Below are 224,646 nucleotides of genomic sequence, written 5' to 3'. Positions count from 1 at the left end.
GCGTAGGTGTAGATCTCGGTGTACGGCGGAATGGCCACGTCCGCTTCGGCGAAGCTGATCTTCAGGACGATGAAGAACGGCAGCATGAAGAACAGGAACAGCCAGATGAACGGGACCCCGATGACCAGTTGGCGGCCACCGGGAATTATTCGATTGAGCCGGCGTTTGAATTTGCGCATGTTCATGAGCGAAGTACCACGCCGCTGTCGTCTTCCCACCACACGTAGACCTGATCGCCCCAGGTCGGACGTGCGCCACGGCGTTCGGCGTTGGCCACGAACGACTGCACCAGCTTGCCGCTCGGCAATTCGACGTAGAACACCGAGTGACCGCCGAGGTAGGCGATGTCATGCACCTTGCCGCTCGACCAGTTGTACTCGCAGGTCGGCTGATCGGCGGTGACCAGCAGTTTTTCCGGACGGATCGCGTAGGTCACGGACTTGTCCTGCACCGAGGTGCTGATGCCGTGGCCGACGTAGATCTGCCGGTCGAGATCCTTGCAGGTGATGGTCGCGTGGCCTTCGGCGTCGTCGATCACTTCGCCTTCGAAGATGTTCACGTTACCGATGAATTCGCAGACCAAGCGGCTGGTCGGCGTTTCGTAGATGTCGATCGGGCTGCCGATCTGGGCGATCCAGCCCAGGTGCATGATCGCGATGCGCTCGGCCATGGTCATGGCCTCTTCCTGGTCGTGGGTCACCATCACGCAGGTCACGCCGACGCGCTCGATGATCTCCACCAGCTCCAGCTGCATCTGCGAACGCAATTTTTTGTCCAGTGCGCCCATCGGCTCGTCGAGCAGCAGCAGTTTCGGCCGCTTGGCCAGCGAACGCGCGAGTGCCACACGCTGACGCTGGCCGCCGGACAACTGGTGCGGCTTGCGCTTGGCGTACTGGCTCATCTGCACCAGCTTGAGCATCTCGGCCACGCGGGCGTCGATCTCGGCCTTGGGAATCTTGTCCTGTTGCAGGCCGAAGGCGATGTTCTGCGCCACGGTCATGTGCGGGAACAGCGCGTAGGACTGGAACATCATGTTGATCGGTCGCTCGTACGGCGGCATGTCGGTGATGTCGACGCCGTCGAGGAAAATGCGCCCCTCCGTGGGCCGTTCGAACCCTGCCAGCATCCGCAGCAGAGTGGATTTGCCCGATCCCGAACCGCCGAGCAGGGCAAAGATTTCGCCCTTCTTGATTTCCAGGGACACATCGTCCACGGCAACCGTCTCGTCGAACTTCTTGGTGACCCGGTCGATTTTGACCAGCACCTGTTTCGGTGTCTGGTCGCCCTCGAGGGCTTTCTTATAGGCGCCGGAGGCAACTGCCATTTACGAAACTCCCAGAAAAAAAGAGTGCAGTCCGCCCACGCAAGACGAACCCAGGATAGTTGGTACGTTGACGCTATTTACCCGACTTGACCTTGGTCCAGCTGCGGGTCATCAAACGCTGAATGTTCGGTGGCAGCTCGATCGACACGTAGGTCTTGTCGAGCACCGCCTGCGGTGGATAAACCGACTCATCGGTGCGGATGGACTGCTCCATCAGCTTGTCCGAACCCGGGTTGGGGTTGGCGTAACCGACGTAATCACTGACCTGAGCGATCACCTCAGGTTTCAGCAAATAGTTGATGAAGGCGTGGGCTTCCTTGACGTTGGCCGAATCCTTCGGAATCGCCAGCATGTCGAACCACAGCGCGCCGCCCTCTTTCGGGATCGAGTAGGCGATGTTCACGCCCTTCTTGGCTTCTTCGGCGCGATTCTTGGCCTGGAAGATGTCGCCGGAGAAACCGATGGCCACGCAGATGTCGCCGTTGGCCAGATCACCGATGTATTTCGAAGAATGGAAGTAGGTCACGTAAGGACGCACCGCCAGCAACTTGGCCGTGGCCTTCTCGTAATCCTTGGGATTGGTGCTGTTGGCGTTCAGGCCCATGTAGTTGAGCACGGTCGGCATCATTTCATCGGCCGAATCGAGGAACGCCACGCCGCAGCTCTGCAGCTTCTTGATGTTCTCCGGCTCGAACAGCACGCTCCAGGAGTCGATCTTGTCGACGCCGAGCACGGCTTTCACTTTGTCGACGTTGTAGCCGATGCCGTTGGTGCCCCACAGGTACGGCACGGCGTACAGGTTGCCCGGATCGTTCTGCTCCAGACGCTTGAGCAGCACCGGATCAAGGTTGGAATAGTTCGGCAGCTGCGCCTTGTCGAGCTTCTGGAAAGCGCCCGCCTTGATCTGCTTGCCGAGGAAGTGGTTCGACGGCACGACCACGTCGTAACCGGTACGCCCGGCGAGCAGTTTGCCTTCCAGGGTTTCGTTGGAGTCGAACACGTCGTAGACCGGTTTGATCCCGGTTTCTTTCTGGAAATCGGCCAGGGTGGTCTCGCCGATGTAATCCGACCAGTTATAAATATGCACAGTACCGGCGGCGTGGGCACCGACAGCGAACGTCAGGCCGGCAGCGGCCAGCAGGGCATTGCGCAAAGAAGAAAAAACAGGCAAGTGGAGGTCCTCTGATTTAGTTGGGCCCAAGTTGCCCCGTGCTGCATGACAGTCACGGTTGCCCGGCAACAAAACCGGCGCGCAACTTACCTTCGAAAAACCGTTCCAGCAAAACTTTCCGTCATTTAATTGCACCGCTGACCGCCCGGTTGAAGGCGACGGCCAACGGTGGCCGCTTCAAACCGGCTTATTTACCGGATTTGATCTTGGTCCAGCTGCGAGTGATCAGGCGCAGGGTGGCCGCGTCCAGATCGCTGATCGCATAGAGCTGCTTCTTCACTTCAGCCGAAGGGTAGATGCTCGGATCGCTGGTGATTTCCTTGTCCACCAGGGCGGTGGCCGCCTTGTTGCCGTTCGGGAAACGCACGGCGTTGGTGATTTCAGCCATCACTTTCGGCTCGAGCAGGTAGTTCATGAACTTGTAGGCGGCTTCGACGTTTTCGGCATCCTTGGGAATGGCGACCATGTCGTAGAAAGTACCGGCACCTTCTTTCGGAATGGTGTAGGCCAGTTTGACCTTGTCACCGGCTTCCTTGGCGCGGGTCTTGGATTGCTCCAGGTCACCCGAATAGCCGACCGCTACGCAGATGTTGCCGTTGGCCAGGTCCGAGATGTACTTCGAGGAGTGGAAATAAGCCACCGAAGGACGAATCTTGAGGAACAGGTCTTCGGCGGCTTTCAGGTCAGCCTTGTCCTTGCTGTTGGTCGGTTTGCCCAGATAGTGCAGAGCCGCCGGAATCATTTCGGTCGGCGCGTCGAGGAAGCTCACGCCGCAGCTTTTCAGCTTCTCGATGTTTTCAGGCTTGAACACGATGTCCCAGGAATCGATCTTGTCGATGCCCAGTGCAGCCTTGACCTTGGCCGGGTTGTAGCCGATGCCGATCGAACCCCACATGTACGGGAACGCGTGCTTGTTGCCCGGGTCGCTGGCGTCGCCAACGGCCTTGAGCAAGTCTTCGTCGAGGTTCTTCCAGTTCGTCAGCTTGGACTTGTCCAGTTCCTGATAAACGCCGGCCTTGATCTGCTTGGCCAGGAAGTTGTTGGAAGGCACCACGATGTCGTAACCGGACTTGCCGGCCAGCAGCTTGGCTTCCAGGGTTTCGTTGCTGTCGAAAACGTCATAGACGACCTTGATGCCCGTCTCTTTTTCGAAATTGGCAACCGTGTCCGGCGCGATGTAGTCGGACCAGTTGTAAACGTGCAACACCTTGTCGTCCGCCTGGACCGCACCCGCCATCACGCCCATCAGGGACATGGCGAGCAGAGTCTTGCCAGCGAGCTTTTTGCCTAATGCCTTCATGCGTTAATGCTCCAAATTTTTCTTTTTTGAACCACTTTGTTCAGCGGCCGAACCCGGACAACTGGAACCGCGGCTAGTCTGGCAAGATCCGAGGCAGTCTTTCAAGAAAAGACCAGCCCTTCTGACAGCTCCGAGCGACAGCGCAACAGCTCCATCGCTCAGAGCCTAGCACTTAGCCCTGCAACGCACTCAGGGTCAGGTCCAGGCACTTGCGTGCCTTTGTCACCAGCTCGTCGATCTCCGCCTTGCTGATCACCAGCGGCGGCGCGATGATCATGGTGTCGCCCACGGCACGCATGATCAGCCCGTTGTCGAAGCAGAACTGGCGGCAGATCATGCCCACACCCTTGCCTTCGTAACGCTTGCGAGTGGCCTTGTCCTGCACCAGCTCGATGGCCCCCAGCAGACCGACTCCGCGCACTTCACCCACCAACGGGTGATCGTTCAGTTCGCGCAGACGTTTCTGCAAATACGGTGCCGTTTCTTCATGGGCGCGTTCGATGATTTTCTCTTCGCGCAGAATCCGGATGTTTTCCAGACCCACCGCCGCCGCCACCGGGTGACCGGAGTAGGTGAAGCCGTGGTTGAAGTCGCCGCCCTCGTTGAGCACCGCCACCACTTCGTCACGCACGATCAGACCACCCATCGGGATGTAGCCGGACGTCAGGCCTTTGGCGATCGTCATCATGTGTGGCTTGAGGTCGTAGAAATCGCTGCCGAACCATTCACCGGTACGGCCGAAACCGCAGATCACTTCGTCAGCCACGAACAGAATGTCGTACTTGGCGAGGATCTCCTTGATGCGCGGCCAGTAGGTGTCTGGCGGAATGATCACACCGCCGGCGCCCTGGATCGGCTCGGCAATAAAGGCACCGACGTTGTCCACGCCGACTTCCAGAATCTTTTCTTCCAGCTGATTGGCTGCCCAGATCCCGAACTCTTCCGGGGTCATGTCGCCGCCTTCGGCGAACCAGTACGGCTGGGCGATGTGGACGATGCCCGGAATCGGCAGGTCGCCCTGTTCGTGCATGTAGGTCATGCCGCCCAGGCTTGCGCCGGCCACGGTGGAACCGTGGTAGCCGTTCTTGCGGCTGATGATGACTTTCTTGTTCGGCTGGCCCTTGATCGCCCAGTAGTGGCGAACCATACGCAGCATGGTGTCGTTGCCTTCGGAACCGGAGCCGGTGAAGAACACGTGGTTCATGCCTTCTGGCGCCACGTCGGCGATGGCCTTGGCCAGTTCCAGCGCCGGCGGGTGCGCGGTCTGGAAGAACAGGTTGTAGTAAGGCAGTTCGCGCATCTGTTTGGCGGCAGCATCCGCCAGCTCATCGCGTCCATAACCGATCGCCACACACCACAGACCCGCCATGCCATCGAGGATCTTGTTGCCCTCGCTGTCCCACAGGTACACGCCCTTGGCGTTGGTGATGATCCGTGGACCCTTTTCTTTCAGCTGCTTGAAGTCGCTGAACGGGGCCAGGTGGTGATCGCTGCTGAGGGCTTGCCACTCACGGGTTTGCGGGTTGTTGCTGGTCATGCCAATTCTCCTTGTTATCGGTGAAGGCGCGGCGGCTGACCACCGCGCCCGGCGTATCAGACGGCGAAGAGCAGGTACTCACGCTCCCAGGAACTGATCACGCGCTTGAAGTTTTCATGCTCGGCCCGCTTGACCGCGACGTAGCCGGTGATGAAGGTCTTGCCCAGGTACTTCTCGATGGTCGCGCTGTTTTCCATGCGTTCCAGGGCGTCTTCGATGGTCAGCGGCAGGCGCAGGTTGCGGCGCTCGTAACCACGGCCCACGACTGGCGCGCTCGGGTTGATGCCTTCGACCATGCCGATGTAGCCGCAGAGCAGGCTCGCGGCAATCGCCAGGTACGGGTTGGCGTCGGCGCCCGGCAGGCGGTTTTCCACCCGACGGTTCTGCGGGCCGGCATCCGGGACGCGCAGGCCCACGGTGCGGTTTTCTTCGCCCCACTCCACGTTCACCGGCGCCGAGGTGTCCGGCAGGAAGCGGCGGAACGAGTTGACGTTCGGGGCGAACAGCGGCAACAGCTCAGGGATCAGTTTCTGCAGGCCACCGATGTGGTGCAGGAACAGCTGGCTCATGGTCCCGTCTTCATTCGAGAACACGTTCTTGCCGGTCTCGATGTCGATGATGCTCTGGTGCAGGTGCATCGCACTGCCCGGCTCACCGGTCATCGGCTTGGCCATGAAGGTCGCGGCCACGTTGTGCTTGAGCGCGGCCTCACGCATGGTGCGTTTGAACACCAGGATCTGGTCGGCCAGCGACAGGGCATCGCCGTGACGGAAGTTGATTTCCATCTGGGCCGTGCCGTCCTCGTGGATCAGCGTGTCGAGGTCCAGCTCCTGCAATTCGCACCAGTCGTAGACGTCTTCGAACAGCGGATCGAATTCGTTCGCCGCTTCGATGGAGAACGACTGACGACCGATCTCCGGACGCCCGGAACGGCCGACTGGCGGTTGCAGCGGATAGTCGGGGTCGTCACTGCGTTTGGTCAGGTAGAACTCCATTTCCGGCGCCACGATCGGCTGCCAGCCCTTGTCGGCATAGAGTTTCAGGACTTTCTTGAGGACGTTGCGCGGCGACAGCTCGATCGGGTTGCCTTGCTTGTCGTAGGTGTCGTGGATCACCTGGGCGGTCGGCTCGATGGCCCATGGCACCAGGTACACGGCGTTCTGGTCGGGACGGCAGATCATGTCGATGTCGGCCGGGTCGAGCAGTTCGTAATAGATGTCGTCTTCGACGTAGTCGCCGGTCACGGTCTGCAACAGAACGCTCTCTGGCAGGCGCATGCCTTTTTCGGCGATGAACTTGTTGGTCGGCGAGATCTTGCCCCGGGTGATACCGGTCAAGTCGCCGATCATGCATTCGACTTCTGTGATCTTGTGGTCTTTCAACCAATCGGTGAGCTGGTCGAGGTTGTTACTCATAAATGCCTCTGGGCTGAGTCTCCTGACAGATGTCAGGCAATGTTTGACGCACCAGGCGTCGCGTTAAAGGGCCTTGCTTGCGCGCAGTGCCGGCTTACGCCCGGCACCGCGCATAGACAATGAAGGAGGAGCTTACCTGCCCTTTACGCTGGCGTTGCATTTCCTGTGCACATCCCGGGCGTGCAGAATCACGGGCACGACGACGGGCGCGGTGCGGGCCGGGAGAGGGAAAGAGATCTATATTGAAAGGAGAACCGCTAAAGAGGATGCCTTCGCACACGTCCAGAATATCGGACGCTGCCGCTCGATCTGCCATGGATCTGGAGATCGCTGACACGTTGCAGGCCTTGCTGGCCGCGCTGCGGACGGACGTGTCGCCACTGATGTGGTAAGCATGCAGACCGGACTGCAAAGAGCAGTCGGTGACGCCGATTAACGGCAGGCGAGACATGAAGCACCCCGGTATTATTGCTGTTATGGGTTTGATCGGAGCTTAGCCTTGTTCATTTTTTTACACAACACCCCCGTAAAAAATACAACACGGTCTGCTCAAGCCTGCGGGTGGCGCGTCCTTCACGGATAAAAAAATGCCCCAAAGTGCCCCATAAACGCCCTCGCGGCGCTTTTTCAGGGCACAAAAGGCCTCGCTTGACTTCGGCAGGCCGTTCGGGTTGACTGAAACCAGAAAAGATCAATGATTGATATTTTTAACAACAAAGGTGTTGCATCATGTCGGTACCCCCGCGTGCCGTTCAGCTTAACGAAGCGAACGCGTTCCTTAAGGAACATCCTGAGGTTCTGTACGTTGACCTTCTGATTGCGGATATGAATGGTGTGGTGCGCGGCAAGCGCATCGAACGCACCAGCCTCCACAAGGTTTACGAGAAAGGCATCAACCTGCCGGCCTCTCTATTTGCTCTGGATATCAATGGCTCCACGGTGGAAAGCACCGGTCTGGGCCTGGACATCGGCGACGCCGACCGTATCTGCTATCCAATCCCCGATACCCTGTGCAACGAGCCATGGCAGAAGCGCCCGACCGCGCAACTGCTGATGACCATGCACGAACTGGAAGGTGACCCTTTCTTCGCCGACCCGCGCGAAGTGCTCCGTCAAGTTGTTGCAAAGTTTGACGAGCTCGGCCTGACCATCTGCGCCGCGTTCGAACTCGAGTTCTACCTGATCGACCAGGAAAACGTGAACGGCCGCCCTCAGCCGCCACGCTCGCCGATCTCCGGCAAACGCCCGCATTCGACCCAGGTTTACCTGATCGACGACCTCGACGAATACGTCGACTGCCTCCAGGACATTCTGGAAGGCGCGAAAGAGCAAGGCATTCCGGCCGACGCCATCGTCAAGGAAAGTGCCCCGGCGCAGTTCGAAGTGAACCTGCACCACGTCGCCGACCCGATCAAGGCATGCGACTACGCGGTCCTGCTCAAGCGTCTGATCAAGAACATCGCCTACGACCATGAAATGGACACCACTTTCATGGCCAAGCCGTACCCGGGCCAGGCAGGCAACGGTCTGCACGTCCACATTTCGGTTCTCGACAAAGAAGGCAAAAACATTTTTGCCAGCGAGGATCCCGAGCAGAACGCCGCGCTGCGTCACGCGATCGGCGGTGTGCTCGAGACCCTGCCCGCGCAGATGGCTTTCCTCTGCCCGAACGTCAACTCCTACCGTCGTTTCGGCGCACAGTTCTACGTGCCGAACTCGCCGAGCTGGGGCCTGGACAACCGCACCGTGGCCCTGCGCGTACCGACCGGCTCCGCCGATGCGGTCCGTCTGGAACACCGCGTGGCCGGCGCCGACGCCAACCCGTACCTGCTGATGGCTTCGGTGCTGGCGGGCGTGCATCACGGCCTGACCAACAAGATCGAGCCGCCGCCTCCCACCGAAGGCAACAGCTACGAGCAGAACGAGCAGAGCCTGCCGAACAACTTGCGCGATGCCCTGCGCGAGCTGGACGACAGCGAGGTGATGGCCAAGTACATCGATCCGAAATACATCGATATCTTCGTCGCCTGTAAAGAGAGCGAGCTGGAGGAGTTCGAACACTCCATCTCCGACCTCGAGTACAACTGGTACCTGCATACCGTTTAAGCGGATTGCAGGAATAAAAAGCGCTGCCGGCTTCATCAGCCCGCAGCGTTTTTTTATGGCCGCCTGCGGCGGATCGCTGGCAAGCCAGCTCCCACAGGGTTCTGTTGTGTACTCAAATCTTGTGTTCGACACAGATACCTGTGGGAGCTGGCTCGCCAGCGATGGCGGCCGACAAGACAACACAAGAGCCGGCTCGTACAATGCCCGCTGCCCCGCAGGAGACTTTCATGACGCGTCCCGCCCCCGTCCGCAAACCCCGTGCCCGCAGTCAGGCGCGGATCGATTCGATACTCGACGCCGCGCGCACGCTGCTGGCCGCCGAGGGCGTGGCGAGCCTGTCGATCTACAGCGTGGCCGAGCGCGCGCAGATTCCGCCCTCCTCGGTCTACCACTTCTTCGCCAGCGTCCCGGCGCTGCTCGAAGCGCTGACGGCGGATGTGCACGCAGCCTTCCGCGCGTGCCTGCAGGCGCCAATCGATCACGATGCCCTGCGCGACTGGCGCGACTTGTCGCGGCTGGTCGAAGAGCGGATGCTGGAGATCTATGGCGAGGATGCCGCCGCCCGCCAGCTGATCCTCGCGCAGCACGGCCTCACCGAAGTCACCCAGGCCGACCGCCAGCACGACCTCGAACTGGGCGACCTGATGCACAAGCTGTTCGACCATCACTTCGAACTGCCGCGCCTGCCGGATGATGTCGATGTGTTCGCGCTGGCCATGGAGCTGGGCGACCGCGTCTACGCCCGTTCGGTGCAGCAGCACGGGCAGATCACCCCGCGCATGGCCGAGGAAGGCATGCGGGTGTTTGATGCCTATATCGGGCTGTATCTGCCGCCCTATCTGCCCAAACGGATTCTCTAGCGATGATCGTTCCCACGCTCTGCGTGGGAATGCAGCCCGTGACGCTCCGCGTCACTGGACGCGGAGCGTCCCCAGAGGCATTCCCACGCGGACGGTTCGACGCCTCGACGTGGGAACGATCAACATCAGCGATCAACAAAAAACCCCGAAGGGCTCACACCCTTCGGGGTTGTTTTTTACTCACAGGCTTACAACTTGGCGATGGACACCTCGGTGGACTTCACGAAGGCGATCACTTCGCTGCCGACCTCCAGTTCCAGCTCCTTGACCGAACGGGTGGTGATCACCGACGTGACGATGCCGGAAGCGGTCTGCACGTCGATTTCCGACAGCACGTCGCCGAGAACGATCTCCTTGATCGCGCCTTTGAACTGGTTGCGTACGTTGATGGCTTTGATAGTCATGATATTTCTCCTGAGGTCGAAATAAGCCGCAAGTTGCGAGCTTCAAGCTGCAAGCAAAAGCACTGAGCTTCTACTTGCAGCTTGTAGCTTGCTGCTCGCAGCTGCTTCATTGCGCCCAACGCAGTTGCGTAGGCAAGGGTGAAACGGGTTCCGGCGCCGGCGGCTCGCCGGGCAGGGACAACACTCGGTTGAGCACTTCGGTTTCCAGCGCGGCCAGGCGATGGGAGCCACGCACCCGAGGGCGCGGCAGCTCCACTTGCAGGTCGAGGCCGACTTCGCCGTCCTCGATCAGAATCACCCGGTCGGCAATCGCCACCGCTTCGCTGACGTCGTGGGTCACCAGCAACACGGTGAAACCATGCTGTTGCCAGAGACGTTCGATCAGTTGCTGCATCTCGATCCGGGTCAGCGCATCCAGTGCGCCCAGCGGCTCGTCGAGCAACAGCAGACGCGGCTGATGGATCAAGGCTCGGGCCAGCGCCACGCGCTGCTTCTGCCCACCGGACAGTGCCGCCGGCCATTCATTGGCGCGATCGGCGAGGCCGACTGCATCCAGCGCCTGCAAGGCTTGCGGGCGCCAGTCGCCCTTGAGGCCGAGACCGACGTTGTCGATGATCTTTTTCCACGGCAGCAGCCGCGCTTCCTGGAACATCAACCGGGTGTCATCCCGCGCATCGCTGAGCGGTGCGGCACCGGCGAGCAAATCGCCGCCAGTGGGTTGATCGAGGCCGGCGAGCAAGCGCAGAAATGTGCTCTTGCCGCATCCGCTGCGCCCGACCACGGCGACAAACTGCCCTGCCGGAATGTGCAGATCGATGTCACGCAGTACCTGCCGCGAGCCGAAAGTCTTTTGCAGGTTGCGCACCGCCAGCGGAATCCCGCGCAGCAGGCGTGGAGGTTGTTGAGCGGTCATGCCGCACCTCCTTTCGCCACTTGATACGCCGGATGCCAGCGCAGCCACACACGTTCAAGTCCACGGGCCGCGAGGTCGGCCAGTTTGCCGAGCACCGCGTACAGCAGAATCGCCAGCACCACCACGTCGGTCTGCAGGAACTCGCGGGCATTCATCGCCAGGTAACCGATGCCGGAGCTGGCGGAGATGGTTTCCGCCACGATCAGCGTCAACCACATGAAGCCCAGGGCGAAGCGCACGCCGACCAGAATCGAAGGCAGCGCGCCCGGCAGAATCACCTGCCAGAACAGGCTGAAACCGGACAGGCCATAACTGCGTGCCATTTCCACCAGCGCCGGATCGACGTTGCGGATGCCGTGATAGGTGTTGAGGTAGATCGGGAACAAGGTGCCCAATGCCACCAGGAAAATCTTCGCCGACTCATCGATGCCGAACCACAGGATCACCAGCGGAATCAGCGCCAGGTGCGGCACGTTGCGGATCATCTGCACCGAGCTGTCGAGCAGGCGTTCACCCCACTTCGACAGGCCGGTGATGAACCCCAGCACCAGGCCGATGCTGCCACCGATGGTGAAGCCCAGCGCGGCGCGCCAGCCGCTGATTGCCAGGTGCGTCCAGATTTCGCCGCTGCGCACCAGGCTCACGCCGGCTTCGATCACCGCCACCGGCGCCGGCAGAATCCGCGTCGACAGCCAACCGGCCGACACCGACAACTGCCACACCGCCAGCAACAACACCGGCAACGCCCAGGGCGCGAGGCTGTGGATAAATTTCTTCATGGCGGCGCCTCAGCTCTGGGACGCGGCTTTGGGAAGAATGTCGTTGGCCACCATCTCCCCGAACGGGCTGACGTAACCGGCGCTTTTCGGCAATTCCGGGCGCTCGACGTCGAGGTGCGGGAACAGCAGTTCGGCCACCCGATACGATTCTTCAAGGTGTGGATAACCGGAGAAGATGAAAGTATCGATGCCCAGATCCGCGTATTCCTTCACCCGTGCAGCCACGGTCGGACCGTCGCCAACCAGCGCCGTACCGGCACCGCCGCGCACCAGACCGACGCCGGCCCACAGGTTCGGGCTGACTTCGAGGTTGTCACGGCTGCCACCGTGCAGTGCGGCCATGCGCTGCTGGCCGACCGAATCGAACCGCGCCAGCGAAGCCTGGGCACGTTTGATGGTGTCGTCGTCCAGGTGCGAGATCAGGCGATCTGCCGCTTGCCAGGCCTCGGCGTTGGTTTCCCGCACGATCACATGCAGACGAATGCCGAAGCGCACGGTGCGGCCGAGCTTGGCGGCCTTGGCGCGAACCTGCTCGATTTTCTCGGCAACGGCGGCGGGCGGCTCGCCCCAGGTCAGAACCATTTCCACTTGTTCGGCGGCCAGATCCTGCGCGGCTTCCGACGAGCCACCGAAATACAGCGGCGGACGCGGTTGCTGGATCGGCGGATAGAGCAATTTGGCGCCCTTCACGCTGATGTGCTCGCCGTCGTAATCCACGGTTTCGCCTTCCAGCACCCGACGCCAGATCCGGGTGAATTCCACCGAGGCCTGATAGCGCGCTTCGTGATCGAGGAACAGACCGTCGCCGGCCAACTCTTCCGGATCGCCACCGGTCACCAGGTTGAACAGCGCACGACCGCCGGACAACCGATCCAGCGTTGCTGCCTGACGCGCTGCCACCGTCGGGGAAATGATCCCGGGGCGCAGGGCGACAAGGAACTTCAGACGCTGGGTCACCGGGATCAGCGAGGCCGCCACCAGCCACGAGTCTTCGCAGGAACGGCCGGTGGGAATCAGCACGCCGCCGAAACCCAGGCGATCCGCCGCTTGCGCGACCTGTTGCAGATAGCCGTGATCGACGGCGCGGGCACCTTCGGCGGTGCCAAGGTAATGGCCGTCGCCGTGGGTAGGCAGGAACCAGAAGATGTTGAGGCTCATGGAGTGGTCTCCTTGGGGATTCGATTTACTGGGCTTGGGTGACCGAGCTTTGGGCCACTGCGGCCGGCGGGGTCCAGATCACGTCCTTGATGCTCAACGGCTTGGGAATCAGCTTGAGCTGGTAGAAGGTGTCAGCGATTTTCTGTTGCGCGGCGACCACTTCCGGGGTCAGGAACAGCGCGCCGTAGCCCTGGCGCTTCACCGAGGTCAGGGTGATGTCTGCCGGCAGGCCGAGCAGCGGCGACACCTGTTGGGTCACGTCTTCCGGATTGGCCTTGGACCACTCGCCGACGGCGCGCACTTCTTCCACGAGGGTCTTGATCACCTCGGGATTTTTCTGTGCGTAGGGTTTGGTCGCCAGGTAGAACTGGTGGTTGTCGACGATGCCTTTGCCGTCACGCAGGGTGTGCGCTTGCAGCTGTTTTTCGGCGGCGGCCTGGTACGGGTCCCAGATGACCCAGGCGTCGACGCTGCCACGCTCGAACGCGGCGCGGGCATCCGCCGGCGGCAGGAATACGGTTTGAATGTCGGTGTACTTGAGGCCGGCATCTTCCAGCGCACGCACCAGCAGGTAGTGGACGTTGGAGCCTTTGTTCAGCGCGACTTTCTTGCCCTTGAGATCCGCCACCGATTTGATCGGCGAATCTTTCGGCACGAGGATCGCTTCGCTGTTCGGCGCTGGTGGCTCGTAGGCGACGTAGAGCAGATCGGCACCGGCCGCCTGGGCAAAGACCGGCGGGGTTTCGCCAGTGACGCCGAAGTCGATCGAGCCGACGTTCAGGCCTTCCAGCAGTTGCGGGCCGCCGGGAAATTCAGTCCATTGCACGTCGACGCCTTGGGCGGCGAGACGTTTTTCCAGGGTGCCCTTGGCTTTGAGCAGCACCAGCGTGCCGTATTTCTGATAACCGATTCGTAGCGTCTCGGCTTGAGCTTGAGTGATGGCGCCGAAGGACACAGCCGCAGCAAACAGAGCGACCAGACCACGACGCAAAAATACAGTGCGCATAGCGCTCTCCTTTTTGCTGTTGGGTTTTGGCTGCACCTGCTTGGCCGTTGGCGGCTGAGTAAGGTGAGTACTTCAAGTTTCGGTGTGGCTCAAATGCTCCAGCGAGCACTCAACAAACGTTCGTTCAGCAGCCCCGGCTCCAGCGGCTTCGGCCGGCGGGCCATGGCGCTGACAAACTGGTCCAGCGCTTCATGCAACCGCTGCTCCAGAGCCGGAGCCAACTGGGCCTGGGCACTGCCTTCGCCGTAGGCGATCTGGCTGTCCTCGGCAAAAATCCCTTGCAGCATTTCCTGGGCCTTCAACGCCGACAGCACCGGTTTGAGGGCGTAATCGACCACCAGCATGTGAGCGATGCTGCCGCCGGTAGCCATCGGCAGAACAATCTTGTGGTTCAGCGCACGCTCGGGCAGCAGATCCAGTACGGTCTTCAGGGCACCGGAAAACGACGCCTTGTACACCGGCGTAGCGATCAGCAGGCCATCGGCGTTTTCAATCTGTTGCAGCAAGTCGAGCACCTTCGGGCTGTCGAAGCGGGCGTGAAGCAGGTCTTCGGCCGGGAAGTCCCGCACCTGATAACTCACCACTTCCACCCCTTGCTGCTGCAACCAGCGTTGCGAGCGTTCCAGCAACACCCCTGAGCGGGAACGTTGACTGGGACTGCCACCGAGTGAGACGACCAGCATTCAGAAAATTCCTTGCGCGTTACAGGCGATTCGCGGGTTGCGATCTCGCTTCGATGTGAGTGACCTTACCAGCTGATTCATATATCCATAAATCATATTTATTCATTTGGTTATTCTTTATGGAGATATGCATTTCCCTTTCCTGCGGGCAAAAAAACAGGCCGTCAAAGCGGCCTGAAACCCTGCATCGTGGTTCCTAGTGACTGATCGTTCCCACGTCGAGGCGTCGAACCGTCCGCGTGGGAATGCCGCCCGTGACGCTCTGCGTCACAGTGGACGCGGAGCGTCCATATATTCATTCCCACGCAGAGCGTGGGAACGATCCGAGGTAGGTTATTTGTTCGGCTGTGGGGTGAGGCGCAGGTACGGTTTCACCGCGCGGTAGCCTTTCGGAAAGCGTTGCTTGATTTCGTCTTCGTCCTTGAGCGACGGCACGATCACCACTTCTTCACCGTCCTGCCAGTTGGCCGGGGTGGCTACCTTGTAGTTGTCGGTGAGCTGCAGCGAATCGATCACCCGCAGGATCTCGTGGAAGTTGCGCCCGGTGCTCGCCGGGTAGGTGATGGTCAGGCGGATCTTCTTGTTCGGATCGATCACGAACAGCGAACGCACGGTCAGGGTGTCGTTGGCGTTCGGGTGGATCAGATCGTACAGATCGGACACCTTGCGATCGGCATCGGCCAGGATCGGGAAGTTGACGATGGTGTTCTGGGTTTCGTTGATGTCCTCGATCCACTTGTGGTGCGAATCCACCGGGTCGACCGACAGTGCAATGGCCTTCACGCCGCGTTTGGTGAACTCGTCCTTGAGTTTGGCGGTGAAGCCCAGCTCGGTGGTGCACACCGGGGTGAAGTCTGCCGGGTGGGAAAACAGCACGCCCCAGCTATCGCCCAGCCATTCGTGGAAACGAATCTTGCCGGCGCTGGAATCCTGTTCGAAATCGGGGGCGATATCGCCAAGTCTGAGGCTCATGGTGCGGCTCCTGATGAGTGGTTGGAGACCTCAACTGTAGCTCGTGATTCGTTCTTCTGAAAAAGAATAAATAACTAGATATCTATATCTTTATTGAATATTAAACATCTGTTCACTGGACGCCCCGCAGCATCGCGACGAACATCGCGCTCAAGGTTCGAGAAGGCCTTGAGTTGCTGTAAAGAGGGGAACATCGGGAAAGGCTTACGGGGGTGAGCCGGACCCGAAAACGCAAAAGCCCCGTCCGGCGCGATGCCGGACGGGGCTTTTTTACATCAGTGCAGGACCGCGCTATTACAGCAGCGGGATCGAGTAGCTGACGATCAGGCGGTTTTCGTCCTGGTCGCGCTGACCTGGGATGTCGTTGCGCCAGGTAGCGTTTTTCCACATCAAGCCCAGATTCTTCAGCGGACCTTCTGGAACGACGTAACCAACGGTCAGGTCGCGTTCCCACTCGGAGCGGCCAGTAGCGTTGACACTGACCTGGTTGAAACCGACACGGCCGGTGGTGTCGATATTGTCGCCACGCAGGTAAACCACACCGGCGGTCAGGCCAGGCAGGCCGACTTTGGCGAAGTCATACGAGTAGCGAGCCTGCCAGGTACGCTCGCCAGCACGACCGAACTTCTGGATTTGCATGTCAGTGATGGTGTAGTTCGAAGAACCGTCACCTTGGTTCAGCCACGGGAAGTCGCTGTTACCGTTGCTGACCTGATAACCGCCACCGAAGGTATGACCAGCAACGGTGTACAGGAACAGACCGCTGTACAGGTTGTTGTCGACCTTACCTTTGGTGATGCCAGTACCGTAGTCACCGGAGGTGTAGTAGTTGGCATCGGTGCCATTTTTACCGTCGTCACGGCTGTTGAAGTAACGGAAATCAGACTTCAACACGCCAGGGCCGATTGCCCAGTTGTGCACCAGGCCCAGGAAATGTTGCTTGTAGAACTGGTCCAGATTGCCGTAGTAGTACTGGGCAGTCAGGTCTTTGGTGATTTTGTAGTCACCACCAGCATAGATGAACTTGTTGCTGTCGCGGCCACTCGCAGTACGACCGTTGGCGCCAGCGATCGACAGTTCTTCGTTGTTGCTGGAGTTACGACCCTTGACGTGCTCGATCTGACCGCCAACAAGGGTCAAGTCCTTGATGTCGCCCGAAGTGATCTGACCACCCTGGAAAGTTTGCGGCAGCAGACGACCATCGTTTGTAACGATAACCGGGTTTTTAGGCTGCAGAGTACCCAGCTTCAGTTCGGTCTGGGAGATCTTGGCCTTGGCAGTCAGACCCAGGCTGGAGAAGTTATCAACCGCTTCGCCATTGGATTTGCTCGGAAAAACAGTGCCGCCGTAGGAGCCGTAGTTGGTCGCTGTCGCCGGGGAAGCGCCGTTAGTACCACCACCCGAGTCCAGACGCACGCCCAGCAGGCCGATGGCGTCGATACCGAAGCCTACAGTGCCTTGGGTGTAACCGGAGATGAAGCGCAGATCGAAGCCTTGGCCCCATTCTTCCTGCTTGCTTTGAACGCCTGCACGCTTGTTGGCAGGAGCGTTGACGTCGCCATCGCGGTTGTCAGTGTTGATGTAGAAGTTACGCAGACCCAGAGTGGCCTTGCTGTCTTCGATGAAACCGGCGGCGCCTGCCTGCTGCGCCAAAACCCCTACGGCCACGGCCAGGGCCAAGGTGGACTTGTTCATGTTTCGCTCCTCTCGTTTCTAATTCTTGTGTTCCTGGTCCGGGGTCTGATGCCCCTGGATCCTAAGATGCGCGATTAGCGCCAGACCGTGACTGACAAGTCAATCGTAACCTTGTATGTCTACGACCAAGGTCTAATCGCAGTGATTTGGTCCCTGCAGGGTAAAGACTTCCTGATAAACCCAAAAAGAATTTATTCATTCTTTTTCATACCATTCGGCTATATGGCCAGCCAATTGCCATCTGCACCGGGATACAGCGTATCGGCGACTACGCTCATTACTAAATGGTATTTGTTAGCCTTTTTTTAGATCGATTAGCTTTGACTCAACCCCGATTCGTCAATCCCTATCAAAAAGGCGACGCCATGATGGCCAAACGCGCACTATCTAGTCAATTTGTTACAGTTTGTGTGTCGGCGCTGATTTCTTTTTCAGCCCATGCCGCCAACCTCACCGTGGGCTACCAGACCGGTATCGACCCAAGCAAAGTCCCCCAGGCCGACGGCGTGTACGAGAAGGCCATCGGCGAGAAAATCGACTGGCGCCGGTTCAACAGCGGCCCGGAAGTTGTGACAGCCATCGCCTCCGGCGATGTGCAGATCGGCAACCTCGGCTCGAGCCCGCTGGCGGCCGCCGCTTCGCGCAATCTGCCGATCGTGGCCTTTATCGTCTCGGCGCAGATCAATGCCGCCGAAGCGCTGGTGGTGCGCAACGGCAGCGGTATCAACAAGCCCGAAGACCTGATCGGCAAGACCATCGCCACCCCGTTCGTTTCCACCTCCCACTACAGCCTGCTCGGCGCGCTCAAGCACTGGGGCCTGGACACTTCGAAAGTCAAAGTGGTGAACCTGCAACCCGCAGAAATCGCGGCCGCCTGGAAACGTGGCGACATCGACGGCGCCTTTGTCTGGTCGCCGGCGCTGGGTGAAATCCGCAAAACCGGCAAGACCCTGACCGATGCCGCGCAGGTCGGCCAATGGGGCGCGCCGACCTTCGAAGTCTGGGTAGCGCGCAAGGACTTTGCCGAGAAGCATCCTGAAGTCGTGGCCAGGTTCGCCAAGGTGACCCTGGACTCGTTCGCTGATTACGCGGCCCATAAAGACAGCTGGACGGCCGACTCGGTGCCTGTACAGAAAATCGCCAAACTGACCGGTGCCAATCCTGCCGACGTTCCGGAATTGCTCGCGGGCTCGGCGTTCCCGGACGCCAAGGCGCAACAGACCACGGCGCTGCTGGACGGCGGTACGGCGAAAGCGATTGCTGAGACGGCGAAGTTTTTGAAGGAACAGGGCAAGGTCGAAAGCGTTCTGCCTGACTACTCGCCGTATGTCAGTGCGAAGTTTGTAGCCGAATAAACGCTATCGCGAGCAGGCTCGCTCCCCCACAGGCTCGGTGAACCTTTGTGGGAGCGAGCCTGCTCGCGATGAGGGCGTCACATCACAGAGACTTTTCGAAGATCTTCGAATTGCGCTGATAGTTATAAAGAGAAGCCCGAGCCGCCGGCAGACGTTCGACGCTGCTTGGTTCGAAGCCACGCTCGCGGAACCAGTGGGCGGTGCGGGTGGTGAGAACGAACAGGGTTTTCAGGCCTTGCGCCCGGGCACGGGTCTCGATGCGCTCGAGCAGTTCGTCGCCGCGACCGCCATGGCGATACTCAGGATTCACCGCCAGGCACGCCAGCTCGCCGGCATCCGAATCGGCAATCTGATACAGCGCCGCACAGGCGATGATCATCCCTTCACGCTCGACCACGCTGAACTGCTCGATCTCGCGCTCCAGCACTTCGCGCGAGCGACGCACCAGAATCCCCTGCTCTTCCAGCGGGCTGATCAGATCGAGCAAGCCGCCGACGTCTTCAATCGCCGCCTCGCGTACCAGTTCGAATTGCTCCTGGGCCACCAGCGTACCGCCACCGTCACGGGTGAACAGTTCGGTCAGCAGCGCGCCGTCCTCGGCATAACTGACGATATGGCTGCGCGCCACGCCGCCACGACAGGCTTCGGCGGCGGCATCCAGCAGTTCCGCCTGATAGTTGCTGCCCAGACGCTGCAAATGCGCCGGCACTTGCTGCGGACGTAGCTCGCGCACCAGTTTGCCGTTTTCGTCGATCAGACCGAGGTCGGCACCGAACAGCAGCAGCTTGTCTGCGCCCAGATCGATGGCAGCGCGGGTCGCCACGTCTTCGCAGGCCAGGTTGAAGATTTCACCGGTCGGCGAATAACCCAGCGGCGACAGCAACACGATGGAGCGCTCGTCGAGCAGGCGGTTGATGCCTTTGCGGTCGACCCGGCGCACTTCGCCGGTGTGGTGATAGTCGACACCTTCCAGCACGCCGATCGGCCGCGCCGTCACGAGGTTGCCGCTGGCCACCCGCAGGCGCGAGCCCTGCATCGGCGAGGAGGCCATGTCCATCGACAGCCGCGCTTCGATGGCGATACGCAACTGGCCGACCGCGTCGATCACGCACTCCAGCGTCGCGGCATCGGTGATGCGCATGCCGTGGTGGTAATGCGGGGTCAGCCCGCGTGCGGCGAGGCGAGTTTCGATCTGTGGACGGGAACCGTGAACCAGCACCAGCCGCACGCCGAGGCTGTGCAGCAATACGATGTCATGGACGATGTTGCCGAAATTCGGATGCTCCACGCCGTCGCCCGGAAGCATGACAACGAAGGTGCAATCGCGGTGAGCATTGATATAAGGAGACGCGTGGCGAAGCCAATTGACGTATTCGGGCATGAACCTGGGCCTGTAATAAATAGCAGCCGGAAAAAGGGCAGAACGGAAAACGCACAGCGGGCTGATGGTTATCGTCGGAACAGGCTTGGCGACACGCGCGCTCTCCTCATGAATACGGGTGGGTGTTTGGGCAATTTATACAGCTTTGAGACAGTAATGTTCGATCAACTGCCGCAATAGATGCACGGTAGGCTGCAAACGTGACATTTCGAGGTACTCGCCCGGTTGGTGCGCACAGCCGATGTCGCCGGGGCCGAGTACGATGGTTTCGCAGCCAAGGCGCTGAAGATAAGGCGCTTCGGTGCCGAACGCTACCGCTTCGGCCTTGTGGCCGGTGAGTTTTTCGGCAATTCGCACCAGTTCCGCGTCTTCGGCCTGCTCGAACGGCGGCACTTCGGGAAACAGCGGCGCGTAATCGATCTTCACTTTATGCCGCTCGGCGACCGGGTTGAGTTTGCGCAGGATCTCGCTGCGCAAGACGTTCGGGTCCATCCCCGGCAACGGCCGCAGATCGAATTCCAGCGAACACTGGCCGCAGATGCGGTTCGGGTTGTCGCCCCCGTGGATACAGCCGAAGTTCATGGTGGGTTGCGGCACGCTGAACTGCGGGTTGTTGAATTCGCGCTGCCACAGCAGGCGCAGGCCGCGCAGTTCGCCGATGGCATCGTGCATCGCTTCGAGTGCACTGTGCCCCAGGCGCGGATCCGACGAATGGCCGCTCTGCCCGAGGATATCGATGCGCTCCATCATGATGCCCTTGTGCATGCGGATCGGCTTGAGCCCGGTCGGCTCGCCGATCACTGCCGCCCGGCCCAGCGGTCGCCCCGCTTCGGCCAGCGCCCGGGCACCGGACATCGAGCTTTCTTCATCGCAGGTAGCGAGGATCAGCAGCGGCTGCTTGAACGATTGATCGAGCAGCGGTTGCACGGCTTCGATGATCAGGGCGAAGAAGCCCTTCATGTCGCAACTGCCGAGGCCGACCCAGCGGCCGTCGACTTCGGTGAGTTTCAGCGGGTCGGTTTTCCACAGCGCATCGTCGTACGGCACCGTGTCGCTGTGTCCGGCCAGCACCAGCCCGCCGGGGCCGCTGCCGAAACTGGCGAGCAGATTGAATTTGCCGGGGTTGACCTGCTGGATGTCGCAGCTGAAACCCAGGTCGCCGAGCCAGCCCGCGAGCAGATCGATCACCGCCCGGTTGGACTGGTCGAGGCCCGGCTGGGTGCAACTGACCGACGGCGCGGCGATCAGTGCAGCGAACTGGTCTTGCATGGACGGCAAAGGCATCGCTGACTCCAACTCCCGAATTGAGGTTCATCATAGAACCATCCGGCGCCGAGAATAAACCGCCGCAAAGCGTAGGAAGGTTCAGTCCTGTACACTGCACGGCCTTGGCAGCCACACATTCCCCCGGCTGCGCTCCCGATCCTGGATTTTCCGGCCATGCAGAAAGAAACCGAAATCAAACTCCGCGTCAGCCGCGAAACCCTCGCCGCCCTGCGCGAGCACCCTCTCCTGAAAAAACGCAACAAAAGTGGCTGGGAACGCCGTGAGTTGATGAATCAGTACTTCGACACGCCTGAGCGTGACCTGGCCCGGGCCAAGGTTGCCCTGCGCCTGCGCAAGGACGGCGAAGAGGTGATTCAGACCCTCAAGACCCGTGGCCAGAGCGTCGCCGGCCTGTCCGAGCGTAACGAGTACGACTGGAACCTGCCCAAAGCCAAGCTCGACGTGAAAAAACTCGACGGCGAGTGCTGGCCCGAGTCCCTCGCCGAGCTGGACAAGAAAACCCTGAAGCCGATCTTCACCACCGATTTCGTCCGCGAGCGTGCCGAAATCGCCTGGGGCCGTGGCAAGACCAAAGTGGTCATCGAAGCCGCGCTGGACCTGGGCCACGTGGTAGTCGGCAAACAGAAAGAAGAAATCTGCGAGCTGGAACTGGAGCTGCGCGAAGGCGAGCCTGCCGCGCTGCTGGAACTGGCCGCCGAACTGGCCGAAACCCTGGCCCTGATGCCGTGCGACATCAGCAAGGCCGAGCGCGGCTATCGCCTGTACGACGCCAACAGCTACTCGCTGAGCCTGCCGGCGCCGGCCATTACCGCTGAAACCCCGCTGGACGACGCCTTCGCCGCCCTGGCCTGGCACTTGCTCGGCAGCAGCCAGCGTCTGGCCGAACAGTATCGCTTCAACGGCCACTGGCGCCTGCTGCAGGACTGGGTCGAGAACCTCGCGGAAATGCGCGCCCTGCTGAGCAGCCTCGGCCAGGCCGCACCGCGTCCGTCGACCCACGACTTGCGCGTTGCCCTCGATGCCCTGCTGGAAGACTGGCGTCCGCTGGTGCAGGTCGGCATCGAAGACGAAGACGTGCGCAAGGCCGCGCCGGAGCAGTTCCTCGAAGAACTGGAAGACCCGCGCTGGGGCCTGTTCTCGCTGAACGCTTCGCGCTGGTTGCTGGCCCGTACCTGGACGGCTGACCGCAACACCCGTGGCAATCGTCAGGGTGCCGCGCAGTTGCAAAGCTGGCTGCCGCGCCTGCTGGGCGAAGAAGCCACTTCGCTGCAACTGCAGCGTTATCAGCAGCAGCCGGAAGATCTGGCCGAGCAATTGCCGCGCATCGAACGCATCCAGGTCTGGCTGCACCACGCGCGCAACGTGCTGGAAATCCCGGAAATGGATCGTCTGTACGGCGAGCTGAACAAACTGGCGCAACTGGCCAACGAACCGACCATCACCGACGAACTGCTCGATGCACGCAAGCATCAGGCGATTGCGGTTTACCAGAACCGTGCCTGGAAAATGCTGCTGCGCATGTAACACCGCCATCGCTGGCAAGCCAGCTGTGTGATCGTTCCCACGTCGAGGCGTCGAACCGTCTGCGTGGGAATGCAGCCCGGGACGCTCCGCGTCCCAAAGCGGACGCAGAGCGTCCATTGAGGCATTCCCACGCGGGAGCGTGGGAACGATCATCACCGCGCAATCAACGCAGTACCGGCAAACTCGTCGTCGACTTGATCTCCGACAACGCCACGATCGAGTTCACTTCCTGAATCCCCGGCACCAGTGACAGCTTCTCGAAAAAGAACCGCTCATACGCCTCGATGTCCGCCGCGACAATCCGCAACAGAAAATCCACCGCCCCCATCAGCACGTAACACTCCAGCACTTCGGGAAAGCCGCGAATCGCCTCGGTGAACTCAGTGAAGTTCGAACGGCCGTGGGCGTTGAGTTTGATCTCGGCGAAAATCTGCGTGTTCAGGCCGATTTTCTTGCGATCGAGCAAGGTCACCTGGCCGCGAATGATCCCCTCCTCCTTCATCCGCTGAATCCGCCGCCAGCACGGCGATTGCGACAGGCCCACCTGTTCGGCGATCTGTGCGCTGGACAAGGAAGCGTCCTCTTGCAGCAGGGCGAGAATGCGCCGGTCGTAGCTGTCCAGCTCGCTGTGCATAAATAATCCTCAAATTCAGCCAAACCCGAATTGATCTACCCGATCAATAGCGTAATCGGCTCATCTTAGATAAGAAATGCCCGGCATCGAATGTAAAAATTCCTCCACTGATTCCGGAGACCTGTCATGCCACACCTCGAAGCCGTCAACACCCCTGCGCCCCGTGCCGATGTGTGGAACGCCAGCAACGCCCATTGCCTTGCGCAGTACCAGATCCTGGCCGAGGCCGAGCCGGATTTGCTGGTGCGGGTGCTGAACCTGTTCGCCTTGCAGTGCCTCACCCCGGAACAGCTCAATGTCCAGCGGCTGGACGACTTGCTGTCGATCGACATCGTCATGGGTGGCCTGAGCTGGCACCGCGCCCAGGTGATCGCGGAAAAACTTCGTAACCTGATCAGCGTCTGCTCGGTGAACCTGCAAAATCCCGACGCGGCGTGGGATGCACCGGCGCAGGCGGCCGGCTGACAAGAACCGAAACGTCTTCGTCGGGTAGTGGCCCAACGGTCGGCGGGGCCACGACTATCCTTTGCGCACTGTCGTTCAAAAGGAGCCCGCATGTCCGTTCAACTCGCCACTCAGGACCGCTGGCTGGATCTCAATGAGGTACTGCGTGAACTGGTCGCCCAGGGTTTCATCAGCCAGGACTCGGCCGAGCAGGCGCTGAATGCCCGGCGCCGGCATGCCGCCCACGGCCAGAAGCACCCGCTGGAATTCATCGCCAGCCAGCAACTGGACGACCTCAGCCGTCCGGGCAAACACCTCGACCTGGAAAGCCTGACCCTGTGGCTGGCGCAGCAGGCCGGCCAGCCGTACCTGCGAATCGATCCGCTGAAGATCAACGTCGCCGCCATCACGCCGCTGATGTCCTATGCCTTTGCGCAGCGCCACAAGATCCTCGCGGTGTCGGTCGACCGCGACGCGGTGACCGTGGCCAGCGCCCAGCCCTATGTCAGCGGCTGGGAGGCGGATCTGACTCACGTCCTCAAATTGCCGATCAAGCGAGTGGTGGCCAACCCGGCGGACATTCAGCGTTTCAGCGTCGAGTTCTTCCGCCTCGCCAAATCGGTCAGCGGCGCCAGCAATGCCGATGCGCAGGGCGGCAACCTCGGCAACTTCGAGCAACTGCTCAACCTCGGCGCCAGCGATCAGGAGCCGGACGCCAACGATGCGCACATCGTCAACATCGTCGACTGGCTGTTCCAGTACGCCTTCCAGCAACGGGCCAGCGATATCCACATCGAACCCCGGCGCGAACAAGGCACGGTGCGTTTTCGCATCGACGGCGTGCTGCACAACGTCTATCAATTTCCGCCGCAGGTGACGATGGCCATCGTCAGCCGCCTGAAAAGCCTTGGCCGGATGAACGTCGCCGAGAAACGCAAACCCCAGGACGGCCGGGTCAAGACCAAGACTCCGGACGGCGGTGAAGTCGAGTTGCGGCTGTCGACCCTGCCCACCGCGTTCGGCGAAAAAATGGTCATGCGAATCTTCGACCCGGAGGTGCTGCTCAAGGATTTCGATCAACTTGGCTTTTCCGCCGACGACCTGCGCCGCTGGCAGGACATGACCCGCCAGCCCAACGGCATCATCCTGGTCACCGGCCCGACCGGTTCCGGCAAGACCACCACGCTGTACACCACGCTGAAAAAACTGGCGACCCCGGAGGTCAACCTCTGCACCATCGAAGACCCGATCGAGATGGTCGAGCCGGCCTTCAACCAGATGCAGGTCCAGCACAACATCGACCTGTCCTTCGCCGCCGGTGTGCGCGCGCTGATGCGACAAGACCCGGACATCATCATGATCGGCGAGATCCGCGACCTGGAAACCGCCGAAATGGCGATCCAGGCGGCGCTGACCGGGCACCTGGTACTCTCGACCCTGCACACCAACGATGCGCCGAGCGCCATCAGCCGTCTGTTGGAACTCGGCGTGCCGCATTACCTGATCAAGGCCACCGTGCTTGGCGTGATGGCGCAACGCCTGGTGCGCACACTGTGTCCGCACTGCAAGGCGCCGCTGACCCTGGACGAAGAAGACTGGCAAACCCTGACCCGGCCGTGGCAGGCGCCGCTGCCGGGCAATGCGCAACGGGCGATCGGTTGCCTGGAGTGCCGCGACACCGGTTATCACGGGCGCGCCGGGGTCTACGAAATCATGCAACTGACCGACAGCCTCAAGGCCTTGATCAGCCCCGACACCGATCTCACTGCGATCCGTCGGCAGGCGTTCAAGGAAGGCATGCGCAGCCTGCGATTGTCCGGCGCGCAGAAAGTCGCGGCGGGGCTGACAACTCTTGAAGAAGTATTGCGCGTGACACCACAAAGTGAGCAGAAATAGCCTCTCACGGAACCGGATCGTGGAAGTCGCGATCCAACCCGTTATTCAACACCAGTGGAGTCACCCAACATGCGTTTCAAACTTGCTGTCGCCACCCTCGCCTTGCTGTCCCTCCCTGTTGGTTCAGCGATGGCCGACAGCTTTTGGCGTAACGTCATTTCGTCCGGTGCCACCACCGGCTCGACCTACCTGACCTTCAAGGATCACAAACTGATCGTTGCCGCCCAGGACGATGCCGGCAGCTTCGTCGCCAGCGACGGCGGTATCCGTGGCCCGTACCTGGAAGCGGCGATGCAGAAAGTCCGCGCCGACAACCCGGGCCTGCAGGCCACCGATATGGAACTGGCGAACGCGATCCTGGCGAAGAATGCCGTGGCGTCGGAATAAGAGGCTCAAAAAAAATGCCGCTCGACATGAGCGGCATTTTTTTGCCCGCTGATCAGCGGTAATCGTCCACCGGCACGCAAGCGCAGAACAGGTTGCGGTCGCCGTAGACGTTATCCACCCGGTTCACTGCCGGCCAATACTTGTGCGCCTTGGTGTGTGCATCCGGCGTGATGCCCTGCTCGATGCTGTACGGCCGCTCCCACACGCCGGTGATATCGGCCAGGGTATGCGGCGCCCGTTTGAGCGGGTTGTCCTCGGCCGGCCAGTTGCCGTTCTGCACCTCGGTGATTTCTGCGCGGATGCTCAGCATCGCGCCGATGAAGCGATCCAGTTCGGCCTTGGACTCGCTCTCGGTCGGCTCGACCATCAAGGTGCCTGGCACCGGGAATGACATGGTCGGCGCGTGGAAGCCGTAATCCATCAGGCGCTTGGCGACGTCTTCCTCGCTGATGCCGGTGGCAGCCTTGAGTGGCCGCAGATCCAGAATGCATTCGTGGGCGACCCGCTCGTTGCGGCCGGTGTACAGAACGGGGAAAGCACCGGATAGATGCTGCGCCAGATAATTGGCCGCGAGGATCGCCACCTCGCTGGCATCCGCCAGTTGCGGCCCCATCATCGCGATGTACATCCAGCTGATCGGCAGAATGCTCGCACTGCCCCACGGCGCGGCACTGACCGCTCCGTTCTGCGGTTGCGGCCCGTCGATCGGCACCACCGGATGGTTGGCAACGAACGGCGCCAGATGCGCACGCACACCAATCGGCCCCATGCCCGGCCCGCCTCCGCCGTGGGGTATGCAGAAGGTCTTGTGCAGGTTCATGTGTGACACGTCGGCGCCAATGTCCGCCGGCCGCGCCAACCCGACCTGGGCATTGAGGTTGGCGCCGTCCATGTACACCTGGCCGCCGTGCTGGTGGATAACTTCGCAGATTTCGCTGATGCCTTCCTCGTACACACCATGAGTCGACGGGTAGGTCGCCATCAGGCACGACAGCTTGGCCCCGGCCTCGGACGCCTTGGCTTTCAAGTCCTCCAGATCGACGTTGCCGGCGTCGTCACACTCGACAATCACCACGCGCATCCCGGCCATCTGCGCCGAGGCCGGGTTGGTGCCGTGGGCCGAAGAAGGAATCAGGCAGATGTCGCGCCCACCCTGCTGGCGGCTCTCGTGATATTTGCGGATCGCCAGCAACCCGGCGTACTCGCCCTGGGCGCCGGAGTTGGGCTGCATGCAGATCGCATCGAACCCGGTGATAGCGCACAGCCAGCGCTCCAGCTCTTCGATCATCAGCGTGTAACCAACGGCCTGCTCCCGGGGCACGAACGGGTGCAGGTTGGCGAATTGCGGCCAGGTGATCGGGATCATCTCGCTGGTGGCGTTGAGTTTCATGGTGCAGGAGCCCAGCGGAATCATCGACTGGTTGAGCGCCAGATCCTTGTTCTCCAGTTGCTTGAGGTAGCGCAGCATCTCGGTTTCGCTGTGGTGGGCATTGAACACCGGGTGGCGCAGGTAAGGCGTGCTGCGTTGCAGCGTGTCGGGAATGCCGGAGGCCAGCGTTTCAGCGTCGAGATCAGCGACGTTCAACCCGTGATCGGCGCCCAGCAGTACATCGAACAGTCTGGCCACGGTGCTTTCATCACAGGTCTCGTCAAGGCTCAGACCCAGTCGACCACGACCGAGGATGCGCAGGTTGATCTGCGCGGCCCGAGCGCTTTCGATGATCGCGGTTTGCGCCCCGCCCACGTCCAGCGTGAGGGTGTCGAAGAAGTGTTGGTTGAGGCGCTGGATGCCATGGCGCTCAAGCCCGGCGGCGAGAATGCAGGTCAATCGGTGCACGCGCTGGGCGATTCGTTTCAGTCCTTCCGGGCCGTGATAGACCGCATAGAAACTGGCGATGTTGGCCAGCAAGACCTGGGCGGTGCAGATGTTCGAATTGGCCTTCTCCCGACGAATATGCTGCTCGCGGGTTTGCAGGGCCATGCGCAGCGCGACGTTGCCACGGGCATCTTTCGACACGCCGATGATCCGCCCGGGAATCGCTCGTTTGTATTCCTCGCGACTGGCGAAAAACGCCGCGTGCGGGCCGCCGTAACCCATCGGCACCCCGAAGCGCTGGGATGAGCCGAACACCACATCGGCACCCAGTTCGCCCGGCGGGGTCAGCAGCAACAGACTCAACAGGTCGGTCGCCACGCAGGCCAGCGCCTGCTGCGCGTGCAGGTGATCGATCAAGGGTCGCAGGTCACGGATCTCGCCGTGGGTGTCGGGGTATTGCAGCAGCGCGCCGAATACCTGGTGCTGCTTCAAGTTATCCACAGCGTCGACGATCAACTCGAAGCCGAAGCCTTCGGCGCGGGTCTGCACCACGGAAATGGTTTGTGGATGACAGTTTTCGTCGACGAAGAACAGATTGCTTTTCGACTTCGCCACGCGCTTGGCCAGGGCCATGGCTTCCGCGGCGGCGGTGGCTTCATCGAGCAGCGAAGCGTTGGCCAGTTCAAGGCCGGTGAGGTCAATGGTCAATTGCTGAAAGTTGAGCAACGCTTCGAGCCGACCCTGAGCGATTTCCGGCTGGTAAGGCGTGTAGGCGGTGTACCAGCCGGGATTTTCCAGCACGTTGCGCAGGATGACGGTCGGCGTCAGGGTGCCGTGGTAGCCCATGCCGATCAGGCTGGTCCAGACCTGGTTCTGCTCGGCATAACCGCGCAGTTTGGCCAGCGCTGCCTGCTCGTCCAGCGCCGGCGGCAGGTCCAGCTCGCGGTTGAGGCGAATGCCCGGCGGCACGGTCTGTTCGATCAGTTCGACCCGGCTGCCGAGGCCGAGGCTGTCGAGCATCGCCTGCTGCTCGGCGGCATCGGGGCCGAGGTGGCGGCGCAGAAAGGCATGGGGATCGCGTAACTGGCTCAGGGATGGCAACTGGGACATGACGGGCTCTCTCTTGGCTGGCGGCTCGGCGTCAATGCAACACGGTCAAACCAGCATAGCAGCCACCCCGACGGCAAAAGTCCCGGGCAGAAAAAAGCCCCGACGGGTCGGGGCTTTGGGGGCTGGCGTGCAGCTTATTCGCCGATGGCAGCCTTGTAGCCGGCAGCGTCAAGCAGCTTGTCCAGCTCGGCCTTGTCGCTTGGCTTGAGCTTGAAGATCCACGCGGCGTACGGATCGTTGTTCAGTTCTTCCGGCGAACCGGCCAGGTCTTCGTTGACGGCAATCACTTCGCCACCGACCGGGGAGTAGATGTCGGAAGCGGCCTTGACCGACTCGACGACACCGGCGGTATCACCGGCGGCGAACACCTTGCCCACTTCTGCCAGCTCGACAAACACCACATCACCCAACGCTTCCTGGGCGTGATCGCTGATGCCCACAGTGACGGTGCCGTCGGCTTCCAGGCGCGCCCATTCATGACTTTCGGCAAAACGCAGTTCAGCTGGGATGTTGCTCATGCTCGGTGTCCTCAAGAAATTGTCAGCGGTCGTGCCCGCCGGAAAAGGTTTAGATCAGGGTTTTACCATGGCGTACGAAGGTCGGTTTGACCACGCGTACCGGATACCACTTGCCACGGATTTCCACTTCGGCGCGGTCGGCAGTCGCCATCGGTACACGCGCCAGGGCAATCGACTTGCTAAGCGTAGGAGAGAAACTACCACTGGTGATCTCCCCTTCGCCAACATCAGCGATACGAACCACCTGATGAGCCCGCAAAACCCCGCGTTCCTCAAGCACCAGACCGACCAGTTTGTGCTCCACGCCGGCGGTTTTTTCCGCTTCCAGCGCATCGCGACCGATGAACCGACGCGTGGCCGGCTCCCAGGCGATGCTCCAGGCCATGTTCGAGGCCAGTGGCGAAACGTCCTGGTGGATGTCCTGACCGTAAAGGTTCATGCCGGCTTCGACCCGCAGCGTGTCGCGAGCGCCGAGGCCAATGGGGGAAATACCGGCGCCCACCAGATCGTTAAAAAATCCGGGGGCCTGATCGGCCGGCAGGGCAATTTCCAAACCGTCCTCACCGGTGTAGCCGGTGCGCGCAATGAACCAGTCGCCGTCGACGTGGCCCTCGAAAGGCTTGAGCATCTGGATCAGGTTGGCGCGGGACTGGCTCACCAGTTCGGCAATCCTGTGCCGGGCATGGGGCCCTTGAATGGCGAGCATCGCCAGCTCGGAGCGTTCGGTCATCTGAACATCGAAGCTGCCCAACTGTGCCTGCATCCAGGCCAGATCCTGATCGCGAGTGGAGGCGTTGACCACCAGACGATAACCGTCTTCGAGGCGGTAAACGATCATGTCGTCGACGATGCCGCCGCGCTCGTTGAGCATGGTGCTGTACAACGCACGGCCGGGGCTGTGCAGGCGTTCGACGTCATTGGCCAGCAAATGCTGAAGCCAGGCCTTGGCCTGGGGGCCGGTGACATCGATCACGGTCATGTGGGAAACATCGAACACCCCGCAATCGCGACGCACCTCGTGGTGCTCCTCGACCTGCGAGCCGTAATGCAGGGGCATGTCCCAACCGCCAAAATCGACCATCTTCGCGCCGAGGGCGAGATGCAGGTCATACAGAGGCGTACGCTGTCCCATGGGTTTCTCCTTCCGGGCGTGGCGAAGGTGCGGAGCGCTGCTGCACGGTTCGGAAAACCCTGTAAAAAAGGGCCTTCAGCCGATTTCAGCGACAGGGTCTGTCAGACGGACCGCACCGAATGCCGCGCATTGTAGCCGCATGATTCAGGACTGACGACTAAGTGTTTCTGTGCGCCGAGCGTCGGATCAAACCGATGACCGGCAACAGACCGACCAATACCAGGGTCAGCGCCGGCAACGACGCCCTTGCCCATTCGCCTTCGCTGGTCATTTCGAAGATCCGCACCGCCAGTGTGTCCCAGCCAAACGGGCGCATCAGCAGGGTGGCGGGCATTTCCTTGAGCACGTCGACGAACACCAGCAGCGCGGCGCTGAGCGTGCCGGGCAGCAGCAACGGCAGATACACTTTGAAAAACAGTCGCGGCCCACTGACACCCAGGCTACGTGCCGCTTCAGGCAAAGAAGGCCGTATACGCGCCAGACTGCTTTCCAGCGGCCCATAGGCCACGGCCACGAACCGCACCAGATACGCCAGCAGCAACGCCGCCAGACTGCCCAGCAGCAACGGCTTGCCCGCCCCGCCAAGCCAGCCGGACAGCGGAATCACCAGCTCCCGGTCCAGATAGCTGAACGCGAGCATGATCGACACCGCCAGCACCGAGCCCGGCAAGGCATAACCGAGATTGGCCAGACCGACTGCGGAGTTGATCGTCCGGGTCGGCGCCAGACGCCGGGCGAAGGCCAACAACATCGCCACGCTGACTGTGATCAACGCGGCCATGCCGCCCAGATACAGCGTATGGAGAATCAGCCCGGCGTAGCGCTCATCCAGGTCGAAGCGCCCGCGCTGCCAGAACCAGACCACCAGTTGCAGCACCGGAATGACAAATGCACAGGCGAACACCAGACCGCACCAGCCGGTCGCCGCCCAGGCCTTGGGCCCGCGCAGGTGATACAGCGCCTTGACCCGTGGCCGCTCGTTACTCGCCCGATTGGCGCCGCGCGCGCGACGTTCACCGTACAGCACCAACATCACCACCAGCAGCAACAGGCTGGCCAGTTGCGCAGCGCTGGGCAGACTGAAAAAGCCGTACCAGGTCTTGTAGATCGCGGTGGTGAAGGTGTCGAAGTTGAACACCGACACCGCGCCGAAATCCGCCAGCGTTTCCATCAGCGCCAGCGCCACACCAGCACCGATGGCCGGCCGCGCCATCGGCAATGCCACGCGCCAGAACGCTTGCCACGGTGACTGACCGAGCACTCGCGCCGCTTCCATCAGGCCCTTGCCCTGCGCCAGGAACGCGGTGCGCGCCAATAGATAAACGTAGGGATAAAACACCAGCACCAGCACCAGAATCACGCCACCGGTGGAGCGCACTCGCGGCAGGCGCAGGCCGCTGCCGAACCATTCGCGCAGCAGGGTTTGCACGGGGCCTGCGAAGTCCAGCAGTCCGACGAAGACGAATGCCAGCACGTAGGCCGGGATGGCGAACGGCAGCATCAGCGCCCAGTCGAGCCAGCGGCGGCCGGGGAATTCGCAAAGGCTGGTGAGCCAGGCGAGGCTTACGCCCAGCAGGGTTACGCCGATGCCTACGCCGAAGACCAGTGTCAGGGTGTTGCCCAGCAGGCGTGGCATCTGGGTTTCCCAGAGGTGCGACCAGATCTGGTGATCGATGGTTTGCCATGAGAGCAGGAGCACGCTGAGGGGGAGCAGCACCAACGCGGCGATGGCGAAGACGATGGGGTACCAGCGGCGTTGGGCGGGGTGGGCCAAGGAAACAGTCTCGTTCAAATGATTGTGCCCACGCTCTGCGTGGGCACACATTCTGTGACGCTCCGCGTCACGCTGTCGATGATGCGACGCAGAGCGCCGAGGGCTGCATTCCCACGCAGACGGTTCGACGTGGGAACGATCAAACAGTGCTGTCAGGAATGACTCAGTTCCAACCCGCCCGATCCATCATCCGGATCGCTTCAGCCTGACGCTTGCCCGCCACTTCAACCGGCAGCGTATCAGCCACGAACTGTCCCCACGCCGCCACTTCTTCCGAAGGCTTCACCGCTGGATTGGCCGGGAACTCCTGGTTCACGTCGGCAAAGATCTTCTGCGCCTCAGGCGTGGTCATCCACTCGACCAAAGCCTTGGCCGCTTCCGGGTGCGGCGCATGTTTGGTCAGGCCGATGCCCGACAGGTTGACGTGCACACCACGATCCGCCTGGTTCGGCCAGAACAGTTTCACCGGCAGTTCCGGCTTCTGCTTGTGCAGGCGACCGTAGTAGTAGGTGTTGACGATGCCGACGTCGCACTGGCCGGCGTTGATCGCTTCCAGCACCGCGACGTCGTCGGAGAACACGTCGGTGGACAGGTTGTTGACCCAGCCCTTGAGGATCTTCTCGGTCTTTTCGGCACCGTGGACTTCGATCATGGTGGCGGTCAGCGACTGGTTGTAGACCTTCTTCGCCGTGCGCAGGCACAGGCGACCTTCCCAGTTCTTGTCGGCCAGTGCTTCGTAGGTGGTCAGTTCGCCCGGTTTCACCCGTTCGGTGGAGTAGGCGATGGTCCGTGCGCGCAGGCTCAGGCCGGTCCAGGCGTGGCTGGACGAGCGATATTGCAGGGGAATGTTGGTGTCGATGGTTTTCGAGGTGAACGGCTGGAGAATGCCCATCTGCTCGGCCTGCCAGAGGTTGCCGGCATCGACGGTCAGCAGCAGGTCGGCGGTGGCGTTCTCGCCTTCGGCCTTGATCCGCTGCATCAGCGGCGCTTCCTTGTCGGTGATGAACTTGATCTTCACCCCGGTCTTGGCGGTGTAGGCATCGAACACCGGCTTGATCAGCTCATCGATACGCGAGGAGTAGACCACCACCTCGTCGGCGGCCTGGGCGGCAGTGCTGCCGATCAGGGTCAGGGCCAGTGCGGTCAGAACACGCTTGGATGCCAACATGGGAGCGGTCTCTCGGTCGGGAAAAGTGGCCCAAATGATAAGGACTCACATTTACCAGCTCAATCGAACACTTTCCCAAGGAGTTACCAGATGTTGCACAACATTTGTCAGGCCTTGGCCAAGGCCGGCAAGTCCCCGGTCAGCCCCAATGCTTCGCGCACGAACAACGCCTTGGCCTCAGGCATCTGCTCGACGATTTTCAGTCCGGTGTTGCGCAGCCAGCGCAGCGGCAGCGGATCGGCCTGGAACAGCCGCTCGAAGCCTTCCATCGCCGCCATCAGTGCCAGATTGTGCGGCATGCGCCGGCGTTCGTAGCGGCTCAGGACTTTCACGTCCGCCAGGCGTTCGCCGCGTTCGTTGGCCTGCAACAAGACTTCGGCCAGCACCGCGGCGTCAAGGAAGCCGAGATTCACGCCCTGCCCCGCCAACGGGTGAATGGTGTGTGCGGCATCGCCGATCAGCGCCAGGCCTTCGGCCACGTAGCGCTTGGCGTGACGCTGACGCAGCGGCACACACAGGCGCGGGTCGGCGCTGATGACCTCGCCGAGGCAACCTTCGAACGCGCGCTCCAGCTCGCGGCAGAAATCCGCCTCATCCAGCGCCATCAGCCGTTCGGCTTCGCTCGGTGTGGTCGACCAGACGATCGAGCACCAGTCCTGCTGCCCGTCACGCTCCAGCGGCAGAAACGCCAGCGGCCCGTGATCGGTGAAACGCTGCCACGCGGTCATGCGGTGCGGCTTGCTGCTGCGCACGCTGGTGACGATGGCGTGGTGCAAGTAATCCCATTCGCGGGTGGCGACGCCGGTCAGACGGCGCACCGCGGAGTTGGCGCCGTCCGCCGCGATCACCAGCGGCGCGCGCAAGGTGCGGCCATCGGCCAGGGTCAGCAGCCAGTCGTCACCGGAACGGCGCATCTGCTCCAGCCGCGCGTTGGCCAGCAGGCCCAGGTCGCAATCGTGCAGACGGTCGAGCAAGGCATCCTGGACCACGCGGTTTTCGACAATGTGGCCGAGCACCTCGGCGTGCACGCTGCTGGCCGAGAAGTGAATCTGGCCGGTGCCGCTGCCGTCCCAGACGTGCATGTCGGTGTACGGGCTGCTGCGTCGGTTGACGATGCCGTCCCATACGCCGAGGCGATCGAGGATCCGCTGGCTGGCTGCCGACAGCGCGCTCACCCGCGGCTCGAACGGCGCATCGCCGTCGAAGGGTTTGACGCTCAGCGGGCTGCCGTCGAGCAACAGGACTTCCAGCCCGCTGCCCTGCAACGCCAGCGCCAGGGCACTGCCGACCATTCCGGCTCCGACAATCAGCACATCCGCGCGCATTTCCATGCTTTAAGCCTGTCTCGCTGGCGGCTTGAGCCGCACGTAAAGGGTTTTACCGACCCGCGCCACCAGGTTGCCGGCGCCGTCATGAATGTCGACCTGCAACTGCGGCAGGTATTTCTCGCCACTGGCGGTCTGCCGACGGATCTCGTCGAGCAGGGTGTCGTCGATGTTGAACCGGGCGAACACCGGGCCTTTGCCCGGCGATATGAAATCAATGTCGGCAGCCTTGTCCCAGACAATGTACTTCGAGCCGAGATTCTCCATGAGCATCAACATGAAGAACGGGTCGACCATCGAATACAGACTGCCGCCGAACTGGGTGCCAACGTAATTGCGGTTGTACCAGCCCAGGCCCATCGAGACCCGGATGTCACGAAAGTCATCGCTGATGTGCTGCACCCGGACACCGGCGCCGAAGTACGGCGGGTAGAGCGTCATGATCCAGCGCATCAGCCGCGCCTTGCCAAACCGTCTGATCAGCCACTCACGCATCCGGCCGCGTCCCCAGTCCCATGGCCTGACGGGCGAACCAGCGTTTGGCCGGCGGCAGCAGATCAAGGCCGAGCAGACCGATGTTGCGCCCCAGCGATACCAGCGGCTGGGTACTGCCGAACAGGCGCGTGACCTGATCGGAGAAACCGACGGTGAGGTCCTGATCGAGGCGCTGACGCTCGCGATAGGCCTGCAACGTGGCGAAATCCCCCAGCGGTTTGTCGCTGGCCAGCAGCGCGGCGGCCAACGCATCGGCATCGCGCAGGGACAGGTTGAAACCCTGCCCGGCAATTGGGTGCAGGCTGTGGGCGGCGTTGCCGAGAACGGCCAGATGCGAACGCACCTGCTCTTCCGCCTCCACCAGCGACAGCGGATACAGATGCCGCGCGCCAACCTGTTTCAGAGTGCCGAGACGGTAGCCGAACACACCTTGCAGCTCGCTGAGGAAATCACGCTCGCTCAGGTCGGCCAGACGTTGCGCGTCCATGCCCAGACGGGTCCAGACCAGCGCGCAGCGGTTTTCCGGCAGCGGCAGCAGCGCCATCGGGCCTTCGTCGGTGAAGCGCTCGAACGCCATGCCGTTGTGCGCTTCGCTCGGGGTGATGTTGGCGATCAGCGCGCTCTGGTTGTACGGGCGCTTGCGCACGTTGATGCCCAGTTGCTCGCGCAGACCGGAACGGCCGCCATCGGCGAGCACCGCCAGATCGCATTCGACCGTGGTTTCATCGTTGAGGGTCAGCCGATAGCCGTCGGGCAGCGGCTCCATGCGGGAAACTTCCGCCGGGCAGCGCCAACTGATCACGTCTTTGTCGAGGTGCTGCCACAGGCACTGGCCGAGCCAGGCGTTTTCAACGACATAGCCGAGCGCCGGAACGCCCTCTTCCATCGCCGACAGGCGAGCAGTGGAGAACCGACCACGGTCGGACACGTGAATCTGTTTGATCGGCTCGGCGCGGCGGGAGATTTCCTGCCACACGCCCAGCCGCTGATAAATCTGCCGCGAACCGAAAGACAGCGCCGAGGAACGCGCGTCGTAGCTCGGCTGCCAGGTGTCACCGGGGGCGAACGGTTCGATCAGCACGATCTTCCAGCCACGGGCCTTGGCCCCGGCCTGCAAGGCCAACGCCAGACTGGCGCCGACCAGACCACCACCGATGATTGCCAGATTGACCCGACTCATGCCGCGCAGGTCCGTGCTTGCGCCATCAGGGCTTCGATCTCGGCGACGGTTTTCGGCACGCCGCCGGTCAGGATTTCACAACCGCTCTTGGTCACTACCACGTCATCCTCGATGCGCACGCCAATGCCGCGCCATTTCTTCGCTACGTTCTGATTGTCCGGGGCGATGTAGATGCCCGGCTCCACCGTCAGCGCCATGCCGACTTCCAGCACCCGCCATTCGCCGCCGACCTTGTATTCGCCAACGTCATGCACATCCATCCCGAGCCAGTGACCGGCGCGGTGCATGTAAAACGCCTTGTAGGCCTCGGAGGCGATCAACTCGTCGACTTCGCCCTGCAACAACCCCAGCTTCACCAGCCCGGTGGTGATGACCCGAACCGTGGCTTCGTGCGCCTGGTTCCAGTGTTTGTTCGGAGCGATTTCGGCGAATGCCGCTTCCTGCGAAGCCAGCACCAGTTCGTAGATCGCTTTCTGCTCGGCGGAAAACTTGCCGTTGACCGGCCAGGTGCGGGTGATGTCGCTGGCGTAGCAGTCGATCTCGCAACCGGCGTCGATCAGCACCAGATCGCCGTCCTTGAGCAGCGCGTCATTCTGCTGGTAATGCAGGATGCAGCTGTTGCGCCCGGCAGCGACGATCGAACCGTAGGCCGGCATCTTCGCCCCGCCCTTGCGGAACTCGTAATCCAGTTCGGCTTCGAGGCTGTACTCATACAGCCCGGCCCGGCTGGCCTGCATCGCCCGGATGTGGGCCTGGGCGGAAATCCGCGCGGCCTCGCGCATCACCTTCACTTCTGCCGCCGATTTATACAGGCGCATGTCGTGCAGCAGGTGATCCAGGGCAACGAATTCGTTCGGCGGCTGGGCGCCGAGGTGCGCCTTGGAGCGGATCACGTTGATCCAGTCCATCAGGTGGCGGTCGAATTCCGGGTTGCTGCCCATGGCCGAATACACCCGGTCGCGGCCTTCGATCAGGCCCGGCAGGATGTCGTCGATGTCGGTGATGGGGAAAGCGTCATCGGCGCCGAAATCGCGGATCGCGCCTTCCTGGCCGGCGCGCAGGCCGTCCCAGAGTTCGCGTTCGGCGTTGCGTTCACGGCAGAACAGCACGTACTCGCCGTGTTCGCGACCGGGCATCAGGACGATGACCGCCTGTGGCTCGGGGAAACCGCTGAGGTACTGGAAGTCGCTGTCCTGGCGATAGACGTGCTCGACGTCGCGGTTGCGGATGGCGACCGCGGCGGCCGGCAGGATCGCGATACTGTTGGGTTCCATCTGCGCCATCAGCGCCTTGCGGCGCCGGGCGTATTCCGCTTTCGGGATATGGATCATGGGCAGATGGCTTTCCCTGGCACGCGATCAGTGCAGCGACGGCTTGGCCGCTGGCGGCACGTCGGCCTTTTTGGTTTCGGAGAACAGCAGCAGCGGAGCGACACGCAGGTACTCCATGACTTCCATATAGTCGCTTTCGCCGTCTTCGGATTCTTCCAGTGCGTCTTGCACCTGGGAGATCGCTGCAAGATCCTGCAACACTTCCGTGGCCTCGGTGCTCAGCATGCTGCTGTCGCGGCAGTTCAGGCCGAACCCGGTGAGGAAGCCCTGGCACCATTCGCCCAGCGCGGCGGCACGCTCGGCCAGAGGCGTGTCATCGTTCGGCAACAGCAGAACCACGGTGACGTCATCGCCGGTGAGTTCGCTCTTGACCATTTCCTGCAGACCAATCAGCGCGTTGCGGACGTTGTCCTGCGGCTCGCTTTCGAGCAGTTCGGCGGCATCGATCAGCCACTCTTCGGCATTGAAGCCGGCGCCAGCGCAACTGCGGCCCAGCAACAGGCCGTGCAGTTCGGCAGGCGAAACGGAGTGACCGCTGAAGTTCAGCAGGGTGGCAAAGCCTTGGTACGGGGAATTCTGAATGGGCATGGGCAGCTAGGCGCCAGACGGCGCTATGTCTAGAATGAAGGCCTTGTATCCTACATCGACAGACTCGCCAAGACCATTAAAGGCTGTCCGCCAGCCAAACCCATCAGACCGAATCAGTGGACACAATGGAAGACACCGACCTGCAAGCGCTGATGGCCAGACTCGAACTGCTGATTACCCGAGTCGAGCAACTAAAGAGTCAAAATGCACTCTTACTTGCTCAGGAAAAGACCTGGCGCGAGGAACGCGCGCACCTCATTGAAAAAAACGAAATCGCCCGGCGTAAGGTCGAATCGATGATTTCGCGCCTCAAGGCCCTGGAGCAAGACTCATGAGTTCAAGCAATAGCGTTACCGTGCAGATCCTCGACAAAGAGTATTCGATCATCTGCCCCCAGGAAGAGCGCAGCAATCTGATCAGCGCCGCCCGCTACCTGGACGGCAAGATGCGCGAGATCCGCAGCAGCGGCAAAGTCATCGGCGCCGACCGCATCGCCGTGATGGCCGCGCTGAACATCACCCACGACCTCTTGCACAAAGAAGAGCGTCCGGACATCCAGGCCAGCGGTTCGACCCGTGAACAGGTGCGTGACTTGCTCGATCGTGTCGATCTGGTGCTGGCGACCGATCCGGACGTCACCAAGGGCTGATTCGCCAGGCCGCTTGAGTTATACTCGCCGCACTCCCTGGGGTGCTTGCCAGTTGACGATGTCCCTGAGCCGATTTGCACTACCCTGGGGGTTGCACGTTGGGCTGGTGTGCATGTCCGCCAGACGGAAAGCCTTAAAGCCTACTGCATCCTCCACCTTGAACTCTCGGGTTCAAGGGCTAAGTCGACAGCGGCTCATCCGGGGAGCCTGATTCGAATCCGATGCCGGTGCATGCCGGCATCGGATTTTTTATGCGTACGTTTTCGTCCCACCCTGCCGAAGCCGAACCATGACCGAACCCGCGTTGCTGCCCCGCCCCCAACTGCGCCGCCTGCTGCGTAAGGCCCGCCGCTCGCTGACGCGAAGCGAACAACGCCAGGCCGCCGAAGGCCTGTATAAACAACTGGCACAAAACCCGCACTTTCGCCGGGCGAAACACATTTCCCTGTACCTGCCCACCGACGGTGAAATCGACCCGCGCCTGTTGCTCAGCGCTGCCCAGCGTCGCGGCAAGAAAACCTACCTGCCGGTGCTCAGTGCCTGGCCACGGACCAAAATGGTCTTTCAGCAGATCCGCCCCGGCGAAAAGCTCAAACCCAACCGTTTCCGCATTCTTGAGCCGCGCGCCAATCTGGCCCGTCAGCGCAAGGTCTGGGCACTGGATCTGGTGTTGTTGCCCTTGGTGGGATTCGACGATGTCGGCGGACGCCTGGGCATGGGCGGCGGATTTTACGATCGCAGCCTGGCCTATCTGGCCCGACGCCAGAACTGGCGCAAGCCGACGCTATTGGGACTGGCCCATGAATGTCAGAAAGTCGAACGGCTGGCGCAGGCGAGCTGGGATGTACCGTTGCAGGGAACGGTGACGGACAAGGCGTGGTATTTCGCAGGATAGACGCCGCGCGGATCAACGGCGTCGAAAAGGCAGTTTCAGCGCTTGAAGGCTGTCGACTGTTGTACTTGTTGCGCCACTTCAATCGGTGCATCGGCCTTGTTGGCCCACAGACTTTGCGCATAACCGGTGGTCACGACGCCCAGACCGAACAAAATTACCAAAGTCCACAGCAAATCCGGTTTGCGTTTCATCGATTGCCCCCCTCAAGGCACATCATCACGATGACAGCAGCGGTTTCCATTCGTAGGCCGTGCAGCAGCGTCAAGCTTTAAAGGCCGGCATTTTGCGACAACGTGAACCGTCGCGCAAATGCTGACGTCAACCGACCGTCGGTTTGTCATAAAATTGCCGGACAACCTGCCCAATGACCGCTTGAGGAGCACACACCATGGCCTACTGGCTGATGAAATCCGAGCCCGACGAGCTCTCGATCAAGGGCCTGGAAAAGCTCGGCAAAGCGCGCTGGGACGGGGTTCGCAACTATCAAGCGCGCAATTTCCTGCGGGCCATGGCGGTCGGGGATGAATTCTTTTTCTACCATTCCAGCTGCCCGGAGCCGGGGATTGCCGGAATCGGCAAAATAATCGAAGCCGCGTACCCGGATCCCACCGCACTGGAACCGGAAAGCCATTACTTCGATCCGAAAGCCACGCCGGAGAAAAACGCCTGGAGCGCGATCGATGTCGCCCACGTAGAGACATTCAACCGGGTCTTGAAGCTGGATTATCTGAAGCAGCAGACCGCGCTGGCCGAGATGCCGCTGGTGCAAAAAGGTTCGCGGCTGTCGGTGATGCCGGTGACTGCCGAGCAGTGGGCGGCGGTTATCGCGTTGAAACCCTGAGTCATCCTTCGCCTGACAAAATGCCTTCGCGGGCAAGCCAGCTCCCACAGGGATTTTTAGTGAACACATAATTTGTGACCACCAGAAATACCTATGGGAGCTGCGGTGCGACGATTCGACTTGCCAGCGATGGGAACCGCCCGGACAACGAATGCCTTACTGAATGATCAGGTTGTTGAATAACAGGTCTTCAACCACCGGCTTGCCGGTCTCGTCGTTCATCACTTGCTGGGTCTGTTTCAAGGCTTCCTGACGCAGTTTTTCCTTGCCCTCGATGCTGCCCATCGCATCGGTGGTCTGCTGAGTGAACAGCGCCACCAGCTGATTGCGGATCAGCGGTTCATTGGCCTTGACCAGTTTGGTCGCCTCTTCACCGGTCACTCGCAGTGCCACGTCGGCCTTGTAGACCTTGAGTTTCGGGGTGCCATCCAGCCCGTAGTTGCCCACGAACGGCGGGCTCAGGGTGATGTAGTTGACCTTCGGCGCCTCGCCCTCTTTGGCTTCTTCGGCCAGCGCTGCCACAGGCAGAGACAGGGCCAGCAACAACATGATCCACGCTTTCACAATTCGCTCCTTATCCGGTTTGCGGCCTAGCATAACGACCCGCCGCGCAAGCACAAGCTTATGGCGGACTATCAGGGCCGGGCATGCTCGTTGACCCGTTGACTGCCACACCTACACTTATCGGCCATCACTCCCAAAGGAATAGCCCTGATGAAAGCCGTGCTGTGCAAAGCCTTCGGCCCTGCCGAATCGCTGGTGCTGGAAGACGTCGCCAGTCCTGTCGCCAAGAAGAACGAAATCCTGCTGGACGTGCACGCCGCCGGGGTCAACTTCCCGGACACGCTGATCATCGAGGGCAAGTACCAGTTCAAGCCGCCCTTCCCGTTCTCGCCGGGTGGCGAAGCCTCCGGCGTGGTCAGCGCGGTGGGGGAAAAGGTCAGTCACCTGAAAGTCGGTGACCGGGTCATGGCACTGACCGGCTGGGGCAGCTTCGCCGAGCAGGTCGCAGTGCCGGGCTACAACGTGCTGCCGATCCCGCCATCGATGGATTTCAACACCGCCGCCGCCTTCAGCATGACCTACGGCACGTCGATGCACGCCCTCAAGCAGCGCGGCAATCTGCAACCAGGCGAAACCCTGCTGGTACTCGGCGCCTCCGGCGGCGTTGGCCTGGCCGCCGTGGAAATCGGCAAAGCCATGGGCGCGCGGGTGATCGCCGCCGCCAGCAGCGCGGAAAAACTCGCGGTGGCCAAGGCTGCCGGGGCAGACGAACTGATCAACTACAGCGAAACCAGCCTCAAGGACGAGATCAAGCGCCTGACCGACGGCCAGGGCGCCGACGTGATCTACGACCCGGTCGGCGGCGACCTTTTCGATCAGGCTGTCCGCGCCATCGCCTGGAACGGCCGCCTGCTGGTGGTCGGTTTCGCCAGCGGCCGCATTCCCGAACTGCCGGTCAACCTCGCCCTGCTCAAAGGCGCTGCGGTACTCGGCGTGTTCTGGGGCTCCTTCGCCCAGCGCCAGCCGCAGGACAACGCGGCGAATTTCCAGCAATTGTTCGGCTGGTTTGCCGAGGGCAAGCTGAAGCCGCTGGTGTCGCAGGTCTATCCGCTGGGCAATGCCGCGCAGGCGATCAATGATCTCGGGCAGCGCAAGGCTGTAGGCAAGGTTGTGGTGCAAGTGCGCTGACCTGCTCGGGCGACCCGGAATTGATGCCCACTTCCGGATCGCCCCTCAGAACATTCCAGGCTGCAAATGTGCCGGCAGCCTCAAACAGAAAGCACCTTCTGCATTGCTCGCAGGACATTTCTCAAACCTGCGTCCTGCAAAATCCTGAAACCCGGCAGGAAGCTGCGGAGGTAACCATTCCCACAACGCCCTGCACTTATATCTGAGCGACATGTTCATAAAGGAACGTGCGACATCCAACATTTCCACTGTTTTGCCGATGGGAAGCGGTGCTATTTTCGGTAACGAAACTGTAACATTCGCATCCGCAGTCAAAACAAGAAATCTGGAGCTCTTGAATGTTTGCTTTCTTTCGTCCTGCCGCACATCAGGCTCCATTGCCTGAAGAAAAAATCGACAGCACCTACCGACGCCTGCGTTGGCAGATCTTCGCCGGCATCTTCTTTGGCTATGCGGGTTACTACCTGCTGCGCAAGAACTTCTCGCTGGCCATGCCGTACCTGATCGACGAAGGCTACAGCCGTGGCGATCTGGGTCTGGCGATGTCGGCAATCGCCATCGCGTACGGTCTGTCCAAGTTCCTCATGGGCCTGGTGTCCGACCGCTCCAACCCGCGTTACTTCCTGCCGTTCGGCCTGCTGGTATCGGCCGGGGTCATGTTCATTTTCGGTTTCGCGCCTTGGGCAACCTCCAGCGTGACCATGATGTTCATCCTGCTGTTCATCAACGGTTGGGCCCAGGGCATGGGCTGGCCGCCGAGCGGACGCACGATGGTGCACTGGTGGTCGCAGAAGGAACGTGGCGGCGTGGTGTCGGTGTGGAACGTGGCGCATAACGTCGGTGGCGGTCTGATCGGCCCGCTGTTCCTGATCGGCATGGGCCTGTTCAACGACTGGCACGCAGCGTTCTACGTCCCGGCCGCCGTGGCTCTGGCAGTAGCGGTGTTCGCTTTCGTGACCATGCGTGACACCCCGCAATCGGTCGGCCTGCCGCCGATCGAGAAGTACAAGAACGACTACCCGGAAGGCTACGACGCCAGCCACGAAGACGAATTCAGCGCCAAGGAAATCTTCGTCAAATACGTGCTGCGCAACAAAATGCTCTGGTACATCGCCATGGCCAACGTCTTCGTCTACCTGCTGCGCTACGGCGTGCTGGACTGGGCGCCGACCTACCTGAAAGAAGCCAAGGGTTTCACCGTGGATAAAACCTCGTGGGCCTATTTCTTCTACGAGTGGGCGGGGATTCCGGGCACGCTGCTGTGCGGCTGGATGTCGGACAAGATCTTCCGTGGCAACCGTGGCCTGACCGGTATGGTGTTCATGGCATTGGTGACCGTCGCGACCCTGGTGTATTGGCTTAACCCGGCCGGCCACCCGACCATCGACATGATCGCTCTGTTCTCCATCGGCTTCCTGATCTATGGCCCGGTGATGCTGATCGGCCTGCAGGCGCTGGAACTGGCGCCGAAGAAAGCCGCCGGCACTGCCGCAGGCTTCACCGGTCTGTTCGGGTATCTGGGTGGTTCGGTCGCGGCCAGTGCAGCGATGGGCTACACCGTGGACCACTTCGGCTGGGATGGCGGTTTCGTGCTGCTGGTGGGCGCTTGCCTGCTGTCGATGGCCTTCCTGGCCCCGACCCTGTGGCACAAGCAAGTCGCCAGTCAGAGCCGCGAAGCAGTCGCCTGATCAGCCTTTGACTTACAGCGCTTGAGCCGCGCCTCCAGATTCCGGTCTGGCATGGCGTGGCTGCGCAGGGCGAGAGCGGTCTGCTCGACATAATCGCGAGTCGTGCCGTACCGCCCGCAAGCGCTTTCGAACACCTGGCTCAGCACATGATCCGGCAAGTTGCCGGCATAGCTGGGCAGGTGTCGCTCCAATACGAATCCCAACGCCTGAACCTGGCTGCCATCTTCGAGTCGGCAGTTGAGCCAGTGTGGCCGATAGGACGGGAACGGCATTTCGCGTTTCCACAACGCATACAGCGCGCTGTCCAGATTGTCTTCCGGCAACCGGTAGGCGAAGCCGCTGCACGAGCCGCCACGATCCAGACCAAAGACCAGACCCGGCATTTCCGGCGTGCCGCGATGCTCGTGGGACCACAAGTACAAGCCACGGTGATAGCCATGCACGCGCCCACGCACCCGCTCCACGGCTGTGCATTCCGGCCGCCAGATCAGCGAACCGTAGGCGAACAGCCAAACCGGCCCGCCCTTGTGGCGTGCCATGGTCGATTGCATGGATGCGAGAAGTTGTTCGTGCGTCAGCTGCGGCCCAAGATCGAGCCGCGGAGGGTAAGCCAGGTTCAGAAAAGCGTTTTCAATGGCGCTCATGGCGAATAGCGTTCAGCTCCCCGCGGGTGAAGAATTACTTAATAGAACGCACCGCTGTAACAATAAGGCACATATGTTTTAAGGCAATTTGAGTGCCATGGCACAGTTCTTAATTGATTGCCTGTTTGATATATAACCTACCGGCATTTATGCAATTACATAAATACCGATCGGCTATATGAAGAGTTATAACGGACTCAGGCGCGGGGTGCGTAAGCAAACACATCCGCACGCATCTGATGGGCATCCATCCCCGCTTCCACCAGCGCATCCAGCGTGCCGTAGACCATGGCCGGCGAGCCGCTGGCATAGACGTGCAACGGTTTCAGATCAGGGAAATCCTCGCACACCGCTTCGTGCAACATCCCGCAGCGCCCCTCCCAGCCGCACTGGTCACTGACGACTTTGTGCAGGAACAGATTGGGCAATTTCAGCCATTCGTCCCAATGTTCGATTTCGTAGAAATCTTCCGGACGACGCACGCCCCAATATAAGTGCACCGGATGTTTGAAGCCCGAAGCCCGGCAATGTTCGATCAGGCTGTGGATCTGACCCATGCCGGTGCCGGCGGCGATCAGCACCAGCGGCCCGTCCGGCAGTTCCGCCAGATGGGTGTCGCCGAACGGCAGTTCGACCCGCACCATCGGGTTGCGCCTGAGCTGATCGATCAGGCTCAGCGCACTGGATTCGCGCGCCAGCACATGGATTTCCAGATCGCGACCGCCGTGGGGCGCCGAGGCCATGGAGAACGCCGACTTCTCACCGTTCTCGCGCTCGATCATCAAATACTGGCCAGCGTGGTAGCGCGGCGGTTTGCCGGCCGGCGCCCGCAGACGCACACGAAAGGTATCGCCACCGACGTCCCGGCATTCGATGACCTGACACGACACGCTACGCACCGGCAGTTCTCCCAGCGCGAGCACGCCATCCCACAGCACGATGCAGTCTTCCAGCGGCTCCGCTATGCAAGTGTAGAACTCACCGTGGTCGTGCACCTTGCCGGCCTGTTGGACCCGGCCTTCCACCAGCAGCGCCGCGCACACGTGACAATTGCCGTTGCGACAGCTTTGCGGGCATTCGTAGCCCAGGCGCCGCGCACCATCGAGAATCCGCTCTCCGGGCTGTATCTCGAGCACCGCTCCGGAGGGCTGCAGGGTTACACGCATCAATCTATTCCTAACTGATTCCAGATGGCATCGATCCGTTGAGTGACGGCATCATCCTTGACGATGACGCGGCCCCACTCGCGAGTGGTTTCGCCCGGCCACTTGTGGGTGGCGTCCAGGCCCATCTTCGAGCCGAGTCCCGACACCGGCGAGGCAAAGTCGAGGTAGTCGATCGGCGTGTTGTCGATCATCACCGTGTCGCGCTTGGGGTCCATGCGCGTGGTGATGGCCCAGATCACGTCGTTCCAGTCACGCGCGTTGATGTCGTCGTCGGTGACGATAACGAACTTGGTGTACATGAACTGTCGCAAAAACGACCAGACACCCAGCATCACGCGCTTGGCGTGGCCCGGATACGACTTCTTCATCGTCACCACGGCCATGCGGTACGAGCAGCCTTCCGGCGGCAGGTAGAAGTCGGTGATCTCCGGAAACTGCTTCTGCAGGATCGGCACGAACACTTCGTTCAGCGCCACGCCGAGAATCGCCGGCTCATCCGGCGGACGGCCGGTGTAGGTGCTGTGGTAAATCGGTTTGATCCGGTGGGTGATGCGCTCGACGGTGAACACCGGGAAGCTGTCGACTTCGTTGTAGTAACCGGTGTGGTCACCGTACGGGCCTTCGTCGGCCATCTCGCCCGGATGGATCACGCCTTCAAGGATGATTTCGGCAGTGGCCGGCACTTGCAGGTCGTTGCCACGGCACTTCACCAGCTCCGTGCGACTGTCGCGCAGCAGACCGGCGAAGGCGTATTCGGAGAGGCTGTCCGGCACCGGAGTAACGGCGCCGAGAATGGTCGCCGGATCGGCACCGAGGGCCACGGACACCGGGAACGGCTGGCCCGGGTGCTTCTCGCACCACTCACGGAAATCCAGCGCACCGCCACGGTGGCTGAGCCAGCGCATGATGACCTTGTTGCGGCCGATCACTTGCTGACGGTAGATGCCAAGGTTCTGCCGATCCTTGTTCGGACCTTTGGTGACCGTCAGGCCCCAAGTGATCAGCGGCGCCACGTCGCCCGGCCAGCAGGTCTGCACCGGCAGCATCGCCAGATCGACGTCGTCGCCTTCTATGACCACTTCCTGGCACGGCGCGTCCTTGATGACTTTCGGCGCCATCGCAATGATCTTGCGGAAGATCGGCAGCTTCGACCACGCGTCCTTCAAACCCTTCGGCGGCTCCGGTTCCTTGAGGAACGCCAGCAGCTTGCCGATTTCGCGCAGCTCGCTGACCGACTCGGCGCCCATGCCCATGGCCACCCGCTCGGGCGTGCCGAACAGGTTGCCGAGCACCGGGATGTCGTAACCGGTCGGCTTCTCGAACAGCAGCGCCGGGCCCTTGGCCCGCAGCGTGCGGTCGCACACCTCGGTCATTTCCAGCACCGGCGAAACGGGAATCTGGATGCGTTTCAACTCTCCGCGCTGCTCAAGCTGCTGCACGAAATCCCGAAGATCCTTGAATTTCATTGACGATGGCACCCTCAAAATAGGCGTACATCCTACCTGCTATGCCGGTCGCTGGCAGCCCGTCACTGCTTACTTGGCTGCATTCGCCTGACCTTTTCCCAGATTTGCCCTCGCCTGCAGGTCGACAAACAGCGGTTCGAGGATCGGCGCAACGAAACGCGCGCCGACCTCCGACAGGTGATTGTCATCGGTGTACAGTGAGTACCCACCGAGCTCGGCACGGCACAGACCGCTTTCATCGCACAGCTTCGGCGCCGGATCGACCACGCGTACCGCCGGGTCTTTCGCCAGCTCGGCGAACAGCTGACTGATGAAGGCCTGGCGCTTTTGGTGTTCGGCGACATTCAGCCCGACGTCATCCACCGGACGATCCAGCATCGCCAGTCGCGTCAGACGGTACGGCGGACTGAAAGCCTGCAACGGCGCCTCTTTCACCAGCCAGACCCGATGCCCGCCCGCACGCAATTGCGCCACTCGCGCGCGCAGACCGTCAGCCAGACGCTGCTCGGCGACGGCACGGTCGTAGTGCCCGTCAGGCGTTCTCAAGACATGGCCCAGATCACCTCTGGCATCGCCATAGAGATACAGACTCCAGCGCGCAACCAGCACCACATCACTGACGGTTTGCGGTTTGATTGCCTGCACCACACGTTGGTTGAACCGCGCGCAGCGGGCGTCATGCTCCAGACCTTCCACCGGTATGCACCCCGGCGAACTGGCGAGGATCACACTGACGCCATGGGCTTGCGCACCATCATCGAAGACCGGAATCAACGCCGTGGCATGACTGTCGCCCCAGACCAGCGCTCGCGAAGCCTGGTTCTGCAGACCGTAATGACAGAACAACTTGTCATCCGGGGTCTTGTCGTCCGCCAGACATGCCATCAACTCCGGCCGCCACTCGCGCCCCTTGGCGTATTGCAATGCCTGATCGGACAGGCGCCACGGCAGGCCGTCGGTCCAGCGCAGGGTTTGCCCGGCCAGTCCGATTATCAGCACGCCGAACGCACCGGCGATCAGAATCTGCCGACGTCCGGCCAGCAAGCGCCGCTCGCGGAACGGCGTCTCGACGAATTTCCACGACAGATAACCCAGCACCAGGGTCAGCAGAATAAACCCGGCGCTGTCGAAGGCGCTCGGCTCGTCGACGCTGGCGTAGCTGGAAAACACGAACACCGGCCAGTGCCACAAGTACCAGGAATAGGAAATCAGACCCAGACCTACCATGACCCGACTGCTCAAGAATTGACCTACCCAGGTCTGGCGATGACCGTTGGCCAGGATCAACAGCACCACGCCAAGCACCGGCAGCAATGCGGCCGCACCGGGGAACGGCGTACGTTTGTCGAAACCGAACACCGCCAACAGAATCAGGCCCATGCCGAGCAGGCTCAACAGTTGCGCGGCCATCGGCTTGAGGCGCCAGGCATGCTTCGGTGCGATCGCCAGCATCGCCCCCGCCAGCAGCTCCCATGCGCGCATCGGCAGCAGGAAGAAGGCTTTTTCCGGATGGTGGTGGACCGCCCAGACGCTCAACCCGAATGAAACAAGCAGCACGCCGAACAGCGCCAGCCGCCAGTGCTTCAAGCGGCTCGACATCAGGGTCAGCAATAGCGGGAAGACAATGTAGAACTGCTCCTCTACCGCCAGTGACCAAGTGTGCAGCAGCGGTTTGAGATCCGAGGCGACATCGAAGTAGCCGTCCTGGCGCATGAACAGGATGTTCGAGACAAACAGCACCTGATAGCGCACCGAGCGCCCGAGTTCTTCGTAGTCCTTGGGCGCCATCAGAAACCAGCCCACCGCCAGCACCGCGATGATCATCGCAAACAGCGCCGGCAGGATCCGCCGCGCACGCCGCGACCAGAACTCGACGAAACTGAACCGGCCGGCCTGGCGCTGGTTCCAGATGATCGAGGTGATGAGGTAACCGGAGATCACGAAAAACACGTCCACACCGACAAAACCGCCGGTAAACCCAGGGACGCCAAAATGGAACAGCACCACGGCTATCACCGCGACTGCCCGCAAGCCGTCGATATCCCTTCGATAAGCGAGTGTGCTCATAAATCTTTAATGCCAATCAGATGGTTATTTTGTACAGCATCGAACGCTGCTTCTTGTTTTGCCCAGTCACTGACCTTACCAGATCGCAAACCTCCTATCGGCCGGACAAAAAACAGGCAAAAAAATGGCGCCCTCGAAAGGACGCCATCTTCTGAATCAACCGACGATGTTACTTGCGCTTCATCGACAGGAAGAATTCGTCGTTGGTCTTGGTCGTTTTCAGCTTGTCGACCAGGAACTCGATGGCCGCGACTTCGTCCATCGGGTGCAGCAGTTTGCGCAGGATCCACATACGCTGCAGTTCGTCGTCGGCAGTCAGCAGCTCTTCACGACGGGTACCGGACTTGTTGATGTTGATGGCCGGGAACACACGCTTCTCGGCGATACGACGGTCCAGTGGCAGTTCCATGTTGCCGGTGCCCTTGAACTCTTCGTAGATCACTTCATCCATCTTCGAGCCGGTTTCAACCAGCGCGGTGGCGATGATGGTCAGCGAGCCGCCTTCTTCGATGTTTCGCGCGGCGCCGAAGAAACGCTTCGGTTTCTCCAGGGCGTGGGCATCGACACCACCGGTCAGCACCTTGCCGGAGCTCGGGATCACGGTGTTGTAGGCACGGGCCAGGCGGGTGATGGAGTCGAGCAGGATCACCACGTCCTTCTTGTGTTCGACCAGGCGCTTGGCCTTCTCGATCACCATTTCAGCCACTTGCACGTGACGGGTCGGTGGCTCGTCGAAAGTCGAGGCAACCACTTCGCCGCGCACGGTGCGCTGCATTTCGGTCACTTCTTCCGGACGCTCGTCGATCAACAGCACGATCAGGTGAACTTCAGGGTTGTTACGGGCGATGTTCGCTGCGATGTTCTGCAGCATGATCGTTTTACCGGCTTTCGGCGGTGCAACGATCAGACCGCGCTGGCCTTTGCCGATCGGGGCGCACAGGTCGATCACACGACCGGTCAGGTCTTCGGTGGAGCCGTTGCCGGCTTCCATCTTCATGCGCACGGTCGGGAACAGCGGGGTCAGGTTCTCGAAGAGAATCTTGTTTTTCGCGTTCTCAGGACGATCGAAGTTGATCGTGTCGACCTTGAGCAGGGCGAAATAACGCTCGCCTTCCTTCGGAGGGCGGATCTTGCCAACGATGGTGTCACCGGTGCGCAAGTTGAAACGGCGGATCTGGCTCGGCGAAACGTAGATGTCGTCAGGGCCGGCGAGGTAGGAAGCGTCAGCGGAGCGCAGGAAGCCGAAGCCGTCCTGGAGAATCTCCAGCACGCCATCACCGGAGATTTCCTCACCGCTTTTAGCGTGCTTTTTCAGCAGGGAGAAAATCACGTCCTGCTTGCGCGAACGGGCCATATTTTCTATGCCCATCTGTTCGGCCAATTCGAGCAGTTCGGTAATCGGCTTTTGCTTGAGTTCAGTCAGATTCATATAGGAATGACGTAATCATTTATGGAGGGGGGAAATTAAGCTTTTGGCTTAATGAGGCCGCGCCGCGGAGAAGGCGACAGGATCGCGTACTTATTCGAAAAGGAGTGCGTCGGCGACGGCTAGCAGGGGGCAGTGGAGAAACCAGTGCGGGGCCGAATGTACCACCTGAGTTTCGGAGCGTCTAGCCCTGAATACGCAAAAAGCCCCGCAATTTGCGGGGCTTTTTGAGGACAACTTTACCGCGACGCTTAGATGTTGGCGTCGAGGAAAGCAGCCAGTTGCGACTTCGACAGAGCGCCGACCTTGGTCGCTTCCACGTTGCCGTTCTTGAACAGCATCAGGGTCGGAATACCACGTACGCCGTGCTTGGCAGGGGTTTCCTGGTTTTCGTCGATGTTCAGTTTGGCAACGGTCAGCTTGCCTTTGTAAGTCTCTGCAATCTCGTCCAGAACCGGAGCGATCATTTTGCAAGGGCCGCACCATTCAGCCCAGTAGTCGACCAGGACAGCGCCTTCGGCCTTGAGTACGTCGGCTTCGAAGCTAGCGTCGCTAACGTGTTTGATCAGATCGCTGCTCATGGAATTCTCCAGGTTGTAAGCAAAAAAACGTGGCCCATCATAGCCGCCCTTCCCTTGTTCAGGAAGCCGCAGATGATTGAGTCTTGCTATGGCACTCGATGAGTTTGGGTATAGCTCAAGTCACGCGCTGGCGGGGGCGATGAAGGAAATTCCGGTGCGCAGGGCCGCATTGCGCACGTGCTCCTGCATGGCTTTCTGCGCGGCAGCGGAGGCCCTGCGAGCCAGGGCGCGAAGGATCTTGCGGTGTTCCTGCCAGGTTTCCATGGCCCGTTCGGCGCGGATGAACGGTAGTTTCTGGCTCTCCAGAAAGATGTCGGCGCTGGCGGTGAGGATGCTCAGCATCGCCTGATTGCCGCTGGCCAGCAGGATTCGCCGGTGGAATTCGAAATCCAGTTTCGCCGCTGCCTCGAAGTCGCCGGCGCGCAGTTGCTCGCGCATGGCGGCGACGTTGTCTTCCAGTTCGTCCAGATCAAACGTGCTCAACGTCACCGCCGCCAGACCGGCCGCAAACCCTTCCAGCGCATAGCGCAACTGAAAGATTTCCAGCGGCGAAGCCTGGGCGGCGAACGGCCAGGCCGGTGCGCCCTCGCCACGAGGCAACTCGACCGGCGCCTGCACGAACACGCCCTTGCCCGGCTGAATGCTGACCACACCCAGCGCGCTCAAGGACGACAACGCCTCACGCAACGACGCGCGGCTGACGCCCAGCTGAACCGCCAGATCCCGTTGCGAAGGCAGCGCATCGCCGGGGCCGAAGCCCTGCTCGGTAATCAGTTTGCGGATCGCTTGCAGCGCCACTTCGGGTACGGCGCGGGAGATCGAGTTCATGGTTTTCCAGACGGACCAGGCCAAGGTGCGGCCAGTTGTAATGCTATTCGAGGCATCAGGCAAGTCGTGCCCCAGCGGGGTTCGACGGTGCGCGTCGATGCGCTATCGCAGTGCGAAATCCGACCTGACTGTTCAGACCAGTAAGACCGAACAAACCCGCCAAACCCGTGGCTTTGCGACGCCGAACCCCTGTCTTGGCACGGCCCGTGCTCTGTCCGAACGCAGAATTCACTTCCCGCCGATCCGGAGATTGTCCATGACGAAGCGTTACAGCGCCCTCCTCGCCGCCCTGTTTGCCGGTCTGATGCTGAGCCAGACCCCCGCCCATGCCGACGGTCTGGATGACGTGGTCAAACGCGGCACCTTGAAAGTTGCCGTGCCCCAGGACTTCCCGCCGTTCGGTTCGGTCGGCCCGGACATGAAGCCGCGCGGCCTCGATATCGACACCGCGAAACTGCTGGCCGAGCAGCTCAAGGTCAAACTCGAACTGACCCCGGTCAACAGCACCAACCGCATCCCGTTCCTGACCACCGGCAAGGTCGACCTGGTGATTTCCAGCCTCGGCAAGAACCCCGAGCGCGAGAAGGTCATCGATTTCTCCCGCGCCTATGCGCCGTTCTACCTCGCCGTGTTCGGCCCGCCGGACGCAGCGGTCAGCACCCTCGACGATCTCAAGGGCAAAACCATCAGCGTCACCCGTGGTGCCATCGAAGACATCGAGCTGACCAAGGTCGCCCCGGAAGGCGTGACCATCAAACGCTTCGAAGACAACAACTCGACCATCGCCGCCTACCTCGCAGGTCAGGTCGACCTGATCGCCAGCGGCAACGTGGTAATGGTCGCGATCAGTGAAAAGAACCCCAAACGCGTCCCCGCGCTGAAAGTGAAGCTCAAGGATTCGCCGGTCTACGTCGGCGTGAACAAGAACGAGCCGGCGCTGCTGGGCAAGGTCAACGAGATCCTGACCACCGCCAAGGCTGACGGCGCGCTGGAAAAGAACGCGCAGACCTGGCTCAAAGAGCCGCTGCCGGCCGACCTCTGACCGGCGACGCGGGAGACTTTCATGGCCTATCAGTTCGATTTTTTGCCGGTGGTGGAAAACACCGACCTGCTCTTGCGCGGGGCGCTGTTCACCCTTGAGCTGACGGCCATCGGCGCACTCTTCGGGGTTGGCGTGGGCATCGTCGGGGCGCTGGTGCGGGCGTGGAACATCCGCCCGTTCTCGGCGATCTTCGGCGTATATGTGGAGTTGATCCGCAACACGCCGTTTCTGGTGCAGCTGTTCTTCATCTTCTTCGGCCTGCCGTCCCTCGGCGTGCAGATTTCCGAGTGGCAGGCGGCGGTGCTGGCGATGGTGATCAACCTCGGTGCGTACTCGACCGAAATCATCCGCGCCGGTATCCAGGCGATTCCGCGCGGGCAGCTGGAAGCCGCAGCGGCATTGGCGATGAGCCGTTTCGAAGCGTTCCGCCACGTGGTGCTGTTGCCGGCGCTGGGCAAGGTCTGGCCGGCGCTGAGCAGCCAGATCATCATCGTCATGCTCGGTTCGGCGGTGTGTTCGCAGATTGCCACCGAAGAATTGAGCTTCGCCGCCAACTTCATTCAGTCGCGCAACTTCCGCGCCTTTGAAACCTACGCCCTGACCACCCTCATCTATCTGTGCATGGCGCTGCTGATCCGTCAGCTGTTGAACTGGCTCGGTCGGCGTTATCTGTCTAAAAGCAGCGCAAGGAGCAGCCAATGAGCGACTTCACGTTCTGGGACATCCTGCGCAATCTGCTGACCGGCCTGCAATGGACACTGGCGCTGTCGCTGGTGGCGTTCATCGGCGGCGGGATCGTCGGGTTGCTGATCCTGATCATGCGCATCTCGAAAAACCCGCTGCCCAGCAGCATCGCCCGCACCTGGATCGAACTGTTCCAAGGCACACCGCTGTTGATGCAGCTGTTTCTGGTGTTCTTCGGCGTGGCCCTGGCCGGGGTGGAAATTTCGCCGTGGATGGCGGCGGCGATTGCCCTGACGCTGTTCACCAGTGCTTATCTGGCGGAGATCTGGCGCGGCTGCGTCGAGGCGATTCCCCACGGTCAGTGGGAAGCTTCGTCGAGCCTGGCGCTGAATCCGCTGGAGCAATTGCGCTACGTGATCCTGCCGCAGGCGCTGCGAATTGCCGTGGCGCCGACCGTGGGTTTCTCGGTGCAAGTGGTCAAGGGCACCGCCGTGACCTCGATCATCGGCTTCACCGAGCTGACCAAGACCGGCGGCATGCTCGCCAACGCCACCTTCGAACCGTTCATGGTCTACGGCCTCGTCGCCCTGGGCTACTTCCTGCTCTGCTACCCCCTGTCCCTCAGTGCGCGCTACCTGGAAAGGAGACTGCATGCCTCTGCTTAGAATTTCTGCCCTGCATAAATATTACGGCGATCACCACGTGCTCAAAGGCATCGACCTGAGCGTCGAGGAAGGCCAGGTGGTGGCAATCATCGGCCGCAGCGGCTCGGGCAAGTCCACCCTGCTGCGCACCCTCAACGGTCTGGAATCGATCAACGACGGCGTGATCGAAGTCGACGGCGAATACCTCGACGCCGCCCGCGCCGACCTGCGCAGCCTGCGGCAGAAAGTCGGGATGGTGTTCCAGCAGTTCAATCTGTTTCCGCACCTGACCGTCGGCGAGAACGTGATGCTCGCGCCGCAGGTGGTGCAGAAAGTGCCCAAGGCCAAGGCACAAGAACTGGCGCGGCAGATGCTGGAGCGCGTCGGCCTGGGCGAGAAGTTCGACGCGTTCCCGGAACGCCTCTCGGGCGGCCAGCAACAACGCGTGGCGATTGCCCGGGCGCTGGCGATGTCGCCGAAGGTGCTGCTGTGCGACGAGATCACCTCGGCGCTGGACCCCGAGCTGGTCAACGAAGTGCTCAGCGTGGTCCGCCAGCTCGCGAAGGAAGGCATGACGCTGATCATGGTCACCCACGAAATGCGCTTCGCCCGGGAGGTCGGGGACAAACTGGTGTTCATGCACCAGGGCAAGGTGCACGAGGTGGGTGACCCGAAAGTGCTGTTCGCCGATCCGCAGACGCCGGAGCTGGCGAATTTCATTGGCACCGTCGAAGCGACAGCCTGAAACAGCCTGCTACCCGATCGTTCCCACGTCGAGGCGTCGAACCGTCCGCGTGGGAATGCAGCCCGGGACGCTCCGCGTCCCAAAAGCGGACGCAGAGCGTCCGTTGAGGCATTCCCACGCAGAGCGTGGGAACGATCAGCGTCGTTGAGTGCGCAACGGTCCCTGGCTTTTATGCGCAGGATCAAGGGTTTGAACCATGCGCGTTGGCGGCAGCGTTTGATCGTGGCACGATGTCGGGGTTATCGACCGAGACCCCCAGACCATGCCGCAATCCCAAGCCAAGAATCTGTCCCTGATCGCCGCGATCGACCTGGGCTCCAACAGCTTCCATATGGTCGTGGCCAAGGCCCAGAACGGCGAAATCCGTATTCTCGAACGGCTCGGAGAAAAAGTTCAGCTGGCCGCCGGCATCGACGATGAGCGTCAGCTCAACGAAGAATCCATGCAGCGCGGTCTCGACTGCCTCAAGCGCTTTGCCCAACTGATCAATGGCATGCCGCTGGGCGCCGTGCGGATCGTCGGCACCAACGCCCTGCGCGAGGCGCGCAACCGTGGCGAATTCATCCGTCGCGCCGAAGAAATCCTCGGCCATCCGGTGGAAGTCATCTCCGGCCGTGAAGAGGCCCGCCTGATCTACCTCGGCGTGTCCCACACCCTCGCCGACACCCCGGGCAAACGCCTGGTCGCCGACATCGGCGGCGGCAGTACCGAATTCATCATCGGCCAGCGTTTCGAACCGCTGCTGCGCGAAAGCCTGCAAATGGGCTGCGTGAGCTTCACCCAACGCTACTTCAAGGACGGCAAGATCACCCCGGCCCGCTACGCCCAGGCGTACACGGCGGCGCGCCTGGAAATCATGAGCATCGAACACGCCCTGCATCGCCTGACCTGGGATGAAGCCATTGGCTCCTCGGGCACCATCCGCGCCATCGGTCTGGCGCTGAAGGCCGGCGGTCATGGCACCGGCGAAGTGAATGCCGAAGGTCTGGCGTGGCTCAAGCGCCGCCTGTTCAAGCTCGGCGATGTCGACAAGATCGATTTCGAAGGCATCAAGCCGGATCGTCGGGCGATCTTCCCGGCCGGTCTGGCGATTCTCGAAGCGATCTTCGACGCCCTCGAACTGCAACGCATGGACCACTGCGAAGGCGCGCTGCGTGAAGGCGTGCTCTACGACCTGCTCGGCCGCCATCACCACGAAGACGTGCGCGAACGCACCCTGACCTCGCTGATGGAGCGCTACCACGTCGATCAGGAACAGGCCGCACGGGTCGAGCGCAAAGCCTTGCACGCCTTCGATCAAGTGGCCGTGGATTGGGAGCTGGACGACGGCATCTGGCGCGAACTGTTGGGCTGGGCGGCGAAAGTGCACGAAGTCGGGCTCGACATCGCGCACTATCACTACCACAAGCACGGCGCCTACCTGATCGAACACTCGGACCTCGCCGGGTTCTCCCGCGAAGACCAGCAAATGCTCGCCCTGCTGGTGCGTGGCCACCGCCGCAACATCCCCAAGGACAAGTTCGCCGAGTTCGGCGACGACGGCGACAAGCTGATCCGCCTGTGCGTGCTGCTGCGTTTCGCCATCCTGTTCCACCACATCCGTGGCACCCAGGCGATGCCGCAAGTGACACTGCATGCAAATGGCAACCACCTCGACGTGGAATTCCCGGAGAACTGGCTGGATGAAAACCAGCTGACCCAGGCGGATTTCGGGCTTGAGGCCGAGTGGCTGACGCGGGTCGGGATTGTCCTGACCGTTCATTGAGTAACGGGCAGGCACAAAAAAGGCGATCCGGATGGATCGCCTTTTTTATAGCTATGAAACCTGCGGTCAGCTGCTCACCGGCAGAATCGGGCTGCCCAACCGCTCCAGCAGCGTCGCCTGCGCACTGCGCGGGTTCTGGTTGCCGGTCGGCGTGTTGCGGATGTAGCGGCCGTCCGATTGCAGGCTCCAGCTGTGGGTGTTGTCGGTCAGGTACAGCTCCAGCTCTTTCTTGACCCGGGTCAGCAGCTTCTTGCCTTCCACCGGGAAGCAGGTCTCGACGCGCTTGTCGAGGTTGCGCTCCATCCAGTCGGCGCTGGAGAGGAACATCTGCTCCTCGCCACCGTTGAGGAAGTAGAACACCCGGGTGTGCTCAAGGAAGCGACCGATGATCGAGCGCACGTGGATGTTGTGCGAAACCCCGGCGATGCCCGGACGCAGGCAGCACATGCCGCGCACCACCAGATCGATGCGCACGCCGGACTGGCTGGCCTTGTACAGCGCGCGGATGATCTTCGGATCGGTCAGCGAGTTGAACTTGGCGATGATGTGCGCCGGCTTGCCGTCGAGCGCAAATTGCGTCTCGCGGGTAATCATGTCGAGCATGCCCTTCTTCAGGGTGAACGGCGCATGCAGCAGCTTCTTCATGCGCAGCGTCTTGCCCATGCCGATCAATTGGCTGAACAGTTTGCCGACGTCTTCGCACAAGGCGTCGTCGGAAGTCAGCAGGCTGTAGTCGGTGTACAGGCGGGCGTTGCCGGCGTGGTAGTTACCAGTGCCGAGGTGCGCGTAACGCACGATCTCTCCCTGCTCGCGGCGCAGGATCAGCATCATCTTGGCGTGGGTCTTGAAGCCGACCACGCCGTAGATCACCACCGCGCCCGCCGCTTGCAGGCGGCTGGCCAGTTGCAGGTTGGATTCTTCGTCGAAGCGCGCACGCAGCTCGATGACCGCCGTCACTTCCTTGCCGTTACGCGCGGCGTCCACCAGCGCATCGACGATTTCCGAGTTGGCGCCGGAGCGGTACAGGGTCTGGCGCACGGCCAGAACGTGCGGGTCCTTGGCGGCCTGGCGCAACAGGTCGACCACCGGGGTGAACGACTCGAACGGGTGCAGCAGCAGGATGTCCTGCTTGCTGATCACGCTGAAAATGTTCTCGCTGTTTTGCAGCAGTTTCGGGATCTGCGGCGTGAACGGCGTGTATTGCAGCTCCGGATGGCTGTCCAGGCCGGTGATGCTGAACAGACGCGTCAGGTTCACCGGGCCGTTGACCTGATACAGCTCGGTCTCGCTCAGGTTGAACTGCTTGAGCAGGTAGTCCGACAGGTGTTTCGGGCAGGTGTCGGCGACTTCCAGGCGCACGGCATCACCGTAACGGCGGGAGAACAACTCGCCACGCAGGGCGCGGGCCAGGTCTTCGACGTCTTCGGAGTCGAGCGCCAGGTCGGCGTTTCGAGTCAGACGGAACTGGTAGCAGCCTTTTACCTTCATGCCCTGGAACAGGTCATCGGCGTGGGCGTGGATCATCGACGACAGGAACACATAGTTGTCGCCAGGGCCGCCGACTTCTTCCGGCACCTTGATGATCCGCGGCAGCAGACGCGGCGCCGGGATGATCGCCAGACCGGAGTCGCGACCGAAGGCGTCGATACCTTCGAGCTCGACGATGAAGTTCAGGCTTTTGTTCACCAGCAACGGGAACGGGTGCGTCGGGTCGAGGCCGATCGGAGTGATGATCGGCGCGATCTCGTCGCGGAAATAGCGGCGGACCCAAGTTTTGATCTTGGTCGTCCAGTGGCGACGACGGATGAAACGCACCTGATGCTTTTCCAGCTCCGGGAGCAGGATGTCGTTGAGGATCGCGTACTGGCGATCTACGTGACCGTGCACCAGCTCGCTGATCCGGGCCAGGGCCTGGTGCGGTTGCAGGCCGTCGGCGCCGGCCTGTTCACGGGCGAAGGTGATCTGCTTCTTGAGGCCGGCGACGCGGATTTCGAAGAATTCGTCGAGGTTGCTGGAGAAGATCAGCAGGAACTTCAGCCGCTCCAGCAACGGGTAGGACTCGTCCAGCGCCTGTTCCAGCACGCGGATGTTGAACTGCAGTTGCGACAATTCACGGTGGATGTACAGGCTGCTGTCATCCAGGCCGGGAATCGCGATCGCCGGAACCGCCGCGGCAGGCTCGGTTGCCGGCGCGGGTGGCGCAGGCTCCAGTTCCGGCGGGGTTTCGGTAATCTGCTCGACCACGGGTTGAGCTTCTTTTACGGCAACTTCAGTGAGTCCTTCGGTATTCATCGAATGTTCCTGGGAGGGCTATTTCTGCTCTCGTAACAATTGAGCGGCACGGACAGCAAAGTAAGTCAGGATGCCATCAGCGCCGGCACGTTTAAAGGCGGTCAGGGATTCGAGGATCACGCCTTCGCTCAACCAGCCATTCTGGATCGCCGCCATGTGCATGGCGTATTCGCCGCTGACCTGATAGACGAAGGTCGGCACTTTGAAGGCATCTTTTACCCGGAACAAAATGTCCAGGTACGGCATGCCGGGTTTGACCATGACCATGTCCGCGCCTTCAGACAAGTCCGCACCCACTTCGTGCAGCGCTTCGTCGCTGTTGGCCGGGTCCATCTGATAGGAGGCCTTGTTCGCCTTGCCCAGGTTCGCGGCCGAACCCACCGCATCGCGGAACGGGCCGTAATAGGCACTGGCGTACTTGGCCGAGTAGGCCATGATCCGCACATTGACGTGACCGGCCAGCTCCAGCGCTTCGCGGATGGCCTGGATGCGGCCGTCCATCATGTCCGACGGGGCAACCACCTGGGCGCCCGCAGCAGCATGGGACAAGGCTTGCTTGACCAGTGCATCGACGGTGATGTCGTTCTGCACATAGCTTTCTTCATCGAGAATGCCGTCCTGACCGTGAGTGGTGAACGGGTCGAGGGCGACGTCGGTGATCACGCCCAGCTCGGGGAATCGGTCACGCAGGGCGCGAGTGGCGCGCTGGGCGATACCTTCGGGATTCCACGCTTCGGCGGCATCGAGGGATTTGAGTTCGGGCGGGGTAACCGGAAACAGTGCCAGCGCCGGAATCCCCAGCTCGACCCATTTGGCGGCTTCTTCAAGCAGCAGGTCGATGGTCAGGCGCTCGACACCCGGCATCGAGGCCACGGCTTCGCGGCGGTTTTCACCGTCGAGGACGAACACCGGCAGGATCAGGTCATCGACCGTCAGCACATTCTCACGTACCAGCCGCCGGGAAAAATCATCACGGCGATTGCGACGCAGGCGGGTGGCAGGGAACAGACGGTTGGCTGGGGTAAAGCTCACGGCAGACTCCTGAGCCCGCGCAAACGGGCGAGCGTGACAGTTATAGATGGCCATTATGACGGTCGTATGACAGTTATGTGCACCCCTGCGACAGGTAGTCGCTTTCCATTGTCCGTGTAGGAAATGTTCACGTCGAGACACATTTCGACACTTTCCTGAATGTGTCCGAAGGGTTAGGCTGCGCGTTCATTTCGCCAGCACCCAGACAATGCTCCAACAATTTCTGCATGACTTCGGCTACTTTGCCCTGTTTCTCGGGACGTTTTTCGAAGGCGAAACCATCCTGGTGCTCGCGGGCTTCCTCGCGTTCCGTGAATACATGGACATCAAACTGGTGGTGGTCGTGGCGTTCTTCGGCAGCTATGCCGGCGATCAGCTGTGGTACTTCCTGGGCCGCAAGCACGGGCGCAAGCTGCTGGCGCGCAAGCCGCGCTGGCAGATGATGGGCGACCGCGCGCTGGAACACATCCGCAAGCACCCGGACATCTGGGTCTTGAGCTTTCGCTTCGTGTACGGCCTGCGCACGGTGATGCCGGTGGCAATCGGCCTCTCGGGCTATCCGCCGGGACGTTATCTGCTACTCAACGGTATCGGCGCCGCGATCTGGGCCACCGCCCTGGCCGCCGCTGCTTACCATTTCGGCGCCGTGCTCGAAGGCATGCTCGGCAGCATCAAGAAGTATGAGTTGTGGGTGCTGGGCGCGCTGCTGGTGCTCGGCCTGGGCCTATGGCTGCGCCGCCGGTTCAAGAATGCCCGGCTGGCGAAAAAGGTTTACGAGGAAGAACAGGCCGAGCTGCTGGCCAAGGCCGAACGGCACAAAGCCGAAATGACCAACACCGCCGATCCTAAGACGCCAGCCGAGTAAGTCGCTGGCGACAGCCATACAGCCCGATGCCGCTGAGCAGGCTGTAACTGAGCAGGCCGACCCATATCCCCGGGCTGGCCGGCCAGAGTCCGACCAGCGGCGCCAGCCACACCAGCGGCAGGTTCGATGCCAGCCGCAACACTTCAAGCTTCGCCGCCCACGGGCGATTCTCCAGGGCCGCGCCCAACACGAACAAACCGAACGCCACCGCGCCCCAGCCGAGCAGCAATGCTCCGGTGGGCAGACTGTGTTCCAGATTCATCAGATAACTGCCCAGCGCCACATACACGCCGAACTGCAACCCCACGTACCACTGCTGACGGCTGTCCAGCGGCACTTCGAATTTGCGGAACTGACTCAGGTCCGGCTTGTTCATCGGGTACTTCGCCGCAACGTCCGCCGGACGCCAGCCGGTGCGCATGAACCAGATCCGGATCTTGTCCCACGTACGCTCGGCCCGGCGCGCGTCGTCCCACAGTTGGGCGTAGAACTGCAGGTTGGCCCACAACGGATTCCAGCTCCCCAGCGGTGTGGTCACGCCGAAAATCACCGGCTCGTTGTCGTCCTCCTCCTGGAACGAGCCGAACAGTCGGTCCCAAATAATGAACACCCCGCCGTAGTTGCGATCCATGTAGAGAGCGTTCTGTGCATGGTGGGCCCGATGATTGGACGGCGTGACGAAGCACCACTCGAACCAGCCGAGCTTGGGAATGTGCCGGGTATGGACCCAGAACTGATACAGCAGATTCAGCGCCGCAACGCTGACGAACACCAGCAGCGGCACCCCGAGCACGGCCATCGGCAGGTAGAAGATCCAGCTCAGCAGGAACCCGGTGCTGGTCTGGCGCAAGGCCGTGGAAAGGTTGTAGTCCTCGCTCTGGTGATGCACCGAATGCGCCGCCCAGAGGATGTTCCGTTCATGGCCCATGCGATGCAGCCAGTAATAGCAGAAGTCATAGAAGACAAAGGCAAACACCCAGACCCAGACGCTGTCCGCAGGCAACCTGACCAGCGCCAGATGCTCCAGGGCAAACGCATAGGTCACCAGGCCCACGCCCTTGGTCAACAGGCCGGTGGTGGTCGACAACACCCCGGTGCTGATGCTGTTCACCGCATCGGCCAGGCGATAGTTGCTCACCCCGCGCCAGCGGTCGGCGATGAGCTCCGCCGCAATCAACACGAAGAAAAACGGTACCGCATACAGGATGAAGTTCATGACGCGCCCTGGTCGGAATCTGTAGCTCAGATCCTAGGTGTAGCCGCGGCTTGATCCTATGGCAACGAACGACAAATTAGAGGACATTTAGCGCCATGAATCTGGAGAGAAACCCATGAGCAAAAAAGTTGCAGTGATCCTGTCCGGTTGCGGCGTTTACGACGGCGCCGAGATCTACGAAAGCGTCATTACCCTGTTGCGCCTCGACCAGCGCGGCGCCCAGGTGCAGTGCTTCGCCCCGAACATCGCGCAATTGCATGTGATCAATCACCTGACCGGTGAAGAAATGCCCGAGTCGCGCAACGTACTGGTGGAATCGGCTCGCATCGCCCGGGGCAACGTCAAGGATCTGCGTGAGGCCGATGTCGAGGACTTCGATGCGCTGATCGTGCCAGGCGGTTTCGGTGCGGCGAAGAACCTGTCGAACTTCGCCATCGAAGGCGCCGGCTGCACCGTGCAGCCGCAAGTGCTGGCGCTGGCCGAAGCCTTTGCCGAAGCGGGCAAACCGGTGGGCCTGATCTGCATTTCGCCGGCGCTGGCCGCGAAAATCTACGGCCCCGGCGTGACCTGCACCATCGGCAACGACGCCAACACCGCCGCCGCCATGAACAAGATGGGCGCCAACCACGAAGACTGCGCGGTGACCGACATCATTGAAGACAAGGCGCGCAAACTGGTGACCACTCCGGCGTACATGCTGGCGCAGACGATCAGCGAGGCGGCTTCAGGGATCAACAAACTGGTGGATCGGGTGCTAGAGCTGACTCACGAAAACGACGCCTGACCGGAGACCGTGATCGTTCCCACGCTCCGCGTGGGAATGCAGCCTTGGACGCTCCGCGTCTGCTTTGCATCGGTGGTGAGGCTGGGACGCGGAGCGTCCCGAGAGGCATTCCCACGCAGACGGTTCGACGCCTCGACGTGGGAACGATCAATGTTCAGGTTTTGCGGGCGAGCCTGGTGAGGATCCGGTCCAGCGCATTGGCGAACGCCTGCTTCTCGCGGTCACCGAACGGCGCCGGGCCGCCAGTGACCTGGCCTTGCTCACGCAGGTCGGTGAACAGGTTGCGTGTCGCCAGCCGCTCACCCATGTTCTGCGCGTCGAACTCCTTGCCGCGCGGGTCCAGCGCTGCAACGCCCTTCTTCACCAGCCGGTCGGCCAGTGGAATGTCGCTGCAGATCACCAGCTCACCCGGCACCGCATGCTCCACCAGATAATCATCCGCCGCATCCGGGCCGCTCGGCACCACGATCAACTTGACGATCGCCAGCGCCGGCTTGCTCTGCGGCTGCCCCGCCACCAGCACCACTTCGAAGCGACGCTTGAGGGCGAACTTCACCACCAGCTCCTTGGCCATCTTCGGGCAGGCGTCGGCATCGATCCATACGCGCATCATCTCAAGCCGCCACTCGGCGCTTTTCAGCCAACCAACTGCGGCCATACAGCACGATGATCGCCGCAATCGCCACGGCCTGCGCCGTCAGCGAGTAGGCATCGGCATGAATGCCCAGCCAGTCGAAATCGAAGAACGCCACCGGCCGGGTGCCGAAGATCCCGGCTTCCTGCAACGCCTTCACACCATGACCGGCAAACACCACCGACAGCGCGCAGAGCAGCGTCGCGTTGATGCTGAAGAACAGCGCCAGCGGCAGTTTCGCCGAACCGCGCAGGATCACCCACGCCAGACCGAACAGCAGCACCAGCGCCGTCGCACCACCAGCAAGTACCGCGTTATGCCCGGCGGGACCGGCCTGCAGCCACAGGGTTTCGTAGAACAGGATCACTTCGAACAGTTCGCGGTATACCGAGAAGAACGCCAGGATCGCGAAACCGAAACGCCCGCCTCCGCCAACCAGACTCTGCTTGATGTAGTCCTGCCAGGCTGCCGCGTGCCGACGGTCGTGCATCCACACCCCGAGCCACAACACCATGACGCTGGCAAACAGCGCCGTGGCACCTTCGAGCAGTTCACGCTGGGAGCCGCTGACATCGATCACGTACGCCGCCAGCGCCCAGGTCCCGAGACCGGCCAGCAATGCCAGACCCCAGCCGACGTTGACGCTGCGCACCGCCGATTGCTGGCCGGTGTTGCGCAAGAACGCGAGGATCGCCGCCAGCACCAGAATCGCTTCCAGACCTTCGCGCAGCAGAATCAGCAGACCGGAGATGTAGCTCAGCGACCAGCTCAATCCATCGCTGCCCAACAGGCCGGCAGACTCCTTGAGTTTGGCCTTGGCCGCATCGAGACGCTGTTCGGCCTGCTCCACCGGCAAGCTGTCCTGCAGCGATTGCCGATAGGCCATCAGGGACTTTTCGGTGTCCTTGCGCACGTTGGCGTCGACGTTGTCCAGCGAGCTTTCGACCAGTTCGAAGCCTTCCAGATACGCCGCCACCGACAGGTCGTAAGCCTGATCGTGTTCACCGGCACGGTAGGCCGCCAGGCTCTTGTCCAGGGTCGCGGCGGTGTAGTCGAGCAACTGCGCCGGGCCGCGCTTGACCTGCGGCGGCTGCGCCCGTTGCGCACGGAAGATCGCGGCGGCTTCAGCGCCCTCGGCAGCCTGCACTTCAGCCGGGGTCTGGCGGGCCAGATCGGCGATGTTGTAGGTCTTGTCGGATTTGGCCGTGGCCGGATCGGCGCTGAACTGCGCGATATAGGTCGCCAGATCCCAGCGCTGACGGTCGTCCAGTTGATCGGCAAAGGCTGGCATGTCAGTGCCTTCGACGCCCTGGCCGAGAGTGCTGTAGATCGCGTACAGGCTCAGGTGATCCATCCGCGCAGCGTCGCGCAGATTGGCCGGCGCCGGCGTCATGCCGAGACCCGCCGGGCCATCGCCGGCACCGGTGTCGCCGTGACACACCGAGCAGTTTTGCGCGTAGAGCGGCGCACCACGGGTCGGATCAGGCGTGATGATCGGGGCCTGGCTGACTTCATAAGCCACCGCCAGTTTCGCCCCCAGTTGCCGGGCCTGACGGGCCACGTCCGCACCGTCCTGTTTCGCCGTGATCGCGGCGTGCAAGGCGCTGACGCCCTGTTCCAGCGCCGCTTTCTCCGGTTTGTCCGGCAGGTCGGCGATCAGCCCTTGCAGCACCTGGGTGAATTCCAGTTGCTCGCGGTATTCGCCATCGTCGATGACCTTGCCTGCCGCTACCGTCGGCGGGTAATCGGCGCTGATGTAATCAAGCAGGTGCAACGCTTGCGGCGCGCCTTCCACGGTGTCGGCCAGCAGATTGAAGCTGCTCAGGGCGCACAGCGGGAACACCAGCCAGGCCAGAAATCGGGACGCGGCAGTCATGAATGAGTCTCAAATGGAAATGCGAAGTTACATATTGTTCACTTCGAGCGCGATTCCCTCAAGCTTTCTCTCCAATACCCGGCACATGGCCACTGCCCACCCCTATAATCCTTCACCTTTCGCCTCTCTGCTCCAGGAAGAGCTGCACTCCATGCGCCAATGCCTGCTACTCCCGGTATTAATCAGCACGATCCTGCAACTGAGCGGCTGCGCGGCTTACCGCAATTACGACCTGGAAATGCAGCAAACCAACGACCGGCTGATGCTCGGCGACTATCAGGGTGCCCTGGACCTGCTGGAATGGAACAACCCCTGGGAAGAAAAGGATCTGCTGTATTACTTCGAAAAGGGCTCGATCCTCAGCTTCGCCAACGCACGCCCCCAGAGCCAGAAAGCCTGGCGCAGCGCCGACCGGATGGTGTTTCAACGCGAAGAGGCCGTACCTTCCGCGCCCATGAAGCTGCTCAACCGGTTTGCCTATGAAATGGGCACCCTGCTGGTCAACGACAAGCTCAGCCGCTACGAAGGCTATGACTACGAAAAAGTCATGCTGACCACACAGATGGCCCTCAACCAATTGGGCGAAAGTGATTTCGACGGCGCACGGGCAGACATCAAGAAGACCCACGAACGTGAAGCACTGATCGCCCGCCAGCGGGAGCGCCAGTATGAAGAGCTCGAGGAACAGGCCAAAGCTCAAGGCATCGTCGTGCAATACAAGGATCTGCAGGGCTATCCCGTCACCACCCTGGACGCGCCAGCGGTTATCGAACTGAAAAACGGCTACCAGAGTGCTTTCAGCCATTACCTGGCCGGGTTCACCTATGAAGCGCTGGGTGAACGGGATCTGGCCGCACCGGGTTATCGCCAGGCAATCGAGTTGCGCCCGAATATCCCCTTCCTCGAACAGGCGTTGCGCAATCTCGACCAGCCGCCGGCCAAGGATGATGAAAGCGATGTTCTGATCGTCGTCCAGAGCGGTCTGGCGCCGGCCCGCAGCTCGGTAACGGTGCCGATCCCGGTGCGGCTCAATGAAAGTCTGGTCATTACCGCACCGATCTCGTTTCCCATCCTGGTGCCGGACACCGTCACACCAGCGTTCGACCACATCCTGGTGGATGGCCGCAAACGCCCGCTGACCGTGATCAACAGCGTCACCGACATGGCGTTTCGTACGCTGCGCGATGACATGCCGGCGATCATTTCCCGGGCAATGTTCCGCGCCAATATGGCCGCCATTTCCCAGGCCCAGGAAAACGAACGCAATCCGGCCAAGGCCTCGCTGGTCGTCACCGAGCACGACCCCTTTGAGGAGGCCGATACCCGAACCTGGCGCACGCTCCCCGACAAGACATTGGTGGCACGCATCCGGCTGAAGAAAGGCGATCATCAATTCAATGCGCCCAATGCACCCGGAGCGTCATCGGTCACCCTGCGCATCGACCGCGATCACCAGTTGGTCAACCTGCGAGTTTTGAGAGATATCGCCAACGTAATCGGCAATGCCAGACTGCCGGATAAGTAATGGCACCCAGCTAACCAGTGCAATTAAAAAGCTATTACATAGCCAGCATCGCCCGCTTATAATGCCGCGCCCGCGCTATCGCGTTGAGGCATTAAAGCTCCTCTTTTTATGAGGAATTGGCAGGAGGCCAGTGCCACTGTCGATCGGTCCCAGCAGCCCGACCCGCACCCGAGGCTGTCGCTACTCATGGAAGAAGTAACCCCATGGCATTCCGCGCTCCCACTCTGATCGCGCTCAGCGCTGTCACCCTGCTGTCCGGCTGTTCGGCGTTTCGCAACTACGATTCCGAACTGGCCCAGACCAACCAGCAACTGGCCACCGGCAACGTCGAGGCCGCCCTGACCCTGCTGGAAAAAAACAACACCGGCCCGGACAAAGACCTGCTCTATTACTTCGAGAAGGGTGAACTGCTGCGCGCCAAGGGCGATCTTTCCGGCAGCCAGAATGCCTGGACCAGCGCCGACCAGGTGGTGGGCAAGTGGGAAGATTCGGTCAAGCTCGACACCGACAAGTACCTGGCCCAGTTCGGCAGTTTCCTGGTCAACGACAAGGTGCGCCGTTACGAAGGCTACGACTACGAAAAAGTCATGCTGACTACGCAGATGGCCCTGAACCTGCTGGCGGTCAACGACTTCGACGGCGCCCGCACCGCGATCAAGAAGACTCACGAACGTGAAGCGGTGATCGCCGACCTGCGCGACAAGGAATACCTCAAGAGCGAAGAGGAAGCCGAGAAAGAAGGCATCAAGACCGAGTACAAGGACTTGCAGGGCTACCCGGTCGCCAGCCTTGACGCGCCGGAAGTGGTCGGCCTGAAAAACAGCTACCAGAGTGCGTTCAGCCATTACCTGGCCGGTTTCGTCTATGAAGCTCTGGGCGAAAAAGACCTCGCTGCGCCGGGCTATCGCAAGGCTGCCGAACTGCGCCCGAACACGCCGCTGCTGGAGCAGGCGTTGGTCAACCTCGACAAACCGGTCAAAAGCGATGACAGCGACATCCTGATCGTGGTGCAAAGCGGTCTGGCGCCGGCCCGCGATTCGATCCGCGTGCCGTTGCCGCTGCCAATCTCCAACAACGTAGTGATTACTCCGCTGTCGTTCCCGATCATCAAGCCCGACACCTCCACCGCGACGTTCGCGCAGATCGGTGTCGATGGCCAACAGGTCGACCTGACCGCGCTGAACAGCACCACCGCGATGTCCCGCCGTGCCCTGCGCGATGACATGCCGGGGATCATCCTGCGCACCACCGTGCGCGCGATCACCAAAGGTGTAGCGCAGAAGAAGATCAACGAAACCAACCCGCTGGCGGGTCTGGCCGTAGGTATTTCTTCAGCTGTGCTCGAAGGTGCCGATACCCGTACGTGGCGTACCCTGCCGGACATGACTCAGGTTGTACGTCTGCGCTTGAAGAAAGGTGAGCACCTGGTCACTCTGCCGAGCGCCGTCGGTGGCTCTCAGGTCAAGGTCACCGTCGATCAGCGTTATCAGGTGATCACCCTGCGCGCCGTCGGCAATCAGGTGTTCGCTGCCGGCCTCGCCGCCCACGTCACCCCGAGCGCTGGCGCCACCGCCGTGGCCAGCCTCAAACAACCTTAAGAACGGAGTCTTTGCATGCGCTTCAAACTCATCGCCGTCGCCGCCCTCGCCCTGCTGGCGAGCGGCTGCGCCACCCCGCCACCACCGGAGCCGGGCAGTGCCGCGAGCAAGGTCGTGGCCATGGGCCCGCAGAAACACATCGTGGTCGGCGCGATGCGCGTGGCCCGCGAAAACGGCTTCATGACCGTCAACGTGCAGTTGAGCAACACCCTCAACAGCAACAAGACGTTCTACTACCGCTTCGCCTGGCTCGGGCCGGAAGGTTTCCCGATCGCCGAAGAAGAAGTCTGGAAGAGCCAGATGATGTACGGCGCCCAGACCAGCTTCATCCAGGGCATCGCCCCGACGCCAAAAGCCGTGGACTTCCGTCTGGAACTCAAGACGCCTTAAGCCCGACACCCTATTCCCGATTCAGAGAGCACTCCCATGTTTGCACGCTTTTCCTTCATCGCCGTCCTCGCCCTGCTGGCCAGCGGTTGCGCCAACACTTCGCCGACCCTGGGCAGCAAGAACATCAGCTACGGCGACACCAAGGCCGTTGAAACCGTGACCAACGAGTTCGGTTCGACCGACCTGCAGATGATCGCCGAGTCGATGACCCGTTCCCTGGCCCAGTCCGGCATTCTGCAGGGTCGCCCTGTGGTGCAGGTCTACGACGTGAAGAACAAGACCAGCGAATACATCGACACCCGCGAAATCACCACCAGCATCAAGACCCAGCTGATGAAGTCCGGCACCGCCCGTTTCGCCAGCGACAACACCGCGATGCAGAGCCAGGTCGACCAGCTCAAGCTGCAAAACCAGAGCGGCCTGTACAAGAAAAGCACCGTGGCCAAGACCGGCAACATGATCGCCGCCAAATACCGTCTTGAAGGTTCGATCAGCTCGATCGTCAAGCGCAGCAGCGACTACAAGGACGTCTTCTACAAATTCAGCCTGCAACTGATCGACGTTGAAAGCGGTCTGGCCGAGTGGATGGACGAGAAAGAGATCCGCAAAACCACGGAGCGTTAATCGATGCGCACATGGATTGGCATGATGGCCCTGGCTTGCGCGTTCAGCGTGCAGGCGGCCCCGAAAGTCGCGGTGACGGATCTGGCGTATCAGGAGCGTGTGGAGCAATACATCCACATCGTTTCGGCCCAGAACAATTACCGCGAGGGCTACTACAGTTCCAGCGGTTCTTCGAGCTACAACGAACTCGAAGCCACCACCAGCTACATCGAACAGACCGAGCTGCGCAAGTTCACCGGCGACATCAAGGGTGAAATCCTGCGTACCGGCATGTTCCAGCTGGTGCAGGGCACGCCGTACACGGCGTCGTCCAAGGGTGACGTCTACGACGTGATCAAGCGGATCAAGGCCGGCAACTTCAAGGGTGCCGACTACGTGCTGTTCGGCACCGTGTCGGACATCGACTTCACCCAGGACGTGAACGAGCTGGCGAACACCGACAGCTACTCCGCCGTGCTGGGCCTGACGCTGGTGGCCGACTTCAGCCTGATCAACACCAAGACCTTCGAGATCACCTCGGCCTTCACGGCGATGGGTGAGGCGCAGGACACCAAACTGGTGAACCACCGCGACATCAAGATCTCGCTCAACCGTCCGCGGGTGGTGCGTGACGTCTCGAAGGCGCTGGGCGAAGACGTGGCCGGGCAGCTGAGCATGCAGCTCGGCGGTGGCGGTTACGAGCAGCCGCGCGAACCGCAGCAGCGCAACAATCTGCCGCGTGATACGGCGCCAGTGATTCTTCACTGACCGACTGCCGGAAACGAAAAAGGCGACCTTCTCAGGTCGCCTTTTTTTGTGGCTGCACGCTTTATGCGGCCGCTTTGCGCAACGTCGCCATGAACGCCGCAGCGCCAATGAACAGCCCGGCAAACGTGCGGTTCATGCGTCGCTGCTGGGTCGGTGTACGCAACAGGCGCAAGACCTTCGACGCCAGACCGGTGTAGCCGGCCATGACGATCAGGTCGACCGCGATCATGGTCACGCCGATCACCACGTACTGGATCAGCAGCGGCGCATGCGGATTGATGAACTGCGGCAGCACCGCGAGCATGAACACCAGGGCCTTGGGGTTGCTGATGTTCACCAGAAAACCACGGAACACCAGCGCCAGCGGCTTGCCGATCGGCCGGACCGCCGCGTCGTCACTCATGTCCATCGGCAGTGCGCGCCACTGCTTGATCGCGAGATAAACCAGATACGCGACACCGAACCATTTGATCGCGTGAAACGCAGTGGCCGAAGCGGTGAGGATCGCGCCGACACCGGCGCCGACGATGGCAATCTGCACAGCCAGGCCGATCTGCAGGCCCAGGGCGTTCCAGTAGCCGCGCCAGAAACCGTATTGCAGACCGCTGGACATCGACGCAATGGCGCCGGCACCCGGAGAAAGACTGATCACCCAGCAGGCGGCAAAAAACGCCAGCCATGTTTGAAGCTCCATCGCACACCTCGACTCGGACTCGTGACAATCCTCAAAGCTAATGCGGAATTGGCTGGATGACTACCGATTTTTTGCAGGATGTTGCGGGCGCCGACCAATGTGGCCGGCGTCCGATCACTTTTCGAAACCGCTGGAAGGGAACACATCAGTGCCGCGCCAGCGGCGCACCGAACGCTGGAAGAACAGGCTGTTGGGCACCTGCACCATGGCGCTGCCGGTGCCGAGCTCTTCGGCTTCGATCAGCGTGGTGTAGAGCAGATTGATCGCCACCACCCGGCCTTTGACGCCGGGCTTGTCAGTGGTGTCCACCAACTCGACCACGTCGCCCAAACGGAACGGGCCCACGGTGAAGATCAGAATCGCGCAGAGCAGGTTCGACAACACGCTCCACATGGCGAAGAACGCCACCGCCGCCACCGCGACGAAGCCCGACAGCGCCGTCCACAGCACCGTGGCCGACACCCCGAGACGCTCCAGCACAAAGATCAGCGCACTGCCCATGATCAGCCAGCGCAGACCGCCGCGCAGCGGCATCAGCAACTGCGGCGGGAACGGATACTTCTCGCCCAGGCGAGTCAGGAATCGGGCGACGACGCGCTGGGCGAAGTAGCCGGCCAGCAGGATCAGCAAAATCTGCACGCCGAGCCAGATCGGCTCGACCCACATCGCCGGCAATGGAAGTTTGAAGGCTTCCATCAGGACAACGCCTCCAGCTCCGCCTGCATGCTTTCCAGAGTTTCCAGGGCTTGCATCCACGCTTCTTCAAGTTCGCCTTCGCGGACTTTCAGCTTGGCCTGTTCGGCCAGCAGGTCACGCAATTCGTTCTTGCGCGCCGGCTCGTAGAGGTCGCTGTCGCCGAGGCTGGCATCGACCTTCGCCAGTTTCTCGTGCAGCTTGCCGAGCTCGGCTTCGAGCTTGTCGGCTTCGCGCTTGTGCGGCGCCAGTTGCTGACGCAACGCAGCGGCGGCCTGACGCTGGGCCTTCTTGTCGGTCTTGTCCGGGTTGACCGGTGTGTTGCTGACCGGGGCGTTGCGCTGACGGTACTCGACCAGCCAACGGGCGTAGTCCTCAAGGTCGCCATCGAACTCTTCGACCTTGCCGTCCGCGACCAGGAAGAAGTTATCGGTGGTGCTCTTGAGCAGATGCCGATCGTGGGAAACCACCAACACCGCGCCGCTGAATTCCTGCAACGCCATGGTCAGCGCCAGGCGCATTTCCAGATCGAGGTGGTTGGTCGGTTCGTCGAGCAGCAACAGGTTCGGCCGTTCCCAGGCGATCAACGCCAGGGCCAGACGGGCCTTTTCGCCACCGGAGAAATTCAGCACCGGCTCATCGATGCGTGCGCCACGGAAGTCGAAACCACCAAGGAAATCGCGCAGGGTCTGCTCGCGTTCGGTTGGCGCCAGACGCTGCAAGTGCAGCAACGGGCTGGCCTTGGAATCCAGCGAGTCGAGCTGATGCTGGGCGAAGTAACCAACCACAGTGTTCTCACCGCGAGTCAGGCGCCCGGCCAGTGGTTCGAGTTCGCCGGCAAGGTTCTTGATCAGGGTCGACTTGCCCGCGCCGTTGGGGCCGAGCAAGCCGATCCGCGCGCCGGGGGTCAGTTGCAGCTTGACCTTCTCCAGCACGGTTTTCTCGCCATAACCCAGACGCGCATCGGACAGATCGATCAGCGGGCTGGAGATCTTGGTCGACTCGCGGAACACGAAATCGAACGGCGAATCGACGTGGGCCGCCGACAGCTCTTCCATGCGCTCCAGCGCCTTGATCCGGCTCTGGGCCTGACGGGCCTTGGTGGCTTGGGCCTTGAACCGGGCGATGTAGCTTTCCATGTGCGCACGCTGCGCCTGCTGCTTCTCGTAGGCCTGTTGCTGCTGGGCCAGACGCTCGGCACGGGCGCGTTCGAACGCGGTGTAGCCGCCACGGTAGAGCGTCAGCTTGCGCTGATCGACGTGGGCCACGTGATCGACGACTTCATCGAGGAAATCGCGGTCGTGGGAGATCAGCAGCAAGGTGCCGGGGTAACTTTTCAGCCACTCTTCGAGCCAGATGATGGCGTCGAGGTCCAAGTGGTTGGTCGGCTCGTCGAGCAGCAACAGGTCCGATGGGCACATCAAAGCCTGCGCAAGGTTCAGACGCATCCGCCAGCCACCGGAGAAATCTCCTACCTGGCGATCCATCTGCTCGTTGGTGAAACCAAGACCGGCGAGCAACTTGCGCGCCCGCGCATCGGCGGTGTAGCCGTCGGCGCTGTCGAGCTCGGCGTGCAGGCGGGCCAGCGCAGTGCCGTCGTGGGCCTCTTCGGCCGCTGCGAGCTCACGCTGCACTTCGCGCAGGCGCAGGTCACCGTCGAGTACATAGTCGACCGCCAGACGCTCGAGCGTGTCGACCTCCTGGCGCATGTGGGCGATACGCCAGTCGGCCGGCAGCAGGCAGTCGCCCGAGTCCGGGTGCAACTCACCGCGGAGCAAGGCGAACAGGCTGGATTTGCCGGCGCCGTTGGCACCGATGAGGCCGGCTTTGTGGCCGGCGTGCAGGGTCAGCTCGGCGTCTTCTAGCAGACGTTGCGGGCCACGCTGTAAAGTCAGGTTCTGAAGTCGGATCATAATGGCGGCGGAGTCTACCAGCTTCCCCCGCAACTGGCGCGAGTAGCACGATGTCCTCTGACCTGTGGAGCTTTGCCCTTGCCGTCTACGCCCGTCCCGGCGTGGAGGATGCCTGCCTGCGCCTGCAATCGGCGGGGGCCAACGTGTGCCTGATGTTGTGCGGTTTATGGCTGGAACAACGCGATGTGACCTATGACGAGGCACGCGCCCGGCAGCTTCTGGAAATGACAGAGCCTTGGGATCGGGAAGTGGTCCAGCCGTTACGCGCATTGCGCATGCAGTGGAAAACCCTGGCCGACACCGATCCGGTGCTCAAGGGGATGCGTGAGCAGATCAAGGGATTGGAACTGGAGGCGGAGCGTGCGCTGCTGTCACGACTTGAAGGCGCCGCGCAAGGCTGGAAGCGTCATTCAAAGGAATCGAGTGACTGGCTGGAAGTGCTGGCCGGCCCTGCGGCCAACCTGAACCGCGACGCGCTGCAAGTGCTGCGCGTCGCGGCGACCGGCGCTTAGGAAGCGCTGGACGGGTTGCTGGCGACGCTCGACACCGGCGCCGACGATGGCGTGGTTGCGGTGGTCGAGGTAGTGGCGGCGGGTGCAGGTGCAGCGGTCGCAGCCGGAGTTGCCGGTGCGGCAGGTTTGGCAGCAGGACCAGCGGTCGGTTTTGCTGCAGCGGGTTTCGCGGCAGCCGGCTTGGCAGCGGCAGGTTTTTTCACTGCTGGTTTTGCAGCGGGTTTCGCGGCTGGCTTGGCGGCCGGTTTAGCAGCGGTCGCTGGCTTGGCTGCGGTGGTTGCAGGCTTCGCTGCAGCAGCCGGTTTGGCCGCTGGTTTTGCAGCGGGTTTGGCCGCAGCTTTTGCCACAGGCTTGGCCGCTGGTTTCGCCGCCGCTTTGGCAGCAGGTTTGGCAGCAACCGGTTTGGCAGCGGTTTTCGCCGCAGGCTTGGCAGCAGCAGTTTTGGCGGCTGGTTTAGCGGCGGCTTTAACGGCTGGTTTTGCTGCCGGCTTGGCGGCTGCTTTGGCAGCTGGCTTGGCAGCAGGTTTCGCAGCGGCAGTTCTCGCTGGAGCCGCTTTCGCAGCAGCGGTTTTCGCTGCAGGCTTGGCGACTGGTTTTGCAGCAGCCGGCTTGGCAGCAGCCGGTTTGGCCGCTGTGGTTTTAGCCGCAGGTTTGGCAGCGCTGGCGGCTGCGGGTTTCTTCGCAGCTGGTTTTGCAGCGGCTTTCACTGGCGCTTTTGCCGAGGCTTTTGCAGGAGCCTTGGCCGGTGCTTTTGCAGCAGGCTTGGCGGCTGCTTTTTTCGCAGGTACCGCTGCAGGTTTAGCCGAACGCAGGGACAGCGCCTTGCCGACGGCTTCTTGAACACGACCGACACCCTGGGCCAGTTTCAGGCTTTCCTGGGCATCGCGCTTGAGTTGCAGAATGTAGCTGCGGGTGTCGGACTGACGTTCCTTCAGCGCATCGAGCAGGTCTTCGAGCTCCTTCACGGCAGCCTTGGCCTTGGTCTGCGCCTTGGCTTTACCGGCCGCTGCTGCGTCCTGCAGTTTGGTGCGGGACTTGTGCAGTTTTTCTTGCGCCTTGCCGCGTTGCTTTTCCAGTTTGGCGAGCAGTTTTTCAGCATCAGCCAAGGCTTGGGAGCAAGCGTTTTCCAGATGCTCGAGCAAGCTGCCCGAGAGTTGTTGGAGTAAATGCAACGGAGTGTTTACAGGCTTCTTGGTGGCCGACATGGTTTACCTCCTGGCTGACGTGAGTGCGGCTCATACTAGACCTCTGCTGCTACCGCCGCTAGGGCATGTTGACAGTATCGAAAGCACTCGGTTGCAGGCTTGCAAAAAACTTCTGCGCATTGGCAAAAGCAGTTCACCGTTGCAGACGTTCGCGCTGGCATAATCCACCGCAATTCAGGATGGAGAGTGCCCATGTCGCGCTACTTTTTTTTATCCCTCTGCATGATTTTTTCCGTGGCTCAGGCCGACGAAAAAACGACGGCGAATGACGCCCACGATCTGGCTTACAGCCTCGGCGCCAGCCTCGGCGAACGACTGCGTCAGGAAGTACCGCAGCTCCAGATCCAGGCGTTGATCGAAGGTCTGCAGCAGGCCTATCAAGGCAAGCCGTTGGCACTGAGCGAGGCACGCATCGAGCAGATCCTCGCCGATCACGAATCGCAGACAGCCGAGCAGGCGGCGATGCCTTCGACTGAAGCCGCGATGGAAAACGAGCGACGTTTTCTCACCGCCGAAAAAGCCAAACCGGGTGTGAAGGAGCTGGCCGACGGCATCCTGCTGACCGAGCTTGCGCCGGGGAATGGCACGAAGGCCGGCCCGGATGGAAAAGTGCAGGTGCTGTACATCGGCCGACTGCCGGACGGCACCGTGTTCGATCAGAACAGCCAGCCGCAGTGGTTCAATCTCGACAGCGTGATCGCCGGCTGGCGCACCGCGCTGCAGAACATGCCGGTCGGCGCGAAGTGGCGTCTGGTGATTCCATCGGATCAGGCTTATGGCGCCGACGGTGCAGGCGACTTGATCGCGCCGTTCACACCGCTGGTGTTCGAAGTGGAATTGCGCGGCGCGACCAGTTGATCGCCCAATAAAAAACGGTGCGTTTGGGGCGCACCGTTTCTGTGTCTTGCGAGGTTCGGTTCAGGCCTGAACCGAATCCTCTTCCTTGTGTGCGGTATGCAGCACTTCGATCAGGCAGTCTTCCAGTTCGAAGCGCTCGTGAAGCAGGCCGCCCAGCTCCTTGAATTTCTCCGCAACGCATTTGCCTTCATCGCAAAGGTCGTTGAACGCGAGCAGTTTTTCGGTGATGACATCGATCCGCGGATAGATCGTCTCGGCCAGCTCCAGGCCGCGTTTGTCGTTGAAGGCCTTGGCCTCGCCCGTCAGCTGTTCGTAGATCTCGAAGTGCCCGGCCGAGACGTAATCGACCAGCACACCGCAGAATTCCTGCAAAGGCTTTCGATCCTCGGACAGCGCCTGAGGTTTGGCGCCCAGCTTGTCATAGGCAGCGATCAATTCCTCACGCTCCTGCAGCCAGCGGTCGATCAGCAGATGAACTCCACCCCAACGTTCCTGAGCATTCTGACAACTTTCGAGCATGGTGATCTCTCTTCCCTTGTGGGTCATGCTGCCCTACACCCGCGCCTCTTCTTGTGAATATTGCTTTGAGAGGCGGCCAGGCAGAGCGTCATCGAGCAACACAATTCCAATGACACGTGCGGGCCAGATTATGCCCGCACGCCTATGGCTTCAAGGTACGCAGGAGAGAAAGTTCATACAAGTGTTTAATCCCTGACCAGCGCCGGGTGCGACGGTTGGCCGCTAAGTGGTCGCTGTAAAGCCATCCAGACCTGTCGCAGCAACTGGTAAGCGGCAAGGATCGACATCCCCACGAAGAACAGCAGGCTCCACTCCGGAATGCTCAAATCGAATAGTGTCCAGGACAACTCCGTGCAATCGGCAGTGTCGTTGAACATACGCATCAGTGCGCATAACCACGGCAGGCTGCTGAACATTTCCTCCGGCCCTGGCCCGCAATGCGCCAGCCTTTGCAGGGAATCACTTTGCAACAGCACTTGTCGCCAGGCCGCCGTCATCCCGCCAAGACTGGTCAGCAACGCCATCATCCAGTACAGCGACAGACCGACACGCTGCGGCCCATGGACCGCCGCCACACCACAAAACATGGTGAGCACACACATGAACAGACGCTGGACCAGACATAGGCTGCAGGGCACCAGACCGACCGCGTATTCGAGGTAATAAGAAGCTCCCAGGGCCAGAATCCCCGCAGTGAAAGCCATAAAAAACAGGGAGCGTGAGCAGGCCAACGACATGGCTTATCCGTAACAATAAAGACAGGCAGTTACGGTAGAGGAAAGCGCCTCGGGCTTTCAAGGCAGGTCACTGGCGACACTTCATCAGAAGTGTAGGGAAATCCCGACAGGCACCGAAGGATTCGGTGTAGCCCACTGTAGGATTTTGCTCGGGAGGGGATTTACCGGTAACAATTCAGTCGCCGGGAAAGAAATGGAGGAGCAACGCTCCCCCTTTCTGATCATGCTCGAACGGCTACCGGCAATGGTGCAGCCAGCAGGCGCTCATCCAGCATACCCAGCCCTTCCTGGAACAGCAGATTGCTGCGCTCGGTGTCACCGAGCCGGGCCAGCAGCCGCGCCAACTCGGCGCACGCTTCCGGATTGCGCTGCACTCGCAGACTGCTTTCCAGGTAGTCCCGCGCCTTGCCCCACAGACTGGCTTGCAGGCACAGGCGTCCCAGCGTCAGCAGCAGGCTGGCATCGCCCGGATGATCCTTGAGCCAGCCTTCAGCCGTCTGCAACTGACGTGTCGGATCATTACCGCGCACCAGACCGTAAAGGCGGGCCAGATGACTGTCGTACTTGCGCTTGAGCGCCGTGCGCAGCACTTCTTCCGCTTCGACCTGAGCGCCCAGCTGACGCAGCTGCTCGGCGTAGGCCAGCACCAGCGCCGGCTCCTGGCGCTGGGCAGAAGTCAGTTGCTGCCATGCGCGGTTGAGCGACTGTAAACCGACTGCGCCGTCCTCTTCACGCTGGGCCGCGAGGGACAGGTTTTCCCCCCAGGCGCGACGTTCGAGTTCGGTCAGTTCGGACGGTGGCAGGACTTTGTCCTTGCGCAGCTCCGGCAACAGCCGAATCACGGACGACCAGTCACCGCGCTGCTGATGCAGGCGCTGCAACTGGCGCAAGGTCTGGACATTGTGCGGATGGCGTTCGTGCATCGCCTGCAAGGTGACTAGCGCCCCATCGGTATCGCCACGATCGGTCTGCAACTGCGCATGGCTGAGGGCGATCGCCAGCTCGGCCTGCGGCTGACGCTCGAGGGCGCGCTCCAGCAGGCGATCGCTTTCCTCGTAGTTGCCTTGTTCGTTGGCGGCTCGAGCAGCCCCCAGGTAATACAGCAACGGTTGACGCTCGGCTTCAGCGGCCCGGTACAGGTGACGCTGGGCGCTGGCCCAGCGGCCTTCGGCCAGGTCGAGCTGACCATGCTCGATTGCTACCTGCACGCGGCGGCTGCGGTTACGACGCGACCATGGATTGACCACGCCGCCGGAGGTCAGCACCAGCTCAACAAGCGCCTTGATGCCCCAGACCAGCAGCCACAGCACCGCCACCACCGCCAGGGTCGCCCACAGGCTCGATTCATAACGAAAGCTTTTGTAGGCGACCAGCACGTAACCGGAATGCTCGGCAATCGCCAGGCCCAGCGCCGCCGTTGCCGCGATCACAAGAAACACGATCACATACAGGCGCTTCATGGTGTCGCCTCCTGCGCAGTACTGGCGGCCGGTTTGGCGAAGGGTTTCACCGAGTCTTCGGCGTTGACGTTGCGGCGCTCCAGATAGGCCTGCACCGCACTTAAGGTTCCAGCGAGATCCGGCGTGTTGACGGTAACCGGTTGCTTGCTCAATTCCGCGACCTGCTCGAGCATGATTTTGCTCTGCGGGTTGTCCGGGTTGAAGTTGCCCGTGAGCACGTCACGCGCTTCGGCCAGGGCCTGGGTGTACACCGGTGCCTGACCGTTGAGCGCGGCCCATTGCGCCTGTTCGAGCGCAAGGCTCAGGGCCAGACGCACCTGGCTCAGGCTCTGGCCGGCGAGCAGCGGCCGGACGTTTTTATCGGCGTTGAAATCGATGCGGATGTAGCGCGAGATCTGATCCCACCACTGCGCCCAGCGACTGGCGCCGTCGCCATCGGAGGTCAGGCCCAGCAGCGAATCACCGCGATCCTTGTATTCCGGCGCCAGCTCGGTGAGGCCGACGACCTGATCGCGCAAGGCGCCCAGGCGCAGGAACAGCCCGGTGCGATCCGGCTGCTCGGTACTGCGCAGCGCCACCAGGGTTTTCGCCACTTGCTCGCGGGCGGCGAACGAGCCGGGATCATTCTGTTCGCGCAGGATTTCGTCGGCACCCTGCACCAGCGCCTGGGCGCTGCTGATGTCCTGGAGGGCGGAAAGACGCAGGCTGGCCAGACGCAGCAAGTGCTCGGCCTCGGCCAGACGCCAGTCCTTGCGGCTGGCGCCAAGGACCGTTTCCAGACGCTGGTTGAGGCGTTGCTGATCGCCCTGAAGCTGGGTCACCAGACGCTGGCGTTCGGCAAGTTCATCGGCGCCGGGCAATTGCCCGAGGCGCTCGGTCAGTCGTTGCTCATTGAGCTTCAGGGTCTGGGCCTGATCGTTCAACGCCTGAACCTGACTCAACTGATTCTGAGTGCTGGTCTGCAGGTGTCGCACCTGCCAGACACCCCAGCCACCCACCGCAACACCGGCAGCGCCGAGCAGCAGCGCGAGAATGGCCAATCCGTTGCCTCGGCGCGGTTCCGCGGCCGGTGGCGGTGCATCAACCGGTGCATCGATCACAGGTTGAACGTCATCTTTAGGCAAGGCTGTTTCGCTCACGTATCCATCCTTTGCATTAGAGAACGGGCACGGGATGCTCCCGTAACGCCGTCAGCAAGGCCGCGGCACTGGCGCCGCGACAATCCACAACTGTTCGGGCCCCGGCGGCACTGGCCTGCTCGGCAACCCTTGGGCTTGGAACAAACAACGGCAGCCGCGCAAGTGCAGGCCAGCTGTCGCCGGCCAGTTGGCGCAGGTGCTCGAAACCCTGTCCACTGCTGACCACCAGCCCGTTCAGGCGTTCCGCTGCAATCCTGCGGGGCAGCTCCTGCGGCGGATAGTCCGGCAGGTCGCGACGGTACAACTCCAAGTATTCGACACTAGCACCAAGCGCGCGCAGGCGCTCGGCCAGCAGCTCGCGTCCGCCCTCCCCGCGCAGGATCAACACCTGCGAACCGGGCGCGGCCACCGCCTCAAGCAGACGCGGCAATTGCAGCAAGGCCTCGCTGTCGTCGCCCGCGTCCGGGATGCTCACATCCAGCCCCCGATCCCGAAGGATGGCTGCGGTCGCCGCGCCTACGCTGAACCACGGCATTGTGGGAGTCGCCAGACCCAGAGCGCCGAGCAGATCCACCGCGATCCGCGCCGCCGGTTTGCTGACCACGATCACTGCGCTGTAACGCGGCAGTTGCGTGATCGTGCGGCGCATTGTGTCAGAGACCGGCAGTGGCGCGATTTCCAAAAGCGGCAGACAGCTGCTGAAAATCCCTTGTTCTGCCAGCACGGTGGCGAGCGCCGAACAGTCCTCCACCGGGCGCGTCAGCAGCAGGCGCCAGGCGGTCACTCGTGACCTGCCTCGCCGTAGACCGCCTTGAGAATATCGTCGGCGCCTTGGCCGAGCAGGTCTTCGGCAACCTGTACGCCCAGCGTCTCGGCTGCCGCGCGCGGTGCCCGTGCTTGTGCGCTGAGCAGCTTGCCGCCGCTCGGTTCGCCCACCAGACCGCGCAGCCACAACTGATCGCCTTCGAGCACGGCGTAGCAAGCGATCGGCACCTGGCAGCCGCCATTCAGATGTTTGTTGAGAGCACGCTCGGCGGTGACACGGTCGGCGGTGTCGGCGTGATGCAGGGGCGCGAGCAAGGCATGGATTTTGGTGTCGGCGCTGCGACATTCGATACCGACGGCGCCCTGGCCACCGGCCGGCAGGCTGTCATCGACGCTGATGGCCGAGGTGATGCGATCTTCGAAACCGAGGCGGATCAGGCCCGCTGCCGCGAGGATGATCGCGTCATACTCGCCGGCGTCGAGCTTGGCCAGACGGGTGTTGACGTTGCCACGCAGGAAACGGATCTCGAGATCCGGACGGCGTGTCAGCAACTGCGCCTGACGCCGCAGGCTGGAAGTGCCGACGATGCTGCCGGCGGGTAATGCATCGAGGCTGGAATAAGTGTTGGAGACAAACGCGTCACGGGGATCTTCGCGCTCGCAGATGCAGAACAGACCGAGGCCTTCGGGGAAATCCATCGGCACGTCTTTCATCGAATGCACGGCGATGTCGGCTTCGTTTTCCAGCAGCGCGGTTTCCAGTTCCTTGACGAACAGGCCCTTGCCACCGATTTTCGACAGGGGCGAATCGAGCAGCTTGTCGCCGCGACTGACCATGGGCACCAGCGTCACCAGCAGGCCCGGGTGGGATGCTTCAAGACGGGCTTTGACGTATTCGGCCTGCCAGAGGGCCAGAGCACTTTTGCGGGTGGCGATGCGGATTTCGCGAGAGGACATGGATCAATCCGTACTGAATAGATACGGCGGATAATAACAGCTCAGCCAAATCCACTTTGACCTGAATCAGATACGGCGTGGCCTCCCTGGCCTGCAATGCCTGGTGAAATGAACGAAGAACCGCCCGAAGCCTGCGGACTAAAGCCCCTGCATCATTTTGCGCACGCCCGCCACATGTCGACGGCTGACAATCAGCGCGTCACCGTTGAGGCCCTTGAGGAACAACTGGAAGTGGCCCAGCGGTGTGCGTTGCAATCGCTCGATGCGGTCGCGGGCGACCAGTGCGTTGCGGTGGATCCGCACGAAGCGCTCGCCAAATTCGTCTTCCAGCGCCTTGAGCGGCTCATCCAGAAGGACTTCGCCAGCTTCGTGGCGCAAGGTCACGTATTTGTGGTCGGCAATGAAGTACACCACCTGATCCAGCGGGATCAGTTCGATGCCTTTGCGGGTCCGGGCGCTGATGTGGCTGCGCGGGCCGTTACCGCTTTCGGCGGCAGGACGGGTCAGGGCCGAGAGTTGGGCCCGGTTGGGACGTTCAGCCCGTTTCAGGGCGTCATGCAGATGTTCGGTTCGCACGGGTTTCACCACATAGCCCACGGCGCTGGCCTGCAGGGCTTCCACGGCAAATTCATCGGGACCTGCGCAAAACACCACGGCTGGCGGGGTTTCGCGTTCGCACAGACGGGCAGCCACCTGCAGGCCATCGAGGCCCGGCATGCGGATATCGAGCAGTACGATATCCGGCTTGTGGCTGTCGATCAGTGCCAACGCCTCTTCGCCATTGGTGGCGCTGGGCTCCAGGATTGTGTAGCCCTCGAGCTCGCTCACCATTCGGCTGAGTCGCTCGCGGGCCAGTGGTTCGTCATCAACGATCAGGACATTCATATTGCGCTGGATTCCTGCGTGAGTCTCGCACAAGGATAGCGTAGACAAGTGGAGTGACGTCCGTCACCGCGATCCACGCTAAGACTAGCGCGAGCGCCAAAAAGTGCCGTACGTCGGCCGGCAATATTTGCCGACACCCGCGACGTACCGCCCGACGCCCGTCGCCGACTGCGTTTTACGCAGGGTATGCCAATGGCCAATACACCCACCCCTCTCTCTTCTTATAGTCGGTGGCCGGATCTTTGCCCGATCCGTGGTCACCCGACCCCTATGTCCTACTGTAGACGCTCGTCGGGCCGATATTGCTCAATCGGAAAATATCCTTGCGCAAATCCCCCGGGGACGCCGACAACTATGGCGGAGCGAATGAGAAAAAAACGTATCGACCAGTGTCAGCGACAGGATTGGCAACCCTGTTATTATCCGCGCCAGCGTTTCACGCCTTCTTTCTTCAAGCCGATACGAGCGAATTCATGAGCACTGACAAGACCAATCAGTCCTGGGGCGGCCGCTTCAGTGAACCCGTCGACGCCTTCGTCGCCCGCTTCACCGCCTCCGTCACTTTCGACCAGCGCCTGTATCGCCACGACATCATGGGCTCGATCGCCCACGCCACCATGCTGGCCAAGGTCGGCGTGCTGACGGATGCCGAGCGCGACAGCATCATCGATGGCCTGAAGACCATCCAGGGCGAAATCGAGGCCGGCCAGTTCGACTGGCGCGTCGACCTCGAAGACGTGCATATGAACATCGAAGCACGCCTGACCGACCGCATCGGCGTCACCGGCAAGAAGCTGCACACCGGCCGCAGCCGTAACGACCAGGTCGCCACCGACATACGCCTGTGGCTGCGTGACGAGATCGACCTGATCCTGAGCGAAATCACCCGCCTGCAAAAAGGCCTGCTGGAGCAGGCCGAGCGTGAAGCCGCCAGCATCATGCCGGGCTTCACCCACCTGCAGACCGCTCAGCCGGTGACCTTCGGGCACCACATGCTGGCCTGGTTCGAAATGCTCAGCCGCGACTACGAGCGTCTGGTCGACTGCCGCAAGCGCACCAACCGCATGCCGCTGGGCAGCGCCGCACTGGCCGGCACCACTTACCCGATCGACCGCGAATACACCGCGCAACTGCTGGGCTTCGACGCCGTCGGCGGCAACTCGCTGGACAACGTGTCCGACCGTGACTTCGCCATCGAATTCTGCTCGGCCGCGAGCATCGCGATGATGCACCTGTCGCGCTTCTCCGAAGAGCTGGTGCTGTGGACCAGCGCGCAATTCCAGTTCATTGATCTGCCGGACCGTTTCTGCACCGGCAGCTCGATCATGCCGCAGAAGAAAAACCCGGATGTTCCGGAGCTGGTACGTGGCAAGACCGGTCGGGTGTTCGGCGCCCTGATGGGCCTGCTGACCCTGATGAAAGGCCAGCCGCTGGCCTACAACAAGGACAACCAGGAAGACAAGGAACCGCTGTTCGACGCCGCCGACACCCTGCGCGACTCGCTGCGTGCCTTTGCCGACATGATCCCGGCGATCAAACCGAAACACGCGATCATGCGCGAAGCGGCGCTGCGCGGTTTCTCCACCGCTACCGATCTGGCCGACTACCTGGTGCGCCGTGGCCTGCCGTTCCGTGACTGCCACGAAATCGTCGGCCACGCCGTGAAGTACGGCGTCGACACCGGCAAGGATCTGGCGGAAATGAGCCTGGAAGAACTGCGCCAGTTCAGCGACCAGATCGAGCAGGACGTGTTTGCCGTGCTGACCCTCGAAGGCTCGGTAAATGCCCGTGACCACATCGGCGGCACTGCGCCGGCGCAGGTCAAGGCTGCCGTGGTTCGCGGTCAGGCGTTGATCGCCAGCCGCTAAAAGCCAAAAGCATCGCCAGCAGGCTGGCTCCCACATTCTGGATCTGTGAATACAAATTCAGTGTGGGAGCCAGCCTGCTGGCGATTGCTCTTTCAAAAACGCTAAAACTGCTACTTCTTCGCAGCGATCATCGCCAAAAACGTCGGCATCGCCGCTTCCTTGTCCGCTGCAATCTTCTGCACGTGCGGATTCTGCTCCAGCCGCTCCAGCAGCGCCTTGGCCTTCGGCATCTGTGCCAGCAAATCCAGACCGAACAGCTTGTGCCCCACCGCAACTGCCAACGGCACGCTGTAGAGGAAGTACAAATCCGCAATAGTCAGGCTGTCGCCCGCCACATAAGGGGCGAACTTGCCGTGACGGCCCAGTGCCGCAAAGCCCAGCAGCAATTCAGCCTTGGTTTTCTCCTTGATCGCTTCCGGCAGCGTCGTACCGAAAAACGCCTCGCCATAGCAGGCACGGGCCGGCAGCTCGATGTACAGCTCGATTTCCTTGGCCACCGCCAGCACCTGAGCGCGGGCAAACGGCTCGGTCGGCAACAGCGGGACACCCTTCTGGCTGCTTTCAAGGTATTCGAGCATCACCATCGTTTCATTGATGTAGCCACCTTCGGTCCCCAGCACCGGCACCTTGCCGCGCGGGCTGATGGCCAGGGACTCCGGCGTTGGCGTCGGGTAGAACGTGACCTCTTCGAACGGCAGGTCTTTTTCCAGCAGCGCCAGCTTGACCATGTTGTAGTAGTTGCTGACGGAGAATCCATAGAGCTTGAACATCACATAGCCTCCAGGCCGTGCGGGGTGGGCAGTGCCTGTTTATAGATCGCACCAGGGATTCGCGCCAGCAGCATCACGCCGCTGAATGCGGGTAAACTGGCGCCTTTCCTTGAGGAGCCTGCCATGAGCGAGCCGACTGACATCGACAATGATGAAGAAGAGTTCACCGAATCGACGCTGATCGAAGCGATCGAGAACCAGATCGAAAGCGACAACCCGCCAGCGGCCAAGGCAACCTTCAACAAGCTGACGCTGGTCGGTTACGAGCGTGATGACATCCTGAATCTGATGGCCCACGTGCTGGCCTGTGAAATCGACGCGATGCTCGACGAAGACCGCGCGTTCGATACCGAGTGGTACGAAACCGCGCTGCGCGCACTGCCCGAGCTGCCACCGGAAAAGCAGTAAACGGCCCCGCCCTGTGGGAGCCCGCCTGCTCCCACACAATTTGTCACCCATCTGCGCGGTCTTCTCCCGCTCCCTGACTACACTGGAATCCACCCCGGGACAAAAACCCTGACACGCGCACTGGACAGGCCACGCCGGCAGGTTCACCTTAGGGGCGCTGTCGTCCAATTCCTAGAAAGTCTGGAGTCCTTATGTCGCTTACCCCTGAGTTGGTTGCCGAACTGGAAGTCCTCGCACTCTTCAACCTGGACAGTTCCCAGGAAGGTCTGAAAATTCATCAGACCGCTGCCCCGAAGCACATTGCCGCCGCACAACGCCTGTTCGAAAAAGAACTGACAGACCAGCCTGATGGCGGTTACCTGACCAGCCTCGGTCGCGATGCCGCACAAAACGTGCAAACCGTACTGACGATTCTCAAAGAGCAGCAAACCGCCTGATCCTTCCGACTTTGCCCACGGAAACCCCTGTCACGGGATTTCCGCGGGCCAGCCATGAACGTCGTCCATCACCGCGCGATAGAAATCTGACGTCAAAAAACAAATTCAGCTTAAAACTCCTGCCGCTCAGGCGCTAAACTCCCGGACACCCGAGACCCCTTGCCTCCGAGCCCTGCGCGCCGGTTTGAGCCGACATGACCCGCACCCATGAAATCCGCCCCGACCTCGACGAAGGCATCGACCGCAAGGTACTCAGCCAGCTACGTGCACGCTTTCTGAAACTCAATGAAGGCCGCCTGAACCGGGCGCGGGAAGGCCTGTCGACGCGCCAGCAAAGTGTGCTGACGCTGCTGCCGCTGTTTTTTCACGTTAATCATCCGCTGCTGCCGGGTTATGTCTCGGGCAGCACGCCAACCGGGCTGTCAAATTACGAGCCTGACGCCGAGGCGCTCGCCGAAGCCCAGCGCCTGACCCGCTCGTTTTCCTACAAGCCGCGTCACGGCAGCAACCCGCCACGGCCGATTCACGGTCTGTTCCTGATGGGCAGCCTCGGCACGCTGGCCCAGGCAGACCAGAGCGACATGGACGTGTGGGTCTGCCACGCCCCCGACCTGAGCGATAGTGAGCTGGCCGAACTGCGCAAGAAGTGCCAGTTGCTCGAAACCTGGGCCGCCAGCCAGGGAGCCGAGGCGCACTTTTTCCTGATCGACCCGGTACGTTTCGTCAAAGGCGAACGCGATACTCAGCTCAGCTCCGAAGATTGCGGCACCACCCAGCACTATCTGCTGCTGGACGAGTTCTACCGCACCGCGATCTGGCTGGCTGGGCGCACGCCGATCTGGTGGCTGGTGCCGGTCTACGAAGAACGCGCCTATGACGCGTACACCCACACCCTGATTTCCAAGCGTTTCATCCGCAACGATGAAACCCTCGACCTGGGGCCGATGGCGCACATTCCGCCGGGCGAATTCGTCGGCGCCGGGCTGTGGCAACTGTTCAAGGGCATCGAGTCACCTTACAAATCGGTGCTCAAGCTGCTGCTGACCGAGGTCTACGCCAGCGAGCATCCGCATGTGCAGTGCCTGAGCCTGCGCTTCAAGCAAGCGGTGTTCGCCAATCGGCTGGACCTCGACGAGCTGGATCCGTACATGGTGGTCTACCGCCGGATCGAGGAATACCTCACAGCGCGCAACGAACCGGAGCGGCTTGAGCTGGTACGCCGTGCGCTGTACCTCAAGGTCAACCGCAAGCTCACCGGCAACAGCCGAACCCAGAGTTGGCAGCGCTCACTGCTGGAAAGACTGGCCAGCGAATGGCATTGGGATCAGCGGCAACTGGCGCTGCTCGACAGCCGCAGCCAGTGGAAAGTCCGCCAAGTCAGCGCCGAACGCCGGGCGCTGGTCAACGAACTCAATTACAGCTATCGATTCCTGACCCAGTTCGCCCGCGCAGAGCAGACCGTCAGCCTGATCAACAAGCGCGACCTCAACGTTCTCGGACGGCGCCTGTATGCGGCGTTCGAGCGCAAGGCGGACAAGGTCGAGTTCATCAATCCCGGCATCGCCCCGGACCTGGCCGAAGACACGCTGACCCTGGTGCAATCGCCGAACAAAAAGGAACCGGGCCAGACCCAGTGGGGCCTTTACAACGGCAGCCTGACAGCGCTGGAGTGGGAACACTTCGCACCGATCAAGCGCAGCCGCGAGTTGCTGGAATTGTTGACCTGGTGCCACCGCAACGGCGTGATCGACAGCAGCACCCGACTGGCCCTGCACCCCGGCACCAGCGACATGAGCGAGTTCGAGCTGTTCAACCTGCTCGGCAGCCTGCAACAGAGCATCCCCCTGCCCTTGCCGACCGTTGCCGAAGAACCGCTGCTGCGCGCCGCCGTACCGAACGAAGTGTTGATGCTGGTGAATGTCGGGGTCGATCCGCTCAAGCATCACCGCGACCTGAACATCCTGATGACCACCGAGCGTACCGATTCGCTGAGCTACGCCGGTGTGCGCGAGAACCTGGTGTTGACCTTGGATCAGGTCACGCTCAACAGCTGGAACGAAGTGCTGGTCAACCGCTTCGATGGCCCGCATGCCCTGATGGACTGCCTGCGCGATTACCTCAACAATCTGCCGCGCGGAGCGCAACAGCCGTCGCTGCGAGTGCGCTGCTTCTGTCACAACCGCGCGCAGTTCATCGCGCGACGGGTGGAAGAAATCATCGACACCGCGCAGACCCTGTTGCTCAGCGACCTGAATCACCGCTACCTGATCCAGGTGCAGCAGCATTACCACGTGCTGGAACTGGTGCCGGGTCAGGTCAACCATGTCGCCCTCGCCACCCTGCCGGCGCTGCTCGATTACCTGGGCGAGGAACAGCCGCGCTACAGCCCGCTGCACCTGGACCCGATGGCGCTGGAAGACCACGACCTGGCGCTGATCCTGCCGATGGGCCAGCCTGAATGCATTCAGGTGTTCTACCGGATCACCGAACAAACCGCCGAGCTGTACGTACTCGACGAATTCAATGCGCTGTGGCAACAGCACTTGCCCTTTCACGACGAGCAAAGCCTGTTGGTGCCATTGCAGCGGTTCCTGCAGTCGATCCAGTTCCGCCGCGAAGCGCTGCTGCCGATGGATGCGGGCCATGCCGCCAGCCTTGAAATCTTGTATTACCAGTTATTGCCATCAGGGCCGGGACGCGCGCGACGGGTCGAAATGCGCCCGGCGCCGCAGACGCCGGTCAACAAACCGTTCTACGACGTGCAGGCGATCGTCGGCAAAGCCGCGCCCGGCGAAGTGCAGGTCACGCTGTATTGCAATCAACGGGAATTCAGCGAGCTGGAACATGGCGACCAGCTGTTCAGCGTGGTCGCCCGGGAGATCGTCGGGCAGCGCCGGGAAACCGAGCGCTACCGCTGCTACATCACCGACCTGGACCTGTCGGGCGTGATCGGTGACGGGCAGAGTTCGAGCAATCTGTATCTGCGTTACAAGGCCGACCTTGAACGCTCTCTGAACGAGGCGCTCGAGCAGGTCTGAGGCGGGTTACTCCGGGAAATCACCGCCGTTGGCCGGCTGCGATTCGACTTCGAGCAAGGTCAGTTTCAGGGTCTTGCCGCCCGGGGCTGGCCAGTCGATGTGCTGACCAACCTTCAGGCCCAGCAGCGCACTGCCGACCGGGGCCAGGATCGAGACTTTGCCTTCGTCGGCATTGGCGTGCTTCGGATAGACCAGGGTCAGGTGGTAGTCCTTACCGCTGCTTTCTTCGCGGCAGTGCACACGGGAATTCATCGTCACGACATCGGCAGGCACTTCATCGTGACCGACCAGGGTATCGGCGCGGTCCAGTTCGGTTTGCAGCGCGATCACGCCCGGCAGCGTGTCATCCAGGCTGTCGATCAGGCGCTCCAGACGTTGCACGTCCAGACGGGTAAGGGTGATGGAAGGTGCGGTCATGATCCGGGCAGACTCCTTTCTTCTGCACACAAAAAAAGCAAAACCCCGCCAAAAAAGACGGGGTTTTCACCAGGCCTCGATGGGTTGAGGCGTTTCCGGACACTATCACAGCTCAAAAAATATACAAGCTACGCTCCGGCGAGCTGCCGGCGCTGAGCGGCCTGCGCACAAATCACCCGGCGGCGCTCGTCATCGGCCGCACGCCACTCGCGGATGTCTTCGACATGGCGCATGCAGCCGAGGCAGACCTTCTGCTCATCCAGCCGGCACACGCCGGTGCACGGCGAAGGCACGGCCGGGCTGACGTTGCTGTAGAGCGGCTTCGGCGGACGGGCGGGCGCGGTGTCAGTCACGAAATCACAGGCCTTCGAAATCGAATTCGGTGCCGGCCTGCTGCTTGACGATGCGCTCGAGCATTTCGCCCAGCTGTTCTTCGCTCTTGTCGCACATCCAGCGTTCGCTTTCTTCGTCGTAGTCGAAGTGGAAACCACCGGACACGGCGGCCAGCCACAGCTGACGCAACGGTTCCTGACGGCTGAAGATCAGCTGGGTGCCGTTTTCGAACTTGACGGTCAGCACACCGGCCGAGTTCTCCATGTCGATGTCCAGGTCGCTGTCGTCGAAGATGTCTTCCAGTTTTTCCTGGGTTTCATCGACCAGATCGTGGAAACGGGCTTCGGACAAACTCATTGCGGCAACCTCAAAAAATGTCTGATCAGGCTCAAGCGCCGCAAGATACGGACGCTGCCAGCCGATTGCAAAGGATAACGACCAAGCGCCCTGCCCGGCGACGAAAAATCCACCCGCCACGCGGGAAAAGTTTCCGCGCCGCAGCCCGAGCCCCGCCGGACGGGAGTTCCGTCGCATAGGCAAGCTGCCGGGTGGCCGGTATACTCCGGCGCAATTAACGCATTTTCAAGGATTTCGCCATGAAGCGCCTGATCTCTTCCCTTGCTGCGCTCGTCGCGGTTGCCTGTCTCGTTTCGGCCTGCGGTCAGAAAGGCCCGCTGTACCTGCCCGATGAAGATCAGGACCCGGCCGAGCAAGCCCAGTCTTCGCAAAAGCAGCCTGTCTCCAAGGCACACAAGCACGACGTTTACTAAGGGATCGCCATGGACGCTTTTAACTACCGTGGCGGGGAGCTGTTCGCGGAAGGTGTGGCGCTGTCCGCCATCGCCGATCGCTTCGGCACACCGACCTACGTCTACTCCCGCGCCCACATCGAGGCCCAGTACCTGGCCTACGCCGATGCGCTGGCCGGCATGCCGCACCTGGTATGCTTCGCGGTCAAGGCCAACTCCAACCTCGGCGTCCTGAATGTCCTGGCCCGTATCGGCGCCGGTTTCGACATCGTCTCCCGTGGCGAGCTGGAACGCGTGCTGGCCGCCGGCGGCAGCCCGGACAAGATCGTGTTCTCCGGCGTCGGCAAGACCCGTGACGACATGCGCCGTGCGCTGGAAGTCGGCGTGCATTGCTTCAACGTCGAATCCACCGACGAGCTCGAGCGCCTGCAAGTGGTCGCGGCCGAGTTGGGCGTTCGCGCGCCGATCTCGCTGCGCGTGAACCCGGACGTCGATGCCGGCACCCACCCGTACATCTCCACCGGTCTCAAAGAGAACAAGTTCGGCATCGCCATCACCGACGCCGAAGACGTGTACGTGCGTGCCGCGCACTTGCCGAACCTGGAAGTGGTCGGCGTCGACTGCCACATCGGTTCGCAACTGACCACTCTGCCGCCGTTCCTCGATGCCCTTGATCGCCTGCTGGATCTGGTCGATCGCCTTGGCGATTGCGGCATCCACCTGCGCCACATCGATCTCGGTGGCGGCCTGGGTGTGCGTTATCGCGACGAAGAGCCGCCATTGGCTGCCGATTACATCAAGGCTGTGCGCGAGCGCCTGGTCGGCCGTGATCTGGCGCTGGTGTTCGAGCCGGGCCGTTTCATTGTCGCCAACGCCGGCGTGCTGCTGACTCAGGTCGAGTACCTCAAGCACACCGAGCACAAAGACTTCGCCATCGTCGACGCGGCCATGAACGACCTGATCCGCCCGGCGCTGTACCAGGCCTGGATGGACGTGACCGCGGTCAAACCGCGCGACACCGCCGCACGCAAGTACGACGTGGTCGGCCCGATCTGCGAAACCGGCGACTTCCTCGCCAAGGAACGCGAACTGGCGCTGGAAGAAGGCGATCTGCTGGCCGTGCATTCGGCCGGTGCCTACGGTTTCGTGATGAGCTCCAACTACAACACCCGCGGCCGTGCCGCCGAAGTGCTGGTGGATGGCGATCAGGCCTTTGAAGTGCGTCGCCGCGAAACCGTGGCCGAGCTGTTTGCCGGCGAAAGCCTGCTGCCGGAGTAACCCCATGCTGCTGCGTTTTACCAAGATGCACGGCCTGGGCAACGACTTCATGGTCCTCGACCTGGTCAGCCAGCACGCGCATATTCAGCCCAAGCACGCAAAAATGTGGGGCGACCGGCACACCGGCATCGGTTTCGACCAGTTGCTGATCGTCGAAGCGCCGAGCAATCCGGATGTGGACTTCCGTTACCGGATCTTCAACTCCGACGGTTCCGAAGTGGAGCAGTGCGGCAATGGTGCGCGCTGCTTCGCCCGCTTCGTGCTCGACAAGCGTCTGACCGCCAAACGGCAGATCCGCGTCGAGACCAAGGGCGGCATCATCGAACTGGACGTGCGTAACGACGGCCAGATCGGCGTGAACATGGGCGCCCCGCGCCTGGTGCCGGCGGACATTCCGTTCCAGGCGCCGGAGCAGGCCCTGAGTTATCAGGTCGATGTCGACGGTACGCCGGTCGATCTGGCCGCGGTGTCCATGGGCAACCCCCATGCGGTGCTGCGGGTCAGCGATATCAACACTGCACCGGTGCATGAACTGGGGCCGAAAATCGAACATCACCCGCGCTTTCCGGCGCGGGTCAACGTCGGTTTTCTCCAGGTCATCGACCGCCATCGCGCGCAACTGCGCGTCTGGGAACGCGGCGCCGGGGAAACCCAGGCCTGCGGCACCGGTGCCTGCGCTGCTGCTGTAGCGGCGATCAGTCAGGGGTGGATGGATTCGCCGCTGTTGATCGACCTGCCGGGCGGGCGTCTGTCCATTGAGTGGGCAGGCCCCGGCCAACCGGTGTTGATGACCGGCCCGGCAGTGCGCGTATACGAAGGACAAGTGCGTCTTTGAGTGAGCAGAAGCCATGACCGATAAGCCTCAGGTACCCGCCCGACAGTCCGGTGAATCAGCGTCCGAGAGCCTGGAGGCGGCAGCAGTTGCCGCGTACCTGGAGGCTCATCCGGACTTCTTCGTCGAGCATGAAGAACTGCTGCCGTCCCTGCGCATCCCCCATCAGCGCGGCGATACCGTCTCGCTGGTCGAGCGCCAGATGGCCATCCTGCGCGACCGCAACATCGAGATGCGTCACCGCCTCTCGCACTTGATGGACGTCGCCCGGGACAACGATCGCCTGTTCGACAAGACCCGTCGCCTGATCCTCGCCCTGATGGACGCTGCCACCCTGGAAGATGTGGTGATCAGCGTCGAAGACAGCCTGCGTCAGGATTTCCAGGTGCCCTTCGTCAGCCTGATCCTGCTCGGCGACAACCCGGCCCCGGTCGGCCGCTGGGTGACCCACGCCGACGCGCAAACCGCCATCGGCGGCCTGCTCACCGAAGGCAAGAGCGTCAGTGGCAGCCTGCGCGAGCATGAGCTGGACTTCCTGTTCGGCGAAGAACAGCGCAAGCAGATCGGCTCCACCGCCGTGGTCGCCGTCAGCCATCAGGGCATCCACGGAATCCTGGCCATCGCCAGCCGTGATCCGCAGCACTACAAGAGCTCGGTCGGCACGCTGTTCCTCAGCTACATCGCCGAAGTCATGGGTCGCGTGCTGCCACGGGTCAACAGCTCCCTGCGCTCGGTACGCTGAGCATGGAACGACAACTGGACGCTTACTGCGAACACCTGCGCAGTGAGCGGCAGGTGTCGCCGCATACGCTGTCGGCCTACCGGCGCGATCTCGATAAAGTCCTCGGCTGGTGCATCAAACAGAACATCGGCAGCTGGCAGGCGCTCGACATCCAGCGCCTGCGCAGCCTGATCGCCCGCCTGCATGCCCAAGGCCAGTCCTCGCGCAGTCTGGCGCGCCTGCTCTCGGCGGTGCGCGGGCTCTATCACTACCTGAATCGCGAAGGCCTCTGCGACCACGATCCGGCCACCGGCCTGGCACCGCCCAAAGGCGAACGCCGCCTGCCGAAAACCCTCGACACGGACCGCGCCCTGCAACTGCTTGAAGGTGCGGTCGAGGACGATTTTCTCGCGCGGCGCGATCAGGCAATTCTGGAGCTGTTCTATTCCTCCGGCCTGCGCCTGTCGGAGCTGACCGGGCTCAATCTCGATCAGCTCGATCTGGCCGACGGCATGGTTCAGGTACTCGGCAAGGGCAGCAAGACGCGCCTGTTGCCGGTCGGCAAAAAGGCCCGGGAAGCGCTGGAACAATGGCTGCCGCTGCGGGCGCTGACCAATCCGGCGGACGATGCGGTGTTCGTCAGCCAGCAAGGCAGACGCCTCGGCCCGCGAGCGATTCAGGTGCGGGTCAAACTGGCCGGCGAGCGCGAACTGGGGCAGAACCTGCACCCGCACATGCTGCGGCACTCCTTCGCCAGCCATTTGCTCGAGTCCTCTCAGGATCTGCGCGCGGTGCAGGAATTGCTCGGCCACTCGGACATCAAGACCACCCAGATCTATACCCACCTGGACTTCCAGCACCTGGCGGCGGTCTACGACAGCGCCCATCCACGGGCCAAACGCATGAAAGGCGACGATTCATGAGCATCCAGTTGATCACCTTCGATCTCGACGACACCCTGTGGGACACCGCCCCGGTGATCGTCAGCGCCGAAGCGGTTTTGCGCGAATGGCTGAGCGAACATGCGCCGAATCTGGGCGCGGTGCCGGTGGAGCATCTGTGGTCGATCCGCGAACGGGTGCTGGCCAACGAGCCGGGACTCAAGCACCGCATCAGCGCGCTGCGCCGGCGAGTGCTGTTCCATGCGCTGGAGGAAGCCGGATACGCCCACAGCGAAGCGTCGGATCTGGCAGACAAGAGTTTTGAAGTGTTTCTGCATGCGCGGCATCAGATCGAGGTGTTCCCGGAGGTCGAGCCGATCCTGGAAACCCTCGCCAAACACTACGCTCTCGGGGTGGTCACCAACGGCAACGCCGATGTCCGTCGTCTCGGACTGGCGGACTACTTCAAGTTTGCGCTGTGCGCCGAAGACATCGGCATCGCCAAGCCGGATGCGCGCCTGTTCCATGAAGCGTTGCAGCGCGGTGGCGTGAGCGCCGAAGCCGCCGTGCATATCGGCGATCACCCGGGGGACGACATCGCCGGGGCGCAGCAGGCCGGTCTGCGAGCGATCTGGTTCAACCCCGCCGGCAAGGTCTGGGAAGCGGAGCGCCTGCCGGATGCCGAGATTCGCAGCCTGAACGATCTGCCCGCGGTGCTCGCCCGCTGGAACAGCCGCGGCTGATTTTCTTTCGCCCATGAAAAAGCCCGCAGCGACGGCGGGCTTTTTCAGCAAGCAAGCGCCACGCCTCAGATAGGGCGGCTGCCGTACTTGTTGTCCGGCTTCTTGGGCGGATCGGCGACCACGTTGGCCTCCACTTCCTGCACCTTGCCGCCGCGCGCAAGGAACTCTTCCATGGCCTTGGCCAGGGCATCGCGCTCCTTGTTCTTGGCTTCGATGCTCGGCAACTCGTCGACCGACACCGCCGCCTTGGCCTTGCCTTTGGCAGCCGGGACCGGCGTATCGTCACCGCCATCGTCTTCAGCAGCGTCTTCCGCTGCTGCTTCCAGACCGTCTTCGGCCTCGTCTTCGTCGCCTACTTCGAGGTCGTCGTTTTCCAGATCATCGTCGCTCATGTTCTACCTCATGACTTGCGAAAAGCAGATTAGTTATAGACCAGCTTTGGCGACTGTCGAAAGTCGCCGGAAAAAAATCAGTAACCATTGGTGACCAACGGTTTATGCCCCTTCACCGTGCAAGGTGGCGAGGACTTTACGGGCACCGCCATGATCACGGTGCTCGCCCAGGTAAACGCCTTGCCAAGTGCCCAGTGCCAGTCGACCCGCCGTTACCGGCAAACTGATCTGACAGCCCAGCACGCTGGCCTTGAAGTGCGCCGGGAGGTCGTCCAGGCCTTCGTCGTTATGCTCATAGCCGTCTGTTCCTTGTGGGATCAGACGATTGAAAAATCGTTCGAAGTCGCGACGTACCGCCGGATCGGCGTTCTCGTTGATGGTCAACGACGCCGAGGTATGCTGCAGCCACAAATGCAACAGACCGACCCGGCATGCCTTGAGTTCGGGCAGACCGGCGAGCAACTCGTCCGTCACCAGATGAAAGCCCCGGGGCCGTGCCCGCAGGGTTATCAGAGTCTGTTGCCACATACAGTTCTCCGCACGTTCGGGGCGCATTCTAGCGCGCTCTGGAAAAAAACAAAGGCCCTAATATTCCTTCAATGATGTAAGCCTTTGGCCGCAGAAAAACACTCGTCGTAAACACGACCAAAGCAGTACGAAAAATCCTTTCAGCTGTATCAGGGAAGACAAATTCCAGATAAAAAAATGCCCGGCAAGCCGGGCAAGTTTTTTGCGGCGCGTGCTTACAGGTTGTAGCCGCGCTCGTTGTGTTGTGCCAGATCCAGGCCGACCGATTCTTCTTCCTCGGTTACGCGCAGACCCATCACGGCATCCAGCACCTTGAGGATGATGAAGGTGACGATCGCGGTGTAGATCACGGTGAAGCCGACGCCTTTGCACTGAATCCAGACTTGTGCGGCGATGTCGGTAACGGTGCCGAAGCCACCCAGCGACGGTGCAGCGAACACACCGGTCAGGATCGCGCCGAGGATACCGCCAATACCGTGCACGCCGAAGGCGTCCAGGGAGTCGTCATAACCGAGTTTGCGTTTCAGGGTGGTGGCGCAGAAGAAGCACACCACGCCTGCTGCCAGACCGATCACCAGTGCGCCCATCGGGCCCACGGTGCCAGCGGCCGGAGTGATCGCGACCAGACCTGCAACGACGCCGGATGCGATACCCAGTGCGCTTGGTTTGCCGTGAGTGATCCACTCGGCGAACATCCAGCCCAATGCAGCAGCGGCGGTCGCGATCTGGGTCACCAGCATCGCCATGCCGGCAGTGCCGTTGGCGGCCGCAGCGGAGCCGGCGTTGAAGCCGAACCAGCCGACCCACAGCATCGCCGCGCCCATCAGGGTGTAACCCAGATTGTGTGGCGCCATCGGGGTGGTCGGGAAACCTTTGCGTTTACCCAGTACCAGGCAGGCAATCAGACCGGCCACACCGGCGTTGATGTGCACCACGGTGCCGCCGGCGAAGTCGAGCACGCCCCAGTCCCACATCAGGCCGCCGTTGCCGGACCAGACCATGTGCGCGATCGGTGCGTAGACCAGGGTGAACCAGATGCCCATGAAGATCAGCATCGCGGAGAACTTCATCCGCTCGGCGAACGCACCGACGATCAGCGCCGGAGTGATGATCGCGAAGGTCATCTGGAAGGTGATGAAGACCGCCTCGGGGAACAGCGCCGCCGGGCCGGTCAGGCTCGCTGGGGTGACGCCGGCCAGGAACGCCTTGCCGAAACCGCCCACGAACGAATTGAAGTTGACGACGCCCTGCTCCATGCCGGTGGTGTCGAACGCGATGCTGTAGCCATAAATGACCCACAGGACGCTGATCAGACCGGTAATGGCGAAGCACTGCATCATCACGGAAAGAATGTTTTTCGACCGGACCATGCCGCCGTAGAACAGCGCGAGGCCGGGAATGGTCATGAACAGCACGAGGGCTGTGGAAGTAAGCATCCAGGCAGTGTCGCCGGAATTCAGGACTGGGGCTGCCACTTCGTCTGCCGCCATGGCCAGGCCGGGCATTACGATAGACAACAGGGCTCCTAGCCCTGCGAATTTACGCAGAGTCATATTGTTTTCTCCTGGGGCGTTGGGTTTGTGGCGGCGTTTAGATCGCGTCGGTATCGGTTTCGCCGGTACGGATGCGGATCGCCTGTTCCAGATTGACCACGAAGATCTTGCCGTCACCGATCTTGCCGGTGTTGGCAGCCTTGGTTATCGCCTCGATAACCCGATCCAGATCCTTGTCGTCGATGGCAACGTCGATTTTCACCTTGGGCAGAAAATCGACCACATACTCCGCGCCGCGATACAGCTCGGTGTGACCCTTCTGCCGACCGAAGCCTTTGACTTCAGTAACGGTAATGCCCTGCACGCCGATTTCGGACAGCGACTCGCGCACGTCGTCCAACTTGAACGGCTTGATGATGGCAGTGACTAGCTTCATGAAACTCTCTCCCGAATTGGTGGACTTGCCCCAGGAAAACAAACCCGACTCAAGTCTAAGCGCAGTGCCTGGCTTTGTAACGCTTCGTTGTCGACGCCAGCTAACCGCTCCAGACGAAACTCCCCGCTCCGTCTGCCGCACTGCATTCGTCACAGCGACTGCATCAGTGCATGGGTCGAGGGTGACTAAGCAGAAAGCTTGCCATCTCGCCAAAAACCACTGATTTCAATCCCTTGGCCGCTGCCACAGATGCCATCACCCAAATGGCACTCCGGATACGCACAACAACGGTGCGTGGCCGTGCATCCCGTTGCGCGAAAAGCGTGCATCCGTGCCTGCGCCAATGACTATAGACACTGCGTGATACACTGCCGGCCATTGTTTCCAGGACATATCCCATGCTCGCGCCCAAAGACTTCCTCGACGCCCTGAGCGGCACCGCCTCCCGCCTGTTCAGCGGCGACACGCCGTTGCCAAAAGCCGAAATCGAAAGCCAGTTCAAGATGCTGCTGCAAAGTGCCTTCAGCAAACTGGACCTGGTGAGCCGCGAAGAGTTTGACAGTCAGATGGTGGTGCTGGCGCGTACTCGCGCCCGGCTCGAGAGCCTTGAGGCGAAGGTGGCTGAGCTGGAAGCGAAGCTGACGCCGCCGGCTGAGTGAGTCCTCATCCCAGCCCGCAACTGGTTGGCGGAATTTCGTTGATGCTTGTGCCAGCGATCAAACCTGCATAACCTGAGCAAACGTGAGTGTGTCCACTAAGGACGCGCAGGCCTTGGCCTCACCGAAGCCTGCAACTGAAAACCGTCTCCTCAAGGCGGTTTTTTTTCGCCTCGAGATATGTGCGGCTGTCGACCGCAACATCCAGTGAAGGTTTGCCCAGGCAACCGTCCCTCCAACACTCCCCTCCCCGACTACCCTTCAAAAACCCGCAGGAAGCGGCCCCTCGATTCAACTCAAGGAACGACCATGTCCCTCGCCATCGTCCATAGCCGCGCCCAGATTGGCGTGGATGCCCCCGCCGTCACCGTCGAAGTCCACCTGGCCAACGGCCTGCCCTCGCTGACCATGGTCGGCCTGCCTGAAGCGGCGGTGAAAGAGAGCAAGGATCGGGTGCGCAGTGCGATCATCAATTCCGGGCTGCAGTTTCCGGCGCGGCGGATCACTCTGAATCTGGCACCGGCGGATCTGCCCAAGGATGGCGGGCGGTTCGATCTGGCGATTGCGCTGGGGATTCTGTCGGCGAGCGTGCAGGTGCCGACCTTGACGCTGGATGACGTGGAGTGCCTTGGCGAACTGGCGTTGTCCGGCGCCGTGCGGGCGGTGCGCGGGGTGTTGCCGGCGGCACTGGCAGCGCGCAAGGCCGGGCGGACGCTGGTGGTGCCGCGGGCGAATGCCGAAGAGGCGTGTCTGGCGTCGGGACTGAGGGTGATTGCGGTGGATCATCTGCTGGAGGCTGTGGCGCATTTCAACGGGCATACGCCAGTCGAGCCTTATGTCTCGGACGGGCTGATCCATGCTGCCAAACCTTATCCCGACCTGAATGAAGTACAGGGCCAACTGGCGGCCAAACGGGCGCTGCTGATTGCCGCTGCCGGCGCCCACAACCTGCTGTTCAGCGGGCCACCGGGGACGGGCAAGACATTGCTGGCCAGTCGTTTGCCAGGGCTGCTGCCACCGCTGACCGAGAGTGAAGCGCTGGAAGTGGCGGCGATTCAATCCGTCGCCAGTGGCGCGCCGCTGACTCACTGGCCGCAACGCCCGTTCCGCCAACCGCATCACTCGGCTTCCGGGCCGGCATTGGTCGGTGGCAGTTCAAAACCTCAGCCCGGCGAAATCACCCTCGCCCATCACGGCGTGCTGTTTCTCGATGAGCTGCCCGAGTTTGATCGCAAGGTGCTGGAGGTGCTGCGCGAACCGCTGGAATCCGGCTGCATCGTGATCGCAAGGGCCAAGGAACGGGTGCGGTTTCCCGCGAGATTCCAATTGGTGGCGGCGATGAATCCCTGCCCCTGTGGATATCTCGGCGAACCGAGCGGCAAATGCTCATGCACACCGGACATGGTGCAGCGCTATCGCAACAAACTGTCGGGGCCGTTGCTGGACCGGATCGATTTGCACCTGACGGTGGCGCGGGAGGCGACAGCGTTGAACCCGGCGGTGAAACCGGGAGAGGACAGCGCCAGCGCGGCCACGCTGGTTGCCGAAGCCCGTGAGCGTCAGCAAAAACGCCAGGGCTGTGCCAATGCATTTCTCGATTTGCCGGGGCTGAAGAAGCACTGCAAGTTATCCACAGCCGATGAAACCTGGCTGGAGACGGCGTGCGAAAGACTGACCTTGTCGCTGCGCTCGGCGCATCGGTTGCTCAAGGTCGCGCGGACGCTGGCGGATCTGGAGAAGCGCGCGGATATCAGTCGCGAGCATCTGGCCGAAGCGTTGCAGTATCGGCCGGCGACTCAGTAAGTGCTGAGTTTGGGGTGGCCCCAATCGCGAGCAGGCTCGCTCCCACAAGTCCAACATAGATCCTGTGTGCGAGCCTGCTCGCGATCGCTATTTCAGAGACGCCTCAACGGAAGCGGTCGACCTCTTGGCGCAGGTCGGCTGCCAGGCCTTCCAGTTCCTTGGCGGTGATGGCCAGGTTAGACACCACTTCGCGCTGCTCGCTGTTGGCCATCGCGATGCTCTGCAAGTTGCTGCTGAGCAAAGTCGCGGTGCTGCTCTGCTCCTGAGTCGCGGTGGTGATCGCGGCAAACTGCTCACCCGCCGAGCGACTTTGCTCGTCAATGCGCGCCAGCGCCGAAGCGACGTTGGCGTTGCGCGACAGCCCTTCCTGCATCAGCAGATTGCCCTGCTCCATGTTGCTGATGGCGTTGCCGGTTTCCTGCTGAATGCTGTGAATCATGCTGGAAATTTCATCCGTCGCCTGACGGGTACGCGAAGCCAGGCTGCGCACCTCGTCGGCCACCACGGCAAAGCCGCGACCCTGCTCGCCGGCACGGGCCGCTTCGATGGCGGCGTTGAGTGCCAGCAGGTTGGTCTGTTCGGCAATCGAGGTGATCACGCTGACGATGCCGCCGATTTCCTGGGAACGCTGACCGAGCGTGTTGATCACGGTCGCGGTGGTGTTCAGTGCGCCGGCAATCTGCTCCAGCGAGGAAGACGCTTCCTCCATCGACGTGCGACCGATCTGCGTCTGCTGCGCGTTTTCCTGGGCAAGGCGCTGGGTGTTGCCCATGTTGTCGGCAATGTTCAGCGAAGTGGCGGAGAATTCTTCAACGGCACCGGCCATGCTGGTGATTTCGCCAGACTGTTGCTCCATGCCTTCATAGGCGCCGCCGGACAGACCGGACAGAGCCTGAGCCCGACGGTTGACCTCTTCGGAGGCGCGACGAATGTGCTCGACCATGGTCGACAGGGCCTGGCTCATCTGGTTGAAAGCGCGCGCCAGTTGACCGATTTCGTCATTGCTCGACACGCTCAGACGTACGCTCAGATCACCGGCACCCAAGGCTTCGGCCTGACGTACCAGATCGCCCAAAGGCGCCAGTTTGCTGCGCAGCAACCAGACCACCGAGCCCACCGCCAGCAGCATCGCCAGCAGACTGCCGATGGCCAGCTGGGTGCCGACGCTCCAGGTCACCGCGCGGATCTCGGCCTTCGGCATGCTCGCCACCACCGACCATGGCCCACCCTCGAACGGCACGGCGATGCTGTAGAAATCTTCGGACTTGTCGCTCCAGAACCGGCCTTTACCCGGCGCTTTCGCCAGATCGTTGATTACCGGAATCGCTTGATCCAGCGCCTGCACGCCCGCCGGGGCCACCAGCCATTGGTTTTTCTCGTCCAGCAATGCCAGCGAACCGGTCTGGCCGATGCGGAAGCGCTTGAGATTGGCGAACTGGGCGTTCTGCGCGTCGGTGTAATCGAAGCCGACAAACAACACGGCAATCACCTTGCCGCTGCTGTCACGCACCGGGGTGTACTGAGTCATGTAGGAACGATCGAACAGCAAGGCACGGCCAACGTACCCCTGCCCTGCCATCAACTTCGCATAGGCCGGGTGGGCGTGGTCGAGCACGGTGCCGATGGCGCGGGTGCCGTCCTGTTTGCTCAGGGAGGTGCTGACGCGAATGAAGTCTTCGCCGCTGCGCACGAACAGCGTGGCGACACCCGCCGTCATCTGCTTGAACTCGTCGACTTCCTTGAAGTTGTTGTTCAACACTTCGCTGCCCAGGTGCAGGCCCGGCGTCTGGGTGCCGGCCACGGTCACCGGCTCGCTCGGATGAATGCTCAGGCCGGCGCTGAAGCGCTTCTCGAACAACCCGCTCAGGCGCTGGGTGCTTTCGCGCAGCGTGCCGTGGAAGGTGCTCAATTGGTCGGCGAGCAGACGCGCCTCACTGGCGAGGTGCTCCTCACGTGTGGCGAGGTTGGCGGTATCCAGCGAACGCAAAGCAAAGACTGTACTGCCGCTGATGACAATCGCCAGTATCACGGCGAGCGCGAGGCCCAGCTGCGAGGCGATCCGAGCGCGAGGTTGAGACATGGACAGCTCCTGGCCGAACTTCCGATCCTCCTTGATCGCAGCTCGGATAATTTTCTAATGGGGGTGAATCGTGGTAACCGGCACGACGGTTCCACATGCACGTATTCGGCGGTAAAACCGAATACTTGAGCGAACAGCAGGGTTATGGCGAAAGGCCGGCATTGTGCAGGCTCGAACGATTCAGCTCAAGCGCGTGACCGCCGGCAGCGTCATGGCGCGGACTTCGCCTTGCAGGAAGTCGCTGAGGCGGCGCAAACGTTCACCTCCGGGGCGGGTCTTTGGCCATACCAGGTAATAATTCAGTCCGCTGGCGACCGCCGTCGGCCAGGGCAGGCTCAAGCGCCCTTGCGCGACATCCTCGGCCACCATCAGCAGATCGCCCATGGACACCCCATAGCCCCTGGCTGCCGCGATCATGCCCAGCTCCAGGGTGTCGAACACCTGCCCGCCCTTGAGCGACACCTGTTCCGACAGTCCCATGTGTTCCAGCCAACTGCGCCAGTCCCGGCGATCCGGCGTCGGGTGCAGCAGCTCGGCGCTGGCCAGCCGCGCCACGTCCCACGGCTGATCGTTGAGCAGATTTGGCGCGCCAACCGGAATCAGCTCCTCCGGAAACAGCAGGCTGGCTTCCCAGTCCGGCGGGAAATGCCCGTCACTGAGCAACACCGCGCAATCGAATGGCTCGTTGTTGAAGTCCACGGAGTCCACGTCCATCCACGCGCTGGTCAGTTGCACTTCGTTGCCTGGCTGCAAATGCCTGAAACGACTGAGCCGCGCCAGCAACCAGCGCATGGTCAGGGTCGACGGGGCTTTCATGCGCAGGATGTCATCTTCGGCGCGCAAGGTATTGCAGGCCCGTTCCAACGCAGCAAAGCCATCACGGATGCCCGGCAGCAGCAGACGTGCCGACTCGGTCAGTTGCAGGTTGCGCCCGCTGCGGTGGAACAAGCGGCAGGCGAAATGCTCTTCGAGCGTGCGGATGTGCCGGCTCACTGCACTCTGAGTGATCGACAGCTCTTCGGCCGCCCGGGTGAACGAGCTGTGGCGGGCCGCCGCTTCGAATGCGCGCAGGGCATACAAGGGGGGAAGACGACGGGACATGCACAGCGCTCCTATGGCGGGATTGCGCCAACTTAGCAGAATCGCGGAAGGATGAGTTTTAATCATGCCATCCATCCTTTTTATCCCTTTGTGCAACCTGCGCCAAACCCTGAGAATCGACGGTCTCTTGCTCCCTCTTTTATAAGGATGTGAACGCCATGCAGCGTCCTGTGCGTACCGAACTCTGGGCCATCCTGCTTCTGGCGGGGCCGTTGATCGCCTCGCAGTTGGCGCACATGCTGATGGTGCTGACCGACACCCTGATGATGGCGCGCCTCAGTCCCGAAGCGCTGGCCGGTGGCGGTCTGGGCGCGGCGAGCTATTCGTTCGTGTCGATTTTCTGCATCGGCGTGATTGCGGCGGTTGGCACCCTGGTGGCGATTCGTCAGGGCGCCGGCGACATCATCGGCGCCGCCCGCCTGACCCAGGCCGGGCTGTGGCTTGCGTGGCTGATGGCGCTCGGTGCCGGGCTGTTGTTGTGGAACCTGAAACCGGTGCTGTTGCTGTTCGGCCAGACCGAGACCAACGTCAACGCCGCCGGGCAATTTCTGATCGCCCTGCCGTTCGCCCTGCCCGGCTACCTGAGCTTCATGGCCTTGCGCGGCTTCACCAGCGCCATCGGCCGGGCAACGCCGGTGATGGTCATCAGCCTCGCCGGTACGGTGGCCAACTTCCTGCTCAACTACGCGCTGATCACCGGCCTGTTCGGCCTGCCGAAACTGGGGCTGACCGGTATCGGTCTGGTCACGGCGATCGTTGCCAACTGCATGGCGCTGGCACTGGCCTGGCACATTCGCCGGCATCCGGCCTATGACGCCTACCCGCTTCGCGAAGGTCTGTCGCGGCCAAATCGGCAGTATTTGAAAGAACTCTGGCGCCTGGGCCTGCCTATCGGCGGCACCTACGCGGTGGAAGTCGGGCTGTTCGCCTTCGCGGCGCTGTGCATGGGCACCATGGGCAGCACGCAACTGGCGGCGCACCAGATCGCCCTGCAAATTGTCTCGGTGGCATTCATGGTTCCGGCGGGGATGTCGTATGCGATCACCATGCGCGTCGGCCAGCATTACGGCGCCGGGCAATTGAACGATGCGCGGATGTCGGGACGGGTCGGCATCGTCTTTGGTGCGGTGGTAATGCTGGGGTTTGCGATGGTGTTCTGGTTGCTGCCGAATCAGTTGGTCGGTTTGTTCCTCGACCATAACGACCCGGCGTTTGCCGAGGTGATTCGTCTGGCCGTCAGCCTGCTGGCCGTGGCGGCGTGGTTCGAGCTGTTCGACGGCACGCAGACGATTGCCATGGGCTGCATCCGCGGGCTCAAGGATGCCAAGACCACATTCCTGGTCGGGCTCGTTTGCTACTGGCTGATCGGTGCGCCGGCGGCGTGGCTGATGGCGTTCCATCTGCACTGGGGGCCGACCGGCGTCTGGTGGGGTCTGGCGCTGGGGCTGGCCTGCGCGGCGGTGAGCCTGACGCTGGCGTTCGAATGGAAGATGAAGCGGATGATTCGGCTCGAGCCGCAATCTCAAGGTTTCAAGATCGCTCAGCCGGAATGAGTTTCCCTGTGGAAGCAAGCTCGCTCCCACAGGGATTTGAGGCTAAACCACGATACCCAGCGGCGGCTGGCTGGCGTCAACCACCAGATATTCAACCAGTTCCGCCAACGGCAACGGCTTGCTGATCAGGTAACCCTGCACCTGATCGCAGCCGAACCCGCGCAACAGATCCAGTTGCTCCCGGGTTTCCACCCCTTCGGCCACCACTTCCAGGTGCAGGTTGTGCGCGAGATTGATCATCGCGTGCACCAGTTTGCGGTTCTCTTCACGCTGCTCCATGCCGCCGACAAAGCTCTTGTCGATCTTCAGCAAGGTGATCGGCAGGCTGTTGAGGTGCACGAACGATGAGAACCCGGTGCCGAAATCATCCAGCGAAAATCGCACGCCGAGGCGACCGAGCGCGTCCATGGTCTGCTTGACCAGATCGCTGCGGCGCATCACGGCGGTTTCGGTGAGTTCGAATTCCAGCCACTGCGCCTCGACGCCGCGCTCGGCGATCAGACGGCTGAGCGTCGGCAGCAACTGGCTGTCCTGAAACTGGCGGAACGACAGGTTGATCGCCATGTGCAGCGCCGGCAGTCCGCGTTCGCGCAACGCCTGCATGTCGCGCAGGGCCCGGGATATCACCCAATAACCCAGCGGCACGATCAGGCCGCTCTGCTCCGCCAGCGGCACGAATTCACTCGGCGGCAGCAGGCCGCGTTCGCTATGGCGCCAGCGCACCAGCGCTTCGAGGCCGACGATCTGGCCGTCCTGCAGGTTCAGGCGCGGCTGGTAGTGCAGCTCCAGCTCGTCACGGCGCAACGCCCGGCGCAGCTCGCTTTCGAGGTCGGCCATGCTCCGCGCGTTGCGGTTGATCCGCTCGTTGAAGATGTGAAAGGTGCAGCCCTGAGTGCTCTTGGCCTGCTGCATGGCGATGTGCGCGTGCCACATCAGCGGATCCGCACCACCCTGGGCGCGGGCATGGGCGATGCCCAGGCTGGAGCCGATCAACAGGCTTTCCCCGTCGACCCAATAAGGTTCGGCCAGGGCTTCGGTAATGCGCTCGGCCATCCATTCGGCCCGTTGCGGGGCGCGGCGGGTATCGATCAGCAAGGCGAATTCATCGCTGCCGAGGCGCGCCAGTTGATCGCCGACTTCCAGCTGACTTTTCAGCCGTGCGACGACTTGCAGGATCAGGCGGTCGCCGGCCTGGTGGCCAAGGGCGTCGTTGGCGTGACGGAAGTTGTCGAGATCAAGGTGCCCGAGGGCCAGGCCGCGACCGTCGTTTTCGGCGAGGCGCGCCGTCAGCAGGGTCTGGAAGCCCTGGCGGTTGGCGATGCCGGTCAGCGGATCCTGTTCGGCCAGGCGTTGCAGGGTATTTTCCAGCACGCCGCGTTCGCGCACATGCCGCAGGCAACGCCGGAGCATGCCGGGATCGAGGGCATCGAACACCAGCCAGTCGCTGACGCCGTCGGGCGCGGTCGCCGGCTCGTGTTCCAACAGCAACACCGTCGGCAGGCTGCAACGGCCGGGCGCCGGCTGCAACGCGGGAACGGTCAACAACACCGCGTGGCGGTTGTCTTCGAACAGGCTGCTGACCGACTCCCAGCTCGGCGCGCTGATCAGCACCGCCGTACTTCCCAACGGCGCCAGACACTCGCGCAATAACGCTGTCCACGCTGGCTCTTCGGCCAGTAGCAGCAAACGCAAGGGTTCGACAGGCGTAGTCAAGCTGACTCCCTAGACTCTGCAATGATGTGGGCGGCGGGCATTATGCCGTTGCGGCAACCAATGACCAAACGACAACGGTTATCAAAACGTTATTTTGTGTCACGAATGAGAACATTAGCCGCAAAATCACCGCGCATCCTGCGTGAAAGTAACAAAACCGGCAAATTTGAATCGCGTGCTGCGTCACAAGTCGGAGAGAGCAGCACAAATCGCTGAGCCTGTTAAAATGCCGGCCCATTTCGTCAACGACTCCCGAATTTTCGTATGTCCCGACTCAATCCCCGGCAGCAAGAAGCCGTGAACTACGTCGGCGGCCCTCTATTGGTGCTCGCCGGTGCTGGCTCCGGCAAGACCAGCGTGATCACGCGCAAGATTGCGCACCTGATCCAGAACTGCGGCATCCGCGCCCAGTACATCGTCGCCATGACCTTCACCAACAAGGCCGCGCGCGAGATGAAAGAACGTGTCGGCACCCTGCTGCGTCCAGGTGAAGGACGCGGGCTGACGGTCTGCACCTTCCACAACCTGGGCCTGAACATCATCCGCAAGGAACATGAACGGCTGGGCTACAAACCCGGTTTCTCGATCTTCGATGAAACCGACGTCAAGTCGCTGATGACCGACATCATGCAGAAGGAATATGCAGGCGACGACGGCGTCGACGAGATCAAGAACATGATCGGCGCCTGGAAAAACGACCTGATCCTGCCGGCCCAGGCCCTGGAAAACGCCCGCAACCCCAAGGAACAGACCGCCGCCATCGTCTACACCCACTATCAGCGCACGCTCAAGGCGTTCAACGCGGTGGACTTCGACGACTTGATCCTGCTGCCGGTGAAACTCTTCGAAGAGCACGCCGACATCCTCGAAAAGTGGCAGAACAAGGTGCGTTACCTGCTGGTCGACGAATACCAGGACACCAACGCCAGCCAGTATCTGCTGGTGAAAATGCTCATCGGCAAGCGTAACCAGTTCACCGTGGTGGGCGACGACGACCAGTCGATCTACGCCTGGCGCGGCGCGCGGCCGGAAAACCTGATGTTGCTCAAGGACGACTATCCGTCCCTGAAAGTGGTGATGCTGGAGCAGAACTACCGCTCCACCAGCCGCATCCTGCGCTGCGCCAACGTGCTGATCTCGAACAACCCGCACGAATTCGAGAAGCAGCTGTGGAGTGAGATGGGCCACGGCGACGAGATCCGCGTGATCCGCTGCCGCAACGAGGACGCCGAAGCCGAGCGCGTGGCCATGGAAATCCTCAGCCTGCACTTGCGCACCGACCGCCCGTACAGCGACTTCGCGATCCTCTATCGCGGCAACTACCAGGCCAAGCTGATCGAGTTGAAACTGCAGCACCATCAGGTGCCGTACCGTCTGAGCGGCGGCAACAGTTTCTTCGGTCGTCAGGAAGTGAAAGACCTGATGGCCTACTTCCGCCTGATCGTGAACCCGGACGACGACAACGCCTTCCTGCGGGTGATCAACGTGCCGCGCCGCGAGATCGGCTCGACGACCCTGGAAAAACTCGGCAACTACGCCACCGAACGCAAGATCTCGATGTACGCCGCCACCGACGAACTCGGTCTGGGCGAACATCTGGACAGCCGCTTCACCGATCGCCTGTCGCGCTTCAAGCGTTTCATGGACAAGGTGCGCGAGCAGTGCGCCGGCGAAGACCCGATCTCCGCCCTGCGCAGCATGGTCATGGACATCGACTACGAGAACTGGCTGCGCACCAACAGTTCCAGCGACAAGGCCGCGGACTACCGGATGAGCAACGTCTGGTTCCTGATCGAAGCCTTGAAGAACACCCTGGAAAAAGACGAAGACGGCGAAATGACCGTCGAGGACGCCATCGGCAAACTGGTCCTGCGTGACATGCTGGAACGTCAGCAGGAAGAGGAAGACGGCGCCGAAGGCGTGCAGATGATGACCCTGCATGCGTCCAAGGGCCTGGAATTCCCCTACGTGTTCATCATGGGCATGGAAGAGGAAATCCTCCCGCACCGCTCCAGCATCGAAGCCGACACCATCGAAGAAGAACGCCGCCTGGCCTACGTGGGCATTACCCGCGCGCGCCAGACCCTCGCGTTTACCTTCGCCGCCAAGCGCAAACAGTACGGCGAGATCATCGACTGCGCGCCAAGCCGCTTCCTTGATGAGCTGCCGCCGGACGACCTGGCCTGGGAAGGCAACGACGACACACCGACCGAAGTCAAAGCCGTGCGGGGCAACAGCGCACTGGCTGATATACGCGCGATGTTAAAGCGCTAGAATTGACCACTTTTTACTAGACCTTCGGCGCACAAAGCGCCAAATGAGGACAGCTTCATGGAAGCATTGCACCAGAAAATCCGCGAACAAGGCATTGTGCTTTCCGACCAGGTCCTGAAGGTCGACGCCTTCCTGAACCACCAGATCGACCCGGCCCTGATGAAGCTGATCGGCGACGAATTCGCCACGCTGTTCAAGGATTCGGGCATCACCAAGATTGTCACCATCGAAGCCTCGGGCATCGCGCCGGCGATCATGACCGGCCTGAACCTCGGCGTGCCGGTGATCTTCGCCCGCAAGCAACAGTCCCTGACCCTGACTGAAAACCTGCTGTCGGCGACCGTTTACTCGTTCACCAAGAAAACCGAAAGCACAGTGGCCATCTCCCCGCGCCACCTGACCAGCAGCGACCGTGTGCTGATCATCGACGACTTCCTGGCCAACGGTAAGGCGTCCCAGGCGCTGATCTCGATCATCAAGCAGGCCGGCGCCACCGTCGCTGGCTTGGGCATCGTGATCGAGAAGTCGTTCCAGGGCGGCCGTGCGGAGCTGGATTCGCAGGGTTACCGCGTCGAGTCGCTGGCTCGCGTGAAATCGCTGAAGGATGGCGTGGTTACCTTCATCGAGTAAGCAACACTGCATTACCTCTGTGGGAGCCAGCCTGCTGGCGATGGCGTCGTGTCAGTCAACATCTTCAGGACTGGCGGATAGCAATCGCCAGCAGGCTGGCTCCCACAGTTGCTTCGGGTGTTGGAGTTATTGCGCGGTAGCTTTGAGGCCAGTAAGGAGCAACCGCTGAAACAGGTCTTCCTTCAGACCTTCCGGATCAGTGAGCTGCATGCGCGCCAGATGCTCCGGATACAGCGAAGCCTCAGGCGCATCCAGCGCGGCCTTGCCCAACTCCAGAATCTCGGTCAGCTTGAACTTGCTCTTGAGCCAGTTCAGCGCCCGCAACAGATCCTTTTCGACCTCCGTGAAATCGCAGCCCAGCGGATACTCCGGAAACAGGTTCGGATGCCGCGCGGCAATCGCCTGCAAGCGTTGCGGGGTGTTGTCTGTAAAGCGCGGGTCGAGACGGAAATCCTTCGGCAGCTTGCCGACCTTCTGCGCCTGCTCGATCAGGCCCTGCTGGAAGCGCGAGTCGCTGATGTTCAACAGCGCTTCGATCACCACCGCATCCGACTTGCCGCGCAGATCGGCGATACCGTACTCGGTGACCACGATGTCGCGCAGGTGCCGCGGAATCGTGCAGTGGCCGTACTCCCAGACAATGTTCGAACTGACATCGCCGCCGGATTCGCGCCAGCTGCGCAGCAGCAGGATCGAGCGCGCATCGTGCAGCGCATGGCCCTGGGCAACGAAGTTGTACTGGCCGCCGACGCCGCTGAGCACCCGCCCGTCTTCCAGTTGATCCGCCACCCCGGCGCCCAGCAGGGTAATGGTGAATACGGTGTTGATGAATCGCGCATCCAGACGCTGCAGGCGCTTGAGCTCTTCCTGACCGTACAGCTCGTTGATGTAGCTGATGCGAGTCATGTTGAATTCAAGGCGTTTGCTCAGCGGTAACTCACGCAAGCGCTCATAGAAACTGCGCGGCCCGAGGAAGAAACCGCCGTGGATCGAGATGCCATCGGTTTGCGCCGCCTCGTCGAGGGTCCCGGCGTTGGCCTGCTGCTGGGTCTGCACATCCGGGTAGACCTTGCGCCGGATGATCCCGGCTTCGGCCAGCACCAGCAGGCCGTTGACGAACATTTCGCTGCAACCGTACAAGCCTTTGGCGAAGGGTTCGATGCCGCCCTCGCGTTCGATCAACTGCGCCCATTGGCTGAGGTTCACATCGGCCAGCAAGTCCTGGTATCCGGCGTTGTCGGCCTGACGCGCCAGCAACGCGGCGGTCAGCGCATCGCCCATCGAGCCGATACCGATCTGCAAAGTACCGCCATCGCGCACCAAGGTGCTGGCGTGCAAACCGATGAAATGATCCTGAAAGCCGACAGGCATGTTCGGCGTGGAAAACAGCGTGCTGCTGTCCTTCTCGTCGATCAGCAGGTCGAAGGTATCGATGTCGACTTCGGCGTCGCCCGGCATGTACGGCAGCTCGGTGTGCACCTGGCCGACCAGCAGAATGGTCTCCCCCGCCGCCCGGCGTTTGGCGATCATCGGGAACAGGTCGAGGGTGATGTCCGGGTTGCAACTCAGGCTCAGGCGATCCGGGTGTTCGCTGCTGCTGGCGAGCAATTGCGCCACCAGATTCAGCCCGGCGGCGTTGATGTCGCGGGCGGCGTGGCTGTAGTTGCTGCTGACGTAATCCTGCTGGGCCGGCGCGCTGTTGAGCAGGCTGCCCGGCTGCATGAAGAACTGCTCGATGCGGATGTTGGCCGGCAGGCTATCGCGGTGCAGATCGGCGAGGAATTCCAGTTCTGGGTAATCACCGAACACCCGCTCGACGAAGGGCTCGATGAAGCGCTTCTGCAAACCATCGCCCAAGGCCGGACGTCCGAGGCACAAGGCGGTGTAGATCGTCAGCTGCCGTTCGGGCAACCCGGCCACCCGCCGGTACAGCGCGTTGACGAAGGGATTGGGTTTGCCCAGCCCCAGCGGCAGACCCATGTGGATGTGCACCGGCAACCTCGCCAGCACGTCGTCCACTGCCTGTTCGATCGAACACAACTGCACCATCTGAAGCCTCCTGCCCGTTCCGTGAATAGGGGTAGACCGAGCTTGCCGGGGATTTACTTCAGAGGGAAGGCAATTAGTGCGAAAAAAATAGAAGAGTGCGATGTTTGGTGCAAGCACATCCAAAAAACATTCAACAATAACAATGCATTAACGATACCGAGAGAATCATCACACAAGCCTGTAGCCTCTTTCCCACATTGATTCCAATTTAATCGCGCAGAACTTCAGGACACTTCTGAATTGAAGTTATCTGAGTTCCAGCTAGCATTAAAAACGTAACACTTCGTTAGCAATCAATGCCTTTAGACCAACATAAATTTATCCGAACAATTTATGGAGATCGACTTTTTAGCAATCCGTAGTGCGTGGACACGCATTCTAAATTCAAGCGAACCGATATCAACGTTGGCAATTCAAGCATTCAGCAACTTGAGTGCAGCCAGCAGCGGTTCGCCCATGCGCTAGTTGCTGCTCACAATGTTGGCAAGGATGCTGCTACGCGACTTACATGTAGTCATGAGCCAGGGGCGGTCAATACGTGCCGCCCTTTCACTTGCTTCAGGATTTTTATATTGAAAACGCCGATTGAATTTTTAACTGAGCCCTTGAACCGCCACCGAAGCCTGACCACAGACTGCCCGGTATGGCCATACCTGCCTTACTATATTTACCATATCGAAAATAAACTTCCAAAAGCATCCGGAAGCGCCCTGGAAACTCAGCCAGGTTCACTACTCGGTTTCATTGGTTTGATTGACCGTAACTACGAGCTTCCATTTCGTCCGCACCAAATGGAATTTATCAAACCATGAAAAGCAATCTAATACTTTGCTGCTTCGGCCTGGGCGTCTCAGCTCTAACAAGCGCATCGCCTTACTTAATCGGAAATTCAATTAATTTATATCTATCCCACGATCGCTTATATTTATATGTGCTCGCTGGTGCTTCGCTTTTCATCATCGCGACGCCACCCTTGAAACTAGCAGCCAACATATATCTACAAAAGACTTCTGCCAAGACAAGGTACATTCTGAAAAAAACAATTTTAACTCGCCTGGGAAGCAAAGCATCCATACATACAAGAAACCCAGGTGAGCAGATCGAACTCATCGACGGAGATGTTGACGGCTCTTTGTATCTATACCATTCGGTTTTCTTTGACACCTCACTCAACTTCAGCATCATAATCTTCGCATTGATTATAACGACTCACTATCATCCACTTTTGGCGCTCGCCCCACTTAGCGGCCTGATATATGCCTCAGCTGCATATTTTATAACCCGGAGAAACAGCGCCACCCTTTTTGAAGAATATGTAAAAGAAAACACCGTTACAATAGGGGCAATCTGTGCGCATTTATACAATGCCGAACCATACAACGACAGAGTCAAGCTGAGCATCAAACACATTGAACGCCTCGCTTTTCGTTCAAGCCTGAAAGCATCATCCTTCGAATCCATTTCGGGAACATGCTATTTGGTAGCGATAGTTTTTTTATTCTTGATATCTGCTCACTTATTAAGCGAAAGCACTTTGACAACAGGCGCTATCTTTGCCTCAGCCATCTACCTCGAACGTGTGCTCAGCCCGACAACTTCGCTTCTATCCATATACTATTCAAGCAGAGAGGCCGCTTATCGCCGCCACCGGATTCTAAGCTACAAATTGCAGTATGAGGGGCATTAAATTATGTTTATGTGCTTGCAAAAAATTTAATATTATTTTTATTTTCAACAATGTGCCTGACTTTAGCAGCTGTATGCCAATTGCTAATACCATCGATCGTTGCCAAGGGACTTACAGCTCTCAGTAGTGGTGCTTTCAGCACTAATCTGTACCTAGTTCTCACCACTATTTTTTTAGCGAAGCTCGCAATGCAAACTCTGGGTAACTCAATGGCAGCGCTTATGGAAGCAAAATCTCGCTTTTTACTCATTAATTTCGTTGTGCATGATAAAAGGCCTTATCCGTTAAGCTTTCGCGTGACGATGATCAAAGAAGATGCCGAGAAAATTGCTTCAGTCCTTCATGACTCAACTCATCTGGCAGGATCTTGTATTTTGACTTTTGCCACAGCCTATATCTTACTTCGTGAAAACGCTTATTTTTTCATCCCTCTGATACTCATCACTGCGTTGACTTGCGTGCAGTTGATATATGCCAAACCCAAAATCCAGAGTCTGTATAAAGCCGAAATGGTCAATGAAGACCTGTATAAGGAATCACTCATCAGCACTTTCAGCTCCCCCACAATTGATGACCAAAATTCTCAAGCACTTATCACCAGCTGTAATGAACGTCTGAAGAATACAATACGAGCACACTACAAATATCAAAAAGCCAACGCCATTCAATGCTTCTGGCCGGAAATGGCGATCTCGGCCGGGACAGTATCGGTCGTTATTTTCAGCGCCACTGCTACGCCTGAATTATTCGGCGAGCGTCTTATTGCCTGCCTTGGTTACGTCGGAATTTTTACCATGGCTAGCACGAGCTCAATAAGACTTGGCATAACGATGATTGGAGTAAGAGTATCCGTCAGTAGAATATTCGGGGAGCACCAATATGAATGATTTATTCATCCAGCAGATACGGCTAAAGCCAGACAGAGTGGCGGCTCATTTTTTACGCGACCTTTTTCCGCTTCCATTCAGTAACAGAATTACCGTATTTATCGGAGAAAATGGTTCTGGAAAGTCCACCCTGCTTGAAGCACTTGCCATCAGTTTGGGATGCAATCCAGAAGGCGGTGGGAAGAACTTTAATTTCTCGACCGAGAACACTCACTCGAATATGCACGAAGCCCTGACGCTTTCAAAAGGCTACCGAAAGGAGAAGGACGTTTTTTTCTACAGAGCAGAAACCTTCTATAACTTGAACACTGCGATCCGCAAGCTTGACGCAGAGGCGAGCTTTGATCCCGAAATAAAGGCCTACTACGGCGGCGAGGATATGCATTGCATGTCGCACGGTGAAGCAATGGAGGCGCTGTTTCAAAACCGATTCAAAGCCCAGGGACTGTACGTTCTAGATGAACCGGAAGCGTCGTTATCCCCATTGAGGCAATTGGTGTTCATCAACCGAGTAATGGAGCTATCGCGCAAGGGTGCACAGTTCATCATTGCCACTCACTCACCGCTCATTATGTCGATCCCGGGATATGATCTGAGACAGATTTCGGAAGGGCGCTCCGAAGCAATAGCCCCAGCAGATACTGATGCTTACGCGGTGTACAAAGCCGTGCTGAATTCTTCCGGTACCTTTATCGCGAAAAGCACACAGTGATATTGCAGACAAAAAAACCGTCCGAAGACGGTTTTTTTTTGTCAGAAGCGCGGCTTATTTCAGGCCGGACATCTTCTGAATCGCGCCCTTGAGCTCTTCATCGGAGCAGTCGGCGCAGGTGCCTTTTGGCGGCATCGAGTTGATGCCGGTGATGGCCTTGGCCAGGATGCCGTCGAGACCGCCCTGGTGATCGGCGCGCTCTTTCCAGGCCGCGGTGTCACCGATTTTCGGTGCGCCCAACAGGCCGGAGCCGTGGCAAGCGTTGCAATGTTTGGCAATCACTTCGTCCGGCGTCTTGGCGCCGCCACCGCCGCCTGCCGAAGCAGCGACTTCCATCCCCTTGCACTCTTGCCCTTGAACACACACCTGGCCCACCGGCTCGAGGCGTTTGGCAATGTCGTCATTCGTCGCAGCTTGAGCGCTGACAGCCCAGAGGGCCAATACGGTTGCTGGTGCAGCCAGCATTTTCATAATTAGGTTCACGCGTTCACCCTCAATGGTGGCTATTCACGCCTGCGGCCACGGTTCGCAGGCGGGCGCAAGTATAGCGGTTAGCCCGCTTCACTGAAACAACCCCAAAGTCGAAGGGGTTATATCGCGCTGTGGAAAAACGTTTCGGGTGCCTTCGCCGTATGGCCTGGCGCCTCTTGGTTTAAAAATTCGCCGGCGTGGCTGCGCTGATTAGTCGCGCCGGTGCATCGAACGGATTACGGAAACGATGCGGCTTGGTACTTTCAAAGTAGTAGCTGTCGCCGGCTTCGAGGATAAAAGTTTCAAGGCCCACCACCAGCTCCAGGCGCCCTTCCACCAGAATCCCGGTTTCCTCGCCTTCGTGGGTGAGCATTTCTTCACCGGTGTCGGCGCCCGGCGGGTAGATTTCATTGAGGAACGCGATGGCCCGACTTGGGTGCGCGCGGCCGACCAGCTTCATGGTCACGGCGCCGTCGGAAATGTCGATCAGCTCGTTGGCCTTGTAGACGATCTGGGTCGGTTTTTCCTGCTGGATCTCTTCGGAAAAGAACTCGACCATGGACATGGGAATCCCGCCCAGAACCTTCCTCAGCGAACTGATCGAAGGACTGACGCTGTTCTTTTCGATCATCGAAATGGTGCTGTTGGTGACGCCCGCGCGCTTGGCGAGTTCACGCTGGGAAAGCCCTTTGAGCTTGCGGATCGATTGCAGTCGTTCACCGACGTCCAAGGCTGGAGCCTCCTGATGTTGTAGAAATATTGAGCGTTATCATGGCGACAGCGTTCAGTATTTACAACACTTGGGCCCCGCTAGCGCTTCAACCCTCGGAATAGAGCCTTGGCACCCGCCGCAGGTTGCAGAAGATCTGGTACGGAATGGTGTCCGCCCACTTCGCCACATCGCTGGCGAGGATGTTCTTGCCCCACAGCTCGACGGTCGAACCGAGGCCGGCCTGCGGCACGTCAGTCAGGTCGATGCACAGCATGTCCATCGACACCCGCCCAAGAATGCGGCTGCGCTGGCCGGCCACCAGCACCGGGGTGCCGGTCGGCGCCTGACGCGGATAACCGTCGGCATAACCCATGGCGACCACGCCAATGCGCATCGGTTTGTCGGTGATGAACTTCGCGCCGTAACCCACCGGTTCGCCGGCCGGAAGTTCACGCACGCTGATAACTTTCGATTCCAGCGTCATCACCGGCTGCAGGCGCTCGGCCACGGCGTTGGCTTCTTCGAACGGGGTGGCGCCGTAGAGCATGATGCCCGGACGCACCCAGTCGCTTTGAATCTGCGGCCAGCCCAGCACCGCCGGCGAGTTGCGCAGGCTGACTTCAGCCGCCAGGCCCTGACGCGCAGCTTCGAATACTGCAACCTGATCGGCGCTGCTCTGCTCGTGCAGCTCATCGGCCCGGGCGAAGTGGCTCATCAGCACGACTTTCGCCACGTTGCCGCTGGCCAGCAAACGCTGGTAAGCCGCCGGGTAATCCTTCGGATGCAGGCCCACGCGGTGCATACCCGAATCGAGCTTCAGCCACACGGTGATCGGTTTGCTCAACGCTGCCTGCTCGATCGCTTCGAGCTGCCACAGCGAATGCACCACGCACCAGAAATCGTGCTCGACGATCAGCGCCAGCTCATCGGCCTCGAAAAAACCTTCAAGCAGCAGCACTGGCGCGCGAATCCCGGCAGCACGCAGCTCCAGGGCTTCATCGATGCACGCCACCGCGAAGCCGTCCGCTTCAGCCTCCAGCGCCTGGGCGCAACGCACCGCGCCATGGCCGTAGGCATCGGCCTTGATCACCGCCAGTGCCTTGGCACCGGTGACTTCACGGGCGATACGGTAGTTGTGACGCAGGGCTTGAAGATCGATCAGGGCACGGGCAGGACGCATGGCAGCAGACTTCTTGGCGGTCATGGGAATAAAAACCGGCGCTGGCTGACGGCGTGAACCGCCAACAGCACCGGGAGAGGGATCTTTACAACGGGTTACGGCAGCGCGGCGACGATGGAGATCTCGACCAGGATGCTCGGCTTGGCCATCTTCGCTTCAACCGTGGCACGGGCCGGGGCGGCGCCTTTGGGCAGCCATTGATCCCACACCGAATTCATGCCGGCAAAGTGCGCCTCGATGTCGTTCAGGTAGATCGTCGCCGACAGCAGGTGCTGTTTGTCGGTGCCGGCCAGATCGAGCAGTCGCTCGATGTTGGCGAGGACGTCGCGGGTCTGCTGTTCGACACCGGCGTTGAAGTCATCGCCGACCTGCCCGGACAGATACACCGTACCGTTGTGGCTGACGATCTGACTCATGCGCTCATTGGTGAGCTGGCGCTGGATTGCCATGCTTTGCGGACTCCTGGGTGGTGTTGCCATAACGGGAAATATCGAGGCCTTCGGCGCTGATCTGTGGCTTTTTCTTCGCCATCAGGTCAGCCAGCAAGCGACCGGAGCCGCACGCCATGGTCCAGCCGAGGGTGCCGTGACCGGTGTTCAGGAACAGGTTCTTGAACGGGGTGGCGCCGACGATCGGCGTGCCATCCGGGGTGGTTGGACGCAGGCCGGTCCAGAAACTCGCTTCGGCCAGATTGCCGCCCTGAGGATAAAGGTCGTTGACGATCATCTCCAGGGTTTCGCGCCGACGCGGGTTCAGCGACAGGTCAAAACCGGCGATCTCCGCCATGCCGCCGACGCGGATGCGGTTGTCGAAACGGGTGATCGCGACCTTGTAGGTCTCGTCGAGAATGGTCGACGTCGGGGCCATGGTCGGGTTGGTGATCGGCACGGTCAGCGAGTAGCCCTTCAACGGATACACCGGGGCCTTGATGCCCAGCGGCTTGAGCAGTTGCGGCGAGTAGCTGCCGAGGGCGAGTACGTAGCGGTCGGCGGTTTCCAGCTTGCCGTCGACCCACACGCCGTTGATGCGGTCACCGGCGAAGTCGAGGCGCTGGATGTCCTGGCCGAAACGGAATTCCACGCCCAGTTGGGTGGCCATTTCGGCGAGGCGGGTGGTGAAGATCTGGCAGTCGCCAGTCTGGTCGTTCGGCAGGCGCAGGGCACCGGCGAGGATGTCGGTGACACCCGCCAGCGCCGGTTCGACGCGGGCAATGCCGGCGCGGTCGAGGACTTCGAACGGCACGCCGGATTCTTTCAGTACGGCGATGTCCTTGGCGGCGTTATCCAGTTGTGCCTGGGTGCGGAACAACTGGGTGGTGCCGAGGCTGCGGCCTTCATAGGCGATGCCGGTTTCGGCGCGCAGTTCGTCGAGGCAGTCGCGGCTGTACTCGGACAGACGCACCATGCGCTCCTTGTTCACCGCGTAACGGTTGGCGGTGCAGTTGCGCAGCATCTGCGCCATCCACAGGTACTGGTCGATGTCGGCGGTGGCCTTGATCGCCAGCGGCGCGTGGCGTTGCAGCAGCCACTTGATGGCTTTGAGGGGTACGCCCGGCGCAGCCCACGGCGAGGCGTAGCCTGGCGAGACCTGGCCGGCGTTGGCGAAACTGGTCTCCATGGCCGCGGCGGGCTGCCGGTCGACCACCACCACTTCAAACCCGGCACGGGCCAGATAGTAAGCACTGGCGGTACCGATGACGCCGCTACCCAAGACCATAACGCGCATTTTGTATCCCTCATCGCGGCGTGCCGCGTACGTCTGTTGTTAGAGCAATGATGCGCGCAGTGTAAAAAAGATTTGCCAGTGCTTTTCACTGTATAAGCGCCTATATTTGGCGACAATTCTCGGCAAAAACCCTTTTCACGGAGGCGCATCCCCTATGCGTACCAACACTCAGACCAAACGTGAGCTGGACAAGATCGACCGCAACATCTTGCGGATCCTGCAGGCGGACGGGCGGATTTCATTCACCGAACTGGGCGAAAAGGTCGGGCTCTCCACCACGCCGTGTACCGAGCGGGTACGGCGCCTGGAGCGCGAGGGGATCATCATGGGCTACAACGCCCGCCTGAATCCGCAGCACTTGAAGGGTAGTCTGCTGGTGTTCGTCGAGATCAGCCTCGACTACAAATCCGGCGATACTTTCGAAGAGTTCCGACGTGCGGTGCTGAAATTGCCCCACGTGCTGGAGTGCCACCTGGTATCAGGGGATTTCGACTATCTGGTGAAGGCGCGGATTTCCGAGATGGCCTCGTACCGCAAGCTGCTGGGCGACATCCTGCTCAAGCTGCCGCATGTGCGCGAATCCAAGAGCTACATCGTGATGGAAGAAGTGAAAGAGAGCCTGAGCCTGCCGATTCCGGACTGATCGCTCAGACCAGTACCTGCCCACTGGATCGTTCCCACGCTCCGCGTTCGGCTTTGGAAGGGACGCGGAGCGTCCCGGGCTGCGTTCCCACGCAGAGCGTGGGAACGATCAGAGTCAGACCAGCACTTGCCGGTTTTCAGCCATGTACTCGAACACCTGCTTCTCGACCCGTGGGTGAATCAGTTCCACCGGTCGCCGGCCGTTGGGGCACGGCAAGGTCTGGGTGGTGCCGAACAAACGGCAGATCAGCGGCCGCTCGTCATACACCGTGCAGCCATTCGGCCCCAAATGCACACAGTTGAGCTCTTCCATGGCCGCGTCTTGTTCGGCGCGGGTCTTGCGCGGCAGGCGGGACATTTCCTCAGGCGAGGTGGTCACGGGCCCGCAACAGTCATGACAGCCCGGCACGCATTCGAACGTGGGAATCTGCTGACGCAGGGTGCGGATTTTCTGACTGTTGCAGCTCATTGCAGAGGTAACCGGAGCGAAATAGGCGGCAATTGTGCCGCAAAAGCCATGATCCAGACACCACGGGGCGACCAATGTTGCCCGGCCTCGGGCCTGCGGCTTATGCTCCGTCAAATTTTCTCGACACCCGCTCAGGATGACGCCCATGAATGCCCGCGCCCAAGCCACCGCGAGCCAACCCCACGTTGCCTCTTATTACGCCGCCAGCAGCCTGCCGCAACCCGACCATCCGGTGCTGCAAGGTGAACTGATCGCCGACGTGTGCGTAGTCGGCGGCGGTTTCTCCGGGCTGAACACCGCGCTGGAACTGGCTGAACGGGGCTTGAGCGTGGTGTTGCTGGAAGCGCACCGGATCGGCTGGGGCGCCAGCGGCCGCAACGGCGGGCAGTTGATTCGCGGGGTCGGTCACGGCCTCGATCAGTTCGCCAACGTGATCGGCGCCGACGGCGTACGTCAGATGAAACTCATGGGCCTGGAAGCGGTGGAAATCGTCCGCCAGCGCGTCGAAAAATTTCAGATCCCCTGCGACCTGACCTGGGGTTACTGCGACCTTGCCAACAAACCCTCCGACCTGGAAGGTTTTGCCGAAGACGCCGAAGAGCTGCGCAGCCTCGGTTACCGCTACGAAACCCGTCTGCTGCAAGCGAACGAAATGCACACAGTGGTTGGCTCTAACCGCTACGTCGGCGGCTTGATCGATATGGGATCTGGTCATTTGCACCCGCTGAACCTGGCACTCGGCGAAGCCGCAGCAGCGCAGCAACTGGGGGTGAAGCTGTTCGAGCAATCGGCGGTCACTCGCATCGACTACGGCCCGGAAGTCCGGGTGCATACAGCGCAAGGTTCGGTGCGGGCGAAGACCCTGGTGCTGGGCTGCAACGCCTATCTCAACAATCTGAATCCGCAACTCAGCGGCAAGGTGCTGCCGGCCGGCAGCTACATCATCGCCACCGAACCGCTGAGCGAAGAACAGGCCCACGCCCTGCTGCCACAGAACATGGCGGTCTGCGACCAGCGGGTGGCGCTGGATTACTACCGGCTCTCGGCAGATCGTCGCCTGCTGTTCGGCGGCGCCTGCCATTATTCGGGGCGTGATCCAAAGGACATCGGCGCGTACATGCGGCCGAAGATGCTCGAAGTGTTTCCGCAGCTCGCCTCAGCGAAGATCGATTATCAGTGGGGCGGGATGATCGGTATCGGCGCCAACCGTCTGCCGCAGATTGGCCGGCTCGCGGAGCAGCCGAACGTGTATTACGCCCAGGCCTATTCCGGTCACGGCGTGAATGCCACGCACCTGGCGGGCAAACTGCTGGCCGAGGCTATCAGCGGCCAGCACAGCGGCGGCTTCGACCTGTTCGCCAAAGTGCCACACATCACCTTCCCCGGCGGCAAGCATCTGCGCTCACCGCTGCTGGCGTTGGGGATGTTGTGGCATCGGCTTAAAGAGTTGGTCTGAGATCGTTCCCACGCTCTGCGTGGGAATGCATCCAGTGACGCTCTGCGTCACAGCGGACGCGGAGCGTCCGGGGCGGCGTTCCCACGCAAAGCGTGGGAACGATCCCTCTAAATCCGCCAGAACGGCTTCAACCCTTCCTCCAGCGCCTGCTCGCGGGTCAGCCCGATGTCCTTGAGCTGTTCCGGTGTCAGGCGCAACAACGCCTTGCGCGTGTGCAGACGATGCCAGAACAGGTCCCAGCGACTCAGGCCCGACGGCGCGTTGCACATGCTCTCGTTGCGCGCATTGTCCTGTTGCCCTGCCTCCAGTTCCTGACTGTGTAACGTCAGCCGCACATCGCTCAAGCCGTTCATTTTCGTTGCTCCTGTTTACTTGGGTAGCCAGAGATTCCATGATGCGCGGGCGAGCAAAAGCATTACAGATTCAACACATCTGTATTATTTCCATACAGATTTGCTGTCTCTGCGACTGAATTGTCGATTTACGCCGCATCTGTACTGGTTTAACGAATCATCTGCATCGAGGCAGTGCCATGACGCTCTATGTGAATCTCGCCGAACTGCTCGGCACCCGCATCGAACAAGGCTTCTACCGTCCTGGTGATCGCCTGCCGTCGGTGCGCGCCTTGAGCGTCGAACACGGGGTCAGCCTGAGCACGGTGCAGCAGGCCTATCGGATGCTGGAAGATAGCGGCCTGGCCACGCCGAAACCCAAGTCCGGGTACTTCGTGCCGGTCGGTCGCGAGTTGCCGGAACTGCCGGCGGTCGGGCGCCCGGCGCAACGACCGGTGGAAATTTCCCAGTGGGATCAGGTGCTGGAACTGATTCGCGCGGTACCGCGCAAGGACGTTGTGCAGCTCGGTCGCGGCATGCCGGACATCTCGTCACCGACCATGAAACCGCTGCTGCGCGGACTGGCCCGTATCAGCCGCCGTCAGGACATGCCCGGTCTGTATTACGACAACATCCACGGCACTCTCGAATTGCGTGAACAGATTGCCCGGCTGATGCTCGATTCCGGCTGCCAGTTGAGCGCCAGCGATCTGGTGGTCACCACCGGTTGCCACGAAGCGCTGTCCACCAGCATTCACGCAATCTGCGAACCCGGCGACATCGTTGCGGTGGACTCGCCAAGCTTTCACGGCGCGATGCAGACCCTCAAGGGGCTGGGCATGAAAGCCCTGGAAATCCCCACCGATCCGCTCACCGGCATCAGCCTCGAAGCGCTGGAACTGGCGCTGGAACAATGGCCGATCAAGGTCATCCAGCTCACGCCCAACTGCAACAACCCGCTCGGCTACATCATGCCGGAGTCGCGCAAACGTGCCCTGCTCAACCTGGCCCAGCGCTTCGACGTGGCGATCATCGAGGACGACGTGTATGGCGAACTGGCCTACACCTACCCGCGTCCGCGCACGATCAAATCCTTCGACGAAGACGGCCGCGTGCTGCTGTGCAGTTCGTTCTCCAAGACCCTGGCGCCGGGGCTGCGCATTGGCTGGGTCGCGCCCGGCCGCTATCTCGAGCGGGTGCTGCACATGAAATACATCAGCACTGGCTCCACGGCACCGCAACCGCAGATCGCCATCGCCGAATTTCTCAAGGCCGGGCACTTCGAACCGCATTTGCGGCGGATGCGCACGCAATACCAGCGCAATCGCGACGTGATGATCGATTGGGTGACGCGCCACTTCCCGGCCGGCACCCGCGCCAGCCGCCCGCAGGGCAGCTTCATGCTCTGGGTCGAACTGCCGGAAGGTTTCGATACGCTGAAACTGAATCGTGCGCTGCACGATCAGGGCGTACAGATTGCCGTCGGCAGCATCTTTTCCGCCTCGGGCAAATACCGCAATTGCCTGCGCATGAACTACGCGGCCAAACCCACAGCACTGATCGAAGAAGCGGTGCGCAAGGTTGGCGCGGCGGCGATCAAGCTGTTGGCCGAGGCCGATTAATCCACCATAAAGGCGCCCTGACCTTCAAACCGCACCGGATCGACGGGGCGGCTTGAGGCGTCATCGACCCGCGCATCCAGCTCCAGCTCCACTTCCAGCAGACTGCCCTGGATACCGGCGTCCGCCCGCCATGGAACAACGTGGATGCCCGGTCGCAGGAAATCACCTTCGACCGGTTGGCCGCTGTCCAGGCGCCAGTGCACCGCCGCACCGTCGACACGAGCAGCCACGATACGCAGTTGCAACGTGCCCGCCGCCCAACGGAAACGTTGCGGATCGGCGGGGGGCGCGACAAATGCCCAGCGCATCAAGCGCACGTCGGGACAGTGCACCCGCAAGTGCACGCTGCGCAGACCAAAGCCCGGGCCCCGGCCATCAAGCGCCGTGCGTTGCAGCAGGTCGGCGCGCGTTGCGCTACCCAGGTTCACGCTCGCGGGCGACAGACTCGACTGACACGTCTCGGCGCTGAACGCCTGTTGAAATACCAGACACGGCAACACGATCCAAACCGGCAGAAATTTCATCAGATGCACTCGTTCAGGACAGCTCGGCCGGCGCGCAGGTGGCATCGACCCGCTCGATGAGCGCGCTGTCTTCAGGGGATTCGGGAAGCGGGAAACGCAACACGCACCGCGTGTTGTCAGGGAGCTGCACATGCAGGCGCTGACCCGCTTTTGCGTCGGGCAGAAAAATCGTTCCGGCATCCTGGACCGTTGTCAGGTAGCGGCCCCGCTCATCGTGAACACTCAACCCCTTGGCCAGCCATTGCCGGTCGACGGTCATCGCATTCAGCAACAATCGCCGGACAGTGACGAGCGAGAAGTCCAGATGCTGCACCGAACCACGGGCGGGCTGCACTTCCTTTACCCCGTCGAGCACTTCAACGTTGCGCGACAGGCTGAGCGGGTCGACTTCCAACCGTGCCGTCGACCAGGCCGGCAGGCTCGCCGCGACTGCGTGGCCCGAGCCATCGGTCCAGACCGGCCCTTGAGGCGTGTTCAGTTTCACGCCCGATCGATCACCGGCCTTGAGTACGCCGAAGGTGTCGCGCAGGGGATAAGGCGACAAGGTTACGCCCTCGCGATGCAGCACCACACCACCGCGCAGCCCCACGTCGTAATCGGTCGCGCCGGATCGCCGACCGACGCCAACGTCCAGGCTGGTGTAGCGCGGCAGCGTATTGAAGCGCACGCCGTAACTGGCCGCAGTCTCATCGCGGTACTCCGCGTTGGCGCTGTAGGCCAGGTTTTCCCCCAGCACATCGCTGACGGCCACGCCCCGACGCAGGCCGGATCGATCATCACGGCGCAAATAGCCGCGCAGTCTTCGCTGGCCACCCAGCGCCATTCCCAGTGTCAGGTAAGCGGAATTGCCCAGGCGATCGGGCGCCGTATCGCCGATAGCACGTTCCAGGTTCAACGACAGGCTGATGCGCTCAGGCAATGTACGTGACCAGGACAGGCCAAGACGCGACTGCGACGGTTCACCCTGGGTCGAATATCGCGACCAGGTCGCTCCAAACGCGCCCCATTGATCCACCGAACCGGTGACAGAAAACACCAGGTGATCGCGACCGGGAGACTCAGCCCGGTGAAGCGCCTGATTCCAGCCGGTGTCTGACAGCGTGCGAAAATTCCGACTCTGGCGCACCGCAACCAGACTCGTCGACAGGTGCTCGGACAGCGGCGCACTAAGCGTCAGCTGCGTCTGGCTGCCTCCCGCGCCACTGGAGCGCTCATCGGACAGCACCTGCTTCACGCCCAGTGCGTAGCCGCCGGCCCATTGTCGTTGCAGGCCCCAGCCTGTCGACAGGTAGTCGGTTGCCGCGAGCACACCGGCGGTCAGACGGGTGGCCTGCCCCCAATCCCAATCCTTGCTGAACGCCGTGAAAGAAGGCGTCTGTCGGTCGTCCGAGCCCAGCCGTCGCACCGTGCCCAGCGCGAAGTTGAACCCGCTCGGCCCGGCCCATTGTGCTTCGTGGAGACTGGCCGCCGGCACCCGCAAGCGGCGCGCCTGCCCATCCTGCTCGTGCACAGTCACGTCCAGATCAATCTGATTGCTCAGCAGCGGCAGCGCTCGCAGCGTGAACGGTCCACTCGGCACCATGGTGGTGTAGATCATCACGCCGTTCTGCCGGACTTCGATGCGGGCCGGCGAATACGCGACACCTTCCACCTGCCCCCGCGCGCCGTCCTGCGCCGTTCGCAACTGGGTGAATGCCGCTTCCGGCAGGATCTGCACACCATTGAATGGTTCACCGGCAAACAAGGTCGACGCGAGATTCAATTGCCCGACCTGCAGGCTGGCTTCGGCGTCCTCAAGGGTTCGCGCACCGTAGGCATACAGGTGCTCGAACCGCGACTTGCCGGAGGTCGACGTGTAAGACTGCCGACTGCGCAATACCCAATCCCCGGCGTTCACGCCGACCTCTGAGCCCAGGCTTTGAAACCTGTCGTGTTGGCCTTCATGCTGACTGCCGAACATCAACGCGTCGTAGTTGAAAACGCCGGCCATTCCGCCATGAGCGAAGTTGTTGGGCGTACGTTCCGGCAGCATCAGACGGTCGGTCGGTACCAGCAGATCAATCCGTTCGCGTCCCGGATCCAGATGCGCGACCGCTTCGGGAAATCCCTCCACCAACGTCGTGCACTGCTGCGGTCGCAACTTGGTCATCGAGGGTGGCGGGTGTACTCCGGCAGCGTTCAGCCATTGGGGTTGCAGGCACAATTCTCCGCGCTCGTTGAACGACACCCGCACACGGCCTCTGGCCTGTCCGTTGACCTCGAGCGCCACGGCATGCTCGCCTTGGGCGAAGCGCGGCGCCTCCCGAAAGTACGCCGCCAGCGCAGGGTCGATGCCGCGATCCCTCAACACTTGAGCGTCGAACTCCAGTGACTCGGCCGCCAGCACCGTGCCGTTGACCGCCAGCAGCAACACGCCCCAACGAACGCAGACCTTCATCAGCGAGTAACCGGCGAGTCGTAATGGTCGACCGCAAAGCCGTAGGTGGTGGCCGGAAAAATCCTCACTGCCATCGTCTGAGCCGAGGCGTGCAAGGGGAAATCAACGTGCAGTCGCTCGCCGGGCAAGATGTAGGTCTTCGGCAGGTTAACCGAGCGGGTGCCCGGCAGAGGAACAATGGTTTTCGCCAGCCGAACCACATAGGGGCTCGGATTGACGACCTGCACACCAGCGGCATCTATTGACCAGGTCAGCCGTTTCCAGGGCTCGCGCTCCACCGGCAATCCGGCAGGGCGCAGAATCACCGGCAGGTTCTGACGGACACCGAGAGTGACCCGCGCTCCGGCGGCGTCACTGGCCGGCTGGATCCCCTCGAAGATCAACCGCTTCAGGCGTTCAGTCTTCAACGGTTGCTGACTTTGCAGAATGAATCGCACTTGCTGAATGCCGTCCGGTTCGACACGAGCGATGGGCGGGGTAAAGACCAGCAGTACATCGTCGCTGTCCTCGATATTCTCGACGGTGGTGTGCAGCAATGCGGGGCGCGTATCGGTATTGCGCACATTCATTACCGCTTCACCCATACCTTCCTCCACCAACAGCACCGGCGTCTGCGGAACCATTCCGGCGGCGTGGGCCAGCGGCACTGAAAGCCATGCGAACAGGCACAGCGCTGCAGTCTTGAGAGCAGACTTGAAAGAAATGAGCATCGGGATAATCCGTGGAATGCTGGATGCGGCCCGGCAAATGCCGGACCGCGCTCGCGTGTGCCAGCCGGTCCCGGTGCCTGAGAGACACCGGGACGCTGTCATCAGAGGTAGAACATGTCGAACGTCACGGAGCCGTCCAGCGGGATTTCGTTGGCAATCGGCAGGGCGTTGCTTGGGCCGATGATCGGCAGCAGGTGCATCGGGAAACCGTGATGACGAGCCGCAACCGGACCGGCCGCGGCATTGTCGCCCCACGAGTACAGTTGCGGCGCATTGCTGACCAGTGTGCTGGTCGGCACACGCCATGCCGGGGCCGCCAGCGTCCGGGTCAGCAGCGTCTGGGCATTGCCGTCGGTCTCCGGAATGCCATGGCGCAAGGCGAAACCACCAATAGGCGTACCGTTGATTTCGCCCAGCCCGAAAAACAGTGCCGGATCACTCTGACCGGCACCATCACTGATGCCGGGCAATTTGGTGCCGGCCCGGTTGTCACGCACCGACACTTCCACGGGGGCCGGTGCATCGCAATTGATGTGCAGGGACACATCGCGACCGGCCAACAGGGTCTGAGTGGTCGGATTCAACGTCGCCGCCGAAATCTTGCGCAGATCCACCGTGCCGCCACCGGCAAAGGCCGGAATGCAGGAGGTCGGAATAATGGTACCGATGACATTCAGGTCAACGCTTTCTGCCATTGCCCATGCTGGCAGCAACGCTGCAGCCAGTACCGCAAGACGGGATGTCTTTTTCATAAGCCGTAATCTTCCATTAAATGACTGTCCACTCCCTACAAACCTGGTATGTAAGTAAGCGGGCTGATGATTGCGGCTTATGAGAGATAAATCTGTAGGAAACGGGAGCGCTTAAACAGCGAAATCACGACTGGTTTAATAGGTAATTTGAGCTTGGTGGCGGGATCCTACGCTGCCGTGGTCGGATGCTTTGAACCGCCCTGTCTCCGGGGTCCGAGATTCAGTACGCCTGAAAGCGCAGATCGATCCCGAACCGGGTCAGATCGGCAACCCGGGTCTGCGCTGACCCTACCCGTCCTTCAAGTTCCACTTCGACGTCCATGCGCTGACCTTCCAGTGCAACGCCCGCCCGCGCGGGAATCAGGCTTTGCCCGGCGGGCCAGACAGCCGCACCGGATGCCGCACCCGGTTCAAAACCAAGCCACTGCACAGCCTTGCCATCCACCCGGACAGCCACCACTTGAACCCTCAACACCCCGGCGCTAAAACGATAGTCGACGGCGTCCGCTGCTGGCGCGACCAGGTCGAGTCGCAACGGTCCTGTCCGCTCACACTGAACGGTGATCTGCACCCGGCGGCGCCCGAAACTCAACTGGTCATTCTCTATGGGCTGTTGCAGCAACTGACCGCGCGTCATCGCTCCAAAATCGACGGAAGGCTGCCCCAGCCTGACTGCACAGTCCGACTGCGCCTGTGCCTGATCGGCAATAAATGCGGTACTGAGCAATGCCAGACCGATCATGCCGGTTTTCAAATGCTGCATGGTGACTGACTCCTTAAACCGCTTGGCAGGTGGCTTGTGCCGTTTCGTACAGCGACTGCGTGTCGGGTTGTTCGTCGATGCTGTAGATCAACCGGCAGCGACTGCCATCGGGCAGCACCACATGCAAAATCGTGTCGGGCAGGACATCGGGCAAAAAGATCGTGCCGGCTTCCAGCACGTTAGTGATGTACTGTCCCTGCGCGTCGAAAACCGCTCCACCCTTGCTCAGAAGCACGTTGTCGGCGGTGCGCGCCTGTAACAGCAGGCGCCGCGCAGTGACCATCTCGAATGCAAGGTGCGCTACCGCACCACGCCCGGCTTCGACTTCCTGGTAAGCGTTGTGCACATCGACATTGCGCCCCAGGCTGGCCGTGTCGAGTTCGACCCGTCCCTTGCTGTACGCCGGCAGACTCGCCGCCACGGCGTGCCCGGCATAATCGGTCCAGACCGGGCCGCGCGGGGTGTTGAGCTTGACTCCCGCACTGTCGCCGGCCTTGAGCAAGGCGAAGGTTTCGCGCAGCGGATAAGGCGACAGGGTCACGCCTTCACCATGCAGTAACGCACCGCCGCGCAGACCGATGTCATAGTTCTGGTTACCGGCTCCGCTGCGCGAATAGCCCATGTCCATCTGACTGTAGCGGGGCAACAGATTGACCCGCCCGTTGAATCCGGCGCCACCTTCATCCGGTCGCTCGGCGCCGATGCTGTAAGCCAGGGTGTCGCTCAGTTGTTCATTGAATCGCAGGCCGCTGCGAGTGCCGCCCGCGTCGTCGTTGCGCACATAGCTGCGCAACGTCTGCCGGACACCTAACGGCAGACTGACACTCAGATAGGCTGCCGTACCGCGAGCATCGTTCGAATCCCCCGCGACATCGCGCTCAACCGTAAATGTCACACTGGCTCGCCGAATGCTCTGCGACCAGGCCAGGGCGACTCTTGAAGTGGCCGTCCCGTCAAACAGGGAGAACCGCGAATAGCTGGCGGAAAAACCACCGAACAGCGGGCTGCTGGTGCTGAGATTCGCCGTCAGTTGATTGCGCATTCGCTGAAACGGCTGATCATTGTGCGAGTCCCAGGTGGTATCCGAGAGTGTGCGAAACCCCTGAGTCTGCCGGGTCAGCGCAACACTCGCCGACAGCCTTTCACTCAGAGGACCGCTGGCCGTCCATTGCAACTGAGTGCCGGATGCAGCCTGATCCTGCGCCCGGGAAACCAACTGCCGGCCCCCCAGTACCAGTCGATTGCCGACGCTGCCCTGCATCGCCCAGCCCACCGACTCATAACCTGTACCGAGCATGGCGCCGGCCGTGACCTGCCCACGCTGGCCCAGCCGCCAGTCCTTGCTGGCAGCCGCGAAGGACGGCGCATCACGATCATCATCGGCATAGCGTCGCACTTGGCCGACCGCCAGCCCATAACCGGCCGCCCGCCCCGTCATTGCGCCTCGCAACTGCGTCGCCGGCACAATGAAGCGCCGCTGCTGCCCGTCCTCTTCATGCACCGTCACTTCCAGATCCACGCTCTGACTGAGCAACGGCAAACCGACCAGGGTGAACGGGCCGCCGGGCACCACCGTGGTGTAGATCAGCGCACCGTTCTGCGTAACTTCGATTCGGGCGGCGGAATAGGCAATCCCTTCTACCCGCGCACCGGAGCTGTCATCGTCCAGCGCCATCAGGGCCAGTTCCGGCTGCACCTGAAAGCCGTTGAAGGCCTCGCCGGAAAACAACGGGGAAGCCATGTTCAACTGACCCAATTGCAGGTTGACCCGATAGCGCTCCGAGGTGTGCGAGGCATAGGCATACAGGTGCTCGAGGCGATCCTGACCGGCGAAATCGCTGTACACCTGACGACTGCGAAACGACCAATCCGCAGCATTCAGCCCAAGCTCGGTATTCAGATTGCGGAACTGCGAGGACTGGCCGGCGAACCGACTGCCAAGCAGCAAGGCGTCGTAGTTGAACAGGCCTGCCGCGCCCCCGTTGAGGAAACTGCGGCGAACCGGGCGATCTGGCATCAGCGCATCGGTGGGCACCAGCAGTGCGACATGCCCCTGCGAGGGATCGGTTTGCACTACCGCGTCAGGAACGTACTGACCGAACGGCACACATCCCGGTCCACCCGCCGACTCGATTCGAGTGGTGGCTCTGATGCCGCCCCTTTCCAGCAGTGACGGCGTGAAACACAACTCGCCTTCGGCATCGAATACGACCTGCACCCGCCCCTTGGGAACGCCGTTGACCGACAGGGTTACCGCCTGCTCGCCCTCGCGAAAGCGCGGCGCCTGGCTGAAGTACTCGGCCAGACGCGGGTCCAGCCCGCGGGATTTCAGGACATCCTGATTGAACTGCACGGATACACGCTCGGTGCTTCTGGCGATCGGAGCGGCACTCAGAATGATCATCAGCGCCGCGCCGGCCAGACAATGTCGCTGCATCAATCCGTCACCAACGGAGCGTCGAAATGCGCAATGGCGAAACCGTACGTAGTGACTGGAAACAGTCGCACCTGGAGCTGTGAACGGCTCGATTCAGCCGTCCCGCTCAGGGTCAGCTGCTCGCCAGGCAACACATAGGTACGCCCCAGATCCATCTCTTTGCCACCAGGCAACAACATCACCGAATGACCCAGCCGCACCACATACGGGCTTGGATTGCGGACCTTTATCTCGGAGCCTTGTCGTGACCAGACCAAATGCTTCCAGGGCTCACGGTCGATCGGCAATTTCGCCGGACGCAGGATCGCCGGGATGTTCTGGCGCACGCTCAGGTTGACCTGCGCCTTGCCCGTCGCATCCTGCGGCGCGATGCCTTCGAACACCACCCGCTTGAGACGCTCGGTCTTCAGCGGTGCGGCGCTGCGCAAAATGAATCGCACGCGCTGTGTGGCCCCGGGCTCGACCCGGGCGACCGGCGGCGTCAGAAGAAGCAAGGGTTCGGTGTCTTGCGGCACGTCCTCGACAGAGGTGTGCAACAGCGCCGGATGGGGCTCGCTGTTGAACACATTGATCCCCGCCTCGCCCAGTCCTTCGTCGAGCACCAATACCGGCGTTTCGGGAACCATCCCCGCCGCCCGGAGCTGGCCGGGCTCCGATAAAACCACCAACAGCACACTCATGATGGCGCTGCGCATGAAGCCGTTCATGTCGTTGTCCACAGACAAGCGCGCAGCCGGCAGCACCGCCAGGCCACGAGCCAGCCGATCAGGTTGATAGGAAATGACAGGCCACACAAAGGCCGAGCCTGTCGGCAGTCACTGCAAAACCCTGTTGCGCCTCAAACCCGGCACAACCACCCGCATTCCCTCAGAGGTAAAGCAACTCGAACGTAGCCGACCCGTTGAGTGCGAACTCGGAGGTGATCGGCAGGCTCGACGACGGGCCGATGACGGGAACCAGGGTCATGGGGAACGTGTGGACAATGCCCGGCGTCGGACCTGCCGCCAGCGAAGCACCCCACGAGTACCGAAGGTTGCCGCCTTCGGCGTTTTTCCCGACCAGCGTTGCCGTTTCGGGAGAGTCCCAGTTGGCCATGTCGCCCTGCTTGTACATGACCATCGACGGCTGACCGTCGACGGTGGGTGTGCCGAACCGCAGGCCGTAGCCACCGATCTTCGCCCCGGCCACTTCACCGATCCCGTAAATGTACATGGCCCAGTCGTAGCCATCGATGACAATCCCGGGCCGCTGCGTATGAGACTGATTGTCATGCACTTTGATCGCCATGGGGGCGGCTGCGGAGCAACTGACGCTCAGCGTGATGTTGCGGTTCTGCAGTTCGGTCTGGCGATCCCGGTTCAGCGAACCGGCGGAAATGTCTCCCAGATCAACGGTATTGCCGCCGGCGAAGGCCGGTGTACAGGAGGTCGGAACAATGGTCCCCGTGATCGTCAGATCCGCGCTGTCGGCCATGACCCAGGCCGGTGACAGGGCGCTTGCGACAGCAATTGCACGAAAGGTCTTGCGCATGAAAATTCTCACTCCATAAGAATCGAAAGATGACAGCCAGCTGCGCTTCTTCTGCTGTAAAACAGGAAACTTCCTGCCTCAAAATCAGCGTTGTCATTATTCCAATTGTTTCCCGGCAGCGATGTAAGGCGACGGCGCGATTCGCACGGGAAAAATCGCTGCAAGGCGTAGCTGATGTGAGCCGGAAAAATCGTCAATTCGTTTAAGAACTCTCGCTTGCCCGACAGTCATAAGCTACAAGCCGCTCTGGTCCAGGGCTCGGATTGACTGACCGTCGAACGGATAACACGCTGCGTACGCCGTGCCATACTCCTGACCTCGCCCACACCCGGAACGATCCGACTTGAGCTCAAGACATTCCCTGCCATTTGCACTGATGTTCGTCCTGCTGCTCGCCGGGTGCGCCTCACTGGATGTTCCACGAGAACCCAGCCAGACCCTGCCAGCCAACGGATCGGCATTCGGCCGTTCGATCCAGGCCCAGGCGGCGCCCTACAAGGGCCAGTCCGGTTTTCGCCTGCTGTCCAACAGCACTGAAGCCTTTACCGCCCGCGCCGAGCTGATCCGCAACGCCCAAAGCAGTCTCGACTTGCAGTACTACATCGTCCATGACGGCATCAGCACCCGAATGCTGGTGGAAGAATTGTTGAAGGCCGCCGACCGTGGCGTGCGGGTGCGGATCCTGCTGGACGACACCACCAGCGACGGTCTCGACCTCATCATCGCCACACTGGCGGCGCATCCGCAGATCCAGATCCGTCTGTTCAATCCGCTGCACCTGGGGCGCAGCACCGGCGTGACCCGTGCGGCCGGGCGGCTGTTCAACCTGTCGCTGCAACATCGGCGCATGCACAACAAGTTGTGGCTGGCGGACAACAGTGTGGCCATCGTCGGCGGGCGCAATCTGGGCGATGAATACTTCGATGCCGAGCCCAACCTGAACTTCACCGACATCGACATGCTCAGTGTCGGGCCGGTCGCCGAACAGCTCGGGCACAGTTTCGACCAGTACTGGAACAGTGCCCTGAGCAAGCCGATCGACGAATTCCTCTCCAGCAAACCCACGGCCAAAGACCTGCAGAACACCCGCACGCGCCTGGAAGAATCCCTGGAAGAGACCCGCAAACAGAATCACGCGCTGTATCAGCAGTTGATGACTTACCGCACCGCTCCGCGCATGGACGTCTGGCGCCGGGAGCTGATCTGGGCCTGGAATCAGGCGTTGTGGGATGCGCCGAGCAAGGTGCTGGCCAAGGGCGAGCCCGATTCGCAGCTGCTGCTGACCACACAACTGGCGCCGGAGCTCACCGGTGTCAGCAAAGAACTGGTGATGATTTCTGCCTACTTCGTGCCGGGACAACCGGGGCTGGTCTACCTGACCGGCCGCGCCGATGCGGGCGTGTCGGTAAGCCTGCTGACCAACTCGCTGGAAGCCACCGACGTGCCGGCGGTGCACGGCGGTTATGCGCCGTATCGCAAGGCGTTGCTGGAACATGGCGTGAAGCTGTTTGAGCTGCGGCGCCAGCCTGGGGATAACGACGGCAGCGGCCCGCACCTGTTTTACAGCAAGTCCTATCGCGGCTCGGATTCGAGCCTGCACAGCAAGGCGATGATCTTCGACGGCAAAAAATCGTTCATCGGCTCATTCAATTTCGACCCGCGCTCGGTGCTGTGGAACACCGAAGTCGGGGTGCTGGTGGACAGCCCCGAACTGGCGGCGCACGTGCGCGAACTGGCCTTGCAGGGCATGGCGCCGGCGCTCAGCTACGAAGCGAAACTGCAGGACGGAAAAGTGGTGTGGGTCACCGAGGACAATGGCCAGATGCACACGCTGACCAAGGAGCCCGGCAACTGGTGGCGGCGCTTCAATGCGTGGTTCAGCACCACCGTGGGACTGGAGCGGATGCTGTAGCAACCCGCTCCAGCCGCCTCATCAAGCGGGCTCCGGCACCTTGCCGAACGCCCCTTGCCGCGACAGTAGAATCACCAGCCCGAACGCGCCGGCCGCCATCAGCCACGGCAACGCATGTCCACTGATCCACTGGCTGCCCGCGCCCGCCATCAACGGCCCGATCAGACAACCGACACCCCACAGCTGCGCGACATGCGCATTGGCGCGCACCAGCGCATCGTCGCGGTAACGCTCGCCAATCAGAATCAGCGAAAGCGTGAACAGACCACCGGCACTGGCGCCGAACAGCACCCACAGCGGCCAGATCAGCAAGGTGTCGAGCAGCATCGGGATCGCCAGGCTCGACAGCATCAGCACCACGGCGCAGCTGGTGAACAGGGTCCGTCGCGACAGGTAGTCGGCCAATGCACCGATGGGCAATTGCAGCAGCGCATCGCCCACCACCACGGTGCTGACCATCGCCAGCGCAATCTCTGCGGTGAACCCCTGTTGCAGGCAATACACCGGCAACAGCGTCAGGATCATCGCTTCGAATGCGGCGAACAAAGACACCGCCCAGGCGATGGCCGGCAGTTCGCGAGCGAAGCCCCACAGATCGCCGAAGGTCACGCTGCTGGCCTCGCTGCTCGGCGCACCGCTGCGGCCCAGCAGCATAAGCGGCGATACGATCAACAGGCCAACACCGACCCAGAAACCATAATCGTGATCAGTGCCCAGCGCGCCCAACAGCAACGGACCGGACAGTTGGCTCAACGCGTAACTACTGCCGTACAGCGCCACCAGTCGTCCACGCCACTGCTCGACCACCAGCTGATTGATCCAGCTCTCGCCAAGGATGAAGACGATGGTCAGAGCCACGCCGATCATCAGCCGCAACACCAGCCAGATCGGGTAACTCGGCAGCAGCGCCAGCAGGCCGATGGACAGCGCCCCGGCCCACAGGCACAGGCGCATCAGGTTAGCCGTGCCGAAGCGCGCGGCCAGATGACTGGAAACCTTCGCCCCCAGCAACACGCCAATGGCCGGCATCGCCGCCATCACGCCGATGGCGAACGAGCCGTAACCCCAGCCCTCCAGGCGCAACGACACCAGCGGCATGCTGACACCAAGGGCCAGGCCAACACTCAAGACAGACGCCAACACGGCGAAATACGTCGCCCAACGCATGGTCCACGCTCCTGTGGATAATTTTTATTCACACAGAACCAATGTGGGAGCGAGCCTGCTCGCGATAGCGGTGTCACATTCAACATTGATGTCGACTGTCACACCGCTATCGCGAGCAGGCTCGCTCCCACAGGGATCTCTGTTCGATTCGGGAGCCTGATTCACTCAGGCTCCCGTCAACGATTTACAGCTTGATCCAGGTCGCCTTCAGCTCGGTGTATTTGTCGAACGCGTGCAGCGACTTGTCGCGGCCGTTGCCCGACTGCTTGAAGCCGCCAAACGGTGCGGTCATGTCGCCGCCATCGTACTGATTGACCCACACGCTGCCGGCCCGCAGTGCCTTGGCGGTCAGGTGCGCCTTGGAAATGTCCTGAGTCCAGACTGCCGCCGCCAGGCCGTAAGGCGTGTCGTTGGCGATGCTGATCGCTTCCTCGGCGGTATCGAAGGCGATAACCGACAGCACCGGGCCGAAGATCTCTTCCTGGGCAATCTTCATCGCGTTGCTCACGCCGTCGAAAATCGTCGGCTCGACATAAGTACCACCGGTTTCCTGAAGAATGCGCTTGCCGCCGGCCACCAGTTTGGCGCCGTCGGTGTGGCCCGACTCGATGTAGGACAGCACGGTATTCATCTGCTGGGTGTCGACCAGCGCACCAACGTTGGTGGCCGGATCCAGCGGATTACCCGGTTTCCAGGTTTTCAGCGCCTCGATCACCATCGGCAGGAATTTGTCCTTGATCGAACGCTCGACCAGCAGACGGGAACCGGCGGTGCAGACTTCGCCCTGGTTGAAGGCGATGGCGCTGGCGGCGGATTCGGCAGCGGCTTGCAGATCCGGCGCATCGGCAAACACGATGTTCGGGCTCTTGCCGCCGGCTTCCAGCCAGACGCGCTTCATGTTCGATTCGCCGGAGTAGATCATCAGCTGCTTGGCGATCTTGGTCGAACCGGTGAACACCAGGGTATCGACGTCGTTATGCAGCGCGAGCGCCTTGCCGACGGTGTGACCGTAACCCGGCAGCACGTTCAGCACGCCCTTCGGAATGCCGGCCTCGACTGCCAGTTCGGCGATGCGGATGGCGGTCAGCGGGGATTTTTCCGACGGTTTGAGGATCACCGAGTTACCGGTCGACAACGCCGGCCCGAGTTTCCAGCAGGCCATCATCAGCGGGAAGTTCCACGGCACGATGGCCCCGACCACGCCAACCGGCTCACGGGTTACCAGACCCAGTTGATCGTGCGGGGTGGCGGCAACTTCGTCGTAGATCTTGTCGATCGCCTCACCGCTCCAGCTCAGCGCTTGCGCGGCACCCGGCACGTCGATGTACAGCGAATCGCTGATCGGTTTGCCCATGTCGAGGGTTTCGAGCAGGGCCAGTTCTTCGGCGTGCTGTTTGAGCAGGCCGGCGAAACGGATCATGGTGGCTTTGCGTTTGGTCGGCGCCAGGCGCGACCAGACGCCGGAGTTGAACGTGGCGCGGGCGTTTTCCACGGCGCGGTGGGCGTCTTCGGCATCACAGCTGGCAATCTTGCCCAGCAGACGGCCATCGACCGGGCTGATGCACTCGAAGGTCTCGCCGGAGACGGCATCGGTGTACTCGCCATTGAGGAAGGCGCGGCCTTCGATCTTCAGGTCGCGAGCGCGTTGTTCCCAGTCGGCACGAGTCAGGGTGGTCATTCGAGTGTCCTCCTCTTGTTCAATACGAGCGCCGCGATCGTCGCGGTCGTTCTCGGGAATACTGCCCGGCCAGCCTGCTTTTCGGCCCAAGGCATCCGCCACCCTAAACCAGCGGCCAGGGTTGTTTCAATATATTTGACATAAGGCGGTTATAGCGCCTTGCGGCGTTCAATTTAATCAACATAGACTTTGGCCCTTTCAAGCCACCGCGCCGTCATCACGGGAGAAAACAACAATGAACATCCAGAACGTCGTCGACATCAGCCTGACCACAACCGAAGCCGAACGCTATCGCCCGGACCCGGCCAAAGTGCTCAAGGGCGATCCCGAGCAGGCGGTGTTCAATCAGTACGACAGCCCTTGCGGGCAAATGGGTGTCGGCGTGTGGGAAGGTGCGGTCGGGCAGTGGACGGTGAATTACACCGAGCACGAATACTGCGAAATCCTGCAGGGCGTTTCGGTATTGCGTGACAACGATGGGAACGCCAAGACTCTGCGTGTCGGCGACCGCTTCGTGATTCCGGCCGGTTTCCGTGGCACCTGGGAAGTGCTGGAGGCTTGTCGCAAGGTCTATGTGATCTTCGAAGCAAAAAAATAACTAAGTAGTGCATGACCAGGCGTTGAGGGATTGAAAATCGGGTCGTCCATAAGGACGTCTCAATCATGCATAAGGAGATGCAGCGTGATCCACATTGAAATCTTCAACAAAATTCACCACTTGATCGGCACGCCGTACGTGGAGTCGGTAGAAGTCTACATCGCCGAGCTGACCGGCTTTCGTGTCGAAAAGCAAAGGTTAGTAGACAATGCCATGAAGAAGTATCAGCTCGTGCAAGTCGTCACTCGTGACGACAAGATCGTGTGGTTTGAAATCTTCAAATGATGATCAGAGGTTGAAGCCCCCCCCTGCAACAAGGCCTGCACAGCAATGTGGAGGCCTTGTTGCACATAAATATATACCGCACCGGGCACCTGCCCAGATGGAGTACTGAATGGCCCGGACGGACTCGACATTCAATCAAAAGGATTAAAGAACATGACCAATGAACAGGTCCTGCAACAAATTCGACATTTGGCAGGCAGCCGCTATGTAGTGAGCGTCAAACGTTACATCACCGAGTTGACCGGCCGCATGCAAGTGATTGGCCCCAGGGATCTGATGAGTCGCGAGTTGAATCCTGAGCGTATAGTCATCAGGGTCAATAAGGCAGGCAATATCGAATCATTCAGCTTTGGCTAAACGGCTGGCAAATCTATATTCGAAGGCACAAAAAAGGCCCGTATCGTGAGATACGGGCCTTTTTCGTAAGTCGGGAAAAATCAATTACTTGATTTTGCCTTCCTTGTAGATCACGTGCTTGCGAACAACCGGATCATATTTCTTGATCTCGATTTTGTCCGGAGTAGTGCGCTTGTTCTTGTCGGTAGTGTAGAAGTGACCAGTACCGGCGCTCGAAATCAAACGAATCAATTCACGCATGATTAGCTCCCTTAGATCTTGCCAGCTTTGCGGAGTTCGGCCAGCACGACAGTGATGCCACGCTTGTCGATGATACGCATGCCTTTGGCAGATACGCGCAGACGCACGAAACGTTTCTCTTCTTCAACCCAGAAGCGGTGATGCTGCAGGTTCGGCAGGAAACGACGACGGGTTTTGTTGTTTGCGTGGGAAATGTTGTTCCCAGTCACCGGACCCTTACCGGTAACTTGACATACTCTAGACATGCCTCAGCCCTCTAAAACCACATGCCCAACCCGGCATGGGTTGGCCGCTTAATCTCTAGTCATTGTGGCGCCAGGCGCCGCGATTCTTTAGAGGTCTTACCGGCTACACCTACAAGCGAAGGAACCGGGCCCCTAGAAAAGAGCGCTGCTTTATACCAGAAAGACCACGGAGCAACAACTTTCCGTGCGCAAAGAATGGCTAAAAAGCCGCTTTTCCCGGCCGCAAGCGCCTTGGGCAAAGGCTGCCGGCAATTTTTACCATTCGTCGAAGAAAATCGGCCATGCCCGCAATCGAGACTTTTCCTACCGTCTGTTCCGACAAATCCTCAGCCGCGCAGCTCCGAAAATGCAAAAAGGGGATAGTCATTTGCAATCGCGACCACTAGGGTAGACCTTTTCCAGACTGCACTTGCAGATGGGCCTTCGATCTGTAAAGGAAGCCGACCATGCGCCTCGCTGCCCTCCCCCTGCTCTTCGCCCCGCTGTTACTGAGTCCACTGGCCCAGGCCGCCGCCCTGAGCGTCTGCACCGAGGCCAGCCCCGAGGGCTTCGACGTGGTGCAGTACAACTCGCTGACCACCACCAACGCATCGGCCGACGTGCTGATGAATCGCCTGGTGGACTTCGACACCGCCAGCGGCAAGGTGGTCCCGAGCCTGGCCGCCAGCTGGGAAGTCAGCACCGACGGCCTGACCTACGTCTTCAAGCTGCACCCGCAGGTGAAGTTCCACACCACCGACTACTTCAAGCCGACCCGCGAGCTGACTGCCGAAGACGTCAAATTCAGTTTCGACCGCATGCTCGACCCGGCCAACCCGTGGCACAAAGTCGCCCAGAGCGGCTTCCCACACGCCCAGTCGATGCAGTTGCCGAGCCTGATCAAGAAGATCGACGCACTGGATCCGCTGACCGTGCGCTTCACTCTCGATCATCCGGACTCGACGTTCCTCGCGACCCTGAGCATGGGCTTCGCCTCGATTTATTCTGCTGAATACGCCGACAAGCTGTTGAAGGCCGGCGCCACCGACAAGCTCAACAGCCAGCCGGTCGGCACCGGGCCGTTCGTCTTCACCCGGTTCCAGAAAGACGCCTCGATCCGCTACAAGGCCAACCCGGATTACTTCCGCGGCAAACCTGCGGTGGACCCACTGATCTTCGCCATCACCCCGGACGCCAACGTGCGGCTGCAAAAGCTGCGGCGCAACGAGTGCCAGATTGCCCTGTCGCCAAAACCACTGGACGTACAGGCTGCCAAGCAAGAGCCGACGCTGAAAGTCGAAAAGACTGACGCGTTCATGACTGCTTTCGTAGGCATCAACAGCCAGCATCCGCCCTTGGACAAACCGGAAGTGCGTCAGGCGATCAACCTCGCCTTCGACAAGGCCAACTACCTGAAAGCCGTGTTCGAGGACACCGCCGAAGCCGCCAACGGCCCGTACCCGCCGAACACCTGGAGCTACGCGAAGAACCTGCCGGGTTACGCCCACGACGTGAACAAGGCCAAGGCCCTGCTGGCCAAGGCCGGATTGAAGGACGGTTTCCAGACCACCATCTGGACGCGTCCGTCCGGCAGCCTGCTCAACCCGAACCCGAGCCTCGGCGCGCAGCTCCTGCAATCGGATCTGGCAGAAATCGGCATTCAAGCGGAAATCCGCGTGATCGAATGGGGCGAGCTGATCCGTCGCGCCAAGGCTGGCGAGCATGACCTGTTGTTCATGGGCTGGGCCGGCGACAACGGCGACCCGGACAACTTCCTCACCCCGCAGTTTTCATGCGCGGCGGTGAAATCCGGCACCAACTTCGCCCGCTACTGCAATGCCGACCTGGACAAACTGATCAGCGCCGGCAAGACCACCAGCGAGCAAGGCGTACGCACCAAGCTCTATGAGCAGGCGCAGGCGCAGATCCAGCAGCAGGCGCTGTGGCTGCCGCTGGCTCATCCGACGGCATATGCGCTGACGCGTAAGGACGTGCAGGGTTACTCGGTGAGCCCGTTTGGGCGGCAGGATTACTCCAGGGTCACCCTGAAGTAATCCGCCACAACACAAAACCTGTGGGAGCTGGCTTGCCAGCGATAGCGGACTGACAGACAACATTGTGCTGAATGTGCCGCCGTCATCGCTTGCAAGCCAGCTCCCACAGGGTTTTGCATTCTCCCTTCGGAGCTACATCCAGCCGCACTCAGCCATCGACAACGGTTCACCATCGCCAACGATGAAGTGATCCAGCACCCGCACGTCGATCAGCTCCAAAGCCTTCTGCAAACGCTTGGTCAATAATCGATCAGCCTGACTCGGATCGCTGTTCCCCGACGGATGGTTGTGGCACAGGATCACCGCCGCCGCGTTGTTGGCCAGCGAACGCTTCACGACTTCCCGGGGGTGCACGGCCGTGTTGTCGATGGAGCCGCGAAACAGCGTCTCGAAGGTCAGCACCTGATGTTTGGAATCCAGAAACAGGCAACCGAACACCTCGTGCGGCTCGTGGCGCAGCATGGCCTTGAGGTAATCACGCACGACCTGCGGGTTTTCCAACGCCGTTTTCTGGCGCATGCGCTCGGCCAAGTGTCGCCGCCCCATCTCCAACACGGCCTGCAATTGAGCAAATTTCGCCGGTCCCAGTCCCAATTGCTCGCTGAACGCCCCGAGGTCAGCCTCCAGCAACGCTCGCAGGCTGCCGAACTGATTCAACAAGTGTCGCGCCAGATCCACCGCACTTTTGCCGGATACCCCGGTGCGCAGAAAAATCGCCAGCAACTCGGCATCGGAAAGACTTCCCGAGCCCTGCTCCAACAGCTTCTCCCGCGGCCTTTCCGCCGCCGGCCAATCGCGAATACTCATACACCTTCCTTGTCTGTGGGCGCCGCTGTTCCGTAGCGGTCGCTGTGATATCGTAGCCCATCTTTTTTGCGGGCGAATTCACCCTGGGGAGGGGGTTCGCCACGTATGTCACCAACGAAATGAAAGGCAGACCTATGCAGCGGCTGTATCGGAAACGCATCGTTCTGGGCGTCGGCGGCGGCATTGCTGCCTACAAGAGCGCCGACCTTGTGCGCCGCCTGATCGATCAGGGCGCCGAAGTGCGCGTGGTCATGACCCGTGGCGGCAGCGAATTCATCACCCCGCTGACCATGCAGGCGTTGTCCGGCCACCCGGTTCACCTGGACTTGCTCGACCCGGCCGCCGAAGCGGCGATGGGCCACATCGAACTGGCCAAATGGGCCGATCTGGTGCTGATCGCCCCGGCCACCGCCGACTTGCTGGCCCGTCTGGCCCAAGGCATTGCCAACGATTTGCTGACCACCCTGGTGCTGGCCACCGACGCCATCGTGGCCGTCGCCCCGGCCATGAACCAGGCCATGTGGCGCGACCCGGCGACCCAGGCCAACCTGCAACTCCTTGAAAGCCGTGGCCTGAAGACCTTCGGCCCGGCCTCCGGCAGCCAGGCCTGCGGCGACGTCGGCATGGGCCGCATGATGGAAGCCACCGATCTGGCTCAACTCGCGGCGGATTGCTTCCAGCGTCAGGCGCTGACCGGCAAGCACGTGGTCATCACCGCCGGCCCAACCCAGGAAAACATCGACCCGGTGCGCTACATCACCAACCACAGCTCCGGAAAAATGGGCTTCGCCCTGGCCGAAGCGGCGGTGGAAGCCGGCGCCCGCGTGACCCTGATCAGCGGCCCGGTGCATTTGCCGACGCCGGATCGCGTCACCCGGATCGACGTGGTCAGCGCCCGCGACATGCTCGCCGCGTGTGAAGCCGCGATCCCTTGCGACATCTTTATCGCTTCGGCGGCGGTTGCGGACTACCGTCCGGAAGTCGTCGCCCCGCAAAAATTGAAGAAAGACCCTACGAGCGGCGACGGCTTCGTCCTGCAAATGGTGCGCAACCCGGACATCCTGGCCACCATCGCGACCCGTCCCGACCGTCCGTTCAGTGTCGGCTTCGCCGCCGAGACCGAACACCTGCTCGACTACGCTGCGCGCAAGCTGAAGGACAAGAATCTCGATCTGATCGTCGCCAACGACGTCGCCAACCCGAGCATCGGTTTCAACAGCGAAGAAAACGCCTGCAGCGTCATCGACCGTGCGCTGCACGCCACGCTTTTCGCCCAGACCAGCAAGAGCAAGATCGCTCGCCAACTGGTCACTTTTATCGCCGAACGTCTGAACCAGGTTTAATTTACATGCACGCTTTGCAAGCCAAGATCCTCGACCCACGCATCGGTACCGAATTCCCGCTGCCGCAATACGCCACACCGGGCTCCGCCGGCCTTGACCTGCGCGCCATGCTGCAAGAGGACATCGTGATCAAGCCGGGTGAAACCGTGCTGATCCCTACCGGTCTGTCGGTCTACATCGGCGATCCGAACCTCGCCGCGCTGATCCTGCCGCGCTCGGGCATGGGCCATAAGCACGGCATCGTGCTGGGCAATCTGGTCGGCCTGATCGACTCCGACTACCAGGGCCCGCTGATGGTGTCCTGCTGGAACCGTGGCCAGACCGAATTCACCATGCCGGTTGGGGAGCGCCTGGCGCAGCTGGTGCTGGTGCCGGTGGTTCAGGCGCACTTCGAAATGGTTGAAGAGTTCGTCGAAACCGAACGCGGCGCTGGCGGTTTCGGCCATTCCGGCACCAAGTGATTGGTTTTATGGCGAGGGAGCCTGCTCCTTCGCCATAAAAATAGGCAGATTCATCTGAAAGCTTTACCGCTGAAAATCAAGGCATTGACAGGTCAAAGCCACGCCGTACGTGGCGTCATGGCCCTTTCACACCACGAACTCTCTGTGAAAACCGCCGTCATACCCTTCAGTTTGAGCTTGCCGTCGAATAGTCGTCGGTGTGTCCAGCCACTTTCGAGATGGAGCATTTTTGCAGATGAGCACCCCCGCCCAAGTCGCCCCGAAGCTTCCCGACAGCATCTTCCGCGCCTATGACATTCGCGGCACCGTGCCGGAATTCCTCAATGGCGAAACCGCCTACTGGATCGGTCGCGCCATCGGCTCCCAGAGCCTGGCCCAGGGCGAACCGAACGTGTCCGTCGGTCGTGACGGCCGTCTGTCCGGCCCGGAACTGGTTGCCGAACTGATCCGCGGCATCGCCGAAAGCGGCTGCCATGTCAGCGACGTCGGCCTGGTGCCGACCCCGGCGCTGTACTACGCCGCCAACGTGCTGGCCGGCAAATCCGGCGTGATGCTCACCGGCAGCCACAACCCGTCGAACTACAACGGCTTCAAGATCGTGATCGCCGGCGACACCCTCGCCAACGAACAGATCCAGGTCCTGCATGAGCGCGTCAAGACCGGCAACCTGAGCAGCGGCACGGGCAGCGTGACCCAGGTCGAAATTCTCGACCGCTACACCACCGAAATCGTCCAGGACATCAAACTGGCCCGCCGCCTGAAAGTCGTGGTCGACTGCGGCAACGGCGCAGCCGGCGTGATCGCCCCGCAACTGATCGAAGCGCTGAACTGCGAAGTCATCCCGCTGTTCTGCGAAGTCGACGGCAACTTCCCGAACCATCACCCGGACCCGGGCAAGCCTGAGAACCTCGTCGACCTGATCGCCAAGGTCAAGGAAACCAACGCCGACATCGGCCTGGCCTTCGACGGTGACGGCGACCGCGTCGGCGTGGTGACCAACACCGGCACCATCGTGTTCCCGGATCGCCTGCTGATGCTGTTCGCCCGTGACGTAGTGGCGCGCAACCCGGACGCGGAGATCATCTTCGACGTCAAATGCACCCGCCGCCTGATCCCGCTGATCAAGGAATATGGCGGTCGGCCGCTAATGTGGAAGACCGGTCACTCGTTGATCAAAAAGAAAATGAAACAGTCCGGCGCACTGTTGGCCGGCGAGATGAGCGGGCACATTTTTTTCAAGGAACGCTGGTTCGGTTTCGACGACGGCATTTACAGCGCCGCACGGCTGCTGGAAATCCTCAGCAAGGAAAAATCTTCGGCCGAGGAGCTGTTCGCGACCTTCCCGAACGATATTTCCACGCCGGAAATCAATATCCATGTGACCGAAGAGAGCAAATTCAGCATCATTGATGCACTGCACGATGCCCAGTGGGGCCCAGGCGCCGACCTGACCACCATTGACGGCGTGCGGGTCGACTACGCCAAAGGCTGGGGCCTGGTGCGCGCGTCCAACACCACACCGGTGCTGGTGCTGCGCTTCGAGGCCGATGACGAGGCGGAACTGCAGCGCATCAAGGCTGTGTTCCATGCCCAACTGAAACGCGTTGCACCTGATCTCCAACTACCGTTCTGATTGCTGATTCACCCGGAGCCCTGAATGACCCTCGAACGCGATGCCGCCGCCAACACTGCCAAGGTCCTGTCCGAAGCGCTGCCTTACATCCGCCGATACGTCGGCAAGACCCTGGTGATCAAATACGGCGGCAACGCGATGGAAAGCGAGGAGCTGAAAACCGGCTTCGCCCGCGACATCGTGCTGATGAAGGCCGTGGGCATCAACCCGGTGGTCGTGCACGGCGGTGGCCCGCAGATCGGTGATCTGCTCAAGCGTCTGTCGATCGAAAGCCACTTCGTCGACGGCATGCGCGTTACCGACGCCGCGACCATGGATGTGGTGGAAATGGTCCTCGGGGGTCAGGTCAACAAAAGCATCGTCAACCTGATCAACCGTCACGGCGGCAGCGCCATCGGCCTGACCGGTAAAGACGCCGGGCTGATTCGTGCGAAGAAGCTCACCGTCACCCGCCAGACCCCGGAGATGACCCAACCGGAAATCATCGACATCGGCCATGTGGGCGAAGTGGTCGGGATCAACACCGAACTGCTGAACCTGCTGGTCAAAGGCAACTTCATCCCGGTGATCGCGCCGATCGGTGTGGGTGAAAACGGCGAGTCGTACAACATTAACGCTGACCTGGTGGCTGGCAAGGTTGCCGAAGCGCTGAAAGCCGAGAAGCTGATGCTGCTGACCAACATCGCCGGCCTGATGGACAAGTCGGGCACCGTACTGACCGGCCTGAGCACCCAGCAGGTCGACGACCTGATCGCCGACGGCACCATCTACGGCGGCATGCTGCCGAAGATTCGCTGTGCACTGGAAGCGGTTCAGGGCGGCGTGGGCAGCTCGCTGATTATCGACGGCCGCGTTCCGAATGCGATCCTGCTGGAAATCTTCACCGATACCGGTGTGGGTACGCTGATCAGCAATCGCAAGCGTCCATAAGCGCTCGCGCAAATAAAAAGACCCCGCTCAGCCTGGCTGAGCGGGGTCTTTATTTTGCCTGAAGCTGCGATCAGACGCCGAACTGGGCGCGATAGGCTTCAACGGCCGGCAGGTGCTGCTTGAGCTGCGGGTCGTCTGCCAGGAATTCCAGCACCTGGTTCAGCGACACGATGCTGATGACCGGAATGCCGAAATCACGTTCGACTTCCTGAATGGCCGACAGCTCACCGTTGCCGCGCTCCTGACGGTTCAGGGCGATCAGCACGCCGGCAGCCTTGGCGCCGTCCTGGGAAGCGATGATCTGCATCACTTCACGGATCGCGGTGCCGGCAGTGATCACGTCGTCGATGATCAGCACGTCGCCGGTCAACGGCGCGCCGACCAGGCTGCCACCTTCGCCGTGGGCCTTGGCTTCCTTGCGGTTGAAGCACCAAGGCAGGTCACGGTTGTGGTGCTCGGCCAGCGCCACAGCAGTAGTTGCCGCCAGCGGGATGCCTTTGTAGGCCGGACCGAACAGCACGTCGAACGGAATGCCGCTCTCGGCGATGGCTGCGGCGTAGAAACGACCCAGCTGCGCCAGCGCGGAGCCCGAGTTGAACAGGCCGGCATTGAAGAAGTAAGGACTGGTGCGCCCGGACTTCAGGGTGAACTCACCGAAGCGCAAAACGCCGCGATCGATGGCAAAACGAATGAAATCGCGCTGATACGCTTGCATGAAAAAAACCCCAAATACCACGGATTTAGCTAATTAGCTTGACGCCGTGTATCATACACGCACGCGATTTTTGGGGCCATTTATGCGGATCATCAGTGTGAACGTCAATGGTATTCAGGCTGCAGTCGAGCGCGGTTTGCTCAGTTGGCTGCAGGCACAGAATGCCGACGTCATCTGCCTGCAGGACACCCGTGCCTCCGCCTTTGAACTGGACGACCCAGCCTTCCAACTGGATGGCTACTTCCTTTATGCCTGCGATGCTGAAGTCCCTGCCCAAGGCGGCGTGGCTTTGTATTCGCGGTTGCAACCGAAGGCTGTCATCAGCGGTCTCGGATTCGAGACGGCCGACCGCTACGGGCGCTACCTGCAAGCAGATTTCGACAAAGTCAGTATTGCCACCTTGCTGCTTCCTTCGGGGATGAACGGCGATGAGGACTTGAACCAGAAGTTCAAGCTCATGGACGACTTCGGCAAGTACCTGGACAAACAGCGGCGCAAACGTCGCGAGTACATTTATTGTGGCTCGCTGTACGTCGCGCAGCAGAAGCTCGACATCAAGAACTGGCGCGACAGCCAGCAATCACCGGGCTTCCTGGCGCCGGAACGCGCCTGGATGGACGAGATTGTCGGCAATATGGGCTACGTAGATGCCCTGCGCGAAGTCAGCCGCGAAGGCGACCAGTACAGCTGGTGGCCGGACAACGAACAGGCCGAGATGCTGAACCTGGGCTGGCGCTTCGACTACCAGATCCTGACCCCGGGCCTGCGGCGCTTCGTGCGCAGTGCACGCCTGCCGCGTCAGCCTCGGTTCTCGCAGCACGCGCCGCTGATCGTCGACTACGACTGGACGCTGACCATCTAAGCGGCCTTTCGCAGACACAAAAAAACCGACTTCACCGTCGGTTTTTTTGTGGGCGATCGTTCGTTATTTGATCAACCGCCAGGTGAACGGATAACGATAAGGGAAGCCTTCGTTGGCTTTCACTCCGCCGATAATCGTCAGCACCAGCGCCGCAATGGCCAGCAGGCCAAACAGCACGAACCCGATAAGCAACAGCATCAGAACGAAGCAGACCATCGAAGCAATCGCCACGGTGATCTGGAAATTCAACGCTTCCTTGCCCTGGGCGTCGATGAACGGATCGGTCTCGCGCTTCATCTGCCACAGGACCAGCGGCCCGATCAGCGTGCCGAACGGAATCCAGATCCCCAGCAAGGCGGACAAGTGACAAAACATGGCCCATTGACGAACCTCCTGGCTCGGCTTGGGCAGCAACTCTTGCTCATCACTCATCGCGTCCTCCTTGCGGGTTACGAACCTGCTCAGTCGGCCAGTGCAGCCTTTTGCAGTTCGAAGATCTCGTTCATGCCTTTCTTGGCCAGCTCCAGCATCGCGTTCAGCTCTTCAGGCTGGAACGGCGCGCCTTCGGCGGTGCCCTGCACTTCGATGAAGCCACCAGTGCTGGTCATCACCACGTTGAGGTCGGTCTCGGCAGCGGAATCTTCAAGATAGTCCAGATCCAGCACCGGCTCGCCCTGGTACATGCCCACGGAAACGGCGCCGATCATTTGCTTGAGCGGGTCGCCGCCTTTCAGGCCGCCACGCTTCTTGATCACTTTCAGTGCATCGACCAGCGCAACCATGGCGCCGGTGATCGACGCGGTGCGGGTACCGCCATCGGCCTGGATCACGTCGCAGTCGACGTACAGGGTGACGTCGCCCAGCTTGGACATGTCCAGCGCGGCGCGCAGGGAACGGCCGATCAGGCGCTGTATTTCCAGGGTACGACCGCCCTGCTTGCCACGGCTCGCTTCACGCTGGTTACGCTCGCCGGTGGCGCGCGGCAGCATGCCGTATTCGGCGGTCAGCCAACCCTGGCCCTGGCCTTTGAGAAAACGCGGCACGCCGTTTTCGACGCTGACGGTGCAGATGACTTTGGTATCACCGAATTCGACCAGTACCGATCCCTCGGCGTGTTTGGTGTAGTTGCGGGTAATGCGGATCGAGCGGAGCTGATCGGCAGCGCGACCACTTGGACGTTTCATAGGAGATACCTGTACTGGGGACGGAAAACTGCGGACCATTATAGAGCCGCGCACCGCGCCTGGGCACTCGTTAAAAAATCCGGCCGACGACCGAAGGCCCTGAAACGCGCATTGCCGACGGCCTGCAGCCCTTTGTCACACCGTGTGTTTGGGCGCATCTGCCGCACTGCGCTACAATCCTGCGCCTTTGCTGCCAGTCGGCTTAAATTCATTGATATCGAGCTGCGGAGCTTCAATCCGCGCCGATCTGTATCGCGAGGTCACCCCATGGTGCACAGCATGACCGCCTTCGCCCGCGTCGAAAAAGCCGGCGTCCAGGGCACCCTGAGCTGGGAACTGCGCTCGGTCAACAGCCGTTACCTGGAACCCCACCTGCGCCTGCCGGAGTCGTTTCGCGACCTCGAAGGCGCTGTCCGCGAAGCCCTGCGCCAGGGCCTGTCGCGCGGCAAACTGGAATGCACCCTGCGTTTCACCGAGGAAAGCACCGGCAAGCCGCTGCAGGTGGATCGCGAGCGCGCCGCGCAACTGGTCGCCGCTGCCGAAACCGTTGCTGGCCTGATTAAGAACCCGGCTGCTCTGAACCCGCTGGAAGTGCTGGCCTGGCCAGGCGTACTGGTCGCCGACGCCACCGACCCGCAGGCGCTGAACGCCGAGGCGTTGGCCTTGTTCAATCAGGGCCTGAAAGACCTCAAGGCCGGCCGCGAGCGCGAAGGCGCGGAGCTGGCCCGCCTGATCAACGATCGCCTGACCGCCATCGAGGAAGATGTGGTGACCCTGCGCGAACTGGTTCCGCAGATGCTCGCCACCCAGCGCCAGAAAGTCCTCGACCGTTTCGCCGACATGAAGGCCGAGATGGATCCGCAGCGCCTGGAACAGGAAATGGTCATGCTCGCGCAAAAGAGCGACGTGGCCGAAGAACTGGATCGCCTGAGCACCCACATCATCGAAGTTCGCCGGGTGCTGAAATCCGGCGGCGCCGCCGGCCGGCGCCTGGACTTCCTGATGCAGGAGCTCAACCGCGAAGCCAACACACTGGGCTCCAAGGCCTTCGACCCGCGCAGCACCCAGGCGGCGGTCAACCTCAAGGTGTTGATCGAGCAGATGCGCGAACAAGTGCAGAATATTGAGTAAGGCTACCCCCGACATGACCCACAGCACCGGCACCCTGTACATCATTTCCGCCCCTTCGGGCGCGGGCAAGAGCAGTCTGGTCAAGGCCCTGACCGACGCCAACCCGGAAATCCGCGTTTCGATTTCCCACACCACCCGCGCCATGCGCCCGGGCGAAGTGGACGGCGTGAACTATCACTTCGTGACCCGCGAAGAGTTCGTGAAGATGGGTGAGCACGGCGACTTCCTGGAACGCGCCGAAGTCTTCGGCAACTTCTACGGCACCTCGCAAAGCCGTCTGCAGCAGACTCTGGATGAAGGTCACGACCTGATTCTGGAAATCGACTGGCAAGGCGCCGAGCAAGTGCGCAAGCTGATGCCGCAGGCCCGTTCGATCTTCATCCTGCCGCCATCACTGCAGGCCCTGCACCAGCGCCTGACCAACCGTGGCCAGGACAGCGACGAGATCATCGACGGCCGGATGCGTGAAGCGGTCAGCGAGATGAGCCATTACGTCGAGTACGACTACCTGATCATCAATGACGATTTCGCCCACGCGCTGGACGATTTGAAAGCGATTTTCCGCGCCAATCAGCTGCAACAGAAACGCCAACAAGTGCGGTTCGGCAAATTGCTGGCTGAATTGCTGGGCTGAAACAGCACTTCCCAAAACCGCTGCAAGGGCTTTACATTGGCACTTGCAGCGCGTTGAAGAGTCTGGTCAAAAAATCAGCGCTTCCCTAATCGCTGGTGATTTTTTAAACTGTTGAGTCCGCTCGCCCAACCGGGCAGCGCGCATATTGCATTCGCTCCGAGGAATACCATGGCCCGCGTAACCGTTGAAGACTGCCTAGAACACGTGGAAAACCGCTTTGAGCTGGTCATGCTCTCTACCAAGCGTGCCCGTCAACTGGCCACCGGCGGCAAAGAGCCCCTGGTTCAGTGGGAAAACGACAAACCGACCGTAGTTGCGCTGCGTGAAATCGCTGAAGGCCTGATGAGCTACGAGTTCATCGCCGAACAGGAAATCGTCCACGAAGACCCTGTCTTCGCTGCGTTCGAGGACGAGTCCAACGAGGCCGTCTAAGCCTATGCCTGGTCGACGTAGCACGGCGCGGGATCACAGCCTACGGCAGGAGACATCATGCCGAGCATAGACGCCCTCGCCGATCGCTTATCGACCTACCTCGGCAACGACCAGGTCAACCTGGTCCGCCGAGCGTATTTCTACGCCGAACAAGCCCACGACGGCCAACGCCGCCGTAGCGGCGAGGCGTACGTCACGCATCCTCTTGCCGTGGCAAATATTCTTGCCGACATGCACATGGACCATCAGAGCCTGATGGCTGCGATGCTGCATGACGTGATCGAAGACACCGGTATCGCCAAGGAAGCGCTGCAAGCGCAGTTCGGTGAAACCGTGGCCGAACTGGTCGACGGGGTCAGCAAACTGACCCAGATGAACTTCGAAACCAAGGCTGAAGCCCAGGCGGAAAACTTCCAGAAGATGGCCATGGCCATGGCACGCGATATTCGCGTGATCCTGGTCAAGCTCGCCGACCGCCTGCACAACATGCGCACGCTGGAAGTGCTGTCCGGCGAAAAACGCCGGCGTATCGCCAAGGAAACCCTCGAGATCTACGCACCCATCGCCAACCGATTGGGCATGCACGCGATCCGCATCGAATTCGAAGACCTCGGCTTCAAGGCGATGCACCCGATGCGTTCCGCGCGGATCTACCAGGCCGTCAAACGCGCCCGGGGCAACCGCAAGGAAATCGTCAACAAGATCGAAGAATCCCTCGGCCACTGCCTCGCCATCGACGGCATCCAGGGTGAAGTCAGCGGCCGCCAGAAACACCTTTACGGCATCTACAAGAAAATGCGCGGCAAGCGTCGGGCCTTCAACGAGATCATGGACGTCTATGCGTTCCGGATCATCGTCGACAAGGTCGATACCTGCTACCGCGTGCTGGGTGCTGTACATAATTTGTACAAACCGTTGCCGGGGCGCTTCAAGGATTACATCGCGATCCCCAAGGCCAACGGCTATCAGTCGCTGCACACCACGCTGTTCGGCATGCACGGCGTCCCGATCGAAATCCAGATCCGCACCCGTGAAATGGAAGAGATGGCCAACAACGGCATCGCCGCCCATTGGCTGTACAAATCCAGCGGTGACGAGCAGCCGAAAGGCACCCACGCCCGCGCCCGTCAGTGGGTCAAGGGCGTGCTGGAAATGCAGCAACGCGCCGGCAACTCGCTGGAATTCATCGAGAGCGTGAAGATCGACCTGTTCCCGGACGAGGTCTACGTGTTCACGCCCAAAGGCCGGATCATGGAGCTGCCCAAAGGCTCCACGGCTGTGGACTTCGCCTACGCGGTGCACACCGACGTCGGCAACAGCTGCATCGCCTGCCGGATCAACCGTCGTCTCGCACCGCTGTCCGAACCGCTGCAAAGCGGCTCCACGGTCGAGATCGTCAGCGCCCCCGGCGCACGTCCGAACCCGGCGTGGCTCAACTTCGTGGTCACCGGCAAGGCGCGGACGCACATCCGCCATGCGCTGAAACTGCAACGCCGCTCCGAATCCATCAGCCTCGGCGAACGCCTGCTGAACAAGGTGCTCAACGGCTTCGACAGCGCGCTGGAACAGATTCCGGCCGAGCGTGTGAAGGCGATGCTCACCGAGTACCGCCTCGAACTGATCGAAGACTTGCTGGAAGACATCGGCCTCGGCAACCGCATGGCCTACGTCGTGGCGCGCCGCCTGCTCGGCGAAGGCGAACAACTGCCAAGCCCGGAAGGTCCGCTGGCGATTCGCGGCACCGAAGGCCTGGTCCTCAGCTACGCCAAATGCTGTACGCCGATCCCGGGCGACCCGATTGTCGGTCACCTGTCAGCAGGCAAAGGCATGGTCGTGCACCTGGACAACTGCCGCAACATCAGCGAAATCAGGCACAACCCGGAAAAATGCATCCAGCTCTCATGGGCCAAGGATGTCACCGGCGAATTCAACGTCGAACTGCGCGTCGAGCTGGAGCACCAGCGCGGCCTGATCGCCCTGCTGGCCAGCAGCGTCAACGCAGCCGACGGCAATATCGAGAAGATCAGCATGGACGAACGCGATGGTCGCATCAGCGTTGTCCAGTTGGTGGTCAGCGTCCACGACCGTGTGCACCTGGCCCGCGTGATCAAGAAACTGCGCGCCCTGACCGGGGTGATCCGCATCACCCGCATGCGTGCATAACTCAATCATTACAAGGAGTCATACATGACCAAGACTGTTATCACCAGCGACAAGGCCCCGGCCGCCATCGGCACTTACTCCCAGGCGATCAAGGCCGGTAACACCGTTTATATGTCGGGTCAGATTCCCCTCGATCCAAAAACCATGGAACTGGTCGAAGGCTTCGAAGCCCAGACCGTCCAGGTGTTCGAGAACCTGAAAGCCGTGGCCGAAGCCGCCGGCGGTTCGTTCAAGGACATCGTCAAGCTGAACATCTTCCTCACCGACCTGAGCCACTTCGCCAAGGTCAACGAGATCATGGGCAAGTACTTCGACCAGCCGTACCCGGCGCGCGCCGCCATCGGCGTGGCAGCCCTGCCAAAGGGTTCGCAGGTTGAAATGGATGCCATTCTGGTCATCGAGTAATGCGCACGGCGCGGCTTCAGACGCCGCGCCGACTGCTCTGCGGTAAAGAAAAGGTTTTGAAAGGATTCCACCATGCGCAAAGCGCTTGCTCTCTCGCTGCTCGCCATTTTCCTCGGCGGTTGCGCCAGCAACCCTGCCGACCGTGACATCAGCGGCACCTGGATCAATCAGGTCGCCATCGATGCCGCTGCCAAGGGCGGCCCCCTGCGCGAAGCGCTTCAGGCTTACGGCCCGAACCTGGAGTGGGACGTCAACACCAAGGCCGGTCAGGCCCGCTACACCAACGGTTTCGAAAACGTCGAAGGTCGCTTGCTCGGCGAACAGTCCGGCGCCTGGAAAGTCGACTTCTATGGCAGCTCCGCCAGCGAGCTGAAACGCGACGGCGGCCAACTGCAACAAGCTGCCAACGAAAATGAACCGGAACAGGTCTTCGACCGCGCACAGATCCCGGTGCCGGACGGCGCACCGATCGGCGCCAGCTTCGAACGCGCGCTGTATTCCGCTTATCTGGGCGGCAACTGGACGATCACCAGCGGCCAGGGCGAAGGCGCCACCGTGCAGTTCCAGGCGGACGGTCAAGTCTCCGGCCTGCCGGGTGCCGACCGCTATGCGCTGTGCCTCGCAGGCGATTGCGCATCGATGAGCAGCGGCAACGACAGCATGTGGTTGCAGCAGAACGGCCAGGGCAACAACTGGATCTTTGTTCGCAAGGGCAAAGAGCTGGAAATCCTGCAGGCCGTGAACACGGCACTGGCGGACGAACAACCGCAGTTCACCCCGGGTGAACGCAAGTGGTTGCTCGAGAAGCAGTGATCGGCGCTTGAGACAAAAAAGGCGGGAGCAAGCATTTGCTTCCGCCTTTTTTACGACCGAAGATCAGCAGCGCCCCTCAAGAATCGCCGCATACCCCTCGCGATAACTCGGATACTTCGGCACCCATCCCAGCGCCTTCGCCCGGGCATTGCTGCAACGCTTGCTGCCGGTGCGACGCACGCTCTCGTCTTCCGACCACTCGGTGACACCCAGATACTCACGCAGCCACGCTACCACCTCGGCCAGCGGCGCCGGCGCATCGTCCACGCCGATATAGATGTCATCCAGCGCCCCGCCTCTGCGAGCCGCTTCCAGCAGAAACGCCATCAACCCCGCCGCGTCATCGGCATGGATGCGATTGCCATACAGCGGCGGATCGACCGCCACGCGATAACCCCGACGCACCTGGGTCAGCAGCCATTCACGACCAGGGCCATAAATACCCGTCAGGCGCACGATGCTCGCAGGAATGCCGCTGTTGAGCGCAACCTGCTCGGCCTCCAGCATCACCCGTCCGGAATAACCAGCGGCGACGGTTTCGGATTTTTCATCGACCCATTCGCCGTTCTGCTGCCCGTAAACACTGCTGCTGGAAACGAACAGCAACCGCTCAGGCTCCTGACCGTAATCGTTCAGCCAACCCAGCACATGCTGCAAACCCTGCACATAAGCCGCGCGATAACCGGCCTCATCGTGATCGGTGGCCGCCGCGCTATACACCAGGTAATCGATAGCGCCCACCGGCCAGGTCTCGGGGCAATCTTCATTGAACAAGTCACCGGCGACACCGATAACGCCGTCCGGCAAACGTGAAATATCACGGCGCAGGCCGTAGACCTGGAAGCCGGCAGCCAGCAATTGCGTGGCCAGACGACTGCCGACATCACCACAACCGGCGATCAAAACAGAAGGCGCGGACATCAAAAATCTCCCATCGGAAAGCGACAGACTAGCCTCGGCAAAGGACGAGCGGCTAGCAATGAAGGAAAAAAAGCAACTCTATTACTTCTGTTAACAAGAATTACTTGCAATAATGCACGCCACTTTTGTTCTCGGCCTCACGAGGCCTGGAAGAGCATTACCGTTTTTCTATCTCAGGTCCGGCCAGCATGACACGCATTCAAAACTCCGCTTCGCCAACCAACCGACCTCGCGCCTGGAGCGCCGTGGCTGCCCTGCTGCTCAGCCTGATGCTGGCGCCGGTCGCCGCCTTCGCTGACGCACAAGCCCCGGCCGCGCCAGCCGCCACCGAGCAAAACGCTCCGGCCGCTGCACCTGCCGCGACCGACCCGGTGCAGGCCGTCGAGGCCGGCGCTGCCGACGCGCCGGAAGTCCTCGAAGCCGACAACACCCTGGGCATGGCCCACGACCTGTCGCCATGGGGCATGTACCAGAACGCCGACGTCATCGTTAAAGCCGTGATGATCGGTCTGGCCATCGCCTCGATCATCACCTGGACCATCTGGATCGCCAAGGGCTTCGAGCTGATGGGCGCCAAACGCCGTCTGCGCGGTGAGATCGCCAACCTGAAAAAAGCCGCTTCCCTCAAGGAAGCCAGCGCCACAGCCGCGAAAGAAGGCACGCTGGCCAACCTGCTGGTGCATGACGCGCTCGAAGAAATGCGCCTGTCCGCCAATGCCCGCGAGAAGGAAGGCATCAAGGAACGCGTCAGCTTCCGCCTCGAGCGTCTGGTTGCCGCCTGTGGCCGCAACATGAGCAGCGGCACCGGCGTCCTCGCCACCATCGGTTCCACCGCACCGTTCGTCGGTCTGTTCGGTACCGTGTGGGGCATCATGAACAGCTTCATCGGCATCGCCAAAACCCAGACCACCAACCTTGCCGTCGTAGCACCGGGTATCGCTGAAGCGCTGCTGGCTACCGCACTGGGTCTGGTAGCCGCGATTCCTGCCGTGGTCATCTACAACGTCTTTGCCCGCTCCATCGCCGGTTACAAGGCTCAGGTGTCCGATGCATCAGCTCAGGTGCTGCTGCTGGTCAGCCGCGACCTCGACCACCAGCCTGAGCGCAACAGCTCGCAACCGCACATGGTGAAAGTGGGGTAATCGGCCATGGGCCTGCATTTGAAAGAAGGCGCAGACGACGATCTGGCCGAGAACCACGAAATCAACGTCACGCCGTTCATCGACGTGATGCTGGTGCTGTTGATCATCTTCATGGTGGCCGCGCCGCTGGCCACCGTGGACATCAAGGTTGACCTGCCTGCCTCGACCGCCAAACCGGCGCCGCGGCCGGAGAAACCGGTGTTCCTCAGCGTGAAGGCTGACCAGCGCCTGTTCATTGGCGATGACGAAGTGAAAGCCGAAACCCTCGGCGCCGTCCTTGACGCCAAGACCCAGGGCAAGAAAGACACGACGATCTTCTTCCAGGCCGACAAAGGTGTGGATTACGGCGACCTGATGAGCGTGATGGATAACCTGCGCGCTGCCGGTTACCTGAAGGTCGGTCTGGTCGGACTCGAGAGCGCAGTCAAGAAATGATCACCACGCGCCATAAGCTGACGCGTTACAGCGGTAGCCTGGCCGTGGTGCTGGGTGTTCACGCGCTGGCCATCGCGCTGGCGCTGAACTGGAACGTCCGCCCGCCCATCGAATTGCCGCCGCAGGCAATGATGGTCGAGCTGGCACCGGTTCCGGCCCCGCCACCGCCCGCACCGCCGAAAGTCGTCACGCCACCGCAGCCACCGGCTCCGGTTGAGGAACTGCCGATCCCGAAACTGGCCGAAGCGCCGAAAGCCGAGATCGCGGTGCCCAACCCCAAGCCCAAGCCGAAACCCAAACCGCCGAAGCCGATCGAGAAGAAACTGCCCGATCCGCCGAAGGAGAAACCGTCCGAAGAGAAGCCGGCCGATACCCAGCCGACTCAGGCCCCGACGGAGAAATCCGCCCAGCCTGCACCGGGCCCGTCGCCTGCACAATTGGCCGCCAAGGCCAGCTGGCAAGGCACCCTGCTCGCGCATCTGGCCAAGTACAAGAAGTACCCGGCCAGCGCTCAGGCACGGGGCAAGGAAGGCTTGAACCGGTTGCGTTTCGTGGTTGATGGCGAAGGCAACGTGCTGTCGTTCGAACTGGTGAGCCGCTCCGGCAACGCCGATCTGGACCGGGCCACCCTGGAAATGATCCGCCGCGCCCAGCCGCTGCCCAAGCCACCGGCGGACATGCTGACCAATGGCGCGATCGAAATCGTTGCGCCGTTTGTGTACTCGCTGGAGCGCCGCCGCTGATTCGCACTCGCGAAGCCCGGCCTGATCCAGCCCAAAAGGCACCGAAAGGTGCCTTTCGCTTATCCATCCACGGCAAACCGGCATTGCCCGGTGTCGCATTCATCACTCAGTCTGATAACGTGCGTCTATCGATTGCAGCCGGTATGCTTGGCCCGCATCTTCATGGACGCTTGCTATGACTCTCACAGAATTACGCTACATCGTTACCCTCGCCCAAGAGCAGCATTTCGGCCACGCGGCCGAGCGTTGCCACGTCAGCCAGCCGACCCTGTCGGTGGGCGTGAAAAAGCTTGAAGACGAACTCGGTGTGCTGATTTTCGAGCGCAGCAAAAGCGCCGTGCGCCTGACCCCGGTCGGTGAAGGCATCGTCGCCCAGGCGCAGAAAGTGCTGGAGCAGGCCCAGGGCATCCGCGAACTGGCCCAGGCCGGCAAGAACCAGCTGACCGCCCCGCTGAAAGTCGGCGCGATCTACACCGTCGGCCCGTACCTGTTCCCGCACCTGATTCCACAACTGCACCGGGTCGCCCCGCAGATGCCGTTGTACATCGAAGAAAACTTCACCCACGTGCTGCGCGACAAACTGCGCAACGGCGAGCTGGACGCGATCATCATCGCCCTGCCGTTCAACGAAGCCGACGTGCTGACCCTGCAACTCTACGACGAGCCGTTCTACGTCCTGATGCCGGCCCAGCACCCGTGGACCCAGAAAGAATCCATCGACGCCGCGCTGCTCAACGACAAGAGCCTGCTGCTGCTCGGCGAAGGCCACTGCTTCCGCGATCAAGTGCTGGAAGCCTGCCCGACCCTGACCAAGGGCAACGACGGCGCCAAGCACACCACGGTCGAATCCAGCTCACTGGAAACCATTCGCCACATGGTCGCGTCCGGTCTGGGCATCTCGATCCTGCCGCTGTCAGCGGTGGACAGCCACCACTACGCCCCCGGCGTGATCGAAGTGCGCCCGCTGTCGGCACCGGTGCCGTTCCGCACCGTGGCCATCGCCTGGCGTGCGAGCTTCCCACGGCCGAAAGCCATCGAGATCCTCGCCGACTCCATACGCCTGTGCTCGGTCGCCAAGCCTGCCGCGCCGGTCACGGCCGGTTAAGCCAGCGTCATGACGGAGCTGTCGCAGGTCTCGGTCACCGCACTCAAGGGTGTCGGTGAAGCCATGGCCGAGAAACTGGCCAAGGTCGGTCTGGAAAACCTCCAGGACGTGCTGTTCCACCTGCCGCTGCGTTATCAGGATCGCACCCGCGTGGTGCCGATCGGCGCGTTGCGGCCGGGACAGGACGCCGTGGTCGAAGGCACCGTCAGCGGCGCCGACGTGGTCATGGGCCGGCGTCGCAGCCTCGTCGTGCGTTTGCAGGACGGCACCGGCGGACTGAGCCTGCGCTTCTACCACTTCAGCAACGCGCAGAAAGAAGGCCTCAAGCGCGGCACGCGGATTCGCTGCTACGGTGAAGCCCGGCCCGGCGCCTCGGGGCTGGAGATCTACCACCCGGAATACCGCGCCATCAACGGCGACGAACCGCCACCGGTGGATGAAACCCTGACCCCGGTCTACCCGCTGACCGAAGGCCTGACACAGGCCCGTCTGCGCCAGTTGTGCATGCAGACGTTAACCCTGCTCAAGCCATCCACCCTGCCCGACTGGCTGCCGAACGAACTGGCCCGCGACTATCAACTGGCGCCGCTGGCCGACGCGATCCGCTACCTGCACAACCCGCCCGCCGATGCCGACGTCGACGAACTCGCCCTCGGCCATCACTGGGCCCAGCATCGCCTCGCTTTCGAGGAACTGCTGACTCACCAGCTATCGCAGCAGCGCCTGCGCGAAAGCATGCGCTCCCTGCGCGCGCCGGCGATGCCGAAAGCCACCAAGCTGCCGGCGAAATACCTGGCCAACCTCGGCTTCAATCCGACCGGCGCGCAACAGCGGGTCGGCAACGAAATCGCCTACGACCTCAGCCAGCACGAACCGATGCTGCGATTGATTCAGGGCGACGTCGGCGCGGGTAAAACCGTGGTCGCCGCCCTCGCCGCGCTGCAAGCGCTGGAGGCTGGCTACCAGGTCGCGCTGATGGCGCCGACCGAGATCCTCGCCGAGCAGCACTTCATCACCTTCAAACGCTGGCTCGAACCGCTGGGCATCGACGTGGCGTGGCTGGCCGGCAAGCTCAAGGGCAAGAACCGCGTCGCCGCGCTGGAACAGATCGCCAGCGGCACGCCGATGGTGGTCGGCACCCACGCGCTGTTCCAGGACGAAGTGCAGTTCAAGAACCTCGCGCTGGTGATCATCGACGAACAACACCGCTTCGGCGTGCAGCAACGTCTGGCACTGCGGCAGAAAGGCGTCGGCGGGCGCATGTGCCCGCATCAACTGATCATGACCGCCACGCCGATTCCGCGGACGCTGGCGATGAGCGCCTACGCCGACCTCGACACCTCGATCCTCGACGAACTGCCGCCCGGCCGAACCCCGGTCAACACCGTGCTGGTCACCGACACCCGCCGCGTCGAAGTCATCGAACGGGTGCGCAGCGCCTGCGCCGAGGGCCGTCAGGCCTATTGGGTGTGCACGCTGATCGAAGAGTCCGAAGAGCTGACCTGCCAGGCCGCCGAAACCACTTTTGAAGACCTGACGGCCGCCCTCGGCGAACTGAAGGTCGGGCTGATCCACGGCCGCATGAAACCCGCCGAGAAAGCCGCCGTCATGGCCGAATTCAAGGCCGGCAACCTGCAACTGCTGGTCGCCACCACCGTGATCGAAGTCGGTGTGGACGTACCCAACGCCAGCCTGATGATCATCGAAAACCCTGAACGCCTGGGCCTCGCGCAGCTGCACCAGTTGCGCGGCCGCGTCGGTCGGGGCAGCGCGGTCAGCCATTGCGTGCTGCTCTACCATCCGCCGCTGTCACAGATCGGCCGCCAGCGCCTGGGCATCATGCGCGAGACCAACGACGGTTTCGTCATCGCCGAAAAAGACCTCGAACTGCGCGGCCCCGGCGAAATGCTCGGCACCCGCCAGACCGGCCTGCTGCAATTCAAGGTCGCCGACCTGATGCGCGACGCCGATCTGCTGCCTGCCGTACGCGATGCCGCCCAGGCCTTGCTCGAACGCTGGCCCACCCACGTCAGCCCGTTGCTCGACCGCTGGCTGCGACACGGGCAGCAATACGGCCAAGTGTGAGCACCGTCGCAGTTTCTGACAGCTCGTTCCAACCAAGCTGGTTATACTCCTGCAATTGTTTCAAAAACGGATACAGACCATGACCGAAGCTGCTCTCGCCCCCGAATCACCGCACGCTCCGTCTGTTATTCGGCTGCTGCTCAACAAGCTGGGCGTCGCCTACGAAGAAGTGCTCGACCACCACGGCCTCAACGCCTCGCGCAAAGTGCAGGCGGTGTTGCTGGACGACGCGGTCGGTGCGCTGATGGTGCTGTTTCCACAGAGCCAGTTGCTGGATCTCAACCGCCTCGCCGAGCTGACGGGCCGTCGCCTGACCGCCGTGTCCACCGAACGCCTGGAAAAGATGCTCGGCAAACACAGCCTGAGCCTGCTGCCGGGCCTGCCGGCGCTGACCAGCTCGCCGTGCCTCTACGAAGAAGGCCTGCTGCGCGAGCCGAAGTTGCTGATCAACTCCGGCGAGCCGGGCCTGCTGCTGGAAATCGCCAGCGAAGACTTCAAGACCATGCTGACCAAGGCCAGCGCCGCCAACTTTGGCGAAGCCCTGAGCAGCATCCGCCCGAACCTCGACCGCCCGGACGATGACCGCGAGGAAATCACCCAGGCCGTGCAGGCGTTCACCGCGCGACGCATCCAGCAGCGTCTGGAAGCGACCATCGAAATTCCGCCGCTGGCGGAAACCGCACAAAAAATCATCAAGCTGCGCGTCGACCCCAACGCCACCATCGACGACATCACCGGCGTGGTCGAAACCGACCCGGCACTGGCTGCGCAGGTAGTGAGCTGGGCGGCGTCGCCGTACTACGCCTCGCCGGGCAAGATCCGTTCGGTGGAAGACGCGATCGTCCGCGTGCTGGGCTTCGATCTGGTGATCAACCTGGCGCTGGGCCTGGCCCTCGGCAAGACCCTGAGCCTGCCCAAGGATCACCCGCAACACACCACGCCGTACTGGCAACAGTCGATCTACACCGCCGCCGTCATCGAAGGCCTGACCCGCGCCATGCCGCGTGCCCAGCGCCCGGAATCCGGCCTGACCTACCTCGCCGGCCTCCTGCACAACTTCGGCTACCTGCTGCTGGCCCACGTGTTCCCGCCGCACTTCTCGCTGATCTGCCGCCACCTGGAGGTCAACCCGCACCTGTGCCACAGCTATGTCGAGCAACACCTGCTGGGCATCAGCCGCGAACAGATCGGCTCCTGGCTGATGCGCTACTGGGACATGCCGGACGAACTGGCCACCGCCCTGCGCTTCCAGCACGACCCGAACTACGACGGCGCCTACGCCGAATACCCGAACCTCGTCTGCCTGGCCGTGCGCCTGTTGCGCAGTCGCGGGATCGGCTCCGGCCCGGATGAAGACATTCCGGATGCGCTGCTGGAACGCGTTGGCCTGACTCGCGACAAGGCCAATGATGTGGTCAGCAAAGTCCTGGAAGCCGAAGTCCTGCTGCGTGAACTGGCTTCGCAGTTCAGCCAGGCTTAAAGCATTCTTCGGAACGTCAACCAGGGCCTGTTTTGATTGCAGATTGGGCCCTGGCTCCACAGATTTCGGCCACTTTGCCAGCAACGACAGCAAACAAGCGCCCTGCTATGATTTGACGGCATTCAGAGGAATTTCCGATGACCCAAACAGATGCTGTCAGCGTTGCGAGCGAAGTGCGCAAGCTTGCCAAAGACAACAAGGTTACAGCCAGTCGTGACGGCATGAGTCGTATGGCCGTGGGGATTACCCGCTTGTCTGGCGATGTCGTCGAGCTGGATGGCATCGAACAGTTGCTCGTCAATCTCAAGCGAAAAGGCGTTCTGAGCAAATCTGAAATCCTGGCGCTCCAAGGGCGCTATCTTCAGGAAAGGCGTGCACAGAAACGTAGCGCATGACTTTTGATCCATTCGGCGACTTCGACAAGGCTGGATATCTTCAAAACTCGCTGCAACTGAAAGATCCCGTTGAAGTAAAAGAGTCAGAGCATCTTTCGTTCGAATTGAGTATCGAAGAGGCGCTTGCCTATCTGGCCAAGAAAAAGCCAATCGATTACCAGACTGTACTCAAGGTTCACGAAATCCTGTTCTCCGGCTTCTATCACTGGGCAGGAAAAGACCGGAACGAGCTTGTCCCTCACCTGGCAGTCTTCAAGGGCTCTCTCGACGACCCTCGCAGCACCGTCTTCGAGCGCCCGGACTCCATCAAAATGTCTGTCGACTATGCGCTCAAGCTCGCATCAGACAAAAAACGCTTCAGAGACCATCCCGGTGGAGTGATGGGCCAACTGGCTTTCGCACACCCCTTCCTGGACGGCAATGGACGCGCGATTCTATTGGTCTTCATGGAACTCTGTTATCGAGCCGGGTTCGCCATCGACTGGTCAAGAACAAACAAAGACGACTACTTGCGGGCACTCAGCGACGAGATCCGAGAACCTCGCGAAAGGCATCTCGATAACTACCTCAACCCGTTCGTAGTCGATATATCCAGTCGTGACGAATGGCCAGAGACCATTAGTGGCATCCGAGGCCTGGATGGCCTTGACAAGGAAGACATCGCTTACGAGAAGCTGGACAACCCGAAAGTCCAGCAGATCTACAAGACATACCGGGGCCAGCCACTGGACGCCGAGCCTCCCGAGCCCGAAAGCTGAAGAGGCAGGCCTGTCCCGACAAGCTGCCTGAAAGCCCTATGACTTCGGCTTGGCCTTCCGCGGCTTCAAATACTTCATCAACCCCTGAAACCACATCACCAGCGCCGGATTTCCCTTCAGCTGTATCGACTTGTCCTGAATCCCCTGCATGAACGCCAGCTGCTTGTTCTTCGCCTGCATCGTGGCAAACCCGAACGCCGCGTCTTTAAAGGCAATCGCAAACGCCGGCTCCGCCACCACCCCGGACTTGCTGGTAATGCGCTGGTCCTTCACCACGAAATGCCGCGCCACCTTCCCGTCCAGAGTCTGCAGCTGAAACACCAGATCCTTGTCATCCAACTGCTGCTGGAACGCAGGATTTGTCCGACTGGCCTTACCCATCAACAGACCCAGCATCCACAGAAGAAAACGAAATTTCATGCGCACAGCCTCAAAAGGAAAATGAACGGCTGGGGGAGTGTAAGGGATTCGGATGAATTCGCCACTATCCTGGATTGATAGAAGACGATGCAGGTCTTTTCTCGCATGATGACTACCAAGTCACGCTTCCAAACCCTTGAGCCTGATCGTTCCCACGCTCCGCGTGGGAATGCCTCCCGTGACGCTCCGCGTCACACCATCCCCCCGTCCTACACCTGAAGAAACACATTCCTGTAGGAGCAGCCGATAGCAGTGGTTTCTTGTTCCTCTACCCCGCAAATCCTTGGGAAATCTCCTTCAAACTGCGGTGCTGTCCATGAACTAGGCGTGCTTGAGGTTCATCGATAACCTCTTTCCGTCACCGCAAAATCGGTGACTCGGACGTGCAAGTCCGGAATCGATGCACATCAGTTATAGCCATTCACCGAGTGTTTTCTTATGCTCGCGAATCGTTATGGCGGCTGTGTGTGGGAGATCTTCGGGTCTGCCGGGTTTATCGATTACCGGTCTTGCACACCTATACACAGCTGCCACCTCATTCGAAGTGCAAGCGAGAGGTTGCTAGCTCCATCAATCGGTAAATTCCAATGATCAAACCAACACCCAACCCTCCTGAAATCCCAGAAACCTCCCCCTACGAATCTCCCGATTCGAAGAAACTCCACGAAGCCGCCGAACGCGCCCTCGACCACCATTTCAAACCCACCACCCCACGCCCCAAACGCCTGGGCGGCCTGTTCGCCCTCTGCCCCAACGCCGACGCCGAAGCCCTCATGGCCAACGCCTCCGAAGACCTGCTCTCCATCAGCGCCTTCGCCGCCAACCTGGCCGACGACCTCGACGGCCCCCGCCGCTCGATGGCACTGGGCCTGAGCAGAATGGCGGACGGCGTGCGCTTGATGGTGGAAGGCACGCTCGATCACATTGAGTTTCGGGAGTATCAGGCCAAGCCGTAGCTGAATCGCGGGCGACAAAAAGGGGACGTTGAGTCCCCTTTTCCAACTTTCCAATTCCTCACCACTTACAGCCCGTCTCCGGTGAGAAATCCATACTGAAATCGTGTTCGAAGGAGTACTTCTTCCCGGTTTTGTAGTTCGTATAAGTCATTCCATAGACCCGGGCACCCTGACTGACCATTTCATACTCACCCGTCAGCGCGCCCTCCGAAACCTCAACCCAAGTCGTCGTGAACTGATACGGACGATCCTCTGCCAGAATTTCTTGCTCGGTATTCCGATGCACCAGAGAAATAGCCTTCTTCGACTTGCTGTACCTGACAGCCGCTCCGCTCCATTTGGAGAAGGAGTCGTAATAGGTTCTGAGTTCGAAATTGATGCTTTTGGCACTTTCTTGCGAACGGAAGCAATAAATCTCCGTCGAGACTTCACTGTGCGCCGCCATAGGAAAGAGAACAAACAGTGCAGCAGATAAAACTCGCATTGATATCAATCTGATCGTTCCTTCAACGATTCAGAGGTAACTGAAAACGCATTCGCACTGCGCAGTTAGCGATGTCCTCCCGGAACACACGCTCACTCATTTCGCAGTGCCCATCGACGTATTGCCTCCATAACGGTTCGTCAAAGTTGTCACCCCCCAATCGCGCCATGGAAGCCGTCAGACCTTTTTCTCGATCCTGCCCCGCCATGACCGACGCAGCTTTGTAAAAGCCGTCCAGGGGTAACCCAGTCTGTAGAGCGATTAACTCTCCCAACCGGGCATTGGTTGTTTGCACCAGGCACCCAAGCCTTTCGATAGGCGCCTCTGCACCGGGCAAGGCCGACTGATAGATATCCTCGCAATACGCCTCTTTAAAGCGCACCCACTTCTTTTGCACATCGGTCAGTTGCTTCTTGTCAGCCGGCGCCAAACTGACCAGCGCTTTCTTGTATTGCTCATTCAGCACTGCATCGACTTTTTCGAAAGTCTGTTGACCGCAAATGATCATATCGGGATTGGAAAAGCTGTCGGGATTGCAGGTTTCCTGGGCATGCGCAGGAACCAGCAAAGCAGCCAAAGAAACACCCGCGACCAGCCCAAAGAACGCCTTGAGTTTGATCATGATCCGGATACTCCGGCACTGCGCTCAGCTACCCGAGCAGGAATCTTCGAAGCCTTTCCCGCGTCCGACATACGCGATGCGTATTGCTTGTACGCCGCCGATGCCCGCTCTTTATCGTTTATGGCCCAATAGCTGTCTGCGAGATTCAGGTAAGCCACCGTCCGTTCCGGGTTGTGGGCAATCACCGCATTCAGTAACTGGATAGACTCCGTGTAATAACCCGCCTCGCCCAGCAGAAAACCGACATCGTTGGACCAACCAGGTTGCTGCGAGAAGAAGTACTTTCCGACGATATAACTTTCCGGAGAGCAGGCGCTATGCGAGTCATATCCCATCAACATATAACTCATAACCTCCTTGAACGAGCTGCTATCGCCCTTTCGATAGGCTGCCAGCGCTCTATCCAGCAGGTCAGCCGAACCGACAGTCATCAGTTTTTTATAACCGCCCTGAGGGCTGCCAACGTTTGCAGCCCACAACTTTTCAAGCGCTTCAAGGCCGTTGAATGAAGCCAGAGTGGTTGGGCCCAACGTCTCAATCGGCAGCTCCGCTACGCTCACAAGCGAGCGATCGCAGTAGTGGTTATTGACCACTTGCAGCACTTTCTTCAGCTCAAACTCCTTTGAGCCTTTATTGAAGGTGAACAAAAGATTGAAGTTATAAACAGCGTTGTCTTCTTCGTTGGTCACCAGCGCAATGTAGTCCCCTGCCTCAACGAACCGCTGTTTGACCAGAACCTCTTCCTCTTGCGGATCCACAACCGTCATGGCTCCAGGCCGGCCGTTGAAAACCCGCACGCTAAAACTATCCAGAAGATCAGACGAGTACTGACTCTTCGTCAGCGGCAAAGCCTTGGACGTATCGAGCAATATGTCCTCATTACGTGCTTGCACCGGCGCGATCAACAACCGGTTGGATGCCTCGTCCGCGCCTCCCGCCAGAACGAACACGTTTTGCCGTGACCCATCCCCCAATAGGCTTGCCGGGATTTCCTTGAGGACTTGGGGTGCTGCAAACGCGTGTGGTGCGAAAGCCACGGACGCGGCAATGGCCAGAAGGCCACCGAGTAGAACTGAACATCCTTTCACGCTGTAACTCCGTTCGGTCTTCGCAGGCTTACTAAAAAGCCATGCTGCGCACCGCTGTTTTGATTTGTTCAAAGCCTTCGGCGCTGATCGCCAATGAGGTTGATGAACCCGATTCTGCCGAACCGATCAGCACCTGTTCGTTATGCATCAAGCAGAAGGTGATACGGCTGAACTGACGTGGATTCTTGCCGTGGTAACCAATGACGAATCCTGATGAACTTGCGCTCTGCAGGGATTCGAAAGTGAAGGATTGCGGATCACCGGCCAACAACGTCGGCTCCCAACCATGATCGGTCAGGGTCGCCGGGCATTTAAGGTCGTTACTCTCTCGCACTAGTTGCAACTCAATCGCGTCATCAAGCGGCGGCTTCTGAGTGGTGAGCGCGGAAAAGTTGTTGGTGTTTTCACACATGACACCGAACCAGGGCTGGCTCAGGTTTGTGGGCTTTTCGAAACTCCACTCATAACCCGTCGAGGTCTGCGCTTGCGATAAACGCGGAGCGCTAGAGGTTTCAGGCACTTGTTTGGCCGCAATGAATACCAGATCAGGTGTATTGAACTGCAACCATTGATCTTTCGAGAGCGTCATTGAGAACCGGCAAGGTGTCATGTCGACCGCAACTTCGGTTGGGCCTTGCGCGATCTGCGACTGACCCGACGCATTGCCCACCGAGACAACACTTGCGGCGGCATGACTGGCCTGCGCGAAAGTAGCAACGCCGATCAGCAATACCCGCAGAAATCGAGGCCTTACGAAACCCGGTATCGACAAGTCAGGCACAGTTCCACTCACTTGGAATTTAACGGCAAAGAATCGCGACACATCCGCGCTTCGAGTTTCAAATGCAATGGCTCGCCTTGATCGGCTCTGGAACTTGCGACTTCAATCGCGCCACACTGTCGACGCCCGACCGATAACCTTTGTCAGCCGCCATTTGATAACAGGCTAGCGCCCGGGACATATCCTTCGTTCCCAACTCGCCACCCTCAAAAGTAGATGCCAGATAAAACATCGCTTCCTTGGAGCCCATGGTAATCGCCCGAATGACCTGCTCTTCTGCCTGCTTGGGATGGAGGCAAGGACCGTTATAGTCGGTGGAGTTTCCTGAGCAAAGAAACGTGGCATAGCCCAACGCACCACTCGGTATTTTCGAGGCCGCTTTGAACAACGCCTCAACCTTGCTGGTTTCCAACTGAGATGCCATCTGCGAAAGACTCAAGCTTGCCGCTGATAGACTCGCCTCAGGGTCACCCGATTCTGCCGCACAGACATAATTTTCCAGGGACGCTTCTAACAATTCCGCAGTCAGACGGTATTGCTCAAGCGAACCCAGCCCTCCCAAAGCCTCGGCACGTTGATCACAGAAGTTCTCGGCACGGCTCATTGCCGGGTTACGTGTTGCAACAAGATCCTTCTCGCTGATCGACCAGTCTTCAACGCCTTCAAGCACCCAGCACGCCTGACGAGAGAAATTGAAGATTTTTACATTGCTGTTGCCCGCCCGCTTATCGACCACGTTGACGTGACTGTCATCGACCTCTTCAATCTCGACTCCAGGTGTCTTGCCGGGTGTGATGGCGGCCATCAGCGGGTAGGTGAAAGAAGCTCCGCTGACACCCGAGGTCGAAGGCTCAAAGGTACTACCGTCCTTGCCTGCAACCGGCTTCAACACTAGTGACTTGACCGTCATCGCAGTGAGACGGCGCTGTGATTCACTGCTGGCGGAAAACGCTGTCAGGAAAGCAGGGAATTCCTCCGAAGGACAAGCGCCGTTGGCCGGCGCCGTCGAAGTGCTCTTGTCGGATGCAAGAACAGGGACGATCTTGTCCAGGTACGCCGAGCGCTCGCGGCTCATTCTGGTGATGCACGAGCTGACCGTGACCACATGCGCTGGCATTCCCGTCTCGATCTCGAATGCCTCCAACGTACAATTCGCATCGCGCAATTTCAGCCACGCGCGTTGCGACTCTTTAACCTTCGCCGCGTACTCCGCGCCCAATGCCGGATCTGCCCGATAATCAGACTCAAGCCGCGCCATCAATTGCTTGTAGCTGAGGTTCAACTGCGTATCGGCAGCCTTCTTCGCCGCCTCCGAGCAGGGCACCATCTCTAGGCTTGAGGTGACATGACTGCAGTCATCCTGCGCGTACACTGCTGAAACAGGCAGCAGCACGGCCAGCAGGGTAAAAACAAAACGTTTCACTGTGTTCTTCCTTGAGTCATTCAGGCTTTGCGTTTGGCGAACCGGGTGACGCATTGCTTGGGTATGTTCATTTCCCAATAGGTGCTGAGCAACGCTTTACGTTTTTTGGGGCCGGGTCTATTCCGATCCCGCTACACACTGCCCATCCTGAAGATCAGGAGCTAGCGCCCGATTTCCCGACAGATACCAACTCGCAAGCGACTGACTCTCGCAATAAGTGTTCTTCTCGGCATCGTAATAAAACGCGACCTTGTGCTTGGTCATCCCACCCCGGTTGGGGACGAACAACTCGACGGCGAACACGACATCGGGCAAAGCAATTTTTCTATCCGACATCAGCATGGGTGGCCCCAGAAACTTACAGGGCACGCCGTCAAAAGGCAGATCCAACCGGCCGTCTTGATACTTGTAAATCGCGCAAATGCCATTCGGATCCTCAATCACCACGGCAGCCATCGTTCCCCCGCTCCAGCTCACCACGCCATCTGCAATGGCGCGAAAACTCTCGGCAGGCATTTGGTTTTCCTTCGTGAGTGCAGCGACCATAGCGGTGGGCATTGTATGGCTTGTACTGACACCGGTTGGAGCTGCGCTTGCGGACAACGCCCACGTCAACGCCAGGAACAACAGGGGAACGACTTTCACTTTGACTCTCCGATGGCGTGGCTGAGCGATGTACATGCACGACCCTTACTGCGCCGTACATTCAGGTTCAGCGAGATGTTCACCATCAACGCGGAATTTGCATAATTCGGTGGTTTCATTCACTCCAACCAACAACATCAGCTTGAAGGTCAACTGCAATTCGGTGTCGGAAAACGTGGCCCTATCCAATGAGACATCGGTGAAGCCGTTGTTAAAGTTCTTCCCTTCAATGTCGCAGAACTCCATCGAGTCGCTCGCAATCCCCTGTCCCCCAGGCTTGAGAATCTGAATATTGACGCGGGGGCTATCGAACGTTTGGTAATAACGGACCAGCTTTCCGGAAACTTGAGCGACATCGGCTTTGTATATATCGACGACCGGCTCTCGTGCGTTGCCTGCAAAAAGAACGATCGGGACAGATCTATTTTTTCCCAAGCAAAGTCCAAGACCACCCGGTCAAAAAAAAATCTGCCCATTAATACAACATATAAATTCGCCTCCTTTAGTTATCTACTATTTAATATTACATTCCGGCTCGCCAAGCACTTCACCTTCAACCTTAAAACTGCACACTTCAATAACATCTGCACCTTCAGTCAGAGGCATAAGCTTCATGGTGAGCGAAAGATCTTCCTTCGAAAATTCCCCACGTTCCAAAACAACTTCAGAAAAGTCATCACTAAAATTTTTTCCTGAGATATTGCAGAATTTTCTTGAATTACTGGCCTCCCCCCCTCCACCCGGTTTCAAAATCTGAACCATAACGCAGGGGCTAGCAAAAGTCTGATAATAGCGAACCAACTTGCCAGCGACCATGGCCGTATCTGCTTTATATACGTCCGTGGCTACCTTTTTCTCCTCTGTAGCCAATGCACAGCTTGAGAAGGCTAAGCCAATCAATAGCGCAATATTTTTCATTTTCAACCTCAGAGATAGTTTTTTCGTGCAGAAAATCTGGCAGCAGGAACACCAGGCCAATTGCCTTCAAGGGACATGACAGCCTTCAACTCAGCTTTATTATTTTCAACAAACGGTCGCTGAACAATTTCCCTTGATGAAGGCTTATAATCGCCACGATAAATCAAGTCCACAATCATATCTTGGATCTTTGTATCAACAGAATCCCAGTTAAGCGCACCATAATGACCGACGTTGAAAGATTGCTCAGAAATCGTTATGACTCTATTCTTCATAATTTCATAGACAGAAACAAACAACTTATATTGCTGTTTGCGCGTAATGAATGTTTTCCGAATTTCAGGACTCGCGCTATTAAGATAATCCCGTGCAGCAGTACCACTTAGACCTTTTGCTCCAACTAACCAACTCAACAATGGTTCCGTAATACCTACCGCAGTTAGATCACCCATTGGATCTGATTTTTGACCAAGATCATATCCTCTCCCGATCGTAATACCGGATGCTCCGCCAGGCCAATGCGCTTTACGACTGAAATACATATGCAAAGAATTCGACGAATCCTCTATATCATTACCTTCCACATCAAAAGTCAGCTGTCCCTTCTCAACCTTTAGCCACTTCAGATCATTATCATCCTCCATCGCGAGAAAATTTGAAACGAAGCCTATAGGGTGAAAATGGTAAATCAATCCCGTACCCGCTGGGGTTTTATCAGTCAATTTATCCCAGAAGATGAATGAATCTATTCTTTCCTTTTCATGCTTCAGTAACTTTTCAGAATCTTCTAAAAGAGTATCCAATCTCTTCCATTTTTCTGATTTTGTATCATCCTTCCACTCCGTAGGATGGTGTGCTACTAACTTTGTCCAATGCTGCCGCGTCTCCGTACTTTTCAATGCATCAGCAAGTTCAGATGACTCTATCTCTCCATCATGATTTTTGTCTATTTTTTTCAAAAGATCTTTAAAAAAATCAGGCATATCATCGGGATCGAGAAAGCCGTCAGCTGCGGAATTGTTTTCCTCAACCAGCTGAAACCCCATTTTAGTCCAATCGTGTGGAGTGATAAATTTCGCGTCAGATTTTTTCACCAACCCAGAAATCGGTTGGTCTTCATCAATCACGGAAATCTCATACCAATCCTCATTGCCTTCCTTTATAACCGGCACCTTGCCTAGATCAATTGCGTGTTCTTCTTTTAAAGGATCACTCGTTCCAGTAGCTGGAGATTTTTTCTTAAGCCGCTCACCCTTCGGCAAATGTAAATACTGACGTCCGACTTTTAATGCAGCGACATTATCTAGAAAGTCTTTCACTTCAGCCTGAGCTGTAAATATCTCAATATGAACTTGAAATTTACTATCAGTAAGACCGCTTTCATTTACTAAATTTTCAGCTTTACCTAAATAACCAATTGGATCACCGGCCTTGATTCCGATGCTAGTCGTGACAACTTCAAAATCTGTAGGAGTGAGCGACTCCCATTGCGTGTACTGACTATCCTTCTCGCTTTCGATAATCGCCCAAAAACTACTTGGTACAGCCCCATTATCATTCCAAATACTGGCATCCACTGGGGTGCAGGGCGCCATACGCCTTAGTTTATTACCGACCACCAAATTCACTACATCTTTGCTATCGAACTCAATGATACTGCCTACTGTGATTTCTCGATTGCTTTCAATGCGTGCACCTGCAGGTTGCCCGTTCGCAGGGTTCGTCGGCGCATCGAACATAGCTAAACGCTGAGTGGTTTTAGCTTTTACCTTGCCTTGCCAATATTTCGGTTTGGCGCGCTCGGGTAGAACATCTGCTACCCAAATAGCATTGTGACTAGAGTTTTGATATGGTTCATTATTTTTTAAGTACGCAAACCATACCTCTTGCCCTGCTTCGCGAACTTTTGTTGATCCATGCTTTACACTACCCGAGAGTATTTTCCCCTTAGCGTAGGTAATATTTTCAACTGAGCGTTTTTCCAAAATCTCAAGTTTTGTGTGCTTCGCTAACTTTCCTGGAGATGGAAAATTATTCGTATCGGGAAAGTCATCATACGCCTTAAAATCATTTACAGTCATCGTCACTATCGGATTTGGCTTTTCATTGTCCGCTAGAGGATAGTGCTTATAAGGCAAAAGATGCATATATAAGCTATAGAAAACCAGTTCGTTTTGCTTTCCTTTGCTTGGTCCATCTTCAGGATTTGGCGCAGATTTGTACTCATGTCGCACGAGACAGAAGGAGCTGGAATAATCCAGTTTTTTAGCCGTTTCTCCTGTGCCGAATGTCGATTTTTGATAGTCCTCGTTAAGGCGATAGGCCACGACTTCACCATCAGCCATACAGCGAATCGGTTCGTTCAAAATACATTGAGGCGCGCTGGCATTGCTGATGTGAATCCCACCATGCCAGAACTTGTTACTTCCCAACAAATAATGCCCGGATGTTTCATTCTCGAGCAACTTGTATATTTCTTCTACATCAGAAAACTGTTTACCGTCTGCTTTTCGAAATGGATATTGAAAGTTTATTAGCGGCACTGTTGTAGATGGAGCAGGTGCAGGTGCAGGGTTTGTACCTGTTCGAAAACTTTCCTTTGCTCTTAAGAATTTTGTAGCTTTCGGCCAATAGTGGCTGGGTGGTTTGGGGCCAAATATTGTTATCGCTGGCCCTGTACTATTTTGAGCACCGAATATGTGCCCAACTTCTGTAGCGGGGTTGTAGTCCTCGATTATCCCTGTATGAAAAATCGGATCACCTGGTTTGTTAGGAGTGGCATTGATCCATAAGGCGATATCACCTCGCTTTACGTTCTGTGGCTCAATCGTTGTGTAGTAACTGGAGGTATCCATGTTACGGGTGTCTTCATATGGAATATTATATCCAGCGCCTGTCAGCAGCAGATTTACCATATGAGAGCAGTCAATTTTTTTCTTACCAGCGGCGTTCGTTTGAAAACCATCACCGCCCATTTTGTAAACGTAGTCGCCACCGGTGTAGTTACTTTTTAAATCAAGTGGTTCAGTCATTTCTGCTTCCTGCAAATTAGTAGCAATAGCTGCTGGCTTCAGCTGATTGCGCTTTCAATCGATTAAAATTTTTCAGGGCAGTTTCATTACCTTTATCCGCTGCCAAGCGATAGCACGCTAATGCTCTTGATAAATCTCGAGTTACTAGCCCTCCCGTTTCGAAGGAGTAACCTAAATAGTTCATTGCATCCCTCGATCCCATTGAGGCAGAGCGAATAAGTTCTTTTTCGGCCTCATCGGGGTGTTGGCACGCACCTTCTGCAGATGGGTTGTTTCCGTAACAATAAAATGTCGATAGAGAAGCGGCGCCATCCGCGAGGGTTGTTGCCGCAGCTTTGAAAAGCGACTCAACCTTGCCTGTTTCCAACTGCGGTGCCATGCCAGAGAGACTCAAACTCGCAGCATCCAAACTCGCCTGAGGATCCCCCGAAGCAGCGGCGCAAACATAGTTTTCCAACGCTGCCTCGAAAAACTCTCCTGTCAGATAATACTTTTCCAGTCCACCTAGACCCTCGAAATTCCGCGCGCGTTGATAGCAGATGCTCTCTGCCGTACTCATGGTCGGAGAACCCGATATAACAAGGTCTTTCTCGCTAATCGACCAATCCTCAACGCCCTCCAGAACCCAACACGCCTGGCGAGAAAAGTTAAAGATCTTGATGTTGCTGTTACCTGCACGCTTATCAACAACGTTGAAATGACTGTCATCAACCGCTTCGACTTCGACGCCTTCTGCCTTGCCTGTGGCTATGGGTGCCATCAGTGGAAAGGCCAATGTCGAGCTATTGACTCCCTTCGTTTGCGGCTCAAAATTTCCATTCTCCCCAGTAGGTTTCAAAACCAGCGACTTCACCGTCATCGCAGTCAACCGCTGCTGAGTTTCAGCATTCGCAGAGAACGCCGGCAGGAATTGGGAAAAGTCCTCAGACGGACACTCATCCGCATAAACGCTGCCATGGAACAGGCTCAGCAGCGAGGCGGTGAAAGCCGCTACGGCGAAGCCATTCCTCTTCTTCAAAAAACCATTCATGTCGATCACTCAGAAAACACAAAAAAAGCCTTCGGCTTAACCTTCTCAGGCGGCGCATTCAACAACGCCTGATCCATCAAACTCCCCGCCTTATCCTTATCCGCCGCCCCCGGCAGCACCGGCGGCTTGATCCCGATCCCGGTGCCACTCCCCGCCGAACCGCCAGCATTAATCTTCACCACCGGCCCAACCACCGTCACACCACCGCCATCGAGCTTGATGAAACTGCCGCCGCCGAGAATCGTCAGCTCAGTTCCCGCCTCAATGACAATCTTGTCCCCAGCCTTGATGTGAATCTCTTTCCCGGCACTGGTCAGTTGCGCAGTCCCCAGCTTCACATGCTGGCTCTCGCCAATAGTCAGGTGGTCGTCCATCCGCGCTTCGACCTTGCGATCGGAAATCGTGGTGCGGTGTTCTTCGGCCTTGAGCTCGGTGTAGGTGTTCTTCACCACCGTGTCGTGGCGTTCGTTGCCGACGCGAATCTTCTGGTCATGCTCGACGTTTTCATCCCAGTCGCGCTGGGCGTGGATGAAGATTTGTTCGGCGCCTTTTTTGTCTTCGATGCGCAGTTCGTTGTAGCCACCGCCGCCCGGGGAGCTGAGGGTTTTGAAGACGCTGCGGGTTTTGTTCGCCGGCAGGGCGTAGGGCACCGGGTTTTCCTTGTGGTACAGGCAGCCGGTGACGAGGGGTTGGTCGGGGTCGCCTTCGAGGAAGGTGACGAGGACTTCCATGCCGATGCGCGGGATGGAGATGGCGCCATAGCGGTCGCCGGCCCAGGAGCTGGAGACGCGCAGCCAGCAGCTGGTTTTGTCGTCGGCCAGGCCTTCGCGGTCCCAGTGGAATTGCACCTTGATGCGGCCGTATTGGTCGCAGTGAATTTCTTCGCCTTTGGGGCCGGTGACCATGGCGGTCTGGCTGCCGAGCACGCGCGGTTTCGGGTGCTCCAGCGCTGGGCGGTAGAACACGTCCCACGGGGTGGCGAGGAAGCGGTTGCGGTAGCCCTGGTGGAAGTCGTCCTTGTTGTCGGTGGTGTCGCTGGTCACCGATTCTTCGAGGACTTGCGGCTGTTTGCCTTCGTGGAAGATTTCGGTGAGCAGCCACAGGTCGTTCCACTCGCTGCGCGGGTGGTCGGACATTTCCATGAAGTGGCCGCTGACCAGTCTGGTCTGGTCGCCGCGACCTTCGGCCTGGCGGTAGTCGGCACGGTGGCGTTCGAGAGCGCGCTGGCTGAGGAACTTGCCGCGGGCGCGGTCGATGAAGCGGCCGGGGTAGTCGTAGTCTTCGAGATCCGGTTCAGTGCTCTCGCCGTCCGGTTTGTACGCGGCTTCCATTTGCAGGCGCGGTTTTTCGAAGTCGTAGTCGCGGCGGGTGGTGCGGCTGGTGCGGGTTTCCAGGCGCAGCTTGAAGCCTTTGATCACCGGTTCTTCGGCGACCATGCCGCTGCCCTGCACATACGCGGTCGGTTGGCCGAGGTTCGGGAACACGGTCTGGTCATCGCCGAACACCAGCAGATGGCCTTTCTTGCTGTGCTGGAAGTGGTAGTGAATGCCTTCTTCTTCGCACAGGCGCTGGACGAAGTGCAGATCGGTTTCGTCGTACTGCACGCAGTAGTCGCGATCCGGGCACGGCTGGCTGAGCTGGAAGCTGTAGGCGTTGCCCTTGATGCCGTGCTCGTCGAGGATCAGCGCGATGATTTTCGGCGCCGACATCTGCTGGTAGATGCGCTGGTTGGTGCGGTGATGCAGGTATTGCAGCTGCGGCACCAGCGAAACCTTGTAGCGGGTCAGGCGCTTGCCGGCATCGCCCTGGGCCACGCGGTAGATCTGGCCGTGGATGCCCGAGCCCTGCGGATCGAGGGCGAGGAATGCCTGTTTGTGCAGGAGTTTTTCCAGGTCCAGATCCGGGTTTTCGCTGACCAGTTCGATGTCGAAACGAAACGGCTGGCTGATGCCTTCGGTGCCGGTGAACGACAGGACTTGCAGGTCGCCTACGTAATCTTCAACAGTCAGGCTGAAGTGCGTTTCGTTAGCTGGGTTGAACATAAAGTGCTCCCTGTTCGAATGTCATCCGTTACGCCCTCAGCCGCAAACGCTGCAGCCAGGACGAAGTGGCGCCCAAGGCGTCACGCAATTGTTCGGCAGAAATGTTGCGCTCTGCCGCGTCAAAGGCCAGCGCGGTGCGCAGCGCGGGCCAGCAGTGTGTCGGTAGATTTGCCGGGGCTTGCAGCTCGCGCTCCAGGTGTTCGTCACGGGCCTGGGTCGAGGGCAAGCGGCGGAACGGGTGTTTGCCGCCCGCCAGTTCATAGATCACGCAGGCCACGCCGTACACGTCCGCGCTGGCCGACAGCGGTTGGCCCTCAAGCAGTTCGGGGGCGGCGTAGCCCGGGGTCCAGGCGTTGAAGCGCTCGCGGCTCAGGTGCGGCAGGCCGGGCAGGATGCCCTCCTCGGCCTGCCCGAGACCGAAGTCAAAGAGGCGCACGCCGTCTTCGCTGAGCATGACGTTGCTCGGTTTCATGTCACCGTGCAGCACGCCGCGACGGTGGGCGTAGGCCAGCGCGTCGAGCAGCGGCAGCGCGATGTCGCGCAGTTCTTTCCACGGCAGGCCCAGCGGCCGCTCGCAGAGCAGTTTGTCCAGGGTCAGGCCACGCATGAGTTCCATGGTGATGAAGGCCCGCTGGCAATCGGTGTCCACTTCGAACGTGTGCGGTCGCAGCACGTTGTCGTGGCGCAGGCGTCGGGTCAGGGCGAACTCGCTGTAGAGCAAGGCACTGGCGTCCGGCGACTCGGCAAATTCTTCGCTGAGGATTTTCAGCGCAATGTAAGGATCGGGATCGCCGAACTGCTCGTGCAGGAGATCCCGGGCCCGGTAAACCGCACCCATGCCACCGGCCCCGAGCAGACGCTCGAGGTGGTAGCGGCCTGCCAGAACATCCGGCAGTGCGCCGACGCTGGCCTTGGTTGGCGCCAGCGCGGGTTCGGCGTTGTGCTGCTTTGCAAAAGCGAAATAGGTCAGGTTGTTGGCCTGCTCCTCGCTCATCAGCAAGTCATCGACTGAGGATTCGATTTCAGTCATTGGCGGATCACCACGGCCGTCAGATTGTCCCGTGCGGCGCCCCGCAGGGCACCGTCGAACAGACGTTCCAGCGCCACATGTGGCGCCGCCAGGCTGAGGGCGTTGCCGAGGGCATCGCTGCTCAGGCCTTGATACAAACCATCGCTGCACAGCAGGAACACATCACCGGGATAGACCTCGAGTTCCAGCACATCCAGGGTCAACTGTTCCGCCGCGCCGACCGCCCGGGTCAAGGCCTGGGCGGCCGGGTGCGCCGCTGCCTGTTCGACGCTCATCTGTTGCTCGTCGATCAGTTGCTGCTGCAGCGAATGATCCTTCGACAGCTGATACAACCGCTGCCCGCGCCACATATAACAACGACTGTCGCCGGCCCAGATGCAGGCCGCGCGATTGCCTTCCACCAGCAGCGCCACGACGGTGCTGCCCATAATGCTGTCGTGGCGCCCGGCGGTGACGGTCAACTCCTGCCCCAGGCGCCGGTTCAGCCAGTGCAGGCACTGGCGGATGGCTTTGAGGCGTTCGTCGAAGTCCTCGTGCTGCGGCAGTTCAGCCAGGCTGGCGACGATCAACTGGCTGGCGATGTCGCCACCCTGATGACCGCCCATGCCGTCCGCGACCACCCACAGCCCATGCTGCGGGGTGTCGAGGAAGGCATCTTCGTTGCGCGACCGCACCTTGCCCGGGTCGGTTCGCGCCGCGCTGCGCCAGGGACTGGCCACCAGCATCAGAGCTGCACCGGCATACGGAAGGTGCGCAGCACGCCCATGTCGAACGGGTTCGGCGTGCGCTGGCTGGTCAGCAGGTAGTTGGCGCGCAGGCCACCCACGTCGGCTTTGAGCACCAGCACGTCGCGACCGGTCAGGTACTCGGTCTGCATCAGGTCGAACAGACGGAACAGCGACCACGGGCCGGAGTTCTTCTCGATGCCGATCGGGCGCCCGGCCATCTTGTCCATGACCAGGCTGGTGCGACCGTCTTCAGCATCGGTCGGCCACTTGAAACTCATGGGCAGGATCGGACCGTGGCGGTACTCCATGGTCTTGTCGCCGAACTTGAACTCGGAACGGCTCACCGCCGGATCGAGGGTGTACGGCTCCAGCTTGAACTGCACGGTCGGTTCGGCCGGGTTGATCGAGAAGAAGCTCTGGCGAATGTTCAGGGCCGCCGCCATCTGGTCGAGGAAGACCTTCGACACCGGCAGGCTGCGGCCGTCGACGCTGCGCATCCGGTAGTTGCCCGGATCACCGCTGACGAACGGACGCATGTAGCTGTCGAAGAAGCGGTCGATGGTGCCTTGAGCGCGGAAGAACTCGCGGAAATCGCTGATCGCCACATCGCTGGTGCTCGAGGCGCTGAACGGGTAACGCTTGTTGATGGTTTTGCCATACACGCTGTACAGCTCGTTCTGATAACGGCCGTTCAGGTACTGGTAGGCATCGTTGAGCACCAGGCGCCACGAGTCTTCGGCCAGCACGTTGAACCACACGCTCAGCGGACGCGGCAGACGACCGGACGCATTGCGCAGGTTGGTCAGCGCATCACGCTGGCCGCTCATGCGGGTCTTGGCCAGCTCGAACGCGGCCTGCTCCGGCGTGCTGGAACGGGCGAGGCCCGCCAGCTGCAGTTGCAGGTCGTTGAGCGCGGTGAAGGCCGGGGTCAGGTCAGCGGCCGGGCCATTGTTGTCGTCGAGCAATTTGTGCAGCGGCTCGAAGCGACGTTGCAGGGACTTCTTGGCGGTGTCCGGCAGGTTCTTCGCCACGTTCAGGGCCGAGGCCTTGTCCGCTGCCGCCGCGGCGAGTTTGCCCACCTTGCCCAGTTTGCCTTTCTGTCCGGCCAGCGCATCAGCCGCGTCACCCGCCTCGTCCACCGGATCGGCAGCGGCCGGGAAACGAGTGTTCTCACGCACTTCGGTCAGCAGCGCCAGCACCGGCGAGTTGGCCGAGGTCAGGCCCGCCAGTTGCTCGGCGCCTTCACCGGCATCGCTGATCGGCGGCAGCGCCACCTGGCCAACGGCCTCGCTCCAATAGTTGGCGTAGTCGCGGAAGTACAGTTGCTCCAGCTCGACCATCAGGCGACGCAAGTCCATGTCGCTGATACCCGCACCTTCACCCAGCACCCAGTTGTCGCGCAGAATGTCGGTCACCAGCGATGCGCCTTGTACCGAGAAATACTGCTGATAGCCGGTCTGGGTGTAGAAGCCCGGAATCACGTATTCAGTGCCGATGAACAGCGAGCCCTGCGGCCCGAGGTGCTGGCTGAAACGGTAATCCGGCAGGTTGCGCGCCTGCTCGCGGAGCATGCGGTAAACCACGGTCGCCAGCGACTCGCTGCGCAGGATCTGACGCGCCTGGGCCACCAGTTGCTCGTTGAGCGGATAGATAAACGGCTGCTGCAACAGACGCTCGAGGTGCGTGTTCAGACCGTTCTGCACTGCGGTGTTGCCGGTGTAACGCTGCGACCAGTCCGCCGCGATCCAGTCCTTGAGCCATGCCGCGTCGCGACGATCCTTCATGTTCAGCATCAGGTACGCGCGCAGGCTGTTGATCAGCTTTTCGCGGTCCTTCATGTTGGCGCGGATCTGGCCTTCAAGCATCGTCGCGACGCGTGGCAGCAGTTGCTTTTCAAGCTCGCGCTCGTAAGCCTCCTTGACCACCGGATTGACGTCCTGGCCCTGATACAGACCCATCCGTTCGTGGTAGGCAGCGTCGCCCTTCTTCGGGAACACCTGAGTCGCGGCGTAGCTGGTGTCGAGGGTTTTCAGTGCGCCCATGGCGTCATCGCGCGGCGACAGTGCCGTGCGTTGCTGCGTCCAGTTCTGCGCCAGATTGCGCAGGCTTTCCAGACGCTCGTAGTTGGCCGAGAAACCGCCGGCCCAGAGCATGCCGAACAGCACCAGCGCACCCAGTGCGCCGACGTACAACGCACGTTGGCCCCAGTGGATGCGGCTGCGCTCGCGCTTGTCCAGACCGGCCAGATCGGCCTCGGGGAAAATCACCCGGCTGAGCAAGTGATGGATGAAACGCGAACGACCGCTGCGCAGCGTCGGCAGCACGCCGGCGCTCATGCCCAAACTCGCGCCGATGCCGGCGGTGGTCGAATCCATTTCCTGAGTCAGGTGCGGTGCGCTGGTCAGGTAGAAACCACGCAGTTGCGTCGCACGCTGGTAGCGGTTGCCGGTGAACGCCATGTCGACCAGCAGGCACAGACGCTCGCCGATCTGGCCCATCTGGTGCGGGAAGTCGAGGATGCGGCCACGGCGCTGGGTGTCGCGCTCGGAGTGCATGCGCATGATCACCTGGCTGTTGAGGCGACGCAGCAGCTCTTCGAACTCGTTGCGCAGCACCGTCACGTCGGTGCCGACCTGATCCTTGCGGAAACTGGTGCCCAGCACCTGATCGCTTTCTTCGCGAGTCAGTTGGTCGAAGAACTCGTCGAAGCCCAGCAGCTTGTCGGCCTTGCTCAGCACCAGATACACCGGCACATCGACGTGCAGCTTCTGATAGACGTCTTGCAGACGCGCACGTACCTGGCGGGCCAGGGTTTCGATGTCCTGTTCGCTGCCACCGGTCAGGGTTTCCACCGGAATGGTCACCAGCACGCCGTTCAGCGGACGACCGCGACGACGCTTGCGCAGCAACTCCAGCAAGGTGGTCCAGGCGCTGCCGTCGACTTCCGCATCCGGCTGGGTCAGGTAGCGGCCGGCGGTGTCGATCAACACACCGTGGTCGGCGAAGTACCAGTCGCAATGACGGGTGCCGTGGGTATCACGGGTCAGCTTGCGGTCGATCTTGTTGATCGGGAATTCCAGCCCGGAGAAGTCCAGCAGGCTGGTCTTGCCGCTGGCCTGCGGGCCGATCAGCAAGTACCACGGCAAGTCATTGCGCCAGCGCTCGCTGCGGCCGCGGTACAGGCTCGAAGTCTTGAGGGTTTTCAGGGCGTCCTTGAAACGCTCCTTCAACTCTTTCTGCTCTTCGTCGATCAACTCTTCGCGGCGGATACGGTCCTGGCCGTCTTCGGTTTCTTCGACGGCTTTCTTGCGGATACCGGCGCGCCAGCTGACGAAGACCATGGTCAGGCCCCAGATCAGGAACAGCACGCTGATGGTCAGCAGACGCGACGTCGCGCTTTCCCAGAACTTGTAGTCATCCACTGCCAACAACGGACCGACGAACCACACCAGCAGCGCCACGAACAGCACCAGCAGCAAGGTCCAGACCCAGGTCTGGCGCAGGAAGGCGCCGACTTTCTTGAAAAACTTTTTCATCACACGTCCCTGTTTACGGCTGCGACTGCGGCTGGGCCGCGGCCGGATCAAGCGGCTGATAAGGTTGCAGAACGGTGTCGCGCTGCTCGCCCAAGACCCAGGCGAAGCCCGAATACATCATCACCAGACAGACGAAGGTGAACAGCACCACCATCCACGCCGGCACGATGCGCACCAGATTGCGGCGCTGATCGTTGAGGCCTTCCCACTGCGGCGACAATTCGCGCGGCACGTCGCCACGCAACTGACGGATCTGCCGGTACAGGGCGTCGCGGATGCCTTCGAGTTCCAGCATGCCGCGCGCCTGTACGCGGTACTTGCCTTCGAAACCGAGGGACAGGCACAGGTACATCAGCTCCAGCATCGGCAGGTGCTTGACCGGGTTTTTCGACAGCCGATCGAGCAGCTGGAAGAACTTCTCGCCACCGAAGGTTTCGTTGTGGAAGCTGCTGAGCAGGCTCATCTGCGACCACTCGCTTTCGTTGCCCCACGGCGTGGTCACGACGGCTTCGTCGACCACGGTGCAGAGCACATAACGGGCGGCCATCACCTGGCTGCTTTCGGCGCCGTTGTGCAGGGCGCGCACTTCAAACAGCTTGAGCCCGGCGGTCAGGCGCTCGTTGAGCGCGTAGAGGTCTTCGCGGGTTTCGCTGTGCTTGAGGCGCACCACTTCCGACAGCAGTTCGGACGACGCCGCCACCAGCGAATTGAGGCTGATGTTGAAGGCCTCCGCCGGGCGCAGGCGCGCGGCGTAGATCATCCGTTCTTCCAGTTGTTCGAAGCGCGGTGGCGCTGCGAAGTCGGTCAGCGGACTCGCCGCCGGGCCATGGCCCTGACGGTCGAGCAGGACGGTTTTGTCGTCCTGGTTGTGTTCCATGTCCTTGATCATGTCGGTCAGTTCCTGATGGCCCAGAATTTCAGTTCAAGCTCGGCGAATTCGCCGGACACATGGAACGCGAAGCCGCCGGAGCGCTCGAGTTGTGCCAGGTCTTCGGAACTGAGTTCGAGGATGAAATAGGTTTTGTTGGAGTGGAACGCGATCTGCCGCGGGGCCACCGGCAACGGTTTGACCTTGATCCCCGGCAGGTGCAGGTTGACCAGTTGGCGGATGCGCTCCACCGGGCCGACCTTGAGGTGCGCAGGCAAGCGGTTGCGCAGTTCTTCGGAATCACAGTTGGCACTGGCTGCCAGCACGAACGACGCCGAGCCCAGCAGTTTGTGGTCGTGCAGCGGCGACACGATGATCCCGTACTGACGCGCTTGCAGGATCAGTTCGATGGCGTGCTGTTCCAGCACCATCGACAGCACCTGACGGATCGACTCCATCAGTTTGCGGAAACTCGCACCCTGGTCGGCGTGGGAGTAACGGCTGTCCAGACGCGGGCGTTTGCTGTCGCTGGAGAACGTCGCCAGATCGCCGAGCATGGTCAGCAGCGTGCGGTACAACTCTTCCGGGTGAACCTGCTCCAGACCCAGATAGTGGCGCAGCAGCAGTTCGGTGCGGTTGATCAGTTGCAGCATCATGAAGTCGCCGATTTCCGCGCCGCCGACCTTGCCGTTCGAACGAATCCGTTCGGCAATGGTGTCGCCCCGGTGACCGAGCATGCTGATCACTTCTTTCAGGCACGACAGCAGGTAGCTGGAGGCGTGGGCCTGAATGTAGGTCGGCACGAAATCCGGATCGAGGCTGATCACGCCGTCCGGCGTGGTGTCGAGCACGTCGCAGATCTTCAGCTTCACGTAGGCCTGGTCGCTCTGCTGCTCGCCGAGCAACAGCTTGAAGTCCGGGCGACCGCAACTGACCTGGCTGGCGGAATCATCACCGGCGTTGGAGTCGGCCACTTCGGCGTCATATGCGGTGTAACGCGCCAGCACGTCGGACTGCTCCGGGCGACGGGCCTCGATGTGGTTACCGGTGACCAGTGGCAGCGCCAGGTAGATCGGCGTGTTGCCGGTGTTCGGCGGCACGTCCAGCGCCAGCGGTTCGGTGTTGCCGCCGAGTTCGAACAGGCTGCCGTCCGGCAGAATTCCCGAGGCTTCACTGATTACCAGTTTGCCCATGTTGAGGAACTGCAAGTCGATCTCAAGGTTCAGGAAACCCCAGGTGTAGCCGCCCAGCAACCGGGTGCGGGTCTTCATCTGGTGATCGTAGTAGCGGTCGTTGTGCTGGAAGTGCTGCGGACGCAGCAGCATGCCTTCCTGCCAGATGACTTTATGGGTATTCATGATCAGTCATCCGCCTTGGCGAGCACTTCGTTGGTCTTGCGGATACCGGCCTGATCCAGGGTCAGATCGGCTTCGGTGACTTCCAGCGGTGTGATCGGGAACGTGTGGCGCCATTTGGTTTCCGGCAGGTCGCGGTACGCGGCGAGGATGCCGATGAAGCGGCTGCCCTCCTCCACGCTGAGTTTCAGTTCCACGGTTTCACCCGGGCGCAGTTCGAGTTCTTCGCTGGCCACCAGATCCGGGTTGAGGGATTCCTTGGCGCGCTCGTAGAGGCTGAAGAAATCGGCGTTCTCGAAGGTCACCGGGTGCTTGAGTTCGAACAGGCGCACCACGATCGGCGACGGACGACCATTGAGATCCGGGTTCAGCTGATCGCTGCCGGTCAGCTTCAGGTTGATCTTGGTCACTTTCGAATACGGCGACAGCGACGAACAACCGGCGAGCAGCACCAACAGGGTGAGCGCGGTCAGCGTCTTGAAAAAAGCGGTCGAGCGGCGAGACATGCGCATCATCCTTGGTGGTCGGTGTGGAGGGTGGAGATCAGGCGGATCTGTTCTTCGTAGGCCTGGGCGAAGTCGCGGGCCAGCAGGCGCTCGCTCCAGTCGTCGTCCTGACGCAGCGCATGGTGGTAACGGTTGAACGCTCTCCAGCGCCCGCCGGCGGTGGCGAGCAACGGCTTGTTGTCGCGCTCGAAACGCAGGGTCAACTGCTCCGGCGAGAAGTGCTCCAGAGTGCCGCGCACCGCCGCGCGGCTGGCGGTCAGCAGCGCCACCTGATGCGCCTGCAAATCGCGGAACGCCCGGGAGATCGCCTGCTCGGCCGGCAAATGGCCCGGCTTGTGCGGTTGCAACAGGATGTCCAGCGCCTCGCTCGGATCGACGGCGAATTTCAGCGGATTCTTGTTGGTGCCTTGTACGGTGGTCTGGGCCAGACGCAGTTCGTTTTTCAGCTCCGAACGGGTGCGCAGGCTCTGTTGCAGACCGCCGATGCTCTGGCGCAGCAGACGTGCAGCGTTCAGCGCAAGCGCTTCACGCTCGTCGTGGCTGAGGTTCTTCACGTTCACGCCAAGGGCCGCGCCGAATTTATCCCAGAAGGTTTCGCTCTGACGCTCGACCGCTTTCGGCGCCGGCGCAGGCTCAGGCGTGGGCTCGACGATCAGCTCCGGCACCATCAGGCTTTCCATGTCGATGCGCGCGTAGTCGGCGCGCTGACGGGAGTCTTCAGGGTCGGTCACCGGTGCGAGCATTTCCTCGAATTCCGAGTACACGCGCTCTTGCTGCTCCAGCGACTTAAGCGGGTCGAGGTCGAGGAACGCGTCGTCCGGGATGATGCTGCCGGCGGCACGTGGCAGGCCGACTTCACCGTCGAAGGTCGCCGGGTCGCGCACCAGGCGCGCACGAATCTCGAAGTCGCCCAGCACGTAGGTGCTGCCGTGCTCGATACGCACCGGTTCGCCCTTGTGCAGGCGTGCGCCGCTGTCGCCGTCCTGCACACCGTTGCTGCTGGTGTCGGTCAGGAAGAACGAACCCTCGCGATAGCTGACGATCGCGTGGTGGTTGGACAAGTGCCGCTTGCGGTCAGGGATGATCCAGTCGCAGTCCTCGCCCCGCCCGATCACGCCACCGGCCTGTTTGAAGGTCCGCTGGCACAGCTCGGTGGGCACGAACTGCTTGGTGTTCAGCATTTCGAAAACCAATTCCATGTTTGATGCTCCTTGCGGTCACTTGCCGCGATTGACCGCCTGCGGATCACCCAGCGGGCGGTAATCGTTATCGTTGAATTTGTAATTGCCGCTGCAACCGCCGAGGCCGCATAGAACGACGAGGGTCAGCAGGACAGCGTGCCAGTGACGAACAGACATCAGAGGGTCTCCAGGTGTAGACAAAGCACAAAGCGCCGACCCTTGCGGGCGGCGCTGAAATAGGTGTTCGAGGTGAATCCGACGGACTTTCGCCTACCCATCGAAATCACCCAGATTGATGTTCAAGCGGCCGAGCCGGTACAGCAGCGTGCGGCGCGGCAGGCCCAGTTCGCGGGCGGCGAGCGTCTGGTTGCCGTCGTTCTTGCGCAGGCAATCGAGCAGCAGATTGCGTTCGACCGCTTCCAGTCGTTCGCGCAGATTGAGGCCGCAGTGGTCTTCCGGCACCGACGCCGATTCCAGACGCAGCGAGAAATGTTCGGCCAGCAACTCGCCGCCCTCGCACAACAGCACCGCCCGCTCGACCAGGCCTTTGAGTTCACGCACGTTGCCGGGGAAGGTGTAACCGGACAGGTGTTCAAGCGCCGCGTCCGACCAGCGCACCGGATCACGTTGCAGGAAAGTGCAGGCCTTATCGGCAAAGTGCTTGGCCAGGTCGAGGATGTCGCCTTCGCGCTGACGCAGGGCCGGCAATTCGATCGGGAATTGCGCGAGACGGTAGTACAGGTCCTCGCGGAATTTGCCTTCGCTGACCAGCACCGACAGATCGCGGTGCGTTGCAGCGATGATGCGCACGTCGATCTTGTGGGTGTCGTTGGAACCCAGCGGACGGATCTCGCCTTCCTGCAACACGCGCAGCAACTTGGCTTGCAGCGACAGCGGCATGTCACCGATTTCGTCGAGCAACAGGGTGCCGCCGTTGGCCGCGTCGAACAGCCCGGCGCGGTCACGGTCGGCGCCGGTGAACGCACCTTTGCGATAGCCGAACAGCTCGCTTTCCAGCAGGTTTTCCGGGAACGCCGCGCAGTTCTGCACGATGAACGCCTGGGACCGGCGCGGGCCGCAATCGTGGATCGCCCGCGCCACCACTTCCTTGCCGGTGCCGGTCTCGCCACGCAACAGCACGGTGTACGGGCTGTGCAGGACTTTGCTGATCAGCGAGTAGGTCTGACGCATTGCCGCGCTCTTGCCGATCAGGCCGTAGCCGCTGGCACTCGGCAGACTGCGCACGACCGGCGCGGCCGCATCCACTGGCTGGCGCAGACGTTGCAGCAGATGCAGCTGACCCAGCACGAACGAGCCGAGCTGACCGAGGGAATCGGCGAAGCCTTGCAGGTCGATGTGCCGACGACTGGCGCACAACAACAGGCCTTCGACGGCCTTTTGCTGATTGACCAGCGGCACGCACAGCAGCGACTGCCACGGCGCGGACGACGCCGGCAGAAAACTGGTTTCGTGCAGGCTGCCGCCCAGGTCGTCGAAGCACACCACGCGGTTCTGGCACAGGGCGAATTGCAACAGTTGCTCGCCGTTGTAGTCCGCCGGCAGACTCGCCGCGCTGCGCGGTTGCAGCACGCCGTCCAGGCATTCGGCGTTCATCCCCAGCGACGTGTGCGTGGCATCCAGCAAGTACAGCTGCGTCAGTTCGCAACCGCTCAGCCCGGCCAGACCGCGCACGAAGTCACCCAGCAGCGCAGCACCGTCCGCCGCGCGCGACAGGCTGGCGAACTGCGCCAGCAAGGCTTCGGCATAGAGCAGTGGCTGCGGCACTTGAGTGAACATCACACTCACCTCAGGCGAACTCGCAGGTCACGCTGGCTTCACCGTCGAGCGTCGCATGCACGCGCTTGAGGCTTTCACCGGTGGCCATGGCGTCGAGCAAGCGGTCGGCCACCAGCGGCAGCACGTGCTGATCGAGCAAGTGGTCGATCAGGCGTGCACCGCTTTCGCTTTGCGTGCATCGCTCGGACAGGTGATCGACGAGGTTCTGGCACCAGGTGAAGTCCAGCTGGCGACGGTTCAGACGTTCGCCCAGACGACCGAGCTTGATCTCGATCAGCTCGCGCAGCACCGGGCCACCGACCGGGTAGTACGGCACCACTTTCATCCGCGCCAGCAGCGCCGGTTTGAAGTGTTTGCTGAGCACCGGGCGAATGGTTTCTTCCAGCACTTCGGCGGTCGGACGCGCGCCGTCTTCGCAGAGGTCGCTGATCTTGTCGCTGCCCAGGTTCGAGGTCATCAGGATCAGCGTATTGCGGAAGTCGATCTCGCGCCCTTCGCCGTCGTTGGCCACGCCTTTGTCGAAGATTTGGTAGAACAGATTGAGCACGTCCGGATCGGCCTTCTCGACTTCATCGAGCAGCACCACCGAATACGGCTTCTGGCGCACGGCTTCGGTGAGCATGCCACCCTCGCCGTAACCGACGTAGCCTGGCGGTGCACCGATCAGACGGGAAACGGTGTGCTTCTCCTGGAACTCGGACATGTTGATGGTGGTGATGAAACGGTCGCCGCCGTATAGCAGGTCGGCGAGTGCCAGTGCGGTTTCGGTCTTGCCGACGCCGCTCGGGCCGACCAGCAGGAACACGCCGACCGGTGCGTCAGGCTTGTTCAGGCCGGCAGCGGTGGCGCGCATCGAGCGATCCAGTGCGTGCACGGCTTGTTCCTGACCACGGATGCGGGTGCGCAGGTCGGTGGCGAAGCTGGCGACCTTGGCGTTGTGTTCGCGGGCCAGTTGCGCCAGCGGCACGCCGGTCCAGGCGCTGATCACTTCGGCCACCAGACGCGGGCAGACTTCGAAGCTGACCAGACGCTCCTTGACCTGAGCGGCGGTCAGGGCGCTGTGGGTTTCGTTGAGTTGCGCTTCCAGCGCTTCGACGCTGAGGGCTTCGTCGACTTCGGCGGCGTGAGTTTCGATCACGGTGCCTTCGGCGTCTTCCTCAACGGTGACAACCGGCTCGACCGCAGCGGCTTCACGGGCCTTGGCCAGTTGCTGACGCAGTTCCAGCAGGCGCTCGGCCAGTTGTTTCTGCTCGGTCCACTGGGTTTCCAGTGCGACCCTTTCCGCTTCGGCTTCGTCCAGACGCGCTTCCAGTGCCTCCAGCGCTTCGTGGTCGATCAGCAGACCGGCTTCGGCATCGCGGCGCAGGGCCTGACGCTGACGGCCACCTTCAGCCAGCTCACCACGCAGGCGTTCCAGGCTTTCCGGAGCCGCAGCGAGGCTGATGCGAACACGGGCGCACGCGGTGTCGAGCACATCGACAGCCTTGTCCGGCAGTTGCCGACCGGCCAGATAACGGGCGGATAGTTCCGCTGCCGAAACCACCGCGTCATCGCGCAGGTAAATGCCGTGGCTCTTTTCGTAGACCTGAGCCAGGCCACGCAGGATGGTCACCGCTTCGCTCACGGTCGGTTCGTGCAGTTGAACCGGTTGGAAGCGACGGGCCAGCGCCGGGTCTTTCTCGAAGTATTTCTTGTACTCGGCCCAGGTGGTCGCGGCGATGGTGCGCAGCTCGCCACGGGCCAGCGCCGGCTTCAGCAGGTTGGCCGCGTCGGAACCGCCGGCATTGCCGCCCGCGCCGATCAGGGTGTGGGCTTCGTCGATGAACAGGATGATCGGCTTCGGCGAGGCTTTGACCTCGTCGATCACGCCTTTCAGACGACGCTCGAACTCACCTTTGACGCTGGCGCCGGCCTGCAACAGGCCCATGTCCAGCGACAGCAGCTCGACACCTTTGAGCACTTGCGGCACTTCACCGGCAGCGATGCGCGAGGCCAGGCCTTCGACGATGGCGGTTTTACCGACACCGGCTTCACCGACCACGATCGGGTTGTTCTTGCGGCGACGGGCGAGGATGTCGACCATCTGGCGGATCGCGCCATCGCGGCACAGCACCGGATCGAGTTTGCCGTCGCGGGCCTGTTGGGTCAGGTTGTGGGTGAAGCGCTCGAGCAGCGATTCGCCCTGGGCGGCCGGTTTGCCGTTGGCCGCTGCCTGAGGTTGTTGCGACAGGGCAAATTCCTTCAGGCGATCGATGTTCAGTTTGGCGAGCAACGGCTGGTAGCGGCTGCCGGCGTAACGCATCGGGTTGCGCAGCAGCGCGAGGATCAGCGCCGCGTCTTCGACCGAGGTCTGGCCCAGTTCAAGGTTGGCCACCAGCAGCGCGTCCTGCAGCCACTGCACCAGTTCCGGAGCGAACACCGGGTTGCGCGAAGCGCTGTGCTCGACCCGCGATTGCAGCGCGGCGCTCAGTTCGCCGGCATCAACGTCGGCATCCTGCAGCGCACGGGAGAGCAGACCGTTCGGGCGCTCCAGCAGGCCGAGCAGCAAGTCTTCGACCAGAATCTTGCTGCCGCCACGGGCCACGCAGCGCTCGGCCGAACGCTCCAGATCGCGACGGGTTTCGGCGTCCAGCGCCTGGATGAGTTGTTGCAGGTCTACGTTGATCATGGCTCACGTCCTTAATGAATTTTGCTGCCCAGGGTCACCACGCCGTCTGCTTTTTCGCAGCCCAGCCAACTGGTCCAACCCAGGCGACAGTCGTTCTTCTCGCCAATGCGCAGTTCGCGGATTTCTTCCGGGCGCAGCACCAGGCGAATGTCGTAATCGAGCGGGTCACGCAAGGTGAACCGCACCAGCGCGCAGAGCGGCTGGTAACCGAAACCGATGGGCAGGAATTCGTGGAAGCGTTCCCAGTCGAGTTCGGTGATGTGAATGCGGAATTTGCCGCTGCGATCGCGCACGCGTTCGCCCAGCACCAGGTCTTCACCGAGCACGCTGTTGGCGAAGCCGAGGCGGTTGCGCTGTTCTTCGAGGATTTCCACGCGGCGCTCGATGCACTGCTCGATGACCAGGTCTTCGTGCTTGAAGTAATAACGCAGCACCGCTTCGATCAGCGCCGCCGAGTGCGCCCGCAAACTGAGCAGGCCGAGGTACGGCAGCAGGCGTTTCCAGTTCAGCTCCTTGGCCTTGCGGATCTCGTCGCCGCCGAGGCCGATCAGGGCGAACAGCTGCGAGGAGAACGGATCGACCGCGCCGCTCTGGAAGCTCGCGCGATAGCGGTACTTGCGCCAGATCGGCAGCATCAGCCGTTGCAGGCGATGGTGGAACAGGTCGAGGAAGTTGCGCGTCGGGTTGCCGTCTTCGCTGTCGCCCAGGGCTTGCTCGCCGTAGAACGCCGGCAGCGGCGAACCGGAACCGACCAGGCCGATCAGGTTGAACCGCAGGCGCGCGCGCATCTGCCCGTGCTCTTCGAAAAACTCCACGCGATCGACGTCGCTGCGCGGAAATCCGAGGCTCGGATTGGCCTGGAATTCCAGCTGGTCGTACAGGTCGTCTTCGCTCAGGTACGGGTGCGCATCGCGCAGCCGGTCGATCACCAGCAGCACGGCCTGAAACAGCGAGTACTCGCGTATTACCTTCGTCAGCCCGCTTAAAGCAGGGGCTGCAGGCCCATACGTGGTGTCCATTGGTACACCTCTCCCTGTGTGCTTTTTACCCGCAGCTCGTGGAATGAATTGAGACTGGCGTAAAGCGCGAAAAACTCGTTGAGAACCGAGGCGAAGACGAACAGATCGCCCTCACCGATATACCCTTCCGGGTCGATGGTCAGTTCGGTGCGCAGACCGCGTACCGGCAAACCACGGTGCAAGCGATCCACGTGGTGATGCTTGATGTGCTTGAGGCCGCCGAGCAGGCGTTTGCTGACCTTCTCCGCGTGCTGGTCGTAGTAGCGCGGCAGGTCGTAGGTTTCGAGAATCACCTTCAGTGCATTGACGTCGGCCAGCGACAGATAGTTAAGCGACATGTTGCTGATCAGCTTCCACAGGAAGTCACGGTTCAGCGGCGGCGCGAAACTGGAAGTGGCCGGGGTGATGTTGCGGAAACTGAGGAACTCCGGGGTCTCTTCGCAGGCCATGCAGATCTGCCCGAGCTTGAGTTTGCGCGGCAGGTTCTGATTGGTGCAGACCAGCTCGATCGACAGGGTTTCATGGGCTTCGGTGTGGCGGATGCCGAAGCTCAGGTAGGTGTCGAGGCCGTCGTGCAGCAGCGACGAACGCTGACGGATGCTGTAATGCGGACGGCTGTTGGGCACGTCGAAACTCGGATCGTGCTCGAAGGATTCGAACGGCACGTACTCCTGATAACCGAGGCCGCCGGGTTTCCAGCCGGTCACGGTCTCCACCGAGAACACGCCGCAGTTTTCCAGATCGTATTCGGCCGGCAGCAGCAGGTATTCGTCCTGTTTGCCGTCGAGGCGGATCGGCAGTGCGTCGTGCTTGAACAGGTTGACGATCGGCGTGCAGAACAGCTTCACGTTATCCAGGGTCGGACGCATGCGCATGATGCCGCTCTTGCGGATGTCGAAGCGCAATTCCAGGCCACGCATCTGCTTGAGCGTGTCTTCCGGCAGCGCCTTGAGAATGTCCAGACCGTGGACATCAACGAACAGGAACTTGTCCTGGAAGGCGAAGTATTCCTGCAGATAGCGATAGCCGCGGAAGGTGTTCAGCGGATACGGGATCAACGCTTCTTCTTCGGCAAAGCCCACCGGTTTGACCCGGTCGCCCGGAATCTTGAACGCCATCGGCTTGCCGCTCACGCCATCGATCGGCTTGCCGGCGCCGTCGAGCGGGATCAGTTCGATGCCGTCGAGGTTGCGCAGCAGGCTCAGGTAGAGCATCTGGCTGATGTAGCGCTCGCCGGCAAAGTGCAGGCGCAGCTTGCTCAGCTCCAGCTCGCCGAGGTGGCCGTCGGCACTCATCTCCAGGCGCAGGCTGAGCAACGAACCGTCGCCCTTCACCGAGTAGTTCAGCGCGGCCAGATCCAGGGCCATGACTTCGGTCGGGTAGCAGGTGCGGAAGCGGCAACGCACGTCTTCGATCGGCACGCTCTCGATCGGCGTGTCACGCTCGACCTTCAGCGCCGGCCCGGAACGCTTGAGCGGATCGAACTGCAGAATGCTGAACGCCGGCAGCGGACGCATGTAGTTCGGCCACAGCAATTGCATCAGGGAGTGGCTGAGCTCCGGCAACTCGTCATCGAGTTTCTGGCGCAGCCGCCCGGTCAGAAACGCAAAGCCTTCCAGCAACCGCTCCACATCCGGATCCCGCCCGGCCTGCCCCAGGAACGGCGCCAACGCCGGACTACGCTCGGCGAAACGGCGGCCCAGTTGGCGCAGTGCGGTGAGTTCGCTTTGGTAGTAGTGGTTAAAGGACACGGGTTACCTGCCTGGTAGTGGAACTCATCAAAAAAATATCCTGTAGAGCGCGACTGTCACACCGGCACACACGTAACCGCCGATCAGGAGGTACGGCACGAGCAGGATCCATCCGTAGGCCATGAAAGCATTGTCGAACGGCCCGACGACCAGGCTGCACAAGCCATAAAGCATCCATGGCACCGCGTAGAAAGGGATGAACTTCAACGGCGCCAACCAGATCATCCGCAGCGCCTGCTGCTCATTGCGGCTCTTCGCGGCCCGCGATACCCACAGCGCAAACAACAACAGTCCGGGCATGCCGAACCACAACAGATACACCCAGTGGGTCTCGGACGAATCGAATGTCGAATAATCGCCAATCCACAGGCCATAGGATGAAAATGCCAGCATGGCCAAGAATGGCGTCCACAAGGCACCCATGAAAAAACTCAGCTGCGCGCGGCTGAGGATGGGCATCTCGTTCGATACACCGATCACGGGCAGGCCCTCATCTTCGAAACCACGACCTGCGAAGCAATCGCAGGCAATGCCTGCCGCATCAACGCGCGCTTTTCCAGGCGCAGCTCAATGACCTGCGTGGCCAGAATCGCCAGCAACGTCACCCCGCCCTGAGCCACGGTGTAGAACAGCGCCCGCAACGGGTTGTCGGGCACCATCATGAATAGAATCCAAGAGACCATCAGCGCGAGCAGGCCGAGTTTTGCCCATAGGTTCGGGAACACAGCAACCAGTGCGTTCACCGCGAAAAAAATATAAATGAACATGTAATGTGCGATGCCGATGCCTACGCCACGGGTGGTGAAGCCGCCGTTGAATGCTTTGTAGGCAACGACCACTGCGTCGTTCAGGAAAACGTACGCAACACATCCAGCGGCATGGAAAGCCAGGTTCATGGCAACGCGGGCGTAGATGTTCATGCCGGCTTCACATTCCCGTACCAAGTACCTGCACCATGAATTGCGACCTTCAATTTTCCAAAACCTTGTAAGGGGTATTGCTAATAAAGAAATCCATCCAGTGCTTTCGTGGATTGGACAATGCCAGCGTGAACTGCTTACTTTTCTTGCTGAGCGCAATGAAGATAACGCCCACCGTTTCTTCATCCTCATCCGCACTCATATCCAACGAAACATCTGAAAACAGAGGAGTACGATAAACACGACCAGGGTCATTTAAGTCTGTGAAACGCAAATAAACTGAATCTCTCGGAGTTAAAATTGAACTCGCAGGAACAGACTCTATAAGGTACTGTCCGGACGGACTTTTTTTAGAAACATCAGACGCACGACTCAAAACACCATTTACAATGAAAGCAACAGCAATTACCAAACTAGCAAAAAGCGCTACAAAGCTTATAAAAGTCTTACGCCATGAATTCATTTGAAAAGGACCTCAATAGGCGCGACTGATACAGTTTCGTACAAGATGTCCGAATAAACGCGAAAGTCTCCGCCTTTTTTATTTTTATCCCGATAATCACGAAAATCGCTATTTTGAACAAGCATGTAATGTTTGCCTTCCAGTTCTCTATAACGACGTATGGCTTCTTCTTTTTGCTGAGGGGATTGCTGCCCCGTTACCTGCTTGTACGTTGACTCGGCCACCACAGAATTCATTTCGGCGGCCAGCTTTGCGTTTGTTTTAAAACCGACGGCGGGATCAGTAATCAATTTATCAAAGTTCCAGTAGCCTAGAACCTGACTAAAAAGAGCAATTCCATCATTAAAGTCGTATGCATCTTCAATATAAAAACCAATTTTTGATGGAGTAAAAACAATGCTCTTGCCTGTAACGACCACTGAGCCTTCGGCGATGACACGCAAATTAAAGTTAGCGAGTGCTGCTCGAAGCTCGTTTACGTCATCAGCACCGGTCTGCTCGAACTCGACAACTTTATTATTGGAGTAACCAAATTTTTCAGCAGCACTGGCCACTCCATTGAAAGCCAGTGGATAACAACCAGGAGCACTATTGGAAAAAGCCTTGCGCAATCTCTGCTTTATCAGATCGGTCCCAAGGGGACTATTCCAATTTGCCTTGAGTTGTTTGAATGCGGTATTTGCACGCTCAAACCCAAGGACCCAACTCATTTTTACTATGGACTCTTCGATGTACTCTGCCGGTGCAAAAGCTTCATGCCTTTTAACAGCATCATCCATCCCACCACTTTCGTTTGGCCACGGTTTGCCATTGAACCAATGGGCCATCAGATCCGCTGCAACAGGCCAGTTGATTTTTCTCATCGTGTTCGGAATATCAGTAATCTTGAACTGACGTGCAGTAGCAGTCTGGCCGGACTTGTTACTCGCCGGAGTCATTGTCGTTGCTACTGTCGTTGCAGCCATCTTCACATCCCTCTGATATCACTTCACGCAAATTTCGCCAGTTTTAAAGTTCAACAACTAAGCGAGAACAACCCTACTCTGTGGCTCTATGATCAGCTCAACCGCTTCTGCAGTAGTGGAAAACACTTTTTGAGTTTTCCCGTCGGCACCTGTCACACCGTTTATGATTTTCCCCGAAGCTGTTTTAAGTGTGTATTCCACCCCAGCTAGCGGCTTGCCTGTCTCTTCGCAATTGATCACGAAGTGCTCGTTAAATGGCCATTTGAGTTCAACCGGCAACGGCGGCACAAACGGCGCCGGCGAATGTGAATTGCCGATAATCACCGTCCCGGAACCGGCAGTGACTTTGTTACCGTGAGAGCCCACGGAATCCACAGTGACAGCAGACTTGCCATTGATTTTCACCGTCGTGGCCAAACCGCCGACCATCGCACCACCACACGCGGAGGCATCGCCTTCGCGGGCGGCCGCGAGGCCGTCGAAGAACACGTCGCCGGAACCGGCGGCGATCGGGTTGGTGCCGTGGCCGGGGAGCGGGCAAGCGGTGGGGTCGGATACGCGTGCTGCAGGTTTGCCAGACATCGGGGTTCTCCTTAGTTGACCTTCACTTGACCGCTGCCATCCAGGCGCGCGGAGAAACTGACCTGACGCTTGAAACCCTCGACTTCCAGCAGGCCTTCGATGCTGAAGGCCAGGCGGAGCTGATCGTGGTCACGCGGCAGGGAAATGACACGCACGTTGCTCAGGCGCGGCTCGTAGGCTTCGATGAAGCTTTCGATGGCCAGGCGGGCCTGACTCAGGGAGTCGTGCAGGCTCAGGCGCATGTCATTGAGATCGGGCAACCCGTAGTCGGACAGCGTTTGCACGCTGCCGGCCCGGGTGCTGAGCATTTTGGCCAGATGGGCAGCCACCGACGCCATGGCCGAAGCCTCGAGGCTCCTGCCCTTGCGTAGTTCCGCGTCGCCGTTGAGGCGTTCGAAAAGGCTGCCGTATCCGTCCATGAGTCGCTCTTACTCTTTGTCCAGCTTGCCAACCAGCGACAGGGTGAAATCGGCACCCATGTACTTGAAGTGCGGACGCACGTTCAGGCTGACGCGGTACCAGCCCGGCTCGCCTTCAACGTCGCTGACGATCACTTGCGCAGCGCGCAGCGGACGACGGCCACGTACTTCGGCGCTCGGGTTTTCCTGGTCGGCCACGTACTGGCGGATCCACTTGTTCAGTTCCAGCTCGAGGTCGGTACGTTCTTTCCACGAACCGAGTTGCTCGCGCTGCAGCACTTTCAGGTAGTGAGCCAGGCGGTTGACGATCATCATGTACGGCAGTTGGGTGCCGAGCTTGTAGTTCAGCTCTGCAGCCTTGCCTTCTGCGCTGATGCCGAAGAACTTCGGCTTCTGCACCGAGCTTGCGGAGAAGAACGCCGCGTTGTCGGAGCCTTTACGCATGGTCAGGGAGATGAAGCCTTCCTCGGCCAGTTCGTATTCACGACGGTCGGAAACCAGAACCTCGGTAGGAATCTTGGTTTCGATTTCGCCCATGCTTTCGAAGTGGTGCAGAGGCAGGTCTTCAACCGCGCCGCCGCTCTGTGGGCCGATGATGTTCGGGCACCAGCGGAATTTGGCGAAGCTGTCGGTCAGCTTGGTGCCGAACGCGTAAGCGGTGTTGCCCCACAGGTAGTGCTCGTGGCTGTTGGCAACGTTTTCCTTGTACACGAACGATTTGACCGGGTTTTCTTCCGGGTCGTACGGGTTACGCAGCAGGAAACGCGGCACGGTCAGACCAACGTAGCGGGAGTCTTCCGAGGTACGGAAGCTCTGCCATTTGGCGAATTGCGGGCCTTCGAAGTGATCTTTCAGATCCTTCAGGTCCGGCAGACCGGTGAAGCTTTCCAGACCGAAGAATTTTGGGCCGGCGGCGGCGATGAACGGTGCGTGGGACATGCAGGCTACGCTGGACACGTACTGCATCAGCTTCACGTCCGGCGAGCTTGGGGACATGTAGTAGTTGGCAATGATCGCGCCAACCGGCTGACCACCGAACTGGCCGTATTCAGCGGTGTAGATGTGCTTGTACAGGCCCGACTGCATGACTTCCGGCGAGTCCTCGAAATCGTCTAGCAGGTCTTCTTTGGAGACGTTGAGGATTTCGATCTTGATGTTTTCGCGGAAGTTGGTGCGGTCGACCAGCAGTTGCAGGCCACGCCACGACGATTCCAGGGCCTGGAAGTCCGGGTGGTGCAGGATTTCGTCCATCTGACGGCTGAGCTTGGCATCGATCTCGGCGATCATGCGGTCAACCATGGCTTTCTTGACCGGCTCACCATTGTTCTGCGGCTTGAGCAGCTCTTCGATGAACGCCGACACACCGCGTTTGGCGATGTCGTAGGCTTCGTCGTCCGGCGTCAGGCGGGTTTCGGCGATGATGCTGTCGAGGATGCTGTATTCGCCGTTTTCTGCGGCGTTCTGTTGTGCTGCGCTAGTGCTCATTGTGTTGGCTTCCTTGGCTGCTGGAGTCTCAAGCGTCCGGAGCTGCGGCGTTCAGGCCCAGCTCACCGAGTACGCGACCGCGGGATTCATCGTCGGCGAGCACGCCTTCGATGGCTTTACGGAACGCAGGTGCGTTACCCAGCGGGCCTTTGAGGGCCACCAGCGCGTCGCGCAGTTCCATCAGTTTTTTCAGCTCAGGCACTTGCTCGACCAGGCTGGCCGGGTTGAAGTCCTTCATGGAGTTGACGCGCAGTTGCACAGCCAGCTCGTCGGCCTCGCCATCTTCCTGCAGACGGTTCGGCACGCTCAGCGTCAGACCCAGCTCTTGCTTGGCCAGCACTTCGTCGAAGGTCATCTTGTCGATGCTGATCGGCTTGCGATCCTCGATCTTGCGATCGTCCTTGCGGTGGGTGTAGTCACCGATTGCCAGCAGCTTCAGCGGCAGTTCAATCTCTTCCTGAGCACCGCCGGTGGCGGGTTTGAAGGTGACGTTGATGCGTTCCTTGGGGGCTACCGAGCCTTCTTTGGCCATGGCTTTTCTCCTTGCGGTTGTGGCCCTGGGGCCTATTCGAGTACCACTTCGAGATCGAGGTGGCACAGCCTGCGATAAATCTCTTCCTTGCGTTCACGTACGGCATGGTTCTGCGGTAACAACTCGCAGCAACTGTGCAGCAGGTGCAGCACTTCCAATGCAAGATCGGGCTCCCAGGCGTGCAGGCCTGAGTCCTGTAATGTCTGATCGAGGGTTTCGAGCTGGTTCTTGGCCAGCTCGTATTTCTTGGCCAGGAAACACAGCCGCGCGAGGGCGAACTGCCAGAAGAAGCGTTCGCGGCCGCCGTGCGCCGATTGCAGCCCCTGTTTGAGGATCTGAACTGCGGGCTTGAGGCCTTCCTTGCGCAGGATCGGCTGGACTTCTTCGAGGGCCTTTTCCCAGGCCGGCTGGGTTTCGGCGTTCTCGGTCTCGACCTTGCGCGGTGCGCTGGCGCTTTGCAGGTGCGGCATGACGTTGCCGGCGATCCACGCCCGGGTGGACGGATCGGCGAACGGCGCGCCGTCATGGAAACGCAGCTCGATGATGCCGGGCAGGCGTTGAATCAAAAGCGCGAAGTGGATTTCCACTTCGCGCATGGCCAGCTCGGCGTTGAGGTTCTGGAGACATTCCCAGACCATCCTCTGGCCATCGAACCAGAACGGCGCCTTCGCCAGGCTCGCCTCCAGTTCCACCAGCAGGTCGGCGTATTTGCCCTGATCGAAACGGTCCTGATACTGCTTGAGCTTGTCCACCGGCAACCCGCGCAGCACGGTGATCTGCTCGGCGTTGCGCTCGGGCACCGCGTCGATCGTCATCCACAGCAAGGTGCGGTTGAGGCGCAGGGCGCGCAGGTCGGTGGCTTTCTGCTTGAGCCACCAGGCGCACAGCGGGCGGGCGCTTTCCTGCTGGGCGCGCAGGGCCTTGTGGGCTTCTTTCTCGTTGTCGATCGGCGCGCCGGGTGCCAGCAACTGGCTGGCGGCCTGCTTGACCTGCGCCACCGCCGTCCCCACCACACCGGGTGCCGGCTGGTTGTCGGCGGCGCGCTGGATCATGGTTTTCAGGCGGCGGGAGAGCGGCAGCAGCAGCGGCGCATCATCGCCCAAATGCTCGGTGCAGGCGGCGTCGAGACCGGACAGATGCTCGGACAACTGCCGGAACATCGGCAGCTGTTCCTTGATCGCGATATTTTCGGTGATCACCTGCTCAAGACGCGGCACCAGCCAGCCGATGGCGGCGGCCCGGGTGCGGGGTTTGAGCGGGTGAATCTCGGCCCAGTGGTTTTCCGACAAGTGGTGCAGAAAACCGAGGCCGGCCAGCAGGCCGGGGAAGGATTCACGCTGGTACAGCGACCAGGTCAGCCAGGCGCCGACACGCAAATCCTTGGATTGGGTGCGCAGGAGGTTTTCGCTGTTTTCGCGAATTTTCAGCCAGTCGATCTGCCCGCTTTCGTGCATCGACGAGGCTTTGGCCAGCTCGCTTTCCAGGGCCTCGAATTCGCTCGAGAAACGAACGTCTTCGCCCGCAAAATTCTCTTTGGAAACAGAGACTTTAGCGAGTTCGAGGTAATGGGCGGAAAGTTTGCTTGAGTAGGACATCCATGGCCTTTATAAGGATTACGGTCGTGCGCCTATTGGAGTTGCAGCGGCGCGGGACAGTATCGAAGAGCAGTCGGAAAACTCATCCAATTGAGTGTTTGCTCTTTCAAGTGCGCGCATCGTAATCACTATGATGGCCACTAGCAAGCATCTGATTAAACAACAAGACGAACTGTTCATTGGGCGCTGTAGGAGATCGCCCTATATGTCTCAGGGGTTTCCCTGATATCGGCTTATATCAACCGTGCCTTTCAAACCCCGGCGTAACCTGCGTCCCAGAGCGGCTGCCTGAAACCCGCCGACACCTCCTTGAACGCACGTTCCAAAATACGGACGAAAGCATGACAACACTGGAAAGAAAATAAAGTAGGAATCTTCCGAAAACAGATAGGCATCTTTAAACAAATCGAGGAGGACAACTGGTATCAATAAAAGTGCCATCAATTTGATGTCATCGCACACTTTGCATACTTCACAAGACTTCTTTAGCCGCACAATTGCAGGACTTCCCGCAAGGCGCCGTCAATCCATCAAGCCTTCGCCCTGCTTAAGCACACACTTTCGATGTGGATTGTTCTGACAAATGTCGCGGACTGTTCTTACATCAATATATTTCATGCTGCGCACGTGCCTTTATATTGCCAGCCTCAGTCATCAATTGACGGCTTACCACTGATACGGATATTGGCAAATGGATGAAAACAGACGGCCCATCAAGACCCGCTCCGCGGGCTGGGCGAAACGCTTCACGGATGAACTGGTCAAGCGGGACATCTCCCCCAACCAGATCTCCGTCATCAGCATGCTCTTCGCGCTGTTCGGCGCGGTGACGCTGTACATCGATAACGGCGTGGCCGGTTCGATCCTGTGTATCGTCGGCATTCAACTGCGGCTGCTGTGCAATCTGTTCGACGGGATGGTGGCGATCGAAGGCGGCAAGCAGTCGGCCGTTGGCAGCCTGTACAACGAGTTTCCGGATCGAGTAGCCGACAGTCTGCTGATCGTCGGCTTGGGTTTTGCCATCGGCCAGTCCGATCTTGGCTGGTTCGCAGCATTGGCCGCTGCGCTGACAGCGTATGTCCGTGTGTTCGGCGGCGCTCTAGGGCTCACCCAGAGCTTCATGGGACCGATGGCCAAGCAGCACCGGATGGCGGTGATGACCGTGGCGTTGCTGTTGAACGTGTTCGAAACCATTTACTACGCGACCCACTACGCTTTGCTGATCGCGCTGGTGATCATCGCCCTTGGCTCCGTCGCGACCTGCGTGACGCGCACCCTGGCCATCGCCAGACAACTGAAGGGGAAGGCCCATGTGGATCAGTAATGCGCTGATTTCGGTGCTGCGCTTCTTGATCGGCGTGACCGCCCGCTGGGAAAGCCCGCCGGACCTCACGCGCCAGCGCATCTACTACGCCAACCACACCAGCCACATGGACACCCTGGCGATCATCGCCGCACTGCCGCCGGAAGCCCGGTTGAACGTGAAACCGGTGGCCGCCGCCGACTACTGGGGCAAGAACCGCTTTCTATCGTACATCTCGCAGAAAGGCCTGAACGCGGTGCTGATCGAGCGTAATCCGGCACCGGGCACCAATGTGCTGGAGCCGATTTTCGATGTAGTGCGGGCCGGCCACTCGATCATCATTTTCCCCGAAGGTACCCGCTCCACCCAGGCGCTGCCGGGGGAATTCAAGTCCGGGATCTTCCGCCTTGCCGAAACCTTTCCGGACGTCGATCTGGTGCCGATCTACCTGGAAAACCTGCATCGCTCGATGCCAAAAGGCAAACACGTGCCGCTGCCGATCATCTGCACGATCCGCATCGGCGACCCGCTGCAGAGGATTGCCGGTGAGGAGAAACAGGCGTTTCTGGAACGGGCGCGTGACGCCATCGTGAGGTTGTCGAAATGAGTCTGGAAACCAAGTTCCTGTGGTTCTTCGCGGCAATCGCCGGGTTGCTGGCGGTGGCTTCGCTGATTGGCGGCGTACTGGCACGGCGGGCGAAAAGCGAAAGCTCCATCGCGACCATCGAAAACCTCAACCAGCGCGTGAATGCCTGGTGGGGGATGGTCATTATTTTCTTTGTGTCCTGGCTGCTCGGCCCCAATGCGACGGTGGTGCTGTTCGGCTTCATTTCGCTGTTTGCGCTGCGCGAGTTCATAACACTCACGCCGACCGCACGCGGTGACCATAACGCGCTGTTTTCGGCGTTTTTCATCCTGATCCCGCTGCAATACCTGCTGATCGGCACCCATTGGTATTCGATGTTCACCCTGCTGGTGCCGGTGTATGCATTCCTGCTGCTGCCGGCGATTGCCGTGTTGAGCCAGGACACCGAGGGCTTTCTGGAGCGCACGGCGAAGATTCAGTGGGGCGTGATGATCTGCATCTACTGCATCAGCCATGCGCCGGCGCTGCTGTTGCTGGACCTGCAGGGTTTCCAGGGTCAGAACGCCCTGCTGCTGTTCTACCTGGTATTCGTGGTGCAGATGAGCGATGTGCTGCAGTACGTGTTCGGCAAGCTGTTCGGCAAACGCAAAGTTGCGCCGCTGGTGAGCCCGTCAAAAACCGTGGAAGGGCTGGTCGGCGGTGGGCTGTCCGCCACGCTGATCGGTGGTTGCATGTTCTGGATGACGCCGTTCAGCTTCTGGCAGTCGCTGCTGATGTCGCTGGTCATCGTGGTGATGGGCTTCCTCGGCGGCCTGGTCATGTCGGCGATCAAACGCAGCCTGAGCGCCAAGGACTGGGGCACGATGATCAAGGGCCACGGCGGGATGCTCGACCGCATGGACTCGATCTGTTTCGCCGCGCCGATCTTCTTTCACCTGACCCGGTACTTCTTCTCGGCCTGATCCGGCCCCAATCATCGAGCACAAAAAATGGGCATCCGACCGCAATCGGTATGCCCATTTTTCATGCAGCGCGCCCGGCTGACCGGGCGTTTACCGCCATTATGGATTGACGCTGTCTTTCAACGATTTGCCTGGCTTGAACGCAACGGTGTTGCTGGCCTTGATCTTCACCGGTTCACCGGTCTGCGGGTTTTTGCCGGTGCGGGCACCGCGGTGGCGTTGCAGGAAGGTGCCGAAGCCCACCAGCGTGACGCTGTCCTTGCGGTGCAGGGCGCCGGTGATTTCTTCGAGAACGGCGTTGAGAACGCGGTTGGCCTGCTCTTTGGTCAGATCCGCTTTTTCAGCGATTGCAGCGGCGAGTTCTGGTTTACGCATTAGTGAAGCCCCTTTGACGGTTTTTTGTTGTTATGTCCGTGCTGTTCTCGTTGGAACAGCGCCCAAGGCGCCGCAGGCTCTACTCTGCGGCAGACGGGAGTGAGGATGGCACGCGGTTAAGGGCGGCGCCAGTCTCCCCGCGACGTTTGTGGGGGCAAAAGCGGGGTGATTCCGACAGAACGACCGGTATTTACGCCAGCAAGGCCGGAAGCTGTTTGTTCAGTGCGAGTTTTTCCATCACCGCCGCGCCGGTCAGGGCGTAACCGAGCAATTGCCCGTCTGCGTCGTGGCACAGCACCTTGATGTCGGCGCCCTGCCCTTCGACCGTCCAGACGCCTTCGCGGCCCCGTGGCGGCGGGGAAACCACCAGCGGGCAGACCGGGGTTTTCACGGTGATCGGCATCGGTCCGTAGTTCACCACGGTCGGGTTGCCGGCCAGGGTCTGTGCCAGCGCTCGCGCACAACTCATGAGGGGCATGACGTACAGAAGATTCAGCCCGTTGACCTCGGCGGAGTCGCCCAGGGCGTAAATGTTGGCGTGAGAGGTTTGCAGATGACGGTCGACCACCACGCCGCGATTGGTCTGGATGCCGGCGGCCGCCGCCAGATCGATCCGCGGGCGCAGGCCGATGGCCGAGACCACCACATCGCAAGGGATGACCTGGCCGTCGGACAGGTGTGCTTCCAGCCCATCAGCGACTTTTTGCAGGCGGGTCAGCACCGGGCCGAGATGGAAACGCGCACCGAGGCTTTCCAACCCGGCCTGCACCGCAGCCGCCGCAGCGGGATGCAGCAGGGTCGGCATCACCTGCTCGCACGGTGCAACCAGTTGCACCTCGTAGCCACCCAGAATCAGGTCATTGGCGAACTCGCAGCCGATCAGTCCGGCGCCGAGCAGCAACACTCGGCGCTTGCCAGCGGCTGCGGCGCGAAAGCGCGCGTAGTCTTCGAGATCGTTGATCGGGAACACCAGATCCCCGCCGTCGCCTTCGATCGGCACACGTACGGTTTCCGCGCCCCAGGCGAGGATCAGGTCGCGATAGCTCACTGCTTCCTCGCCGATCCACAGCCGCTTGTGGCCCGGATCTATGCCGCTGATGCGGGTATGGGTGCGGATCTCGGCCTTCAACTGCTCGGCCATCGCGCCCGGCTCGGCCATGCTCAAGCCGTCGGCGTCCTTGTTCTTGCCGAAGCCGGTGGACAGCATCGGCTTGGAGTAGGAGCGACCGTCATCGGCGGTAATCAGCAGCAACGGGGTTTCGCCATCGAGTTTGCGAAACTCGCGAGCCAGGTTGTAACCCGCAAGCCCGGTGCCAACGATTACGACAGGTGCGCTCATGCCCTACTCCTCAGTGTTTTCTCAGTTGATTTCGATCATTTCGAAGTCCATCTTGCCGACGCCGCAGTCCGGGCACAGCCAGTCTTCCGGCACGTCCTGCCACAGGGTGCCCGGCGCAATGCCGTCATCCGGCCAGCCGTCGGCTTCGTTGTAAATCAGGCCGCAGACCACACATTGCCACTTTTTCATTCAGGTACTTCCTCAGGGTTCAGGCTTTAACCGGCGCGGACGGTCGATGGTGCAGCGCTGCCGTCCGGCTCAGGGCGTTTTGTACTGATCGTGCCGGGCAGATGCAAGCCTGTTCGGCGCAGCGGCGACCCGGATCAATCAAACTCGCGGTGCAGCATGGTAAGCTCGCCGCCTCATTTGCTGCCAATAATGACTCATTGTGCAACACACAAACGCTCCGCTGTGGCGCCCGCAAAGCGAACTGACACCCCTCCCCGACACATCCACGCGCGACTGGCTGTTCGACGAAGGCTCCCTGACCCGCCGGCTGACGCGCCTGTCCGATGACGGCTTCAGCGTGACGCCGCTGTTCGAAGGCTGGCAGACCCTGCGAGACGACGAATGCGCCGCGCTGGACCTGGCCGAAGGCAGCGAGGGCTGGGTGCGCGAGGTGTATCTGCGCGGGCATGGCCAGGCCTGGGTGTTCGCCCGCAGCGTGGCGTCGCGCAGTGCCTTGCAGGGCGACGGCTTGCACATGGATGGACTGGGCAGCCGCTCGCTGGGCGAACTGCTGTTTTGCGATCACGCCTTCCAGCGCCGCGCCATCGAAGTCTGCCATTACCCGGAACACTGGTTGCCGGAAGGCTCCCGGGCTGCCGGCCTGTGGGGACGGCGTTCGCGTTTCGACCGTGATGCATTAAGCGTACTGGTGGCGGAGATTTTCCTGCCTACGCTGTGGGATGCCGTCCGCGCCCGTCCGGAGAACTGCTGATGTACCAAAGTCTGCTCAAATCCCTGAATCGCTTGAACCCGCGTGCCTGGGACTTCATCCAGCTGACCCGGATGGACAAGCCGATCGGCATTTACCTGCTGCTGTGGCCGACGCTCTGGGCGCTGTGGATTGCCGGCAAAGGCTCGCCGTCGCTGGCCAATATCGTGATTTTCGTCCTCGGCGTGGTGCTGACCCGTGCCGGCGGCTGCGTGATCAACGACTGGGCCGACCGCAAGGTCGACGGCCACGTCAAACGCACTGCGCAGCGGCCTATCGCTGCCGGCAAGATCAGTTCGAAAGAGGCGCTGATGTTCTTCGCGCTGCTGATGGGCGTGAGTTTCCTGCTGGTGCTGTGCACCAACGCCGCGACCATCTGGCTGTCGCTGGGCGGTCTGGCGCTGGCGTTCACCTACCCGTTCATGAAGCGTTACACCTATTACCCGCAAGTGGTGCTGGGCGCGGCGTTCTCCTGGGGCATGCCGATGGCGTTCACCGCCGAAACCGGTGAGCTGCCGGCAACCGCCTGGCTGCTGTGGATCGCCAATCTGCTGTGGACGGTGGGCTACGACACTTATTACGCAATGACCGACCGCGACGATGACCTGAAGATCGGCGTGAAATCCACGGCGATCCTGTTCGGCGAAGCGGACCGGGTGATCATCCTGACCTTGCAGGCGCTGTCGCTGGGCTGCCTGATGCTGGCAGGGTCGAAATTCGAGCTGGGGATCTGGTTCCACCTCGGCCTGCTGGTGGCCGCCGGGTGCTACGCCTGGGAGTTCTGGTACACCCGCAGCAAGGACCGGATGCGCTGCTTCGAGGCGTTCCTGCACAACCACTGGGCGGGGCTGGCGATTTTCGTCGGGATCGTGCTGGATTACGCGTTGCGCTGATCGCAAGGAATCGCGGCCCGAGGCAATGCCTGCGAGCCGCGATCCGGTTTCACTGCCAATGGCTTACTTGTGCTCGTGAACCACGTGCCACACGTCCTTCATCTTGTCGCCGGTCATATCGCCCGGCTTCGCATCTTTCACGAAGGTGTACAGCGGCTTGCCGTCGTAGGCGTACTGCATCATGCCGTCATCACGTTTGATGACCGTCCATTTACCTTCAGCCTTGGCATCCGCCGGCGCCATCAACGGCGGCCAGTTCTTGGCGCAATCGCCGTTGCACATCGACTTGCCGCCACTGTCCTTGTCGAACGTGTAAAGCGTCATGCCCTTGTGGTCGACCATCATTCCGTCTTTCATCATGGCCGGCTCGGCCGCCATCGCCAGTCCAGGCAAAGTCAGGGCGGCAGCCATCAGCAAAGCCTTAAAGGAAGCAGTCATTTGAGTCATGGAAACCTTCTCTTGTGGTTGTCAGGATTCGGACTTAGAGCTTAGTTCAGGATTCGCACAATCGCCGCCGGACTAAAATACTGTCACACGACTGCAATAATTCCGTTATCTAATGCGGCGCAAGACAGTTAAATGACAAGAGGATTAAGGCATGGTTGGCAGGAGCATTCTGATCGTCGACGACGAAGCGCCCATTCGCGAAATGATCGCCGTTGCGTTGGAAATGGCCGGCTATGACTGCCTCGAGGCAGAGAACTCGCAGCAGGCCCACGCCATCATCGTCGACCGCAAACCGGACCTGATCCTGCTCGACTGGATGCTGCCCGGCACTTCCGGCATCGAGCTGGCCCGCCGCCTCAAGCGTGACGAACTGACCGGGGACATCCCGATCATCATGCTCACCGCCAAGGGCGAAGAGGACAACAAGATCCAGGGTCTGGAAGTCGGCGCCGACGACTACATCACCAAACCGTTTTCCCCACGTGAACTGGTGGCACGCCTCAAGGCCGTGCTGCGTCGCGCCGGCCCGACCGATGGCGAAGCGCCGATCGAAGTCGGCGGCCTGCTGCTCGACCCGATCAGCCACCGCGTGACCATCGACGGCAAACCTGCCGAGATGGGCCCGACCGAATACCGCCTGCTGCAATTCTTCATGACCCACCAGGAACGCGCCTACACCCGTGGCCAGTTGCTGGACCAGGTCTGGGGCGGCAACGTCTATGTTGAAGAGCGCACCGTCGACGTGCACATCCGGCGCCTGCGCAAGGCCCTCGGCGACGCCTACGAAAATCTGGTACAAACCGTGCGCGGCACCGGCTACCGGTTCTCCACCAAAGCATAAATAGGCAGCTGCAAGCTTCTAGCTACAAGCGGCAAGTAAAAGCCGATCCGCTTTAGCTTGAAGCTTGCAGCTCGACACTCGACGCTGCGTTTAAGGACGTTCCGTGAACCAAAACTGGCATGGCACCCTGATTCGCCACATGCTGTTGCTGGTCACCGGCTGCCTGGTGATCGGCCTGATCACCGGCTACTACGGCTGGAGTCTGGCGGCGGGACTGGGCCTGTATCTGGCCTGGACGCTCAAGCAACTGCTGCGCCTGCACGAATGGCTGCGCCTGCACCAACCCGATGAAGCACCGCCCGACGGCTACGGCCTGTGGGGCGAGGTGTTCGACAGCATCTACCACCTGCAACGCCGCGACCAACGGGTACGCGGACGCCTGCAAGCGGTGATCGACCGCGTTCAGGAGTCCACCGCTGCGCTGAAAGACGCGGTGATCATGCTCGACAGCGATGGCAATCTGGAATGGTGGAACCGCGCCGCCGAAACCCTGCTCGGCCTCAAGACCCCGCAGGACAGCGGCCAACCGGTAACCAACCTGGTCCGCCATCCGCGTTTCAAGGAATACTTCGAGCAGGAAAGCTACGCCGAGCCGCTGGAAATCCCTTCGCCGACCAACGATCGCGTACGCATCCAGCTGTACCTCACGCGGTACGGCAACAACGAGCACCTGATGCTGGTCCGCGACGTCACCCGCATCCATCAGTTGGAACAGATGCGCAAGGACTTCATCGCCAACGTCTCCCATGAGCTGCGCACCCCACTGACGGTGATCTGCGGCTACCTGGAAACCCTGCTCGACAACGTCGAGGAAGTGAACCCGCGCTGGAGCCGTGCCCTGCAGCAGATGCAGCAACAGGGCGGACGCATGCAGACCCTGCTCAACGATTTACTGCTGCTGGCCAAACTGGAAGCCACCGACTACCCGTCGGACAACCAGCCGGTGCACATCGACACCCTGTTGCAGTCGATCAAGAGCGACGCGCAGCAGCTGTCAGGATCGAAGAATCAGAAAATCACCCTGGAAGCCGATACCAGCATTCTGCTCAAGGGCAGCGAGGCGGAACTGCGCAGTGCGTTTTCCAATCTGGTGTTCAACGCGGTCAAATACACCCCGGCCGAAGGCAATATCCGCATCCGCTGGTGGGGCGACGATCAAGGCGCACACCTCAGCGTGCAGGATTCCGGGATCGGCATCGACAGCAAACACCTGCCGCGCCTGACCGAACGCTTCTACCGCGTCGACTCCAGCCGCAACTCCAACACCGGCGGCACGGGCCTGGGCCTGGCCATCGTCAAACACGTGCTGCTGCGCCATCGCGCCCGGATGGAGATCAGCAGCGTGCCCGGTCATGGCAGCACCTTCACCTGCCATTTCGCCCCGGCCCAGGTCGCTCAGGCACGGGCCGTCAGCGCCACTGAGTAATGCCGGACTAGGCAATCGCCGGGTCAGCCGCTACATTGGCTGACTTGCGCCTGCCTTTCAGGTGCGGATTTTTCTTTCTTTCGAATCACACGGAACCCGCAAAACTCCATCATGGACCCTTCCCCTGGCTTGTCCCTCGCAACAATATTCGCCGATTTCGGCATGATTCTTTTCGCTCTGATCCTGGTTCTGCTCAACGGCTTCTTCGTTGCGGCGGAATTCGCCATGGTCAAACTGCGCTCGACCCGGGTCGAAGCCATCGCTGAACAGCACGGCTGGCGCGGGCACATCCTGCGCACGGTGCACAGTCAGCTCGATGCTTACCTCTCGGCGTGCCAGCTCGGTATCACCCTCGCCTCCCTCGGCCTGGGCTGGGTCGGCGAGCCGGCGTTCGCGCACATTCTCGAACCGCTGCTGAGCGCGGTCGGCGTGCAGTCGGCGGAAGTCGTCAAAGGCATCTCGTTCTTCACTGCGTTCTTCATCATTTCGTACCTGCACATCGTGGTCGGCGAGCTCGCACCCAAATCCTGGGCGATCCGCAAACCCGAGCTGCTGTCGCTGTGGACGGCGGTGCCGCTGTACCTGTTCTACTGGGCCATGTACCCGGCGATCTACCTGCTCAACGCCAGCGCCAACACCATCCTGCGCATTGCAGGACAAGGTGAACCCGGCCCGCATCACGAGCACCATTACAGCCGTGAAGAACTGAAACTGATCCTGCACTCCAGCCGTGGTCAGGACCCGAGCGACCAGGGCATGCGCGTGCTGGCCTCGGCGGTGGAAATGGGCGAACTGGAAGTAGTCGACTGGGCCAACTCCCGGGAAGACCTGATCACCCTCGAATTCAACGCCCCGCTGAAAGAAATCCTGGCGATGTTCCGTCGCCACAAGTTCAGCCGTTATCCGGTGTACGACAGCGAGCGCAAGGAGTTCGTCGGCCTGCTGCACATCAAGGATCTGCTGCTGGAGCTGGCGGCGCTGGATCACATTCCCGAGTCGTTCAACCTCGCCGAACTGACCCGCCCACTGGAGCGCGTGTCGCGGCACATGCCGCTGTCGCAGCTGCTGGAACAGTTCCGCAAGGGCGGCTCGCACTTCGCTGTGGTCGAAGAGGCCGACGGCAACATCATCGGCTACCTGACCATGGAAGACGTGCTGGAAGTGCTGGTCGGCGACATCCAGGACGAACACCGCAAGGCCGAGCGCGGCATCCTCGCCTACCAGCCGGGCAAGTTGCTGGTGCGGGGCGATACGCCGCTGTTCAAGGTCGAGCGCCTGCTGGGGATCGACCTGGATCACATCGAAGCCGAAACCCTCGCCGGGCTGATCTACGAAACCCTGAAACGGGTGCCGGAAGAGGAAGAAGTGCTGGAAGTCGAAGGCCTGCGGATCATCATCAAAAAGATGAAAGGTCCGAAGATCATTCTGGCCAAGGTGCTGATGCTCGACTGACGGGGTTTACTGCTTGCCCAGCGCAAAGTTGGGCAACGCCCCCAGCGGCCGGTTGAACTGATACGGAATCGACACCAGCCCCATCCCGGTATTGCGCTGCACCACGAAGTGCAGGTGCGGGCCGCTGCTGTTGCCGGTGTTGCCGGACAGCGCCAGCGGACTGCCCACCGCCACTCGCTGCCCCTCGCGCACACTCACCGACCCTTGTTTGAGATGCAGGTACACGCCCATCGTGCCGTCGTCGTGCAGGATCCGCACGAAGTTGCCGGACGGATCCGTGCCGCGTCCGTTCTGGGAATTCTCGGTCTTCACCACCACCCCGGCGCGCGCCGCGATGATCGGCGTGCCGACCGGCATGGCGATGTCCATCGCATATTTGTTCTTCGGCCCGAAGTGGCTGTAATCGCCATTGGCGCCCTGGCTCAGGCGGAACGGCCCGCCACGCCATGGAAACGGATAGCGATAGCCCTGAGCCGCGCCAGCCGGGTCGCCGAGGGAATACTGGAACATCGGCGTGTACACCAGCGGTTTGCCACCGGATACCGGCGTCAGCAACGCCAGCCGCGTATTGCTGCGCGCCGGCAGCACCCGGCGAATCGTTTGCGCCGGTGCGCCGCGCACGTTGCTCATCCCGGTAAACGCCAGGGCAACCTCGACCGGCGCATACAGGTCGTTGCGCACGAACACCACGTCCGCGCCCTTCTGCTTCTTGATGTCGAGATAGACCTGGCGCTCCAGGCGCTCGACCATCCGGTCCTGAAACACGAACACCTGGGAGCCTTTGCTCGGACGGTCGCTGTACGAAACCACTCCGTTGGCATCGGTGGATTTGTAGATCGTCATGGCCACCGTCGAGGTGGAGGCCATGAACAGACCACAGAAAAACAGCAGGCGCAGGGGCATGGGCAAAAGTTCTGTCGAGTAAGGCCTGGGAATGAGCCTAGCAGCTGAAGCAGACCAGGCTAGTCGACAGATGTTTCAAAATGGCAGGTGCAGGAGATGATCGTCCCCACGCTCTGCGTGGGGACGCAGCCCGGGACGCTCTGCGTCCCATGCGTGAGGACGCAGAGCGTCCCTTGAGGCATTCCCACGCGGAGCGTGGGAACGATCAGCGTAAAACGACGCTTACGCGCCCGGAACGAAGTGCTTCTGCGCCGTGCCGCGGGCGATCAGGCGGGAGATGTAGTCGAGCTTCTGCGCGTCCTGGTCGACGAAGCGGAAGGTCAGTTGCAGCCAGTCGCTGTCGGGTTTCGGTTCGTGGGCAACGACGGCGTGCAGGTAGCCGTTGAGACGGGCGATTTCGGCGTTGTCGCCCTGCTCCAGATCGAGCACGGCGCTGTCGAGGATCTGCGGCAGGGTGTCGGTGCGTTTCACCACCAGCAGCGCTTCCTTGATGCTCAGGGCCTTGATCACGCATTGCTGGGTGCCGCTTGGCAGGCGCAGTTGACCCTGACCGCGACCGCCGGCCGGAGCGCTGGAGGCTGCCGGGGCTTTCACAGGCGGGCTGTTGAGCAGGCCACGCTGTGGCGCGGCGGCAGGTGCCGGGGCCGCAGCGGCAGGCTTGGCAAACGGATTCACTGCCGCAGCCGTCGGTGGAGAACCAACCACGGCAGCCTTGCCACCGGTCAACGCGCTCAGGGAGTCGTTGCCGAACGCCGAGTTCATCTTGGTCGGGGCGCTGTTCATCAGGGTGTCGAGTTTGCCGACCTTGTTCAGGGCCTGCTTGACCTTGGTCAGCAGTTGCTCGTTGGTGAACGGCTTGCTGACGTAACCGGTGACACCGGCCTGGATCGCCTGCACGACGTTTTCCTTGTCGCCCCGGCTGGTGACCATGATGAATGGCATGGTCTTGAGGTTGTCCTGCTCACGGCACCAGGTCAGCAGTTCGAGACCGGACATTTCCGGCATTTCCCAGTCGCACAGCACCAGGTCGAAGGCTTCCTTGGCCAGCATGGCCTGAGCCTTCTTGCCATTGATGGCGTCCTCGGTGCGGATCCCCGGGAAGTAATTACGCAGGCACTTTTTCACCAGGTCACGAATGAACGATGCATCGTCCACGACCAACACACTGATCTTGCTCATCCAACACCCCTATTAAAATCCCGGCAAGCATAACGCTGGCTGATGGCACATTGCCAAAACTCTTCAGTCACGCCGGGACTTTTCGTTCGCGGGTGCTGCTTTTTATTTCGGTTCTGCCTATGAGAAGCAGAAACAAAAACGCCCGGCCAAAGGGCCGGGCGCTTTTCTCAGGCAATCTTACTTATCGTCAGCATCGCCCGGAACATTAGCGGTTTCGCCACTTGTCCCTTCAACTTCTTCCTTCATGCGCTTGAGGCCCATGTGCCGCACATCGGTGCCGCGCACCAGATAAATCACAAGCTCCGAGATGTTGCGCGCGTGGTCGCCGATCCGCTCCAGCGAACGCAGCACCCAGATAATGCTCAAGACCCGCGAGATAGAGCGTGGGTCTTCCATCATGTAGGTCGCCAGCTCGCGCAGGGCGGTCTTGTATTCGCGGTCGATGATCTTGTCGTACTGCGCCACCGACAACGCCAGGTCGGCGTCGAAGCGTGCAAAGGCGTCCAGCGCATCGCGGACCATGTTGCGCACCTGGTCGCCGATGTGGCGAACCTCGACGTAACCGCGCGGCGCTTCGCCTTCTTCGCACAACTGGATCGCACGGCGGGCGATCTTGGTCGCTTCGTCGCCGATACGCTCCAGGTCGATCACCGACTTGGAGATGCTGATGATCAGACGCAGGTCGGAGGCCGCCGGCTGACGACGGGCCAGAATGCGCAGGCATTCTTCGTCGATGTTGCGTTCCATCTGGTTGATCTGGTCGTCGATCTCGCGCACTTGCTGGGCCAGGCCCGAGTCGGCCTCGATCAGCGCGGTGACCGCGTCGTTGACCTGCTTCTCGACCAGCCCGCCCATGGCCAGCAGGTGGCTGCGCACTTCTTCCAGTTCGGCGTTGAACTGCGCGGAAATGTGATGAGTGAGGCCTTCTTTGGAAATCATGCGTTCGCTCCGAAAAAGCGTTTAACCAAGAGCTGCAAGCTACGAGCTGCAAGCTGTTATGTGGTGTTCCCTGCCGCATCGCTTCTAACTTGCCGCTTGAAGCTTGCCGCTTGCAGCTGTACGGCTAGCCGTATCGCCCTGTGATGTAATCTTCGGTCTGCTTCTTGGCCGGATTGGTGAACAGGGTATCGGTGTCGCCGAATTCCACCAGTTTGCCCATGTACATGAACGCCGTGTAGTCGGACACCCGCGCCGCCTGTTGCATGTTGTGGGTAACGATGACGATGGTGAACTTGGATTTGAGCTCGTAGATCAGCTCTTCGACTTTCAGGGTCGAGATCGGGTCAAGTGCCGAGCACGGTTCGTCGAGCAGCAGCACTTCCGGTTCCACGGCGATGGTGCGGGCGATCACCAGACGCTGTTGCTGACCACCGGACAGGCCGAGGGCCGAGTCATGCAGACGGTCTTTCACTTCGTCCCACAGGGCCGCGCCTTTCAACGCCCACTCGACGGCTTCGTCGAGGATGCGCTTCTTGTTGATGCCCTGGATGCGCAGGCCGTAGACCACGTTTTCGTAGATGGTCTTCGGGAACGGGTTAGGCTTCTGGAACACCATGCCGACCCGGCGACGCAGCTCAGCCACGTCTTCGCCCTTGCGGTAAATATTGTTGCCATACAGGTTGATCGCGCCTTCGACACGGCAGCCGTCCACCAGGTCGTTCATGCGGTTGAAGGTACGCAGCAGCGTGGACTTGCCGCAGCCGGACGGGCCGATGAAGGCGGTCACGCGCTGTTTCGGGATGTTCATGCTGACGTCGAACAGCGCCTGTTTCTCGCCGTAGTAGAGGCTCAGGCCCGGCACTTCGATGGCCACGGTTTCCTGCTCGAGGTTCAGGCTCTGCTTGTCGCGGCCCAGGGCAGACATGTTGATGCCGTGGGTATGTGTTTCGTGCTGCATGGGTCTCACTCCGTTCGTAGCTGCAAGCTTCTAGCTGCAAGCTGCAAGTTTGAGCAAAAGCGGCTTGTAGCTTGCCGCTTGTGGCTAATGGCTTTAGCTGTCTAGAGCTTTGTACTTCTCGCGCAGGTGGTTACGGATGTACACCGCCGACAGGTTCAGGGTGGCGATCACCAGCACCAGCAACAGCGCCGTGGCGTACACCAGAGGCCGCGCGGCCTCGACGTTCGGGCTCTGGAAGCCGACGTCGTAGATGTGGAAGCCCAGGTGCATGATCTTCTGATCCAGGTGCAGGTACGGGTAGTTGCCGTCCACCGGCAGCGACGGCGCCAGTTTCACCACACCCACCAGCATCAGCGGCGCCACTTCACCGGCGGCGCGAGCCACGGCGAGGATCATGCCGGTCATCATGGCCGGACTGGCCATCGGCAGAACGATCTTCCACAGGGTTTCAGCCTTGGTCGCGCCGAGGGCCAGCGAGCCTTCACGCACGGTGCGCGGGATACGCGCCAGACCTTCTTCGGTCGCCACGATCACCACCGGCACCGCCAGCAGCGCCAGGGTCAACGAAGCCCAGAGCAGACCCGGGGTACCGAAGGTCGGTGCCGGCAGCGCTTCAGGGAAGAACAGACGGTCGAGCGAGCCACCGAGCACGTAGACGAAGAAGCCCAGACCGAACACGCCGTAAACAATCGCCGGAACACCCGCCAGGTTGTTCACCGCGATCCGGATCACCCGGGTCAGGGTGTTCTGCTTGGCGTATTCACGCAGGTACACCGCCGCCAACACGCCGAACGGGGTCACGATCATCGCCATGATCAGGGTCATCATCACGGTGCCGAAGATCGCCGGGAAAATCCCGCCTTCGGTGTTCGCTTCACGCGGGTCGTCGGACAGGAATTCCCAGACCTTGCTGAAGTAGAAACCGATCTTGGTGAACGTCCCCATCGCGTTCGGCTGGTAGGCGTGAACCACTTTACCCAGGCCGATTTCGATTTCCTTGCCGTTCGCATCACGAGCGGTCAAAGCGTCACGGTTGAACTGGGCGTGCAGGTCGGCCAGACGGGCTTCGATGTCCTGATAGCGGGCGTTCAGCTCGGCGCGCTCGGATTCCATGTCCGCTTGCGCGGTGGCGTCGAGCTTGCCTTCCAGTTCCAGCTTGCGACCGTGCAGACGGATGCGCTCGAGGCCGGCGTTGATCGCACCGATATCGACTTTTTCCAGAGTCTTGAGCTGGGCGGCAAGTTTGTTCACGCGATCGATCCGCGCTTGCAGCTCAGGCCAGGCGGCTTCGCCTTCGGCGATCACCTTGCCGTCCTGTTTGACGTTGACCAGGTAGCCGTAGAAGTTGCCCCACTCACGACGCTCCAGCGCCATCAGCTCCGGAGGATTCTTCTGGTCGGTCAGCCACTCGCCGACGATCCAGGTGAAGTCGTTGCCGTTCAGGTCACGGTTGCCGACCTTGATCAGCTCGCGGGTCATGAATTCCGGACCTTCGTCCGGCACCGGCAGGCCGGCGCTCTTCAGACGGGCGCGCGGCACTTCTTCTTTCTGCACCACCTCGCCCACGACCAGATGCTGACCTTGGCCCGGTACGTCATAGCTGGCGTGGATCAGATCCGCCGGCCAGAAGTGACCCAGACCGCGCACGGCGATCACCGCCAGCAGGCCAATGGTCATGATGACCGCGATGGACACCGCGCCGCCGCTGATCCAGACGCCCGGGGCGCCGCTCTTGAACCATCCTTTCAGGGAGTTCTGTTTCACAGACTTCTACCTTTGCTTAAAGCGACGAGTATTTCTTGCGCAGACGCTGACGAATCAGTTCCGCGAGGGTGTTCATGACGAAGGTGAACAACAGCAGCACCAGCGCCGAGAGGAACAGCACGCGGTAGTGGCTGCCGCCGACTTCCGACTCCGGCATTTCCACCGCGACGTTGGCGGCCAGGGTGCGCAGGCCTTCGAACAGGTTCATTTCCATGACCGGGGTGTTGCCGGTGGCCATCAGCACGATCATGGTTTCACCGACCGCACGGCCCATGCCGATCATCAGCGCCGAGAAGATGCCCGGGCTGGCAGTCAGGATCACCACGCGAGTCATGGTCTGCCACGGCGTGGCACCGAGGGCCAGCGAGCCCAGGGTCAGGCCGCGCGGCACGCTGAACACGGCGTCTTCGGCGATCGAGTAGATGTTCGGGATCACCGCAAACCCCATGGCCAGACCGACCACCAGAGCGTTGCGCTGGTCGTAGGTGATGCCCAGGTCGTGAGAGATCCACATGCGCATGTCACCGCCGAAGAACCAGTTCTCCATGAACGGGCTCATGTACAGCGACAGCCAGCCCACGAACAGGATCACCGGAATCAGCAGTGCACTTTCCCAGCCGTCCGGGACTTTCAGGCGGATCGATTCAGGCAGACGGCTGAAGGTGAAACCGGCGATCAGAATGCCGATCGGCAGCAGCATCAGCAGGCTGAAGATGCCCGGCAGATGCCCTTCTACATACGGTGCGAGGAACAGACCGGCGAAGAAACCGAGGATCACCGTCGGCATCGCTTCCATCAGCTCGATCACCGGTTTGACCTTGCGGCGCATGCCCGGGGCCATGAAGTACGCGGTGTAGATCGCAGCGGCGACGGCCAGCGGTGCAGCCAGCAGCATCGCGTAGAACGCGGCTTTCAGGGTGCCGAAGGTCAGTGGCGACAGGCTCAGTTTCGGTTCGAAATCGGTGTTGGCAGCAGTCGATTGCCAGACGTATTTAGGCTCGTCGTAGTTCTCGTACCAGACCTTGCTCCACAGTGCGCTCCACGACACTTCCGGGTGCGGGTTGTCGAGCAGCAACGGTTGCAGCTTGCCGCCGGCTTCGACGATCACGCGGTTGGCGCGCGGCGACAGGCCGAACAGGCCCTGGCCTTCGACGACTTGATCGACCAGCAAGGTGCGGTGCGCGGTGCTGTGGAACACGCCGAGCTTGCCGCTGGCATCCAGGGCCAGGAAGCCCTTGCGACGTTCTTCGGCGGAGATTTCCACGATCGGCGTGGTGCCCATCTGGAAGGTGCGGATCTGCTTCAAGCGCAGCTCGCCGTCGGTGTCGCGGGCCATGAACCACTGGGCCAGGCCGCCTTTGGAGTCACCGACGATCAGTGAGATACCACCGACCAGTTGCGTAGTCGCAGTGACTTCAGCGTCAGCGTTTTCCAGCAGCTTGTAGCGACCGTTGAGGCTCTTGTCGCGCAGGCTGAACACATCGGCCTGGGCACGCCCGTTGACCACGTACAGCCACTGCTGGCGAGGGTCGACGAAGATGTTTTTTACGGGCTCGGTCATCTGCGGCAGATCGATACGCTTCTGCTCGTTGGTGACTTCGCCGGTCATCATGTTTTCTTCGCTGGTCAGCGACAGCACATTCAGTTGCGAACCGGTGGAGCCGACCAGCATCAGGGTCGAATCGGTGGCATTGAGGCTGACGTGCTCCAGCGCACCGCCACTTTCGTTCAGCGCGATCGGTGTCTCGCCGTACGGGTACTCAATGGCCGGGGTGATGGTCTTCTTGCCATCCGGGTAGCTGACTTTATAAGTGTGACGGAACACCAGCGCCTGGCCGTTGGACAGGCCCACGGCCACCAGCGGGTGGCCCGGCTGGTCTTCGCCGATGGAGGTCACACTGGCGCCTGCCGGCAGGGGCAGATCGACGCGCTTCAGTTCAGCGCCACTGTCGATGTCGAAGAACAGCGCCTGGCCCTTGTCGGAAACGCGCATGGCCACCTGATTCTGCTCTTCGAGCGAAATCATCAGCGGCTTGCCGGCGTCCTGCATCCAGGCCGGGGTGAGTGCATCTTTCGCGGTCAGGTCAGCACCTTTGAACAGCGGCGCGACCACGTAGGCGAGGAAGAAGAAGATCAGGGTGATGGCTGCCAGTACCGCCAGACCGCCGACGAGGACGTACCAGCGAGTGAAGCGATCCTTGAGCGCGCGAATGCGGCGCTTGCGTTGCAACTCAGGCGTATTGAAGTCAATGCGCTTGGGAGGGTTCGTAGTCATTTTGGAATTGGCCAGATCATTCATGCGCACACCCTAGCGATCCTGTATGACAGAAAGATGACAATGCAGTGACGCACCAAATCCGCCGCCAGCAGGGCACTGGCAGTGGATAGAAGAATTCGGGGAGTGTGGGGGCCGGGCCGCTTGCGGGCCGGGCCCCACACGTGAGTCAGGCGGGGTTCACCCCTGACTCAGTTTGTTACTTTTTTGCGACTTCAGCGCCGCCTTCCTGCAGACCCAGGTCAGCCAGTGCTTTTGCAGCAACCTTGGCTGGCAGAGGGATGTAGCCGTCTTTCACGACCACTTCCTGGCCCTGTTTCGACAGAACCAGTTTCACGAACTCGGCTTCCAGCGGGGCCAGAGGCTTGTTCGGGGCTTTGTTGACGTATACGTACAGGAAACGCGACAGCGGGTACTTGCCGTTCAGGGCGTTTTCTTCGGTGTCTTCGATGAAGTCCGAGCTGCCTTTCTTGGCCAGGGCCACGGTTTTCACGCTGGCGGTCTTGTAGCCGATGCCCGAGTAACCGATGCCGTTCAGCGAGGAGCTGATCGACTGCACGACCGAAGCCGAGCCTGGTTGTTCGTTGACGTTAGGCTTGTAGTCGCCTTTGCACAGGGCTTCTTCCTTGAAGTAGCCGTAGGTGCCGGATACCGAGTTGCGGCCGAACAGTTGAACCGGCTTGTTGGCCAGGTCGCCGGTCACGCCCAGGTCGCCCCAGGTTTTCACGTCGGCTTTGGCGCCGCACAGGCGGGTGGACGAGAAGATCGCGTCAACCTGTTCCATGGTCAGGTGCTGGATCGGGTTGTCCTTGTGCACGAAGACAGCCAGGGCGTCCACGGCAACCGGGATAGCGGTTGGCTTGTAGCCGTATTTCTGTTCGAAGGCCGCCAGTTCGGTGTCCTTCATCTTGCGGCTCATCGGGCCCAGGTTGGAGGTGCCTTCAGTCAGCGCAGGTGGCGCAGTGGCGGAGCCAGCGGCCTGAATCTGGATGTTTACGTTCGGGTATTCTTTTTTGTAGTTCTCGGCCCAGAGGGTCATGAGGTTGGCCAGGGTATCGGAACCGACGCTGGACAGGTTGCCCGACACACCAGTGGTCTTGGTGTAGCTCGGGATAGCAGGGTCAACAGCGGCAACCGCGTTGGCAGTCGCAACGCCAGCAGCGACAAAAGTCATTGCCGCCATCAAACGCTTCAGTTTCATGCCTTACTCCTAGCAGATAGGGTGTGTTAAGTCGGGGCCAAGTATCAGCAGGCCGTGTGAACACTCTATGGCTGAAATATGACAATTGGATGAAAGGCCAGCATGTCGTGACAGATCGTTCCCACGCTTCGCGTGGGAACGATCAGTGTGAGGTGGCTTAGCGACCCTTGCTCCACAGCCAGGCGCCGACCAGGATCCCCATCCCGCATAACACCGCCACGTAGTAGGCAGGCCCCATCGCGCTTTCTTTAAGCAGCAGGCTGACCACCATCGGCGTCAGGCCGCCGAAGATGGCGTAAGCGACGTTATAAGAGAAGGACAGACCGCTGAAGCGCACCACCGGCGGGAAAGCCTTCACCATCACATAAGGCACCGCGCCAATGGTGCCGACCAGGAAACCGGTCAACGCGTACAGCGGGAACAGCCAGTTCGGGTGATCGGCGAGGCTGTGATAGAACGTCCAGGAGCTGGCAAGCAGAGCCGCGCAGCCGAACACAAACACGCGACCGGCACCAAAGCGATCCGCCAGCGCGCCGGAAATGATGCAGCCAAAGCTCAGGAACACGATCGCCAGGCTGTTGGATTGCAGCGCGGTGGTCGGCGAGAAGTGATAGACCGTTTGCAGCACGGTCGGGGTCATCAGGATCACCACGACGATGCCGGCGGACAGCAGCCAGGTCAGCAGCATCGACACCGCGATGGCTCCGCGATGGTCACGCAGTACGGCGCGCAGCGGCACTTCTTCGGCCAGGGCCTTGCGCAGTTGCAGTTCGGCGAACACCGGGGTTTCGTGCAGCCAGCGACGCAGGTAAACCGAGAACAGGCCGAACACGCCCCCCAGCAGGAACGGGATCCGCCAGGCGTAATCGGAAACTTCCGTTGGCGTATAGAGGCTGTTGATCGCGGTGGCGACCAGCGATCCCAGCAGGATGCCTGCCGTCAGGCCGCTGGTCAGGGTGCCGCAGGCGTAGCCGATGTGCTTGCCGGGTACGTGTTCGGAAACGAAGACCCACGCCCCCGGCACCTCACCGCCAATCGCCGCGCCCTGGATGACACGCATCAACAGCAGCAGGATCGGCGCCCACAGACCGATCTGCGCGTAGGTCGGCAGCAGGCCCATGATCAGGGTCGGCACGGCCATCATGAAAATGCTCAGGGTGAACATCTTCTTGCGCCCCAGCAGGTCGCCGAAGTGCGCCATCACGATCCCGCCCAGCGGCCGTGCGAGGTAACCGGCGGCGAAGATGCCGAAGGTCTGCATCAGGCGCAGCCACTCGGGCATGTCGGCCGGGAAGAACAATTTGCCGACCACGGTGGCAAAGAACACGAAGATGATGAAATCGTAAAACTCCAGCGCGCCCCCCAGGGCCGATAGCGACAGAGTCTTGTAGTCATTGCGGGTCAACGGTCGTGCGGGTTGGTCGGGCTGCGCGAGGCTCGAGGGCGCTGTGGTCATGGCAAGGTCTTCTCTTATAGTCGGATCTGCCGCCACAACAACGCTGGCTGTGGCTCGGGCAGGTTCGGCACCATAGCAAATTGTTCGAAAAAGCACATAGAGGTGCGTATTTGCCGGTCGAAATCAGAACCGGACGGTCGTCGCGGAGTCTACCGACCGATATACTCGCAACCTTGCTCCGGTTTGTAGGGGGTTGCTGTGCGAAAACGTCGTTGGCCCGGCCTTTGCTCGGGATTAGCCGGTTTCGCAGAGTTTCTCCTTAGGCGCCTGATGGAAAACGTGACGAACGTAGTATGTTCGGTGCTGAATCGTTTTTCCCGAAGACGGCTACCACCAGCAGCACCAACGAAGAGTCACGGGTCAGAGGCACCCCCGGCATGATAGAGCTCGAACAAGAAGATCCGATCCCGCAAGGCGACCTGGCCCTGCAAATCACCGCACTTCCCCGCGAAACCAACGGCTTCGGCGATATTTTCGGCGGTTGGCTGGTCGCACAGATGGACCTGGCCGGCACGGCCATGGCCAGCCGTGTTGCCGGTGGCCGTGTCGCGACCGTCGCCATCGACCGCATGGCGTTTCTGGTGCCGGTGGCTGTCGGCGCGCAATTGTCCTTTTATACCCAGACCCTGGAAATCGGCCGCAGCTCGATCCAGATGATGGTCGAGGTGTGGAGCGACGACCCGCTGTCCAGCGAGTGGCGTAAAGTGACCGAAGCGGTGTTCGTGTTCGTTGCCATCGATGGCAGCGGTCGCACCCGCTCGGTTCCGCCACGCGCACGTTAAACCTCGCGACCGTTTCACGGTCGATAGTCGTCCAAGTTGCTGATCGAGAGTTGTCCCATGAACACGCCCAACGTTGAAGCCGTGAAACTGGATGAACTGAACTGCTGGCGCATCCGCCACGGTCAGGCCGAAGTGCTGGTGGCCCAGCAAGGCGCGCACATCCTCAGTTATCAGGTGGACGGCCAGCCGCCGATCATCTGGCTGAACGACAAGGCCGTGTTCAAGACCGGCCAGAGCATCCGCGCCGGTGTGCCGGTGTGCTGGCCGTGGTTCGGCAAGTTCGAACGCAACCCGCAGAGCGTGCAGGCCATGTACACAGGTGCGCAACCGGCCGCCGCGCACGGTCTGGTGCGGGCAATGGATTGGGAGCTGGGCGGCATCGAATCAGAGGCTGACGGCGTCAAGGTCGAATTCAGGCTGCCCCACCCCGAAGGCGGACTGCCGGGCTGGCCGCATCAGGTCGACCTGACCCTGACCCTGCATTCGTCCGAGCAATTGCAGTTCAGCCTGACCAGCCACAACCGTGGCAACGACACCGTCAGCCTCAGTCAGGCGTTGCACACGTATTTTTCCGTCAGCGATGTGCGCAACGTGCACGTCGCCGGCGTCGATGGCTTGAATTACATCGAGACCCTGGACGACTGGAAGACCTGCACCCAGCAAGGCGACCTGCACTTTGCCGGCGAAACCGACCGCATTTACCTCGACGCCCCGCCGCAATTGAGCATCGTCGACCCGGCCTGGGAGCGGCGCATTGTGCTGACGGCTACCGGCTCGCGCACGGCGGTAATCTGGAACCCGTGGATCGACCGCGCGGCAGCACTGGCCGACATGGACAACGACGGCTGGCAACGCATGCTGTGCATCGAGACGGCGAACGTGATGGACGACGTGGTGACTTTGGCGCCAGGTGCTAGCCATACGATGGGCGTCAGCGTCGGCAGCAAGCCGCTGTAACCAGTACCCCAAAACAAAATGTGGGAGATTCTATGTTGCAGGGGAACCCTGCAATCTTAGATTCGGTTGGTATTCGCTCTGGTTCTTCATGAGGGC

At 60.7% G+C, this 224,646-nt stretch carries 215 protein-coding genes, 1 other RNA gene and 3 pseudogenes; 85 read left to right on the top strand and 134 right to left on the bottom strand.

Going from position 1 to position 224,646, the window contains the following annotated elements; all coding sequences use genetic code 11:
* From AC07Y2_RS09220 to AC07Y2_RS09195, 6 genes and pseudogenes are all read right to left on the bottom strand, one after another.
* Nucleotides 1-185 (bottom strand): annotated as a pseudogene (locus AC07Y2_RS09220) (putrescine ABC transporter permease PotH); the annotation flags it as partial.
* The gene (locus AC07Y2_RS09215; protein WP_007953506.1) at nt 182-1,324 is read right to left on the bottom strand and encodes an ABC transporter ATP-binding protein; all 1,143 of its coding nucleotides are present in this window, start codon (nt 1,322-1,324) and stop codon (nt 182-184) included. The pseudogene AC07Y2_RS09220 and the gene AC07Y2_RS09215, both read right to left, overlap by 4 nt.
* 73 nt (nt 1,325-1,397) lie before the next feature.
* Entirely contained in the window at nt 1,398-2,495 is a 1,098-nt protein-coding gene (locus AC07Y2_RS09210) for a polyamine ABC transporter substrate-binding protein (protein ID WP_039765389.1), read from the bottom strand.
* 187 nt (nt 2,496-2,682) lie between these two features.
* Nucleotides 2,683-3,795, bottom strand: coding sequence for a polyamine ABC transporter substrate-binding protein (locus AC07Y2_RS09205; protein ID WP_011336446.1), 1,113 nt, complete (start codon nt 3,793-3,795; stop codon nt 2,683-2,685).
* Between the two features lie 172 nt (nt 3,796-3,967).
* Nucleotides 3,968-5,332 carry an aspartate aminotransferase family protein gene (locus AC07Y2_RS09200; protein ID WP_039765388.1) on the bottom strand — a complete coding sequence of 455 codons (1,365 nt, stop codon included), beginning with the start codon at nt 5,330-5,332 and terminating at the stop codon, nt 3,968-3,970.
* 56 nt (nt 5,333-5,388) lie between these two features.
* The gene (locus AC07Y2_RS09195; protein ID WP_007953514.1) at nt 5,389-6,747 is read right to left on the bottom strand and encodes a glutamine synthetase family protein; all 1,359 of its coding nucleotides are present in this window, start codon (nt 6,745-6,747) and stop codon (nt 5,389-5,391) included.
* Nucleotides 6,748-7,476: 729 nt separating this feature from the next.
* On the opposite strand from AC07Y2_RS09195, the gene AC07Y2_RS09190 reads away from it, so the two are divergent.
* Together AC07Y2_RS09190 and AC07Y2_RS09185 are read left to right on the top strand one after the other, a co-directional pair.
* Nucleotides 7,477-8,853 carry a glutamine synthetase family protein gene (locus AC07Y2_RS09190; protein ID WP_039765386.1) on the top strand — a complete coding sequence of 459 codons (1,377 nt, stop codon included), beginning with the start codon at nt 7,477-7,479 and terminating at the stop codon, nt 8,851-8,853.
* A gap of 227 nt (nt 8,854-9,080) precedes the next feature.
* Nucleotides 9,081-9,713: a TetR/AcrR family transcriptional regulator gene (locus AC07Y2_RS09185; RefSeq protein ID WP_039765384.1), complete on the top strand. Its 633-nt coding sequence runs from the start codon at nt 9,081-9,083 to the stop codon at nt 9,711-9,713.
* A gap of 188 nt (nt 9,714-9,901) precedes the next feature.
* Here the strand turns inward: AC07Y2_RS09185 and AC07Y2_RS09180 are convergent, their stop codons facing one another.
* The 8 genes from AC07Y2_RS09180 to AC07Y2_RS09145 form a co-directional block, all read right to left on the bottom strand.
* On the bottom strand, nt 9,902-10,117 hold the full coding sequence (locus AC07Y2_RS09180; protein ID WP_007953520.1) for a TOBE domain-containing protein: 216 nt from the start codon (nt 10,115-10,117) through the stop codon (nt 9,902-9,904).
* Between the two features lie 106 nt (nt 10,118-10,223).
* Nucleotides 10,224-11,030, bottom strand: coding sequence for an aliphatic sulfonates ABC transporter ATP-binding protein (ssuB, locus tag AC07Y2_RS09175; RefSeq protein WP_039765381.1), 807 nt, complete (start codon nt 11,028-11,030; stop codon nt 10,224-10,226).
* Nucleotides 11,027-11,809 (bottom strand): aliphatic sulfonate ABC transporter permease SsuC, encoded by a 783-nt coding sequence (gene ssuC / locus AC07Y2_RS09170; RefSeq protein WP_011336451.1) that lies wholly within the window; start codon nt 11,807-11,809, stop codon nt 11,027-11,029. Before ssuC ends, ssuB begins: the two co-directional genes overlap by 4 nt.
* Before the next feature lie 9 nt (nt 11,810-11,818).
* Nucleotides 11,819-12,967: an FMNH2-dependent alkanesulfonate monooxygenase gene (gene ssuD / locus AC07Y2_RS09165; RefSeq protein ID WP_011336452.1), complete on the bottom strand. Its 1,149-nt coding sequence runs from the start codon at nt 12,965-12,967 to the stop codon at nt 11,819-11,821.
* A 25-nt stretch (nt 12,968-12,992) separates the two neighbouring features.
* Nucleotides 12,993-13,973 carry a sulfonate ABC transporter substrate-binding protein gene (locus tag AC07Y2_RS09160; protein ID WP_007953529.1) on the bottom strand — a complete coding sequence of 327 codons (981 nt, stop codon included), beginning with the start codon at nt 13,971-13,973 and terminating at the stop codon, nt 12,993-12,995.
* An 89-nt stretch (nt 13,974-14,062) separates the two neighbouring features.
* Complete coding sequence (gene ssuE / locus AC07Y2_RS09155) at nt 14,063-14,656, bottom strand: NADPH-dependent FMN reductase (RefSeq protein WP_011336454.1); 594 nt, start codon at nt 14,654-14,656, stop codon at nt 14,063-14,065.
* A 333-nt stretch (nt 14,657-14,989) separates the two neighbouring features.
* The gene (locus tag AC07Y2_RS09150; RefSeq protein ID WP_011336455.1) at nt 14,990-15,628 is read right to left on the bottom strand and encodes a peroxiredoxin; all 639 of its coding nucleotides are present in this window, start codon (nt 15,626-15,628) and stop codon (nt 14,990-14,992) included.
* A 294-nt stretch (nt 15,629-15,922) separates the two neighbouring features.
* Nucleotides 15,923-17,323, bottom strand: coding sequence for an OprD family porin (locus tag AC07Y2_RS09145; RefSeq protein ID WP_103385903.1), 1,401 nt, complete (start codon nt 17,321-17,323; stop codon nt 15,923-15,925).
* Between the two features lie 365 nt (nt 17,324-17,688).
* Here AC07Y2_RS09145 and tauA point away from each other — a divergent pair, with 365 nt between their 5' ends.
* A complete protein-coding gene (tauA, locus tag AC07Y2_RS09140; RefSeq protein WP_103385902.1) occupies nt 17,689-18,678 on the top strand; it encodes a taurine ABC transporter substrate-binding protein in 990 nt (329 codons plus the stop codon).
* A gap of 82 nt (nt 18,679-18,760) precedes the next feature.
* Here tauA and argA read toward each other — a convergent pair whose 3' ends face one another.
* Together argA and argE are read right to left on the bottom strand one after the other, a co-directional pair.
* Entirely contained in the window at nt 18,761-20,059 is a 1,299-nt protein-coding gene (argA, locus tag AC07Y2_RS09135) for an amino-acid N-acetyltransferase (protein ID WP_007951778.1), read from the bottom strand.
* Between the two features lie 135 nt (nt 20,060-20,194).
* Entirely contained in the window at nt 20,195-21,343 is a 1,149-nt protein-coding gene (gene argE, locus AC07Y2_RS09130) for an acetylornithine deacetylase (RefSeq protein ID WP_085667367.1), read from the bottom strand.
* A gap of 156 nt (nt 21,344-21,499) precedes the next feature.
* Between argE and AC07Y2_RS09125 the strand changes: the two genes are divergently transcribed.
* Nucleotides 21,500-22,870 carry a CYTH domain-containing protein gene (locus tag AC07Y2_RS09125; RefSeq protein ID WP_007951783.1) on the top strand — a complete coding sequence of 457 codons (1,371 nt, stop codon included), beginning with the start codon at nt 21,500-21,502 and terminating at the stop codon, nt 22,868-22,870.
* Nucleotides 22,871-23,033: 163 nt separating this feature from the next.
* Here the strand turns inward: AC07Y2_RS09125 and AC07Y2_RS09120 are convergent, their stop codons facing one another.
* Entirely contained in the window at nt 23,034-23,504 is a 471-nt protein-coding gene (locus AC07Y2_RS09120) for an Lrp/AsnC family transcriptional regulator (protein ID WP_007951785.1), read from the bottom strand.
* Nucleotides 23,505-23,630: 126 nt separating this feature from the next.
* Here AC07Y2_RS09120 and AC07Y2_RS09115 point away from each other — a divergent pair, with 126 nt between their 5' ends.
* The 3 genes from AC07Y2_RS09115 to AC07Y2_RS09105 all read left to right on the top strand — a co-directional run bounded on the left by AC07Y2_RS09115 (nt 23,631) and on the right by AC07Y2_RS09105 (nt 26,231).
* On the top strand, nt 23,631-23,969 hold the full coding sequence (locus tag AC07Y2_RS09115) for an ACT-like domain-containing protein (protein WP_074690075.1): 339 nt from the start codon (nt 23,631-23,633) through the stop codon (nt 23,967-23,969).
* Nucleotides 23,970-24,059: 90 nt separating this feature from the next.
* Nucleotides 24,060-25,844 carry a type IV pilus assembly ATPase TfpB gene (tfpB, locus tag AC07Y2_RS09110; protein WP_103385901.1) on the top strand — a complete coding sequence of 595 codons (1,785 nt, stop codon included), beginning with the start codon at nt 24,060-24,062 and terminating at the stop codon, nt 25,842-25,844.
* 69 nt (nt 25,845-25,913) lie between these two features.
* Nucleotides 25,914-26,231, top strand: a complete 318-nt coding sequence (locus AC07Y2_RS09105) for a DUF2388 domain-containing protein (RefSeq protein WP_039765367.1) — start codon at nt 25,914-25,916, stop codon at nt 26,229-26,231.
* Between the two features lie 52 nt (nt 26,232-26,283).
* Here AC07Y2_RS09105 and gcvP read toward each other — a convergent pair whose 3' ends face one another.
* From gcvP to AC07Y2_RS09055, 10 genes are all read right to left on the bottom strand, one after another.
* Complete coding sequence (gene gcvP / locus AC07Y2_RS09100) at nt 26,284-29,157, bottom strand: aminomethyl-transferring glycine dehydrogenase (protein ID WP_103385900.1); 2,874 nt, start codon at nt 29,155-29,157, stop codon at nt 26,284-26,286.
* Nucleotides 29,158-29,291: 134 nt separating this feature from the next.
* A complete protein-coding gene (gcvH, locus tag AC07Y2_RS09095) occupies nt 29,292-29,675 on the bottom strand; it encodes a glycine cleavage system protein GcvH (RefSeq protein ID WP_103385899.1) in 384 nt (127 codons plus the stop codon).
* 49 nt (nt 29,676-29,724) lie between these two features.
* Nucleotides 29,725-30,807, bottom strand: a complete 1,083-nt coding sequence (gene gcvT / locus AC07Y2_RS09090; protein ID WP_103385898.1) for a glycine cleavage system aminomethyltransferase GcvT — start codon at nt 30,805-30,807, stop codon at nt 29,725-29,727.
* A 157-nt stretch (nt 30,808-30,964) separates the two neighbouring features.
* Nucleotides 30,965-32,581 carry an ABC transporter permease gene (locus tag AC07Y2_RS09085; RefSeq protein ID WP_039765360.1) on the bottom strand — a complete coding sequence of 539 codons (1,617 nt, stop codon included), beginning with the start codon at nt 32,579-32,581 and terminating at the stop codon, nt 30,965-30,967.
* Between the two features lie 163 nt (nt 32,582-32,744).
* On the bottom strand, nt 32,745-33,749 hold the full coding sequence (locus AC07Y2_RS09080) for an extracellular solute-binding protein (protein ID WP_007951802.1): 1,005 nt from the start codon (nt 33,747-33,749) through the stop codon (nt 32,745-32,747).
* A gap of 107 nt (nt 33,750-33,856) precedes the next feature.
* On the bottom strand, nt 33,857-35,074 hold the full coding sequence (locus tag AC07Y2_RS09075) for a 2-octaprenyl-3-methyl-6-methoxy-1,4-benzoquinol hydroxylase (protein WP_178082846.1): 1,218 nt from the start codon (nt 35,072-35,074) through the stop codon (nt 33,857-33,859).
* Between the two features lie 9 nt (nt 35,075-35,083).
* The gene (locus AC07Y2_RS09070; RefSeq protein ID WP_103385897.1) at nt 35,084-35,569 is read right to left on the bottom strand and encodes a DUF4442 domain-containing protein; all 486 of its coding nucleotides are present in this window, start codon (nt 35,567-35,569) and stop codon (nt 35,084-35,086) included.
* Entirely contained in the window at nt 35,562-36,749 is a 1,188-nt protein-coding gene (gene ubiH, locus AC07Y2_RS09065) for a 2-octaprenyl-6-methoxyphenyl hydroxylase (protein WP_011336470.1), read from the bottom strand. The genes AC07Y2_RS09070 and ubiH overlap by 8 nt, the downstream gene beginning before the upstream one ends.
* Nucleotides 36,746-38,080, bottom strand: a complete 1,335-nt coding sequence (pepP, locus tag AC07Y2_RS09060) for a Xaa-Pro aminopeptidase (RefSeq protein WP_039765352.1) — start codon at nt 38,078-38,080, stop codon at nt 36,746-36,748. The genes ubiH and pepP overlap by 4 nt, the downstream gene beginning before the upstream one ends.
* 27 nt (nt 38,081-38,107) lie before the next feature.
* Complete coding sequence (locus AC07Y2_RS09055; RefSeq protein ID WP_103385896.1) at nt 38,108-38,668, bottom strand: YecA/YgfB family protein; 561 nt, start codon at nt 38,666-38,668, stop codon at nt 38,108-38,110.
* Between the two features lie 125 nt (nt 38,669-38,793).
* Between AC07Y2_RS09055 and AC07Y2_RS09050 the strand changes: the two genes are divergently transcribed.
* The 4 genes from AC07Y2_RS09050 to AC07Y2_RS09035 all read left to right on the top strand — a co-directional run bounded on the left by AC07Y2_RS09050 (nt 38,794) and on the right by AC07Y2_RS09035 (nt 40,212).
* Complete coding sequence (locus tag AC07Y2_RS09050) at nt 38,794-39,003, top strand: TIGR02449 family protein (RefSeq protein ID WP_007940359.1); 210 nt, start codon at nt 38,794-38,796, stop codon at nt 39,001-39,003.
* Nucleotides 39,000-39,317, top strand: coding sequence for a cell division protein ZapA (locus AC07Y2_RS09045; protein WP_039765346.1), 318 nt, complete (start codon nt 39,000-39,002; stop codon nt 39,315-39,317). Before AC07Y2_RS09050 ends, AC07Y2_RS09045 begins: the two co-directional genes overlap by 4 nt.
* Nucleotides 39,318-39,347: 30 nt before the next feature.
* Nucleotides 39,348-39,526, top strand: a non-coding RNA gene (ssrS, locus tag AC07Y2_RS09040) — 6S RNA.
* A gap of 80 nt (nt 39,527-39,606) precedes the next feature.
* Nucleotides 39,607-40,212 carry a 5-formyltetrahydrofolate cyclo-ligase gene (locus AC07Y2_RS09035; protein ID WP_039765344.1) on the top strand — a complete coding sequence of 202 codons (606 nt, stop codon included), beginning with the start codon at nt 39,607-39,609 and terminating at the stop codon, nt 40,210-40,212.
* Nucleotides 40,213-40,247: 35 nt separating this feature from the next.
* On the opposite strand, the gene AC07Y2_RS09030 is transcribed toward AC07Y2_RS09035, so the two are convergent.
* Nucleotides 40,248-40,403 (bottom strand): hypothetical protein, encoded by a 156-nt coding sequence (locus AC07Y2_RS09030; protein WP_007911192.1) that lies wholly within the window; start codon nt 40,401-40,403, stop codon nt 40,248-40,250.
* 197 nt (nt 40,404-40,600) lie between these two features.
* Here AC07Y2_RS09030 and AC07Y2_RS09025 point away from each other — a divergent pair, with 197 nt between their 5' ends.
* Nucleotides 40,601-41,053 (top strand): EVE domain-containing protein, encoded by a 453-nt coding sequence (locus tag AC07Y2_RS09025; RefSeq protein WP_103385895.1) that lies wholly within the window; start codon nt 40,601-40,603, stop codon nt 41,051-41,053.
* Nucleotides 41,054-41,209: 156 nt separating this feature from the next.
* Here AC07Y2_RS09025 and AC07Y2_RS09020 read toward each other — a convergent pair whose 3' ends face one another.
* Nucleotides 41,210-41,617 carry a flagellar basal body-associated protein FliL gene (locus AC07Y2_RS09020; protein WP_007951814.1) on the bottom strand — a complete coding sequence of 136 codons (408 nt, stop codon included), beginning with the start codon at nt 41,615-41,617 and terminating at the stop codon, nt 41,210-41,212.
* 150 nt (nt 41,618-41,767) lie between these two features.
* Here AC07Y2_RS09020 and AC07Y2_RS09015 point away from each other — a divergent pair, with 150 nt between their 5' ends.
* Both AC07Y2_RS09015 and glpT read left to right on the top strand, forming a co-directional pair.
* Nucleotides 41,768-42,745, top strand: coding sequence for an NADPH:quinone oxidoreductase family protein (locus AC07Y2_RS09015; RefSeq protein ID WP_039765341.1), 978 nt, complete (start codon nt 41,768-41,770; stop codon nt 42,743-42,745).
* Between the two features lie 338 nt (nt 42,746-43,083).
* Nucleotides 43,084-44,433, top strand: coding sequence for a glycerol-3-phosphate transporter (gene glpT / locus AC07Y2_RS09010; RefSeq protein WP_039765339.1), 1,350 nt, complete (start codon nt 43,084-43,086; stop codon nt 44,431-44,433).
* On the opposite strand, the gene AC07Y2_RS09005 is transcribed toward glpT, so the two are convergent.
* From AC07Y2_RS09005 to AC07Y2_RS08975, 7 genes are all read right to left on the bottom strand, one after another.
* The gene (locus AC07Y2_RS09005) at nt 44,409-45,077 is read right to left on the bottom strand and encodes a gamma-glutamylcyclotransferase (protein ID WP_103385894.1); all 669 of its coding nucleotides are present in this window, start codon (nt 45,075-45,077) and stop codon (nt 44,409-44,411) included. The genes glpT and AC07Y2_RS09005 overlap by 25 nt on opposite strands.
* 197 nt (nt 45,078-45,274) lie before the next feature.
* On the bottom strand, nt 45,275-46,243 hold the full coding sequence (locus AC07Y2_RS09000) for a CDP-6-deoxy-delta-3,4-glucoseen reductase (RefSeq protein WP_103385893.1): 969 nt from the start codon (nt 46,241-46,243) through the stop codon (nt 45,275-45,277).
* A complete protein-coding gene (gene ubiD / locus AC07Y2_RS08995; RefSeq protein WP_064379935.1) occupies nt 46,243-47,709 on the bottom strand; it encodes a 4-hydroxy-3-polyprenylbenzoate decarboxylase in 1,467 nt (488 codons plus the stop codon). Before ubiD ends, AC07Y2_RS09000 begins: the two co-directional genes overlap by 1 nt.
* A gap of 69 nt (nt 47,710-47,778) precedes the next feature.
* The gene (locus AC07Y2_RS08990) at nt 47,779-49,776 is read right to left on the bottom strand and encodes an acyltransferase family protein (protein ID WP_039765332.1); all 1,998 of its coding nucleotides are present in this window, start codon (nt 49,774-49,776) and stop codon (nt 47,779-47,781) included.
* A gap of 169 nt (nt 49,777-49,945) precedes the next feature.
* Entirely contained in the window at nt 49,946-51,205 is a 1,260-nt protein-coding gene (rho, locus tag AC07Y2_RS08985) for a transcription termination factor Rho (protein ID WP_011336486.1), read from the bottom strand.
* Nucleotides 51,206-51,453: 248 nt separating this feature from the next.
* Nucleotides 51,454-51,783: a thioredoxin TrxA gene (trxA, locus tag AC07Y2_RS08980; RefSeq protein ID WP_003206727.1), complete on the bottom strand. Its 330-nt coding sequence runs from the start codon at nt 51,781-51,783 to the stop codon at nt 51,454-51,456.
* Between the two features lie 120 nt (nt 51,784-51,903).
* A complete protein-coding gene (locus tag AC07Y2_RS08975; RefSeq protein WP_007951828.1) occupies nt 51,904-52,611 on the bottom strand; it encodes a FadR/GntR family transcriptional regulator in 708 nt (235 codons plus the stop codon).
* 256 nt (nt 52,612-52,867) lie between these two features.
* Here AC07Y2_RS08975 and AC07Y2_RS08970 point away from each other — a divergent pair, with 256 nt between their 5' ends.
* The 5 genes from AC07Y2_RS08970 (at nt 52,868) to ppx (ending at nt 57,491) form a co-directional block, all read left to right on the top strand.
* On the top strand, nt 52,868-53,653 hold the full coding sequence (locus tag AC07Y2_RS08970; RefSeq protein WP_074690049.1) for a transporter substrate-binding domain-containing protein: 786 nt from the start codon (nt 52,868-52,870) through the stop codon (nt 53,651-53,653).
* Between the two features lie 21 nt (nt 53,654-53,674).
* Entirely contained in the window at nt 53,675-54,355 is a 681-nt protein-coding gene (locus AC07Y2_RS08965) for an amino acid ABC transporter permease (protein WP_039765327.1), read from the top strand.
* Nucleotides 54,352-55,002 (top strand): amino acid ABC transporter permease, encoded by a 651-nt coding sequence (locus tag AC07Y2_RS08960; protein WP_011336490.1) that lies wholly within the window; start codon nt 54,352-54,354, stop codon nt 55,000-55,002. The genes AC07Y2_RS08965 and AC07Y2_RS08960 overlap by 4 nt, the downstream gene beginning before the upstream one ends.
* Entirely contained in the window at nt 54,989-55,726 is a 738-nt protein-coding gene (locus AC07Y2_RS08955) for an amino acid ABC transporter ATP-binding protein (RefSeq protein WP_064600296.1), read from the top strand. Before AC07Y2_RS08960 ends, AC07Y2_RS08955 begins: the two co-directional genes overlap by 14 nt.
* A gap of 262 nt (nt 55,727-55,988) precedes the next feature.
* Nucleotides 55,989-57,491 carry an exopolyphosphatase gene (ppx, locus tag AC07Y2_RS08950; protein WP_039765323.1) on the top strand — a complete coding sequence of 501 codons (1,503 nt, stop codon included), beginning with the start codon at nt 55,989-55,991 and terminating at the stop codon, nt 57,489-57,491.
* 66 nt (nt 57,492-57,557) lie between these two features.
* Here the strand turns inward: ppx and ppk1 are convergent, their stop codons facing one another.
* Both ppk1 and hemB read right to left on the bottom strand, forming a co-directional pair.
* A complete protein-coding gene (gene ppk1 / locus AC07Y2_RS08945) occupies nt 57,558-59,783 on the bottom strand; it encodes a polyphosphate kinase 1 (RefSeq protein WP_039765322.1) in 2,226 nt (741 codons plus the stop codon).
* Nucleotides 59,784-59,801: 18 nt separating this feature from the next.
* Nucleotides 59,802-60,815 carry a porphobilinogen synthase gene (hemB, locus tag AC07Y2_RS08940; protein WP_103385892.1) on the bottom strand — a complete coding sequence of 338 codons (1,014 nt, stop codon included), beginning with the start codon at nt 60,813-60,815 and terminating at the stop codon, nt 59,802-59,804.
* Nucleotides 60,816-61,023: 208 nt separating this feature from the next.
* Here hemB and AC07Y2_RS08935 point away from each other — a divergent pair, with 208 nt between their 5' ends.
* Nucleotides 61,024-61,680 (top strand): DedA family protein, encoded by a 657-nt coding sequence (locus tag AC07Y2_RS08935; protein ID WP_039765319.1) that lies wholly within the window; start codon nt 61,024-61,026, stop codon nt 61,678-61,680.
* Here AC07Y2_RS08935 and AC07Y2_RS08930 read toward each other — a convergent pair.
* Nucleotides 61,661-62,896: a sterol desaturase family protein gene (locus tag AC07Y2_RS08930; protein ID WP_103385891.1), complete on the bottom strand. Its 1,236-nt coding sequence runs from the start codon at nt 62,894-62,896 to the stop codon at nt 61,661-61,663. The two genes, AC07Y2_RS08935 and AC07Y2_RS08930, sit on opposite strands and share 20 nt — an antisense overlap.
* Nucleotides 62,897-63,011: 115 nt before the next feature.
* Between AC07Y2_RS08930 and elbB the strand changes: the two genes are divergently transcribed.
* Nucleotides 63,012-63,680 carry an isoprenoid biosynthesis glyoxalase ElbB gene (gene elbB, locus AC07Y2_RS08925; RefSeq protein ID WP_039765316.1) on the top strand — a complete coding sequence of 223 codons (669 nt, stop codon included), beginning with the start codon at nt 63,012-63,014 and terminating at the stop codon, nt 63,678-63,680.
* Nucleotides 63,681-63,834: 154 nt separating this feature from the next.
* Here elbB and AC07Y2_RS08920 read toward each other — a convergent pair whose 3' ends face one another.
* Nucleotides 63,835-64,290 carry a YaiI/YqxD family protein gene (locus AC07Y2_RS08920; protein ID WP_039765442.1) on the bottom strand — a complete coding sequence of 152 codons (456 nt, stop codon included), beginning with the start codon at nt 64,288-64,290 and terminating at the stop codon, nt 63,835-63,837.
* A 4-nt stretch (nt 64,291-64,294) separates the two neighbouring features.
* Nucleotides 64,295-66,190: an FTR1 family protein gene (locus tag AC07Y2_RS08915; RefSeq protein WP_103385890.1), complete on the bottom strand. Its 1,896-nt coding sequence runs from the start codon at nt 66,188-66,190 to the stop codon at nt 64,295-64,297.
* A 151-nt stretch (nt 66,191-66,341) separates the two neighbouring features.
* Here AC07Y2_RS08915 and AC07Y2_RS08910 point away from each other — a divergent pair, with 151 nt between their 5' ends.
* The 5 genes from AC07Y2_RS08910 (at nt 66,342) to AC07Y2_RS08890 (ending at nt 71,074) form a co-directional block, all read left to right on the top strand.
* Nucleotides 66,342-67,715 carry a COG3014 family protein gene (locus AC07Y2_RS08910; protein ID WP_103385889.1) on the top strand — a complete coding sequence of 458 codons (1,374 nt, stop codon included), beginning with the start codon at nt 66,342-66,344 and terminating at the stop codon, nt 67,713-67,715.
* A 203-nt stretch (nt 67,716-67,918) separates the two neighbouring features.
* Nucleotides 67,919-69,313 carry a COG3014 family protein gene (locus AC07Y2_RS08905; protein WP_103385888.1) on the top strand — a complete coding sequence of 465 codons (1,395 nt, stop codon included), beginning with the start codon at nt 67,919-67,921 and terminating at the stop codon, nt 69,311-69,313.
* 15 nt (nt 69,314-69,328) lie between these two features.
* Nucleotides 69,329-69,703 carry a YcfL family putative periplasmic lipoprotein gene (locus tag AC07Y2_RS08900; RefSeq protein ID WP_011336502.1) on the top strand — a complete coding sequence of 125 codons (375 nt, stop codon included), beginning with the start codon at nt 69,329-69,331 and terminating at the stop codon, nt 69,701-69,703.
* A gap of 36 nt (nt 69,704-69,739) precedes the next feature.
* On the top strand, nt 69,740-70,327 hold the full coding sequence (gene lpoB, locus AC07Y2_RS08895; protein ID WP_007951848.1) for a penicillin-binding protein activator LpoB: 588 nt from the start codon (nt 69,740-69,742) through the stop codon (nt 70,325-70,327).
* 3 nt (nt 70,328-70,330) lie between these two features.
* Nucleotides 70,331-71,074 carry a hypothetical protein gene (locus AC07Y2_RS08890; RefSeq protein ID WP_064600314.1) on the top strand — a complete coding sequence of 248 codons (744 nt, stop codon included), beginning with the start codon at nt 70,331-70,333 and terminating at the stop codon, nt 71,072-71,074.
* A 61-nt stretch (nt 71,075-71,135) separates the two neighbouring features.
* Here the strand turns inward: AC07Y2_RS08890 and AC07Y2_RS08885 are convergent, their stop codons facing one another.
* The 3 genes from AC07Y2_RS08885 to AC07Y2_RS08875 all read right to left on the bottom strand — a co-directional run bounded on the left by AC07Y2_RS08885 (nt 71,136) and on the right by AC07Y2_RS08875 (nt 74,374).
* Complete coding sequence (locus AC07Y2_RS08885) at nt 71,136-71,768, bottom strand: LysE family transporter (protein WP_064600316.1); 633 nt, start codon at nt 71,766-71,768, stop codon at nt 71,136-71,138.
* 114 nt (nt 71,769-71,882) lie between these two features.
* Nucleotides 71,883-72,464, bottom strand: a complete 582-nt coding sequence (locus tag AC07Y2_RS08880; RefSeq protein ID WP_011336505.1) for a mechanosensitive ion channel family protein — start codon at nt 72,462-72,464, stop codon at nt 71,883-71,885.
* Entirely contained in the window at nt 72,464-74,374 is a 1,911-nt protein-coding gene (locus AC07Y2_RS08875) for an ATP-binding cassette domain-containing protein (protein ID WP_085612048.1), read from the bottom strand. The genes AC07Y2_RS08880 and AC07Y2_RS08875 overlap by 1 nt, the downstream gene beginning before the upstream one ends.
* 50 nt (nt 74,375-74,424) lie before the next feature.
* On the opposite strand from AC07Y2_RS08875, the gene AC07Y2_RS08870 reads away from it, so the two are divergent.
* On the top strand, nt 74,425-74,886 hold the full coding sequence (locus AC07Y2_RS08870; protein WP_085667357.1) for a TIGR02444 family protein: 462 nt from the start codon (nt 74,425-74,427) through the stop codon (nt 74,884-74,886).
* On the opposite strand, the gene AC07Y2_RS08865 is transcribed toward AC07Y2_RS08870, so the two are convergent.
* Nucleotides 74,883-76,091, bottom strand: coding sequence for an AlgP family protein (locus AC07Y2_RS08865; protein ID WP_103385887.1), 1,209 nt, complete (start codon nt 76,089-76,091; stop codon nt 74,883-74,885). The two genes, AC07Y2_RS08870 and AC07Y2_RS08865, sit on opposite strands and share 4 nt — an antisense overlap.
* Nucleotides 76,092-76,283: 192 nt before the next feature.
* Here AC07Y2_RS08865 and AC07Y2_RS08860 point away from each other — a divergent pair, with 192 nt between their 5' ends.
* Nucleotides 76,284-76,949 carry an FKBP-type peptidyl-prolyl cis-trans isomerase gene (locus tag AC07Y2_RS08860; RefSeq protein WP_039765295.1) on the top strand — a complete coding sequence of 222 codons (666 nt, stop codon included), beginning with the start codon at nt 76,284-76,286 and terminating at the stop codon, nt 76,947-76,949.
* Between the two features lie 60 nt (nt 76,950-77,009).
* Here the strand turns inward: AC07Y2_RS08860 and AC07Y2_RS08855 are convergent, their stop codons facing one another.
* From AC07Y2_RS08855 to AC07Y2_RS08825, 7 genes are all read right to left on the bottom strand, one after another.
* On the bottom strand, nt 77,010-77,468 hold the full coding sequence (locus AC07Y2_RS08855) for an Rsd/AlgQ family anti-sigma factor (protein WP_007951863.1): 459 nt from the start codon (nt 77,466-77,468) through the stop codon (nt 77,010-77,012).
* A 185-nt stretch (nt 77,469-77,653) separates the two neighbouring features.
* On the bottom strand, nt 77,654-78,205 hold the full coding sequence (locus AC07Y2_RS08850) for a disulfide bond formation protein B (RefSeq protein ID WP_039765294.1): 552 nt from the start codon (nt 78,203-78,205) through the stop codon (nt 77,654-77,656).
* A gap of 221 nt (nt 78,206-78,426) precedes the next feature.
* Complete coding sequence (locus AC07Y2_RS08845; RefSeq protein ID WP_085667355.1) at nt 78,427-79,665, bottom strand: heme biosynthesis protein HemY; 1,239 nt, start codon at nt 79,663-79,665, stop codon at nt 78,427-78,429.
* The gene (locus AC07Y2_RS08840; RefSeq protein ID WP_103385886.1) at nt 79,662-80,804 is read right to left on the bottom strand and encodes a uroporphyrinogen-III C-methyltransferase; all 1,143 of its coding nucleotides are present in this window, start codon (nt 80,802-80,804) and stop codon (nt 79,662-79,664) included. The genes AC07Y2_RS08845 and AC07Y2_RS08840 overlap by 4 nt, the downstream gene beginning before the upstream one ends.
* A 16-nt stretch (nt 80,805-80,820) precedes the next feature.
* Nucleotides 80,821-81,588 (bottom strand): uroporphyrinogen-III synthase, encoded by a 768-nt coding sequence (locus AC07Y2_RS08835; protein WP_103385885.1) that lies wholly within the window; start codon nt 81,586-81,588, stop codon nt 80,821-80,823.
* A complete protein-coding gene (gene hemC / locus AC07Y2_RS08830; protein WP_103385884.1) occupies nt 81,585-82,526 on the bottom strand; it encodes a hydroxymethylbilane synthase in 942 nt (313 codons plus the stop codon). Before hemC ends, AC07Y2_RS08835 begins: the two co-directional genes overlap by 4 nt.
* 138 nt (nt 82,527-82,664) lie before the next feature.
* Entirely contained in the window at nt 82,665-83,411 is a 747-nt protein-coding gene (locus AC07Y2_RS08825) for a LytR/AlgR family response regulator transcription factor (RefSeq protein WP_039765284.1), read from the bottom strand.
* Between the two features lie 473 nt (nt 83,412-83,884).
* Between AC07Y2_RS08825 and argH the strand changes: the two genes are divergently transcribed.
* Nucleotides 83,885-85,279 carry an argininosuccinate lyase gene (argH, locus tag AC07Y2_RS08820; protein ID WP_011336517.1) on the top strand — a complete coding sequence of 465 codons (1,395 nt, stop codon included), beginning with the start codon at nt 83,885-83,887 and terminating at the stop codon, nt 85,277-85,279.
* 110 nt (nt 85,280-85,389) lie between these two features.
* On the opposite strand, the gene AC07Y2_RS08815 is transcribed toward argH, so the two are convergent.
* Nucleotides 85,390-86,049 carry a glutathione S-transferase family protein gene (locus tag AC07Y2_RS08815; protein ID WP_103385883.1) on the bottom strand — a complete coding sequence of 220 codons (660 nt, stop codon included), beginning with the start codon at nt 86,047-86,049 and terminating at the stop codon, nt 85,390-85,392.
* 123 nt (nt 86,050-86,172) lie between these two features.
* On the opposite strand from AC07Y2_RS08815, the gene AC07Y2_RS08810 reads away from it, so the two are divergent.
* From AC07Y2_RS08810 to AC07Y2_RS08800, 3 genes are all read left to right on the top strand, one after another.
* Nucleotides 86,173-86,457, top strand: a complete 285-nt coding sequence (locus AC07Y2_RS08810; RefSeq protein ID WP_007951881.1) for a hypothetical protein — start codon at nt 86,173-86,175, stop codon at nt 86,455-86,457.
* Between the two features lie 191 nt (nt 86,458-86,648).
* Nucleotides 86,649-86,894, top strand: a complete 246-nt coding sequence (locus AC07Y2_RS08805) for a TIGR02647 family protein (protein ID WP_007951883.1) — start codon at nt 86,649-86,651, stop codon at nt 86,892-86,894.
* Nucleotides 86,895-87,088: 194 nt separating this feature from the next.
* The gene (locus tag AC07Y2_RS08800; protein ID WP_103385882.1) at nt 87,089-89,932 is read left to right on the top strand and encodes a class I adenylate cyclase; all 2,844 of its coding nucleotides are present in this window, start codon (nt 87,089-87,091) and stop codon (nt 89,930-89,932) included.
* Between the two features lie 6 nt (nt 89,933-89,938).
* Here AC07Y2_RS08800 and rnk read toward each other — a convergent pair whose 3' ends face one another.
* From rnk to cyaY, 3 genes are all read right to left on the bottom strand, one after another.
* On the bottom strand, nt 89,939-90,349 hold the full coding sequence (gene rnk, locus AC07Y2_RS08795) for a nucleoside diphosphate kinase regulator (RefSeq protein WP_007951886.1): 411 nt from the start codon (nt 90,347-90,349) through the stop codon (nt 89,939-89,941).
* A gap of 128 nt (nt 90,350-90,477) precedes the next feature.
* Complete coding sequence (locus AC07Y2_RS08790; RefSeq protein WP_039765278.1) at nt 90,478-90,702, bottom strand: DUF1289 domain-containing protein; 225 nt, start codon at nt 90,700-90,702, stop codon at nt 90,478-90,480.
* A gap of 4 nt (nt 90,703-90,706) precedes the next feature.
* A complete protein-coding gene (gene cyaY, locus AC07Y2_RS08785) occupies nt 90,707-91,039 on the bottom strand; it encodes an iron donor protein CyaY (protein WP_007951887.1) in 333 nt (110 codons plus the stop codon).
* Between the two features lie 239 nt (nt 91,040-91,278).
* Here cyaY and lptM point away from each other — a divergent pair, with 239 nt between their 5' ends.
* From lptM to AC07Y2_RS08755, 6 genes are read left to right on the top strand one after another with little or no spacing between them, the layout of a single operon-like run.
* Nucleotides 91,279-91,452 carry an LPS translocon maturation chaperone LptM gene (lptM, locus tag AC07Y2_RS08780; RefSeq protein WP_007951888.1) on the top strand — a complete coding sequence of 58 codons (174 nt, stop codon included), beginning with the start codon at nt 91,279-91,281 and terminating at the stop codon, nt 91,450-91,452.
* A gap of 9 nt (nt 91,453-91,461) precedes the next feature.
* Nucleotides 91,462-92,709 (top strand): diaminopimelate decarboxylase, encoded by a 1,248-nt coding sequence (gene lysA, locus AC07Y2_RS08775; protein WP_039765275.1) that lies wholly within the window; start codon nt 91,462-91,464, stop codon nt 92,707-92,709.
* A 4-nt stretch (nt 92,710-92,713) separates the two neighbouring features.
* Entirely contained in the window at nt 92,714-93,544 is an 831-nt protein-coding gene (gene dapF / locus AC07Y2_RS08770) for a diaminopimelate epimerase (RefSeq protein WP_011336523.1), read from the top strand.
* A gap of 13 nt (nt 93,545-93,557) precedes the next feature.
* Complete coding sequence (locus AC07Y2_RS08765) at nt 93,558-94,283, top strand: DUF484 family protein (RefSeq protein ID WP_007951894.1); 726 nt, start codon at nt 93,558-93,560, stop codon at nt 94,281-94,283.
* Nucleotides 94,284-94,285: 2 nt separating this feature from the next.
* Nucleotides 94,286-95,185 carry a tyrosine recombinase XerC gene (gene xerC, locus AC07Y2_RS08760; RefSeq protein WP_103385881.1) on the top strand — a complete coding sequence of 300 codons (900 nt, stop codon included), beginning with the start codon at nt 94,286-94,288 and terminating at the stop codon, nt 95,183-95,185.
* The gene (locus AC07Y2_RS08755; RefSeq protein WP_085667349.1) at nt 95,182-95,886 is read left to right on the top strand and encodes an HAD family hydrolase; all 705 of its coding nucleotides are present in this window, start codon (nt 95,182-95,184) and stop codon (nt 95,884-95,886) included. Before xerC ends, AC07Y2_RS08755 begins: the two co-directional genes overlap by 4 nt.
* A gap of 65 nt (nt 95,887-95,951) precedes the next feature.
* On the opposite strand, the gene sutA is transcribed toward AC07Y2_RS08755, so the two are convergent.
* The 4 genes from sutA to glnK all read right to left on the bottom strand — a co-directional run bounded on the left by sutA (nt 95,952) and on the right by glnK (nt 98,735).
* Complete coding sequence (gene sutA, locus AC07Y2_RS08750; protein ID WP_039765264.1) at nt 95,952-96,278, bottom strand: dormancy-specific transcriptional regulator SutA; 327 nt, start codon at nt 96,276-96,278, stop codon at nt 95,952-95,954.
* A 102-nt stretch (nt 96,279-96,380) separates the two neighbouring features.
* Nucleotides 96,381-96,806: a secondary thiamine-phosphate synthase enzyme YjbQ gene (locus AC07Y2_RS08745; protein WP_039765261.1), complete on the bottom strand. Its 426-nt coding sequence runs from the start codon at nt 96,804-96,806 to the stop codon at nt 96,381-96,383.
* Between the two features lie 215 nt (nt 96,807-97,021).
* Nucleotides 97,022-98,359 (bottom strand): ammonium transporter, encoded by a 1,338-nt coding sequence (locus AC07Y2_RS08740; RefSeq protein WP_007951904.1) that lies wholly within the window; start codon nt 98,357-98,359, stop codon nt 97,022-97,024.
* Nucleotides 98,360-98,396: 37 nt separating this feature from the next.
* Nucleotides 98,397-98,735, bottom strand: coding sequence for a P-II family nitrogen regulator (glnK, locus tag AC07Y2_RS08735; RefSeq protein ID WP_002555808.1), 339 nt, complete (start codon nt 98,733-98,735; stop codon nt 98,397-98,399).
* A 398-nt stretch (nt 98,736-99,133) separates the two neighbouring features.
* Between glnK and AC07Y2_RS08730 the strand changes: the two genes are divergently transcribed.
* Together AC07Y2_RS08730 and AC07Y2_RS08725 are read left to right on the top strand one after the other, a co-directional pair.
* On the top strand, nt 99,134-99,394 hold the full coding sequence (locus AC07Y2_RS08730; RefSeq protein ID WP_011336527.1) for an accessory factor UbiK family protein: 261 nt from the start codon (nt 99,134-99,136) through the stop codon (nt 99,392-99,394).
* Nucleotides 99,395-99,700: 306 nt separating this feature from the next.
* Nucleotides 99,701-101,194 (top strand): YifB family Mg chelatase-like AAA ATPase, encoded by a 1,494-nt coding sequence (locus AC07Y2_RS08725; RefSeq protein ID WP_103385880.1) that lies wholly within the window; start codon nt 99,701-99,703, stop codon nt 101,192-101,194.
* A 103-nt stretch (nt 101,195-101,297) separates the two neighbouring features.
* Here AC07Y2_RS08725 and AC07Y2_RS08720 read toward each other — a convergent pair whose 3' ends face one another.
* The 3 genes and pseudogenes from AC07Y2_RS08720 to AC07Y2_RS08710 all read right to left on the bottom strand — a co-directional run bounded on the left by AC07Y2_RS08720 (nt 101,298) and on the right by AC07Y2_RS08710 (nt 104,375).
* Complete coding sequence (locus AC07Y2_RS08720; RefSeq protein ID WP_371914080.1) at nt 101,298-102,020, bottom strand: methyl-accepting chemotaxis protein; 723 nt, start codon at nt 102,018-102,020, stop codon at nt 101,298-101,300.
* A 132-nt stretch (nt 102,021-102,152) separates the two neighbouring features.
* A pseudogene (locus tag AC07Y2_RS08715) lies at nt 102,153-103,274 on the bottom strand (Cache 3/Cache 2 fusion domain-containing protein); the annotation flags it as partial.
* A 180-nt stretch (nt 103,275-103,454) separates the two neighbouring features.
* Nucleotides 103,455-104,375: a LysR substrate-binding domain-containing protein gene (locus AC07Y2_RS08710; RefSeq protein WP_039765247.1), complete on the bottom strand. Its 921-nt coding sequence runs from the start codon at nt 104,373-104,375 to the stop codon at nt 103,455-103,457.
* Between the two features lie 158 nt (nt 104,376-104,533).
* Here AC07Y2_RS08710 and AC07Y2_RS08705 point away from each other — a divergent pair, with 158 nt between their 5' ends.
* Nucleotides 104,534-105,928: a NorM family multidrug efflux MATE transporter gene (locus tag AC07Y2_RS08705; RefSeq protein WP_103385879.1), complete on the top strand. Its 1,395-nt coding sequence runs from the start codon at nt 104,534-104,536 to the stop codon at nt 105,926-105,928.
* A 42-nt stretch (nt 105,929-105,970) separates the two neighbouring features.
* Here AC07Y2_RS08705 and AC07Y2_RS08700 read toward each other — a convergent pair whose 3' ends face one another.
* Entirely contained in the window at nt 105,971-107,641 is a 1,671-nt protein-coding gene (locus AC07Y2_RS08700; protein ID WP_039765245.1) for a putative bifunctional diguanylate cyclase/phosphodiesterase, read from the bottom strand.
* Between the two features lie 264 nt (nt 107,642-107,905).
* Here AC07Y2_RS08700 and rep point away from each other — a divergent pair, with 264 nt between their 5' ends.
* Both rep and AC07Y2_RS08690 read left to right on the top strand, forming a co-directional pair.
* On the top strand, nt 107,906-109,915 hold the full coding sequence (gene rep / locus AC07Y2_RS08695; RefSeq protein ID WP_039765244.1) for a DNA helicase Rep: 2,010 nt from the start codon (nt 107,906-107,908) through the stop codon (nt 109,913-109,915).
* Nucleotides 109,916-109,972: 57 nt separating this feature from the next.
* Nucleotides 109,973-110,545 carry a xanthine phosphoribosyltransferase gene (locus tag AC07Y2_RS08690; protein ID WP_003229440.1) on the top strand — a complete coding sequence of 191 codons (573 nt, stop codon included), beginning with the start codon at nt 109,973-109,975 and terminating at the stop codon, nt 110,543-110,545.
* A gap of 126 nt (nt 110,546-110,671) precedes the next feature.
* Here AC07Y2_RS08690 and AC07Y2_RS08685 read toward each other — a convergent pair whose 3' ends face one another.
* Nucleotides 110,672-112,594 (bottom strand): acetyl-CoA hydrolase/transferase C-terminal domain-containing protein, encoded by a 1,923-nt coding sequence (locus AC07Y2_RS08685; RefSeq protein ID WP_103385878.1) that lies wholly within the window; start codon nt 112,592-112,594, stop codon nt 110,672-110,674.
* A gap of 572 nt (nt 112,595-113,166) precedes the next feature.
* Between AC07Y2_RS08685 and AC07Y2_RS08680 the strand changes: the two genes are divergently transcribed.
* The 4 genes from AC07Y2_RS08680 to AC07Y2_RS08665 all read left to right on the top strand — a co-directional run bounded on the left by AC07Y2_RS08680 (nt 113,167) and on the right by AC07Y2_RS08665 (nt 115,880).
* Nucleotides 113,167-113,406, top strand: coding sequence for a hypothetical protein (locus AC07Y2_RS08680; protein ID WP_146040478.1), 240 nt, complete (start codon nt 113,167-113,169; stop codon nt 113,404-113,406).
* Nucleotides 113,403-114,281: an ABC transporter ATP-binding protein gene (locus AC07Y2_RS08675; RefSeq protein WP_207273885.1), complete on the top strand. Its 879-nt coding sequence runs from the start codon at nt 113,403-113,405 to the stop codon at nt 114,279-114,281. Before AC07Y2_RS08680 ends, AC07Y2_RS08675 begins: the two co-directional genes overlap by 4 nt.
* A 188-nt stretch (nt 114,282-114,469) precedes the next feature.
* Nucleotides 114,470-115,168, top strand: a complete 699-nt coding sequence (locus AC07Y2_RS08670; RefSeq protein WP_103385877.1) for a hypothetical protein — start codon at nt 114,470-114,472, stop codon at nt 115,166-115,168.
* On the top strand, nt 115,161-115,880 hold the full coding sequence (locus AC07Y2_RS08665; protein WP_103385876.1) for an AAA family ATPase: 720 nt from the start codon (nt 115,161-115,163) through the stop codon (nt 115,878-115,880). The genes AC07Y2_RS08670 and AC07Y2_RS08665 overlap by 8 nt, the downstream gene beginning before the upstream one ends.
* A 54-nt stretch (nt 115,881-115,934) precedes the next feature.
* Here AC07Y2_RS08665 and AC07Y2_RS08660 read toward each other — a convergent pair whose 3' ends face one another.
* From AC07Y2_RS08660 to dadA, 5 genes are all read right to left on the bottom strand, one after another.
* Nucleotides 115,935-116,351, bottom strand: a complete 417-nt coding sequence (locus AC07Y2_RS08660) for a c-type cytochrome (RefSeq protein ID WP_039765242.1) — start codon at nt 116,349-116,351, stop codon at nt 115,935-115,937.
* 181 nt (nt 116,352-116,532) lie between these two features.
* Nucleotides 116,533-117,081 carry a cupin domain-containing protein gene (locus AC07Y2_RS08655; protein ID WP_103385875.1) on the bottom strand — a complete coding sequence of 183 codons (549 nt, stop codon included), beginning with the start codon at nt 117,079-117,081 and terminating at the stop codon, nt 116,533-116,535.
* Between the two features lie 88 nt (nt 117,082-117,169).
* The gene (gene alr, locus AC07Y2_RS08650) at nt 117,170-118,243 is read right to left on the bottom strand and encodes an alanine racemase (RefSeq protein ID WP_103385874.1); all 1,074 of its coding nucleotides are present in this window, start codon (nt 118,241-118,243) and stop codon (nt 117,170-117,172) included.
* Nucleotides 118,244-118,338: 95 nt separating this feature from the next.
* Nucleotides 118,339-118,692: a RidA family protein gene (locus tag AC07Y2_RS08645; protein WP_039765240.1), complete on the bottom strand. Its 354-nt coding sequence runs from the start codon at nt 118,690-118,692 to the stop codon at nt 118,339-118,341.
* Complete coding sequence (dadA, locus tag AC07Y2_RS08640; protein ID WP_039765239.1) at nt 118,664-119,968, bottom strand: D-amino acid dehydrogenase; 1,305 nt, start codon at nt 119,966-119,968, stop codon at nt 118,664-118,666. The genes AC07Y2_RS08645 and dadA overlap by 29 nt, the downstream gene beginning before the upstream one ends.
* 154 nt (nt 119,969-120,122) lie before the next feature.
* Here dadA and AC07Y2_RS08635 point away from each other — a divergent pair, with 154 nt between their 5' ends.
* Nucleotides 120,123-120,611 carry an Lrp/AsnC ligand binding domain-containing protein gene (locus AC07Y2_RS08635; protein ID WP_003177284.1) on the top strand — a complete coding sequence of 163 codons (489 nt, stop codon included), beginning with the start codon at nt 120,123-120,125 and terminating at the stop codon, nt 120,609-120,611.
* 114 nt (nt 120,612-120,725) lie between these two features.
* Here AC07Y2_RS08635 and AC07Y2_RS08630 read toward each other — a convergent pair whose 3' ends face one another.
* Entirely contained in the window at nt 120,726-121,079 is a 354-nt protein-coding gene (locus tag AC07Y2_RS08630) for a YkgJ family cysteine cluster protein (protein WP_007954485.1), read from the bottom strand.
* A 145-nt stretch (nt 121,080-121,224) separates the two neighbouring features.
* Here AC07Y2_RS08630 and AC07Y2_RS08625 point away from each other — a divergent pair, with 145 nt between their 5' ends.
* Entirely contained in the window at nt 121,225-122,535 is a 1,311-nt protein-coding gene (locus AC07Y2_RS08625; protein ID WP_103385873.1) for an NAD(P)/FAD-dependent oxidoreductase, read from the top strand.
* A 107-nt stretch (nt 122,536-122,642) separates the two neighbouring features.
* Here AC07Y2_RS08625 and AC07Y2_RS08620 read toward each other — a convergent pair whose 3' ends face one another.
* Complete coding sequence (locus AC07Y2_RS08620) at nt 122,643-122,888, bottom strand: DUF1127 domain-containing protein (protein WP_039765237.1); 246 nt, start codon at nt 122,886-122,888, stop codon at nt 122,643-122,645.
* A 179-nt stretch (nt 122,889-123,067) separates the two neighbouring features.
* On the opposite strand from AC07Y2_RS08620, the gene AC07Y2_RS08615 reads away from it, so the two are divergent.
* Entirely contained in the window at nt 123,068-124,489 is a 1,422-nt protein-coding gene (locus AC07Y2_RS08615; protein ID WP_103385872.1) for an aminotransferase-like domain-containing protein, read from the top strand.
* On the opposite strand, the gene AC07Y2_RS08610 is transcribed toward AC07Y2_RS08615, so the two are convergent.
* From AC07Y2_RS08610 to AC07Y2_RS08575, 8 genes are all read right to left on the bottom strand, one after another.
* The gene (locus tag AC07Y2_RS08610) at nt 124,486-125,013 is read right to left on the bottom strand and encodes a hypothetical protein (protein ID WP_039765235.1); all 528 of its coding nucleotides are present in this window, start codon (nt 125,011-125,013) and stop codon (nt 124,486-124,488) included. The genes AC07Y2_RS08615 and AC07Y2_RS08610 overlap by 4 nt on opposite strands.
* 13 nt (nt 125,014-125,026) lie before the next feature.
* A complete protein-coding gene (locus tag AC07Y2_RS08605; protein WP_103385871.1) occupies nt 125,027-127,450 on the bottom strand; it encodes a fimbria/pilus outer membrane usher protein in 2,424 nt (807 codons plus the stop codon).
* The gene (locus AC07Y2_RS08600; protein ID WP_074689988.1) at nt 127,450-128,160 is read right to left on the bottom strand and encodes a fimbria/pilus chaperone family protein; all 711 of its coding nucleotides are present in this window, start codon (nt 128,158-128,160) and stop codon (nt 127,450-127,452) included. Before AC07Y2_RS08600 ends, AC07Y2_RS08605 begins: the two co-directional genes overlap by 1 nt.
* 101 nt (nt 128,161-128,261) lie before the next feature.
* The gene (locus AC07Y2_RS08595; protein ID WP_039765232.1) at nt 128,262-128,912 is read right to left on the bottom strand and encodes a DUF1120 domain-containing protein; all 651 of its coding nucleotides are present in this window, start codon (nt 128,910-128,912) and stop codon (nt 128,262-128,264) included.
* Nucleotides 128,913-129,132: 220 nt separating this feature from the next.
* On the bottom strand, nt 129,133-129,675 hold the full coding sequence (locus tag AC07Y2_RS08590) for a DUF1120 domain-containing protein (protein WP_039765231.1): 543 nt from the start codon (nt 129,673-129,675) through the stop codon (nt 129,133-129,135).
* A gap of 13 nt (nt 129,676-129,688) precedes the next feature.
* Nucleotides 129,689-132,112, bottom strand: a complete 2,424-nt coding sequence (locus tag AC07Y2_RS08585) for a fimbria/pilus outer membrane usher protein (protein WP_103385870.1) — start codon at nt 132,110-132,112, stop codon at nt 129,689-129,691.
* The gene (locus AC07Y2_RS08580) at nt 132,112-132,819 is read right to left on the bottom strand and encodes a fimbria/pilus chaperone family protein (protein WP_103385906.1); all 708 of its coding nucleotides are present in this window, start codon (nt 132,817-132,819) and stop codon (nt 132,112-132,114) included. The genes AC07Y2_RS08585 and AC07Y2_RS08580 overlap by 1 nt, the downstream gene beginning before the upstream one ends.
* 160 nt (nt 132,820-132,979) lie before the next feature.
* The gene (locus AC07Y2_RS08575; protein WP_039765227.1) at nt 132,980-133,642 is read right to left on the bottom strand and encodes a DUF1120 domain-containing protein; all 663 of its coding nucleotides are present in this window, start codon (nt 133,640-133,642) and stop codon (nt 132,980-132,982) included.
* A 376-nt stretch (nt 133,643-134,018) separates the two neighbouring features.
* On the opposite strand from AC07Y2_RS08575, the gene AC07Y2_RS08570 reads away from it, so the two are divergent.
* Nucleotides 134,019-135,554: a phospholipase D family protein gene (locus AC07Y2_RS08570; protein WP_092163873.1), complete on the top strand. Its 1,536-nt coding sequence runs from the start codon at nt 134,019-134,021 to the stop codon at nt 135,552-135,554.
* 21 nt (nt 135,555-135,575) lie between these two features.
* Here the strand turns inward: AC07Y2_RS08570 and AC07Y2_RS08565 are convergent, their stop codons facing one another.
* Together AC07Y2_RS08565 and AC07Y2_RS08560 are read right to left on the bottom strand one after the other, a co-directional pair.
* On the bottom strand, nt 135,576-136,721 hold the full coding sequence (locus tag AC07Y2_RS08565) for an MFS transporter (protein WP_103385869.1): 1,146 nt from the start codon (nt 136,719-136,721) through the stop codon (nt 135,576-135,578).
* 184 nt (nt 136,722-136,905) lie between these two features.
* The gene (locus AC07Y2_RS08560) at nt 136,906-138,399 is read right to left on the bottom strand and encodes an aldehyde dehydrogenase (protein WP_039765223.1); all 1,494 of its coding nucleotides are present in this window, start codon (nt 138,397-138,399) and stop codon (nt 136,906-136,908) included.
* 235 nt (nt 138,400-138,634) lie between these two features.
* Here AC07Y2_RS08560 and AC07Y2_RS08555 point away from each other — a divergent pair, with 235 nt between their 5' ends.
* The 3 genes from AC07Y2_RS08555 (at nt 138,635) to AC07Y2_RS08545 (ending at nt 139,639) form a co-directional block, all read left to right on the top strand.
* Nucleotides 138,635-138,997, top strand: coding sequence for a cupin domain-containing protein (locus tag AC07Y2_RS08555; protein ID WP_039765221.1), 363 nt, complete (start codon nt 138,635-138,637; stop codon nt 138,995-138,997).
* Nucleotides 138,998-139,081: 84 nt separating this feature from the next.
* Nucleotides 139,082-139,282: a hypothetical protein gene (locus AC07Y2_RS08550; protein WP_103385868.1), complete on the top strand. Its 201-nt coding sequence runs from the start codon at nt 139,082-139,084 to the stop codon at nt 139,280-139,282.
* Nucleotides 139,283-139,435: 153 nt separating this feature from the next.
* The gene (locus AC07Y2_RS08545) at nt 139,436-139,639 is read left to right on the top strand and encodes an I78 family peptidase inhibitor (RefSeq protein WP_039765218.1); all 204 of its coding nucleotides are present in this window, start codon (nt 139,436-139,438) and stop codon (nt 139,637-139,639) included.
* 84 nt (nt 139,640-139,723) lie between these two features.
* Here AC07Y2_RS08545 and rpmG read toward each other — a convergent pair whose 3' ends face one another.
* Nucleotides 139,724-139,879 (bottom strand): 50S ribosomal protein L33, encoded by a 156-nt coding sequence (gene rpmG / locus AC07Y2_RS08540; RefSeq protein ID WP_003177274.1) that lies wholly within the window; start codon nt 139,877-139,879, stop codon nt 139,724-139,726.
* A gap of 11 nt (nt 139,880-139,890) precedes the next feature.
* Nucleotides 139,891-140,124, bottom strand: a complete 234-nt coding sequence (rpmB, locus tag AC07Y2_RS08535; protein WP_039765213.1) for a 50S ribosomal protein L28 — start codon at nt 140,122-140,124, stop codon at nt 139,891-139,893.
* A 446-nt stretch (nt 140,125-140,570) separates the two neighbouring features.
* Here rpmB and AC07Y2_RS08530 point away from each other — a divergent pair, with 446 nt between their 5' ends.
* The gene (locus AC07Y2_RS08530) at nt 140,571-142,157 is read left to right on the top strand and encodes an ABC transporter substrate-binding protein (protein ID WP_103385867.1); all 1,587 of its coding nucleotides are present in this window, start codon (nt 140,571-140,573) and stop codon (nt 142,155-142,157) included.
* 132 nt (nt 142,158-142,289) lie between these two features.
* On the opposite strand, the gene radC is transcribed toward AC07Y2_RS08530, so the two are convergent.
* Nucleotides 142,290-142,964: a RadC family protein gene (radC, locus tag AC07Y2_RS08525; protein ID WP_039765208.1), complete on the bottom strand. Its 675-nt coding sequence runs from the start codon at nt 142,962-142,964 to the stop codon at nt 142,290-142,292.
* Between the two features lie 134 nt (nt 142,965-143,098).
* On the opposite strand from radC, the gene coaBC reads away from it, so the two are divergent.
* The 4 genes and pseudogenes from coaBC (at nt 143,099) to argB (ending at nt 147,331) form a co-directional block, all read left to right on the top strand.
* Nucleotides 143,099-144,307 (top strand): bifunctional phosphopantothenoylcysteine decarboxylase/phosphopantothenate--cysteine ligase CoaBC, encoded by a 1,209-nt coding sequence (coaBC, locus tag AC07Y2_RS08520; protein WP_039765205.1) that lies wholly within the window; start codon nt 143,099-143,101, stop codon nt 144,305-144,307.
* A 5-nt stretch (nt 144,308-144,312) separates the two neighbouring features.
* A complete protein-coding gene (gene dut, locus AC07Y2_RS08515; RefSeq protein ID WP_007954445.1) occupies nt 144,313-144,768 on the top strand; it encodes a dUTP diphosphatase in 456 nt (151 codons plus the stop codon).
* 256 nt (nt 144,769-145,024) lie between these two features.
* Nucleotides 145,025-146,401: pseudogene (locus AC07Y2_RS08510) on the top strand (phosphomannomutase/phosphoglucomutase); the annotation flags it as partial.
* Nucleotides 146,402-146,425: 24 nt separating this feature from the next.
* Entirely contained in the window at nt 146,426-147,331 is a 906-nt protein-coding gene (argB, locus tag AC07Y2_RS08505) for an acetylglutamate kinase (protein ID WP_007954443.1), read from the top strand.
* A 70-nt stretch (nt 147,332-147,401) separates the two neighbouring features.
* On the opposite strand, the gene pyrE is transcribed toward argB, so the two are convergent.
* Nucleotides 147,402-148,046 (bottom strand): orotate phosphoribosyltransferase, encoded by a 645-nt coding sequence (pyrE, locus tag AC07Y2_RS08500; protein WP_011336558.1) that lies wholly within the window; start codon nt 148,044-148,046, stop codon nt 147,402-147,404.
* 82 nt (nt 148,047-148,128) lie between these two features.
* Here pyrE and crc point away from each other — a divergent pair, with 82 nt between their 5' ends.
* Complete coding sequence (gene crc, locus AC07Y2_RS08495) at nt 148,129-148,908, top strand: catabolite repression control protein Crc (protein ID WP_007920349.1); 780 nt, start codon at nt 148,129-148,131, stop codon at nt 148,906-148,908.
* A 63-nt stretch (nt 148,909-148,971) separates the two neighbouring features.
* Here the strand turns inward: crc and AC07Y2_RS08490 are convergent, their stop codons facing one another.
* Together AC07Y2_RS08490 and rph are read right to left on the bottom strand one after the other, a co-directional pair.
* Nucleotides 148,972-149,340, bottom strand: a complete 369-nt coding sequence (locus AC07Y2_RS08490) for a DUF4870 domain-containing protein (protein WP_039765199.1) — start codon at nt 149,338-149,340, stop codon at nt 148,972-148,974.
* 29 nt (nt 149,341-149,369) lie between these two features.
* Entirely contained in the window at nt 149,370-150,092 is a 723-nt protein-coding gene (gene rph / locus AC07Y2_RS08485; protein WP_003229494.1) for a ribonuclease PH, read from the bottom strand.
* Between the two features lie 267 nt (nt 150,093-150,359).
* Here rph and AC07Y2_RS08480 point away from each other — a divergent pair, with 267 nt between their 5' ends.
* The 6 genes from AC07Y2_RS08480 (at nt 150,360) to AC07Y2_RS08455 (ending at nt 155,670) form a co-directional block, all read left to right on the top strand.
* Nucleotides 150,360-151,223 (top strand): YicC/YloC family endoribonuclease, encoded by an 864-nt coding sequence (locus AC07Y2_RS08480; protein ID WP_103385865.1) that lies wholly within the window; start codon nt 150,360-150,362, stop codon nt 151,221-151,223.
* 13 nt (nt 151,224-151,236) lie between these two features.
* Nucleotides 151,237-151,857: a guanylate kinase gene (gmk, locus tag AC07Y2_RS08475; RefSeq protein ID WP_003229498.1), complete on the top strand. Its 621-nt coding sequence runs from the start codon at nt 151,237-151,239 to the stop codon at nt 151,855-151,857.
* A 168-nt stretch (nt 151,858-152,025) separates the two neighbouring features.
* Nucleotides 152,026-152,289 (top strand): DNA-directed RNA polymerase subunit omega, encoded by a 264-nt coding sequence (gene rpoZ, locus AC07Y2_RS08470; RefSeq protein WP_003229503.1) that lies wholly within the window; start codon nt 152,026-152,028, stop codon nt 152,287-152,289.
* Nucleotides 152,290-152,346: 57 nt separating this feature from the next.
* Nucleotides 152,347-154,452, top strand: a complete 2,106-nt coding sequence (gene spoT, locus AC07Y2_RS08465) for a bifunctional GTP diphosphokinase/guanosine-3',5'-bis pyrophosphate 3'-pyrophosphohydrolase (protein WP_007954439.1) — start codon at nt 152,347-152,349, stop codon at nt 154,450-154,452.
* A 24-nt stretch (nt 154,453-154,476) separates the two neighbouring features.
* Nucleotides 154,477-154,857 carry a RidA family protein gene (locus AC07Y2_RS08460; protein WP_003229509.1) on the top strand — a complete coding sequence of 127 codons (381 nt, stop codon included), beginning with the start codon at nt 154,477-154,479 and terminating at the stop codon, nt 154,855-154,857.
* A gap of 72 nt (nt 154,858-154,929) precedes the next feature.
* Nucleotides 154,930-155,670, top strand: a complete 741-nt coding sequence (locus AC07Y2_RS08455; RefSeq protein WP_074689978.1) for a putative periplasmic lipoprotein — start codon at nt 154,930-154,932, stop codon at nt 155,668-155,670.
* Between the two features lie 63 nt (nt 155,671-155,733).
* On the opposite strand, the gene AC07Y2_RS08450 is transcribed toward AC07Y2_RS08455, so the two are convergent.
* Nucleotides 155,734-156,591 carry an SDR family oxidoreductase gene (locus AC07Y2_RS08450; protein WP_103385864.1) on the bottom strand — a complete coding sequence of 286 codons (858 nt, stop codon included), beginning with the start codon at nt 156,589-156,591 and terminating at the stop codon, nt 155,734-155,736.
* A gap of 188 nt (nt 156,592-156,779) precedes the next feature.
* On the opposite strand from AC07Y2_RS08450, the gene exbB reads away from it, so the two are divergent.
* The 8 genes from exbB (at nt 156,780) to AC07Y2_RS08410 (ending at nt 164,734) form a co-directional block, all read left to right on the top strand.
* A complete protein-coding gene (gene exbB / locus AC07Y2_RS08445; RefSeq protein WP_039765187.1) occupies nt 156,780-157,733 on the top strand; it encodes a tonB-system energizer ExbB in 954 nt (317 codons plus the stop codon).
* A 6-nt stretch (nt 157,734-157,739) separates the two neighbouring features.
* The gene (exbD, locus tag AC07Y2_RS08440) at nt 157,740-158,168 is read left to right on the top strand and encodes a TonB system transport protein ExbD (protein WP_039765185.1); all 429 of its coding nucleotides are present in this window, start codon (nt 157,740-157,742) and stop codon (nt 158,166-158,168) included.
* Nucleotides 158,165-158,911: a TonB family protein gene (locus AC07Y2_RS08435; RefSeq protein WP_074689973.1), complete on the top strand. Its 747-nt coding sequence runs from the start codon at nt 158,165-158,167 to the stop codon at nt 158,909-158,911. Before exbD ends, AC07Y2_RS08435 begins: the two co-directional genes overlap by 4 nt.
* A gap of 175 nt (nt 158,912-159,086) precedes the next feature.
* Complete coding sequence (locus tag AC07Y2_RS08430) at nt 159,087-160,016, top strand: hydrogen peroxide-inducible genes activator (protein WP_007954418.1); 930 nt, start codon at nt 159,087-159,089, stop codon at nt 160,014-160,016.
* 9 nt (nt 160,017-160,025) lie between these two features.
* Complete coding sequence (gene recG / locus AC07Y2_RS08425; RefSeq protein WP_103385863.1) at nt 160,026-162,101, top strand: ATP-dependent DNA helicase RecG; 2,076 nt, start codon at nt 160,026-160,028, stop codon at nt 162,099-162,101.
* Nucleotides 162,102-162,180: 79 nt separating this feature from the next.
* Complete coding sequence (locus tag AC07Y2_RS08420) at nt 162,181-163,581, top strand: aminoacyl-tRNA deacylase and HDOD domain-containing protein (protein ID WP_039765182.1); 1,401 nt, start codon at nt 162,181-162,183, stop codon at nt 163,579-163,581.
* 137 nt (nt 163,582-163,718) lie between these two features.
* Complete coding sequence (locus tag AC07Y2_RS08415; RefSeq protein WP_039765180.1) at nt 163,719-163,976, top strand: hypothetical protein; 258 nt, start codon at nt 163,719-163,721, stop codon at nt 163,974-163,976.
* Nucleotides 163,973-164,734 (top strand): Fic/DOC family protein, encoded by a 762-nt coding sequence (locus AC07Y2_RS08410; RefSeq protein WP_103385862.1) that lies wholly within the window; start codon nt 163,973-163,975, stop codon nt 164,732-164,734. Before AC07Y2_RS08415 ends, AC07Y2_RS08410 begins: the two co-directional genes overlap by 4 nt.
* A gap of 36 nt (nt 164,735-164,770) precedes the next feature.
* Here the strand turns inward: AC07Y2_RS08410 and AC07Y2_RS08405 are convergent, their stop codons facing one another.
* On the bottom strand, nt 164,771-165,154 hold the full coding sequence (locus AC07Y2_RS08405) for an SCP2 sterol-binding domain-containing protein (RefSeq protein ID WP_103385861.1): 384 nt from the start codon (nt 165,152-165,154) through the stop codon (nt 164,771-164,773).
* Between the two features lie 587 nt (nt 165,155-165,741).
* On the opposite strand from AC07Y2_RS08405, the gene AC07Y2_RS08400 reads away from it, so the two are divergent.
* Complete coding sequence (locus AC07Y2_RS08400; protein WP_085612088.1) at nt 165,742-166,110, top strand: DUF6124 family protein; 369 nt, start codon at nt 165,742-165,744, stop codon at nt 166,108-166,110.
* Nucleotides 166,111-166,168: 58 nt separating this feature from the next.
* Here the strand turns inward: AC07Y2_RS08400 and AC07Y2_RS08395 are convergent, their stop codons facing one another.
* The 32 genes from AC07Y2_RS08395 to tssA all read right to left on the bottom strand — a co-directional run bounded on the left by AC07Y2_RS08395 (nt 166,169) and on the right by tssA (nt 201,575).
* On the bottom strand, nt 166,169-166,594 hold the full coding sequence (locus AC07Y2_RS08395) for a hypothetical protein (protein ID WP_103385860.1): 426 nt from the start codon (nt 166,592-166,594) through the stop codon (nt 166,169-166,171).
* A 22-nt stretch (nt 166,595-166,616) separates the two neighbouring features.
* Nucleotides 166,617-167,216, bottom strand: a complete 600-nt coding sequence (locus AC07Y2_RS08390) for a lysozyme inhibitor LprI family protein (protein ID WP_103385859.1) — start codon at nt 167,214-167,216, stop codon at nt 166,617-166,619.
* On the bottom strand, nt 167,213-168,304 hold the full coding sequence (locus tag AC07Y2_RS08385; RefSeq protein ID WP_256586977.1) for a tetratricopeptide repeat protein: 1,092 nt from the start codon (nt 168,302-168,304) through the stop codon (nt 167,213-167,215). The genes AC07Y2_RS08390 and AC07Y2_RS08385 overlap by 4 nt, the downstream gene beginning before the upstream one ends.
* Before the next feature lie 31 nt (nt 168,305-168,335).
* Nucleotides 168,336-169,085, bottom strand: coding sequence for a hypothetical protein (locus tag AC07Y2_RS08380; protein WP_256586976.1), 750 nt, complete (start codon nt 169,083-169,085; stop codon nt 168,336-168,338).
* A 58-nt stretch (nt 169,086-169,143) separates the two neighbouring features.
* On the bottom strand, nt 169,144-170,508 hold the full coding sequence (locus AC07Y2_RS08375) for a lysozyme inhibitor LprI family protein (protein ID WP_103385858.1): 1,365 nt from the start codon (nt 170,506-170,508) through the stop codon (nt 169,144-169,146).
* A gap of 117 nt (nt 170,509-170,625) precedes the next feature.
* Complete coding sequence (locus AC07Y2_RS08370) at nt 170,626-171,024, bottom strand: hypothetical protein (RefSeq protein WP_074689957.1); 399 nt, start codon at nt 171,022-171,024, stop codon at nt 170,626-170,628.
* Between the two features lie 174 nt (nt 171,025-171,198).
* Complete coding sequence (locus AC07Y2_RS08365) at nt 171,199-171,588, bottom strand: hypothetical protein (RefSeq protein WP_103385857.1); 390 nt, start codon at nt 171,586-171,588, stop codon at nt 171,199-171,201.
* A 78-nt stretch (nt 171,589-171,666) separates the two neighbouring features.
* Complete coding sequence (locus AC07Y2_RS08360; RefSeq protein WP_074689954.1) at nt 171,667-172,071, bottom strand: hypothetical protein; 405 nt, start codon at nt 172,069-172,071, stop codon at nt 171,667-171,669.
* An 8-nt stretch (nt 172,072-172,079) separates the two neighbouring features.
* Nucleotides 172,080-175,103 (bottom strand): DUF8812 domain-containing protein, encoded by a 3,024-nt coding sequence (locus AC07Y2_RS08355; protein WP_134334180.1) that lies wholly within the window; start codon nt 175,101-175,103, stop codon nt 172,080-172,082.
* A gap of 16 nt (nt 175,104-175,119) precedes the next feature.
* Complete coding sequence (locus AC07Y2_RS08350; protein ID WP_074689948.1) at nt 175,120-176,133, bottom strand: tetratricopeptide repeat protein; 1,014 nt, start codon at nt 176,131-176,133, stop codon at nt 175,120-175,122.
* Nucleotides 176,134-176,138: 5 nt separating this feature from the next.
* On the bottom strand, nt 176,139-178,175 hold the full coding sequence (locus AC07Y2_RS08345; RefSeq protein ID WP_103385856.1) for a type VI secretion system Vgr family protein: 2,037 nt from the start codon (nt 178,173-178,175) through the stop codon (nt 176,139-176,141).
* A gap of 28 nt (nt 178,176-178,203) precedes the next feature.
* On the bottom strand, nt 178,204-179,205 hold the full coding sequence (locus AC07Y2_RS08340; protein WP_011336582.1) for a serine/threonine-protein kinase: 1,002 nt from the start codon (nt 179,203-179,205) through the stop codon (nt 178,204-178,206).
* Nucleotides 179,202-179,930, bottom strand: a complete 729-nt coding sequence (locus AC07Y2_RS08335) for a PP2C family protein-serine/threonine phosphatase (RefSeq protein WP_039765158.1) — start codon at nt 179,928-179,930, stop codon at nt 179,202-179,204. The genes AC07Y2_RS08340 and AC07Y2_RS08335 overlap by 4 nt, the downstream gene beginning before the upstream one ends.
* Nucleotides 179,930-183,469, bottom strand: a complete 3,540-nt coding sequence (gene tssM, locus AC07Y2_RS08330) for a type VI secretion system membrane subunit TssM (RefSeq protein WP_103385855.1) — start codon at nt 183,467-183,469, stop codon at nt 179,930-179,932. Before tssM ends, AC07Y2_RS08335 begins: the two co-directional genes overlap by 1 nt.
* Nucleotides 183,470-183,482: 13 nt before the next feature.
* Nucleotides 183,483-184,358: a type IVB secretion system protein IcmH/DotU gene (gene icmH / locus AC07Y2_RS08325; protein WP_011336585.1), complete on the bottom strand. Its 876-nt coding sequence runs from the start codon at nt 184,356-184,358 to the stop codon at nt 183,483-183,485.
* A gap of 5 nt (nt 184,359-184,363) precedes the next feature.
* A complete protein-coding gene (tssK, locus tag AC07Y2_RS08320; protein WP_039765155.1) occupies nt 184,364-185,695 on the bottom strand; it encodes a type VI secretion system baseplate subunit TssK in 1,332 nt (443 codons plus the stop codon).
* Nucleotides 185,696-185,697: 2 nt separating this feature from the next.
* Nucleotides 185,698-186,198, bottom strand: a complete 501-nt coding sequence (gene tssJ, locus AC07Y2_RS08315; protein ID WP_011336587.1) for a type VI secretion system lipoprotein TssJ — start codon at nt 186,196-186,198, stop codon at nt 185,698-185,700.
* 5 nt (nt 186,199-186,203) lie between these two features.
* Nucleotides 186,204-187,397 carry a type VI secretion system-associated FHA domain protein TagH gene (gene tagH / locus AC07Y2_RS08310; RefSeq protein WP_039765152.1) on the bottom strand — a complete coding sequence of 398 codons (1,194 nt, stop codon included), beginning with the start codon at nt 187,395-187,397 and terminating at the stop codon, nt 186,204-186,206.
* A gap of 18 nt (nt 187,398-187,415) precedes the next feature.
* Nucleotides 187,416-187,556 (bottom strand): hypothetical protein, encoded by a 141-nt coding sequence (locus tag AC07Y2_RS08305; RefSeq protein WP_003229566.1) that lies wholly within the window; start codon nt 187,554-187,556, stop codon nt 187,416-187,418.
* 93 nt (nt 187,557-187,649) lie between these two features.
* Nucleotides 187,650-189,176 (bottom strand): sigma-54 interaction domain-containing protein, encoded by a 1,527-nt coding sequence (locus AC07Y2_RS08300; RefSeq protein WP_103385854.1) that lies wholly within the window; start codon nt 189,174-189,176, stop codon nt 187,650-187,652.
* Between the two features lie 10 nt (nt 189,177-189,186).
* Nucleotides 189,187-191,844, bottom strand: coding sequence for a type VI secretion system ATPase TssH (tssH, locus tag AC07Y2_RS08295; protein WP_039765149.1), 2,658 nt, complete (start codon nt 191,842-191,844; stop codon nt 189,187-189,189).
* Between the two features lie 11 nt (nt 191,845-191,855).
* Nucleotides 191,856-192,863 (bottom strand): type VI secretion system baseplate subunit TssG, encoded by a 1,008-nt coding sequence (tssG, locus tag AC07Y2_RS08290; protein ID WP_039765146.1) that lies wholly within the window; start codon nt 192,861-192,863, stop codon nt 191,856-191,858.
* On the bottom strand, nt 192,827-194,614 hold the full coding sequence (gene tssF / locus AC07Y2_RS08285; protein ID WP_011336593.1) for a type VI secretion system baseplate subunit TssF: 1,788 nt from the start codon (nt 194,612-194,614) through the stop codon (nt 192,827-192,829). Before tssF ends, tssG begins: the two co-directional genes overlap by 37 nt.
* A gap of 27 nt (nt 194,615-194,641) precedes the next feature.
* Nucleotides 194,642-195,073, bottom strand: coding sequence for a hypothetical protein (locus AC07Y2_RS08280; RefSeq protein ID WP_074690212.1), 432 nt, complete (start codon nt 195,071-195,073; stop codon nt 194,642-194,644).
* A gap of 17 nt (nt 195,074-195,090) precedes the next feature.
* On the bottom strand, nt 195,091-195,534 hold the full coding sequence (locus AC07Y2_RS08275) for a hypothetical protein (protein WP_074689940.1): 444 nt from the start codon (nt 195,532-195,534) through the stop codon (nt 195,091-195,093).
* Nucleotides 195,535-195,583: 49 nt separating this feature from the next.
* Nucleotides 195,584-195,997: a hypothetical protein gene (locus AC07Y2_RS08270; protein ID WP_074689938.1), complete on the bottom strand. Its 414-nt coding sequence runs from the start codon at nt 195,995-195,997 to the stop codon at nt 195,584-195,586.
* Entirely contained in the window at nt 195,994-196,962 is a 969-nt protein-coding gene (locus tag AC07Y2_RS08265; RefSeq protein ID WP_074689936.1) for a DUF6402 family protein, read from the bottom strand. The genes AC07Y2_RS08270 and AC07Y2_RS08265 overlap by 4 nt, the downstream gene beginning before the upstream one ends.
* A gap of 57 nt (nt 196,963-197,019) precedes the next feature.
* Nucleotides 197,020-197,544, bottom strand: a complete 525-nt coding sequence (locus AC07Y2_RS08260) for a PAAR domain-containing protein (protein WP_085667339.1) — start codon at nt 197,542-197,544, stop codon at nt 197,020-197,022.
* Between the two features lie 11 nt (nt 197,545-197,555).
* On the bottom strand, nt 197,556-197,963 hold the full coding sequence (gene tssE / locus AC07Y2_RS08255) for a type VI secretion system baseplate subunit TssE (RefSeq protein WP_039765135.1): 408 nt from the start codon (nt 197,961-197,963) through the stop codon (nt 197,556-197,558).
* A gap of 9 nt (nt 197,964-197,972) precedes the next feature.
* Complete coding sequence (gene tssC, locus AC07Y2_RS08250) at nt 197,973-199,448, bottom strand: type VI secretion system contractile sheath large subunit (protein WP_011336600.1); 1,476 nt, start codon at nt 199,446-199,448, stop codon at nt 197,973-197,975.
* 28 nt (nt 199,449-199,476) lie between these two features.
* Nucleotides 199,477-199,980: a type VI secretion system contractile sheath small subunit gene (gene tssB, locus AC07Y2_RS08245; protein WP_003229587.1), complete on the bottom strand. Its 504-nt coding sequence runs from the start codon at nt 199,978-199,980 to the stop codon at nt 199,477-199,479.
* 32 nt (nt 199,981-200,012) lie between these two features.
* Nucleotides 200,013-201,575 carry a type VI secretion system protein TssA gene (tssA, locus tag AC07Y2_RS08240; RefSeq protein WP_207273902.1) on the bottom strand — a complete coding sequence of 521 codons (1,563 nt, stop codon included), beginning with the start codon at nt 201,573-201,575 and terminating at the stop codon, nt 200,013-200,015.
* 691 nt (nt 201,576-202,266) lie between these two features.
* Between tssA and AC07Y2_RS08235 the strand changes: the two genes are divergently transcribed.
* From AC07Y2_RS08235 to AC07Y2_RS08225, 3 genes are read left to right on the top strand one after another with little or no spacing between them, the layout of a single operon-like run.
* Nucleotides 202,267-202,899 carry a CDP-alcohol phosphatidyltransferase family protein gene (locus AC07Y2_RS08235; RefSeq protein WP_039765131.1) on the top strand — a complete coding sequence of 211 codons (633 nt, stop codon included), beginning with the start codon at nt 202,267-202,269 and terminating at the stop codon, nt 202,897-202,899.
* Nucleotides 202,886-203,485 (top strand): lysophospholipid acyltransferase family protein, encoded by a 600-nt coding sequence (locus AC07Y2_RS08230; RefSeq protein WP_039765129.1) that lies wholly within the window; start codon nt 202,886-202,888, stop codon nt 203,483-203,485. The genes AC07Y2_RS08235 and AC07Y2_RS08230 overlap by 14 nt, the downstream gene beginning before the upstream one ends.
* Entirely contained in the window at nt 203,482-204,426 is a 945-nt protein-coding gene (locus AC07Y2_RS08225; protein ID WP_039765128.1) for a phosphatidate cytidylyltransferase, read from the top strand. Before AC07Y2_RS08230 ends, AC07Y2_RS08225 begins: the two co-directional genes overlap by 4 nt.
* A gap of 99 nt (nt 204,427-204,525) precedes the next feature.
* Here the strand turns inward: AC07Y2_RS08225 and AC07Y2_RS08220 are convergent, their stop codons facing one another.
* From AC07Y2_RS08220 to AC07Y2_RS08210, 3 genes are all read right to left on the bottom strand, one after another.
* Entirely contained in the window at nt 204,526-204,801 is a 276-nt protein-coding gene (locus tag AC07Y2_RS08220; protein WP_003213368.1) for an HU family DNA-binding protein, read from the bottom strand.
* A 190-nt stretch (nt 204,802-204,991) separates the two neighbouring features.
* Entirely contained in the window at nt 204,992-206,140 is a 1,149-nt protein-coding gene (locus tag AC07Y2_RS08215) for an NAD(P)/FAD-dependent oxidoreductase (RefSeq protein WP_103385852.1), read from the bottom strand.
* Nucleotides 206,141-206,161: 21 nt separating this feature from the next.
* Nucleotides 206,162-206,329 (bottom strand): rubredoxin, encoded by a 168-nt coding sequence (locus AC07Y2_RS08210; RefSeq protein WP_007954349.1) that lies wholly within the window; start codon nt 206,327-206,329, stop codon nt 206,162-206,164.
* A gap of 199 nt (nt 206,330-206,528) precedes the next feature.
* Here AC07Y2_RS08210 and AC07Y2_RS08205 point away from each other — a divergent pair, with 199 nt between their 5' ends.
* Nucleotides 206,529-207,080 carry a chorismate--pyruvate lyase family protein gene (locus AC07Y2_RS08205; protein ID WP_103385851.1) on the top strand — a complete coding sequence of 184 codons (552 nt, stop codon included), beginning with the start codon at nt 206,529-206,531 and terminating at the stop codon, nt 207,078-207,080.
* A complete protein-coding gene (gene ubiA, locus AC07Y2_RS08200) occupies nt 207,080-207,970 on the top strand; it encodes a 4-hydroxybenzoate octaprenyltransferase (RefSeq protein WP_103385850.1) in 891 nt (296 codons plus the stop codon). Before AC07Y2_RS08205 ends, ubiA begins: the two co-directional genes overlap by 1 nt.
* Nucleotides 207,971-208,033: 63 nt before the next feature.
* Here ubiA and AC07Y2_RS08195 read toward each other — a convergent pair whose 3' ends face one another.
* Nucleotides 208,034-208,417, bottom strand: a complete 384-nt coding sequence (locus tag AC07Y2_RS08195) for a COG4315 family predicted lipoprotein (protein WP_007954346.1) — start codon at nt 208,415-208,417, stop codon at nt 208,034-208,036.
* Between the two features lie 151 nt (nt 208,418-208,568).
* Here AC07Y2_RS08195 and phoB point away from each other — a divergent pair, with 151 nt between their 5' ends.
* The 3 genes from phoB to AC07Y2_RS08180 all read left to right on the top strand — a co-directional run bounded on the left by phoB (nt 208,569) and on the right by AC07Y2_RS08180 (nt 212,136).
* Nucleotides 208,569-209,258 carry a phosphate regulon transcriptional regulator PhoB gene (gene phoB, locus AC07Y2_RS08190; RefSeq protein WP_007896474.1) on the top strand — a complete coding sequence of 230 codons (690 nt, stop codon included), beginning with the start codon at nt 208,569-208,571 and terminating at the stop codon, nt 209,256-209,258.
* A gap of 139 nt (nt 209,259-209,397) precedes the next feature.
* The gene (gene phoR, locus AC07Y2_RS08185) at nt 209,398-210,684 is read left to right on the top strand and encodes a phosphate regulon sensor histidine kinase PhoR (protein ID WP_219737026.1); all 1,287 of its coding nucleotides are present in this window, start codon (nt 209,398-209,400) and stop codon (nt 210,682-210,684) included.
* 111 nt (nt 210,685-210,795) lie between these two features.
* On the top strand, nt 210,796-212,136 hold the full coding sequence (locus tag AC07Y2_RS08180; protein WP_007954342.1) for a hemolysin family protein: 1,341 nt from the start codon (nt 210,796-210,798) through the stop codon (nt 212,134-212,136).
* Between the two features lie 6 nt (nt 212,137-212,142).
* Here AC07Y2_RS08180 and AC07Y2_RS08175 read toward each other — a convergent pair whose 3' ends face one another.
* From AC07Y2_RS08175 to AC07Y2_RS08140, 8 genes are all read right to left on the bottom strand, one after another.
* On the bottom strand, nt 212,143-213,039 hold the full coding sequence (locus AC07Y2_RS08175) for a peptidoglycan DD-metalloendopeptidase family protein (RefSeq protein WP_039765119.1): 897 nt from the start codon (nt 213,037-213,039) through the stop codon (nt 212,143-212,145).
* 222 nt (nt 213,040-213,261) lie between these two features.
* Nucleotides 213,262-214,218 (bottom strand): response regulator, encoded by a 957-nt coding sequence (locus AC07Y2_RS08170; protein ID WP_039765117.1) that lies wholly within the window; start codon nt 214,216-214,218, stop codon nt 213,262-213,264.
* 177 nt (nt 214,219-214,395) lie between these two features.
* Nucleotides 214,396-215,157, bottom strand: a complete 762-nt coding sequence (phoU, locus tag AC07Y2_RS08165) for a phosphate signaling complex protein PhoU (protein WP_007954334.1) — start codon at nt 215,155-215,157, stop codon at nt 214,396-214,398.
* Nucleotides 215,158-215,281: 124 nt separating this feature from the next.
* Nucleotides 215,282-216,115 carry a phosphate ABC transporter ATP-binding protein PstB gene (gene pstB / locus AC07Y2_RS08160; RefSeq protein ID WP_007954333.1) on the bottom strand — a complete coding sequence of 278 codons (834 nt, stop codon included), beginning with the start codon at nt 216,113-216,115 and terminating at the stop codon, nt 215,282-215,284.
* 93 nt (nt 216,116-216,208) lie between these two features.
* Nucleotides 216,209-217,879 (bottom strand): phosphate ABC transporter permease PstA, encoded by a 1,671-nt coding sequence (pstA, locus tag AC07Y2_RS08155; RefSeq protein ID WP_011336614.1) that lies wholly within the window; start codon nt 217,877-217,879, stop codon nt 216,209-216,211.
* A gap of 16 nt (nt 217,880-217,895) precedes the next feature.
* A complete protein-coding gene (locus tag AC07Y2_RS08150; RefSeq protein WP_170844920.1) occupies nt 217,896-219,929 on the bottom strand; it encodes an ABC transporter permease subunit in 2,034 nt (677 codons plus the stop codon).
* Nucleotides 219,930-220,353: 424 nt separating this feature from the next.
* Entirely contained in the window at nt 220,354-221,355 is a 1,002-nt protein-coding gene (locus tag AC07Y2_RS08145) for a phosphate ABC transporter substrate-binding protein PstS (protein ID WP_064600501.1), read from the bottom strand.
* Between the two features lie 157 nt (nt 221,356-221,512).
* Nucleotides 221,513-222,811, bottom strand: a complete 1,299-nt coding sequence (locus tag AC07Y2_RS08140; protein WP_064600503.1) for an MFS transporter — start codon at nt 222,809-222,811, stop codon at nt 221,513-221,515.
* Nucleotides 222,812-223,188: 377 nt separating this feature from the next.
* Between AC07Y2_RS08140 and AC07Y2_RS08135 the strand changes: the two genes are divergently transcribed.
* Both AC07Y2_RS08135 and AC07Y2_RS08130 read left to right on the top strand, forming a co-directional pair.
* Complete coding sequence (locus AC07Y2_RS08135; protein ID WP_003229628.1) at nt 223,189-223,593, top strand: acyl-CoA thioesterase; 405 nt, start codon at nt 223,189-223,191, stop codon at nt 223,591-223,593.
* A gap of 57 nt (nt 223,594-223,650) precedes the next feature.
* Complete coding sequence (locus tag AC07Y2_RS08130) at nt 223,651-224,550, top strand: D-hexose-6-phosphate mutarotase (RefSeq protein WP_103385848.1); 900 nt, start codon at nt 223,651-223,653, stop codon at nt 224,548-224,550.
* Nucleotides 224,551-224,646: the final 96 nt, after the last annotated feature.

The sequence above is a fragment of the Pseudomonas sp. GW456-12-1-14-TSB6 genome (assembly GCF_059424205.1).
The sequence above is the reverse complement of the archived record's forward strand: the minus strand, read 5'-3'. Positions and strand labels throughout refer to the sequence as shown.

Bases quoted from the DNA above. Each gene is read 5' to 3' on its own strand.
- AC07Y2_RS08460 (WP_003229509.1), top strand. From the start codon at position 154,477: ATGACCAAGACTGTTATCACCAGCGACAAGGCCCCGGCCGCCATCGGC.
- tssE (WP_039765135.1), bottom strand. From the start codon at position 197,963: ATGGACGGATACGGCAGCCTTTTCGAACGCCTCAACGGCGACGCGGAA.
- AC07Y2_RS08610 (WP_039765235.1), bottom strand. From the start codon at position 125,013: ATGAAATTTCTGCCGGTTTGGATCGTGTTGCCGTGTCTGGTATTTCAA.
- cyaY (WP_007951887.1), bottom strand. From the start codon at position 91,039: ATGAGTTTGTCCGAAGCCCGTTTCCACGATCTGGTCGATGAAACCCAG.
- AC07Y2_RS08300 (WP_103385854.1), bottom strand. From the start codon at position 189,176: ATGTTCACTCAAGTGCCGCAGCCACTGCTCTATGCCGAAGCCTTGCTG.
- glnK (WP_002555808.1), bottom strand. From the start codon at position 98,735: ATGAAGCTAGTCACTGCCATCATCAAGCCGTTCAAGTTGGACGACGTG.
- AC07Y2_RS08225 (WP_039765128.1), top strand. From the start codon at position 203,482: ATGAGTCTGGAAACCAAGTTCCTGTGGTTCTTCGCGGCAATCGCCGGG.
- rpoZ (WP_003229503.1), top strand. From the start codon at position 152,026: ATGGCCCGCGTAACCGTTGAAGACTGCCTAGAACACGTGGAAAACCGC.
- AC07Y2_RS09180 (WP_007953520.1), bottom strand. From the start codon at position 10,117: ATGACTATCAAAGCCATCAACGTACGCAACCAGTTCAAAGGCGCGATC.
- AC07Y2_RS08145 (WP_064600501.1), bottom strand. From the start codon at position 221,355: ATGAAACTGAAGCGTTTGATGGCGGCAATGACTTTTGTCGCTGCTGGC.
- AC07Y2_RS09015 (WP_039765341.1), top strand. From the start codon at position 41,768: ATGAAAGCCGTGCTGTGCAAAGCCTTCGGCCCTGCCGAATCGCTGGTG.
- AC07Y2_RS08845 (WP_085667355.1), bottom strand. From the start codon at position 79,665: ATGAAGCGCCTGTATGTGATCGTGTTTCTTGTGATCGCGGCAACGGCG.
- crc (WP_007920349.1), top strand. From the start codon at position 148,129: ATGCGGATCATCAGTGTGAACGTCAATGGTATTCAGGCTGCAGTCGAG.
- rnk (WP_007951886.1), bottom strand. From the start codon at position 90,349: ATGACCGCACCTTCCATCACCCTTACCCGTCTGGACGTGCAACGTCTG.
- rpmG (WP_003177274.1), bottom strand. From the start codon at position 139,879: ATGCGTGAATTGATTCGTTTGATTTCGAGCGCCGGTACTGGTCACTTC.
- pepP (WP_039765352.1), bottom strand. From the start codon at position 38,080: ATGATCCATATCCCGAAAGCGGAATACGCCCGGCGCCGCAAGGCGCTG.
- AC07Y2_RS08220 (WP_003213368.1), bottom strand. From the start codon at position 204,801: ATGCGTAAACCAGAACTCGCCGCTGCAATCGCTGAAAAAGCGGATCTG.
- rep (WP_039765244.1), top strand. From the start codon at position 107,906: ATGTCCCGACTCAATCCCCGGCAGCAAGAAGCCGTGAACTACGTCGGC.
- AC07Y2_RS08580 (WP_103385906.1), bottom strand. From the start codon at position 132,819: ATGAACGGCTTCATGCGCAGCGCCATCATGAGTGTGCTGTTGGTGGTT.
- AC07Y2_RS08565 (WP_103385869.1), bottom strand. From the start codon at position 136,721: ATGCGTTGGGCGACGTATTTCGCCGTGTTGGCGTCTGTCTTGAGTGTT.
- AC07Y2_RS08130 (WP_103385848.1), top strand. From the start codon at position 223,651: ATGAACACGCCCAACGTTGAAGCCGTGAAACTGGATGAACTGAACTGC.
- AC07Y2_RS08270 (WP_074689938.1), bottom strand. From the start codon at position 195,997: ATGAATTCATGGCGTAAGACTTTTATAAGCTTTGTAGCGCTTTTTGCT.
- exbB (WP_039765187.1), top strand. From the start codon at position 156,780: ATGACACGCATTCAAAACTCCGCTTCGCCAACCAACCGACCTCGCGCC.
- AC07Y2_RS08705 (WP_103385879.1), top strand. From the start codon at position 104,534: ATGCAGCGTCCTGTGCGTACCGAACTCTGGGCCATCCTGCTTCTGGCG.
- AC07Y2_RS08745 (WP_039765261.1), bottom strand. From the start codon at position 96,806: ATGTGGCAACAGACTCTGATAACCCTGCGGGCACGGCCCCGGGGCTTT.
- AC07Y2_RS08675 (WP_207273885.1), top strand. From the start codon at position 113,403: ATGAAAAGCAATCTAATACTTTGCTGCTTCGGCCTGGGCGTCTCAGCT.
- phoU (WP_007954334.1), bottom strand. From the start codon at position 215,157: ATGATTTCCAAAGAAGGCCTCACTCATCACATTTCCGCGCAGTTCAAC.
- sutA (WP_039765264.1), bottom strand. From the start codon at position 96,278: ATGAGCGACGATGATCTGGAAAACGACGACCTCGAAGTAGGCGACGAA.
- AC07Y2_RS08350 (WP_074689948.1), bottom strand. From the start codon at position 176,133: ATGAATGGTTTTTTGAAGAAGAGGAATGGCTTCGCCGTAGCGGCTTTC.
- rpmB (WP_039765213.1), bottom strand. From the start codon at position 140,124: ATGTCTAGAGTATGTCAAGTTACCGGTAAGGGTCCGGTGACTGGGAAC.
- dadA (WP_039765239.1), bottom strand. From the start codon at position 119,968: ATGCGCGTTATGGTCTTGGGTAGCGGCGTCATCGGTACCGCCAGTGCT.
- AC07Y2_RS08720 (WP_371914080.1), bottom strand. From the start codon at position 102,020: ATGGCCGGTGCCGTTGAAGAATTCTCCGCCACTTCGCTGAACATTGCC.
- lysA (WP_039765275.1), top strand. From the start codon at position 91,462: ATGGACGCTTTTAACTACCGTGGCGGGGAGCTGTTCGCGGAAGGTGTG.
- AC07Y2_RS08930 (WP_103385891.1), bottom strand. From the start codon at position 62,896: ATGAACTTCATCCTGTATGCGGTACCGTTTTTCTTCGTGTTGATTGCG.
- tssJ (WP_011336587.1), bottom strand. From the start codon at position 186,198: ATGTCTCGCCGCTCGACCGCTTTTTTCAAGACGCTGACCGCGCTCACC.
- AC07Y2_RS08260 (WP_085667339.1), bottom strand. From the start codon at position 197,544: ATGTCTGGCAAACCTGCAGCACGCGTATCCGACCCCACCGCTTGCCCG.
- argB (WP_007954443.1), top strand. From the start codon at position 146,426: ATGACCCTCGAACGCGATGCCGCCGCCAACACTGCCAAGGTCCTGTCC.
- tssG (WP_039765146.1), bottom strand. From the start codon at position 192,863: ATGGACACCACGTATGGGCCTGCAGCCCCTGCTTTAAGCGGGCTGACG.
- tssA (WP_207273902.1), bottom strand. From the start codon at position 201,575: ATGTCCTACTCAAGCAAACTTTCCGCCCATTACCTCGAACTCGCTAAA.
- AC07Y2_RS08965 (WP_039765327.1), top strand. From the start codon at position 53,675: ATGGCCTATCAGTTCGATTTTTTGCCGGTGGTGGAAAACACCGACCTG.
- AC07Y2_RS08875 (WP_085612048.1), bottom strand. From the start codon at position 74,374: ATGATCCGACTTCAGAACCTGACTTTACAGCGTGGCCCGCAACGTCTG.
- AC07Y2_RS08235 (WP_039765131.1), top strand. From the start codon at position 202,267: ATGGATGAAAACAGACGGCCCATCAAGACCCGCTCCGCGGGCTGGGCG.
- AC07Y2_RS08990 (WP_039765332.1), bottom strand. From the start codon at position 49,776: ATGAGCACACTCGCTTATCGAAGGGATATCGACGGCTTGCGGGCAGTC.
- tauA (WP_103385902.1), top strand. From the start codon at position 17,689: ATGATGGCCAAACGCGCACTATCTAGTCAATTTGTTACAGTTTGTGTG.
- argH (WP_011336517.1), top strand. From the start codon at position 83,885: ATGAGCACTGACAAGACCAATCAGTCCTGGGGCGGCCGCTTCAGTGAA.
- AC07Y2_RS09045 (WP_039765346.1), top strand. From the start codon at position 39,000: ATGAGTTCAAGCAATAGCGTTACCGTGCAGATCCTCGACAAAGAGTAT.
- AC07Y2_RS08970 (WP_074690049.1), top strand. From the start codon at position 52,868: ATGACGAAGCGTTACAGCGCCCTCCTCGCCGCCCTGTTTGCCGGTCTG.
- tssC (WP_011336600.1), bottom strand. From the start codon at position 199,448: ATGAGCACTAGCGCAGCACAACAGAACGCCGCAGAAAACGGCGAATAC.
- tagH (WP_039765152.1), bottom strand. From the start codon at position 187,397: ATGGAATTGGTTTTCGAAATGCTGAACACCAAGCAGTTCGTGCCCACC.
- radC (WP_039765208.1), bottom strand. From the start codon at position 142,964: ATGAGTATTCGCGATTGGCCGGCGGCGGAAAGGCCGCGGGAGAAGCTG.
- AC07Y2_RS08135 (WP_003229628.1), top strand. From the start codon at position 223,189: ATGATAGAGCTCGAACAAGAAGATCCGATCCCGCAAGGCGACCTGGCC.
- AC07Y2_RS08530 (WP_103385867.1), top strand. From the start codon at position 140,571: ATGCGCCTCGCTGCCCTCCCCCTGCTCTTCGCCCCGCTGTTACTGAGT.
- AC07Y2_RS08810 (WP_007951881.1), top strand. From the start codon at position 86,173: ATGAGCGAGCCGACTGACATCGACAATGATGAAGAAGAGTTCACCGAA.
- AC07Y2_RS08935 (WP_039765319.1), top strand. From the start codon at position 61,024: ATGCTCCAACAATTTCTGCATGACTTCGGCTACTTTGCCCTGTTTCTC.
- AC07Y2_RS09005 (WP_103385894.1), bottom strand. From the start codon at position 45,077: ATGAGCGCCATTGAAAACGCTTTTCTGAACCTGGCTTACCCTCCGCGG.
- AC07Y2_RS09055 (WP_103385896.1), bottom strand. From the start codon at position 38,668: ATGCCCATTCAGAATTCCCCGTACCAAGGCTTTGCCACCCTGCTGAAC.
- AC07Y2_RS08870 (WP_085667357.1), top strand. From the start codon at position 74,425: ATGTCCTCTGACCTGTGGAGCTTTGCCCTTGCCGTCTACGCCCGTCCC.
- ssuE (WP_011336454.1), bottom strand. From the start codon at position 14,656: ATGCTGGTCGTCTCACTCGGTGGCAGTCCCAGTCAACGTTCCCGCTCA.
- dut (WP_007954445.1), top strand. From the start codon at position 144,313: ATGCACGCTTTGCAAGCCAAGATCCTCGACCCACGCATCGGTACCGAA.
- AC07Y2_RS08545 (WP_039765218.1), top strand. From the start codon at position 139,436: ATGACCAATGAACAGGTCCTGCAACAAATTCGACATTTGGCAGGCAGC.
- AC07Y2_RS08725 (WP_103385880.1), top strand. From the start codon at position 99,701: ATGTCCCTCGCCATCGTCCATAGCCGCGCCCAGATTGGCGTGGATGCC.
- AC07Y2_RS08710 (WP_039765247.1), bottom strand. From the start codon at position 104,375: ATGTCCCGTCGTCTTCCCCCCTTGTATGCCCTGCGCGCATTCGAAGCG.
- argE (WP_085667367.1), bottom strand. From the start codon at position 21,343: ATGCCTTTGCCGTCCATGCAAGACCAGTTCGCTGCACTGATCGCCGCG.
- AC07Y2_RS08635 (WP_003177284.1), top strand. From the start codon at position 120,123: ATGCGTACCAACACTCAGACCAAACGTGAGCTGGACAAGATCGACCGC.
- AC07Y2_RS08890 (WP_064600314.1), top strand. From the start codon at position 70,331: ATGCGCACATGGATTGGCATGATGGCCCTGGCTTGCGCGTTCAGCGTG.
- dapF (WP_011336523.1), top strand. From the start codon at position 92,714: ATGCTGCTGCGTTTTACCAAGATGCACGGCCTGGGCAACGACTTCATG.
- AC07Y2_RS09205 (WP_011336446.1), bottom strand. From the start codon at position 3,795: ATGAAGGCATTAGGCAAAAAGCTCGCTGGCAAGACTCTGCTCGCCATG.
- AC07Y2_RS09190 (WP_039765386.1), top strand. From the start codon at position 7,477: ATGTCGGTACCCCCGCGTGCCGTTCAGCTTAACGAAGCGAACGCGTTC.
- AC07Y2_RS08455 (WP_074689978.1), top strand. From the start codon at position 154,930: ATGCGCAAAGCGCTTGCTCTCTCGCTGCTCGCCATTTTCCTCGGCGGT.
- AC07Y2_RS08170 (WP_039765117.1), bottom strand. From the start codon at position 214,218: ATGAGCAAGATCAGTGTGTTGGTCGTGGACGATGCATCGTTCATTCGT.
- AC07Y2_RS09070 (WP_103385897.1), bottom strand. From the start codon at position 35,569: ATGCGTGAGTGGCTGATCAGACGGTTTGGCAAGGCGCGGCTGATGCGC.
- tssK (WP_039765155.1), bottom strand. From the start codon at position 185,695: ATGAATACCCATAAAGTCATCTGGCAGGAAGGCATGCTGCTGCGTCCG.
- AC07Y2_RS08590 (WP_039765231.1), bottom strand. From the start codon at position 129,675: ATGCAGCATTTGAAAACCGGCATGATCGGTCTGGCATTGCTCAGTACC.
- AC07Y2_RS08730 (WP_011336527.1), top strand. From the start codon at position 99,134: ATGCTCGCGCCCAAAGACTTCCTCGACGCCCTGAGCGGCACCGCCTCC.
- AC07Y2_RS08230 (WP_039765129.1), top strand. From the start codon at position 202,886: ATGTGGATCAGTAATGCGCTGATTTCGGTGCTGCGCTTCTTGATCGGC.
- xerC (WP_103385881.1), top strand. From the start codon at position 94,286: ATGGAACGACAACTGGACGCTTACTGCGAACACCTGCGCAGTGAGCGG.
- AC07Y2_RS08905 (WP_103385888.1), top strand. From the start codon at position 67,919: ATGGCATTCCGCGCTCCCACTCTGATCGCGCTCAGCGCTGTCACCCTG.
- icmH (WP_011336585.1), bottom strand. From the start codon at position 184,358: ATGATCAAGGACATGGAACACAACCAGGACGACAAAACCGTCCTGCTC.
- AC07Y2_RS08390 (WP_103385859.1), bottom strand. From the start codon at position 167,216: ATGATCAAACTCAAGGCGTTCTTTGGGCTGGTCGCGGGTGTTTCTTTG.
- AC07Y2_RS08605 (WP_103385871.1), bottom strand. From the start codon at position 127,450: ATGAAGGTCTGCGTTCGTTGGGGCGTGTTGCTGCTGGCGGTCAACGGC.
- AC07Y2_RS08420 (WP_039765182.1), top strand. From the start codon at position 162,181: ATGACCGAAGCTGCTCTCGCCCCCGAATCACCGCACGCTCCGTCTGTT.
- AC07Y2_RS08665 (WP_103385876.1), top strand. From the start codon at position 115,161: ATGAATGATTTATTCATCCAGCAGATACGGCTAAAGCCAGACAGAGTG.
- AC07Y2_RS09035 (WP_039765344.1), top strand. From the start codon at position 39,607: ATGACCGAACCCGCGTTGCTGCCCCGCCCCCAACTGCGCCGCCTGCTG.
- ssuC (WP_011336451.1), bottom strand. From the start codon at position 11,809: ATGAAGAAATTTATCCACAGCCTCGCGCCCTGGGCGTTGCCGGTGTTG.
- AC07Y2_RS08690 (WP_003229440.1), top strand. From the start codon at position 109,973: ATGGAAGCATTGCACCAGAAAATCCGCGAACAAGGCATTGTGCTTTCC.
- AC07Y2_RS09200 (WP_039765388.1), bottom strand. From the start codon at position 5,332: ATGACCAGCAACAACCCGCAAACCCGTGAGTGGCAAGCCCTCAGCAGC.
- AC07Y2_RS08585 (WP_103385870.1), bottom strand. From the start codon at position 132,112: ATGCAGCGACATTGTCTGGCCGGCGCGGCGCTGATGATCATTCTGAGT.
- trxA (WP_003206727.1), bottom strand. From the start codon at position 51,783: ATGAGCAGCGATCTGATCAAACACGTTAGCGACGCTAGCTTCGAAGCC.
- AC07Y2_RS09080 (WP_007951802.1), bottom strand. From the start codon at position 33,749: ATGTTGGCATCCAAGCGTGTTCTGACCGCACTGGCCCTGACCCTGATC.
- AC07Y2_RS08355 (WP_134334180.1), bottom strand. From the start codon at position 175,103: ATGACTGAACCACTTGATTTAAAAAGTAACTACACCGGTGGCGACTAC.
- AC07Y2_RS08370 (WP_074689957.1), bottom strand. From the start codon at position 171,024: ATGCCTGCCGAGAGTTTTCGCGCCATTGCAGATGGCGTGGTGAGCTGG.
- AC07Y2_RS08415 (WP_039765180.1), top strand. From the start codon at position 163,719: ATGACCCAAACAGATGCTGTCAGCGTTGCGAGCGAAGTGCGCAAGCTT.
- exbD (WP_039765185.1), top strand. From the start codon at position 157,740: ATGGGCCTGCATTTGAAAGAAGGCGCAGACGACGATCTGGCCGAGAAC.
- AC07Y2_RS08955 (WP_064600296.1), top strand. From the start codon at position 54,989: ATGCCTCTGCTTAGAATTTCTGCCCTGCATAAATATTACGGCGATCAC.
- ssuD (WP_011336452.1), bottom strand. From the start codon at position 12,967: ATGAGCCTCAACATCTTCTGGTTCCTGCCTACCCACGGCGACGGCCAT.
- AC07Y2_RS08340 (WP_011336582.1), bottom strand. From the start codon at position 179,205: ATGACTGAAATCGAATCCTCAGTCGATGACTTGCTGATGAGCGAGGAG.
- pyrE (WP_011336558.1), bottom strand. From the start codon at position 148,046: ATGCAAGCGTATCAGCGCGATTTCATTCGTTTTGCCATCGATCGCGGC.
- recG (WP_103385863.1), top strand. From the start codon at position 160,026: ATGACGGAGCTGTCGCAGGTCTCGGTCACCGCACTCAAGGGTGTCGGT.
- AC07Y2_RS09075 (WP_178082846.1), bottom strand. From the start codon at position 35,074: ATGCGCGCGGATGTGCTGATTGTCGGAGCCGGAATGGTCGGCAGTGCC.
- AC07Y2_RS08685 (WP_103385878.1), bottom strand. From the start codon at position 112,594: ATGGTGCAGTTGTGTTCGATCGAACAGGCAGTGGACGACGTGCTGGCG.
- gcvP (WP_103385900.1), bottom strand. From the start codon at position 29,157: ATGTCCCAGTTGCCATCCCTGAGCCAGTTACGCGATCCCCATGCCTTT.
- AC07Y2_RS08180 (WP_007954342.1), top strand. From the start codon at position 210,796: ATGGACCCTTCCCCTGGCTTGTCCCTCGCAACAATATTCGCCGATTTC.
- ubiA (WP_103385850.1), top strand. From the start codon at position 207,080: ATGTACCAAAGTCTGCTCAAATCCCTGAATCGCTTGAACCCGCGTGCC.
- AC07Y2_RS08450 (WP_103385864.1), bottom strand. From the start codon at position 156,591: ATGTCCGCGCCTTCTGTTTTGATCGCCGGTTGTGGTGATGTCGGCAGT.
- AC07Y2_RS08195 (WP_007954346.1), bottom strand. From the start codon at position 208,417: ATGACTCAAATGACTGCTTCCTTTAAGGCTTTGCTGATGGCTGCCGCC.
- hemC (WP_103385884.1), bottom strand. From the start codon at position 82,526: ATGTCCTCTCGCGAAATCCGCATCGCCACCCGCAAAAGTGCTCTGGCC.
- coaBC (WP_039765205.1), top strand. From the start codon at position 143,099: ATGCAGCGGCTGTATCGGAAACGCATCGTTCTGGGCGTCGGCGGCGGC.
- AC07Y2_RS08825 (WP_039765284.1), bottom strand. From the start codon at position 83,411: ATGAATGTCCTGATCGTTGATGACGAACCACTGGCCCGCGAGCGACTC.
- AC07Y2_RS08805 (WP_007951883.1), top strand. From the start codon at position 86,649: ATGTCGCTTACCCCTGAGTTGGTTGCCGAACTGGAAGTCCTCGCACTC.
- gmk (WP_003229498.1), top strand. From the start codon at position 151,237: ATGACCCACAGCACCGGCACCCTGTACATCATTTCCGCCCCTTCGGGC.
- AC07Y2_RS08210 (WP_007954349.1), bottom strand. From the start codon at position 206,329: ATGAAAAAGTGGCAATGTGTGGTCTGCGGCCTGATTTACAACGAAGCC.
- tssM (WP_103385855.1), bottom strand. From the start codon at position 183,469: ATGAAAAAGTTTTTCAAGAAAGTCGGCGCCTTCCTGCGCCAGACCTGG.
- phoB (WP_007896474.1), top strand. From the start codon at position 208,569: ATGGTTGGCAGGAGCATTCTGATCGTCGACGACGAAGCGCCCATTCGC.
- AC07Y2_RS08850 (WP_039765294.1), bottom strand. From the start codon at position 78,205: ATGTCGTTGGCCTGCTCACGCTCCCTGTTTTTTATGGCTTTCACTGCG.
- AC07Y2_RS08215 (WP_103385852.1), bottom strand. From the start codon at position 206,140: ATGAGCGCACCTGTCGTAATCGTTGGCACCGGGCTTGCGGGTTACAAC.
- AC07Y2_RS08960 (WP_011336490.1), top strand. From the start codon at position 54,352: ATGAGCGACTTCACGTTCTGGGACATCCTGCGCAATCTGCTGACCGGC.
- AC07Y2_RS09160 (WP_007953529.1), bottom strand. From the start codon at position 13,973: ATGCGCACTGTATTTTTGCGTCGTGGTCTGGTCGCTCTGTTTGCTGCG.
- pstB (WP_007954333.1), bottom strand. From the start codon at position 216,115: ATGCAGCACGAAACACATACCCACGGCATCAACATGTCTGCCCTGGGC.
- lpoB (WP_007951848.1), top strand. From the start codon at position 69,740: ATGTTTGCACGCTTTTCCTTCATCGCCGTCCTCGCCCTGCTGGCCAGC.
- AC07Y2_RS08555 (WP_039765221.1), top strand. From the start codon at position 138,635: ATGAACATCCAGAACGTCGTCGACATCAGCCTGACCACAACCGAAGCC.
- AC07Y2_RS09125 (WP_007951783.1), top strand. From the start codon at position 21,500: ATGCAGAAAGAAACCGAAATCAAACTCCGCGTCAGCCGCGAAACCCTC.
- AC07Y2_RS08265 (WP_074689936.1), bottom strand. From the start codon at position 196,962: ATGGCTGCAACGACAGTAGCAACGACAATGACTCCGGCGAGTAACAAG.
- AC07Y2_RS08395 (WP_103385860.1), bottom strand. From the start codon at position 166,594: ATGCGAGTTTTATCTGCTGCACTGTTTGTTCTCTTTCCTATGGCGGCG.
- AC07Y2_RS08880 (WP_011336505.1), bottom strand. From the start codon at position 72,464: ATGGAAGCCTTCAAACTTCCATTGCCGGCGATGTGGGTCGAGCCGATC.
- AC07Y2_RS09145 (WP_103385903.1), bottom strand. From the start codon at position 17,323: ATGAACAAGTCCACCTTGGCCCTGGCCGTGGCCGTAGGGGTTTTGGCG.
- AC07Y2_RS08800 (WP_103385882.1), top strand. From the start codon at position 87,089: ATGACCCGCACCCATGAAATCCGCCCCGACCTCGACGAAGGCATCGAC.
- AC07Y2_RS09185 (WP_039765384.1), top strand. From the start codon at position 9,081: ATGACGCGTCCCGCCCCCGTCCGCAAACCCCGTGCCCGCAGTCAGGCG.
- AC07Y2_RS09105 (WP_039765367.1), top strand. From the start codon at position 25,914: ATGCGTTTCAAACTTGCTGTCGCCACCCTCGCCTTGCTGTCCCTCCCT.
- AC07Y2_RS08560 (WP_039765223.1), bottom strand. From the start codon at position 138,399: ATGACCACCCTGACTCGTGCCGACTGGGAACAACGCGCTCGCGACCTG.
- AC07Y2_RS08860 (WP_039765295.1), top strand. From the start codon at position 76,284: ATGTCGCGCTACTTTTTTTTATCCCTCTGCATGATTTTTTCCGTGGCT.
- argA (WP_007951778.1), bottom strand. From the start codon at position 20,059: ATGCCCGAATACGTCAATTGGCTTCGCCACGCGTCTCCTTATATCAAT.
- AC07Y2_RS08670 (WP_103385877.1), top strand. From the start codon at position 114,470: ATGCAAACTCTGGGTAACTCAATGGCAGCGCTTATGGAAGCAAAATCT.
- AC07Y2_RS08900 (WP_011336502.1), top strand. From the start codon at position 69,329: ATGCGCTTCAAACTCATCGCCGTCGCCGCCCTCGCCCTGCTGGCGAGC.
- AC07Y2_RS08620 (WP_039765237.1), bottom strand. From the start codon at position 122,888: ATGAACGGCTTGAGCGATGTGCGGCTGACGTTACACAGTCAGGAACTG.
- AC07Y2_RS08615 (WP_103385872.1), top strand. From the start codon at position 123,068: ATGACGCTCTATGTGAATCTCGCCGAACTGCTCGGCACCCGCATCGAA.
- AC07Y2_RS08815 (WP_103385883.1), bottom strand. From the start codon at position 86,049: ATGTTCAAGCTCTATGGATTCTCCGTCAGCAACTACTACAACATGGTC.
- AC07Y2_RS08575 (WP_039765227.1), bottom strand. From the start codon at position 133,642: ATGCGCAAGACCTTTCGTGCAATTGCTGTCGCAAGCGCCCTGTCACCG.
- AC07Y2_RS08400 (WP_085612088.1), top strand. From the start codon at position 165,742: ATGATCAAACCAACACCCAACCCTCCTGAAATCCCAGAAACCTCCCCC.
- AC07Y2_RS08150 (WP_170844920.1), bottom strand. From the start codon at position 219,929: ATGCAGGACGCCGGCAAGCCGCTGATGATTTCGCTCGAAGAGCAGAAT.
- glpT (WP_039765339.1), top strand. From the start codon at position 43,084: ATGTTTGCTTTCTTTCGTCCTGCCGCACATCAGGCTCCATTGCCTGAA.
- rho (WP_011336486.1), bottom strand. From the start codon at position 51,205: ATGAATCTGACTGAACTCAAGCAAAAGCCGATTACCGAACTGCTCGAA.
- ppx (WP_039765323.1), top strand. From the start codon at position 55,989: ATGCCGCAATCCCAAGCCAAGAATCTGTCCCTGATCGCCGCGATCGAC.
- AC07Y2_RS08175 (WP_039765119.1), bottom strand. From the start codon at position 213,039: ATGCCCCTGCGCCTGCTGTTTTTCTGTGGTCTGTTCATGGCCTCCACC.
- AC07Y2_RS08625 (WP_103385873.1), top strand. From the start codon at position 121,225: ATGAATGCCCGCGCCCAAGCCACCGCGAGCCAACCCCACGTTGCCTCT.
- AC07Y2_RS08740 (WP_007951904.1), bottom strand. From the start codon at position 98,359: ATGACTCTGCGTAAATTCGCAGGGCTAGGAGCCCTGTTGTCTATCGTA.
- AC07Y2_RS08435 (WP_074689973.1), top strand. From the start codon at position 158,165: ATGATCACCACGCGCCATAAGCTGACGCGTTACAGCGGTAGCCTGGCC.
- tssB (WP_003229587.1), bottom strand. From the start codon at position 199,980: ATGGCCAAAGAAGGCTCGGTAGCCCCCAAGGAACGCATCAACGTCACC.
- alr (WP_103385874.1), bottom strand. From the start codon at position 118,243: ATGCGTCCTGCCCGTGCCCTGATCGATCTTCAAGCCCTGCGTCACAAC.
- spoT (WP_007954439.1), top strand. From the start codon at position 152,347: ATGCCGAGCATAGACGCCCTCGCCGATCGCTTATCGACCTACCTCGGC.
- elbB (WP_039765316.1), top strand. From the start codon at position 63,012: ATGAGCAAAAAAGTTGCAGTGATCCTGTCCGGTTGCGGCGTTTACGAC.
- AC07Y2_RS08595 (WP_039765232.1), bottom strand. From the start codon at position 128,912: ATGAAAAAGACATCCCGTCTTGCGGTACTGGCTGCAGCGTTGCTGCCA.
- ubiH (WP_011336470.1), bottom strand. From the start codon at position 36,749: ATGAGTCGGGTCAATCTGGCAATCATCGGTGGTGGTCTGGTCGGCGCC.
- AC07Y2_RS09000 (WP_103385893.1), bottom strand. From the start codon at position 46,243: ATGCGTGTAACCCTGCAGCCCTCCGGAGCGGTGCTCGAGATACAGCCC.
- AC07Y2_RS08430 (WP_007954418.1), top strand. From the start codon at position 159,087: ATGACTCTCACAGAATTACGCTACATCGTTACCCTCGCCCAAGAGCAG.
- AC07Y2_RS08600 (WP_074689988.1), bottom strand. From the start codon at position 128,160: ATGCTCATTTCTTTCAAGTCTGCTCTCAAGACTGCAGCGCTGTGCCTG.
- AC07Y2_RS08975 (WP_007951828.1), bottom strand. From the start codon at position 52,611: ATGAACTCGATCTCCCGCGCCGTACCCGAAGTGGCGCTGCAAGCGATC.
- AC07Y2_RS08335 (WP_039765158.1), bottom strand. From the start codon at position 179,930: ATGCTGGTGGCCAGTCCCTGGCGCAGCGCGGCGCGAACCGACCCGGGC.
- gcvH (WP_103385899.1), bottom strand. From the start codon at position 29,675: ATGAGCAACATCCCAGCTGAACTGCGTTTTGCCGAAAGTCATGAATGG.
- gcvT (WP_103385898.1), bottom strand. From the start codon at position 30,807: ATGGGACAGCGTACGCCTCTGTATGACCTGCATCTCGCCCTCGGCGCG.
- AC07Y2_RS08280 (WP_074690212.1), bottom strand. From the start codon at position 195,073: ATGCCCATCCTCAGCCGCGCGCAGCTGAGTTTTTTCATGGGTGCCTTG.
- AC07Y2_RS08660 (WP_039765242.1), bottom strand. From the start codon at position 116,351: ATGAAAATGCTGGCTGCACCAGCAACCGTATTGGCCCTCTGGGCTGTC.
- AC07Y2_RS09030 (WP_007911192.1), bottom strand. From the start codon at position 40,403: ATGAAACGCAAACCGGATTTGCTGTGGACTTTGGTAATTTTGTTCGGT.
- AC07Y2_RS08490 (WP_039765199.1), bottom strand. From the start codon at position 149,340: ATGAGTGATGAGCAAGAGTTGCTGCCCAAGCCGAGCCAGGAGGTTCGT.
- ppk1 (WP_039765322.1), bottom strand. From the start codon at position 59,783: ATGAATACCGAAGGACTCACTGAAGTTGCCGTAAAAGAAGCTCAACCC.
- AC07Y2_RS08140 (WP_064600503.1), bottom strand. From the start codon at position 222,811: ATGACCACAGCGCCCTCGAGCCTCGCGCAGCCCGACCAACCCGCACGA.
- AC07Y2_RS09025 (WP_103385895.1), top strand. From the start codon at position 40,601: ATGGCCTACTGGCTGATGAAATCCGAGCCCGACGAGCTCTCGATCAAG.
- ubiD (WP_064379935.1), bottom strand. From the start codon at position 47,709: ATGAAATTCAAGGATCTTCGGGATTTCGTGCAGCAGCTTGAGCAGCGC.
- AC07Y2_RS09120 (WP_007951785.1), bottom strand. From the start codon at position 23,504: ATGCACAGCGAGCTGGACAGCTACGACCGGCGCATTCTCGCCCTGCTG.
- AC07Y2_RS08855 (WP_007951863.1), bottom strand. From the start codon at position 77,468: ATGCTCGAAAGTTGTCAGAATGCTCAGGAACGTTGGGGTGGAGTTCAT.
- AC07Y2_RS08360 (WP_074689954.1), bottom strand. From the start codon at position 172,071: ATGAAAAATATTGCGCTATTGATTGGCTTAGCCTTCTCAAGCTGTGCA.
- AC07Y2_RS08405 (WP_103385861.1), bottom strand. From the start codon at position 165,154: ATGAAATTTCGTTTTCTTCTGTGGATGCTGGGTCTGTTGATGGGTAAG.
- tssH (WP_039765149.1), bottom strand. From the start codon at position 191,844: ATGATCAACGTAGACCTGCAACAACTCATCCAGGCGCTGGACGCCGAA.
- ssuB (WP_039765381.1), bottom strand. From the start codon at position 11,030: ATGACCGCTCAACAACCTCCACGCCTGCTGCGCGGGATTCCGCTGGCG.
- AC07Y2_RS09150 (WP_011336455.1), bottom strand. From the start codon at position 15,628: ATGAGCCTCAGACTTGGCGATATCGCCCCCGATTTCGAACAGGATTCC.
- AC07Y2_RS08920 (WP_039765442.1), bottom strand. From the start codon at position 64,290: ATGCGCGTATGGATCGATGCCGACGCCTGCCCGAAGATGGCCAAGGAG.
- AC07Y2_RS08755 (WP_085667349.1), top strand. From the start codon at position 95,182: ATGAGCATCCAGTTGATCACCTTCGATCTCGACGACACCCTGTGGGAC.
- AC07Y2_RS09115 (WP_074690075.1), top strand. From the start codon at position 23,631: ATGCCACACCTCGAAGCCGTCAACACCCCTGCGCCCCGTGCCGATGTG.
- AC07Y2_RS08630 (WP_007954485.1), bottom strand. From the start codon at position 121,079: ATGAGCTGCAACAGTCAGAAAATCCGCACCCTGCGTCAGCAGATTCCC.
- AC07Y2_RS08570 (WP_092163873.1), top strand. From the start codon at position 134,019: ATGTTCGTCCTGCTGCTCGCCGGGTGCGCCTCACTGGATGTTCCACGA.
- AC07Y2_RS09050 (WP_007940359.1), top strand. From the start codon at position 38,794: ATGGAAGACACCGACCTGCAAGCGCTGATGGCCAGACTCGAACTGCTG.
- AC07Y2_RS08645 (WP_039765240.1), bottom strand. From the start codon at position 118,692: ATGGCAATCCAGCGCCAGCTCACCAATGAGCGCATGAGTCAGATCGTC.
- AC07Y2_RS08345 (WP_103385856.1), bottom strand. From the start codon at position 178,175: ATGTTCAACCCAGCTAACGAAACGCACTTCAGCCTGACTGTTGAAGAT.
- AC07Y2_RS08305 (WP_003229566.1), bottom strand. From the start codon at position 187,556: ATGTCTGTTCGTCACTGGCACGCTGTCCTGCTGACCCTCGTCGTTCTA.
- AC07Y2_RS08410 (WP_103385862.1), top strand. From the start codon at position 163,973: ATGACTTTTGATCCATTCGGCGACTTCGACAAGGCTGGATATCTTCAA.
- tfpB (WP_103385901.1), top strand. From the start codon at position 24,060: ATGTCCGTTCAACTCGCCACTCAGGACCGCTGGCTGGATCTCAATGAG.
- AC07Y2_RS08480 (WP_103385865.1), top strand. From the start codon at position 150,360: ATGGTGCACAGCATGACCGCCTTCGCCCGCGTCGAAAAAGCCGGCGTC.
- AC07Y2_RS09195 (WP_007953514.1), bottom strand. From the start codon at position 6,747: ATGAGTAACAACCTCGACCAGCTCACCGATTGGTTGAAAGACCACAAG.
- rph (WP_003229494.1), bottom strand. From the start codon at position 150,092: ATGAAACGTCCAAGTGGTCGCGCTGCCGATCAGCTCCGCTCGATCCGC.
- phoR (WP_219737026.1), top strand. From the start codon at position 209,398: ATGCTGTTGCTGGTCACCGGCTGCCTGGTGATCGGCCTGATCACCGGC.
- AC07Y2_RS08765 (WP_007951894.1), top strand. From the start codon at position 93,558: ATGACCGATAAGCCTCAGGTACCCGCCCGACAGTCCGGTGAATCAGCG.
- AC07Y2_RS08885 (WP_064600316.1), bottom strand. From the start codon at position 71,768: ATGGAGCTTCAAACATGGCTGGCGTTTTTTGCCGCCTGCTGGGTGATC.
- AC07Y2_RS08275 (WP_074689940.1), bottom strand. From the start codon at position 195,534: ATGAACATCTACGCCCGCGTTGCCATGAACCTGGCTTTCCATGCCGCT.
- AC07Y2_RS08910 (WP_103385889.1), top strand. From the start codon at position 66,342: ATGCGCCAATGCCTGCTACTCCCGGTATTAATCAGCACGATCCTGCAA.
- lptM (WP_007951888.1), top strand. From the start codon at position 91,279: ATGAAGCGCCTGATCTCTTCCCTTGCTGCGCTCGTCGCGGTTGCCTGT.
- AC07Y2_RS08865 (WP_103385887.1), bottom strand. From the start codon at position 76,091: ATGTCGGCCACCAAGAAGCCTGTAAACACTCCGTTGCATTTACTCCAA.
- AC07Y2_RS08915 (WP_103385890.1), bottom strand. From the start codon at position 66,190: ATGACTGCCGCGTCCCGATTTCTGGCCTGGCTGGTGTTCCCGCTGTGC.
- AC07Y2_RS09215 (WP_007953506.1), bottom strand. From the start codon at position 1,324: ATGGCAGTTGCCTCCGGCGCCTATAAGAAAGCCCTCGAGGGCGACCAG.